200 protein-coding genes, 6 tRNA genes, 1 other RNA gene and 7 pseudogenes (1 of these 214 cut by a window edge) are annotated in these 230,686 nt (G+C 42.0%); 124 read left to right on the forward strand and 90 right to left on the reverse strand.

What is annotated here, in order from left to right; genetic code table 11:
- The first annotated feature begins 103 nt into the window (after window positions 1-103).
- From dnaA to LBC_RS00025, 5 genes are all read left to right on the forward strand, one after another.
- A complete protein-coding gene (gene dnaA / locus LBC_RS00005) occupies window positions 104-1,405 on the forward strand; it encodes a chromosomal replication initiator protein DnaA (RefSeq protein WP_221254904.1) in 1,302 nt (433 codons plus the stop codon).
- 146 nt (window positions 1,406-1,551) lie between these two features.
- Entirely contained in the window at window positions 1,552-2,619 is a 1,068-nt protein-coding gene (gene dnaN, locus LBC_RS00010; RefSeq protein WP_221254091.1) for a DNA polymerase III subunit beta, read from the forward strand.
- A 28-nt stretch (window positions 2,620-2,647) separates the two neighbouring features.
- Window positions 2,648-4,963: a DNA topoisomerase (ATP-hydrolyzing) subunit B gene (gyrB, locus tag LBC_RS00015; RefSeq protein WP_221254092.1), complete on the forward strand. Its 2,316-nt coding sequence runs from the start codon at window positions 2,648-2,650 to the stop codon at window positions 4,961-4,963.
- A 355-nt stretch (window positions 4,964-5,318) separates the two neighbouring features.
- On the forward strand, window positions 5,319-5,714 hold the full coding sequence (gene queF / locus LBC_RS00020; protein WP_221254093.1) for a preQ(1) synthase: 396 nt from the start codon (window positions 5,319-5,321) through the stop codon (window positions 5,712-5,714).
- Window positions 5,708-6,946 carry an HD domain-containing protein gene (locus LBC_RS00025; RefSeq protein WP_221254094.1) on the forward strand — a complete coding sequence of 413 codons (1,239 nt, stop codon included), beginning with the start codon at window positions 5,708-5,710 and terminating at the stop codon, window positions 6,944-6,946. The genes queF and LBC_RS00025 overlap by 7 nt, the downstream gene beginning before the upstream one ends.
- 61 nt (window positions 6,947-7,007) lie before the next feature.
- Here LBC_RS00025 and LBC_RS00030 read toward each other — a convergent pair whose 3' ends face one another.
- From LBC_RS00030 to nhaA, 15 genes are all read right to left on the reverse strand, one after another.
- Complete coding sequence (locus LBC_RS00030) at window positions 7,008-10,394, reverse strand: autotransporter domain-containing protein (RefSeq protein WP_221254095.1); 3,387 nt, start codon at window positions 10,392-10,394, stop codon at window positions 7,008-7,010.
- Window position 10,395: 1 nt separating this feature from the next.
- Entirely contained in the window at window positions 10,396-12,129 is a 1,734-nt protein-coding gene (locus LBC_RS00035) for a TadE/TadG family type IV pilus assembly protein (protein ID WP_221254096.1), read from the reverse strand.
- Window positions 12,126-12,638 carry a TadE/TadG family type IV pilus assembly protein gene (locus LBC_RS00040; protein WP_221254097.1) on the reverse strand — a complete coding sequence of 171 codons (513 nt, stop codon included), beginning with the start codon at window positions 12,636-12,638 and terminating at the stop codon, window positions 12,126-12,128. Before LBC_RS00040 ends, LBC_RS00035 begins: the two co-directional genes overlap by 4 nt.
- Window positions 12,639-13,085 carry a TadE/TadG family type IV pilus assembly protein gene (locus LBC_RS00045; RefSeq protein WP_221254098.1) on the reverse strand — a complete coding sequence of 149 codons (447 nt, stop codon included), beginning with the start codon at window positions 13,083-13,085 and terminating at the stop codon, window positions 12,639-12,641. It abuts the gene before it with no gap.
- Window positions 13,078-13,821: a lipopolysaccharide assembly protein LapB gene (locus LBC_RS00050; RefSeq protein ID WP_221254099.1), complete on the reverse strand. Its 744-nt coding sequence runs from the start codon at window positions 13,819-13,821 to the stop codon at window positions 13,078-13,080. Before LBC_RS00050 ends, LBC_RS00045 begins: the two co-directional genes overlap by 8 nt.
- The gene (locus LBC_RS00055) at window positions 13,821-14,657 is read right to left on the reverse strand and encodes a type II secretion system F family protein (RefSeq protein ID WP_260173479.1); all 837 of its coding nucleotides are present in this window, start codon (window positions 14,655-14,657) and stop codon (window positions 13,821-13,823) included. The genes LBC_RS00050 and LBC_RS00055 overlap by 1 nt, the downstream gene beginning before the upstream one ends.
- Complete coding sequence (locus LBC_RS00060) at window positions 14,657-15,553, reverse strand: type II secretion system F family protein (protein WP_221254101.1); 897 nt, start codon at window positions 15,551-15,553, stop codon at window positions 14,657-14,659. Before LBC_RS00060 ends, LBC_RS00055 begins: the two co-directional genes overlap by 1 nt.
- The gene (locus tag LBC_RS00065; RefSeq protein WP_221254102.1) at window positions 15,550-16,818 is read right to left on the reverse strand and encodes a CpaF family protein; all 1,269 of its coding nucleotides are present in this window, start codon (window positions 16,816-16,818) and stop codon (window positions 15,550-15,552) included. The genes LBC_RS00060 and LBC_RS00065 overlap by 4 nt, the downstream gene beginning before the upstream one ends.
- Window positions 16,818-17,879 carry a hypothetical protein gene (locus LBC_RS00070; protein ID WP_221254103.1) on the reverse strand — a complete coding sequence of 354 codons (1,062 nt, stop codon included), beginning with the start codon at window positions 17,877-17,879 and terminating at the stop codon, window positions 16,818-16,820. The genes LBC_RS00065 and LBC_RS00070 overlap by 1 nt, the downstream gene beginning before the upstream one ends.
- A gap of 9 nt (window positions 17,880-17,888) precedes the next feature.
- The gene (locus LBC_RS00075; RefSeq protein ID WP_221254104.1) at window positions 17,889-19,352 is read right to left on the reverse strand and encodes a pilus assembly protein N-terminal domain-containing protein; all 1,464 of its coding nucleotides are present in this window, start codon (window positions 19,350-19,352) and stop codon (window positions 17,889-17,891) included.
- Window positions 19,342-20,199: a hypothetical protein gene (locus LBC_RS00080; protein ID WP_221254105.1), complete on the reverse strand. Its 858-nt coding sequence runs from the start codon at window positions 20,197-20,199 to the stop codon at window positions 19,342-19,344. Before LBC_RS00080 ends, LBC_RS00075 begins: the two co-directional genes overlap by 11 nt.
- A gap of 10 nt (window positions 20,200-20,209) precedes the next feature.
- Complete coding sequence (locus LBC_RS09130) at window positions 20,210-20,656, reverse strand: prepilin peptidase (RefSeq protein ID WP_221254905.1); 447 nt, start codon at window positions 20,654-20,656, stop codon at window positions 20,210-20,212.
- On the reverse strand, window positions 20,640-20,879 hold the full coding sequence (locus LBC_RS00090; protein WP_221254106.1) for a Flp family type IVb pilin: 240 nt from the start codon (window positions 20,877-20,879) through the stop codon (window positions 20,640-20,642). The genes LBC_RS09130 and LBC_RS00090 overlap by 17 nt, the downstream gene beginning before the upstream one ends.
- Window positions 20,880-21,251: 372 nt before the next feature.
- An RNA gene (ffs, locus tag LBC_RS00095) (signal recognition particle sRNA small type) lies at window positions 21,252-21,349 on the reverse strand.
- A gap of 966 nt (window positions 21,350-22,315) precedes the next feature.
- Window positions 22,316-23,503: a Na+/H+ antiporter NhaA gene (nhaA, locus tag LBC_RS00100; protein ID WP_409240987.1), complete on the reverse strand. Its 1,188-nt coding sequence runs from the start codon at window positions 23,501-23,503 to the stop codon at window positions 22,316-22,318.
- Window positions 23,504-23,567: 64 nt separating this feature from the next.
- Between nhaA and proB the strand changes: the two genes are divergently transcribed.
- The 6 genes from proB to LBC_RS00130 are packed head-to-tail and all read left to right on the forward strand — an operon-like array spanning window position 23,568 to window position 28,762.
- Window positions 23,568-24,680: a glutamate 5-kinase gene (proB, locus tag LBC_RS00105; RefSeq protein ID WP_260173410.1), complete on the forward strand. Its 1,113-nt coding sequence runs from the start codon at window positions 23,568-23,570 to the stop codon at window positions 24,678-24,680.
- Window positions 24,677-25,927, forward strand: a complete 1,251-nt coding sequence (locus LBC_RS00110; RefSeq protein WP_221254109.1) for a glutamate-5-semialdehyde dehydrogenase — start codon at window positions 24,677-24,679, stop codon at window positions 25,925-25,927. The genes proB and LBC_RS00110 overlap by 4 nt, the downstream gene beginning before the upstream one ends.
- A gap of 2 nt (window positions 25,928-25,929) precedes the next feature.
- Window positions 25,930-26,721, forward strand: coding sequence for a pyrroline-5-carboxylate reductase (proC, locus tag LBC_RS00115; RefSeq protein ID WP_221254110.1), 792 nt, complete (start codon window positions 25,930-25,932; stop codon window positions 26,719-26,721).
- Window positions 26,718-27,518, forward strand: a complete 801-nt coding sequence (locus LBC_RS00120; RefSeq protein WP_221254111.1) for a HesA/MoeB/ThiF family protein — start codon at window positions 26,718-26,720, stop codon at window positions 27,516-27,518. The genes proC and LBC_RS00120 overlap by 4 nt, the downstream gene beginning before the upstream one ends.
- Complete coding sequence (locus LBC_RS00125; protein ID WP_221254112.1) at window positions 27,515-27,757, forward strand: sulfurtransferase TusA family protein; 243 nt, start codon at window positions 27,515-27,517, stop codon at window positions 27,755-27,757. The genes LBC_RS00120 and LBC_RS00125 overlap by 4 nt, the downstream gene beginning before the upstream one ends.
- A gap of 9 nt (window positions 27,758-27,766) precedes the next feature.
- Window positions 27,767-28,762: a YeiH family protein gene (locus LBC_RS00130; protein WP_221254113.1), complete on the forward strand. Its 996-nt coding sequence runs from the start codon at window positions 27,767-27,769 to the stop codon at window positions 28,760-28,762.
- Here LBC_RS00130 and LBC_RS00135 read toward each other — a convergent pair.
- Entirely contained in the window at window positions 28,757-29,260 is a 504-nt protein-coding gene (locus tag LBC_RS00135) for a hypothetical protein (protein ID WP_221254114.1), read from the reverse strand. The two genes, LBC_RS00130 and LBC_RS00135, sit on opposite strands and share 6 nt — an antisense overlap.
- 105 nt (window positions 29,261-29,365) lie before the next feature.
- Here LBC_RS00135 and LBC_RS00140 point away from each other — a divergent pair, with 105 nt between their 5' ends.
- The 6 genes and pseudogenes from LBC_RS00140 to LBC_RS09140 form a co-directional block, all read left to right on the forward strand.
- Entirely contained in the window at window positions 29,366-29,572 is a 207-nt protein-coding gene (locus tag LBC_RS00140; protein WP_221254115.1) for a 4-oxalocrotonate tautomerase family protein, read from the forward strand.
- A complete protein-coding gene (gene bcp / locus LBC_RS00145; protein ID WP_221254116.1) occupies window positions 29,569-30,069 on the forward strand; it encodes a thioredoxin-dependent thiol peroxidase in 501 nt (166 codons plus the stop codon). Before LBC_RS00140 ends, bcp begins: the two co-directional genes overlap by 4 nt.
- Before the next feature lie 405 nt (window positions 30,070-30,474).
- Entirely contained in the window at window positions 30,475-30,897 is a 423-nt protein-coding gene (locus LBC_RS00150) for a hypothetical protein (protein ID WP_221254117.1), read from the forward strand.
- A gap of 15 nt (window positions 30,898-30,912) precedes the next feature.
- Window positions 30,913-31,860, forward strand: coding sequence for a phosphoethanolamine transferase (locus tag LBC_RS00155; RefSeq protein ID WP_260173411.1), 948 nt, complete (start codon window positions 30,913-30,915; stop codon window positions 31,858-31,860).
- 414 nt (window positions 31,861-32,274) lie between these two features.
- A pseudogene (locus tag LBC_RS09135) lies at window positions 32,275-32,811 on the forward strand (cache domain-containing protein); the annotation flags it as partial.
- Window positions 32,812-33,579: 768 nt separating this feature from the next.
- Window positions 33,580-33,984, forward strand: a pseudogene (locus tag LBC_RS09140) (methyl-accepting chemotaxis protein); the annotation flags it as partial.
- A 78-nt stretch (window positions 33,985-34,062) separates the two neighbouring features.
- Here LBC_RS09140 and LBC_RS08960 read toward each other — a convergent pair.
- Together LBC_RS08960 and LBC_RS00175 are read right to left on the reverse strand one after the other, a co-directional pair.
- A pseudogene (locus LBC_RS08960) lies at window positions 34,063-35,919 on the reverse strand (DUF1561 family protein).
- A 77-nt stretch (window positions 35,920-35,996) separates the two neighbouring features.
- On the reverse strand, window positions 35,997-36,203 hold the full coding sequence (locus tag LBC_RS00175; RefSeq protein ID WP_221254122.1) for a hypothetical protein: 207 nt from the start codon (window positions 36,201-36,203) through the stop codon (window positions 35,997-35,999).
- A 348-nt stretch (window positions 36,204-36,551) separates the two neighbouring features.
- Between LBC_RS00175 and LBC_RS09145 the strand changes: the two genes are divergently transcribed.
- From LBC_RS09145 to LBC_RS00245, 14 genes are all read left to right on the forward strand, one after another.
- A complete protein-coding gene (locus LBC_RS09145; RefSeq protein ID WP_409240982.1) occupies window positions 36,552-36,692 on the forward strand; it encodes an ion transporter in 141 nt (46 codons plus the stop codon).
- 72 nt (window positions 36,693-36,764) lie between these two features.
- Entirely contained in the window at window positions 36,765-37,679 is a 915-nt protein-coding gene (locus LBC_RS00185; RefSeq protein ID WP_221254124.1) for a branched-chain amino acid transaminase, read from the forward strand.
- A 42-nt stretch (window positions 37,680-37,721) separates the two neighbouring features.
- A complete protein-coding gene (locus LBC_RS00190) occupies window positions 37,722-37,910 on the forward strand; it encodes a hypothetical protein (RefSeq protein WP_221254125.1) in 189 nt (62 codons plus the stop codon).
- 102 nt (window positions 37,911-38,012) lie between these two features.
- Complete coding sequence (locus LBC_RS00195) at window positions 38,013-39,107, forward strand: prohibitin family protein (protein WP_221254126.1); 1,095 nt, start codon at window positions 38,013-38,015, stop codon at window positions 39,105-39,107.
- 9 nt (window positions 39,108-39,116) lie between these two features.
- Window positions 39,117-40,022 carry a phosphoribosyl-AMP cyclohydrolase gene (hisI, locus tag LBC_RS00200; protein ID WP_221254127.1) on the forward strand — a complete coding sequence of 302 codons (906 nt, stop codon included), beginning with the start codon at window positions 39,117-39,119 and terminating at the stop codon, window positions 40,020-40,022.
- Complete coding sequence (locus tag LBC_RS00205; RefSeq protein WP_221254128.1) at window positions 40,012-40,542, forward strand: DUF2393 family protein; 531 nt, start codon at window positions 40,012-40,014, stop codon at window positions 40,540-40,542. Before hisI ends, LBC_RS00205 begins: the two co-directional genes overlap by 11 nt.
- The gene (locus tag LBC_RS00210; protein ID WP_221254129.1) at window positions 40,542-41,096 is read left to right on the forward strand and encodes a DUF2393 family protein; all 555 of its coding nucleotides are present in this window, start codon (window positions 40,542-40,544) and stop codon (window positions 41,094-41,096) included. Before LBC_RS00205 ends, LBC_RS00210 begins: the two co-directional genes overlap by 1 nt.
- A 101-nt stretch (window positions 41,097-41,197) precedes the next feature.
- Window positions 41,198-41,983, forward strand: a complete 786-nt coding sequence (locus LBC_RS00215; protein ID WP_221254130.1) for a TSUP family transporter — start codon at window positions 41,198-41,200, stop codon at window positions 41,981-41,983.
- A gap of 2 nt (window positions 41,984-41,985) precedes the next feature.
- Window positions 41,986-44,247, forward strand: a complete 2,262-nt coding sequence (locus tag LBC_RS00220) for an AraC family transcriptional regulator (protein ID WP_221254131.1) — start codon at window positions 41,986-41,988, stop codon at window positions 44,245-44,247.
- A 328-nt stretch (window positions 44,248-44,575) separates the two neighbouring features.
- On the forward strand, window positions 44,576-46,150 hold the full coding sequence (locus tag LBC_RS00225) for a flavocytochrome c (RefSeq protein ID WP_221254132.1): 1,575 nt from the start codon (window positions 44,576-44,578) through the stop codon (window positions 46,148-46,150).
- The gene (locus LBC_RS00230) at window positions 46,150-46,578 is read left to right on the forward strand and encodes a cytochrome c3 family protein (protein ID WP_221254133.1); all 429 of its coding nucleotides are present in this window, start codon (window positions 46,150-46,152) and stop codon (window positions 46,576-46,578) included. The genes LBC_RS00225 and LBC_RS00230 overlap by 1 nt, the downstream gene beginning before the upstream one ends.
- A gap of 10 nt (window positions 46,579-46,588) precedes the next feature.
- The gene (locus tag LBC_RS00235) at window positions 46,589-47,257 is read left to right on the forward strand and encodes a NapC/NirT family cytochrome c (protein WP_221254134.1); all 669 of its coding nucleotides are present in this window, start codon (window positions 46,589-46,591) and stop codon (window positions 47,255-47,257) included.
- 557 nt (window positions 47,258-47,814) lie between these two features.
- A complete protein-coding gene (locus LBC_RS00240; protein ID WP_221254135.1) occupies window positions 47,815-47,970 on the forward strand; it encodes a hypothetical protein in 156 nt (51 codons plus the stop codon).
- A gap of 97 nt (window positions 47,971-48,067) precedes the next feature.
- Window positions 48,068-48,226 (forward strand): hypothetical protein, encoded by a 159-nt coding sequence (locus LBC_RS00245; protein ID WP_221254136.1) that lies wholly within the window; start codon window positions 48,068-48,070, stop codon window positions 48,224-48,226.
- A 921-nt stretch (window positions 48,227-49,147) separates the two neighbouring features.
- Here LBC_RS00245 and LBC_RS00250 read toward each other — a convergent pair.
- The gene (locus LBC_RS00250; protein WP_221254137.1) at window positions 49,148-49,633 is read right to left on the reverse strand and encodes a toxin-activating lysine-acyltransferase; all 486 of its coding nucleotides are present in this window, start codon (window positions 49,631-49,633) and stop codon (window positions 49,148-49,150) included.
- A 189-nt stretch (window positions 49,634-49,822) separates the two neighbouring features.
- Here LBC_RS00250 and LBC_RS00255 point away from each other — a divergent pair, with 189 nt between their 5' ends.
- The 4 genes from LBC_RS00255 (at window position 49,823) to LBC_RS00270 (ending at window position 52,137) form a co-directional block, all read left to right on the forward strand.
- Window positions 49,823-50,713, forward strand: a complete 891-nt coding sequence (locus LBC_RS00255; RefSeq protein WP_221254138.1) for a DMT family transporter — start codon at window positions 49,823-49,825, stop codon at window positions 50,711-50,713.
- A 440-nt stretch (window positions 50,714-51,153) separates the two neighbouring features.
- Window positions 51,154-51,309, forward strand: coding sequence for a hypothetical protein (locus LBC_RS00260; RefSeq protein ID WP_221254139.1), 156 nt, complete (start codon window positions 51,154-51,156; stop codon window positions 51,307-51,309).
- Between the two features lie 484 nt (window positions 51,310-51,793).
- Window positions 51,794-51,943: a hypothetical protein gene (locus LBC_RS00265; protein ID WP_221254140.1), complete on the forward strand. Its 150-nt coding sequence runs from the start codon at window positions 51,794-51,796 to the stop codon at window positions 51,941-51,943.
- Window positions 51,889-52,137, forward strand: coding sequence for a hypothetical protein (locus tag LBC_RS00270; RefSeq protein ID WP_221254141.1), 249 nt, complete (start codon window positions 51,889-51,891; stop codon window positions 52,135-52,137). Before LBC_RS00265 ends, LBC_RS00270 begins: the two co-directional genes overlap by 55 nt.
- Window positions 52,138-52,634: 497 nt before the next feature.
- Here the strand turns inward: LBC_RS00270 and LBC_RS00275 are convergent, their stop codons facing one another.
- The gene (locus tag LBC_RS00275) at window positions 52,635-53,369 is read right to left on the reverse strand and encodes a cyclase family protein (RefSeq protein ID WP_221254142.1); all 735 of its coding nucleotides are present in this window, start codon (window positions 53,367-53,369) and stop codon (window positions 52,635-52,637) included.
- 1,231 nt (window positions 53,370-54,600) lie between these two features.
- Complete coding sequence (gene typA, locus LBC_RS00280) at window positions 54,601-56,409, reverse strand: translational GTPase TypA (RefSeq protein ID WP_221254143.1); 1,809 nt, start codon at window positions 56,407-56,409, stop codon at window positions 54,601-54,603.
- 142 nt (window positions 56,410-56,551) lie between these two features.
- On the opposite strand from typA, the gene LBC_RS00285 reads away from it, so the two are divergent.
- Genes LBC_RS00285 through LBC_RS00295 form a run of 3 tightly spaced genes read left to right on the forward strand, consistent with a single transcriptional unit; the run spans window position 56,552 to window position 60,442 of the window.
- Window positions 56,552-58,093 carry a flagellar hook-length control protein FliK gene (locus LBC_RS00285; protein WP_221254144.1) on the forward strand — a complete coding sequence of 514 codons (1,542 nt, stop codon included), beginning with the start codon at window positions 56,552-56,554 and terminating at the stop codon, window positions 58,091-58,093.
- A 14-nt stretch (window positions 58,094-58,107) separates the two neighbouring features.
- Window positions 58,108-58,836: a flagellar basal body rod modification protein gene (locus LBC_RS00290; protein ID WP_221254145.1), complete on the forward strand. Its 729-nt coding sequence runs from the start codon at window positions 58,108-58,110 to the stop codon at window positions 58,834-58,836.
- 10 nt (window positions 58,837-58,846) lie between these two features.
- Window positions 58,847-60,442: a flagellar hook protein FlgE gene (locus LBC_RS00295; protein ID WP_221254146.1), complete on the forward strand. Its 1,596-nt coding sequence runs from the start codon at window positions 58,847-58,849 to the stop codon at window positions 60,440-60,442.
- A 19-nt stretch (window positions 60,443-60,461) separates the two neighbouring features.
- On the opposite strand, the gene LBC_RS00300 is transcribed toward LBC_RS00295, so the two are convergent.
- Window positions 60,462-60,674, reverse strand: coding sequence for a hypothetical protein (locus LBC_RS00300; RefSeq protein ID WP_221254147.1), 213 nt, complete (start codon window positions 60,672-60,674; stop codon window positions 60,462-60,464).
- Window positions 60,675-61,336: 662 nt separating this feature from the next.
- Here LBC_RS00300 and LBC_RS09150 point away from each other — a divergent pair.
- Together LBC_RS09150 and LBC_RS09155 are read left to right on the forward strand one after the other, a co-directional pair.
- A pseudogene (locus tag LBC_RS09150) lies at window positions 61,337-61,579 on the forward strand (methyl-accepting chemotaxis protein); the annotation flags it as partial.
- A gap of 102 nt (window positions 61,580-61,681) precedes the next feature.
- Window positions 61,682-62,026: a CZB domain-containing protein gene (locus tag LBC_RS09155; protein ID WP_260173447.1), complete on the forward strand. Its 345-nt coding sequence runs from the start codon at window positions 61,682-61,684 to the stop codon at window positions 62,024-62,026.
- A gap of 290 nt (window positions 62,027-62,316) precedes the next feature.
- Here the strand turns inward: LBC_RS09155 and LBC_RS00310 are convergent, their stop codons facing one another.
- Entirely contained in the window at window positions 62,317-63,507 is a 1,191-nt protein-coding gene (locus tag LBC_RS00310) for a low temperature requirement protein A (protein ID WP_221254149.1), read from the reverse strand.
- A 247-nt stretch (window positions 63,508-63,754) separates the two neighbouring features.
- Between LBC_RS00310 and LBC_RS00315 the strand changes: the two genes are divergently transcribed.
- On the forward strand, window positions 63,755-64,633 hold the full coding sequence (locus tag LBC_RS00315) for a pirin family protein (RefSeq protein WP_221254150.1): 879 nt from the start codon (window positions 63,755-63,757) through the stop codon (window positions 64,631-64,633).
- 445 nt (window positions 64,634-65,078) lie between these two features.
- Window positions 65,079-65,207, forward strand: a complete 129-nt coding sequence (locus LBC_RS08975) for a hypothetical protein (protein WP_260173412.1) — start codon at window positions 65,079-65,081, stop codon at window positions 65,205-65,207.
- A 241-nt stretch (window positions 65,208-65,448) separates the two neighbouring features.
- On the opposite strand, the gene LBC_RS00320 is transcribed toward LBC_RS08975, so the two are convergent.
- From LBC_RS00320 to LBC_RS00355, 8 genes are all read right to left on the reverse strand, one after another.
- Entirely contained in the window at window positions 65,449-67,275 is a 1,827-nt protein-coding gene (locus LBC_RS00320) for a response regulator (protein WP_221254151.1), read from the reverse strand.
- Window positions 67,276-67,373: 98 nt separating this feature from the next.
- Window positions 67,374-67,688, reverse strand: coding sequence for a co-chaperone YbbN (locus tag LBC_RS00325; RefSeq protein WP_221254152.1), 315 nt, complete (start codon window positions 67,686-67,688; stop codon window positions 67,374-67,376).
- Window positions 67,689-67,726: 38 nt separating this feature from the next.
- Window positions 67,727-67,984, reverse strand: coding sequence for an NAD(P)H-dependent oxidoreductase (locus LBC_RS00330; protein WP_221254153.1), 258 nt, complete (start codon window positions 67,982-67,984; stop codon window positions 67,727-67,729).
- A gap of 10 nt (window positions 67,985-67,994) precedes the next feature.
- Entirely contained in the window at window positions 67,995-68,294 is a 300-nt protein-coding gene (locus tag LBC_RS00335; RefSeq protein WP_221254154.1) for an NAD(P)H-dependent oxidoreductase, read from the reverse strand.
- Window positions 68,295-68,354: 60 nt separating this feature from the next.
- Window positions 68,355-70,010 carry an aminotransferase class III-fold pyridoxal phosphate-dependent enzyme gene (locus tag LBC_RS00340; RefSeq protein ID WP_221254155.1) on the reverse strand — a complete coding sequence of 552 codons (1,656 nt, stop codon included), beginning with the start codon at window positions 70,008-70,010 and terminating at the stop codon, window positions 68,355-68,357.
- Window positions 70,011-70,055: 45 nt separating this feature from the next.
- On the reverse strand, window positions 70,056-74,099 hold the full coding sequence (locus tag LBC_RS00345) for an N-6 DNA methylase (RefSeq protein ID WP_221254156.1): 4,044 nt from the start codon (window positions 74,097-74,099) through the stop codon (window positions 70,056-70,058).
- Window positions 74,020-75,351, reverse strand: coding sequence for an adenylosuccinate lyase (purB, locus tag LBC_RS00350; RefSeq protein ID WP_221254157.1), 1,332 nt, complete (start codon window positions 75,349-75,351; stop codon window positions 74,020-74,022). Before purB ends, LBC_RS00345 begins: the two co-directional genes overlap by 80 nt.
- A gap of 10 nt (window positions 75,352-75,361) precedes the next feature.
- Entirely contained in the window at window positions 75,362-76,249 is an 888-nt protein-coding gene (locus LBC_RS00355; RefSeq protein ID WP_221254158.1) for an HTH domain-containing protein, read from the reverse strand.
- Window positions 76,250-76,321: 72 nt separating this feature from the next.
- Here LBC_RS00355 and LBC_RS00360 point away from each other — a divergent pair, with 72 nt between their 5' ends.
- The gene (locus tag LBC_RS00360) at window positions 76,322-78,031 is read left to right on the forward strand and encodes an RluA family pseudouridine synthase (protein WP_221254159.1); all 1,710 of its coding nucleotides are present in this window, start codon (window positions 76,322-76,324) and stop codon (window positions 78,029-78,031) included.
- Between the two features lie 1,316 nt (window positions 78,032-79,347).
- Window positions 79,348-79,500 carry a hypothetical protein gene (locus LBC_RS00365; protein ID WP_221254160.1) on the forward strand — a complete coding sequence of 51 codons (153 nt, stop codon included), beginning with the start codon at window positions 79,348-79,350 and terminating at the stop codon, window positions 79,498-79,500.
- Between the two features lie 157 nt (window positions 79,501-79,657).
- Here LBC_RS00365 and LBC_RS00370 read toward each other — a convergent pair whose 3' ends face one another.
- Both LBC_RS00370 and LBC_RS00375 read right to left on the reverse strand, forming a co-directional pair.
- Window positions 79,658-80,341, reverse strand: a complete 684-nt coding sequence (locus LBC_RS00370; protein ID WP_221254161.1) for an anaerobic ribonucleoside-triphosphate reductase activating protein — start codon at window positions 80,339-80,341, stop codon at window positions 79,658-79,660.
- A gap of 33 nt (window positions 80,342-80,374) precedes the next feature.
- Window positions 80,375-82,297: pseudogene (locus tag LBC_RS00375) on the reverse strand (ribonucleoside triphosphate reductase); the annotation flags it as partial.
- A gap of 284 nt (window positions 82,298-82,581) precedes the next feature.
- Here LBC_RS00375 and LBC_RS00380 point away from each other — a divergent pair.
- Window positions 82,582-84,678 carry a TonB-dependent siderophore receptor gene (locus tag LBC_RS00380; RefSeq protein WP_221254163.1) on the forward strand — a complete coding sequence of 699 codons (2,097 nt, stop codon included), beginning with the start codon at window positions 82,582-82,584 and terminating at the stop codon, window positions 84,676-84,678.
- Between the two features lie 294 nt (window positions 84,679-84,972).
- On the opposite strand, the gene LBC_RS00385 is transcribed toward LBC_RS00380, so the two are convergent.
- The 4 genes from LBC_RS00385 to hisF form a co-directional block, all read right to left on the reverse strand.
- Window positions 84,973-86,310, reverse strand: coding sequence for a cation diffusion facilitator family transporter (locus LBC_RS00385; RefSeq protein WP_221254164.1), 1,338 nt, complete (start codon window positions 86,308-86,310; stop codon window positions 84,973-84,975).
- Window positions 86,310-87,374, reverse strand: a complete 1,065-nt coding sequence (gene rlmN / locus LBC_RS00390; RefSeq protein WP_221254165.1) for a 23S rRNA (adenine(2503)-C(2))-methyltransferase RlmN — start codon at window positions 87,372-87,374, stop codon at window positions 86,310-86,312. Before rlmN ends, LBC_RS00385 begins: the two co-directional genes overlap by 1 nt.
- Window positions 87,375-87,471: 97 nt before the next feature.
- The gene (locus tag LBC_RS00395; protein ID WP_221254166.1) at window positions 87,472-88,032 is read right to left on the reverse strand and encodes a purine-nucleoside phosphorylase; all 561 of its coding nucleotides are present in this window, start codon (window positions 88,030-88,032) and stop codon (window positions 87,472-87,474) included.
- Entirely contained in the window at window positions 88,029-89,117 is a 1,089-nt protein-coding gene (gene hisF, locus LBC_RS00400; protein ID WP_311720913.1) for an imidazole glycerol phosphate synthase subunit HisF, read from the reverse strand. Before hisF ends, LBC_RS00395 begins: the two co-directional genes overlap by 4 nt.
- A 106-nt stretch (window positions 89,118-89,223) precedes the next feature.
- Here hisF and rsmA point away from each other — a divergent pair, with 106 nt between their 5' ends.
- The 13 genes from rsmA (at window position 89,224) to LBC_RS00465 (ending at window position 104,180) form a co-directional block, all read left to right on the forward strand.
- Window positions 89,224-90,027, forward strand: a complete 804-nt coding sequence (gene rsmA, locus LBC_RS00405) for a 16S rRNA (adenine(1518)-N(6)/adenine(1519)-N(6))-dimethyltransferase RsmA (protein ID WP_221254168.1) — start codon at window positions 89,224-89,226, stop codon at window positions 90,025-90,027.
- A 286-nt stretch (window positions 90,028-90,313) separates the two neighbouring features.
- Window positions 90,314-92,035: a ribonuclease J gene (locus LBC_RS00410; protein WP_409240988.1), complete on the forward strand. Its 1,722-nt coding sequence runs from the start codon at window positions 90,314-90,316 to the stop codon at window positions 92,033-92,035.
- Between the two features lie 204 nt (window positions 92,036-92,239).
- A complete protein-coding gene (locus LBC_RS00415) occupies window positions 92,240-93,565 on the forward strand; it encodes a hypothetical protein (protein ID WP_221254169.1) in 1,326 nt (441 codons plus the stop codon).
- Window positions 93,562-94,518: an aminodeoxychorismate synthase component I gene (locus LBC_RS00420; RefSeq protein ID WP_221254170.1), complete on the forward strand. Its 957-nt coding sequence runs from the start codon at window positions 93,562-93,564 to the stop codon at window positions 94,516-94,518. Before LBC_RS00415 ends, LBC_RS00420 begins: the two co-directional genes overlap by 4 nt.
- Window positions 94,472-95,092, forward strand: a complete 621-nt coding sequence (locus tag LBC_RS00425) for an aminotransferase class IV (protein WP_221254171.1) — start codon at window positions 94,472-94,474, stop codon at window positions 95,090-95,092. The genes LBC_RS00420 and LBC_RS00425 overlap by 47 nt, the downstream gene beginning before the upstream one ends.
- 138 nt (window positions 95,093-95,230) lie before the next feature.
- A complete protein-coding gene (locus LBC_RS00430) occupies window positions 95,231-97,951 on the forward strand; it encodes a hypothetical protein (RefSeq protein WP_221254172.1) in 2,721 nt (906 codons plus the stop codon).
- A gap of 458 nt (window positions 97,952-98,409) precedes the next feature.
- Window positions 98,410-99,372: an SIS domain-containing protein gene (locus LBC_RS00435; RefSeq protein ID WP_221254173.1), complete on the forward strand. Its 963-nt coding sequence runs from the start codon at window positions 98,410-98,412 to the stop codon at window positions 99,370-99,372.
- Window position 99,373: 1 nt separating this feature from the next.
- Complete coding sequence (locus tag LBC_RS00440) at window positions 99,374-100,135, forward strand: pseudouridine synthase (RefSeq protein WP_221254174.1); 762 nt, start codon at window positions 99,374-99,376, stop codon at window positions 100,133-100,135.
- A gap of 142 nt (window positions 100,136-100,277) precedes the next feature.
- A complete protein-coding gene (locus tag LBC_RS00445) occupies window positions 100,278-101,867 on the forward strand; it encodes a class I SAM-dependent methyltransferase (RefSeq protein WP_221254175.1) in 1,590 nt (529 codons plus the stop codon).
- Window positions 101,854-103,119: an anthranilate synthase component I family protein gene (locus LBC_RS00450; protein WP_221254176.1), complete on the forward strand. Its 1,266-nt coding sequence runs from the start codon at window positions 101,854-101,856 to the stop codon at window positions 103,117-103,119. Before LBC_RS00445 ends, LBC_RS00450 begins: the two co-directional genes overlap by 14 nt.
- A 109-nt stretch (window positions 103,120-103,228) precedes the next feature.
- Complete coding sequence (locus tag LBC_RS00455; RefSeq protein ID WP_221254177.1) at window positions 103,229-103,366, forward strand: hypothetical protein; 138 nt, start codon at window positions 103,229-103,231, stop codon at window positions 103,364-103,366.
- Window positions 103,367-103,696: 330 nt separating this feature from the next.
- Window positions 103,697-103,939, forward strand: coding sequence for a hypothetical protein (locus LBC_RS00460; protein ID WP_221254178.1), 243 nt, complete (start codon window positions 103,697-103,699; stop codon window positions 103,937-103,939).
- Window positions 103,940-103,982: 43 nt separating this feature from the next.
- On the forward strand, window positions 103,983-104,180 hold the full coding sequence (locus LBC_RS00465; protein ID WP_221254179.1) for a hypothetical protein: 198 nt from the start codon (window positions 103,983-103,985) through the stop codon (window positions 104,178-104,180).
- Between the two features lie 653 nt (window positions 104,181-104,833).
- Here the strand turns inward: LBC_RS00465 and LBC_RS00470 are convergent.
- Together LBC_RS00470 and purM are read right to left on the reverse strand one after the other, a co-directional pair.
- Entirely contained in the window at window positions 104,834-105,745 is a 912-nt protein-coding gene (locus LBC_RS00470) for a murein L,D-transpeptidase family protein (RefSeq protein ID WP_221254180.1), read from the reverse strand.
- Window positions 105,746-105,803: 58 nt separating this feature from the next.
- Window positions 105,804-106,790: a phosphoribosylformylglycinamidine cyclo-ligase gene (gene purM / locus LBC_RS00475; RefSeq protein WP_221254181.1), complete on the reverse strand. Its 987-nt coding sequence runs from the start codon at window positions 106,788-106,790 to the stop codon at window positions 105,804-105,806.
- A gap of 70 nt (window positions 106,791-106,860) precedes the next feature.
- Here purM and coaE point away from each other — a divergent pair, with 70 nt between their 5' ends.
- The 14 genes from coaE (at window position 106,861) to metE (ending at window position 118,208) form a co-directional block, all read left to right on the forward strand.
- A complete protein-coding gene (coaE, locus tag LBC_RS00480) occupies window positions 106,861-107,478 on the forward strand; it encodes a dephospho-CoA kinase (protein WP_221254182.1) in 618 nt (205 codons plus the stop codon).
- Window positions 107,459-108,235, forward strand: coding sequence for a diaminopimelate epimerase (gene dapF, locus LBC_RS00485; RefSeq protein ID WP_221254183.1), 777 nt, complete (start codon window positions 107,459-107,461; stop codon window positions 108,233-108,235). The genes coaE and dapF overlap by 20 nt, the downstream gene beginning before the upstream one ends.
- An 81-nt stretch (window positions 108,236-108,316) precedes the next feature.
- Window positions 108,317-108,817, forward strand: a complete 501-nt coding sequence (locus tag LBC_RS00490) for a hypothetical protein (protein WP_221254184.1) — start codon at window positions 108,317-108,319, stop codon at window positions 108,815-108,817.
- On the forward strand, window positions 108,810-109,124 hold the full coding sequence (locus tag LBC_RS00495) for a hypothetical protein (RefSeq protein ID WP_221254185.1): 315 nt from the start codon (window positions 108,810-108,812) through the stop codon (window positions 109,122-109,124). Before LBC_RS00490 ends, LBC_RS00495 begins: the two co-directional genes overlap by 8 nt.
- Window position 109,125: 1 nt before the next feature.
- Window positions 109,126-110,088 carry a hypothetical protein gene (locus tag LBC_RS00500; RefSeq protein ID WP_221254186.1) on the forward strand — a complete coding sequence of 321 codons (963 nt, stop codon included), beginning with the start codon at window positions 109,126-109,128 and terminating at the stop codon, window positions 110,086-110,088.
- Between the two features lie 33 nt (window positions 110,089-110,121).
- Window positions 110,122-110,505, forward strand: coding sequence for a hypothetical protein (locus LBC_RS00505; RefSeq protein WP_221254187.1), 384 nt, complete (start codon window positions 110,122-110,124; stop codon window positions 110,503-110,505).
- A 41-nt stretch (window positions 110,506-110,546) separates the two neighbouring features.
- A complete protein-coding gene (locus tag LBC_RS00510) occupies window positions 110,547-111,026 on the forward strand; it encodes a hypothetical protein (protein WP_221254188.1) in 480 nt (159 codons plus the stop codon).
- 136 nt (window positions 111,027-111,162) lie between these two features.
- Window positions 111,163-111,804, forward strand: coding sequence for a hypothetical protein (locus tag LBC_RS00515; RefSeq protein WP_221254189.1), 642 nt, complete (start codon window positions 111,163-111,165; stop codon window positions 111,802-111,804).
- 63 nt (window positions 111,805-111,867) lie between these two features.
- Window positions 111,868-112,599 (forward strand): hypothetical protein, encoded by a 732-nt coding sequence (locus LBC_RS00520; protein ID WP_221254190.1) that lies wholly within the window; start codon window positions 111,868-111,870, stop codon window positions 112,597-112,599.
- Window positions 112,600-112,712: 113 nt separating this feature from the next.
- Entirely contained in the window at window positions 112,713-113,345 is a 633-nt protein-coding gene (locus tag LBC_RS00525) for a hypothetical protein (RefSeq protein ID WP_221254191.1), read from the forward strand.
- A 2-nt stretch (window positions 113,346-113,347) separates the two neighbouring features.
- Entirely contained in the window at window positions 113,348-114,097 is a 750-nt protein-coding gene (locus LBC_RS00530) for a hypothetical protein (protein WP_221254192.1), read from the forward strand.
- A 39-nt stretch (window positions 114,098-114,136) separates the two neighbouring features.
- The gene (locus LBC_RS00535) at window positions 114,137-114,991 is read left to right on the forward strand and encodes a hypothetical protein (RefSeq protein WP_409240983.1); all 855 of its coding nucleotides are present in this window, start codon (window positions 114,137-114,139) and stop codon (window positions 114,989-114,991) included.
- On the forward strand, window positions 114,976-115,560 hold the full coding sequence (locus tag LBC_RS00540) for a C39 family peptidase (RefSeq protein WP_221254193.1): 585 nt from the start codon (window positions 114,976-114,978) through the stop codon (window positions 115,558-115,560). Before LBC_RS00535 ends, LBC_RS00540 begins: the two co-directional genes overlap by 16 nt.
- A 380-nt stretch (window positions 115,561-115,940) precedes the next feature.
- Window positions 115,941-118,208 (forward strand): 5-methyltetrahydropteroyltriglutamate--homocysteine S-methyltransferase, encoded by a 2,268-nt coding sequence (gene metE, locus LBC_RS00545; RefSeq protein ID WP_221254194.1) that lies wholly within the window; start codon window positions 115,941-115,943, stop codon window positions 118,206-118,208.
- Window positions 118,209-118,698: 490 nt separating this feature from the next.
- Here metE and fliI read toward each other — a convergent pair whose 3' ends face one another.
- Both fliI and folE read right to left on the reverse strand, forming a co-directional pair.
- Window positions 118,699-120,009 carry a flagellar protein export ATPase FliI gene (gene fliI, locus LBC_RS00550; protein WP_221254195.1) on the reverse strand — a complete coding sequence of 437 codons (1,311 nt, stop codon included), beginning with the start codon at window positions 120,007-120,009 and terminating at the stop codon, window positions 118,699-118,701.
- Entirely contained in the window at window positions 120,006-120,578 is a 573-nt protein-coding gene (folE, locus tag LBC_RS00555) for a GTP cyclohydrolase I FolE (RefSeq protein WP_221254196.1), read from the reverse strand. The genes fliI and folE overlap by 4 nt, the downstream gene beginning before the upstream one ends.
- 116 nt (window positions 120,579-120,694) lie before the next feature.
- Here folE and tig point away from each other — a divergent pair, with 116 nt between their 5' ends.
- The 15 genes from tig to LBC_RS00630 all read left to right on the forward strand — a co-directional run bounded on the left by tig (window position 120,695) and on the right by LBC_RS00630 (window position 135,434).
- A complete protein-coding gene (gene tig / locus LBC_RS00560; protein WP_221254197.1) occupies window positions 120,695-122,020 on the forward strand; it encodes a trigger factor in 1,326 nt (441 codons plus the stop codon).
- The gene (clpP, locus tag LBC_RS00565; protein ID WP_221254198.1) at window positions 122,020-122,610 is read left to right on the forward strand and encodes an ATP-dependent Clp endopeptidase proteolytic subunit ClpP; all 591 of its coding nucleotides are present in this window, start codon (window positions 122,020-122,022) and stop codon (window positions 122,608-122,610) included. The genes tig and clpP overlap by 1 nt, the downstream gene beginning before the upstream one ends.
- Before the next feature lie 9 nt (window positions 122,611-122,619).
- Window positions 122,620-123,624 carry a GGDEF domain-containing protein gene (locus LBC_RS00570; RefSeq protein ID WP_221254199.1) on the forward strand — a complete coding sequence of 335 codons (1,005 nt, stop codon included), beginning with the start codon at window positions 122,620-122,622 and terminating at the stop codon, window positions 123,622-123,624.
- Window positions 123,625-124,185 carry a peptide deformylase gene (gene def / locus LBC_RS00575; RefSeq protein WP_221254200.1) on the forward strand — a complete coding sequence of 187 codons (561 nt, stop codon included), beginning with the start codon at window positions 123,625-123,627 and terminating at the stop codon, window positions 124,183-124,185.
- Window positions 124,186-125,706, forward strand: a complete 1,521-nt coding sequence (locus LBC_RS00580) for a YifB family Mg chelatase-like AAA ATPase (protein ID WP_221254201.1) — start codon at window positions 124,186-124,188, stop codon at window positions 125,704-125,706. It begins immediately after the preceding gene.
- Window positions 125,699-127,165 carry an NAD(P)H-hydrate dehydratase gene (locus LBC_RS00585; protein ID WP_221254202.1) on the forward strand — a complete coding sequence of 489 codons (1,467 nt, stop codon included), beginning with the start codon at window positions 125,699-125,701 and terminating at the stop codon, window positions 127,163-127,165. The genes LBC_RS00580 and LBC_RS00585 overlap by 8 nt, the downstream gene beginning before the upstream one ends.
- Window positions 127,147-127,728, forward strand: a complete 582-nt coding sequence (gene purN, locus LBC_RS00590; RefSeq protein WP_221254203.1) for a phosphoribosylglycinamide formyltransferase — start codon at window positions 127,147-127,149, stop codon at window positions 127,726-127,728. The genes LBC_RS00585 and purN overlap by 19 nt, the downstream gene beginning before the upstream one ends.
- Before the next feature lie 1,013 nt (window positions 127,729-128,741).
- Window positions 128,742-129,455, forward strand: a complete 714-nt coding sequence (locus LBC_RS00595; protein WP_221254908.1) for a TerC family protein — start codon at window positions 128,742-128,744, stop codon at window positions 129,453-129,455.
- 100 nt (window positions 129,456-129,555) lie between these two features.
- A complete protein-coding gene (trpD, locus tag LBC_RS00600) occupies window positions 129,556-131,175 on the forward strand; it encodes an anthranilate phosphoribosyltransferase (RefSeq protein WP_221254204.1) in 1,620 nt (539 codons plus the stop codon).
- On the forward strand, window positions 131,165-131,785 hold the full coding sequence (locus tag LBC_RS00605; RefSeq protein ID WP_260173414.1) for a phosphoribosylanthranilate isomerase: 621 nt from the start codon (window positions 131,165-131,167) through the stop codon (window positions 131,783-131,785). Before trpD ends, LBC_RS00605 begins: the two co-directional genes overlap by 11 nt.
- Window positions 131,782-132,963 (forward strand): tryptophan synthase subunit beta, encoded by a 1,182-nt coding sequence (gene trpB / locus LBC_RS00610; RefSeq protein WP_221254206.1) that lies wholly within the window; start codon window positions 131,782-131,784, stop codon window positions 132,961-132,963. Before LBC_RS00605 ends, trpB begins: the two co-directional genes overlap by 4 nt.
- Window positions 132,956-133,714 carry a tryptophan synthase subunit alpha gene (gene trpA / locus LBC_RS00615; protein WP_221254207.1) on the forward strand — a complete coding sequence of 253 codons (759 nt, stop codon included), beginning with the start codon at window positions 132,956-132,958 and terminating at the stop codon, window positions 133,712-133,714. Before trpB ends, trpA begins: the two co-directional genes overlap by 8 nt.
- 42 nt (window positions 133,715-133,756) lie before the next feature.
- Window positions 133,757-134,185, forward strand: coding sequence for a restriction endonuclease (locus LBC_RS00620; RefSeq protein WP_260173415.1), 429 nt, complete (start codon window positions 133,757-133,759; stop codon window positions 134,183-134,185).
- Entirely contained in the window at window positions 134,182-134,517 is a 336-nt protein-coding gene (gene fliN, locus LBC_RS00625; protein ID WP_221254208.1) for a flagellar motor switch protein FliN, read from the forward strand. Before LBC_RS00620 ends, fliN begins: the two co-directional genes overlap by 4 nt.
- Complete coding sequence (locus LBC_RS00630; RefSeq protein WP_221254209.1) at window positions 134,514-135,434, forward strand: hypothetical protein; 921 nt, start codon at window positions 134,514-134,516, stop codon at window positions 135,432-135,434. The genes fliN and LBC_RS00630 overlap by 4 nt, the downstream gene beginning before the upstream one ends.
- Before the next feature lie 898 nt (window positions 135,435-136,332).
- On the opposite strand, the gene LBC_RS00635 is transcribed toward LBC_RS00630, so the two are convergent.
- The 3 genes from LBC_RS00635 to LBC_RS00645 are packed head-to-tail and all read right to left on the reverse strand — an operon-like array spanning window position 136,333 to window position 141,944.
- Window positions 136,333-137,700: an efflux transporter outer membrane subunit gene (locus LBC_RS00635; RefSeq protein ID WP_221254210.1), complete on the reverse strand. Its 1,368-nt coding sequence runs from the start codon at window positions 137,698-137,700 to the stop codon at window positions 136,333-136,335.
- Window positions 137,697-140,825 carry an efflux RND transporter permease subunit gene (locus LBC_RS00640; RefSeq protein ID WP_221254211.1) on the reverse strand — a complete coding sequence of 1,043 codons (3,129 nt, stop codon included), beginning with the start codon at window positions 140,823-140,825 and terminating at the stop codon, window positions 137,697-137,699. The genes LBC_RS00635 and LBC_RS00640 overlap by 4 nt, the downstream gene beginning before the upstream one ends.
- Before the next feature lie 9 nt (window positions 140,826-140,834).
- On the reverse strand, window positions 140,835-141,944 hold the full coding sequence (locus LBC_RS00645; protein WP_221254212.1) for an efflux RND transporter periplasmic adaptor subunit: 1,110 nt from the start codon (window positions 141,942-141,944) through the stop codon (window positions 140,835-140,837).
- A gap of 302 nt (window positions 141,945-142,246) precedes the next feature.
- On the opposite strand from LBC_RS00645, the gene LBC_RS00650 reads away from it, so the two are divergent.
- Window positions 142,247-142,441: a hypothetical protein gene (locus tag LBC_RS00650; RefSeq protein ID WP_221254213.1), complete on the forward strand. Its 195-nt coding sequence runs from the start codon at window positions 142,247-142,249 to the stop codon at window positions 142,439-142,441.
- A gap of 408 nt (window positions 142,442-142,849) precedes the next feature.
- Here the strand turns inward: LBC_RS00650 and LBC_RS00655 are convergent, their stop codons facing one another.
- From LBC_RS00655 to ccoG, 3 genes are read right to left on the reverse strand one after another with little or no spacing between them, the layout of a single operon-like run.
- Window positions 142,850-143,194 (reverse strand): TetR/AcrR family transcriptional regulator C-terminal domain-containing protein, encoded by a 345-nt coding sequence (locus LBC_RS00655; protein WP_221254910.1) that lies wholly within the window; start codon window positions 143,192-143,194, stop codon window positions 142,850-142,852.
- Entirely contained in the window at window positions 143,140-143,475 is a 336-nt protein-coding gene (locus LBC_RS00660; RefSeq protein ID WP_221254214.1) for a TetR/AcrR family transcriptional regulator, read from the reverse strand. The genes LBC_RS00655 and LBC_RS00660 overlap by 55 nt, the downstream gene beginning before the upstream one ends.
- The gene (ccoG, locus tag LBC_RS00665; RefSeq protein ID WP_221254215.1) at window positions 143,472-144,788 is read right to left on the reverse strand and encodes a cytochrome c oxidase accessory protein CcoG; all 1,317 of its coding nucleotides are present in this window, start codon (window positions 144,786-144,788) and stop codon (window positions 143,472-143,474) included. The genes LBC_RS00660 and ccoG overlap by 4 nt, the downstream gene beginning before the upstream one ends.
- Window positions 144,789-144,921: 133 nt before the next feature.
- Here ccoG and rpsU point away from each other — a divergent pair, with 133 nt between their 5' ends.
- The 6 genes from rpsU to LBC_RS00695 all read left to right on the forward strand — a co-directional run bounded on the left by rpsU (window position 144,922) and on the right by LBC_RS00695 (window position 149,146).
- The gene (gene rpsU, locus LBC_RS00670; RefSeq protein ID WP_221254911.1) at window positions 144,922-145,134 is read left to right on the forward strand and encodes a 30S ribosomal protein S21; all 213 of its coding nucleotides are present in this window, start codon (window positions 144,922-144,924) and stop codon (window positions 145,132-145,134) included.
- Window positions 145,135-145,255: 121 nt separating this feature from the next.
- Entirely contained in the window at window positions 145,256-145,912 is a 657-nt protein-coding gene (locus LBC_RS00675) for a helix-turn-helix domain-containing protein (RefSeq protein ID WP_221254216.1), read from the forward strand.
- Entirely contained in the window at window positions 145,909-146,523 is a 615-nt protein-coding gene (locus LBC_RS00680; protein WP_221254217.1) for a UPF0323 family lipoprotein, read from the forward strand. Before LBC_RS00675 ends, LBC_RS00680 begins: the two co-directional genes overlap by 4 nt.
- 9 nt (window positions 146,524-146,532) lie before the next feature.
- Entirely contained in the window at window positions 146,533-147,717 is a 1,185-nt protein-coding gene (locus tag LBC_RS00685; RefSeq protein ID WP_221254218.1) for a glutathionylspermidine synthase family protein, read from the forward strand.
- A complete protein-coding gene (locus LBC_RS00690) occupies window positions 147,714-148,646 on the forward strand; it encodes a D-2-hydroxyacid dehydrogenase (RefSeq protein WP_221254219.1) in 933 nt (310 codons plus the stop codon). Before LBC_RS00685 ends, LBC_RS00690 begins: the two co-directional genes overlap by 4 nt.
- Window positions 148,647-148,648: 2 nt before the next feature.
- Complete coding sequence (locus LBC_RS00695) at window positions 148,649-149,146, forward strand: YajQ family cyclic di-GMP-binding protein (RefSeq protein ID WP_221254220.1); 498 nt, start codon at window positions 148,649-148,651, stop codon at window positions 149,144-149,146.
- 988 nt (window positions 149,147-150,134) lie between these two features.
- On the opposite strand, the gene LBC_RS00700 is transcribed toward LBC_RS00695, so the two are convergent.
- The 6 genes from LBC_RS00700 to LBC_RS00725 all read right to left on the reverse strand — a co-directional run bounded on the left by LBC_RS00700 (window position 150,135) and on the right by LBC_RS00725 (window position 158,679).
- On the reverse strand, window positions 150,135-150,554 hold the full coding sequence (locus LBC_RS00700) for a hypothetical protein (RefSeq protein WP_221254221.1): 420 nt from the start codon (window positions 150,552-150,554) through the stop codon (window positions 150,135-150,137).
- Window positions 150,551-150,985 carry a Sua5 YciO YrdC YwlC family protein gene (locus tag LBC_RS00705; RefSeq protein ID WP_221254222.1) on the reverse strand — a complete coding sequence of 145 codons (435 nt, stop codon included), beginning with the start codon at window positions 150,983-150,985 and terminating at the stop codon, window positions 150,551-150,553. The genes LBC_RS00700 and LBC_RS00705 overlap by 4 nt, the downstream gene beginning before the upstream one ends.
- Entirely contained in the window at window positions 150,982-155,367 is a 4,386-nt protein-coding gene (locus tag LBC_RS00710; RefSeq protein WP_221254223.1) for a hypothetical protein, read from the reverse strand. The genes LBC_RS00705 and LBC_RS00710 overlap by 4 nt, the downstream gene beginning before the upstream one ends.
- Before the next feature lie 327 nt (window positions 155,368-155,694).
- On the reverse strand, window positions 155,695-156,654 hold the full coding sequence (locus tag LBC_RS00715; protein WP_221254224.1) for a TRC40/GET3/ArsA family transport-energizing ATPase: 960 nt from the start codon (window positions 156,652-156,654) through the stop codon (window positions 155,695-155,697).
- 11 nt (window positions 156,655-156,665) lie between these two features.
- Window positions 156,666-156,932 (reverse strand): cory-CC-star protein, encoded by a 267-nt coding sequence (locus LBC_RS00720; protein ID WP_260173416.1) that lies wholly within the window; start codon window positions 156,930-156,932, stop codon window positions 156,666-156,668.
- Between the two features lie 61 nt (window positions 156,933-156,993).
- Entirely contained in the window at window positions 156,994-158,679 is a 1,686-nt protein-coding gene (locus LBC_RS00725) for a carbon starvation protein A (protein ID WP_221254225.1), read from the reverse strand.
- Window positions 158,680-158,806: 127 nt separating this feature from the next.
- Between LBC_RS00725 and LBC_RS00730 the strand changes: the two genes are divergently transcribed.
- From LBC_RS00730 to LBC_RS00745, 4 genes are all read left to right on the forward strand, one after another.
- Window positions 158,807-159,034 (forward strand): hypothetical protein, encoded by a 228-nt coding sequence (locus LBC_RS00730; protein WP_221254226.1) that lies wholly within the window; start codon window positions 158,807-158,809, stop codon window positions 159,032-159,034.
- Between the two features lie 274 nt (window positions 159,035-159,308).
- Complete coding sequence (locus tag LBC_RS00735) at window positions 159,309-160,499, forward strand: NifS family cysteine desulfurase (RefSeq protein ID WP_221254227.1); 1,191 nt, start codon at window positions 159,309-159,311, stop codon at window positions 160,497-160,499.
- Window positions 160,500-160,508: 9 nt separating this feature from the next.
- The gene (locus tag LBC_RS00740; RefSeq protein WP_221254228.1) at window positions 160,509-161,492 is read left to right on the forward strand and encodes an NADP-dependent oxidoreductase; all 984 of its coding nucleotides are present in this window, start codon (window positions 160,509-160,511) and stop codon (window positions 161,490-161,492) included.
- 9 nt (window positions 161,493-161,501) lie between these two features.
- Window positions 161,502-162,497, forward strand: a complete 996-nt coding sequence (locus tag LBC_RS00745; RefSeq protein WP_221254229.1) for an iron-sulfur cluster assembly scaffold protein — start codon at window positions 161,502-161,504, stop codon at window positions 162,495-162,497.
- Between the two features lie 322 nt (window positions 162,498-162,819).
- Here the strand turns inward: LBC_RS00745 and LBC_RS00750 are convergent, their stop codons facing one another.
- Both LBC_RS00750 and LBC_RS00755 read right to left on the reverse strand, forming a co-directional pair.
- A complete protein-coding gene (locus LBC_RS00750; protein WP_221254230.1) occupies window positions 162,820-163,941 on the reverse strand; it encodes a histidinol-phosphate transaminase in 1,122 nt (373 codons plus the stop codon).
- Window positions 163,942-164,781: 840 nt separating this feature from the next.
- The gene (locus tag LBC_RS00755; RefSeq protein ID WP_221254231.1) at window positions 164,782-165,333 is read right to left on the reverse strand and encodes a DJ-1/PfpI family protein; all 552 of its coding nucleotides are present in this window, start codon (window positions 165,331-165,333) and stop codon (window positions 164,782-164,784) included.
- Between the two features lie 356 nt (window positions 165,334-165,689).
- Here LBC_RS00755 and LBC_RS00760 point away from each other — a divergent pair, with 356 nt between their 5' ends.
- A complete protein-coding gene (locus LBC_RS00760; protein ID WP_221254232.1) occupies window positions 165,690-166,259 on the forward strand; it encodes a tetratricopeptide repeat protein in 570 nt (189 codons plus the stop codon).
- 333 nt (window positions 166,260-166,592) lie between these two features.
- Here LBC_RS00760 and LBC_RS00765 read toward each other — a convergent pair whose 3' ends face one another.
- Window positions 166,593-167,888 (reverse strand): coproporphyrinogen III oxidase family protein, encoded by a 1,296-nt coding sequence (locus LBC_RS00765; RefSeq protein WP_221254233.1) that lies wholly within the window; start codon window positions 167,886-167,888, stop codon window positions 166,593-166,595.
- A 151-nt stretch (window positions 167,889-168,039) separates the two neighbouring features.
- On the opposite strand from LBC_RS00765, the gene fabZ reads away from it, so the two are divergent.
- From fabZ to hchA, 8 genes are all read left to right on the forward strand, one after another.
- Window positions 168,040-168,489 (forward strand): 3-hydroxyacyl-ACP dehydratase FabZ, encoded by a 450-nt coding sequence (gene fabZ / locus LBC_RS00770; protein WP_221254234.1) that lies wholly within the window; start codon window positions 168,040-168,042, stop codon window positions 168,487-168,489.
- 11 nt (window positions 168,490-168,500) lie between these two features.
- Window positions 168,501-168,623, forward strand: a complete 123-nt coding sequence (locus LBC_RS08980) for a hypothetical protein (RefSeq protein WP_260173417.1) — start codon at window positions 168,501-168,503, stop codon at window positions 168,621-168,623.
- 1 nt (window position 168,624) lies between these two features.
- Window positions 168,625-169,407: an acyl-ACP--UDP-N-acetylglucosamine O-acyltransferase gene (gene lpxA / locus LBC_RS00775; RefSeq protein ID WP_221254235.1), complete on the forward strand. Its 783-nt coding sequence runs from the start codon at window positions 168,625-168,627 to the stop codon at window positions 169,405-169,407.
- Window positions 169,400-170,656, forward strand: coding sequence for an ATP-dependent Clp protease ATP-binding subunit ClpX (gene clpX, locus LBC_RS00780; protein ID WP_221254236.1), 1,257 nt, complete (start codon window positions 169,400-169,402; stop codon window positions 170,654-170,656). The genes lpxA and clpX overlap by 8 nt, the downstream gene beginning before the upstream one ends.
- The gene (locus LBC_RS00785) at window positions 170,653-171,690 is read left to right on the forward strand and encodes a rod shape-determining protein (protein ID WP_221254237.1); all 1,038 of its coding nucleotides are present in this window, start codon (window positions 170,653-170,655) and stop codon (window positions 171,688-171,690) included. The genes clpX and LBC_RS00785 overlap by 4 nt, the downstream gene beginning before the upstream one ends.
- Window positions 171,680-172,435 (forward strand): rod shape-determining protein MreC, encoded by a 756-nt coding sequence (gene mreC / locus LBC_RS00790; protein WP_221254238.1) that lies wholly within the window; start codon window positions 171,680-171,682, stop codon window positions 172,433-172,435. The genes LBC_RS00785 and mreC overlap by 11 nt, the downstream gene beginning before the upstream one ends.
- Window positions 172,435-175,698 (forward strand): carbamoyl-phosphate synthase large subunit, encoded by a 3,264-nt coding sequence (gene carB / locus LBC_RS00795; protein WP_221254239.1) that lies wholly within the window; start codon window positions 172,435-172,437, stop codon window positions 175,696-175,698. Before mreC ends, carB begins: the two co-directional genes overlap by 1 nt.
- Window positions 175,699-176,516: 818 nt before the next feature.
- Window positions 176,517-177,356, forward strand: coding sequence for a glyoxalase III HchA (hchA, locus tag LBC_RS00800; RefSeq protein ID WP_221254240.1), 840 nt, complete (start codon window positions 176,517-176,519; stop codon window positions 177,354-177,356).
- Between the two features lie 151 nt (window positions 177,357-177,507).
- On the opposite strand, the gene LBC_RS00805 is transcribed toward hchA, so the two are convergent.
- The 12 genes and pseudogenes from LBC_RS00805 to LBC_RS00860 all read right to left on the reverse strand — a co-directional run.
- Window positions 177,508-177,714 carry a hypothetical protein gene (locus tag LBC_RS00805; protein WP_221254241.1) on the reverse strand — a complete coding sequence of 69 codons (207 nt, stop codon included), beginning with the start codon at window positions 177,712-177,714 and terminating at the stop codon, window positions 177,508-177,510.
- Window positions 177,715-178,104: 390 nt separating this feature from the next.
- Window positions 178,105-180,072 (reverse strand): hypothetical protein, encoded by a 1,968-nt coding sequence (locus LBC_RS00810; RefSeq protein WP_221254242.1) that lies wholly within the window; start codon window positions 180,070-180,072, stop codon window positions 178,105-178,107.
- Between the two features lie 88 nt (window positions 180,073-180,160).
- Window positions 180,161-180,607, reverse strand: coding sequence for a hydrogenase maturation protease (locus tag LBC_RS00815; RefSeq protein WP_260173449.1), 447 nt, complete (start codon window positions 180,605-180,607; stop codon window positions 180,161-180,163).
- Between the two features lie 254 nt (window positions 180,608-180,861).
- Entirely contained in the window at window positions 180,862-181,206 is a 345-nt protein-coding gene (locus tag LBC_RS00820) for a formate hydrogenlyase maturation HycH family protein (protein WP_221254243.1), read from the reverse strand.
- A complete protein-coding gene (locus tag LBC_RS00825) occupies window positions 181,203-182,036 on the reverse strand; it encodes an NADH-quinone oxidoreductase subunit B family protein (protein WP_221254244.1) in 834 nt (277 codons plus the stop codon). The genes LBC_RS00820 and LBC_RS00825 overlap by 4 nt, the downstream gene beginning before the upstream one ends.
- A complete protein-coding gene (locus LBC_RS00830; protein WP_221254245.1) occupies window positions 182,033-182,581 on the reverse strand; it encodes a formate hydrogenlyase complex iron-sulfur subunit in 549 nt (182 codons plus the stop codon). The genes LBC_RS00825 and LBC_RS00830 overlap by 4 nt, the downstream gene beginning before the upstream one ends.
- On the reverse strand, window positions 182,578-184,317 hold the full coding sequence (locus tag LBC_RS00835) for an NADH-quinone oxidoreductase subunit C (protein WP_221254246.1): 1,740 nt from the start codon (window positions 184,315-184,317) through the stop codon (window positions 182,578-182,580). Before LBC_RS00835 ends, LBC_RS00830 begins: the two co-directional genes overlap by 4 nt.
- A 2-nt stretch (window positions 184,318-184,319) precedes the next feature.
- Window positions 184,320-185,795, reverse strand: a complete 1,476-nt coding sequence (locus tag LBC_RS00840; protein WP_221254247.1) for a hydrogenase 4 subunit F — start codon at window positions 185,793-185,795, stop codon at window positions 184,320-184,322.
- A gap of 2 nt (window positions 185,796-185,797) precedes the next feature.
- Window positions 185,798-186,442, reverse strand: a complete 645-nt coding sequence (gene hyfE, locus LBC_RS00845) for a hydrogenase 4 membrane subunit (protein WP_221254248.1) — start codon at window positions 186,440-186,442, stop codon at window positions 185,798-185,800.
- 2 nt (window positions 186,443-186,444) lie between these two features.
- Window positions 186,445-187,362 (reverse strand): respiratory chain complex I subunit 1 family protein, encoded by a 918-nt coding sequence (locus LBC_RS00850; RefSeq protein ID WP_221254249.1) that lies wholly within the window; start codon window positions 187,360-187,362, stop codon window positions 186,445-186,447.
- A gap of 10 nt (window positions 187,363-187,372) precedes the next feature.
- Window positions 187,373-189,310 (reverse strand): proton-conducting transporter membrane subunit, encoded by a 1,938-nt coding sequence (locus LBC_RS00855; RefSeq protein WP_221254250.1) that lies wholly within the window; start codon window positions 189,308-189,310, stop codon window positions 187,373-187,375.
- A gap of 389 nt (window positions 189,311-189,699) precedes the next feature.
- Window positions 189,700-190,257: pseudogene (locus LBC_RS00860) on the reverse strand (4Fe-4S dicluster domain-containing protein); the annotation flags it as partial.
- 342 nt (window positions 190,258-190,599) lie between these two features.
- Between LBC_RS00860 and LBC_RS00865 the strand changes: the two are divergent.
- Window positions 190,600-191,115 (forward strand): retention module-containing protein, encoded by a 516-nt coding sequence (locus LBC_RS00865; protein ID WP_221254251.1) that lies wholly within the window; start codon window positions 190,600-190,602, stop codon window positions 191,113-191,115.
- 3,882 nt (window positions 191,116-194,997) lie between these two features.
- Complete coding sequence (locus LBC_RS00870) at window positions 194,998-199,107, forward strand: Ig-like domain-containing protein (RefSeq protein ID WP_260173450.1); 4,110 nt, start codon at window positions 194,998-195,000, stop codon at window positions 199,105-199,107.
- A gap of 148 nt (window positions 199,108-199,255) precedes the next feature.
- Here the strand turns inward: LBC_RS00870 and LBC_RS00875 are convergent, their stop codons facing one another.
- The 5 genes from LBC_RS00875 to LBC_RS00895 form a co-directional block, all read right to left on the reverse strand.
- Entirely contained in the window at window positions 199,256-200,278 is a 1,023-nt protein-coding gene (locus tag LBC_RS00875; protein WP_221254252.1) for a ribonucleotide-diphosphate reductase subunit beta, read from the reverse strand.
- 313 nt (window positions 200,279-200,591) lie between these two features.
- Window positions 200,592-201,656 (reverse strand): hypothetical protein, encoded by a 1,065-nt coding sequence (locus LBC_RS00880; RefSeq protein WP_221254253.1) that lies wholly within the window; start codon window positions 201,654-201,656, stop codon window positions 200,592-200,594.
- A gap of 10 nt (window positions 201,657-201,666) precedes the next feature.
- Window positions 201,667-201,927 carry a DUF493 domain-containing protein gene (locus LBC_RS00885; protein WP_221254254.1) on the reverse strand — a complete coding sequence of 87 codons (261 nt, stop codon included), beginning with the start codon at window positions 201,925-201,927 and terminating at the stop codon, window positions 201,667-201,669.
- Window positions 201,905-202,378 (reverse strand): cyclic pyranopterin monophosphate synthase MoaC, encoded by a 474-nt coding sequence (gene moaC, locus LBC_RS00890; RefSeq protein ID WP_221254255.1) that lies wholly within the window; start codon window positions 202,376-202,378, stop codon window positions 201,905-201,907. The genes LBC_RS00885 and moaC overlap by 23 nt, the downstream gene beginning before the upstream one ends.
- A 156-nt stretch (window positions 202,379-202,534) precedes the next feature.
- The gene (locus tag LBC_RS00895) at window positions 202,535-203,248 is read right to left on the reverse strand and encodes a hypothetical protein (RefSeq protein ID WP_221254256.1); all 714 of its coding nucleotides are present in this window, start codon (window positions 203,246-203,248) and stop codon (window positions 202,535-202,537) included.
- Between the two features lie 93 nt (window positions 203,249-203,341).
- Between LBC_RS00895 and LBC_RS00900 the strand changes: the two genes are divergently transcribed.
- From LBC_RS00900 to LBC_RS00955, 12 genes are all read left to right on the forward strand, one after another.
- Window positions 203,342-203,617: a NifU family protein gene (locus LBC_RS00900; RefSeq protein WP_221254257.1), complete on the forward strand. Its 276-nt coding sequence runs from the start codon at window positions 203,342-203,344 to the stop codon at window positions 203,615-203,617.
- The gene (locus LBC_RS00905; protein WP_221254258.1) at window positions 203,604-204,152 is read left to right on the forward strand and encodes a histidine kinase; all 549 of its coding nucleotides are present in this window, start codon (window positions 203,604-203,606) and stop codon (window positions 204,150-204,152) included. Before LBC_RS00900 ends, LBC_RS00905 begins: the two co-directional genes overlap by 14 nt.
- Window positions 204,136-205,455: a UDP-N-acetylmuramoyl-L-alanyl-D-glutamate--2,6-diaminopimelate ligase gene (locus tag LBC_RS00910; RefSeq protein ID WP_221254259.1), complete on the forward strand. Its 1,320-nt coding sequence runs from the start codon at window positions 204,136-204,138 to the stop codon at window positions 205,453-205,455. The genes LBC_RS00905 and LBC_RS00910 overlap by 17 nt, the downstream gene beginning before the upstream one ends.
- Complete coding sequence (gene panD / locus LBC_RS00915) at window positions 205,430-205,786, forward strand: aspartate 1-decarboxylase (protein ID WP_221254260.1); 357 nt, start codon at window positions 205,430-205,432, stop codon at window positions 205,784-205,786. The genes LBC_RS00910 and panD overlap by 26 nt, the downstream gene beginning before the upstream one ends.
- Window positions 205,787-205,838: 52 nt before the next feature.
- The gene (locus LBC_RS00920) at window positions 205,839-206,156 is read left to right on the forward strand and encodes a YbaB/EbfC family nucleoid-associated protein (RefSeq protein ID WP_221254261.1); all 318 of its coding nucleotides are present in this window, start codon (window positions 205,839-205,841) and stop codon (window positions 206,154-206,156) included.
- A 3-nt stretch (window positions 206,157-206,159) separates the two neighbouring features.
- Window positions 206,160-207,284, forward strand: a complete 1,125-nt coding sequence (locus LBC_RS00925) for a PDZ domain-containing protein (RefSeq protein ID WP_221254262.1) — start codon at window positions 206,160-206,162, stop codon at window positions 207,282-207,284.
- Window positions 207,281-208,132 carry a polyprenyl synthetase family protein gene (locus LBC_RS00930; RefSeq protein WP_221254263.1) on the forward strand — a complete coding sequence of 284 codons (852 nt, stop codon included), beginning with the start codon at window positions 207,281-207,283 and terminating at the stop codon, window positions 208,130-208,132. Before LBC_RS00925 ends, LBC_RS00930 begins: the two co-directional genes overlap by 4 nt.
- A gap of 1 nt (window position 208,133) precedes the next feature.
- Window positions 208,134-210,035: a transketolase gene (gene tkt, locus LBC_RS00935; protein WP_221254264.1), complete on the forward strand. Its 1,902-nt coding sequence runs from the start codon at window positions 208,134-208,136 to the stop codon at window positions 210,033-210,035.
- On the forward strand, window positions 210,035-210,838 hold the full coding sequence (locus LBC_RS00940) for an undecaprenyl-diphosphate phosphatase (protein ID WP_221254265.1): 804 nt from the start codon (window positions 210,035-210,037) through the stop codon (window positions 210,836-210,838). The genes tkt and LBC_RS00940 overlap by 1 nt, the downstream gene beginning before the upstream one ends.
- A tRNA-Ser gene (locus LBC_RS00945) sits at window positions 210,833-210,920 on the forward strand. Before LBC_RS00940 ends, LBC_RS00945 begins: the two co-directional genes overlap by 6 nt.
- A gap of 25 nt (window positions 210,921-210,945) precedes the next feature.
- The gene (locus LBC_RS00950) at window positions 210,946-211,629 is read left to right on the forward strand and encodes a carbon-nitrogen hydrolase family protein (protein ID WP_221254266.1); all 684 of its coding nucleotides are present in this window, start codon (window positions 210,946-210,948) and stop codon (window positions 211,627-211,629) included.
- Window positions 211,622-212,254: a protein-L-isoaspartate(D-aspartate) O-methyltransferase gene (locus tag LBC_RS00955; RefSeq protein WP_221254267.1), complete on the forward strand. Its 633-nt coding sequence runs from the start codon at window positions 211,622-211,624 to the stop codon at window positions 212,252-212,254. The genes LBC_RS00950 and LBC_RS00955 overlap by 8 nt, the downstream gene beginning before the upstream one ends.
- Window positions 212,255-212,287: 33 nt before the next feature.
- Here LBC_RS00955 and LBC_RS00960 read toward each other — a convergent pair whose 3' ends face one another.
- Genes LBC_RS00960 through LBC_RS00970 form a run of 3 tightly spaced genes read right to left on the reverse strand, consistent with a single transcriptional unit; the run spans window position 212,288 to window position 214,815 of the window.
- Window positions 212,288-212,866, reverse strand: a complete 579-nt coding sequence (locus LBC_RS00960; RefSeq protein WP_311720960.1) for a NapC/NirT family cytochrome c — start codon at window positions 212,864-212,866, stop codon at window positions 212,288-212,290.
- The gene (locus LBC_RS00965; RefSeq protein ID WP_221254269.1) at window positions 212,863-213,246 is read right to left on the reverse strand and encodes a cytochrome c3 family protein; all 384 of its coding nucleotides are present in this window, start codon (window positions 213,244-213,246) and stop codon (window positions 212,863-212,865) included. Before LBC_RS00965 ends, LBC_RS00960 begins: the two co-directional genes overlap by 4 nt.
- Before the next feature lie 48 nt (window positions 213,247-213,294).
- Window positions 213,295-214,815: a flavocytochrome c gene (locus tag LBC_RS00970; RefSeq protein WP_221254270.1), complete on the reverse strand. Its 1,521-nt coding sequence runs from the start codon at window positions 214,813-214,815 to the stop codon at window positions 213,295-213,297.
- Window positions 214,816-214,959: 144 nt separating this feature from the next.
- Between LBC_RS00970 and LBC_RS00975 the strand changes: the two genes are divergently transcribed.
- On the forward strand, window positions 214,960-215,838 hold the full coding sequence (locus tag LBC_RS00975; protein ID WP_221254271.1) for a LysR family transcriptional regulator: 879 nt from the start codon (window positions 214,960-214,962) through the stop codon (window positions 215,836-215,838).
- A 323-nt stretch (window positions 215,839-216,161) separates the two neighbouring features.
- On the opposite strand, the gene LBC_RS00980 is transcribed toward LBC_RS00975, so the two are convergent.
- The 5 genes from LBC_RS00980 to LBC_RS01000 form a co-directional block, all read right to left on the reverse strand.
- A tRNA-Ser gene (locus LBC_RS00980) sits at window positions 216,162-216,249 on the reverse strand.
- A gap of 44 nt (window positions 216,250-216,293) precedes the next feature.
- The gene (locus tag LBC_RS00985; RefSeq protein WP_221254272.1) at window positions 216,294-216,446 is read right to left on the reverse strand and encodes a hypothetical protein; all 153 of its coding nucleotides are present in this window, start codon (window positions 216,444-216,446) and stop codon (window positions 216,294-216,296) included.
- 15 nt (window positions 216,447-216,461) lie between these two features.
- Window positions 216,462-216,535: transfer RNA gene (locus LBC_RS00990), tRNA-Cys, on the reverse strand.
- A gap of 6 nt (window positions 216,536-216,541) precedes the next feature.
- Window positions 216,542-216,627, reverse strand: a tRNA-Leu gene (locus LBC_RS00995).
- A gap of 23 nt (window positions 216,628-216,650) precedes the next feature.
- Window positions 216,651-216,725 (reverse strand) — tRNA-Gly (locus tag LBC_RS01000).
- Between the two features lie 131 nt (window positions 216,726-216,856).
- On the opposite strand from LBC_RS01000, the gene LBC_RS01005 reads away from it, so the two are divergent.
- Window positions 216,857-216,932: transfer RNA gene (locus LBC_RS01005), tRNA-Ala, on the forward strand.
- Between the two features lie 94 nt (window positions 216,933-217,026).
- On the opposite strand, the gene LBC_RS01010 is transcribed toward LBC_RS01005, so the two are convergent.
- From LBC_RS01010 to LBC_RS01020, 3 genes are read right to left on the reverse strand one after another with little or no spacing between them, the layout of a single operon-like run.
- Window positions 217,027-217,767: an amino acid ABC transporter ATP-binding protein gene (locus LBC_RS01010; RefSeq protein WP_221254273.1), complete on the reverse strand. Its 741-nt coding sequence runs from the start codon at window positions 217,765-217,767 to the stop codon at window positions 217,027-217,029.
- 8 nt (window positions 217,768-217,775) lie between these two features.
- Window positions 217,776-218,477 carry an amino acid ABC transporter permease gene (locus LBC_RS01015; protein ID WP_221254274.1) on the reverse strand — a complete coding sequence of 234 codons (702 nt, stop codon included), beginning with the start codon at window positions 218,475-218,477 and terminating at the stop codon, window positions 217,776-217,778.
- Entirely contained in the window at window positions 218,474-219,229 is a 756-nt protein-coding gene (locus tag LBC_RS01020; RefSeq protein WP_221254275.1) for a transporter substrate-binding domain-containing protein, read from the reverse strand. The genes LBC_RS01015 and LBC_RS01020 overlap by 4 nt, the downstream gene beginning before the upstream one ends.
- A 120-nt stretch (window positions 219,230-219,349) precedes the next feature.
- Between LBC_RS01020 and metC the strand changes: the two genes are divergently transcribed.
- Entirely contained in the window at window positions 219,350-220,507 is a 1,158-nt protein-coding gene (gene metC, locus LBC_RS01025; RefSeq protein ID WP_221254276.1) for a cystathionine beta-lyase, read from the forward strand.
- An 807-nt stretch (window positions 220,508-221,314) separates the two neighbouring features.
- On the opposite strand, the gene LBC_RS01030 is transcribed toward metC, so the two are convergent.
- The 6 genes and pseudogenes from LBC_RS01030 to LBC_RS01055 all read right to left on the reverse strand — a co-directional run.
- A complete protein-coding gene (locus LBC_RS01030; protein ID WP_221254277.1) occupies window positions 221,315-222,283 on the reverse strand; it encodes an ABC transporter ATP-binding protein in 969 nt (322 codons plus the stop codon).
- Window positions 222,280-223,848, reverse strand: coding sequence for an iron ABC transporter permease (locus LBC_RS01035; RefSeq protein WP_221254278.1), 1,569 nt, complete (start codon window positions 223,846-223,848; stop codon window positions 222,280-222,282). Before LBC_RS01035 ends, LBC_RS01030 begins: the two co-directional genes overlap by 4 nt.
- Entirely contained in the window at window positions 223,826-224,830 is a 1,005-nt protein-coding gene (locus LBC_RS01040) for a Fe(3+) ABC transporter substrate-binding protein (RefSeq protein WP_221254279.1), read from the reverse strand. Before LBC_RS01040 ends, LBC_RS01035 begins: the two co-directional genes overlap by 23 nt.
- A 117-nt stretch (window positions 224,831-224,947) precedes the next feature.
- Window positions 224,948-225,472, reverse strand: coding sequence for a hypothetical protein (locus tag LBC_RS01045; protein ID WP_221254280.1), 525 nt, complete (start codon window positions 225,470-225,472; stop codon window positions 224,948-224,950).
- A pseudogene (locus LBC_RS01050) lies at window positions 225,473-227,882 on the reverse strand (molybdopterin-dependent oxidoreductase).
- Between the two features lie 568 nt (window positions 227,883-228,450).
- On the reverse strand, window positions 228,451-230,686 hold the 3' portion of the coding sequence (locus tag LBC_RS01055; protein WP_221254281.1) for a tetratricopeptide repeat protein. The gene runs 149 nt beyond the window's last position; 2,236 of the gene's 2,385 nt are visible here — the last part of the coding sequence; its start codon lies off the right edge, out of view — the gene reads right to left on this strand; the stop codon is at window positions 228,451-228,453.

Consider the following 230,686-nt stretch of genomic DNA (forward strand, 5'->3'; position numbering starts at 1 on the left):
TCACTATAAGTTTTTCACATTTTTTCACATTGTGAATTTAACCGCCATTTTATCAAAGTTTTGATAAAATAAAAGCTATTTATACTTTTTAGGAGAGTTTTTGATAGATTATGACGCCCTTGCTAGCGATCTGCGCGCAAAAATCCCACAAAATGAGTACGACTCATACATAGCGCAACTTAGCATAGACAAAAAACAAAGCAGCAAAGAGCATATCACATTTAACGCACCAAATGAGATAATAGCTAGATTTGTGCAAACTCGCTATGCCGATAAAATATCTGCAATAGCCGAAATAAAAACTGGCGTAAGGGCTGCTATTAGCATACAAGTAGCCGGCAAAACTCCAAAGCAAAACTCCCCAGTAAAGCCCACTTCCAGCGTCCCATCAAGCCCGCTAAATCCAGCCTATACATTTGATAGCTTTGTCATAGGAGATTCTAATCAATTCGCCTATGGAATCTGCGAACAAGCAAGCAAAAATCCTGGCAAAGTCTACAACCCCATATTTATCTACGGACCAACTGGACTTGGTAAAACGCACCTGCTACAAGCCTTTGGTAATGAGTGCTTAAAGCAGCAAAAAACGGTGATTTACGTAACAAGCGAGCAGTTTATAAACGACTATGTAAGCCATTTAAAAAATAACTCTATGAATAAATTTCAAGAAAAATACCGAAATTGCGACGCTTTGCTAATAGACGACGTGCAGTTTTTGGGAAAAACAGAGCGCATTCAAGAGGAGTTTTTCCACACTTTTAACGCCCTTCATACAAAGCAAGCTCAAATTCTAATGACCTCAGACCGTCCTCCAAAGACACTAAAAGGCTTTGAAGAGCGCCTTGTCTCGCGATTTGAATGGGGTATGACGCCTGATATCACTCCGCCAGATTTAGAAACAAAAATCGTCATAATCCAGAAAAAATGCGAATTTAATAACATAACACTAAGTAAAGACGTAATCGAATATATCGCCGTAAATATGGGAGACAATATACGAGAGATAGAGGGAGCAATAACCGAAATAGCGGCATTTTCAAGAATGATAGGACAAAGCATTACACTTGATTTTGCAAAAAATATCATAAAAAATCGTATAAAAGAGCGCCTTGAAAATGTAAGTTTAGATGACATAATAGCTGTAGTAAGCCGCGAACTAAATATAAAGCCAAGCGAGATAAAATCAAAATCACGTGCACAAAACATAGCAAAAGCTCGCTCTATAGTTATATATCTAGCCAAAACTTTAACACCAAATTCAATGCCGCAAATTGCGAGTTATTTTAGTATGAAGGATCACAGCGCCGTAAGCAAAAACATCAAAAAAACAACTGAAAACATGCAAAATGATGACGAATTTAGACTTTTAGTCGATGAAATTCATGCAAAAATAGTAAGCAAATAAGGAAAAGAAGTGAAAAAATGTGAAAAATTTAACGCTAAACTTGAATTAATAAAATGCCCAAAATATCATAGTTTAGATAATTTTTTCACTTATTCACAACCCTTAATACTAATATTAAAAAATACTAAAAATAAAAGGAAGCAAAAATGAAAGTCCTAATAGGCAAAAGCACACTTGAATCAATAGTAACAAACACAAACCCATACTTAGAAAAAAAAGATGCAAGCGCAATCACATCTCATATATATATAAGTGCAAAAGATGGGACTTTAAATATAAGAGCAACTGACCATGAAATAGGACTAGCTTATAGACTTAATAACGCTAAAATAGTAGATGAAGGAAGTGCTACGGCAAACGGTAAAAAACTGCTTGATATAATAAAAAGCTTAAAAGATGATGAAGTAATGCTTGAAGCGATTAATAACTATCTATACATAAAGCAAAAAAACTCAAAGTACAAACTACCGATGTATAAATTTGAGGATTTTCCAAGCTTTCCAAATGTAGATGGTAAGAATAAATTTAATGTAGATAGCATAATGCTAGGTAGAAGCCTTAAAAAAATCCTCACTAGCATAGATACAAATAACCCAAAATATGAGCTAAACGGAGCGTTATTAGACATTAAAAAAGACCACATTAATATAGTTGGTACTGACACTAAAAGATTATCCGTTTACCGTTTAGAAGCAAACGGGGATAGCGAGTTTTCTCTAATAATCCCAAAAAAAGCAATAAATGAAATTCAAAAGCTATTTTATGATAAGATAGAAATTTATTATGATGAGAATATACTAATAGCACAGAGTGAAAATTTTGAGTTCTTTACTAAGCTAATAAATGGTAAATATCCAGACTATGAAAGAGTCATACCAAAGGATTTAAAACAGGTAATTAAGCTAAACAGAGATAAAATGATAGAGGGTATGAAAACAATATCTATAATAAGTGAGCTAATGAAAATCACCTTTGAGCCAAATAGCATACTTTTTGAAAGTGTAGTAGATGATAACAGCGAGGCAAAAACAACTATAGAATTTAATACAAATGTAAGTGAAAGCTTTAGTATAGGCGTGAAAAATCGATATTTATTAGACTTTTTAGCTGGGATTGAGGATAGTGAATTTGAACTTGGATTTAACGACGCTGGGTTAGCATTTGTCGTAAGCTCAAAAGAGCTAAAAACAGTAATAATGCCAATAAATGTGTAAATTTAAAAAGCGAGAAAAAAGGTAAAAAATGGAAGAAAAGAAAAACTACGACGAAGGCAGTATTAAGGTCCTAAAAGGGCTTGAAGCCGTGCGAAAACGCCCTGGTATGTATATCGGAGATACCAACATCGGCGGACTTCATCATATGATTTACGAAGTGGTCGATAACTCCATAGACGAAGCTATGGCAGGATACTGCGACACCATAGATATTGAAATCACTAGGGAGGGCAGCTGTATCGTAAAAGATAATGGCCGCGGCATACCAGTGGGAATGCACCCAACCGAAAATATGCCAACAGCAACGGTCGTCCTTACCGTGCTTCACGCTGGGGGTAAGTTTGATAAAGACACCTATAAAGTCAGCGGGGGCTTGCACGGCGTGGGGGTTTCAGTCGTAAATGCCCTATCAAAAAAACTCGTAGTTGAGATAAAACGTGAAGGTCAGGTTCATAGGCAAGAATTTGCCAAAGGCAAGCCAACAAGCGAGCTAGAAGTGATAAAAACGACTAATCGCACAGGCACGAGCGTGGAGTTTTGGGTCGATGATGAGATATTTGAAGTAACGGAATTTGATAAAAATATCCTTTCAAAACGCTTTAAGGAACTCGCCTACCTAAACCCAAAAATCACCATAAATTTTAAAGATCAGCGTGATGGATTTAGCGAAAGCTACCACTTTGAAGGGGGGCTTGAGAGCTTTGTAAATGATATGAACAAATCAGCCCCAGTCTCAAAAACGGTCGCCTTTAGCGGCGGCGAAGACGACGTGGTGGTCGATTTTGCGCTAATGTATAATGAGACTTACAGCGAGAATTTAGTCAGCTTTGTAAATAACATAAAAACCCCAGACGGCGGCACGCACGAAGCTGGCTTTAGAGCTGGGCTTACAAGGGTCATTACAAACTACATCGCAGCAAACGCTAGCGTGCGTGAAAAGGACACCAAAATCACAGGCGATGACATCAGAGAAGGGCTAATCGCTGTGGTAAGCGTCAAAGTGCCAGAACCGCAGTTTGAGGGGCAGACAAAGGGCAAGCTAGGCAGCAGTTACGTAAAGCCTATCGTTCAAAAGATGACTTTTGAAGTGCTTAGTAAGTATTTTGAAGAAAATCCTATCGAAGCCAGGGCGATAATGAATAAAGCCCTAATGGCAGCTCGTGGGCGTGAAGCGGCTAAAAAAGCGCGCGATCTAACCCGCAAAAAAGAGGGTCTTAGCGTGGGCACCCTACCTGGTAAGCTAGCCGATTGCCAGAGCAAGGACGCTAGCATTAGCGAGCTGTATCTTGTCGAGGGCGATAGTGCTGGTGGGTCAGCAAAGCAGGGGCGAGATAGGGTCTTTCAGGCGATTTTACCGCTAAAGGGTAAAATCCTAAACGTCGAAAAAGCACGCCTTGATAAAATTTTAAAATCAGACGAGATAAAAAATATGATAACGGCTCTTGGTTGTGGCATCGCTGAAGAGTTTGACTTTGAAAAGCTAAGGTATCATAAAATCATCATAATGACCGATGCTGACGTCGATGGTAGCCATATTCAGACACTGCTTCTAACGTTCTTTTTCCGCTTTTTGCGTCCAGTTGTGGATAGTGGCTGCATCTACCTAGCCCAGCCGCCGCTTTACCGCTACAAAAAGGGCAAAAAAGAAATTTATCTAAAAGATGACCGCGCTTTAAATGAGTTTTTAATCGAGACTGGAATTGAAGGTGTTGAATTTGAAGGCCTGGGAAATAACGATCTAATCGACTTTTTAAAGATAGTAGCAGCCTACCGCAGCGTGCTTCGTGAGCTAGAAAAACGCTTTAATATCATCTCCGCCATTAGATATATGATAGAAAATCCAGACGTCATCTCGCAAGATTATGCTGGGATTTTTGCTTCTTTAAAGGAGTATTTAAGCTCTCAAGGCTTTAATATCCTAAACTCATACGTAAGCGACGATGAGATACGAATTTACGTCCAAACAGATAGCGGACTTGAAGAGCTAATAGTAAATGACACTCTCTTTGCAAATCCGCTTTATGAGGAGGCTGTTTATATCCAGGGTAAGATAAAAGAGCGCGAGCTTGACTTTGGCAAGGACATAATCGAAATCCTAGACGAGATAGAGAAAAACGCTAAAAAAGGGGCGTATATCCAGCGATATAAGGGTCTTGGCGAGATGAATCCAGAGCAGCTTTGGGAGACAACGATGAATCCAGAAAACCGCCGTCTGCTAAAGATCGATATAGCAGACGCTGCAAGCGCTAGCGAGACCTTTAATCTTTTTATGGGTGATGAAGTAGAACCTCGCAGAAACTACATTCAAGAGCATGCAAAAGATGTCAAGCATCTTGATGTGTAGGGATTTTATGTTTATGAAATGGGAGCTAAGACAGCTTTAATTTTAGTTCTTTAAAAGTTTTTAAGTTTGGGTTTGTTTTTAGCAAGCCCAGCACCACGCCGTGAATGTCTTATTACCTGAGTGTGTTGGCTTTTTAAATTTAAGATGTGCTAGAAGCTGCGAAATAGGAACGGAGAGTTCGAAGTATCGTGAGATGAATTTAAATGTTGCGACGTGATTTTACGAAGGAGCATACAAATAGTATGTGATCGAGTAAAATCGCTAGTTCATTTACCCAACGGGTGCGAGCCACGAAGTGGTGAAGCAAAAGTCGCTCACGAGACGAGCTGGTTTAATTTTAAAAAAGGTAAAATTTATGAAATACGGAGAGAAAATAATAAACGAATTTGACGTCGAAAAAGACTTAGAAATCTGGGAGAATAAGCACGAAAGGGATTATACGATAAAAATCACACTGCCCGAGTTTGCCTGCCTTTGCCCACGTAGCGGCTACCCTGATTTTGCGACGATTTACCTGGAGTACGTGCCTGATAAATTTGTCGTCGAGCTAAAGGCGATAAAGCTTTACATCAATAGTTTTATGCACCGAAATATCAGCCATGAGGATAGCATAAATGAGATTTACTCAGTGCTTGAGCGAAAGCTAAAGCCAAAGTTTATGCGAATAACAGGCGATTTTAACCCACGCGGTAACGTGCATACGCTAATCGAAATAAGCTCAGACAGCGTGGATAAATTTAAAAAATGCTAAGCGCTAAAATCATCGAGCATATCCTAAAAGCCGCCTCTATCTCTCGCTGGAACGACTATCCAAAGATGGTAAGCCTAGTCGAGCTTGATAAACAAGCGCATAAATTTATCATCGCGTATTTTATCGCTAAGCTCGAAAATGACGTCGATATGAACTATATTATAGAGGCTGGGATTTTTGAGTTTTTAAGTCGTGTGGTGGTTACTGACATACGCCCTGACGTCTTTCGCCATATTCAGCGTACCAAAAAGCAGCAGGTAAATGGCTGGATACTAACTAAGCTTGAGCCTATTTTTAGCAATATGAATGATAGTGAGTTTTTTGCTGGGCTTAGGAGATATTTGCTAGATGATGATAGCACTCATAAAAAGGAGCGGCTTATCCTAAAGGCGGCTAGCTATCTTGCCACACGCTGGGAGTTTGGCATAGTATATCAGACAAGCCAGTTTTTAAGCGGTATTGACGAGCTAAAGGCAAAGGTCGATGAGGAGCTGGAGGATTATTACGAGCTAATAGGCGTACGTAAAATCGCTATGAATCAAAAGCTAGCGCGACTTGTTGATCTAAGCGGACGGCTGCGATTTCAAAAGCGTTGGGCGCAGACGCCACGCATTCCTGAGACTGCGGTTTTGGGGCATATGCTAGTAGTGGCGATTTTAAGCTATTTTTACAGCCTAGCTGTGGGTGCGTGTAAAAAAAGGCTTGAGAATAACTTTTTTTGTGCGCTCTTTCACGATTTGCCCGAAAGCTTAACGCGCGATATAATAAGCCCTGTAAAATACGGCGTGGATGGGCTAAATGAGATAATCAATGAGTATGAGATGCGGCTTATTGATGAGCGAATCTTGCCATTTGTGCCTGAGAGTTTTAGGGCGGAGTTTAGCTATATTTTGGGTATTAGTGAGAGTGGTGGACGGCTTGTAAAGGATGAGTTTGAAAATCGTACCTACCAGCGTACTTCAATGCGCCATGATGGGACAATGGATAACGTTAATGAGGATAAATTTAACGCAATCGACGGTAAAGCGCTAAAATACTGCGATAAATTTGCCGCTTATATCGAAGCTGGGCTTAGTATCAGCTATGGCGTAAAGTCAAACGAGCTAGAGAGCGGCTTTAAAAATATGTATGAATTTTTCCAAAAAAACCCAAGAATAGAAGGGGTGGATTTTTTCAAAATAGTTAATGACTTTGACGATTATTTTAAGATTAATGTAAATAAAAATAGTTAGAAAATTATTGATATAAATTTATAATAACTTATTAAAAGGCTAGGAATACCTAGCCTTTATATTAAAATTTAACTTTAAAGCCAGCATTGACGTTGTAGTATTTCTCGTCCCCGCTTATTTTCGTACCAAGCCCTAAGTTAAATGATGAATTTGGAGTCATTTTAAGCTCAGTACCGCCTAAAATAGTAGCGTAGGTTTTCTTACTAGTTCCAGATACGCTTTGGGCGATTGTGTCGTATCCGTTAAAGCTAATTTTACTATCATCTTTTTTATATATCTCACTCTCAAGCCCAGGTACTAAGTAAAAATATCCACCACCTAGCATATAATATCTTAATTCCACGTTTGCAGTTATACTTGCTAAAGTACTGGTTGAGCTATCTCTTTTTAGTCCTAGTTCGCCGTCTTCTTTTAATTCAGGCAGATGTGTGATATAAAAATTTGTACCTATGCTAGGCTTTATTATACCGCTATCAAACACACTAAATGCATATCCAAAGCTACTACCAAGTCCAAATGTATGGCTATTTCCTTTGCTATTGTAGTTTAGATTATCTCCAAAAAACTGCATATTTCTTTGATTTTTATTTATACCTAGTGTGTAAAAGCCATTTAAATCAATCTCATAATTTCCATTAAAAAATCTAGCATAGCTGCCAAATTGTACGTGATTTGTGTCTGATTTTGCATCACCTGAAGTGGCTTTTGATTTAGCTAGCATTGAGTAAACGCCTATTATGTTATCATCATTTTGCTTATCGATACCTATGCTAAAGCCAGCCATTTTTAGAGTTGCATCATCTCCTAGTTTGCCTTTTGAGCCTACTGTGTTAAACCAGAAGCTATTTGGTGTATTTGTATTATTTACTACAGCTTTTTTCTCTCTTAGGCGAGTTACTAGCTCATCCTCAACATCGCTTAGTATGATTAGCGAGCGTGCATACTGTTCGCCATTTAATTCTTCTATCAGTTCTCTTGTAGCAAAATAATTTGCCATAGGGTCGCTTAGTTTTGCTAATCGAGTTTGGGTGTTCATGGCACTACTTAGATTTATTATATTTTGGATATTTTGTTTTTTTGCTATGGTTTTAGTAAATTCTTGTGTAGATTTTTCTATATTATTAAAGCTATCGTATAACATATATGCCGAGTTTTGGTCGTTGTCTTTTATAGCTTTTTCATACTCGCTAAACATACTAACCCCATATGTTTTTGTTATATTTTTTAGACTATCTATCTTAGGCGTTAAGGCTTGTATTTGCTCTTTGCTTAATTCAGGTCTTTTTTGAGGTTGTTTGCTTTGAGGTTTTTCTTCTTCATCTTCTTTTGAAGCTATTATTTCATCTTCGTCATCTGTTGTTGTAGGTGTTTTACTTGGTTTGTCTTGCGCTGTTTTATCTGTTTCTTCGGCTTTTTCATCGCTTGAGTTTGGCTTATTTTCTTGAGTTTTTTCTGAGCTTTCACTCTCTGTGGCTTTTGTTTCATTCGTCTGAGTTTTTTCTGGTTCAGCTGTATTATTAGCTTCTGGAGTTTGATTTGAGCTTGATGGTTCCGGTTGATTTACTACTATTAGCTCACTGATAGGCTTTTTTAGTGCTTCTTCAGTGAGTGCTAGAGTGTAGTATAGGTTATTGTTTGATGAATCTACATTTACTTTTAGGTATTTGCTATCGGCTTTTGCCTCGGTTGTATTTTTTACCTCATCTATTTTTAGGCTCTTAGCATTTCCACTTACTTTTAAAAAGTATATATTTTCTTCTTTTAGGGCTTCATCTCCTAGTATCCCACCATTACTTATTAGTATATTATATGCTGTATCCCCCTTTAGTGGTGTGCTATCTTTATGCAAGGCTAGCCCTATTTTTGTATTTTCGCCTAGGACGGTTGCGCCAGTTACATAAAATCCACCTAGCTCGCTATTAGCTGCGCTTTGCCCTGCTATTATAGTACCGTTTGTTGTGTCAAGGTTTCCTTCTATTTTAAATTTACCACCCATATTTGCCATTATGCCACTATTTTTTACTGTTTTGCTTTTTATTTTTACTTCGCCAGAGTCTTTTGCTAGAAGGAAGTTTTTATTCTTTACTTTGGCTTTAGTATTAAATTCATAAGCTTCGTGAGGTTTGTCATCGTTTATTATTTCAATTTGTACTAAATCCCCAGCATTTATCATATTGGATTGGGCTTCATTTCCGTTTGTAAATTTATTAGCTTCTATGTTAGCACTGCCACCGTTGCCGCTAGCTATTATAAAGCCTTTATTTTGGATATTATTTGCCTTTAAGCGAAAATTTGCCCCATCTGCTATATCTAGCACTTGATACTCCCATCTTTCATTTGGTTTTTCTTTTTCTTCGCTTTCATAGTATTTTTTATCATATGTTTTTACTTTGGTTGTTAAAGCGCTGTCAAATTCAATATCTCCTTCACTTATTAACTCATATGTTGCGCCATTATTTAGCTTTATTTGATTGTCGTTATTTTCTCTTACTATTATGTCGCCTTTTGTTGTTAACTTGAATAAGCTTTTTGAGTCTATACCGTTTATTAGACTTATATCATCAATTCTCTCATCAGAAAATCCCACACTTATATCTTTTAAATTTACCTTTTTTGTATTATTTGGCATATTTATTGTTAGATTTGAGTTTTTCCCTATTATTGGGGTTTGAGCACTTATACCTATATCAAAACTAATATTAGGACTTGAAATATTATAAGTTATATTTGTTTTATTATCTCCATTTGTTAAATATACAAAATTTATATCATTGTCGCCTTCACTCCTTTCGGGTCTTGTGTATAGGTTTGCTTTATCAAATTCATAGTTAACTATTACAGAATTTATACTATCGCTTCCATTTTTTCCCAACATCATAACCGAGACATCATTTTTATCCCATGAGTTACTATCAAATATTTTATACTCTGGTGAAGATAATGCTTCTTTATATACTGCCGGTATTTCATCTTTTAATTTCTCAACAATAGCGTCTTGTGTTAGCTTTTCAAATTCCTTTTTCTGCTCCTCGTTAAGCTTCTCTTTGTACTCTTGAATTTGTGCAGTATTTAGCGTGCTATAGTAGCCTTGCTGTATATCTTGGATAGTCTTTTTTAGATAATCGCTCTGCTTTTGCTCTATGGCTCTTTTATAGACATTAGTTTTTTTATCTGGCAAATTTGCTATAAATTTCTCTAACCCTTCTTTAGTTTGCACGGACTGGATTAGCTCTTTTTGATACTCTGGATCTATTATTTTGCTATTTAGCGTAGCAAATTCAGATTGATGTGCGCTTTTATCTACAATATTTGATGCTATGCTACTTCTACTGCTTGCCTTTGCACCAATTAGGAAAAATTTACTCTTAGTTATCTCACCATCATCTATAGCGTAGAGTGTGTTATTTAATATTATGCTTGATAGCACCAATGACAGTTTTATTTTCATATTATTCTCCTTTTGTATTTTTGTAATCAAATTTAGTCTTGTCGCCGTTTCCATTTACCGCTCCTACAAATGTCTCTAAAAATGTCTTTATATCTTTTATAAAAAATATATTCTCATCAGGAGTGCATGCTTTCATCATGTTATAAAAGTTTTTGTTGTATCTTTTATCTCCTATTATTATGCTTACTATTTTTACTTCCTGTGCGCCTTTTTCTTTTAATCCGTCTCTAATATGATCACAAAGCCTATTTTTTATTATAAATTCTCTCTCTATTTCGGTTACATCGCCAGTTTGATTACTTGTGTTTCCGTCAGTTATCATTATGATTACTTTTCTTGGTTGTTTACCGCGTGCTAGGTGCGCTGCTCCCCTCATAATCCCAGGTACCACACTCATAGAGGTCATTGCCACTTCGCTATTTAAAGTGATCTCATCATTTACATCTAAGATAGGATTTTCTGTGTAGCTTTGTATGCTTTTTAGCTCTTTAAGCGGGGTTTCTGTAGCTTCAACATAAGCAGTCGCTCGGCTTGGATTTTTACCCATTAAAGCAGGAGCGTAAGAAAATGTTGTTATAGGATTATTTGGATCATTTTTATCAAGATAGTAAACTATAGGCTTAGTATTGTCCTTCCCATTTAATCTAAAGCCAAACCCAGCATTTAAATCAAACATATTTTTTATGCTTTCTTGCACGTCAACTATGCTATTTACGCCCCTTTCATTTTCATTTGTAACAGCTTCTGTGAATGCTAGCTCAAACGCTGAAGCTTGCATTTGATTTAAAAGATTTTGTATCTTTGCTGCTTTTTTATTAGTTAGCTTTTGATTTTGTGAAGCTTGGTTTAAATTTAGAGTATAAGATATCCCACTTTGTAAAGCACTTTCAAATTTAGTAGATATTTCGTCATATTCATACATATTATCTAGTCTGTAATCATTACCTCCGCTTGTATCACTTGCGCTTTTTAATACATATGGTGTAACTACTTGCTTATCGCCTGTTTTATCCCCTAGTGTGTAGTCATATTCCCTATTTACCTGAATTAACGCAGCTAGAGGTATAATAGAGTATGTTACGCTATCGCTATTATTTTTAGCGAGCATTTTTAGGACTTTTTTTGTTATGGCTTGAGATATTTTCATGTTTGTATTTGCTGCTTTTAGCTCATCGCAAAGCTGTGTGTCAAACTCATCAGACTCATCATCTGCGCCTTGGCACTGAGCTAGTAATACATTATAATCAAAAAATGCGCTAATATCAGAAACCATAGAGTAAGTATAATCTAACGCAAATACATAATCGCTCTCGCCGCCATTTCCACCGCCTTTAATCACCCTAGACCCAGTCCTTAGCGTGTAGTCTTGTTTTGAGTCTTTAAACGGCGTAAGAATAGTCTTATCGTTTAGCCTAGCTTGTAAAAGTAGGCCTTTTTGCTCTTTGCCTTTTTCATCTTTTTCTTTAAATTCTTCAATGGCTTCGATTTTTACATCTGCGGTAGTGCCTAAAAAATAGCGCAGGAATTTTTCGCCCACACTTTTAGGGCTTGATACTTTATTATCGCTTAGCGTCGCTGCTAGGTTTGCTTCTCTAGTGGCATCATCTAGTTTTGAATGCTTCATAATCATAATCCCACCGTCATAAGCAAGCCATATTAGCCCAAGTACTGCCGGCATTAAAATAGCTGTACTTATAGCTACAAATGCAGAATGATTTTTTATAAATTTCATCATTTTACAACCCCAGCTGCTGATGCTTTTAAACCTAGTAGCTTTTTACTGCTTGGCAAAAAGCTATCAAAGCAAAAGCTTACTCGGTAGACATCTAGGTAGGATTCTTTGCTTTTTGGGGTTGCTATGGCGTCTATGCTATCGCTATTTTGGCAGCTTTTACCGTAGTTAAGGCTCTGTTTTAGTTTTGGCTTTGCACTTTTATCAAATTCAAAGTGTTCTATTACCATTCCTAGACTTTGTGTATCTTTTATGTAGCCTTTGCTTAAATTTAACGCACTTTGATAAAGTCCGTCTGCTAAGTCCTTGTCTATTTTGTTGTTTTTTGTTATTTCTAGGTCGTTTTGCCTTAAAATACCCAAAAATGAGTAGCTAAGCCGCTCTAGCCTAGATTTATTTACCATAACATATCCTGCGTCAGCTATACCAGCCAATATCACTACAAGCCCCAAAAATACTATGCTAGCTTCGACGCTTACTGAGGCGGTTTTATTTAGTATGAATTTTTTCATTTATTCTATGTACCCTACTGCCTTAGAAGCTATTAATTCTTTGTCTATTTTGGTGCGAGTGATTAAAAATATGGGCTTTATTTCATATTCAAATTTAAATATAGCTATTTTTGATTTTTTGCTTTCTGTGCTAGGGCATTTTGCGCTTGCCAGTCCTTTTACATCATCGCAAAACTCAACATCTGTTTTAAAATTTTTTGCAAAGCCTAAAAGATCTTTTTCTTTGCTTATGATATATTCATCAAAGTGCTTTTTTACTTCACCCTTAAAGGTAGAAGCATATTTGGCTGCATGGTCTATGCTATTATCTATTAGCATTATTTGATATACTAGCACGCAGCTTTCCATTATTACAGCCATAAAGATAATAAAAGGTAGCAGCAATATCGCAGTCTCAATACTCGCTATTGCCGTGGTATCTTTTATAAAATTTATTAGCTTATTCATCTTTAAAGTCGTTTGGCTTTGCTTTGATTAAATCTGCTATTAGCTTTTTTGGATACTTAGCTAGGTTATATTTTTCTATTAAATTTTCTGCCGCAGTGTACTCATTTAGCTTAATAAGCGCAAATGTATAATTATGTAGTAAAAACGTATTTTCACACCCTCTAGCGTAAATCGGCTCAAAGTAGCTAATGGCACCCCTGTAATTATTTTGCAGTATCTCGAGTGCACCTAGATTTGTGTTTATAACGCAGTCATCATAAAAGAGATCTTTTGCTATTAAAAATGACTTTTGTGCCTCTTTTATGTAGCCATTACTGGCAAATATTATACCCTTTAAATTCCACGCTTCTGGATTTTGTGGGTTTAGCGAAAGGGCTTCGTTTATACTATCAAGTGCCTCTTGATATTCTCCTAATTCTTCTAAAATTTTAGAGTAAAGCAGTAGATTATCTTGGTTTGCTATCTTTTTTACAAGCGGTTCTAAAAAATATTTAGCTGAATTATAGTCTTTTATTTCGTAGTATAATTGCGCTAATTTTAACCTATCTTTTGGATTATCATCGTTTGCTAAACGTTTTTTATAATCAGTTATTAACTGTTCATAATTGCCAGCTAGTTTTAAAATGTTTTCCTTTTGGATTGGGTCGCTAAACATGCTTGAGCTGGTTTGTACCGCACATCCTGATAAAAATAGTGCCGCTAAGGCAAAACTTGCAATCTTTAAATTTAAACTCATCAAATTCCTCCTAATACTTTCATAATGCCTGGTGCTGCGATGATGATAATGACTGGAAACATAAAAAACAAAATCAGCGGCACACTCATCTTTGCGCCCAGCTTGCCTATGGCCTCTTCGGTTTGTAGCAGCTCCATTTGGCGTATCTCTTCGCTAAGTCCAGTGAGCGAGTCATACACCGCCGAGCCGTATTTTAGGCTCTGCTTTAGGGTTACGCACATCATACTTATCTGCGTGCTAGGCAGCTCTCTTTGCAGCTCATCAAGCGCGGCTTCTAGTCCGCTTATCTGGCTTTTTAGTATCATCTTGCTCAAAAACGGCGCAAAGGCTTTGTTGATATTGCTTATGCTACTTTCTAGAAATTTAATCGCACTTTCTATATTCATACCAGTCTGCACGCACACGGCTAAGAGATCCACAAACATCGGTATATTTTTACTTATCTCGGCTATTCGACGCTCAATTATGAGCCGTTTTATCATCGACGGCAGCACAATAGCCCCCACAAAGCTAAAAATCGCAATGAGCAAAAAGCTACTATCGCTTAGCCCCACCAGCCCAGCCTTTTTAAGCGCGAGCAGGGGCAAAATGATAGCTAAAGCGATAAGCAGTTTAAGCAGCACGTTATTTTCTAGCTTGGTTATCGCGCTTAAGCTCTTATCGCTGCGGCGTAGTAGCTCTTCGGTTTGGGCTGTGTTGTTAAATTTAATAAACAGCTCTCCGCTAGCACTTGCGGTACAAAACTCCTTTGCCGCTTTTAGCCTTCTATCCTGACGCAGGGCGTAATAAAGCAGGCCAATGCCCACAAAAAGCACCAAAACATAAAACAGCACCATCACAGCTTCCTCATAAAAAACATAATCATCGCCATCCCCACAAACTCACTCCCCAAAAAATAGTAAAGTATGTAGCGTCCGCTTGGGTCGTTTAGTATGTAGTCAAAATTTTCTGGGCTTATAAATTTCATCAAAAATAAAAACACAAATGGTATGGCGGCGGTGATTTTTGCGCTCATCCTAGCTTCGCTTGTCATCGCTAGCTTTTTACGCTCCATAGCCTTTGCCCTGCTCGTACTCTCCCCTAGGCGCGCTAGTATCTCCTTTAGCTTTGCGCCGCTTTTTAGGCTGACTAAAATGGTGATTAAGAAAAAGTAGTAGTTGCGAAACGGCAGGCGTTTATACGAGCTAGCAAAGACTTTGGCTGGGTCTTCGCCTATGTTTAGGCTCCTTACTATTAGCTTAAACTCATCAGCTATCGCTCCGCTGGCGTGCTGGCTGTAATATTCCAGCGCCTGCGTGATATTGCTCCCCGAGCTAATGGCGCCATTTAGCACGACTATGGCTTCTGGGAAATTTTTCTCAAAGTCGTTTTTTATGCGTACTTGATTAAATTTATTGATCATCGACATACCCAAAAGCACCCCAACCACAAGCACCACCGCACTAGGCAGACGCAAAAACATATCATTTAGCACGCTTAGGGCTATAATGGTAAAGATCAAAAACAAAAATGGCCTTATGCGTAGCTTTGCGTCGGAGTAAATGGGCGTAAAATATCTAGCTAGCGCAAGCTTTAGCTTTAGCGTGGCGCCTATTTGCTTTGGCTTTGAGTCAGGTATGTGAGCGTCGACTAGCTCCATAAATGCAAGCACCTTTTTGTTATGACTGCTTAGCCTTAAAGCGTAAATGAAAGTGAAAATTCCAAAGCAAAGCAGCAGTAGATAAAAGCTCATCTAATCACCCTTTCAAGCTCGCTGGCTATGTCAAACATCAGCGCATTTTTGCTAATGGCCGACTCATCGGCTAGTCCGTAGCAGACGTAGCTACCTTGGATCTTGCCACGCTCATCACGCTCTGGGGCTAGCCTGAATTCAAACACATCGTGCGTCTTTATCTCGCCCTTTTCATAGCCTAGAATTTCGCTTACTTTTGTTACCTTTCGGCTGCCGTCATTTAGGCGGGCGATTTGGACTATCACATCCACAGCTGAGCCTATGGAGTGGCGTATGGCATCAACTGGCAGGTCAAAGCCCGCCATCATCACGAGATTTTCAAGACGCAAAAGCGCGTCTTTTGGGTTATTTGCGTGAAGTGTGGTCATAGAGCCATCGTGTCCTGTGTTCATGGCCTGAAGCATCTCAAAGGCCTCTCCGCCCCTGCACTCGCCTACGATTATGCGATCTGGGCGCATTCTTAGGGCGTTTATGACTAGGTCTCGCATAGTTACCTGTCCGCTGTTTTCTACGCCTGCCATTCTCGTTTCTAGCCTGACGACGTGGGGTTGTTGTAGCTTTAGCTCGGCTGCGTCTTCTAGCGTTACGACTCGCTCATCGTGTCCGATGTGGCGGCTTAGGGCGTTTAGAAGTGTTGTTTTACCGCTTCCCGTGCCGCCTGAGACTAGGATATTGCAGCGGCAGCGGCTAGCTATGGCAAGCAGGCCTGCGACTTCCGCGCTCATTGAGCCCATATTTGCTAGCTCTTCTAGACTGCGTGAGCTTTTGTTAAATTTACGAATGGATATGGACGTGCCGTCGATTGCGATTGGGTTTATAACGACGTTTAGTCGGCTGCCATCAGGCAAGCGAGCATCCACTAGGGGCTGGGCGTCATCAAGGCGGCGTCCCATTTTGATAACAAGTCGCTTTGCGATGTCTGTTAGCTGGTCGTTATCGATAAATTTTTGGCTCGTTTTTTCTAGCTTGCCAAACTTTTCGACAAAGATATTATCAGGCCCATTTACGAGTATGTCGCTTACATCATCATCCTCCATTAGCACTCGCATGGGTCCTAGCCCCATTATCTCATCGGCGATGATTTCGGCTATGTCGCTTAGTTCATACACGCTTAGATAGGTCTGGTTTGCTGCGCTTACTTTTTGTATGACTTTGCCTATCTCTTTTAAAAATAGCGCCCTATCGCCCATAATGCTCTCAATACGCTCAATGTCTATCTCAGCCAGCACCTTATCACGGATAAATTTTACGTTTTCGCTTCTCATTATCTAGCCTTGAAAAGCCAAAATTTGCTAGCTTTTTTGCTGCCTGTGAGATTGTCTATGGCTGTTTGAAATGCTATTTGTGCTTTGCGATTTAGTTTTGCGCCTAGTTCGCTATTTCCCGCATTTGGTAGGATTAAATCTATCTTTGTCTCGGCTATTTTTTCTATTTGATCTGTGCTTAGATGATTTATTTTATATGGGGTATTTATATAAAATACAAGCTTTGATGCGCCTTTATTTACGCTTTTTAAAAATCTATTTACTTTAATTATCTCTTTTGCTTTTCTTACGCTTGCTACACTTGTGTCACTTAAAAGTATAGCGGTATCACAGTGGTTTAGTATATCTTCGCATAGCTCTTTTTGCAGGGCTTGTACGCTATAATCAAATATAATAAAGTTAAACTGTTTAAATTTATTTGAGCTAAACTCAAAGTTCTCATCTTGATTTTGTTTATAAAGACTTAGGCCATTTGCTCTAAAATGCTCTTTTTCAAAATTTATGCCAGATAAAATATCGATATTTAAAGAGCTATTTGCACCTTGCACTAGCAGGGTAGGCGTGCTAAATCTATCATAAATAAGTCTGGCAATATGATATGCGCAAAAGCTCGTACCTATACCACCCTTGCAACCAATTACCGCTATTTTTATGGCGTAGTTTTTGGTTTCATTTGTGTTAAATTTAACAAGCTTATCATAAATTTGATTTGCTTCTGATCCAAAATGTAAGTAGCTAATACCTCTTTTTTCAAAGTTCTGTTTTAGGGTTATAGAGTCGCTATCACCTATGACTACTTTTGCTAGTTCATTTGCAAATAGTCTTATTATGATATCAATATGTGTTTTTGCATCTGTGCTTTTTGATATATCGCAGACTACTCCCCAATAATCAAACTCTAGCTCGTTTGAATTTAAGTTAGAAAGATTTTTATTGATAATAGAAAAATCATTTATGCCTTGCAGAGCTAGTCTCTGTTTTATCTCCTCTATTCGCTGCGTATTTTCAGAGATGATGAGTACTGTTTTTACTTTATTATCTATTTTGCTAAAAATTTTCATCTCATCTCCTTATTTTATAAAGCCAGTAAATTTAATAAAATCGTTTAGTTCGCTTTTTTGAGTACCTGTGTCTATTATTTGAGCATTTATTAAAGACTCACCTAGGCTTCTTGTGCTTAGTGTTGGAATTTGATATGTTTCACCATTTTTTATAGGTTTTGTTATGCTTACTGTGGCTATTATTATTAGTTCGCTTTTGTTTTTTCTAATTTGTGTAGAGCGAAATAATGCCCCAATAAATGGAATATCTCCTAAAAATGGTACTGATGTAACAGTCTCTATCTCTTTTTCATCGACTAGCCCACCAAGGATGAAGCTATCGCCATCACCTAGCTCTATGGTCGTTTCACTACTTCTAGTACGTAGGTCTGCTACTGTCGTTTCGCCCCTTTGGTCAAAGCGGTAGATATTGCTAAGATTTTGAGAAATTTTTAGTTTGATTTTATTTTTACGCTCTATTTTTGGAGCAATTTTCAGGGTTAGCCCAGGCTCTTTTGTTTCGCCTTTTCCTATGGTTGGTCTACTTCTACCTCCTAGTATACCAGCTGTTACGTCTGATATAATTGTGCTACCTCCGCTATTATTTGGCTTTTCTTCAAAAGTGGTGTATTCGTTTTTAATTTCAAAGCTAGCTTCTTCGCCGCTTAGCACACTTAGATTTGGTTGGGCTAGGATTTTAGCTGCCTTGTCATTCCTAATGGCTCTAATAACAGGCTCAATACCTATACCTCTTACGTACTCATTCCAGCTTGCTCCACTTATGTTTGGTAGGGTAAATACACCTTTGTTATAATCAATCCCAAGTTGATCAACTAGCTCTTTGTCTACATCGGCAATTAAAAGCTTTACATTTATTTGATTTAGTTTCGGCTGTTTTAGGACGATTTTGTTGATTAAATTTTCAGATTTTACTTTTTCTAAGAAATCGATCTGATCTGATGAATTTGCACCCATAGCGTTGTTTCCACTATTAGCCCCACCAGCTCCGCTAAAGCCTTTTTGCTGATTTTGTGGAGTTAGCCCAAGTGCGATGACAGCCATTTTATAGGCGTTATCTTTTGATGCTTCATCTGGGGCTTCACCTGTGATTATGTAGCCACGCTTGCCTGGTTCTGCTAGGCGGGTTATTTCTATTGTAGTGCCTGGATTTTTCTCCTCAATCAGTCTCGCAATGCGCTCTAGCTCTCCTGCTAAAGGGTCAATAGTAACCTTTAGATTTAAAAGCGTCCTTGAGTCATCTCCACCAAATACAGCCACATCAGCATATCCGTCCTCTACAGCAAAAATCACTAATTTATTAGTATCAATTATATTATAATCTAATACTTTTTCGTTGCTTGTAAAGACCGTGCTAATATTTTCAGTTGTGGTAAAGAGCTTGCTTTCACCCTTTTTTAGGATTATATCTGCTGCATTTAAACCTATACAAGCAAAGATTGAAAATAAAATTATTATAAATTTATTACTGCGCATTTGCGCCTCCCCTTAGTTCTTTTATAAATTCTTTTTGCAATACTTTTTCTGTTGAGATGACTTTTAGCTTTTCGTTTTGCGCTGGAAAGATGAAAAAGTTGCCTAAATTTTCTATAGCGTATATTTTTTTGGCGTTATCTTGACTTATCTCGATAAAAATTTGTCCAAACCCACTCTCTCCTTTATCTTTGCTATCCTTTAATTCATCAGATTTTATGTGCTGTTTAAACAAAACTCTCTTTTTTGTAAAAACTGGCATTAAGGTTGTTATGTTTGCTGTATCGTAATTTCTATACTCTGTATCTTTTCTCTTTTTGGGTGCAATGCCTTCATCTTTTTTTGGATTTTTAGTCTCGTATCTAAAGAAAATATCCACAAAACCCCCAGGCTTTACCGTCTCTAGGGCGTTCCAATTCCTCTCATCGAGCTCAAACATAAAAGAAAGTAGCCCATTTGAAGGTGCTAGCTTTAGTTTTGCATACTCTGTTGACGATGTATCAAGTAGCATAGATTTTGTGATTTTTTCATTTGCTATAATATGTCTGTTTGCAGCGTATGTCGTAGCGCTTAAAAACTCGTCTTTGCTTAGCGCATCTTTAAAATCGGTGGGAAGTTCGTTTTCATATTGCAAGCTTTCAAATTTTGTGTTATCTTTTGAGATAATTGCAGCTGCGTATATGTCGTCTTTTGCCACTACGTAGATAAACTCTTTTTTGTCTATTTGTTTTGTTTGGGTTTGGTTATTTAATGGCGTGGTTTGTGGTTTTGCCTTTGGCATAAATAAGAAAATTCCACCAACAGCACAGAGAATAAGCAGTATGGATAAAAATAGTAAAATTCGTTGCACGTTTTTCCTTTTAAATTATTCTAGTAATTATTATCATTAAAAAGCCAAAAATGATAGCAACTCCATAGGCTACCCCCTTTTGTATCTGGCTTTGGTTTTTTGTTATTTTTGCTAAAAAAACAGTATATAGCGCTTGTAAAGCCCCCACTATACTAGTGTAAAAAAGCCATAAAAATAGCTCGCTTTGTGTTATAGCTAGACTCAAAGCAACAGCTAATTTTACGTCTGCGCCACCTATAAATCCTAAATAAAATAGTATTATTCCAGCAAATAATATAATAATAGCCGCAGTTATATTCAAGCTGAAGTCGAAAATATAACTGCATAGTATAATTAATCCCAAGGCAGTAAGATTTGAGATATTACTTATTTGTCTATATTTTATATCGGTATATATTATACGGATAAAATTTATAGCGCAAAGAATTAAAACTATATTATTAATTTGTTCCGCCAGTACTTGCGTTGGATGTTTGGACGTTAAGCCCTTCTTGAATTCCTGAAAACGCCTCTTTTATCTTCGCCGTTAATCCGTCTTCTCCACCAGTACCCATGACTATGAATAAAACAGATGAGATAGCTACTGCTATTAATGCATATTCTATTGCCGTAACACCTCTTTTATCTTTGATAAATTTTAGCATAACGCTATACATTTTAGTTTTAAGATTGCTTAACATAGTTTAATCCTTTATTTAATTTTAAATAAACAACTTAGAAATACTACATTAATAATTATTATAAATTGCTTAAAATGATAATAATAATTGAAATTTAGTTATAAAATATTTTCTTATTATTTAATTAAAAATTAAAATATATTAATTATATTGTATGATTATTTTATTTTTTAAGCTAAATTATTCAATATCTTATTAGTAAATTAAAAAATATTATTTTTAATAAATTTATATATTTTTAAAGAATGTAAATAAGATTAAAAACTTTTACCTATGATCTTATTTTAATCTGATCATAAAAGTATTACTATATGAAATTTGACATCTTGCTAAAGCAGTAATAAAGTAAAAAAGAGCAGGAGGGGACAAAACCCCTTTTCAGATGGCTGCGGCACACACTACAATCAAGTGCTCTGCTGTGTTCCCACCCTGAAGCTCTGCTCAAAAGCAGTATTGCACAGGTCTAAAAAGGAGCTTTTCGATAATATCAAAAATATACTTAAAAAAAGCTGTTAAAGCTAAATTTATATTAAAACAACTGTATGAATATGGTAACTTAAAATAAGCTTTAATTATTTCAAATAAGGATTTTATCATTGCCGCCATTGCTATGCAATATCGGCACGATATTTATTCGCAAAGCCCTGTAAAATTTAAAAACCCTCATAGGACAATGCATAGTAAGTTCGCTATTGTTATGTTATTTACATCGTAGGTAGATACACTCTGCTTACGTCCAGTTTTGCTAGGCTTTGCCTTGCTTTTACAGGAATTTCGTCTTTTTCGCTTAATGGGCGCACGACGAGCAGTACTCTACTAAGCCACTATATGTGGCACATGGATTATATTTAAAATTTGTCAAGCAACACTATTGGCTAAAATAGTTTTTAAATTTAATGAAATTATAAGTGTGGATGGTAGATATTAAAGTTGATGTCATAAAATGAATGGATCGGCTTCTAAAATATTAAAAATTTTTTAATTAATCTAATACTTTATATTTTGTCTTTAAGCTATTTTCTGCTTGCTTAAATATTGTAGGATAGTCGCTTGCAAGCCACTTTAAAATATGCGCCCAAACTTACTTTTGCTTTAACGTCTAGCTAGTGTTTTAAATTTCTAAAGTAGAGCCAAATTTAAATGGGGGGGGGTAAATCGCACCAACGCAAAAGCAAGTTAAAGCGGGTTAAAGATGAGCTGTGACCAAGGGTTTAATAGCTATGCAATGAGCTAGTTTAAAAGCAAAATCTATATTGATGCTGATAAAATGAATGATAAATTTAATTTCATTCAAGGCATTTTACAGCATCTAGTTTTGCGCATTAGGCTTTAGTAAAAAAGTGGTCGGAGCTTTTAAACTTTACCAAAAAGCGATAAAAACCAAAGTCATAAACTTGCAAAATAACCCTAATCAAAGCTCACTAAATTCGCACCTCCTATTCAATTTGGCTGTTGGAATTTTTTGCTAAATTTGAGCTTTTGCGTAGCCACATATACCCAGTCACGCCAGAAAATAGCGAGCCTAGTAGTATGGCTAGCTTGTCTGCATAGGAAAATGCGTCGCTATCTGCATAGGCTAAGCTATCCACAAAAAGGCTCATCGTAAAGCCCACCCCACAAAGCAGGGCAATGCCGTAGAGCTGCTTAAAATTCGCTTCATCAGGCAGCCTAGCAAAGCCTAGCTTAATAGCTAGATAGCTAAATCCAAAAACGCCCAGCTGCTTGCCCAAAAATAGCCCCACAATTATCCCCATAGGCACCCCACTAAAAATATCCTGCACGCCTACGCCCTTTAGGGCTATTCCGGCGTTTACAAAGGCAAAAAGCGGCAGTATCATAAACGCCACCCAAGGGTGCAAGTCATGCTCTAGCTCTCTTAGCAGGCTGCTGCCGTTTTTTGGCTTTATGGGTATAAAAAACGCAGCCACGACCCCAGCAAGTGTGGCATGAACGCCTGATTTTAGCACCGCTATCCATAATATAACGCCTATTATCAAATAAGCCGCCTTGCTTCTTGCGTTTAATAAATTTAATATAGCAAGCCCAGCTATGCAAACGCTCGCCACGCCCAAAGACAGAGCACTTAGCTCGCTGGTGTAGAAAAAGGCTATGATGAGTATGGCGCAAAGATCGTCAATTATCGCAAGCGTCATTAAGAAAATTTTTAGGCTCGTTGGTACGCGCTTGCCAAGTAGACTAAGAATTCCAAGCGCAAATGCTATGTCAGTGGCTGTGGGTATTGCCCAGCCCTTTGCGCCAAACTCATCACCAGTAGTAAATGCGCTAAAAATGAGAGCCGGCACGATAATGCCACCAAGCGCAGCTACGCCAGGCAGGAGGATTTGGGCTGGATTTGCCAGCTCGCCCTCGCTTACCTCGCGCTTTAGTTCAAGCCCGATAAGAAAGAAAAACACTGCCATAAGTCCGTCATTGACCCATAAAATAAGTGCCTTGCTAAGCCCAAACTCGCCAAAACTTATAGTAAATGGAGTATGCAAAAAGCTCGTGTAAAACTCGCTTAAAAAGCTATTTTGTGCTATTAGGGCAATAAGCGTGGCTATCATTAAAAATATGCCTCCGCTTGACTCATGGTGGAGAAATTCTTTAATACCGTTCATTATCATCCTTTTATTAAATTTAATCAAAATAGTATCATATTAAACCCAAAATTTCGCTATAATGACCTCTATGAAAGCTCAAAATATAATAATAAAAGTCGGCACCTCTACGCTTACAAAAGCAAACGGCGAATTAAACCACGCACGAATAAAATCTATAGTCTCACAAATAGCCCAGCTTACTCGCAGTGGTTTTAGAGTGCTTTTAGTCAGTAGCGGTGCAGTGGGCGCTGGAATGGGCGCTATGGGGCTAGATAAAAAGCCCGCAGATCTAGCAAGCAAGCAAGCTCTTGCAGCCGTGGGGCAGGTGGCTTTAATGGGGCTTTATGAGCGGCTTTTTTGGGCGTATGATATTAAGATAGCTCAGCTTCTTTTAACCAAAGATGACTTTGCAAATAGGGCTAGGTTTTTATCAGCACGCGAAGTCTGCACTAGGCTGCTTGAAGCCGGAGTAATACCTATAGTAAATGAAAATGACCCAGTCGTGCATGATGAGCTAAAAGTGGGTGACAATGATACCTTAAGCGCGCTTGTAGCGGGGTTGGTAGATGCTAGTGCGCTTATTATTTTAAGTGATATTGACGGACTTTATGATAAAAATCCGATTAAATTTAAAGATGCCAAGCTAATCCCTGAAATAGACGCTATCACAGAGCAGGTGCGAGCTATGGCTGGTGGGGCTGGCTCAGAGCTAGGCACTGGTGGCATGGCGACAAAGATAAATGCCGCAGCTATGGCGACTTCGTATGGCGTAGATTTAATCATCGTAAACGGCGCAAGCGAAAATATCCTAATAAAAGCGGCAAACGGCGAGCGGGTAGGTAGCAGATTTAGGGCGAATAAAAAGCGGATAAATTTAAAAAAATATTGGCTCTCATACGCTGGCGCTCCAAAGGGAAGCCTAGAGATAGACGCTGGGGCGCAGCAGGCCTTAGTGCGTGGAGGCTCGCTACTTGCGGTTGGAGTGCGTGGTGTGAGTGGGGAGTTTAAGCGTGGAGATTTGGTAAAAATTACTAAATCAGGCGAGGTTTTAGGTTCTGGACTGGTGGCGTATGATAGCGATGAGTGCGCCATTATAGCAGGGGCAAAAGGAAGCGAGATAGAGGGATTGCTGGGGTATAAATTTGATGATTTTATAATCCACGCAAACAACCTAAGCCTAAGCAAAAAGGAGGAGGCATGAGTGAGGTTTTAAGGCTGGCTAGGCTGGCAAAGTCCGCAAGTCGCGAGATGCTAAGCCTAAGCTCGCAACAAAAAAACGAGATGCTTTTAGCCATAAAAGAGGGGCTTAATACAAACGTTGGGCTGATTTTAGAGCAAAATGCTAAAGACATAAAAGCCGCTCGTGAGGCAGGGCAGAGTGAGGCTTTAATAGATAGGCTTACGCTAAATGAGGCTAGGGTGTGTGCTATGGGTGATGAGCTTGAGCGGCTGGCTGGGTTTTTTGACCCTATAGGCGAGATTACGGCTGGCTGGCGTCTAGCAAATGGCATGAGCGTGCAAAAAGTCCGCACTCCGCTTGGGGTTATAGCCATGATTTATGAAAGCCGTCCAAACGTTACAATCGAGGCTGCTAGCCTAGCCCTAAAAAGCCAAAATGCCATAATCTTACGTGGTAGCGCGATGGCAAAGCACTCAAATACTGCGCTGTGTGAAATTTTTGTAAAAAGCGCAAGTATGCTGGGGCTGCCTAATGGGGCGGTGTCGCTTTTGGCTGATGAGGATAGGGCGAGCATTATAGAGCTTGCTGGGGCTGATAAATTTATTGATGTGATTATCCCTAGGGGTGGGGTGGGATTAAAGGAATTTATAAAATCCCATTCGCGCGTACCAGTCATTTACACTGGGGCTGGGGTGTGCCATACCTACGTGCATAAAAGCGCTGATTTAAAGACTGCGCTAAATGTGGTAAAAAACGCTAAAACTCACCGCCCAAGTGCCTGCAATGCGCTTGAGTGTTTAGTGCTTGATGGTGCTGTGGCTGAGGAGTTTTTATCTAGTGCGTTAGCGGCTATGGGCGAGGTGGAGTTTTACCTGCCTGAGGGGCTTTTTGATAAATTTAAAAGCCTGCCAAACGTTAGCCTAGCTAGCCAAAACGACTACGGTGTGGAGTTTTTATCGCTTAAGCTTGCAGTTAGGGTTGTTGGTGGCGCAGACGAAGCCATAGAGTTTATAAACTCTCATGGTTCTGGGCATTCAGATGCGATTCTTGCAAGTGATTATGGTGTAGTGGAGAGATTTTTAAATAGCGTCGATAGTGCCGCAGTTTATGCAAATGCAAGCACTAGATTTAGCGACGGTGGGGAGTTTGGATTTGGCGGCGAGATAGGTATAGCCACGCAAAAGCTACACGCCAGAGGTCCTATGGGTGTACTGGCGCTTACTAGCGAAAAATATATCGTCCGTGGCTGCGGACAGGTCAGGGGGTAGCAATGAGGGTTGGTATAGTTGGGCTTGGTAGCATGGGTATCGCCTTGCTTCGTGGCGCGATAGGGCATGGCGAGTATGAATTTATCGTTTATGACCGAAATGAACCAAAAAGAGCTGAGGCTAGAGAGCTAGGAGCGCAAGTCGCCTCAAATGCGCTAGAAGTGGCAAGCGCATGCGATATTTTTATAGTGGCAGTTAAGCCAAATGGCGTGAGTGCTCTTTTAGCCTCTGTTTGCACTAGCCTTGATCTATCAAACGCCCTTGTGATAAGCCTAGCTGCTGGGGTTGGGCTAGATGAGGTAAAAAGTGCGCTTAGTGGGTATGAGAGGATAGCTCTAGCCATGCCAAACACCCCAGCTAAGATAAAGCAGGGCGTGAGTGCGCTGGTATTTTCTGAGACTTTAGATGAGTTAGCGCAGAGTAGGGCGATTAAATTTTTTAAGACATTTGGGCTAGTGCAGGTTATAAGCCAAGCCCAAATGCCTGCATTTATCGCTATAGCAGGTAGCTTGCCAGCTTATGTTTGTCTTTTTATTGAAGCTCTAAGTGATGCTGCAGTAGCTAGTGGAATGAGTAGAGAGGCTGCGCTAAAAATAGCCTCAAATGCAGTTTGTGGAAGCGCTGCGATGATAGCAAGTGAGCTTAGTAGCGGCACCCATCCAGCCCAGCTAAAAGATGCCGTATGCTCTCCAGCAGGCACTACGATAGCTGCTATTAGGGAGCTTGAGGCTAGGGGCTTTAGAAGTGCGGTTATAGAGGGTGCATTAGCTGCTGCAAAAAAGGCGCAAAAATGAACTTTAACGAAGAGGAATTACACAGATATTCACGCCAGATAATTTTAAGCGAAATCGGCGTAGAGGGACAAGAGCGCATCATGCACTCAAAAGTCTTTATTGTAGGTGCTGGTGGGCTTGGCTCGCCTGTGGCGCTTTATCTAGCTGCAGCTGGCGTTGGCGAGATAGCAATAGCTGATATGGACGTGGTCGATGTTTCAAATTTGCAGCGTCAAGTCATACATCATAGCGAGGATTTAGGGCGTGAAAAAGCCCTCTCAGCACGCAAAAAAATGCTAGCAATCAATCCAAATATAAAAGTTATTGCCCACACCACAGCTATAAATGCTAATAATATCGAGGAGCTTATTAGGGGGTATGATTTTGTCATAGACGGTACTGATAATTTTGCGGCAAAATTCCTCATAAACGACGCCTGCGTGAAGCTTGGCATTAGCTTTAGTCATGGTGGGATATTACGCTTTGGTGGACAGAGCATGACTATCGCTCCACGTAAAAGTGCGTGCTATGCCTGTCTTTTTGACGCTCCTCCGCCAGCTGAGAGCGTGCCTACTTGCGCAAGCGCTGGCATACTAGGCAGCGTGGCTGGTATGCTAGGCACTATTCAGGCGACTGAGGCTTTAAAAGTTATCGCTGGCTTTGGCGAGCCGCTATATGATAGGCTGCTTAGCTTTGACGCAAAGAGCATGAGCTTTAGGAATATAAACATAAAGCGCAACCCAAAATGCAGAGTATGCTCAAAAACCGAGATAGAGCTAAAAGACTATGAAGCGCAAGCTTGCGAGGCGAACGTATGAAAGTGGTAAAGCTAAAAGATCTGCGTGGTGTGAGCTGTCCGATGAATTTTGTCCGTACCAAAGTCGAGCTAGCCTCCCTGCGTGGTGGCGAGGTGCTTGAGGTATGGCTAGATGATGGTGCACCTATTAAAAATGTTCCTCGTTCTGTGCGTGGCGAGGGGCATAGTGTGAGCGAGCCAGAGCCGCTTGCTGATGAGGGTTTTAGGATATTTATCACGAAAAAAAGAACACCCTTTTAGGAAAAAGCGATGGGGGATACCGCTGCTAAAACTTCGGATAAATTTATCGCTTTTTTGCTTTTATTTTTTGGGGCTTTTGTGGCTATGGGGGTAGGGCGGTTTGTGCCGTTTTTAAGCCCATTAATCATAGCCATTGTTTTTGGCATGCTTTTATCAAATTTATCCCCACGCATTAGGGATTTTGCTAGCTTTAGTGGGGTAAATGCGATAGCTAGTAGGCAAATTTTACGCTTTGGTGTGGTGCTTTATGGTTTTAGTCTAAGCCTTTCGGATATAGCTGAGGTTGGATTTAGTGGGGTCGGATTTGCCTTTTGTATAGTCTTTGGTGTATTTTTTGCTGGGCTTTATCTAGGGCAGAAAATGGGGCTTAGCAAATCCTTAAGCGCACTCATAGCTTGTGGAAGTGCCATATGTGGGGCTGCGGCTGTACTAGCGCTTGCTAGCGTGATAAAATCGGACTTTCAAAAAGTCGGCGTTGCACTTGCTACAGTGGTAGTTTATGGTACGCTTTTTATGTTTATTGATGTGGCTTTATTTTCGTTTTGGGATTTAGGGCTTAGCAAGGTGCATTTGGGCTATTTTTTGGGTGCTAGCTTGCATGAGGTAGCCCACGTCGTTGCTGTTAGTTCTGCTTTGGGTGAAAGCGTGGGGCATAGTGCAGTTGTGATGAAAATGTTACGAGTGCTTATGCTAGTACCGTTTTTGTTTATGGTGTCTTTTGTGTTTATGGGCGGTTCAAAGCGCGGTATACTAGGTGCTGTGCCATATTTTGCTATTGGATTCTTGGCTATGGTAATTTTGGGGTCTATGCCATTTTTCCCAAAGCAGATTTTGCCTTATATTAAGATTTTTGATACGTTTTTGCTCTGCGTGGCGATGTTTGCGCTTGGCTTTAGCCTTAGTTTAAATTTATTTAAGCAAGCTGGCTTTAAGCCCTTTTTATTAGGGCTTATATTATCTGTGGGACTTTTTGTTTTTGCCTATTTTTTAAGTAAAAGCTTATAATTCATTGATTTCGCTACTTCTTGCGTTATAGACAAACCACGATATAAGAAGTACAAAGACCATAAACATAGCGCTTGCGCTTGCGTATGCTAGGGCGCATTTTTGCGCTCCAAGCCGTTCTGTTGCTACAAAAAGTGCTCCAAGTATAGTAAAAAATCCGGCTAGTTTTATAATAAAAATTTTAGGAGATAGTGTAATTACTAAAGCTCCAAAAGCTGCCACTAAAAAAGCCGCTACTATGACACCAGCTTTTGCAGCCTGCAAGCTAAAGCCAAGTCCATCATCTGTATCGATAGGCAATGCGCCAGGGAGATAAGGCAGATAAGGATTCATAAATCCTAAAGACTCCGCCACCTCATGCGCACTCACACCAAAAACTCCAAGCGTTGCTAGCGCAAAATTTAGCATTATTAGCATTATTAGCACCCAAAGTGCGCGAGTTTGAATGAGGCAATACACAAAGCAGACAAAGCCTCTATTTTGCTCGTTATAGTTCATTTTCTCCGCCTGTTTGAAAAATGCTATCATTTTAACCAAATTTTACTAAATTTAATACCAAATTTGTTAAAATTAAAATTTAATTTTAAGCTAGAAGGAGAGGAAGTGCCATATATTAATGTAAAAATTGCTGCTCCAGAGCCAAGCGTGGAGCAAAAAGAGCAGATTATAGCTGAAATTACAGATGTAATGGTTCGAGTTTTAGGTAAAAAGCCTGAGCGAGTGATGGTTATGCTTGAGACCTTGCCAGCTACTGACATAGGTGTAGGCGGAGAAAGTGTGGCAAATATCGCTAAAAAGGCAACAAAATGAGTGAATTTAGCCAAGCTGATAGGGAGCGAAAGGTAACGCTTGCTGCTGGCGACGTTGCACCAGCTTTTGAGCTAGAAAATCAAGATGGTGTGAAGGTGAGCCTAAAAGACTTTATCGGCAAAAAGGTGGTGCTTTATTTTTACCCAAAGGACAACACCCCAGGCTGCACGACCGAGGCTTGCGAGTTTAGCGAGAGCTGGGATAAATTTATTGCCCAAAATGCCGTAATTATTGGCATTAGCCCCGATAGCGTGAAGTCTCACGAGGGCTTTATCGCTAAGCACGATCTGCGTCACATCCTGCTCTCAGATCCAGAGCGAGTGGTGGCAAAGGAGTACGGCGTGTGGCAGGTACGTAAAAACTATGGGCGCGAGTATCTGGGCATAGTGCGGACGACCTTTGTCATTGATGAAGCGGGCAAGATAGCTAAGGTGTATAAAAGCGTCAAGGCAAAGGAGCATGCCGCAAAGGTGCTAGCGGATTTGAGTAAGTCTTGATCTTATAGCAGGCGTATCTAGTGAGGGCATATTATTCCGCCCTCACTCATTTTTATTTATTTTTATAAATTTAAAGTTTATTAAGTTATAATTTATTCTTTCATTAAATTTAAAATAGAGTACAAATATGAGAGAAATTTGCACTAAAATATTTTAAAGAAGGGTTATTTTTTGCTTTTTCTTTAGCTTGATTTTTATTTGGTTATACACTGCTTAAGGTTTATTATCTTGTAGTGGATGATATTTTAAACTCCCCGCTTCGTACCTTTCACGCTTTTAAGACTATATTTTTTATAAATTTAGCAATTTTTGGATTTTTGTACGCTGTTTTTCGCCGCTTTATTTTTATAGCGAGCTATATTTACTGCTTTTTGTGCGTTTATTGTTTGCGTTAACTGGTTTTTAATGTATAAATTTAGGCTTGTTTTTGGCGTTGAAGCCTTGGATGCGTTTATAAATACAAGCTATGAAGAAGCGGCTGAGTTTGTTGCTGATTATGTGGGCTTTGGTGCAGTGGCGGGGGTGATTTTACTTATATTTGGTCTTATGATTTTTTATAAATTATTTCAAAAAACTGCCATAAGGGGGGGGCAGCGAGCCTATTATAAAAATGGCTTAGCCATTTTTTGCTTTTATTTTCTTATCATTTTTGCCTTTGTTAGCTACTCTGCTTTTAGATACGTAAAATATGGTACTCATAGATTAGATGATCATATGGTTAGTAATTTGGTATTAAACTTAAATAAGCATTTTTTAGCATTATCTCCGACAAAAATTCATCACAGCCTTGATAGATACTTAAACCAAAATGAGAGCGTAAAAGCGTGAGATATTAAAAATGTAGTGCTTATAATAGGCGAAAGTATGGCTCGCAACAAGATGAGCCTATACGGGTACGCGCTAGATACCACACCAAATTTAAACAGGCTTTTTAAAAACGGGGATTTGGTGTTTTACACGGACACGATAGCGCCCTTTGCAGCGACTAATCCATCGCTAAGCTATGTTTTGACATTTGCTAGCTCAGGCGCTGCGTGGCAGGAAAGTTTGCACGTTGTTGATTTGGCACGCTTATGCGGATATAAAAGCTACTGGATAAGCAACCAGCACGATGTTTTTGTAACCAAAATAGCCTCTCAAAGAGCCGATATTAGCCTAAATACCGCCTTTGATTTACCTCATAAAAGAGTGCATTTTGACGAGGCTTTATTTACTCTTTTTGATAAAATAAACTCAAAAAGCAGCCATAACTTTTTTGTATTTCACATGCTTGGAAATCATGCTACTTACAAAAAGCGCTATCCAGATAAATTTGAAAAATTTACCGCCCAAGATGTAAAAACTAAGACAAATAGCACACTAGATGATAAAAAGCTAAATACCATAGCGCAGTATTTAAACAGCCTTTTATACGCTGATGAGAATATATTTAAAATTTATCAAAAATTTAAAAATGATGACGCTATTATTATATATTTAAGCGATCACGGAGAGAGCGTATATGACGAAAGTAGCAGTGTTATGGGGCATGGATTTGCTAGTCGCTACACGGCTGAAATTCCGCTTCTTTTTATCGCTACGGATAAATTTAAAGACTCCCACTATAAGCTTTGGAAGCGCATACAAAGCGGCAAGGATAAGCCATTTATGAGCGATGATTTACCCCATTTAATAGCCGATATTTTAGATGTAAAGCCGCTTGAGTATGACGCGAGTAAAAGCCCTATAAATTCTAATTTTATTAAGAGAAATAGGGTGAGCGCAGGGGTTTTATATGAGAAAATGAAATAAAATTCAATCTTTATTATTTTTATATTTAATATTATTTATTACGCATTAATAAATTTATATGTATGTAAGCTCCTTGCGATATAATTTCAGCTTGTTAGTAAAGTAACATAAAAATAACACTATAAGGAGCGTGCCGTGCCAAGGCTTAATCTAGTACCTAAGATCTCAATCGCCGTTAGTTTTTTGATGATAATTGGCTTTGGTATCTTTATATACCAAAACTACACCCTGACAAAAAACAGCATAGAAGGGCTTGTTGTAAATTCAAAAGTAGGCTCTACAAAGGCTTCTACTGTTTTTGTAGATAGCTATTTGGATAACACCATATACACTGTAAAAACATTAGGTGATGAGATGCAAAGCTTAGCCAAAAGCGAGTCTAGCCCAACCCAGATAAAAGAGATTGAGGATATGATGAGTGTGGTGTTTAAGGTGAGCTGGTTTGACGCGCTTTTTATCGGGTTTAGAGATGATGGCAGGCTTATAAAAGTAGACAAAACCGACCCTAAAAATATCATATTTTTAAATCCAAAAGACAACGGCTTTGACTCCCGCAAGCGTGCGTGGTTTGAAGCCGCTGTTAAGACAGGAAAGCCTGGATTTAGCCGCCCTTATAAAGACATAACAACAGGCAAAGACACAGTAACCGCCTATGCACCTATATTTGAAAATGGCGAAATAGTCGCAGTGGCTGGGGCGAATTTATTCCTTGAGACTATCGAAAGAGACCTGCAAAAAGCAGAGCATAAAGACAGTAGTCTTTTTATCATCGATAATTATAAGAATTTAATCTCTCATGAGGATAAAAGTCTCGTTTTAAGAAACGACGAGCCGTTTAAACAGATGATAGAAAATATCATCTCTCATACCAAATCCCACAGCCTTGAGCCTATGTTTTTTAGCCTAGACGGCAAGGAGCATATAGGCATTTGCAGTGTCGCTCACATAGGTTGGACTGTCTGTTATTCAAGTGATACGGGCGTTTATAAAAAAGACGCAACAAAAATGGTAAAAGTGCAGATAATTTACTCTATTATTTTTATTACAGTTATTACAGTTGTGCTTATAGCTGCGGTAAAATACAATCTAAGACCACTTGGTAAAATCACAAAAGCTCTTAATGACTTTTTTAAATTCCTAAATCATGAAACAGCAAACGCCAAAATTACAGAGGTAAATAGCAAGGATGAATTTGAAGAGATGTCAAAGCTGATAAATTCAAATATCGTAAAAATAGAGCATGCTATAAAAGATGAGGAAGCGTTTATTAAAGAGGCTGAAATTTTTGCCAACAAGATAAAATCAGGACAGTTTGATGCCACTTTAAGCTCACACAGCCAAAATCCAGCCCTAAATAGCCTAAAAGATACCCTAATGAGGCTTGTTGGCTCTCTTGAGGAAAATATCTGCCGTGATGTAAATAGCCTGCTTGCGGTTTTGGAGGAATTTAAAAATCAAAACTTCACAGTGCATTTAGACGATAACGGCAAAATAGCCACTGGGGTAAATGCTCTAGGCAGTGAAATAGCCACAATGCTAAGTGAAAATTTAGAGCAAGCTGGCATAATGAAGCAAAAAGCTCAAGATTTGAAAAACTCAGTCGAGACTATGACCGAGGCTGCTAGTAAGCAATCAAATGCTCTTAATGAATCAGCTGCTGCGGTAGAGCAGATGAGCTCATCTATGCACAGCGTTAGCTCTCGCATGGGTGAAGTCATACGCCAAAGCGATGATATAAAAAACGTCATTACGATTATTAGAGACATAGCAGACCAGACAAATTTACTTGCCCTAAATGCAGCCATAGAAGCCGCTAGAGCAGGCGAGCATGGCAGAGGGTTTGCCGTAGTGGCTGATGAAGTCAGAAAGCTAGCAGAGCGCACCCAAAAAAGCCTAGGAGAGATAGAAGCAAACACAAATATCTTAGTGCAATCAATAAATGAAATGAGCGACAATATAGCAGAACAGACCGAGGCTATATCGCAGATAAATGAATCGGTCGCAAATATAGATGCAATAACAAAGCAAAATTTAAACATCGCAAAAAACACAAGCGACATTACGCACGAAGTCGATAAAATGGCTGAAAAGATAGTAAATGAGGTAAAGAAAAAGAGCTTTTAGGCTTTTAAATTTATAAGGGCATACTAGATAGATGAGCGGGCGCGCGATTGCGCCCAGAATGCTGTTTTTAGCATTTGTTTACATACATCTGCCACCATATGCTCCAGAGCATTGATTTAGCGAGCCTGGATTTATAGGCATGGCGTTGCCACGTCTTTGCTCACCCTCTCCAGTGCAGTTTCTAGGCGATATACGCAAATCTAGCAGATTATTATCTATCTCTGCAACTCTAACAAACATTAGCATTCCAAGACGCAATATGCCGTTGCCTGTGTAATAATCAATAAGATCCCTAGCTGTGCGCATAGGTCTAGTCGCATCTCTAAACTCCTCCAAAGACATTACTCTATTAGTAGGCATAGTAACTAGCCCTTCTGCTGTTAGTAGTAGTGGCTCACTGTGTCCAGCTGGCATGCTACCATCAGGGGCGGTGCGGTACATAAAAGCTAACCACAAAGTACCAGCTCGTGCTCCAAAAAGCTGCCCAACCAGATCTAGCGCCATATCGCCCCTAACCATAGGAGATGGGTGCAGAGTGTAATTTGGCAGCAACATACCAGCCGTAGAAAGCAACGGCGGCACTATGCGAGCTATAAATTCATCACCTTCGCCATAGTTTAGCCATGAGATTTCGTCAAAAATGTTCCTTAAAGCAGGTGCCATATATGGGTATCTACTTTGAAAGGATATGAAAGGATCGACCTCTCCTGCAGTGTCAAACAAATATCCACCGCCACTTCTTGGCTCTTGGTAGCTTAAAAGCTCAGAGACCATTTGCGCGCTATGTAGCATACATATGCCACATAGCCCTACAAAAGCGTGTGGCGCATCAGAGCTTCTGGAGATGTTTATCTGCCAGAGCCTGCCTAGCCAGCCCTCATTTAGCTGAAAATCTTCAGGCAGCCCTCTTTTTACCCTGCTTTTGCTTGCCTTAGTTGGGCAATATTTAAGCTCATCTAGCATATTTGCGTAGTTTAGCTGCCTAAACCACCTCACCTCCTTTGCCATGGTAAAGGTAGAAGTAGGTGAATTTGTCGTGTCTTGTGCTATATAAAGTGGGCTTACAGTATATGGCACTCCTCAGTTTGAGCCATATTTAGTTACTCTTAGTATGTCGCCCCAGTAATCCCTTAGCATATAATCATTTTCGTTGCCTATATCGACTGACCAGTATAGGGCGTTATAATCTTCTTTGCTTGTGGTGTCTTTGCACTCCACCCACCCAGCCCAGTTCCATGATTGTCCCTTTTTGTGATTGGATACTAAGCATCTTAGGCTGCCGTCTTCTGGGTGATACTGGGCTATGTGTCCGTTTTGGGTGTTGTAATATAGCTCGATTAATTGCTCAGTTGTTGATTTATTATCCATTAAAAAATATGGTCTCCAGCCACTTGGGTAGCTAAAATAATGCCAAAATACAGGTGTTTTTACAGTAATGCTACCAGGGCTTGCTACAGTGTTTGCCCACTCATTCATGCTGCTTTCTAGCTTATGATTGGCTCCGTCTGCGTCGTTTTTGCTGATGTAGGCGTAGTATTTATATGACTTTATTCTAAAGCGTGCGTCTTTAGTGTAGATGGAGCTATCTTTTATTATCCACTGTTGATTTAGATCGTTTATCACGCATGGGCGCAATGTGATATAGTCCCAGCTATTATATGCAGAAGTACCTATTCCTGTTACGCTACTTGGAGCTGTTAGGCAGAGCTCGTTGCCGTTTAACTGGTAGATTATCCTGCCAAATAGATCATATCTAGCGCGGCTTGGGCTAGGACTGTTGCAATAATCAAGATAGATATAACCCTCTCCTTTTGTAAAAGTGGGCGTGTAACACAGATGCTCTGAACTATCTGTTACGACTTTTATTTGTGTGTCTTTTGGATTATCAGCTGGCTTTGCCGAGCGTAAAGATGCTACCAAAATGTCTCTTTGCATTCTGTCTTTTGGCTCGCTTTGATCTAAGATATAATCGGGCTTTTGAGCCTTATTGTGGCTTGCATTTAAGGCGTCTGCTATCTCTTGTGCCCTTTTGCAGCGTCTTTGTCGGGCTGGTAAGTTCTGCCAGCCTTAAAGGCATTCTCAACCTGATTTGACCCTATATTTGGGGTGCTGTTTTGCTCGATCTGTGGCGGTTTTGCCTGATTAGCCAAAAGCGGTAGAGCAAGAAGCGATACAAATAAAGCTTTTTTGCAATTAGTGAAAAAGTTTTGCACCAACATAATAAATCCTTTCTATTAAGATAATAAAACTTTATCAGAAATGTTATATCTTATGGGTGAATACTTTATAAATTTAAAATAACTATTTTATTACATAATAATAAATATCTAAGTTTTTGTATTTTTTATTTCAAATTTAATCCCTGCTTTTTAAGCATTGCACGGCTGGCAATTTAAACTGTAAAAATATTATATTTTTAAATTTTTTAACCGCTATTTTTAGATTTGCCTTGTAAAAGTGCTTTTAAATTTGCAAATTTATATCAAAATCAAGCCAAAAATTGCCGCTCGTTCGATTTTTATTTATGGATTTTAGCCTAGGATTTCCCCCTATCTCCACGCCCAATTATGCATGTGTATTCGTGGGCTTGGGTAGTGTTTGTAGGCTTTATTTTGATAGTGAGTTTTGTCGTGCTAAATCTAGCAATAGGCGTCGTGGTAAGCGGCATTTCCGAGCTATCAAACGCAAAAGTGAGATTTAGAGCTTAAAAAATCATAATTTAATTAATTTTCTGCTATACTCCTGCTATTTTAAATAAATTCTAACGCAAAGGCAAAACGATGAACGAAGCTAAATTTATCTGGATGGACGGCAAGCTTGTGCCGTGGAGCGAGGCTAAAATCCACGTCCTAACCCACAGCCTGCACTACGCAAACGCCGTATTTGAGGGCACTCGTGCGTATAAAACCGATCGTGGGCTAGCGATATTTCGCCTAAATGACCACAACAAACGCCTGTTAAAATCAGCCAAAATGACCGTGCTAAATCACAACCTAAGCCTTGAGGAGCTAAACGCCGCTCACATCGAGCTTTTAAGGGCAAATGAGTTTAAAAGCAATGTCTATATCCGCCCGCTTATCTACCTAGGTTACGGCGTGATGGGGCTAGCCCACACAAAAGCGCCTGTAAATGCGATGATAGCGGCGTGGGAGTGGGGCGCATATCTGGGCGAAGAGGGGCTTGAGCGTGGCATAAGAGTGAAAATCTCAAGCTTTGCACGAAACAGCGTCAAAAGCCAAATGGGCAAGGCAAAAGCAAGCTCAAACTATCTAAATTCACAAATGGCGCACTTTGAAGCCCACGAAGCGGGCTATGACGAGGCATTGTTGCTTGATGAGGACGGCTTTATCGCCGAAGGGCCTGGGGAGTGCTTTTTTATGGTGCGAGACGGCGTCATCATCACTCCATCAAATGATAACAGCCTAGTCTCAATCACCCAAGACACCGTCATAAAACTAGCCGCAGATCTAGGCATAGAAGTGCGTAGAGAGCGTATCACAAGGGATGAAGTCTATACCGCTGATGAGGCGTTTTTTACAGGCACGGCGGCTGAAGTAACGCCTATCCGTGAAGTCGATGCGCGCGTGATTGGCAGCGGCAAAAGGGGCGAGATCACAGAAAAAATTCAAAAAGCCTACTTTGACGTCGTGTATGGACGCAATCCAAAATACGAGCATATGCTGACCTTTGTGTAGGCTGGGCGGCTTGGCAAAGCTATATGAGACGAAAGAGAGAGAGTGGGGACGCTAAGAGTGCTTTATGGTTTATTAGTTGGTGCTTTGTTTGCGGTGTGCGGCTGGATAGCTTCAAATTTTGACACCGCTAGCAGCATTAAGCTTATTGCGGCAAATCTTGGGCTATGCCTGCTTTGCGTTGGGATTATTTTTGTGTTTTTTGGACTGGAGAGACATTATAAGAGCCTATGATGTTGGGTTATTTATAGCTGGGGTTTGCAATGCTTGCGGTAATGCTTGTGTGTGGGCTTGCTATAAAAATGGCTTATATAGAATAAATTTAAAAGGATTTTAATGCCAGCAGATTTGAATGATTATTTTAATAAAAAAAGCGGCTCAAGCGGCGGCTTTGGCGGTGGCGGCTCAGGTGGGGCAAAGCCAAATTTTAAGGCGCCAAATTTTAACTTTGGCAAATTCGGCGTGGGCGTGTATGTCATCATCGCTATCATCGCGGTGCTTGCCATCACTCAGCCCTTTGTGGTGATAAACTCAGGCGAAGTGGGCATAAAATCCACAGCGGGCAAATACGAGACAAACCCGCTCCAGCCTGGCTTTCACTTCTTTATCCCGCTTATTCAAAGGGTCATCGTGGTCGATACTCGTGTGCGACTTATTAACTACACCAGCGGCGAAGACAGCGGCGAGAGCCTGCGATATAGCCAAAGTGGCAGTGCAGGCATAATCCGCAAAAACTCGATCTCCGTCCTTGATGCGAGAAACCTGCCAGTAAGCATTGACATTACCGTGCAGTATCGCCTAAATCCACAAAACGCCCCGCAAACCATCGCCAGCTGGGGGCTAAGCTGGGAGAATAAAATCGTCGACCCAGTCGTGCGAGACGTGGTGCGTAGCGTAACAGGCAAATACACCGCCGAGGAGCTACCAACTCGCCGCAACGAAATCGCCCTTCAAATCGAAAACGGCATACGCAAAAATATCGACGCCCAGCCAAACAAGCCAGTCGAGCTACTCACCGTCCAGCTGCGTGAGATAATCCTGCCAGCTAAGGTAAAAGAGCAAATCGAGCGAGTCCAAATCGCCAAGCAAGAGGCCGAGCGGACAAAATACGAAGTCGAGCGAGCCAACCAAGAAGCCCTAAAGCAAGCAGCCCTTGCAGAGGGTGCGGCAAAGGCTGAGATAATCAAGGCCAAAGCCAAAGCGGATGCTGTAAAAATCGAAGCCGACGCACAGGCTTACGCAAACCGAGAGGTGGCAAAGAGCCTTGATAGTAATCTTTTAAATTTAAAGCAGATCGAGACGCAGGCTAAATTTAACGAAGCCTTGCGTGAGAATAAGGACGCTCAGATCTTCCTAACCCCAGGCGGAGCGGTGCCAAATATCTGGGTCGATACGAAGGATAAAGCTAGGCAAAGTGCTATCACACGATAAGGAGGCGCTATGAATATAGCGTGGGATAAGCTAGGAGGCTTGCTGCCAGCTATTGTAATAAACGAGACCGGCAAGGTCATAATGCATGCGTATATGAATGAGGAGGCGCTTGCGCTTAGCCTGTCTACAGGGCTTGCACACTACTACTCCAGAAGCCGTGCAAAGCTCTGGCAAAAGGGCGAGAGTAGCGGACATATCCAGCGTATACAGGCTATTTGGCTAGATTGCGATGCGGATACTTTGCTTTTGCAAGTCGCCCAAGAGGGCGTGGCCTGCCACACTGGCAGAAAGGGCTGCTTTTATAGGGGCGTGGACGCTTTTAGCGCCAGTGCGCACGAGCTTGTGGATAAATTTAAAAATGGCAAGCTAAGCGCAGCCGAGCTTATAAAAGGCGTAAAATGCGCTGATGATGAGAGCTTTTTTATTGCCTCTAGCCCCTGCGAGCAATCACTCACGCCAAAGCCAGATAGCAAGCCATCAATGCTAGTAAAGCCGCACTATGACGTGCTTGATGAGCTTTATCACGCTGTGCTTGAGCGGCGATTAAGCGGCGATGCAAAAAGCTCCTATGTAGCCAGTCTTTTTGCTAAGGGGCATGAGGCTATGCTAAAAAAAGTCGCCGAAGAGGCAGGCGAGTTTATCATGGCGTGCAAGGAGGCGGAGTTTGCTAGGCGGCTGGGACAGGATATAAATGAGCCAAATGCGGCCACAGTGCCACAATCTCAGGATAAAGCTATAAAGCCAAATATCGCCAAAAGCGCAAAGGAGGCGGTGATTTATGAGGCGGCTGATATGATTTTTCACACTATTGTTGCACTTTGTGCGCTTGATACGCACCCTCAAGCGGTGCTTGATGAGCTTTCTCGTCGCTTTGGCATAAGTGGCATAGAGGAGAAAAATAGCCGTGCTAAGTAGCATAAAAGCGTCCATATTATTTGCTATCGCCCACGCTGGAGTGATCGAGTGGCTGGCGTATGGCTTTGTTCTTATGGCGTTTTTGCTTGTAATTTTTGTGGCTATTTTTATCGCTGCGCGCTCGTGGTGGCAGGTGGGGTTTTTGCTGATTGTGGCTGGCTTTGGCGGATTTTTTTATGGAATTTATACTATGCATGAATTTTTAGGTGCTAGGCTGCATAGCGTTAGTATTTCTGATATTAATGCTCGTCAACTTCAGTATTCAGATACGCTTTTGGTTGAGTTTAACCTTAAAAACGAGGGGCAAAAGCCGCTTTTGGGATGTCAAATTTATCTTAGTTTTTACCACCCAAGTAAGCAATCTATAAAAGATTTTTTAAACTCACTACGCCCTTTTCGTACCCATATTATAGCTATTTCAAGCACCTTGTCGCCAAGCCAGAGCGAGCATATAACCCGCACTATTAAAGGCTTTAGTGCCGCAGAGTATGGGTTTAAAAAACGAGTGGAGTGTTACTGATGAGTGCTAGCTATTTTACCGTCGTGCATATTTTGGTTTTGGCTACGATTTGGACTGTCTATCTGCTTTTGGCGGTGCTTGCATGGAGGGTGCAGAGGCGATATTTTGGGCTTATACTGCTTGCAAATTTTTTGATTTTAGCGACCATATCGCTGCTTATGATGTTTGTTGTGGATAAATATACAAAAATATCAAAATTAGAAAATGTCAGCTCATCTAGGATTTTGCGAAATGAAAGTATAGTTTTTAAGGCTACGGTTAGAAATTTAGGAAACTTCACCCTATCAAGCTGTAAATTTACCGTAAAACTCATAAATAACCCCCTAAGCTCAGAGGGGCTTAACGGCTCAAGCGTGTTTAAGCCAAGCGGCTTAGATTTTTTTGGCTGGTTTAGCTCAAGTACCAGCAAGGAGTCTAGACCAAATGTGATTGAGCACAGCGCCGTCATAGCTAGGGATTTACCGCCAAAAAAGAGTCTTGATTTTAGCGTTTTTATGCCATATCCTGCGTATTTTAAAAATACCACGTATGTTACAAAGCTAAGCTGCTACTGATATTTGGCTTTAAATTTGCCCTCCCCCCTTTTTTTATATGGTTTAATTTAAATTTAAAATGGTATTATTTTAAAATAAAGATTAAACATAGGGGGGATAGTTTGTTTATAGATGACAGCTTAATGCAAACAAGCGCATTTTGGGGTATTGTAGTACTTAGTATAGCGTCCTTTATAGCAGGATATATCGACGCTATAGCGGGTGGGGCTGGGCTTGTGCTAATACCTGCTTTTATGCTCGCTGGATTTACTCCGCAGTTTGCGCTAGGGCAGGAAAAGCTAGTTAGCACCATTGGTACATTTGCCGCTATTAAAAACTTCGCAAAGGGCGGACATATCGTGCTTAAAGTACTGCCTACTGGGATACTTGCCGCACTTTTTGGCTCTTATTTGGGGGCAAAAATCATACTGCTTTTATCTGCTCAAATGGTATCGTTTATCATCATGGCACTTTTGCCTTTCGGGCTTTTTATAGCCATTTTTAAAAAGCTTTTAAAGCCTAGACAAAGCAGGCAAAACACAGGCTTGATAGCTAGCTTTATTACTTGTTTTGTGGTGGGATTTTATGACGGATTTTTTGGTCCAGGTACTGGGAGCTTGTTTATAATTGCGCTTAGTTTTTTAAATGGGCTTAGTCTGCTTGAATCCAGTGGGACGTCAAAGATACTGAACTTATCCTCAAATATCGGCGCATTTATCGCTTTTGCCATGGCTGGAGAGATGGCATTTTTACTTGGGATTCCTATGATAATCTCTAGCGTCGTGGCAAATCACATAGCCAGCCTACATGCGATAAAAACAGACGGAGCTTTGGTGCAAAAGGTGCTTTATGCCGTTGTTTTGCTTATGCTTTGCACTCTTGTGTATCAGGCTATACAAGGGTTTTAAGTGTGATTTTTTCTAAAAAATATATCCGCACCTTGCTTCCATTTAACGTAGCATTTTTGCTCTTTTTGGGTTTAAATTTATACTTTAACTACACCGCCCTAAGCAGCAACATCAAACGCTTTGAGCGCGAGCTTTTTAGTATGGTGCATAGCAAAATAGAAAGCTGGAATGCGTCAAATTTTAAAGATGTGGATAGGATAGCTGGACTTTTGCAAAGCGAGCCGCTGTCTAGCCCCACGGAGTTAGGCAGCACGCTAGAACGTCTGCGCCAAGGCACGAGTTTTCCTTACATTATACTGGGGCTTGATGATGGCAGCTTTTACATCTCAGACGCTAGCTACGTCGTGCCGCATAATTATGACCTAAAAAGCCGCGCGTGGTATAACGACACCTTGCGTGCGAACCGCACTATAGCCAGCGAGCCTTATATCTCTATGCGGCAGGGGCGGCGGAGCGTGAGTATCTGCACGCCTGTGCAGGTGCTTTCTCAGCCAGGAGTGCTGTGCGGTGGGCAGCCATTTGAGGTCATACGCAAGTATTTTAAGGAATATCAAAGCATTTATGATAAAAATCTATATCTAATCAGCAAAAACGGCGAGATACTAGCAAGTTTTACTAGTCCAAGTCCCACGCTAAGGTTTGAAAGCGTGGATATGGATAAATTTGCTAGTTTTGGTATCAGTAGGACAAACTGGCGACTTCTTTTTGAAAAGGATAGGAAGATTTATACCAGTCAGCTAGGGGCTTACTTGCTTTGGAATTTGCTCTTTTATGCCCTTTGCATTGGCATTTATGTGTTTAGTAATTTCTTTTGGCTTGCTAAGAATAAAAAAGATGCAAGCCGCCTAAATGCAAGTGAAACATATATAAAAGAGCTACTTGCTACTCAGACAAATGGTATAATCATAAACTGCGATGAGAGTCTAAATATAATATCAAAATCCCAAGTTAAAGACAGCTTTTTTGGACTTACGGATAGGTCAAATTTAAAACAAGCTATACAGGAGTGCGTATTTTTAAGCCCGCAAGATAGGCAAGATTTGGTTAGGGAGCTTTTGGTTGCGACACGGGATACGCAGGTGCGGTATTTTAATCTTAGCTTTACGCAAGTTCCGATTTATGAATCTAGCACAAGTAAGACCTTGTCGGATGGGTTTAGCGATAAGCCCGCACAATCAAAGCAAGATTGTCTTGGCGATAATTTGAGCGAGATTAAAAGTTCTACTAAGCAGCATATGGCAAAAAATAAAAGCTTTTTTATGGGATACTTGTGTGATGTGGCAAGCTTTTTATGGAGTAAGGATTTATGTGTTAGGGCAAAGCGTTTTGGCAGTGATTTAAAAGGAGGTGAAATTTCTGCTAGCACTAGCTCAAAAGACAAGGAAAACTCTCCCATTATTAGCAGTCAAGATATGCAAAATGGCTTTCAAGATTTGACTACTAATATGCAAAATTCCCAAGCCGTGCAGAGCTATCTACTTACTATTGCTAGCTTTGGCGAGCAGGCTCCATACTCACTTTCTCTTAACTTTTGCGACGTTAGCCCCATTTTGCAGCGTCAGGAAAAGTCCGCTCAGCACAACCCACAGCTTGAGGAGCTTTTGATTTTCATCGTTTTAAATTTGTCCGATGAGAGCCTGTGCGTGCAAAAGTTAGCACGTGCGACAGGCTATAGCAAGCACTATATTCAGCGGCTTTTTAAGGAGTATGTGGGTGAGAGTTTGGCTAGCTTTTTAAGGCTTGCTAGGCTTAGCAGGGCTTGCTTTTTGCTTAAATTTAGCGATGATAAAATCAGCGAAATCGCCCTAAAATGCGGCTTTTCTCACACGGAGACCTTTATCCGCTCCTTTATTAAAGCCTTTGATTTAACGCCTAGTAAATACCGCCAAGCAAGCCAAATAAAGGGCGGCGAGCTAAAATTTGAGCGGATGAGAATGAGCGAACAACGCATAGCCCTAAGCCACAAAAGAGAAAATATCACTGCCTTAGGCGTGAGTGAAGTGATGATTTTCACCCCAAATGCCAGCACACAAAATCAAATTTATGCCGCCCCAGCCAAGCAAGATTGCGGCTTTGCCTGTGTGTGGCTATCTGGCGGGGAGTGGCTTAGGATAGATGTGGGCTCTAGTGGGCTAACTGGACTGGAGTGCCTAAACCTAGCTTTGGCGAAATTTTATAATCCAAGCATTCATCTTGAGCCTTTTAGTGCTTATTTTCAAGCAAAAATAAGCGGAGAGATTGACTTTTTGTATCTTAAAATTTGATTTTTTGCGTTTATTCTTATGAATTAGCATTTTTGGCCAATAGTTAAATTTGTCCCATAAAATAGCACTTTTACAAATTAATAAAAAGTGCTATGGCTATTTTTATTATTTTTATCAACGCAGTATACATAAAAAAATATGCTAGTATTTTTCTTAAAGTTTTGATTAAGCACGTGGCAAAATGCTGAGTAAAATTTAAAAGGCTTTGTGGCGTGGTTTTGGTTTAGATTCAAAACCTGATATTGGTGTCAGGCTTGCTGGCAAGCTTAAATTGCACCAAAGCCAAAAAACACGGCTAAATCAAGGCTGAATTTAAAAAGGAGAGAGTATGCTAGATTTAAAACGCAGAAAGAGCCTAAAGCGGCTTGCCGGCCTTGGTGCCTGTCTGGCTATGCCAAGCGGGCTATTTGCAAGGCTTAGCGAAGCGGACGTGCCAGCGTGGGATGAGAGCTTTGACGCTATCGTCGTAGGAAGCGGCTTTGCAGGCAGTGCAGCTATGCTAAGCCTAATGGATAACGGACTAAGCAAGTGCGTGATGATAGAGAAAATGCCCTACCTAGGGGGCAACTCCGCCTACAGCGGCGGGTCTATGGCGGTGGCTGGCACGAGTATTCAAGCGCGCGACGGCATAAAGGACGACCCAGCTTTGCAGATAGCCGACACACTAAAAAGCGGACACAATCTAAACGACAAAGCACTTGTGGAGACGATGATTTACGCTGGGCCACAGACCTTTGAGTGGCTGGTGGAAAATGGCGTCAAATTTAAATGGGTCAGCCGCAGCGGCGGACACAGCGTCCCTCGCAGCCACTCAGCTGGGGCTGGCAGCTACATCACTCGCCCGCTGCAGGATAAAATCCTGGCTATGGGCGGCGAGATACGCCAAAGGGTGATAATGGATGAGTTGGTCTTTAACGCAAAGGGCGAAGTGGTGGGCATTGCCGTGCGTGAGAAGTATCAGTTTGACTTTGAAAACAGGGGCGATGAGAGCGAGAATAAAAGCGGAGCAAGACGCTTTTATAGAGCCTACGGCGGCGTGGTGCTAGCCACTGGGGGCTGGGGTGCTGATGTGGGATTTAGGCAGGAGTTTGACCCAGCACTAAAAGAGAGCGTGCTAACGACAAACCACGCAGGCGCAACAGGATATACGGCTAAAAAGCTCTTAGCCGATGATATTAAATTTATTGATATGTCCTATATTCAGCGAATGCACGTTACAAGCGCTGATGAGCCATTCTTTGGCTTTGCGTATCGCTGGATAACGCGCGCATATGCGTATGGCATAATGGTAAATGCCAAGACTGGGCTTCGCTTTGTTAATGAAATAGCCGACCGCAAGGTAGGCAGCGACGCTATTTGGGCGATGAATGAAGGCGGCAAAAACCCGCCAATACTCATAATGGATATGGAGGGGACTAAAACCGTCGATGTAAAGGACTTTCAGCGTGGGCTAAGCGTAGGGGCGATAAAGAAATTTGACACTCTTGATGAGCTGATTAGCTACTATCACATTAACCGCGAGCCTTTCCTAGCCCAGCTAAAGCGATATAATGAATTTGTCGCTCGCTCAGAAGCGGATAAAAGCTACCGAGACCCTGAGTTTGGGCGAAACTACTCGCCCTATAAGGGCAGGTATATAAAGGTAGAAAAGCCTCCATTTTTTGCCGCGCGCCCTGGGCCAAAGGTGCATCATTGTATGGGTGGAGTAAAAACCAACTTAGACTGCGAAGTCTATAAAAACGACGGCTCGCTCGTGCCAAATCTATACGCCGCTGGCGAGCTAACAGGCGGACGCCACGGTTATAACCGCCTAGGCAGCAACGCCGTGCTTGACTGCCTGGTCTATGGCAAGCGAGCTGGCGCAAAGCTAGCTAGCGTGTATAATGCAAAAAGGGGTGCGTGATGAGGGGAATTAAATTTATTATTCTGCTTGTTTTGGGCTTTGTATCGGCACTAAACGCTGGTGAGGGGCTAAAGGTAGATAAACGCCTGCACGCTAGTAATGGTGTGGTGATAAATGACTTTAGCGCGGATAAGTTCCCACTTTCTGGGGTGCATAAAAAATTAAATTTAACCTGCAATGACTGCCATAAAGAAAGTGAGCCAGCTCAGTATAGCTCGGCTATGCTAAGCTCCTGCCTAAACTGCCACAACAGCTACGCAGCCCTAGCTAGTGCAACGGGGGCTTTGGGACATAATGACAATATCCACGCAAGCCCGCACTACGCAGCCCTAGCCTGCGATAACTGCCACCGCTCCCACCGCAAAAGCGAGAATATGTGCGTGCGTTGCCACACGCAAGACAGCTTAAAAAGCCTAATCGTAAAATAAGGAGAGCGTGATGAAAAAGATCTTGATTTTAGGAGCGTTTTTGGGCGTTTTGGCTGTATGGGGTGTAAGTGTGGTAGTGCAAAAGACGGCTGACTATCCATTTTGTGGGTCGTGCCACGAGTGGGACGGAGCGATAGCCCAGACCGCCCTAGCCGACGACACTCACGGCAGAGCAAACGCAAAGGGCGTGGCGGCTCGCTGCACCGATTGTCACCTGCCGCACGAGAGCTTGGCTGAGTATTTGTTTGTGAAATTTAAAAACGGCTTAAGCGAAGGCTATACGACGCTTACTGGGGATGCCAGCAAAAAGGACTGGATAGCGGGTAGAGACAAGGCAAGGGCAAAGCACACTTATGATAGTGCCTGCCTAAACTGCCACGCTGGAGTGGCGGATAGGGCAAGGCTGGAGCGTCTGGCTGGCGAAGCTGGGGTAAAAGACGTGGCTTTGGCTGAAAGTAAAAGCGGCGTAAAGCAGGTAGCCTTAGGCAGCGAGAAAGACAGGGCAGCGGCTAAAATGCACCTAAAATATCTCGAGCTAAAAGGCGGTGCGGATAGCTTTAAATGCACCGACTGTCACAAACACGTGGGGCATAAGGAGCTAGGCAAAATGCTAATAAAAGCCAGGCACAAAGTCGCCGAAAGCTGGGAAGAGTGGGAGCAAATAAACGGCGTGAAGTAGAGGCAAACTTGGCTAGTTTAAATTTGCTAGTCCAATAGCTCGTGCTTTAAGCCGCTCATGCTTAGTCTATTTGCTTGCGTTAATGTTGAGCGGCTCGCCCATTTGCCTATTTACTTGTGTAAAATGCTAACTGCCAACGCAAAGACTAAGTGATCCCATACTTATGGGCTATTAGCTTGCTGGCTTTTGAATTTGGCTAACTGTGATGACTGCTGGCTTGAAGCTGACTTTGTCGAGCTGGGGATTTTTGGCTTAGCTTTTGACTGGATTAGTTTTTTGTCTTTTTGGCTGATTTAGCCTTTTGGGCTAGGCTTTGGTTTGGCTCTAGCCTGTTTTTGGCTGGGACTTAGTTTTAAGATAGCTTGCGCCTATTTAAGCCCCTTTTTGCACAGTTTTAAATTTACGTCTTTTTGTTCAGCTACTCAATCAAAGCGGCTTTTAAATTTAAAAAAGCCTAAAATCCAAAGCCCTCCCAAGAGCTTGTCAAGCAAATAAATGCTATGCTTTGCCCAGAAAAATTAAAAAATCAAACTTAAATTCCAAATCAAATGGAGATTATGCCAAGGCTTTTTGTCATTTTTGTTCTTTTTATTTCTTGCTTAAAGGCTAACTTTTTAGGCATCGACCTAGCCAAAATTCCAGCCCAAAACAAAGCCACAATGCTACGCAAGTGTGCGTCGCTGCTGTCTTTTACCTCTAGCCCAACCGCCTAACTACGATAATAATGGCTTTTCGCACGTCTCAAGCAAGCTTAAAACAGACTTTATCGCAGCCTTTGGTCTTTCGCTTTGTTAAGGCGTTAGCGGCGATATGGGCTATAAAGATACTCCTAGTAGGATATTAAAAGAGTGGCTTATTTTACGCCACATAGATGGCGATCAGTCCAGGTCTGAGATAAATTTCTTCGCTCCTTACGCCATTTGCGCAGTGTCTATTTTGGGGCTTGGGCTGGGTTTAATGAGTGGCTAAGCCTAGTCATAGCCCCAGCTAGCCCAAGCTGGAAGGATAATAATCTAGGCGATTGGGGCGTGCTTGGATTTATTAATCGCTCGTCAAAGGGGCGATGAGAGCGGTGTAAATAGGGCTTGGTGGCGGTTTAGTCAGCTCGTGTTAGTGTAAATTTCACCCAGTGGCAAGATGCTAAAGAGATATGCAGGAAGCGATGTGAGTGAGTATTTTGCTGAGGTGGATTATTTTTACATTTTGCTTAGGCATTTTAAAAATAACCAATCTAAAGAGCTTCAAACAGGGATGCATAGGAGGAGGGGTCTTGGGCTGTGAGATGGGTTGGCTTATTGATTTAATATATCTTTGGAGCAATTTTGAGATTATATAGATTTTTTCTTTAAAAATTTTGTGTATTTAAAACAATCATAATATTGCATACAAATTTCTATTATATTTTTTACAGCAATAAAATATGGGTTTATATACTTTTACCACCCTATCTCTGCAGAATACAGACTAAATTTAAACAAAACTTATCACTTAAGTTGCTTCACTGTACTTACAATATACTTAATTTAATAAATTATTTTACTCAAGTTAGCGCATTTTACTATTCGTCATTATTCTGGTTTGTCTAAGAAATTTCTAAGTATATAATTGCTTCTATTTTATATCAAGAATAAATAGGTTAGATTATGAGTCCCCTCCTACGTAAATGTAAGGTATTGAATTGTTTTTTAAAATTTACTTGCATCAAATTTTAAACTGTAACGTTTATAAATTGTTCTATACTGATTGATTATATGATAAGCATTATGTAATTAATTCAATATCGTACTGTACTTTTCAAGAAACTTCACTTGAAAAGTACAAACTTATTAAAGTTGACATGGGAGGTATAATAAAGGAAAGTTAGGTCAAAGCTGTCTTAAAAGGCAAAAATTATTCTTTCCTAAAAATCTCACTCGCTTCTGCGTAAAACTCATCGGCCATAGCCTTGCTTCTAGCCACATCTACGCTGCCACCGCTGTGTTCGACGATCACGGCTTTGCCGCCACTGCGCAGGCGTATGGAGCGGGCTAGGTAGCTATCGCCGTGGATTTTGCCCATTTGGCGGCGTAGCTTTATTGTGTCTTTAAAGCTAAAAGGTGAGATAAAATCGATAAACCACAGTCTATCGCCGCTTTTCCAATCTTCGTAGCGTAGGGAGTTTGGGTTTAGTATGTAGCGTTGCTGGGCGGATTTATCCAGCCATGCCCAGCTAGCCCAGCCTCTAGGCATACCATCATCGCCCATTAAAAGGCTATATTGATTAAACTCAATCGCCGGTATGACATAGCTAACCGCCGATTGTAGCGGCCATTTGCTATGCAAGGGCGAGCAACTCCACAGCCACAACGCCTTGCCCAAAATCTCAAATTTATCCATTTTTTTCCTTGTGTCATATAGATTTTACTAACTCGCTTGCGCTTGCATTCGCCATCAATTATATAACCCATAGCCTTAATCAGTGCTTTAGTTAAGATATCCATTATCAATTAACCATGCAGCACGATATTTTAAACAGGCAAAAATTTAATTTTTTCTGCTATTATCTTAGCTTTTAAAAGGAATAAAATGCAGAGTGAAAAAAGCTATAAAATAGGCGTCATCGCCACGCTAGTTGGGGGAGTGTGCTGGGGTTTTAGTGGAGCTAGTGGACAGTATTTGTTCACCCAAAAGGGGCTAAGCGCAGACTACGTCGTCTCGGTGCGTCTTATCACTAGCGGGCTTATAATGCTAGCTTACTCGCTGCTTCGCTATGGCTGGGCTAGTTTTGGCGCACTTAGGAGTTGGCAGGACTTTGGCACGCTGTGTATATATGGGATATTTGGGTTGATTTTAGCACAATGGGCATATTTTTACTCCATCGAGCTTAGCAACGCCGCAGTAGCTACGACTATCCAGTATAGCGTACCTGCATTTTTGCTAGCTATAGAGTGCTTACGCTTTAGGCGGCTACCTAGCCTGATAGAGATAGTGGCGCTAGTAGCGGCTATGGGTGGAGTATTTTTACTTTCTACTCATGCTAGCCTTGCTAGCCTAGCCATAAGCCCAAAAGCTTTGGCAATGTGTCTGCTTTGTATATTTGGCGTCATAGTCTATACGCTCGCACCTACAAATTTAAACCGTCGACATCCACTATCAGCCAACCTAGCCCTAGCCATGATACTAGGCGGTGCGGTGCTGGCTGTCTGCGTGCGTGCGTGGGAGCTAGACGGAGTGAGTGATGCGAGTGGGGCGTGGGCGATGGCTAGCGTAGTAGTAGTCGGCACAGTCTTTGCATTTGGACTTTTTATGTATGGTGTAAGCACCATAGGAGCAGCAAAGGCAAGCCTGCTAGCAGCGGTCGAGCCAGTTGCGGCAGCGGTGTTTAGTGCGGTATGGCTGGGGGATAGATTTGTGGTGTGGGATTATGCTGGCTTTGGGCTTATTTTGGCTTGTATTTGGCTTTTAAGAAAGGGGTAGGAGAAGTTTTGTTTTGCGCTCATTCAAATGCGATATGAGCCATAATGTGGGGCTATTTCTAAGCTTTTAAGAGTGATATGGGCAAAGTAAGCGTGACTAAGAGCATTAAAAAATACCAAATCAAGACAGCTAGCAAAACTACTACAAGCTAGGTCTTGATAATCTAGCCGTAAGTAGCCTTGAAACAGACATCATCCTGCTTTATCTAGATTTTTGTGGTGTATTTGCTCAGGCAAAAAGCTACCGCCAAATTTAATGACGATGCTACAAAACAAGCTTAATAAAATACCCATAAATATCGAATTTAGAGCCATTTTTCCCAAATATAGCGCGTAAGGACGCAGATGAGTTTTGCAAAATCAAGTGTGAAAACGCTGCCAAATAAGCAGCTACACTATTGGCTTTGCATAATCATGGGCGTAGCTAGCACAGGCTAGACTGTGGCTGATTCTATTGAAAACAGACTAGAAAAATATGATAGTAAAAAGTTCTTAATCCCATGCTTTAACAAAGAGCTAGCCAGTAGCATTCAAGAGTGCTTTGGCGATAAATGTCAAACACGAAATATTGTAATTTATCCGATTTTACACTATTAAAGCACATTAGTATATACACCCAATCGATTATGTCTTAGTTTATAATACCTAAGATATTTCGCCTGATTTTATGTGTGTGATGTATGACAGTGTAAACTAATTTGTCTTTTTCATTGATTATGTGCAGAAGCTTTACTTATGTGCTATACACTTAGCAGCTGATATTTTTTACTATCCGAGATTTGACGAAATTGCCATGCAAGGTAGCAAAAAGTCTACCGTATGCTCTAATAAGATATTAGAAAACGACCGCAAGTTAAATGAGTATTATAAAAAAGTTACTACTTAGAAAATGGCTTTTTATCAGACGCGCAAACAGTGCTAGAAAAGGGCGAGATAATCATTAGCGATTTTGATAAATTTCAAGACCTAGCGTGCGTTATGAAGCTTGCAAAAGGCTAGGCAAAGGTGCTAAGTAATAGCAAAAAAATCAGTCAAATAGATATAACGGCAAATTCCGCTAAATGGGGCGAAAGCGCTTACTATGCAGTCTATTAAGGGGCTTGAGGCTGATACCATAATAATCCACAGCTTCGTGGCGTTTATGCACACGACCTTAAAGCATGAAAAGGAGTTATTTTGGCAGAAAATCTACATCCTGCTTACGCACGCAAGGGAGCGAGTTATCATCTAGCTAGTGGACTTGGTGAGAATTTTAGTGTCAAGTTGTCTGAGATTAGAGTGGCTTTAAATATCATTAAAAAGCACGCTAGCCTTGCAAGTAGCGCACTTGCGCTAGAGGCGCATAAGGTCGGCAGCGATGGCGAGAAAAAATATGATGAAAAGCTCCACTTCGCACAGGCTAGCAAAGATAATGCCAGCTCTTAGAAACGGTAAAGACATAGCCGAGCTAGTCTTGGTTAAAAGCGAGCTTTTTGCCATCGTAGTGGGGTTTTCGGCTTAAGTTTAGCTTTAAATTTATCAAATGTCTTTCTGCTTTTTTATTAGTGCTTCATTTATTACATAGCAGGGTTGTATACTCACTCATAGTAGATTTGGTGCGTTCCATGAAGGTATTTATCGCCGCAGAGCCTTTGTTTATAATAAAATTTAAATTTTTAATATCTCCTGCTAAGACAAAATAAATTTTGGTTCTTTTAAACAATACTATATTTCTTTACAAATTTCAAAGATAAGCTAAGAATTGGGCTTGCTAAACTTTGCGATGCCTAAAACCACTGGTGTTAAACTATTATTAAAAGAGCTAAAATTTAATATTAAACTTCCAGGCTTCTCTTATAAAAATAAATCCAAAGTATCAGTGGTCTGGGTGATAAATTATAAATTTAAATTTTTCTAAGGGGTAACTCAACCCCTTACAGTTTTTAATATATCGCCACAGCTCTAACAGGAAAGCCAGGGTAGCCGACAAATTTTGGCACGCCTATCATTATTGCCCCACCCACGGCAGGCAGCCCCACAAGCCCCTTTAAAAGCTCGACTTGAAAGTGGTCATTTTCGAGCAAAAATAGCTCGCTTAAAAGGTGCTTGTTTTTTGCTACATCTATGCCAGCGTCGGTGTCTAGCGTTTCGTGTCCGATCGCCGTAATACCACGCTCGCGCAGCAAAAACTCAATCGCCTCCACGCTCCAGCCAGGCGTGTGGCTCACTCCGTTTTCGTCCTTGTTACTCATCGCCTCCTGACTGCCCCAGCGCTCGCTCCAGCCGCTAGCAAAGGCCACAAAGCTATCTGGCTCAATGCGTCCGTGCTCGGCTTCAAATTCCAAAATATGCTCCTTTTTTAGGATAAAATCAGGATTTTGCGCCACGTCTGCGCTGCGGTCGATGACGTAAAGTGGCAGGATAAAATCCCTAACTTCAATCTGCTCTAGGCTGCGCTTGCCCTCGCTAAAGTGGCAGGGCGCGTCGATGTGCGTGCCGTATTGGGTTACGAATGTGGCGAGATTGACAAAAAAGCCGTCGTTTTTAACGGAGTAAAGTGTCTCGCTTTTTAGGCTGGGGAATGCGCCAAAGCGTGGAATGTCTGGGGTTACGCCGTGGGTTAGGTCGATGAATTTTTTGCTTTTTAATAGCCTTATGGCTTGTGAAATTTCGCCCATATTTGCTCCTTTTGTTGTGATTTTGTTTATTATAGCCGCACTTTACTTAATAATTTTTTACTTATATGGATAATTTTTTATCATTTTGCGCAATTTTTGCTTATTTTTGTAAAAAAAAGTGGGGGTAGTCTGCCTTAGCCGCCGCAGCATTTATCTTTGGTGGCTTGTGAGTTTTTAAATTTATAGGCTCTTTAAGCAGTGGTATTGTTTGCAAATTTTAAGCCAAAAAGCCAAGTGCCACTGCCTTATGTGGCTCGGTATGTTTGCCTACTTGCTCTATGCAGGCAGGGCAAGTAGCTACCCTGCTAAGCCACTTTGTGGCTTGCATACGCTCCTGCTATTTAGCTCATTGCGTTTGCCTAGAAACTGCGACTACGTCTTGTTTTCGCAGAAACTGCGGTTACACCTTGTTTTAAAGAAACTGCGGCTACGCCTTGTTTTCACAGAAACTTCGCTTCGCTTGTTTTAAAGAAACTGCGGCTACGCCTTGTTTTGCTAAAGAAGCTAAGGCTTTGCAAACGCACTTATCGTGTTTAGAATTTCGCAAAGCAATAGTATTGTTTAAAAGGGCTTTTATATTATTTTAGCCAAGGGGGATTGATTTGTAGGGTTGAGTTTTAGCCCCAGCGCTGTTTTGCTGGCCATATGAAGCCAAATCCAAGTCGCCATAAAGCAAATTTATCCAAGCCACGCTTATATTACGCCTTAAATTTAGCCCACGCCCCTAGTCGCACCCCCATTTTGGCTAGCGATAGAGCCAGCTACAAACCGCTAAAATCAGGGCTATTAAAATCCAAAAGATATTTAAAGCCAGCATAGCCAAGATAAAATTAGACCACTGCCAGCTAGCACCGCTTAAGCTAGCCAAGAGAGTAAAAGTCTTTGAGCGTGGCAAGCCTTTGGAGTGGGCCAATATCACTCACGCCATACTTTCGCATACTAGCCATTATATTCATCTTTAGCTTTTAGCAGGGTAATCAAGCAAATTTAGCAGCCCTGAAAATATGGCGTTTGCTCTATTTATGTAATGCACCTTTTTTTGGTGGGGGGCGATACTTAACAAAGCCCACGCTTTTGCGCCACTTGGTGCTAAGGTTTGGTGTTAAGATACCTGTTTATATGCACCCATTTGCTTATGCTTGGTTGCCTGTAGGCTCTTGGGGGGGGGTAGTATTTAGTGGGGGTTTGGGGGGCTATCTTTGGTTAAATTTAGCCCCCCCCAAAGGTCGTTTTAGGCGTCCTTTTTAGCCATTCGTTTTCGCATTGTTGGGTCTAGGTAGCGTTTTCGCACTCGGATATTTGCTGGCGTTACTTCGACTAGCTCGTCATCTTCTATCCACTCTAGCGCTCGCTCTAGGCTTAGCTTGCGTGGCGGGACTAGCTTAATAGCGTCGTCACTGCCGCTAGCACGGACGTTGGTTAGGTTTTTGCCTTTGATAGGATTTACGTCTAGGTCGTTTGGACGGCTGTGCTCGCCTATTATCATACCTACATAGACTTTGGTCTGCGGGTCGATAAATAGCACGCCACGATCTTGCAGGTTAAAGAGCGAATAAGCAAGCGCCACGCCGTTTTCCATGCTTACTAGCGAGCCGTTTGTGCGGTGCTCGACGTGTCCGCTAAGCGGGCGAAACTCCAAAAAGCTGTGATTCATCACGCCCTCGCCTTTGGTGTCGGTTAGAAACTGGCTGCGAAAGCCAATAAGCCCACGTGCAGGGATTTCAAACTCCATTCTCGTCTGTCCATCACCCGTTGGGTTCATCGACATCATCTCCGCCTTTCGCTTACCTAGCTTTTCTATCACGGTGCCTGTGCTATCATCTGGTGCGTCGATGACGAGCAGCTCAAAAGGCTCGCATTTTACGCCGTCGATCTCTTTGATGATGACTTCAGGGCGACCGAGCAAGAACTCATAGCCCTCGCGACGCATATTCTCCGCTAGTATGGTGATCTGCAGCTCCCCACGTCCGCTTACTTTAAATTTGCCCTCGCCGATGTTTTCGTACTTCATTGCGATGTTGGTTTTCATCTCATTTTGCAGACGCTCGTCTATTTTGTTGCTCGTTACGTGCTTGCCCTCAGTGCCAGCAAGCGGGCCGTCATTGACACTAAAGACGACGCTTAGGGTCGGCTCTTCTATGTGGAGCGGATCAAGCGGCATAGGATTAGCAGGGTCTACGACGCTATCACCCACGTCAAGCGCCTCAAAGCCAGCGATCGCCACAATATCGCCTGTGCCAGCTTCGTTTATGTCCTGCCGCTCAAGCCCCATAAAGCCGATTAGCTTGCTAATGCGTCCGTTGGTTTTTGTCCCGTCTGCTTTGGCTAGAGTTACGCTTTGGTTTTTTGAAATTTTGCCGTTAAAAATTCGTGCGATACCGATTTTACCGACGTAGTTATCGTAATCAAGCGTAAAAACCTGCAGCTGTAGTGGGTTTTCATCACTGCCGCTTGGAGCTGGGACGTGGGCTAAAATCGTCTCAAAAAGCGGCTTCATATTCTCATTGGCGTCACTTAGATTGTGCTTAGCATAGCCGTTTTTAGCCGCTGCGTACACGACTGGAAACTCGAGCTGCTCGTCGTTTGCGTCAAGTGCGACAAAAAGGTCAAAGATCTCATTTATCACCCTATCAGGCTCGGCGGCTGGCTTGTCGATTTTATTTACGACGACGATAGGTTTTAGCCCCAGGCTTAGGGCTTTTTTGACGACGAATTTAGTCTGTGGCATTACGCCTTCTTGAGCGTCGACTAGCAGTAGCACGCCATCGACCATCTTTAGCACGCGCTCGACTTCACCGCCAAAATCGGCGTGTCCTGGGGTGTCTATGATGTTGATTTTTGTATCGCCATAGCGAATGGCTGTGTTTTTTGAAAGGATAGTAATGCCTCGCTCTTTTTCGATGTCGTTGCTGTCCATTACTCGCTCGGCTACTTGCTGGTGCTCGCTAAAGGTGCCTGATTGTTTTAAAAGCTCATCTACAAGGGTGGTTTTGCCGTGATCGACGTGGGCGATGACGGCGATATTTCTGATTTTCTCCAAAGTCTGCTCCATAAATTTAAATAACCGCCGATTATAGCGAAAAATGTTTAAATTTATGGTAATTAGATATTTTAGTTTTGATTTGTTAAATTTGGAACGGCTTTTGCTTTTACAGGGCTAAAAGTAGATAAAAGGATAAGGTATGCAGGCTAATGCAAATGCTCTTTTAGAGATAGCAAGCCCCCAAAATAAGGGTAGGACAAAGGTAAGCAAGGCAAGCACTGGCGATAGTAGTGAGTTTTTATCATACATTAAAGAAGCCACGCCAAAAGAGGCGGCAAACAGGGCTAGCTCACAGCCAAAATCAAGCGAAAAACAAAGTCAAAATTCGTCCACAAAAAACGAAAATAATAGCCCAAATACCGCTAATACAAACAAATCTGCAAGTGAAAATAGATCCGATAAATCGCAAAGCTCCAATCAAACAAAGCAGAGCGAGCCTACCGAAAAAACGCAAGAAAATAGCACTAAATTTGAACCTTCGCAAAAGGCTAATGAAGCAAAGTTAGCAAGTGATAAAGCCATAACTCGCCTTGAGGAGAGTATCACAAAAGAAGGGGCTGCTACGATGCTTGATGATGCGAATTTAATGCAGCTTTTAGCTGTGCTTGATGCGATAAATGCGCCAAAAGAGCTTCAGGGCGGACTTTTTCCAAAGCTTGGTGAAAAGCTAGCTGCGCTTTTATCTGTGCCTGAAAATGCCGCAGAATTAAGCGAAGCAAAGAGCGTGTCTGATGTGATAAAGCTGGCGCAAAAGTTTGATTTAGAGTTAAAAGATATAAAAATCACAAGCGAAATAGAGCAGGCTTTAAATGAAAAATTCCCAAATCTAGCGGCTAAGGATTTTTTTAAAACTTCTGAGCAAGCTGTGATAAGCTCAGGGGAGTTTTTGGCAAAAACAAAGGTCGATGAGAGCCTAAAACAGGGCAAAGATGATAAAAGTGCAAGCCTAGCTAGCCTGCTTAGTGAAGCCCTGCCAAAGGAGCAAAAAAGCGTAAATTTAAAGCCAGAAAGCCAGAAAATATTAAAAGATGAGCCTAAAAGTGAGCTTAGCACATCTAGTCAAAATAGCCAAAATGCCGAGAAAGCACCTACGCTAAGGGATCTAATCTTTCCTGAAAAGTCCGCTGCTCAAGCTAGCAAAGCCACAGGAGCCACAGTACAAAGTGGCGCGCTAAACGATAGCTTTGAGCTTTTAGGCGCTAGCGATGAGCCAAAGGGTGATATAACCCCAAATACAATGGCTAAAAATATAGTCGCAGAGGCTAAAATGCAGCTACATAATCGTGTGGCAGTTAAAGAGACGCTAGGGAATTTTAGCTCAAGTCTAGCCGAGCAGGTGGCAAATTATAAAGCCCCTGTAACAAAAGTAAGTATGACCTTAAATCCACTAAATTTAGGCGAAGTTGAAGTCGTGATGACTACAAGGGGGAATAACTTACATATAAATTTCACCTCAAATACTCAGGCGATGAATTTATTCATAGCAAATCAAGCGGAGTTTAAAAACAGCCTTGTGAATATGGGTTTTACCGAGCTTTCAATGAATTTTAGCGACCAAAATCAAAGACAAAATCAGCAAGGCGGTCAAGCCCCAAAGGGCAGGAGCTTTTTTGGCGAGAGTGATGAGCTAGAGCAAGATGAGCAAATAAGCCTAGAACTAATCCTGCCAAAATATATATAATTTAAAGGAATAAAATGGCAACTACAGATGCGATAAACTCAACAAGCGCACTAAATTACACGCAATTTACCGAAGAAAAGCAAAAGGCGACCAAAGAGGCCAAAAAGTTAGCTCAAGCAGCTGGTACGGGAGCAAATCCTAACGGACAGCTCGATAAGGACGCTTTTATGAAGCTACTTTTAACTGAGCTTCAGTATCAAGACCCAACAGCCCCCATGGATACAGAAAAAATGCTAACGCAGACTAGCCAGCTTGCTGCGCTTGAGATGCAAGAAAATACAAACTCCACGATGAAAGAGCTAGCCAGCCAGCTAAAATCTAGCGCAAATATGTTTGCCGTCGCAGCCCTAGGCAAAATGGCAAGCCGTGGCACAAACGAGATAAAAATAGACACTGCTGGGGAGAATTATCAAATTCCACTATTTTTCTATGAGCCAGTAAAGCAGGGCAAGGTCGAAATAAGCGACGGCTCAGGCAAAGTGCTACGCACAATAGAGCTAAAAGAGGGAATGGTTGGCGTTGAAAAGATAGACTTTAACGGACTTGACGATAAAAATAACGCAATCGAGCCAGGCAATTATAAGGTCAAAGCGACTTATCTAAGTCAGCTAAACTCGCAGCTTACCACAGAATACGGCAACTATCCAGTTGAGAGTGTTAAATTTGTAGATGGCAAAGCAAAGGTTAAAGTGGCTGGAGAATACGTAGATATAGATAGTATAGCAGAGTTTTTTCAAGGCTAAAGGATAAAAAATGGTAAGATCTTTTTATAACGGTGTAAGCGGAATAAAGACGCAAAGCTTTGGCATGGACGTATGGGCGAATAATATCTCAAACATAAACAACGTCGGCTTTAAATCCTCAACGCCTGAGTATAAAAGCATATTTTACCAGTCTTTAGCCCTTGGGTCGATGAGTCCAGTGCCAGAGGAGGTGGGGCTAGGTGCGACAAAGCAGACAACAGCGCTAGATATGAGCATGGGTTCATTTCAAAATACCGATAATAATCTTGATTTTGCGATTGAGGGCAAGGGATTTTTTGGCGTCAGAGATGGTGACGCTGGGGTGTTTTATACTAGGGCTGGGGCATTTAGCAAAGATGTAAATGATATGCTAGTAGACACTCATGGCAGGTATGTCCAAGGCGTGATGAATACTCTAACTCAGGCGTCTTTAAGCGAGGAGGCAAAGGCTAGACTAGGGCAGGGTGTGAGCGAGGCTTATAGCGTAGCTGAGACTGATGAGCCGCTTAGCCTAGAAGGGACTATAAGCGATATTAAATTGCCTCAGTATCTTTATCAAAATGCAAAGCCAACCACACAGGTAAAAGTCATCGGAAACCTTGACGCAAGCCGCCAAATCGAGCCAGTAAGCTCAGTGATAGACCCAGCGGCCTACACTTATGAGCTAAGCGATGATAAAAGCACAATAAGCATAAAGGGCACAGTCGTGCCGTCCCCTACCACGCCAAATCCAAAAAAGGGCGATAACGTCTCAGTCGTGCTAAAAGACGGCTCAGGCAAAGAGAGCCAGACCACAGCTGTACTGGGTGCAGACGGCAGCTTTGAGATAAATGGCTATGCGCTTGATTGGCTTGATCCTGAAAGCTTAAGCGTAGAGGCGTCGCTATTTGGCGAACAGGAGATCGCAAACGTGCAAAAAGTAAGCGCTACGGTAGTGGGCACAGACGGCAGTATTAACACTCTTACTATGAAATTTACCAAAGCCCTTCCGCAGGAAAAGGACAGCACCACATGGCATTTAAACGCTACCATAACGGACAAAAACGGCGTAGAGCTAGCCAGCAATGAATCAGATGTAGTCTTTGATGGACATGGCATCATAGCAGAGGGTGGAAGCTTTAGCGTGGGCGGAGTGAGTGTAAATTTAAATAGCACGAGCAATGATGGCAGCTATAATGGTATAACAAGCGCTGCAAATGGTGAAAAGACCCTAAGCTCAAAAGCAGACGGCTTTAGAGACGGCACGCTAGAACGCTACTACGCAAACGACACAGGTACAATATATGCGATGTTTGATAATGGCACGATGATACCTATGGCTAGGCTTGCGCTTTATCACTTTCAAAACGAGCAAGGGCTTATGAAAATGGGCGCAAATATCTACACGCAAACGCCAAATTCAGGGCAGGCTGAGTTTTGGCGCGATAGTAGCGGAGAGATAATTTATGGCGCGACAATTGCTTCAAACAAGCTTGAGATGAGTAATGTAAGCCTAGCCACCGCACTAACAGAGGTAATAGCCACCCAAAAAGCCTACACCGCAAGCTCAAAAAGCATTACAACAAGCGATGAGATACTCCAAACCACCATACAGATGAAAAGATAATCTCGTGAAAATGGGGTGGCTAGCCCCTTTTGGCTATAATTGCGCCTAGGCTAAAAAGTAGCAAGCTTATGCCAGTTAGCAGAGTGCAAAGCACCCATGCTTTGTCGTTTTCGCCGTCTAATACGGCGTTATAAACGGCTAGGCTTAGGGTGTCTGTTCGCCCCAGTATGTCTCCGCCTAGCATTAATGAGACGCCAACCTCCCCTAAGCTTCTAGTTAAAGCTATAAACATAGCCGCGATAAAGACCTCGTGTGTAGCTCGCGTGCATTTTGTGCTGGGGTTATTGATTTGTGTGTTAGCTTTAGCCTTGAATGATATTTTAAAGTATTATTAAATTTAAAAAATAAATTATATTTATAAGCACACTAACGGCTTATAAATGGCTATAAAAGTAATATTATGTTTTTGTTATTTTTTTATATACTTTTAAAACTTAGGTGGTATAATGCCTAAATTCACACTAAAATATACAGGAGATAGCTATGTTTGGCTCAAATTTAAAAAATGAAATCGCTGCTTTAAAAGCCGAAAACAGCGAGCTTTTGGAGCAGATTAGCCAGCTTAGGGCAGAAAATGAGCAATTAAGGTATGTGCTTGATGATAAAAAATTCGATAATTCGCACATAGACACATCAGAGCTTGGAGTGGTAATGTTAAAAAATACTACTTTAAGCATACGTAGTGTGCAAGAAAAGATAGAGCATAATTTAGAGGGCGCAAAGGCCATTCATGAACTAAGCGAGCAAAACATAGCAGAAGTCGGCAGTCTAAGCGGCACCACAGCAGAGGTGAGTAATAGTCTATCTCAAATCCAGCAAAGCGCATCTCGCTCTGCTGATGTGGCGCAGCACCTTTATAAGAGCGTTGATGAGATTACAAACATAATAAATTTAATAAAAGACATCTCAGACCAAACAAATCTCCTAGCCCTAAATGCAGCCATCGAAGCCGCTAGAGCAGGCGAGCATGGCAGAGGATTTGCCGTGGTTGCCGATGAGGTACGAAAGCTAGCAGAGCGCACTCAAAAAGCAACTAGCGAGGTGGAGGTAAACATAAATGTCCTACGCCAAAACGCAAATGATATGCTAGAAGGAAGTGAGACTGTAAATAACCTCTCAAATGAGTCAAGCGAGCATATTTTGGAGTTTGTGAATAAATTTAAATCAATCCAAAATAGAAGCACAAATATAGGCGCGCAGTCTGATGCGATGAAATTTGAAGTCTTTTGCACGCTTGCTATGATAGATCATATAGTCTTTAAGCAAACTGGCTACTCAAAGCTATTAAATCAGGATTTCACTCCACTAAGCGATCACTTTAATTGTCGCTTAGGCAAATGGCTAGCAAGCACTGGCAAGGAGGCTTTTGGTGCTACTCATACCTTTAAGCAAATTGACGCTCCACATTCAGCCGTACACACTATCATAAACGGCGTACTAACTGGCGCTAGTGAAAGTTTTAGCCAAGAGTATGTAAATGGTGCTATCAAAAAATTTGAAGTGGCTGAGGGTGAGAGTATGAAGCTATTTAGCCTATTTGATAAAATGCTATCTGAAAGAATTGAAGCAATAAAGAAAAAATAATCCCCCCCCCTTTTTTTTTACCTCCTCCCCCTGTTTCTTGCATTTTTATGGGAGGGGCTGTTTGCTCTTAGTTGGCATTTTACCTAGTAGCCAGCTATGTTATAACAGGCGAGCAGGCAAGGATAGCCATAGCCTCGCAAAAGCCGTCCTGTGCTTTTAGGCTCTAGCTATTTTATCTAGCCACCTATGTGATTAATATAGCTAGGGCTTAAATTTAAAGGCGGATAAATTCTAAGCTTTGGCTAGCAAGGCCTGCCGCCAAAGCCTTTTTAAATTTCAAAAGATTAAGCCTAATGGTGGCTTGCGTCTTTATTGCCTGCTATGCTTAAAATTGCAATCGAAATAATAGGCGCCAAAGCCACCGTGTATATCCCAGCTGCTAAATTGCCTAAAGCCGCCACTATCGCCACGCCAGTCATTGCAAAAAGCGGAGAGATTAGGGCGATTAGCTTAAGATTGCTGTAGGCTTTTGCGCTGATTGCCATGATTGTGCTAAAGAATAAAGAGGCGCAAACGCTAACGCTTAGAGCGCAAATAGCATAAAGTGCGCTCGTGTGCGAGTCTGGCTTTAGCGCATCAGCTACAATCTCAAGTGCCGCCCCAACGCTAGCCATGGCAGCAAAGATAAAATAATGCTCATAAGCGACAAAAAATATCTGTCCCAGACTTCGCTTTTTGTGATACAAATGTCCCTTGCTAGCGCCACTAAAGTAAAACCACCATAGCATAAATACTATCAAAAGTGCACCAAAACCAACCACCCCAGCGCCAATTATGTCGCTTTTAGCAAGTGCCGAGATAGAGTTAAGCGAGCCAAGCACCCCTTCGCCAAGGACGATAATCACCAAAAGCCCGTAACGCTCAGTGATATGGTGTGCATGCCACGGCGTTGCGCCAAAGCACTTTTCAGCGATTGCTGGTACGCTAAGCTCTCCAAGGCAGAGTAAAATAACCACAGCAAAATACTCCTGAGGAAGTAGTAAAAATACTCCCCAAAAAGCTTGCATAATAATTATACCAACCGCATACGCTATGGCTGTTTTTCTATGCGCTGGGGCTTGTGTGGCGGCTCGTAGCCACTGATATGCCAGTGCTAGGCGCATAATCACAAAGCCTATAAATCCCATGGATAAATCAGGCTCACTCTTAAAAAACGCCTCAACTCCAGCTGCAAAGACAATCGAGCCAAACATCTGCACCATGGCTGCTAGCCTAAAGCTCACATCATCTGTATCAAAGGCCGAGGCAAACCAGGTAAAGTTCATCCACGCCCAAAAAATGCAAAAAAACGCCAGTGCATAGCTAAGCAATCCAGAGCCTATATGGTGGTGTGCTAGGGCGTGATGAAGCCCACTCGCAGCCGAAGCTATGGCAACTACGTAAACTAAATCAAAAAGCAGCTCAAGCGGCGTAGCAACCCTGCCTATTTCTGCGATATCCCTACCGCTCATTTGCCGCTGGTATAGTAATTTTTTCAGCATTATCACTCCTGTTTGTTTTAAATTTATTAAGGTTTTTATTTTATCAGGACAGATTAAATTTAATTTCTCGTTTAGAAATGTTACTTTTTGGAGCAAAAAGCTGTGATTTTATTTAACAATTTATAAATAAAGCTATTTATAAATTTAAAATTTAGCCCTATTTTTAGTGGTTTTGACGCACTTGTTTGCTGTTTATAAATTTGAAACTATTTGGCAATATAATTTCACAAAAAATAAAGGAGAAAAAATGAGAAAAGTAAGAGAAGTATTTAAAGCACGCACTCCGCACTGGGTTGGAGATGGATTTTATGTAAACTCGGTCTTTCATCACTTAAGTGATAGGTTTAAGACTGATCCATTTTTAATGCTTGATTATGCAGCGCCACAGTACTATAAGCCACGTGAAGAGGCTTTGCGAGGGGTTGGCGAGCATCCGCACAAGGGTTTTGAGACTGTTACGATAGCTTATCATGGTGAGGTTGCTCACAGGGATAGTAGCGGTGGTGGTGGCGTAATAAAGCCTGGTGATGTGCAGTGGATGACAGCTGGTGCAGGAGTGGTGCATCAGGAGTTTCATAGTAAGGAATTTAGTGCGCGTGGCGGGCTTTTTGAGATGGTGCAGCTGTGGGTCAATCTGCCTGCTAAATTTAAAAACACTCCCCCACGCTATCAGCATCTAGCAAAAGATAGTATACCTGTCTTAAGCCTAGCTAATGGCGCAGGCAGCGCTCGTATCATAGCTGGGGATTTTATGGGCGCAAAGGGCGCAGCGATGACATTTAGCCCTATGGACGTCATTGACGTGGCTTTAAATGAGGGCGGAAAAATGAGCTTTAAAAGCAAGTCAGACTACTCTTTAAGCGTCGTCGTACTAAGCGGTACCGTAAGCGTAAATGACGGCGAGACTAAGGCGTCTAATGCCGAATTAGTAAGCTTTGAAAGCGGCGAGGGAGAAGTGCGACTAGAGGCGCTTGGTAGCGAGGCAAAGCTGCTAATCCTAGCAGGCAAGCCGCTAAATGAGCCTGTGGTGGGCTATGGGCCATTTGTGATGAATAGCGAGGAGGAGATCGCTCAGGCGATTGAGGACTACCGCGCTGGGCGATTTGGCGAGATCGTGCAGGGGTAGCTTTGGAGCAGGCTGCTTTTGGCTGGCGAGTTTGGGTTTTGTGGCTGTATAGGCTGGTCAGGACTAGGTTAAATTCCCATAAGGATTTGGCGTGGTTGACTGCTGCAGCGGCTGGGTGCTTAGGGTCGTAGCTTTTTGGTGGAGCGACCCTAAGTCTTGGCTAATTAAAGTTTTAATTTGAGCTAGCTATGTGCGCAACGTCTTGTTTTTACATGATTATGCTGTTTTCAAAGCCCAAAACTTTGGCGTCTGTGCTATTTAGACTACTGCTTTGGGTTTAAATTTATTTATTGCCCTGGATTGTAAGTTTTGGTATGGTTTTTTTAAATGTTTTGACTAAGGAACTGGTAAGGCTTATAGGCTTATAAATACATAATAGCAGGAAAAATAACCTTGTAAATGGTGGGGGAATTTGGTATAATTTAAAGAAAGATAAGTGGCGTAAATGCCAAAATTAGATGAAGCAAAAGAAAAATTGGCTATGCTTAAAGTGTGGCTCGGCGTCGTTGTTGGTGTTTTTACTGCTGTTATTGGCTGGACTATTAATAAGTTTGAATTGATGATAATATTTTAATTGGTCTTGCTTTAGTTGTGCTTGTTGTTTTGCTGATAGTATTCGTGTTGGTTATTAAAAGGATTAATATCATCATTAAAGAAATTGGGAAAATGGAAAAATAAAGGAGCTGATATGTTGGAGTATATTTTTCTTGCAGTAGCTTTCGTTGGATTTATGCTTATAGGTTATGGGGTTTTGCACACCACAAAGCCGATTACTAGCGATAATTAAAGTATTGCTATAATATGTGGGCACCCCTTCACGCCCACATATCCACTTTTTTATAAAACCTATCCTCCTCTTTTATCTCTTTTTTGTTTGTCTTGTCATCAAGGAACATTATGTTAAAAAGATCCTTGCCGTATATCTGCTTGCCGCTATTTAGAACCAAAATAAAGCCTTTTACACCAAAGTTTCTAATAGCCTTTACGCCCAGGTCTTTAAGAGATGTTATCTCCTCCTTGCCATTTTCATTTGTGATTATGCCTACCTTTTCAAAATCGAGCTTATTAATCTCCTCATCGCTCATCTGCTTAGCTTTTAAATTTATGCCCACCCTCTTACCACCAATTGTATTTAGCTTGCCAGTATCAGTAAATAGCTCATTTACCATTATCTCTCTACCACTATCAAATTTAAGCGTAATAGTGCCATTTTGGTTTAGCTTCATAGCCACTACGCTATCAAGGTCATTCATAACCTGTGCTGCCTTTTTAGGATCGCTTAAAAACATCGCCTTTAGCTTTTCTAGGTTTTGCTCGCTAAACTCAATCCCTGTATTTTTTCTAAAATCATTTTGCATAGCGATCATCTTAGCAGAGCCACCTAGCTCGTCTGAAAATTTTAGCAGCGCTTGAGCGGCTTGGGCTTCTTGCTCTGGTAAATTTGCTCCAGATGCCATTATTTTATTAAGCAGCTCCTGATGTTCCTGTTTTGCCTTTTGATAGTCGTTATAGAAAGTTAAGAAGTTTTTAGTTTGATTTTGTGCGTAGGCTACTTCGCCTTTAAGTGGCTCGTGGCGACTGGCGAATGAGTTAAACTCACTAAGTCTAAGCTCGCCATCAAGTCCGCTTTTTACATATGCAAAGTTATTAATCTTATCAAAGATTTGGCTATTCTTTTTTAGATCCACCCATCCATCTTCATCAGCATAGGCTTCAAAGAATTTCTTTGTTTCATCATCGTCTACGCGCTTATATCTATACTCGGCTTTAAAAAACAGCTTGTATGGATCTGAAGTTTCGTCTATTTCTCTGCTATTGACATATTTGTTGGCATAGCTATCTTTAAAGTTTTTTAATACGTCTTTATAGTCTGTTTTTATAAATTTCTCTAGATCTACCTGACTTACCACATCAGATAGCTTTGCAATTTTCTCATTGCCATCTTTATCATAGCCCCTTACCTTTAGCTTGCTAAAGAGCTTATCATCAGAGTTTAATAACCCATCGCCATTGCTATCAAAGCCAAGGAGTAAGACATTTTGCGTAATATCTCCCATTTTAAAGGCATCATTATTATCAAAAATATCTAAAAAGACCTTGACTTCTCCAAAGTCTGTTTGTAGATATTCTGAGCGAGCGTAGTCGTTTATGGTGTAATTAAGGTAACTTGTATGGAAAAAGCTTTTAAACTTATCTGTAGTTTTAAAAAAATAGTCTGTTGATTCTTTAATGCTGTAAGAATATTCTGAATCGTGAGTTGATTCAAAATGGGCGCTATCTAAAACATCACCATCATAAAGAGTATAATGCCTTTGTAGTGTTGGTCTTTCAATAAAAACGGCTTGTATCTGACCTTTTGAGTATTCTGAACTGACATTATTGACCATAATTTGATTTATATTAACAATTTCTTTTGCTACAGCTTCAAAAAGTTTTTGGCTTTCTTTGTCTGGTTGTTGCTTCTGAGTTTGTGGTGGAAGTTGATTTATACTTATGGTGCTTTTGCTGGTCGTATTTGGGCTAAGAGCGTCTTTAGGGATAGAGTTATTATTATCGATTTGTATGTCTTTTCTGATCTTTTGTTTGTTGTTAAGAGTATTAAAAATATCTGTGTACCAGTTTTCTGATAAATAAAGACGCATGATAAAACCACCGATTTATAATTTTCTTAAAATCGGATTAAAATTAGAAAACTTTATATTTTAGCCAGCAATTTTTGCTGGCTGAGGCAAATCTGCGTCTATTTTAAAAGCTCCGCCAGCCTAGCTTCGATCGCTTCGCGGCTTTTTGGCTCGACTAGCCTTTGCCCCTGCTCGGCTCCATCACGCACGAATAAAATCGTCGGAATATGGCGTATGCCCATTGCGTCCCGCACGCCCTCCTCCTTATCCACATCAATAGCAAAAAAGCTCGCTCTATCAGCGAATTTGCCAGCAAGCTCTTCTAAAATCGGCTTGGCGAATTTACAATCCCTGCACCACGGCGCACCAAAGTAAAATACCTTTACGCCACTTTTAAACTCCTGCTCAAACTGCTCAAAATCAATCTCTTTCATTTTTTCTCCTTTTTAAATTTACTGCTTAAATTTACCGCCTACTCTAACGCCCCAAACTCGCTCAGAGCCTGCTTTATCTCAGCCTTTGCGCTTGCGATTACAGCAGCTTTATCGGTCGCTCTCAAGCTTAGCCCCTGCGCTCTAATCACCCAAGTCTCGCTTATGCCCATTAATACAAAGATTGAGCGCACATAATGCGGCGCAAAGTCGAGATTTACGTATTTTATATCACGTGTATAGTCGCTGCCACTAGCTTGGATGAAGGCTACTTTTTTGCTATTATCCAGCAGCCCCACGGCACGCCGCTTATGTATAATAATCCTTTAAAGCCGACGTTACGCCAAAGTTATGTAGCGGCATAAAAACTAGCACCACATCGCTAGCCAAAAACTGCTCTAAAAGCTCATTTTGCCGCTTTATTGCCGCTGTTTGCTCGCCGCTTTGCCACGCTTTTAGCATGTCAGCGTCTATGCGTGGGATATACTCGCCGTATAAATTTAGTACGTCTGCATCTGGCAGCAGGCTTTTGGCATAGTGGGCTAGGGCAACGCTAGCGTGAGTGTCGCTAGCAAAATCTGGGTGAGCATTTATTATAAGCGATTTCAAATTTAATCCTTGCGTTGATTTTTGATATTTTAGTTTAAAAGTGTAAATTTAAAATCCACCCTAACCACGCTCGTAAAAGGCAATAATCTCGGCTATGATGCCCACGACGCTTGTGATCTCGTCTGCATTAATGCAGTATGGCGGCATAAAATAGATGGTATTGCCAAGCGGACGCAAAAACAGCCCACGCTCTATGCACCGCCAGAAAAAATCAATGCTAAAGCGTGGCTTTGGCTCGTCGTTTGTTGGCGTGTTAGTGCTAGTGTTAGTTTGACTAGGCGCCCAGCTATCAGGGCTTTGGCTCAAATTTGAACTAACGCCGTTTTGCCAGAATTTAAGCTGCTCTAAATCCAACTCAAAAGCCGCCACCATACCCAGCACACGCACGTTTTGCACGCCCTTTATCCGCTCTAGCCTAGCCCACTCACGCTTTAAAACTCCGCCAAGCTCTCTCACTCGCTCAAGCACGCTCTCACGCTCAAAGCTCTCAATCACAGCGTTTGCCGCGACGCAGGCTAGGGCATTGCCAGCGTAGCTGTGCGAGTGCAAAAAGTCCCGCCCAGTGCCGTATGGAGCGTAGAATTTATAATAAATCTCATCACTCATCACCACCACCGAAAGTGGCAAAAACCCACCAGTAAGCCCCTTTGAAAGGCAGATCATATCAGGCGTGGCGTCTGGAGCTAAATGCTCAAGCGCAAACATCTTGCCCGTGCGTCCAAAGCCAGTGGCGATCTCATCAAAGATGACGTAAATACCGCGCGCACGGCACTCACGCACGGCAAATTCCAAAAAGCTAGCTGGGTACATATTCATCCCGCCAGCACACTGTAGCAGCGGCTCGGCGATAAAGGCGGCTATGCGTCCAGAGTGGACGCCCAGCGTGCGGATCAGCTCGGCTTTTGCCTGCTCCTCGCTCACGCCTAGGCTGCGGTTTGGCGCGGGGGTAACGAGCGGACGAAAGAGCAGGGGCGTATAGACTGACTTGTAAATGCCGACATCGCTCAGGCTAAGTGCGCCCAGCGTCTCGCCGTGGTAGCTGTTTGAAAGGCACAGATAGAGATCTTTTAGCGGCTTGGGCTGGTTTTGTGGCGGGGTGTGTGGGTGTGGCTGGGCTTGCGAATGGGCGTTTGCGTGGCTAGATTGTGGGCTTTGGCTGGGATTGTTTAAATTTAAATGACTAGTTTGAGCTTCTGTTTGGCTTGCCCATTCGTTTGCGTTGTCTAGCCCTTTGCCTGCGTGGGCGTCTTTCTGGCTTAGCTTAGCAGCGGCAAAGCTGGCCGTGTAGCTAGCTTCGCTAGCCGTGCCACTCGCCCAGCCGTCGTCTATTGCGGTGGCGTGAAAGGCTAGTTTAAGCGCTATTTCGACTGCTGATGAGCCGCTGTCTCCGTAGAAGCACTTTTTTAAATTTGGCGGCGTGATGCGCACGAGATTTTGGCTTAGGCGGATGATTGGCTCGTTGCTAAAGCCTGCTAGCATACCCTGGGCTAGGCGTTTGCTCTGGTCGCTGATGGCGTTGGCGATTGGGGGGTAGCAGTGTCCGAGATTATTGACCCACCAGCTACTAATGCCGTCAAGTATCGCACGCCCGTTTGTGTCGTAGTAGTATGCGCCCTGTGCGTGATCTACGATGATGGGTGGACGCTTGGTGTATTCGCTCATCTGCGAACAAGGGTGAAAGAATGTGGCTAGGTCTAAGCGTGAAAGTGGGTGCATAATTTCTCCTTAAAAATTTAAATAAATTCTATCCTATTTATTGTTTTATAAAAGAAATTTATCAAGCACTGCTTTTTTCTTTTCTTTTATGCTCGACATTTGCGCTTGTAGCTGGGCGATTTTGGCTTCAATGTCACTCACTTGGCTAACGATTTTTTCTTGTATAGCAAGGTCGGGGACGGGGATTTTTAGATTCTCATAAAATGAAATTGGAACACGACGATGTCCGCTTGAACCTGTCATATTCTTTTCAGCTTCTTGGCGAATTGCTTCACGATTTAAAGAGTAAAATAAAAATGCTGGCGAAATCTTTTCTTGATTTGCTCTAAAAACGTGAAATTCAGAACTTCCCATACCAATTTGATTGGTTAATTCTGTTACCAAAGCACATTTACCATTCTCCATACAAGGGGTTATCTTGGCAATGATGACATCGTTTTCGCGAAAATAAGTATATGAGCCTTTGCGTAATTCGCCAAGTGGCTTATCGATTTTATATTCAATAAATCCATTATTGCTTACAGAGGCCATTTCGACAAATGAAACCATTAGATTATTTCCCAGTGATTTAATTTCAGATTTAGATGGATTAATAACGCATAGCTCATTAATTTTTAGGAGTTTACCCCCCCCCCCAATAATTTCTAAATCGTTGAAAATTTGGGCTATTTTTGCTCTATATTCTTCAATTTTCATACGACTATTTTCGTATTCTTCGTCAATTTTTTGGCATTCTTCAATAATTTTTTGTTGAATTTCTAATGGGGGTATGGGGATTTTTATTGTTTTTAAATCTGTTATACTAATGCTGGCTTGGTGAACAGCTTTTTTACATAGCCTAAGGACTGAATCATGAAAAATATCTAATTTTGAGATGGTAAAAACATAATAAGGCTTAGCTAAATTTTCATTTATTTTAAGTCTTAATACATTGACTCCGTGAACTATCTTTTCATCAATATCAAATAACGCTGTCTTGCCTAAATGTTTAGGGCTGTTTATATGACTTAAAGCTATATCCCCTTTATCCCAAAAACTATCATTTTCAACATCGTCTTTAGTATATTTAACAGCATTTAAATCAAATTTTCCGCTAGCGATCGTCTCGATTCTTGAAACCTTATACTTCCCATCGCCATCTATCTGAGAAACATTCTTGCCGTTTTTAACAAAAACACAAACATCCCCCAATTTCACAAGCGGATATTTACTCACTATCTCCAATTTTTTCTGTGCACTGGTGCGCAATGCTTTATTAAACTCTGCTCTTTCAAAATCCAGCATTTGCGTTAAAGGCAATAAACTAGCAAAAGCAGTTAAAGGTTCAGGAATGCTGCTAAGATTACCTAAAAAATTTTGGCGAATTAAATGATTGAGTTTATTTTCGTCATTTAAATTTCGTGGATTAAATAAAGGTGTTTGGATCTGATTAATCCCTTGTAAATTTTTTAATTCACTGTCATCATTAGATTGAGTATTGAGATATTTAATCCCTTCATTGCCTTTTGCATCACTCCATTCATAGCCTAAAAAGGCTTTTTCCTCTGTCTTGCCTGACGGCATTTTGATAATTAATACTTCTTGTGGGTTATTTTTCGCCAGCATAAAATGATGTAGTTTATCAGATTCAATTTCTTTAATATAAGTAACGCAAGCCTTATTTAATTTAACCATGCGTTCATTAATATCGGACTGTAATTTTTGTTTTTTAGCTTCGTTTACTTCTCTTAATAGTTTTTCTTCATCACGTTTGTTGCGTTTTAATATCTCTTTAGTAATTGAGCTACTATCAAAAACTTTTTTATACTCTTGAAAAATCTCATACTCCACTATTTCAGGCGGCATTTCATAGCTTGCTTTTAAAAATTCTTGGTAATGGACTAAATCAAATCCGCAGTGCTTGCAATATTCATCCAATAAATGTGCATCTTCAAATAAGCCATCAAAGCCAAAATTGCCCGATTGCCATTGTGTTACGCGATTTTTATAATGTTCATTTAAATCTGGCGTATTGCTTTTGCGGCGCAAAAATAATGTTGCGGTATTGGTGCCTGTTTTGCCAAATGTGCCTGAGCCAAATTCGACAATAGCGATTAAATCAAAATATTGTAAAATAATTTCTCGACATTTAATGTATATATTACCATTGCTTAATATAGAAGAAGGCAGCACTATTACAGCAATTCCGTTTGAATGCAACAGCTGTTTGGCTCTCTCAACAAAGAAAGCTTCAATTGCATTAAAACTTTCTTCATTAGAAACATATGGATAAAGCGTAAATTTTTCTTTATCTTCATCGCTTAAAGTAGCAAGAAATCCTTTTACGCTATAAGGCGGATTGGCAACTAATAGTGAAAATGCACCATCTTTGATTTTTTCATTTTGTGCTAAAGCATCGGCATAAATAATATCCATTTCGTCTTGCCCATACATAAAAGCAGAAACTTTGGCGACTTTAGAAAGACGATATTCTTTCTCAATTCCATAAATATTGTGATAAAATTCCTGCAAATTTCTACCGCTTTCTAAGACTATGGGCTTTATTTGGGTGGCATACTCAGTTAAGAAATGTCCAGCACCACAAGCATAATCAATCACTTTAGGAACTTTTTCATCTTTTAAAAACCCATTTAATGGTAAACTGGAAATTAAGAATTTCACAATCGGCATTGGGGTAAAAAATTGCCCTTCTGATTGCTTTACTCCTTGATCTAAAAAGCCTTCAAATAAGTCGCCTAAAAATTGGTGTTGCTCGGTATCATTTTTAAGTTTAATATCTTGTAGCATTTGCACGATTTCTTTCAAGATGACAGCATTTTGAAAGAAGAGTTTTTCATTATGAACATCTAAAAAAGCAAATGGATTATTGGAGTAAAATTTCAATTGCGTGAAATATTCCATTACTGTGCGTTTGGTTTCATCTTTTTGATTTTTAAATAGATAAAAGGCTTTATTTATGGTTTCTTCGCTTATGTAAGTAACTTCTTCATCTAAAAACTCTTTCATTCCAATCTGATAAAGCTGTTGCAGGCGGTCTTGCAAGTCGTAATGGTTATCGCTTGCTGCCCCTTTCCAATAAACTTTTAAGTTTTCAGGATTAACTTTTTCATCAACCACTTTGCACAAGAATAAATTCACTAATTTATCAAAGGCGTTTTCACGTGCAGAGACATTGTGCTGACGCATAATAGTGGCAAATTGATGATATTTTTTCTGTATCGTGGTATTGTCGACAATTTTTAAATCACCCACGTTATAAGGACGGTTTCCGATTTTAAAGACTTCGCTTTCAAATAGGTTGTGCGAAATAAAATCTTGCTGATACGTTTCGCTCCATACTTTAAAATAATCTGCTTTTGAGCCATTTTCGGCTTTTACCTTTTCAAAACTTAATAATTTTTTGTTGTTGCCTAAATATTCAAAGTTATCCGTCATTGAAATTAAATGATATAAAATTTCTACTTTCTCATTGGCAAAATCACTGGTGTATAGGCATAGCCATTTGGCTTGGCGGTAGCTATTGTAATAATTAAAAAGTTGCCCACCATCTTTTTGCATTTTTGCCCAAGCACGTGAAAATTCTTTACTTTTATTGCTATCCGCTGTTTTGCACTCAATGAGCAGATAGGGCTGCTTATCATTATCTTGCACAATAATATCGCAAAAGCCGCCCGTCATTCCATGTCCACCAGGCATTCCTTGCTCTAAAATAATATGCTCTGGCTTGTAGCCTGATTGTAATAAGTTGTGCACACATTCAAATACAACAAAATTTTCAGGTTGGTTAAAGTTTTTTGTGGTATCTCGTTCAGCAATTAACCCATCTGGATAAATCAATTTTTCATTAGTAAAATCAACTTTTAACTCGTAGCTATCAATGGTTTTTGTATAAATTTTACCCATTTTTACAAAACCTAAGTGCTCAAGCAGTGCCCTAAAATTCTCTTTTGTAATCATTGTTGCCCTATGGTAAAATGCTTTTTTTAATGATGGTAGGTTATAAAAACCACTACTCCCCAAACACCCTTTTATAAATTTTATCCACGTTTTTGGTGTAGTATGCATACTCAAAGCACTGCTTGATTTCATCTGCGCTCACGCTTTTGCGTAGCTCATCATCGGCGAGCAAATGCTCTAAAAACAGGCTCTCTCCACGCTCATTTAGAGCCGCTTTACCCTGTCCTAGATCGCCCCAGACCTTCATCGCATTACGCTGGACTATGCGGTATGCATCCTCCCTGCTCACACCACGTAGCGGCAGCTCTAAAAGCACTCTTTGGCTAAAGACAAGCCCGCCTGTTAGGTTTAAATTTTTAAGCATATTTTCAGGATAGACGATGAAATTTTCTATTAGTCCAGTCAGGCGCGCTAGCATAAAATCCGCCGTAACAAAGCCATCAGGCAGGATAAACCGCTCCACCGAGCTATGGCTGATGTCTCGCTCGTGCCACAGGGCGACGTTTTCGAGAGCTGGCGTGGCGTAGCTGCGTATCATTCGGCAAAGCCCCGTGATGTTTTCGCTTAGCACTGGGTTTCGCTTGTGCGGCATAGCCGAGCTGCCCTTTTGCCCTGCGCTAAAATACTCCTCCACCTCATACACTTCAGTCCGCTGGTAGTGGCGTATGGCGACGGCGATTTTCTCGCAGCTTGCCGCTAGCACCGCAAGCGCACTCATCACCTGTGCGTAGCGGTCTCGCTGCACGACTTGATTGCTCGCTGGGGCTGGCTTTAAGCCTAGCTCCGCACACACCAGCTCCTCAAGCTCGAGCGGGGCGTGGGCGAAGTTACCCATAGCGCCGCTTATCGCACCCACGCTGATGACATCTTTGGCGTGATTTAGCAGGGCTTTTGCACGCTTTATCTCATCGTGCCAGATAGCCAGCACCAGCCCAAAGGTGATAGGCTCGCCGTGTATGCCGTGGCTGCGGCCGACCATCAGGGTGTATTTGTGCTCGTTTGCACGGCGTTTTATGGCGGCTAGTAGGGCGTCGATGTCGGCGTCTATTAGCTCTAGGCTATCACGGATCTGCAGTGCCACGGCGGTGTCTATGCAGTCTGAGCTAGTCATGCCGTAATGCACCCAGCGGCTCTCATCGCCCAGGCTTTCGGCGACGCTTGTTAAAAACGCGATGACATCGTGCTTTGTCGTCTTTTCTATCTCGTCAATGCGAGCGATATTAAATTTAGCGTTTTTGGTGATTTTCTCGCAGTCTGCGTCTGGGATGAGCCCTAGCTTGTTCCACGCTCTAACCGCTGCTAGCTCCACACGCAGCCACGCGTCATACTTTGCCTGAGTGCTCCATTTATCCGCCATTACGTCTCTTGAATATCTTGCTACCATTTTTTCTCCTTCATTTGCTTATTTTGTCAAATTCATTCATAAATCTATGCTCTTTACTCGGATCAAACTCTATAACCGTCCCCAAAAATGCCTTAAAATCGGGATTTTTACGGCTTAGCTCGTTTGCCACTACTAGATCAATACTATCTTTAAATTTCGCCCTAAAAAGCACCCTGCTCTGGGCTGGCTCGTCTATGTCTAGGCTTATTATGCCTATGCCAAAGCTCGCATTTAGCTTGCTGGCTAGCTCCATTAGCTCCGTGTCGCTCTCATCAAATTCACAAGCGACGAGATAGCCTTCATTCGCCCAGCTGGAGTTGCTAACAGCCTGAAAATAATACTCCCTAAGCTCGCCAAGACTCACACTCTTTTTAAGCTCAAATGAGTAAAGCACCACTGGGATTTTATAAAATTTTTTCGTGAAATTTTGCAGCCTTTCATCAAGACTAGCGTACTCAAACCGCACTCCTACTATATCAGGGTGTAGCCACCTATCGCTACCTGACTTGCCCTTTTTGCTCCTTTCGTGATAGATTGTCTTGCAGTGCAGATTAAAATCAGCGTCAGCGTAAAGGTAATCAACCAAAGCCTGATGAAAGCTTCTCTCATTAGCGTCTAGCCCTTGCTTTGGGGCTGGTTTTGGCTCTTTGACAGCCAGACTCTGCCCTTTTAGCTTTATTAAAATAGGCTTATCTTGCACCTTTTCAAAGGGAGTGTTTGGGTTGTTTTTTAAGTCAGTGTAGATAGTGGCAGAAAAGCTTCTGTGTGGCGTTTTGCCTTTTAAATTTAGCTTTTTGCTTAGTCCTAGATCTCGTGCGACGTGATATATTTTATTTGGGCTTAGGGCTTGCTTTTGGGTTTGCAAAGTCGCAACTGCCACCTGCACGCACTCATTCATCACGCTTTCCTTAAATATAAATTTGATATGATTATACAAAAAGGCTCATAAAAGATAGGTAAAGGATAAGAGTTGGCGTATGAGAGAGTGAGTATTGGCTTTAGTGGCGGCGAGAGTGCGGCGGCGGCTTTAACCAGGCTAGGATATAGTCCAAAGCTAGCCCAAAGGCTCATCGATAAGGGCAGGCTTTTTTGCGATTTTAGCGCGACTAAAGCGGCGTGGATAGCTAGCGGTGCGGCTGGGCTAAAGTGGCAAAAACTGCCGTCTGGGGTTTTGAAAATGCGTTTAAATTTAAAGCCAGCGACTTTTGCTATCGGCAAAGGTGGCGAGCCATTTTCTGGCGACATTTTGGCGTCCGATTGCCACCAAAGCCAGCCACGCCAAAATCCCCCGCAGCAGGTAAAAAGCAAGACCGAGCGTGTGAGTGGCGAGCTATTTTTGCTGCGATATGTGCCGCGTCCAAAGGGGCTAAAGCCCATTTTTGAGTGCGATGAGTTTGGGGTCTTTGACAAGCCAAGTGGAGTGCTAAGCCACCCAAACGGCAGGGGCTGCGAGTATAGTTTGTATGATGAAATTTACGCACTTTGGGGCGAGAGTGCCTGCGTGGCGCATAGGCTAGATAAGGACACGAGCGGGCTTATCATCGTCGCAAAAAACACTGCTGCAGCAAAGCAGCTAAAGGGGGCGTTTGAGGCTAGGGCGGTGCAAAAGCGCTACGTCGCACTACTGCGTGGCAGGGTCGATAAGGCAGAGCTTTTAAGTGCTGGGCTGGTGCGTGATATGGTGGAGCTTGATGAGAGATTCTGCGGTGTTTTGGACAAAAGCGAAGCCTTGAGCTTAAAAAGCGAGCCTTTTTGCTCGGCTGGGGCGAGTGAGTGCGACGTGGGACGGAGCTTTTCGCTGGGGCGAAGTGGGGCTAGCTCGTGCGATTTAGGGCAAAGTGGAGCAGAGCTGGCTAGTTTTAGTGCGGTAAAAAACGGGCCAGTCAGCTGGAGCGTGGCGGAAAATTTAAATCGTGATGAAATAGGGCTGGCAAATTTAAATACGCCCAAAAACTGCGATCTAAATCCAACCAGCCACGATAAAGTAAAAACGGCTCAGTCAAGCGAGCAAAGCACGGAGCGACAAGCACCGCGACAAGTCCAGCTAAGCGAGCAAAATACGAAGCAAAGCGAGCAAAATGTGGCGCTCGATGACGGAGCCGCTCACGGGAGTGCGGTGGCTGGGGGGTCTGGGCTTGCGGAGCGTGGTCTCTTGCGGGAGATAGGCGGACAGGGCGAGCAGTATATTTACGCAGTCGCTGGGCGTGATGAGCTAGATAAGGGCGGAATGCGGTCTGCGTGTGGGTTTGATTTTGCCGTCGCTGCACCGCTTGAGCTTGTGGGTCAAGAGGGCGTGGCAAAGGTAAAAATGGGCGTCAAAACGGACGGCAAGCCAGCCATCACGCTCGTGCGAGTGCTGGAGTATCTGCCGCAGCTGGACGCCACGCTGGTCGAGTGCGAGCCGCTCACTGGCAGGCAGCACCAGATCAGGGTGCATATGTTTCATATGAAACATCATATCTTGGGCGACCCGCTTTATGGCGTGAGTGACGAGACGGCTCGGGCGATACTGGACGGCGAGATAGCTGGCGATGAGCAGGCTAGAGCGACTGGCTGGCACAGGCTATGCCTGCATGCGAGCTGGATAAAATTTAGCTTCGCTGGGCGTGAGTATGAATTTATTAGCGATGACTACAGAGCTGCGTTTGGGTTGTGGTCGTGTCGCTTGAATGCTCGTTAAAATGGGGCTTTGGGTTAGGCTAAATTTAAATTTTACAAATGCGAGTTAGCAAAGGCTTTGGCAGCAAAGCAAGACGGAGAGCAAAAAATACGGCAAAAACTTAACGATAAAAAGCCAATCCTAGACAAGATAGATTCAATAGCATATGCACCACGCTACCCCCCCCCACTCTATCAAAATAAATGCGGCTGCCGCCACTTACAGCTCTCTACTCATACGTATTTTTTAGCAGTTTTGAGACTGGCGTCGCATTTTTTTGATTTGTGGTATCATAATGGCAAAAAGGAGCGAAACAGCTATCGCTAGGCCTTGCTAAGACGCTCGCGCCGCGATATTTTGTCATCATCGGTATCCGCACACGGCACACTCGGCCAGCTTTTTCCCACACGTTTTACTTGCTAGCCGTGGCTAGCTCTTTTTTATACTGACATACTTTTTGTTATTAAGTTTTTAAAATAGTCTTTGCCTACAGCCACTATCAAAAGCCTTTTTTACGCTCAAGCCTGCCGTCACAAAGCCACCCCCGTGTTTAACTAGCCAGCCATGACTCATGCACTCATAATTACGCCCTAATAAAACCGCCATATCTGGGCGCTGGTGGCATGGGAGCGTATTTTTAAGCCTGCTTACCATAGCTAAACTAAAGTCGGCAAAATCCCCTGAAGCACGAGCCGTATCCACTACGAATTGCTAGGGATTAGCATGCTCTTGCTCAGATAAATTTTGCGAGCTGGCTTGCTTTTGTGCTGGGATTAAATTTAAAATAGCCTATTAAATCAAACGAGCTTATGTTTTTAAGGCGGAAATATTTTGGTTGTGATATTTGGCGTTTGTGCGGCGTCTTTGCTGAAAAAAAAAGGGGGGGGGGTAGTGCTAGGCTGGTGTGGATATTTGGGCTTTATGTCGGTGGGCGAAACGAGAGAGTAAAAGGCTCGGCTTAGCCTATTTTATCAGCAATCACAGTACAGTTAATAGGGAGATTATTAGCATTTTTGCCAGCAGGGCGGATACTCTCGTGTTAAGCAATCGTGGCAGCAGTCGTGGCGAAGGTAGCTACGATGAGAATCTGCTATAGCTGTTTAGAGCGGCACTCGATGAGCCTATGGGGCTTAAGTTTATCGTGGTACATATGCTTGGCTCGCATCCTGTGTATGATTTTTGCCATCCCAAGCAGTGGGCTAAATTTAGCCTAAATGATAGCGTGGTTAAGGGGCTTAGCTAGCAGGATAGGAGAGGGGCTGTGTGCGGTGTTTAGAAACTTTTATGACAATAGCGTGTTTTACTCAGACTACATCCGCTACGAGCTGCTGTAGGCTGTGCGTGCCGTGGGCGTGCGGTTTGCTTACATTTATAATCCAGACTACGGACAGGACGTGTGCCATCACTCAAATTTTAGCGGACATAATTACAAAGCGGACGAGCAGTGGAGCAGGGTGGCGGTAGATTATGATTTGGAAAATATCTACTAACACCTTAAAATACCTACTTGGGCTTGATGGTGGCGATGGCGTGATTGCTGGGTTGCGGCGTTAGGGGATTAGCTTTTAGCGTCGATTTAGCCAAAGTGCTAAATTTTAAGCTTTGGCAAAGCTGAGTGTTTTGTATGTGTGGTTACTGCTTAAAATTTTAACCTACAAAGTTTCTAAAATTTATCTTTATTTTTGATTTTATAAGGTGGGGGTTTATCTCCTTTGGATTATTGCTTATATTATCAGAAAAGCCAAAATCTGAGACTTTTTGGAAGTTTTGTATATGATAAGTGCCTTTGTATCCAAGCGCATAAAGCTCACTAGACATATCAGAAATATCTCGTTCGTTTAAAAGTTCACTATGTACTGTCGTGCGGACTTCAAATTTAATGCCACTATCTTTTAAAAGTTTAAATGTATTTGTAAAATTTTCATAGCCATGGTTTTTAGTAACGAGATAGAATTTATCTCTACTAGCTTTAAAATCAAGCGAAACAAAGTCTATAAATGAGAGGTTTAAAGCGTTAGCTAATGCGTTAGTATTTGTGCCGTTTGTGTCTACTTTAATGCGGTATCCTAAATCCTTACAAAGGCTAAGCATGCCGATAAAATCTCTAGCCAAAGTACACTCTCCTCCGCTAAAAACTACTGCGTCAAGTAAGCCAGCTCTAGAGCGTAAAAAGCTTGAAATTTGCGCCATATCGAGATATGTTTTGCTTAAAAATATCTCTTTATTATAGCAGTATACACACCTCATGTTACATCCTGCAAAATAAAGTACAGCAGAGGTAAAACCCTCATAATCAATCGTTGTAAAAGGCGTTATTTTTGTTATTGGCATTTACTAACACTTCACTAACAAGCTTTAAATTTATTATCTTGCTGGCTCGTTAAAGCTCACTCTTTGATCATGCTCAGCTTTTTTGCCGATATTAAAGCTACTAACAGGGCGATGATAGCCCATTACCCTTGTATATGTTAGTGTTGCTTCACCGCATTTTGGGCATTCTTGCTGCTCGCCGTGTATGTATCCGCACACAGGGCATATGCTAAAAATAGGCGTGATTGTAAGGTATGGTAGTCTAAAATTACTAACGCAAGCCCTCACTAGCGACTTTGCAGCCTCTGCCGAGCTAAGCCTCTCTCTCATATATAGGTGCATTGTCGTGCCGCCAGTGTAGGCTGTTTGAAGCTCGTCTTGCAAGCTAAGCGCTAGGAATGGATCGTCTGTAAAATCGACTGGAAGTTGGGTTGAGTTTGTGTAATAAACGCCATCGCCAAGCCCAGCTTGAATGATGCCACTGTAGCGCTTTAAATCCTCTTTTGCAAAGCGGTATGTGGTGCCTTCAGCTGGTGTGGCTTCTAAGTTATAAAGATGCCCTGTTTGGCTTTGAAACTCACGTAATTTCGTCCTGATATGCTCTAAAATTTCAATACCAAACTCACGCCCAAACTCGCTTGCAATATTTTCTTTATCGTCTGAAAAATTGCGTATCATCTCGTTTGCGCCATTTACACCTATGGTGCTAAAGTGGTTGTTAAAATCCCTTAAATAGCGTGCTGTGTATGGATAAAGCCCTCTTTTAAACATCTGTGTGATAAACTCCCTTTTTGCCTCAAGTGAGTTTTTGGCAATATCTAAAAGCTCATCAAGCCTCTTAAAAAGAGCGTCCTTGTCACCTTTGTACAGATAGCCAAGGCGTGCTAAATTTATAGTAACTACGCCTATGCTGCCAGTTTGTTCCGCGCTTCCAAAAAGCCCACCACCGCGGCGCAAAAGCTCGCGCAAATCAAGCTGAAGCCTACAGCACATAGAGCGCACTGCGCCTGGTTTGTATGCGTCTGGGTCTGGGACTTTTTCTCCGTTTTTTACTAGGTACTGCGAGCCGATGAAATTTTGAAAATAGCTTGAGCCTATTTTAGCGGTATTTTCAAATATCGCCTGCGCTACGTCGCTATCCCAGTCAAAGCTTTCGGTTAAATTTATGGTCGGTATAGGAAAGGTAAATGGTGCTGAGTTTGCATCGCCTTTTGTTAGCACGTTATAAAGTGCTTTTACTATCCTTGCTCTTTCATCTTTAAAATCCCCATATGTCATATCTGTTAGCTTTGCTCGTCCGCGCTCATTTGCTTTAAGTGTTAGTTTTTTGTTGGTGATGTTAGTAAATAAATGCTGGTTTTTGCTCGTTGGAATTTGCTCTTTTAAATCATCTGGACAGTCTATATCTAGGGTGATATTAGTAAATGGGCTTTGTCCCCAGCGTGCTGGTACGTTTAGGTTGTACACAAAGCTTGTTAGTGCTTTTGTTAGTTCCTTGTCTGTTAGTCCGTCTTTAAAAAGATATGGCGCTAGGTAGGTATCAAAGCTAGAAAATGCCTGCGCTCCAGCCCATTCGCTTTGAAGTATGCCTAGGAAATTTGCCATCTGAGAAAGCGCAGTGCGAAAGTGCATGGGTGCTTTACTATCCACTCTGCCTGCTACGCCGTTAAAGCCCTCGTTTAATAGCGCTCTAAGGCTCCATCCAGCGCAGTATCCACTTAGACAATCTAAATCATGTATGTGTAAATCAGCATCCCTATGGGCTTTTGCGGTGTCTTTGTCATAGACCTCATCAAGCCAAAAATTTGCTATTACTTTGCCGGCTGTATTGTTTATAAGTCCTGCGTTTGAGTAGCTTGTATTTGAGTTTGCTTTTACCCTCCAGTCGGTGTTGTCTATGTACTCATATATGGTTTTTGAAGCGTCTATTTTGGTTGACATTTTATTGCCTTTTGTGTGGATATGAGTGCAAAGTATATGAAAATATTGCTTAAATTTAACTCAGTTAAATTTATATTTTTTGATATAAATTTAAAGATAAAAATAATTTACATTAAGTTTATAAAACTATAAAATATCTATAAAAAGCGGCTTTATATTTAATATTTAATAAATATACTTAAAAAATAAAATTAATTAATTTAATTAATTAAAATTGCTATTATACAAAGCTGATAATTGATATTATTTTAAATTTATATTGCTATTGATACAATACGCGCGTAAAAACTATCAAAAATATTATTTTTAAAAGGAGAATGATGAAAGCAGGACTTTCGCTCGTTGCTTGCGTACTCGTTGCTGGGGGATTGGGCGCGGCACAGGATTATTCTGTGGTACTTCCTACTGTTGATGTTGAGGGCATTAGCGAGCAGGATTTTACCAAAGGATATGTCGCACCTAGTAATGTAGAAGTGAATAAAAACGGCTTAAGCATAAAAGAGACCCCACAAAGTATCGAGGCTGTGGATGTGCAGAAAAATCGCAACTACGGCACAAACGACCTCTCAAGCATACTAGAGGGCAACTCTGGCGTAGATGCTAGCTATGATACCAGAGGCGATGGGATAAAGATCCGCGGCTTTAGCGTAGATGGGGGCGATATATACCGTGATGGAGTGCGTGATAGTGGGCAGATACGCCGAAGTACTGCAAATATCGAACGTGTTGAGATACTAAAAGGACCAGCCTCTATACTTTACGGACGCTCTCAAGGTGGTGGCGTGATAAATTTAGTCAGCAAAAAGGCAAATTTCTCGCCTCTTTATAAGCTTTCAGCTAGGGCTGGGTCGTGGGATAGATACGGTGGCATGGTAGATGTAAATCATGTCATAAGCGACACCTTTGCAGTGCGCCTTACTGGCGATTACGAGCAGGGCAAAAGCTGGCGAGATGGCGTAAAATATCGCAATAAAATGATAAGCCCTAGTTTTGTCGTAACCAACCAAGATGGCACAGTGAGCTTTGAAGCGCAGTATACGTACGATGACGCATGGCGCGTACCTGATAGAAACCCTGAAAAATCAGTCTATGATGCCATGGGAATAAGCTACAATAAAGGCTTTGCTCATAATGGAGATTTTGTAAAAGACACTCTGCACTTTCTACGCACAGAGCTAAATGCAGAACTAGTTCATGATATAAATTTAAAGTGGATAGCTGGGTATAGAAAAGCGTCTCAGGATTTTGATAACTTTTTTGCTGGTACTTATGATGTAAATACAAGAATGCTAACGCAAAACTATGCCGCCCAGCAGACAGATAATACAACTCTTTCAAGCACAGTTTTGCTAAACCGTGAATTTGAAGGCGAGAGAGTGGGGCATAAGGTAAGTTTTGGGTATGATTACTCAATCGAAAAGCGTGAGCCGCGGCTAAAATATCAAAGAGGCTTTACTGCTAGCATAGATCCGTTTGCAAGCTCTAGCTCATGGAATAGCGCTAGGTATGATAGGGTAAGCACTCATAATAAGCATAAGGCGATAACGCATGGGGTTTTTATAGATGATCTTATTACATTTGATGAGCGCTATCATTTGCTTATTGGCGGACGGTATGACTGGTATGAGTTTAAAAGCACAGATATAAATCAAAATAGCAGAAGCTATAAAGACGGTGCATTTTCTCCTCGCATAGGTGTGCTTTATGATATTACTCCAGAGCATACGTTGTATGCGAGCTACTCAAAGAGCTTTGCACCATATGGTGGTAACGGTTGGGTAGGTGTGTCAACTACCACAAACGACATACAAAACCTAGCCAAAAAGCAAACCAACGAACAATATGAAGTGGGGCTAAAGAGCGAGTGGGCAAATAAACGCTTTATGAGTACGGTAGCGGTGTATGAGATAAGACATAAAAACAACCGCTACAATCCAGACTCAAACGACCCATATCTATGGGCTCAGCGCGATGAAAAAAGCCGTGGGATAGAGCTAAATTTATTAGGCGAATTAGCTAAGGGTGTATATATGCGAAGCTCTGTAGGCTACATGTCTGCTAAGACTTCAGGCGATGAGGTGTATGGCTACCGTAACGGACTAGAGCTAGAAAACACCACACACTGGCAGGGGAATGTATTCTTGCGGTACGCTTACAACGATCTATGGTATCTTGAAGGTGGCGTAACCGCATACTCAAAGCGCTACCATTATGTCTATAATGATGCCGCAAAAAGCGCAAAAGGAGCGCACCTACCAGGCTTTGTGCGCGTGGATATGAGTGCGGGGTATAAATTTAGTAAGCACGCCTCAATGACGCTGGCGGTAAATAATCTCTTTGATAAAGAGTACTGGCGCTCGTCATCTCGTCCAGGGGATAGACGCTCGTTTATGAGTACCTTTGTGTATGAGTTTTAGTTTAAGCTTTAAATTTTTAGGGGCGCTTAGCTGCGCTCCTTATATTGGTCTAATTTTATGTTGTCGTAATCTGTTTTTAATTATATTTTACCATCAAGCAAACAAATACTAACTAGAATAAATTTGATTTTAGCGCTGTTTTTACAGAGTGTTTGGGCTTTATAAACTAACAAATTTTAAACCCAACTAACGCTATGTTAGCCATCATTTTTTACTACGTGCATCATAAGCCAAAGCCCAGCTACCACAACTACTGCTATAAAGCATATCTGAATAATATCAAGCACACTCATTTTACTCTCCCTTCCAGCAAGGCTGTATCGTCGTGTGAGCGATGCCGTATTTTTCTAGCAGTAGCAGGCTTATAAAATCGCTCACTTTTTCAAATTTAACCCCGCTAAAAAGCCGCACGTGCATACTCGCCACTAGCATATTTTCGGTGATTTGCGTTACGTGCAAGTCGTCAATGCTGGCTATATTTTCATTTTGCAGCAGAGTATTTTTTATCTCGTCTAAATCGCAGGTGCTGCCCTCAAGCAAGATAAATCCGCTCTGCTTTAAAAGCTGCACGCTATGCCGCAAAAGCGAAGCCGAGATAAGTATCGCTAGCAGGGCATCAAGCCAGTAAATCCCAAACATCATCATCGCCAAAGCCCCAGCGATGACTGCTACTGAACCCAGCAAGTCAGCGATGATGTGAAGCAGTGCAGAGCGCATATTTAGGCTGTTTGAGCCCTTTGCCATTATGGCGGCGGCTATTAAATTTATCACTAGCCCAGCTATCGCCACTGGCAGCATAGCCCCTGCGTCCACGCTTTGCGGTGCGAGCAGCCGCTCTATCGCTTTAACGCCGATAAATGCGGCTGATAGGAGTATCGTAAGCGCGTTTGTGAAGCTAGCTAGCACCTCAAGCCTGTAATAGCCAAAGCTGAGATTTTTGCTCTTAAGCCGCTGGGCTAGGTGCAGGGCGAGCAGGCTTAGGGCGAGTGCGAGAGTGTCTGAAAACATATGCAAGGTGTCGCTTAAAAGCGAAAGCGAGCCTGATATGAGCGAGTAGATAAGCTCTATGATAGCCATTGTGGCGGTCAGGGCTATGGCGGCGATAAGGAGCTTTTTATCAGTGCTTCTGGGGTCTGCGTGGGCGTGCGTGCCGTGGGCGTGAGAATGGCTGGCGCGAGTGTGCGGGTTAAATTTATGGCTTGCTTTTTTGTGCTTGCTGCTAGTTTGGCTGGTGTGTGCGTTTGTGTCGGCGGAGTGGGCGAGTTTATCGGCGTTATCTGCTTGCAAGCTGCTAGCGTATGAGTGGTCGTCTGACTTGCCAAACTGCGAGCCTTCGTGGCTGGCGTGGGTAGCGTTAGTTTGGCTATGCTCGGTTTTGGTGCGCGAGATAGCGTGAGCGTCGTGGCTGTGAGTGTAATTAAATTCACCCAATCCGTCATCGCTGGCCTGGTCGCCGCAGGCGTGCTGGCTAGGTGCGTGACTGTGGCTAGCCTGTGAGTGGGTGCTGTGGGCGTGGTCGCACTCTCCGCCGTTATCGTGAGTGTGCTCGACGTCATCGCTGGCAAAGTGGCTATGTCCGCAGTCATTATTAGCGTGGTTTAAATTTAACGGCTCGTGCAGTAGGGTTTTCATTATATTATCTCCTTGCTTCGTTCTTTTAGCTGTCCGCAGGCTGCGCTGATGTCTAGCCCCTTGCTAGCGCGCACGGTGCAGGTGACGCCGTGGGCTGAAAGGTAGTCTTGCAGGCGGAGCATATCGGCTGGCTCTGGGCGGGCGTAGGTGCTGCCTTCGTGGGGGTTAAAGTAGATTAAATTTACCTTTGCCTTGATGCCGTGCAGGAGCTTTACTAGGCGTTTGGCGTCGCTTAGGCTGTCGTTTTCGCCTTTGATGACTAGGTACTCAAACAGCACTCGCTTGCGTAAATCGACTGGAAACTCACGCACCGCCTGCATTACGGCTTCGATGTTGTAGGCCTTATTTACGGGCATTAGCCTGGTTCGCAGCTCGTCTGTGGTGGCGTGCAGGCTGATAGCTAGCAGGACGCCTAGGTCTTTTTCGCCGAGCTTTTTTATCTGCGTGGCAAGCCCAGACGTGCTAATGGTCTGGCGGCGTGGGGCGATGGATAGTCCGTCGTTTTCGGCTAGGATTTTGACGGCTTTGGCGACGTTTTCTAGGTTATCCAGCGGCTCACCCATACCCATATATACGATATTTACGCGGCGTTCGTAGGCAATAGCATTGTCCTTTTTTACGGCTAGGATTTGGCCTACGATTTCGCCTGCGCTTAGGTTGCGAGTAAGCCCGCCCTTTGCCGTTAGGCAAAAGCTACAGCCCATCCTGCAGCCTACCTGAGAGCTGACGCAGATAGTGTAGCGTGCGTGGCGTGTTATTTTGCCGTTTTCGTCTGAGACCTCTTCTTTCATAGGCAGCAGCACGCTTTCTATGCGGTTTTTATCCCTTGCCTCAAAGAGATATTTTATGCTGCCGTCTTTGCTTTTTTGCGTCCGCACGATTTTAAGCGGGCTTAGGTCATACTCCTTTGCCAGCTCGCTTCGAAGCTCTTTTGGTATGCTGCTCATCTGCTCGAAGCTATCTGCGTATTTTTGATATATCCACTGATAAATTTGTCTAGCACGAAAGTTTGGCTTTACTATCTGGGCTAGCTCATCTAGGCTTAGGTCGAGTATGTTTTTCACTTTTGATCCTTAAATTTTTTAAAAGATAATAGCAGATTTTAGCTTTAAATAACGTATTTTCCAGCGTAAAAACTATGTTTCATATGAAACCAAAGGCTTAAAAATTTGCAGTTTTTATAAGCTTTATTAGAGCTTTTTTGGCGGTTTCGTGGTTTTTTATAAAGTCATTGTGCGCATTTGTATCACATAAATTTGTAACATAAAGCAATCCAGCGCAAGGTATATCAAATTTTCTAGCCACACTAAACACACTATAAAGCTCCATATTTTCTATATCTATGCCCATTTTTATAAATTTATCCGCCATAGCACTATCTTTTGTGATGAAATTTGATGAATTGCAAACCACGTCTGTTAGTATGTTGTTAGTATCTGTTAGTGTATTTGTGTGCTCTGGTAGTTTTGTTATTACGCTTGTATTTATAGGGGTGTATGATAGCTCTAAAAGGCTTGATATTTCGATATTTACAGCATTTTGACATAGGCATATACTGCCTACTTTTATGCTCCCATAGCTGCCAGCTGTCCCTACAAAAAGTATCCATTTTGGCATGGTATTACTAACAGTGTTAGTTAAATTTATTGCTGGCTCGACAAGCCCTATTCCTATAGATTTGGCAAATTCAAAACTCTCGCTAGCTCCAGCACAGACTATCATAATCTTACCGCCACATCATTTTGGCTTAGGTAGCTTTTTAGCTTATCTATTTCTATCTCTTTAAAGTGAAATATGCTAGCCGCCAAAGCAGCGTCGGCGCCTGCTTTAAAGGCGTCCTTAATATCCTCCATGCTCCCAGCTCCACCGCTTGCTATAAGAGGTATGTTTACTGAGTTTGCTATCATTGCAGTGGGTAGCAGGTCGTACCCATCCTTTGTGCCATCGGCATCCATTGACGTTAGCAGTATCTCTCCTGCACCCCTTTCTTCGCACTCTTTTATCCACTTAAAGGCGTCTATTCCAGTATCCTTTCTGCCTCCTGCGATGTAAACTCTAAAACTTTGATCTAGCAGCTCTTTTGAGAGGGTTTTTGCTGTGCTTGAGCTGGATTTTGAAAGCATGCTTGAAAGCTCTTTTATCACCATGGCAAAATCTGCGTCTGCACTAGCAAAATTTACCCCATTTGCCGCTTCTTGCATTTTGCATTTTGGAGCTATTTTATGAGCACAGATTTGAGTGCATTCTGATAGCTCTTTATCGTTTAAATTTAAACTTTTAGCTAGAGCATGGGTAAAATTTGCACTTATTATGGCATTATTTAGCTGCTTTATAAGCTTTGCTACTGGTTGGTTTCCCGTGAAACTATGCTTTATATCAACTGCGACAACGACACACTGTGCGCCAAATTTATTTGCTGCTTCGCTTATTAGATTGGGATTTGATATGGCTGCTGAGTTTAGGCTTACCTTGTCGCAGCCTGCATTTAGTAGGGTTGAGATATCATCTATCGTGCGTATACCGCCTCCCACAGTTAGAGGTATAAACAGCTCTTTTGCCACCTTTTTTACGGTTTCTACTAGAGTGCCTCTTTGTTCGTGTGTGGCGGTAATATCCAAAAAGCAAAGCTCATCAGCCCCCTCGTCATTGTATCTCCTAGCCACCTCGACTGGGTCTCCAGCGTCTTTTAATCCAATGAAATTTATTCCCTTTACGACTCTGCCGTCTTTGACGTCTAGGCATGGAATTATCCTTTTTGCGAAGTGGTTCATGTCTGGCCTTTTTATTTTATTATAACATAATATCATTATTCATCTTTTTCTTTAGCACTACAAATTTACCCAAAAATTACGTAAAAAAGAGAGTTTTAGGCTCTTTACCTTAATATAAGACAACTTTAGCTAAAATCCCACGATGATAAAAGCAAAAAAGAAATTCGGCCAAAACTTTCTAAAAGATGAGAGTATAAAAGCCAAAATCATCCAAGCGATCCCCCATAACGCAGACAATATCGTAGAAATTGGGGCTGGCTTAGGTGATTTAACGACCAGATTACTCGAGCTAAATGCTAGGGTAAAAAGCTATGAGATAGATGATGATCTAGTCCCCATTTTACGCGATAAATTTAAATCGCAAATACAAAGTGGGGAGTTTAGTCTAGTCCATTCTGACGCACTTTCGGCGTGGGATGATGGGCTTAGTGATGAGCCGTATTTTCTGGTGGCAAACCTGCCTTATTACGTAGCTACAAAGATGATACTAAACGCCATAAAAGATCCACTTTGCAAGGGGCTTTTGGTGATGGTACAGCGCGAAGTAGCTGTGAAATTTAGTGCTAAAAGTGGCAGCAGCGAGTATAGCGCGCTTGCGGTGCTTGCTGATTTAGCCAGTAAGGCGAGGCTACTTTTTGACGTCGAGGCTGTAAGCTTTGATCCGCCACCAAAGGTAACATCATCAGTCATAGAGATAATAAAGCATAAAAGCTTAGTTGGGGACGTTTTTTCTAGCGATAAAGAATTTGTTATGTTTTGCGATTTTTTAAAGGCAGCATTTAGTGCGCCTAGAAAGGTGCTTGTCAAAAATCTCGCTAGCAAATTTAAAAAAGACGCCGTTTTAGAGGCGTTTAAAGAGCTTAAAATGGCAGAAAATATCCGTCCACACGAGTTAAATACCACCTTATATTTAGAAATTTTTAAAAAGGTGAATAATGGAAAATAACGAAAAAAACGGCGAAGGACAATCGCGCAGTAGAAAAAGACGCTTTAAGCCAAAGCAAGAGTCTGAGAATATAAAGGCAGAACATAGCGAGACAGGAGCTAAAAAACCCCATAGAAAAAGAGGCACTCAGTCAAGAAATAGCCAAAAACCAACACAAAAATCTAGCGAAAATGCTGCTGTAACACCAGCTGAAGCTGATAAAAAAGCCAAAAAGAAAAGAGTGCGTAAAAATCTCCCAGCCAAGCTAAACGGCAACGAGCCGTGGCAGCAGGACATCGCCGCTGCTATGCAGGCAAATAAAGCGGTGCACGAACTCCGCCTAGAGCCGCTAAAATACCTAAACTCAAGCGAGCATAAGCTGCGTATCATACCGCTTGGCGGGCTTGGCGAAATCGGCGGCAATATGACGATTTTTGAGACTGATACGAGTGCGATTATCGTCGATATTGGTATGAGCTTTCCTAGCGAAGGTATGCACGGCGTGGATATACTCATACCTGACTTTGACTACGTCCGCCGCATAAAGGATAAAATCGCAGGTATCATCATCACCCACGCACACGAGGATCATATCGGTGCGGTGCCGTATTTTTTCAAGGAGTTTAAATTCCCCATCTACGCCACGCCGCTGCCACTGGGTATGATAAATAATAAATTCGAAGAGCACGGACTAAAGCAAGAGCGAAGCCTTTTTCGCTCGGTTGAAAAGCGAAAGCCATATCTAATCGGCGATTTTGAAATAGAGTGGATACACATCACCCACTCTATCATCGATAGCTCAGCCCTTGCCATTACCACAAAAGCTGGCACGATAATCCACACTGGAGACTTTAAAATCGATCACACGCCAATTGACGGCTATCCGACTGATTTAGGCAGGCTTGCGTATTACGGCGAGCGTGGGGTGCTGTGCTTGCTAAGCGACTCCACAAACAGCTACAAAGAGGGCATAACCAAAAGCGAAAGCAGCGTGGGTAAGACCTTTGATGCGATATTTTCAAAGGCCAAGGGCAGGGTGATAATGAGCACCTTTAGCTCAAACATTCACCGCGTCTATCAGGCTATCGACTGGGGGCTAAAATATGGCCGCAAAGTCTGCGTCATAGGCCGCAGTATGGAGCGAAATCTCTTTACCGCAATGGAGCTAGGATACATAAAGCTTGATAAAAAGATATTCATTGACGCAAACGAAGTGGGTAAATTTAAAGATAGCGAAGTGCTAATCGTAACAACAGGCAGTCAGGGCGAGACGATGAGCGCGCTTTATCGAATGGCAACAGATGAGCATAAATACATAAAAATCAAGCCAACTGATCAGATAATCATAAGCTCAAAAGCCATACCAGGTAATGAAAGCAGCGTCAGCACCGTGCTAAATTTTCTAATCAAATCAGGCGCAAGCGTGGCGTATCAGGACTTTTCTGAGATCCACGTCAGCGGACACGCCGCACAAGAAGAGCAAAAGCTAATGCTCCGCCTAATCAAGCCAAAATACTTCCTGCCAGTGCACGGCGAGTATAACCACATCGCAAAGCACAAAGACACCGCCATAGCCTGCGGCGTGGATGAGAGAAACATCTATCTAATGAGCGACGGCGACGTGGTTGAAGTGTGCCAGAAGTATATGAAGCGCGTAAAAACGATAAAAACAGGCAAGGTCTTTATCGATAATCAAATCAACAAGCAAATCGCAGACGACGTCGTCATCGACCGCCAAAACCTAGCTGAGGCTGGGGTGGTGATGATGATAGCGCAGATTGACAGCCACTCAGCACGGCTCATACACAAGCCACGGGTGGTAAGCTACGGCGTCGTAGCAAAGCGAAATGACGCTGAGTTTAGCCGCGAGATGAGTGAGATTTTAAGCCAGTTTTTAGCTAATGCAAAGCCTGAGCTACTAAAAGACAGCCGAGTACTTGAAGGGCAAATCAGGCAGGTAATCCGCAAGCACATCTTTAGAAAGCTCAAAAAATACCCAACTATCGTGCCGATAATTTATTTGATGTGATTTAGCCTAAGCCCCTACGGGGGCTTTAGTGGGCTGTGGCTTGCTAGCTAGCATGGCTTTACTCTTGGATAAATTTACCACTTTAAATTTGCATATCTTAAATATAAAATTAATTAAAAAAGTTAAAATTTATTTAATTTTAACTTTTAAAAGTGTATATTTAATGGATACAAAAGGGGGATTTTATGCAAAACAAAAGGGAGAATGTTTAAAATAGAGCAGAGTTTAATGGACGCAACCTTAAAAAATCAAATTCATCTTTTAAAAAAGTGTCTCGGTATAGCTAAATCACGCAAAAGCGAGATAAAAGAGTGCTTGCTCGCACTAGAAGCTAAGCAGGCTTTAGGGCTTGAGCTAGCTAGCGCTAATGCAAGCAATTACGCAAGCATTAAGGCTAAAAATACCTCAGAGCTAGAGACTATTAATAGCACTTTAAAGCAGCTTTTGCCTAAAGTCGAGTGGCAACTTGAGCGATGCATAGCACAGCTTGCAAAAAGGGACGATAAGCTTGCTAAAGTCTATTTGTGCGCAAAAGATAAAATTTATAGTGATGTTTTTGGGGAGTTCGGCTACGAAGCTGAGAAAGAATTTCTATTTTCTCTTGTTAGCAAAGTGCTTGAAATTAGGACGATATTTTGCTTTCTTGCGGCTGTTTATCTGCCATATTTTGTCTATGTTGCTTTTAAATTTTATATCGTACCTGAGTTAAATTTTGATTTGATTAAAGCACTTTTGGGTAGTGCTTTTGTTTTTATAAATACGTCAGTTTTTCTAGCCATGTTATTTGTCATTATCGGATTTTTGTATAAAGCCTTGTCGTTTTCTTTGCATAATACGATCTTAGTTTTTGGCTATTTTATTTTTTGTTTTTTATATTTTTTGGGTAGTTTAGTTTTGAGTATAAAAATATCTACTTTTACTTTGTTAATTACGCTTGCTTTCATACTTGCTTTGTTGGTTTTTTATTTATGGAATAAATTTAAAATAAAAAGCTTTCATTTTGTGGCTAGTTGTTTATTCGTATTGGGGAGTGCCTGTTTTGTTTGGGTTATTTATATTTTTAGCTTTGATATACTAAAGCATACTTATGAAAATAGGGGCTATTTAAGCTTTATAGCGTTTTTATTAAGCCTAATGCCTTGTATTTTTTTATTTAATATTTATAGCATTAACGCCAAAATAATCTCTATGATAGCTTTTGGTTTAGTAATGGTTGCGGCTTTTTCTCCTTTTTCTGTTATTTTTGCTGGGGTTGGAGATTTTGACTTAAATATGAGATTGCAAAACACAAAAACAGTGCAAGAAATTTTTAAAGATTTGCCAAAATGCAGCGATGAAAATGACACTAAGCCTTGCAAAATCGATGAGAGTGAAAAAATTATACTTTTAAAAAATATTCAAATAATAATCCCTGACGCAAGGGGCTACTGGGTCAGCGTTAAGTCAAAAGACGGACACAAAAAGCCATTTTTGATTAATTCAAATTTAATCTACGACACTAATTTTCAAGCCATAAAAGACGATAGATGACGCATAGCCTAATCGCTCAGCTAAACGCATATTCGCGCGCAAAAGTCCCATTTGTGGCGCTTATTGGCTATGATGATGAGTGCCATTTAGCCTGCCCTTTAAGCGAAGCTAGAGCAAACGGGCTTAGCTTTAAGCTTAGTAGCGATAAAAGTACCGTGCAGAGTACAGACGCCGTCCAGCTAGACCCATTGTATCCGCCGTTTTGGCTATACGAACAGGCATTTTGGCGCGCTAGAGAGTATTTTAAAAGTGGCGATGCGTATCTTTTAAATTTATGCTTTAAAACAAGGCTTGGCTTAAAGCTTGGTTTAGACGAGATTTACGTGCGCTCAAATGCTCCTTTAGTGCTAAAGTTTAAAGATGAGTTTGTCTGCTTTAGTCCAGAGAGTTTTATTAGTATTACTGGAGATAAAATCAGTACCACGCCTATGAAAGGCACTATCGACGCTAGCTTGCCTGATGCGGCACAGACCTTGTTAGCGGATAAAAAGGAGTTTAGTGAGCAGGCTATGATGGTTGATCTTATGCGAAATGACCTCTCAATCGTGGCAAACGACGTCCATGTCGAGCGTTTTCGCTTTGTCCAAAGTGTGCGTACAAACCACGGCGAGCTACTACAGACTAGCTCAGAAATTTCTGGCACCTTAAAGCCCCACTATGCGCAAAATTATGGCGATTTATTTGCCGCTTTGCTACCAGCTGGCTCGATTACTGGCACGCCAAAGCCTAGGGTGCGTGAGATTATAGCTGAGCTTGAGAGCGAGCGCAGGGGTTATTTTAGCGGTGTTTTTGTGCTTTATGACGGTGAGTGTTTGCGTAGCTGGGTGCTTATACGATTTATCGGCAAGGATGCGCAGGGGCTTTATTTTCACAGCGGTGGTGGACTTACGTTTGAAAGTGGGCTAAATGCCGAATATGACGAGCTTTGCAAGAAGGTCTACCTTGCTTTTTGAGACGATTTGCATTCGTGCTGCGCAGCCGCAAAATCTTGCCTTTCATCTAATTAGAATGAGAAAAAGTGTGGGCGAGATTAAATTTAATCCGCTTAAAGTTTTAAATCTCGCAATCAGCCAAAGCACGCACCAAGCTGCACTACAAAGAGCAAAGCTAATCTACACAGTAAACGGCGAGCTAGTAAGTTGCGAGCTAAGCCCCTACAAGCCGAGGCAAATAGCGAGCATTAGGCTTATTAACAGCGACATAGACTACTCAAAAAAGTGGCTAGATAGAAGCGAGATTGACGCACTTTTTGCGCTAAAAGGGCGATGTGATGAGGTGCTTGTAGTAAAAGATGGACTAATAAGTGACACGAGTATCGCAAACGTAGCCGTGCTAATAGGCGGTAAGTGGCTAACGCCCAAAACCCCACTTTTACGGGGTACTTGCAGAGATAGGCTTGTGGGGCAGAGGCTAATAAAGCCAGCCAACATAGACGTAAAAAGCCTTCTAGAAGCTAGAGGTTTTGCAGTGCTAAATGCAATGACTGGATTTAGGCAGCTTGAGGGTGTTAGTTTTGAGCTTTTCTGATTTTTAAATTTAAATTTAAAGTTTAAGAATAGGATAAAAAATTTTAAAATTTATAATAAAATTACCTTTTATTAATAAAATTCTATTAAAATCTATACGAAATTATAAATTTTTATAGCATTAATAAAAGGAGTAATTATGCCAATTAATGAAACAAATAGCATGAATAATAATGCAAGTTTTTTTAATACTGATTCTCTGGCGTTAATAAGCTCTATTAAATCGGCTTTAGTAAATCATCCAGATGGTGGTTATTGGCTAAGCGAATCAAACGGGTCTAGTGTACTAATAAGCGATACAGAAATAGGGACAAATTTTATAAAATTTAATCAATTTGTACAAAACCACAAAGCAAGTGGCGCTAAGGATTTTGTTTATGTTATAAAGGCAAAAGATAGTGTCAAGCTTTTAAGTTTTGGCGTAGATGATACTTTGGGTATAGATAACCCAAATAGTCTCGATAGCGTAAGCTTAAATTCTGATATAGATGACATAAGTATAAATTCTATTCTTAGTGATGCTATAGCAGGGCTTGATGACGATGGTATTTCATTGTCAAATTCTACTGATTCTAATACAAGGGAATTTTCTCAATTATTAGATGATGAAGGTTATATATTTCATCTACAAAGTGATGATGAGGGCATAAGTTTAAAAACTGTTCTAGCAAAGTACAAAATAGCAGAGTTTGGCTCTAGTTTAATCGGCATAGCCAGACATATAGCGGCGGCTGCTATGAGTGATGTTAGTACCGATGAGGGCAAAGCAAATGCCGCAAGCGCTGGCATAGCCACGATAGCCTCGGCTACTGACACTACTACAGCTGCGTTAAATGTAAGCGGTGTAACAGGTAATGGCGTTATAGCTCTGGGCTCTGTTAGTGGTGTGCTAAATGCGATCAGCAACTTTATCCACATAGGTGTGGTTGCTGCAAATTTTAAAAACTTAGGCTACAAAGAGCAAATAGCAGCTGGGATTGAGCTAGGCATGAAAGTAGCTGGGTCTTTAAGTATGGCGACATCGGCTGTATCAGGGGCGATTCTAAGTGCAAATCACATAGCAAGCTCTCTGCCAGGATTTGGTGCGGCTGCAGCTAGCCTTAGTCTTGCTATTAGCCCTATAGCCATACTAGGTATATTAAATCAAAGCGACAGGACAAAGGCAATATCTGAGCTTGGCGATACTATGAAAAGAGCTGGCTATGAAGGCGATAGCTTGCTAGCAGAGCTTTTAAAAGATAAGCTTGCTTTTGATGCTAGTATGACTGGCATAAGCATGGGTGTAGGTGTGGCTAGTGCTGCTGTATCGGCTGCTGCGGCTGCTAGCGTAGTAGGTGCACCTATAGCTGCTGTAACTGGAGTGGCAAGTGGTGTGATACTAGGTATTTTAGAGGCGACTAAGCAGCCTATTTTAGAGGGTATAGCAGCAAAGTATAGAGCTAAAATAGATGATTTAGGCGGAGCGCAAAAGCTATTTGAGAAAGGACTTGAGGCAAATTTCAGGCTAGATTTAGCTTCTAAAACTGAGCTTTTAAAAGAGCTTCAAAAGAGTTTTGGCGCCGATTATGTCGTGGCTGCTGGAGGGGTAAAAGCTAGCGATACCATGATAGAACTAGCTGCCATAACGCAAAATACGCACAAACTCCAAACCGCAGCAAATTTAGCTTCCATGGTAAAAAGTGGCAACGAGGTAGAGAGTAATGATGAAATAAAAAAGAAGCTAGTCATCGACGGCGAAAAAGGCAGCCTTCAAATTTCAAGCAATAGCGGTGAAAAAGCCCTAGTAACCTTTACTACGCCGCTTTTTGCACCAGGTGTGGAGCAAAATCAAAGAAGCCAAACTGGCAAGAATGACTACTATACAAAGCTCGTGCTAAAAGCGCCACGAGAGGGCTATACTATAAAAGGTGGCGATGGCGATGAGACGTTTAGGCTAGATGATAAATACGCAAGCGTTATCATAGATGAAGCTACTGGGAATCTCAAAAACCTGCGCCTAAATATAGACGGTGGCGATGGCGATGATAAGCTGATGGCAAACTCTGGCTTTAATAACTTTGACGGTGGGGCTGGTAGCGACGCAGCTATTTATTCAGGCGAGAACATATCAAAAATTTGGCTTTATACAAATGATGATGGAAGCTACATTGTATCAAAGGCAATAAAAGACGCCGACGTGGCTCATGAAGAGATAAAAACAAAGCATGTAAGCTACGGTAAGAGAACAGAAGCCGTGGAGTATCGTGACTTTAGCATAAAGCAGGCTAGCTTTATAGCCACAGATGAGCTAAAAAATGTCGAAATAGTCGTAGGAAGCAAGGGTGATGACCAGATGAAAGGTGGCGCAGGAAATGACTTCTTTATTGGCGGTGACGGCAATGACAAGCTTTATGGCGGAGCCGGAAATGATGTGCTAAGCGGCGGAGCTGGAGACGACGTGCTTTATGGTGGTGATGGCGATGACGTGTTAATAGGCGGAAGTGGTAAAAACTACCTAAATGGCGGAGACGGTAATGATGTATACATCATAAACGCTGGGGGTATAAATTTAATCAAAGACAGTGGTGGCGATGACACTATAATAATAAGCGGCGTAAATAGTAACTTTACGGTAAGTGCTTCTGGTGAAAAGACTATGATAGTTTTTGAGGACGGCAGCTTTACTATGACTAGCAAAAACACTAAAGTCCTAGCCTCGCTCTCAAGCGATATATCAAACGAGACTGCACTAGATGTAAGCTCGTATGGGACATATCTAAAAACGGACGACGGTATAAGCCTGTCTAAAAGTGCGGATATGGGTGCTATTAGCTTTGCTGGTATTAACCTATCTAGTAGCGATAGCGATTGGCTAGGCTAAGGGCTATAAATTTATTCATTTTTACTCCAAAGCCCCAAATTTTGGGGCTTTTAAAATTTAAATATCCACTGAAAAATTAAACACTATAGACCTCTTAAACGTAGAAATTAATTTGATAAAAATAAATTTAAATAACATTAATATCTTACACTTTTAAGAAACACGAGCAAGCTTTTGGAAACTGGGTGCTAGTAAATTTGTCAAAAGTAATGCGAGTTATGGTGTTAAAAATAAAAGAGACGGTTTATAGATTAACCTCTATCTCTTGACACATATATAGAAGTTAAATAACAAAAGAAGGCTAGCTTTGCAATGTTGAGTTGTTTTACCATCAAAATAAATTCTAAAACCTTATGAAATGAGTGCAAATAAAAAAAACAAATAAAGGCAATACCATTTCACAAAAAGAGCTTAAAAGCAAACTTATGCTACACTTGCGTTAAATTTAAGGAAAAGACATGAGTGAAATTTTAAAAAACGCCAAAGAAGTGCTACTTACCGAGGCTGGCGAGCTAGAGCGAGCGGCTGGGCTAGTGGATGAGAGCTTTGAGCAAGCTGTTAGGCTTATTTGTGCCATAAAGGGTAAAGTCGTCGTAACAGGCGTGGGTAAAAGTGGGCACATCGGACGCAAGATAGCCGCTACGCTAGCAAGCACTGGTACGCCGAGCTTTTTTATGCATCCAACAGAAGCGTTACATGGGGATTTGGGTATGGTACGAGATGATGATTTAGTCCTTGCTATTAGCTTTAGTGGCGAGAGCGAGGAGCTTGTAAGCATAGCTCCGCACCTAAAGCGTCTGGGCGTGAAAATAATAGCAATGGCAAAGGATGTGTCTAGCTCGCTTGGGCGATTAAGTGATGGCTTTATCCCCATAGCTATCTCAAAGGAGGCCTGCCCGCTGGGAGTGGCGCCGACATCTTCGACCACGCTTACACTGGCTTTGGGTGATGCTCTGGCGGTGTGCCTGATGAAGCTACGTGGGTTTAGGCGCGAGGATTTTGCTAGCTTTCATCCTGGCGGAATGCTTGGAAAGAGGCTGTTTTTAAAAGCTGCCGATGTCATGCGAAAAGAAAATCTACCTATCATAAGCGATGAGGTCAATCTAAAAGATGCGATAAATTCGATGAGTGCGGGTAAGCTAGGAAGTGCGCTTTTAGTCGATAAAAGTGGCGCTTTAAAGGCGGTTTTAAGCGACGGAGATTTAAGGCGCGCGCTTGAAAGCCCTGAGTTTAGCCTCCAAAGTCCTGCGATTAAATTCGCAAATCAATCCCCAAAGAGTATAAAAGATGCGCAAATGCTAGCCTATGACGCGCTAAAAATGATACAAGAAAATAAAATCCAACTACTAATAATAACAGACGCAAATACTGTGCCTGTGGGCGTTTTGCACGTACATGATCTTACAAATTTAGGACTATAAAATGAGGCTTAATAAATTTATTTCTCACAATATGGGATATTCTCGCCGCGAGGCTGATGAGCTAATAAAAGCAGGAAAAGTCAGCGTAAATGGGCGTGTGGTAGTGGATTTTAAGGACGTTAGCGATGAGGATAAAGTCCGCGTAAACGGACGGCTTATAAAGCCAAAAAGCAGCTTTAGTGTCATAGTCTATAATAAGCCAAAGGGCGAGCTTGTAAGCAAGTGCGATGACAGGGGGCGGCGGACGATATATGACAGCCTTCCAAGCGGCTTTAAGGGCTTTGTGCCAGTCGGTAGGCTTGATTTTGCTAGTGAGGGTCTATTGCTGCTTACAGACGCTCCAGCCGTGGCTAGCGCACTTATGCAAAGTGATGTCGAGCGCGAATACTATCTAAAGGTAAAAGGTAGCATTACTGAAAGCGTTAAAACGGCGATGAGGGAGGGCTTTTATGCCACTGACGCAAGCCGTGGAGCGCACTCAAAAAGCAAGATAAAATCGATGGAATTTAAGCCATTTGTTGCATTTGATATTTTTGGTGAGAGCGGAGGATATACGAAGCTTAGAGTGATGATAAATGAGGGTAAAAACCGTGAATTACGCCGCTTTTTTGGCTGCTTTGATATAGATGTCGTGGATTTAAAGAGGGTAAGTTTTGGGCGAGTTGAGCTTGGCATGCTAAAAGAGGGCAAATGGCGCTATTTTGAGAAAAATGAGTATGATGATTTGCGTGATTTTTTAAAGCAAAATGGCGTGCGCTGGTAGCTTTATTTTAATGAAAATTAAATAAATTTATCTTTTTTAGGATAAAATGACCTTTAAATTTATCGCTCTTTAAATTTATTCTTGCCTTTGGGCTTTAGAGTGTGCTTTTGGCGTATTTTGGTAAATAAAATTAGGAAATTTGATGCGTGATGTGAAACAGTACTATGATAAAATTCCATATTTTTCAGATGCTTTTAGGGATTTTAGCCCGGTTCGGCTTGCGGCTGTTATGGAGTTTTTAAAGCTTAAAGATTTTGATTTAGAAAATGCAAGGGTGCTTGAGATAGGCTGTAGCTATGGCGGTAATATCTTTTCGTTTGCCCTTGCTTTTAAGCATGCGCACGTAGTTGGCATAGATATAAGCGGCGCACAAATAGCAAAGGCAAATGAGCTAAAGGAGCAGTTTAATCTTACAAATATCGAATTTTACGAGCGCGACATAGCAAGCCTCAGCGAAGCTGACATGAAAAGCTTAGGCGAGTTTGATTTTATCATCGCTCATGGCGTATTTAGCTGGGTGAGCGAGAGTATACGAAAAGCTATGCTTGAAAAAATAAGCACTCTCCTTAGTCCGCATGGTGTCGCACAGGTGTCTTTTAACGTTCTTCCAGGCTGGTCTAGCTTAAGTATCATCCGTGAGTTTATGCTCTTTGCAAGCGGCGATAGCGTGGGCGATGATGCGATAAAAAAGTGCGATAAGGAACTTTCGTTTTTGCTTGATTATTTTAAATTTAGCCTACAAAGCTTAAGTGGCTCTGATAAAAAAATAGCAAGCCAGACCCAGCAGCTACTGGCCTCTCAGGCTGAATTTACTAGAAAGCTCATAAAATCGGGCAAGGATTTTTATATAAGCCATGAGTTTTTAGAGCCATCAAATGATCCAATATATTTTAGCCATTTTAGCAAGCTTTTGCGTGAGGCTGGGCTTTGCTATTTACTTGATGCTAGCCTTGTGGACGCGTTTATTACAAATGTTGGTATACCTAGATTTGACAGTCATATAAGGGCAAATTATAAAAGCAAAGAAAGCCGCGAGCAGCTAAATGATTTTATGTATAATCGCTCCTTTCGCAAGGCTATCATAGTCCGCCCTCAGATGCTAGGTGGCGCGAGCGCTGGCACGCCAGAGTGGGATATAAGCGTAAAATCAGACTCACTTTTATCGCTTCATTTTGCGGTTAAATTTGACAAAAAAGATGATGGGTATTATAGCTGTGGATTGCGACAAAATGAGGCTTATGCGTGGCTTTATGAGATGTTTAATGAGGCTTATCCAGCAAGCCTAAGCTTTAATCAAATTTTATCTAAATTTAAAGCAGACATTTCACAAGATGAGATTAAAAGCATATATTTAGCCCTGCTTGATGTGGTGGCAAATGCTCAGCCAAATATGTCGGTTTATCCGCTAAAAAATATAAAATATGAAGCTAAAAAGACACGCCTAAAGCCAAGGTTTAAGGGATATTTGGAGTATTTTAGTAAGACGCAAAACCCTGTCATTGCTATGGCAAATGAGCTAAATGAGAGGATTAGCCTAGGCCAGCTTGAATCAAGCGTAGCCTTGCTGTTTAACGGCGAAACGATAGAGCAAATCGCTAAAAATGCCAAAACCATAGCCGCGAAAATGGGACAGGAGATAGATGCTTATGAGCTTGTTTTAAATTTATCGCAAAAGCTTGAGGCGGCTTATTATTTTGAGGAGATAAAGGAGGGAGAGAGTGCTACTGCTTAGCCCATTTAAATACTACGAATGCTTGCAAAAAACTTATAAAAACTCGTACATAGCCGAGGATAGAGAGCAAGTCATCATCGGCATAGATTGCGAGTTTTACTGGGGTGATGAGATTAGCGAGCTGCGCTCATGCTATGAGGCCAATAAAACAGATGCTATAAATGCGCCGTTTGCTGGGCTTTTTGGTGTGCTTGGCTATAAGTGCGTGAGCCTTTTTGAGTCAACCGCCCCTGCTAAGGACGCGCCATATGATTTCCCAGCCTATGCTTTTGCAAATGCTAGGGCGTATTTGCACTATGATAAAAGCAGTAAATTTTATACTTTTTACGGCGATAGGCAAAGGTATTATGAGCCACTTTTAGAGCTAAAGGATACGCAGCCAGCTCAAACGGATGCTACTTTTAGTGTGCTTAGTGACACTCAGGCTGAAAAGGCGCATTTTTTAGCTATGGTAGAGCGTGCAAAGGAGTATATCGCTGCTGGAGACGCATTTCAGATTGTGCTTGCTAGTCAGCTTGAGATAGAAAGCGATATAAAGACTATGCAGTTTTACTGCGCGCTTAGAGAGGCAAACCCAAGCCCATATATGTATCATTTTCCAACGCCTTTTGGAACAGTTGTGGGTAGCTCGCCTGAGCTAGTTTTTAGCCTAAAAGATAGCACTATCTTTGTCGCTCCTATCGCTGGTACAGCCCCTAGGACAGGGGATGTTAGCGTAGATGAGGCGGCTAAGACGGCACTACTAAGTGACGCTAAAGAACTAGCCGAGCATAGAATGCTAATAGACCTAGCCAGAAATGACATAGGGCGTGTGGCAGTGCCAGCTAGCGTGGTGGTAAAAAATGCCATGCATGTTAAATTTTATGAAAGCGTCATGCATATTGAAAGCGATGTGTATGGACGGCTAGATAGGGATAAGGACGGCTTTTTGGCCATGGCTAGCATTTTCCCAGCGGGTACGCTTAGCGGCACGCCAAAGATCCGCGCCATGCAGATAATTGACGAGCTTGAGCGTGATGGCAGGGGCATATATGGCGGTGGGATAGGATTTTTGCATTTTAATGGCGACGTGCAGCTTGCCATACTTATAAGAAGTGCTATTTTTATCCCAAATGGTGGTAAAAATCGCATATTTATCGGAGCTGGAGCAGGGGTAGTGTATGATAGTATTCCGGCTAAAGAGTATGCGGAGATAAACCACAAAAGGGCAAGTTTGGTTAAGGTTTTTGAGCGTGTGGCTAGGCGAGTTTAGACTCTATTTTGGCTTTGTGCTTTGATGTTTGGTATGACATTTGCGCGGACTAATCTGCGAAAATTTATTTATTGAGTAAAAATGGGCTAAATTTGCTTTTGCTGCCTAAATGCGTAAAGCTGTTTTAAGCCCAGTTTTTACTTCGTTTTGGGATAAATTTAACTATCTACCAAATACCGCTAGCCTGATTTGGATAAATTTAAGACTTTTTAAATTTATCCAGCTCTTTTTATCTATTTTTATTTAGTGCTTAACCGCTTGTTTGTGATTTTAATAAAGCTTATTTGTACGCTTTGTAATATTTGCTAAAATTTAAATGCTTTTTAAAAGATTTAATTATAAATTTTAAGCCCAGTGTAGGCTCGCACCATTAATTTTCGTAAGTGGTTTTGGTATTATCATTGTTGCTATTTAGTGTTGGTACGGTTTTAATGCAGCTTTTATTTTCACTCTAAAGCGTTCAGTTTTGCTTCCTTTGGAAACTTAGCACAACTTAATACACGCATAGCAATAAGTTATTTTCAGCTTTCATACGCTTCTGTAGTGTAAGAAAAACAGAGCTTTTGTAAAACAAGGCATGGTTGCGGTTTTTAAAGAGGTTGTTGTTTTAAAAAACTTCATTTTAAAAAAGCTAATTGTTGGCAAAAAAGACGTTACAGGACGATTATCGATTATGGTTCATTTGCCACATATTAATACCGCAAAAGGTATAAGCGATTTAGAGACTGCTATTATCGGTAATTTTGATTGTGGCTATGATATAGATACCAAATGTGAATATTTAAGCTTAAAATTTGACGCATTAATGGGAGGAAAATAAGTAATGGCAAAAACACTAATAAGGAATAAACTAGGCAATAATAATGTCATTGGTATGGCTTTGCCTTGCGGTGCTCAAAAAGCCAAAGCTTTTGCAGGGCGAATATGCAATCTATGAAAGAAAACAAACTGAGGGCAGTGACGTAGAAAGTGAGTTTTACCACACTACCATAACTGGCAAATCTCAGATAGGGCTTTTACACTACTTACTAAGATTAGCAAAAGCGAGAATGAGATTATGACTGCTTTAAAAGAGCTTACCATTAATTGGCTGATTTTTATAAAGTTATCAGGCATAAACAAAAGGCTAAATGAATTAGAAAAGTCGCTTATAGCCACAAATAAAAAACTTGGTTACCTACAAAAACTAAAATCAAAAGTTGATTGTATTTATAATTTTAGCCTTAGATACAGTAAGATTAAGAGGAAATAATACAAAAACACATTTTAAGTATTGGGGTTTAATAGGGGTTTAAGTTAAAATCTTTGTTTTATGTCCCACTTAGCGCAAAATCCGTTTGGTCTAGGTGCAACGAAGTAACTAGGGGTTGGTAAGTATATTACTTTGTGATATGAGTGATGAATAAGTCACTTATATCTGGCTAGGGCTTTTTATTGAAATTTGTAAAGTGCTAGTATTGTTTTAAAAGATTAAGTTTTATTTGGACTATATTTATATTTTGACTTTTGATTGTGCGCTTTAAATTTATAGCTTCTGAGCAACTTATTTTGTGAACAAAGCCCTTTTTGGTGCGCATTTTAGTAGCTTGGGATTTGCTAGCGCAGAGATTAGCGCTAGCGTGCATTGCAGACGAGCTAAAGCGCAATAGCATAGCTAACTCACATAAACAAATTTATTAGCCTTGCCCTGCTTGCTTGCTGCGTTTTATGTGGACTATTTTTCTAATATTATCTTTGGTTCGCCTTTGTCGTTTATACGGATAAATAGCACCTTGTCGCCTTCAAATTTGTGGCTTTTTGCCTTGTAGTTTTCATAAAAGGCTAGGCGATAAATTCTGCCCTGTCCTATGTCAGGATATGGGGTTAGGCTTAGTTTTGAGAAGTTTATTCTCTTTTTTTCCTTTTTGGCAAAAATCCTATTCTTATATGCGCTAAACTCATCAAATTTCATTCCATCATAGCGACGAAAACTTTCATCATAAAAGCTTAAATACCATTTTATATCGCTTTGTATCCACGCATTTTGCCACTGATAAAGTGCTGCTAAAATGCTAGAAATCTCCTCTAATGTACCGTGAGTATAGCCATCCTCAGAGACTACAGCCAGAGCCCTAATATGATCTATGCGCGTGTCAAAATCGAGCAAAAGATCGTTTTTTAGCACGATACAGCCACGTGTGTTATCATCTGTGCGTCCGCCATTTAGCGGATAGCCGTGTATCCAAATACCACTTCCCTTGCGCCCTTGGATTTTATCGAGTAGATTTGGATATGAAAGTGAAAATGCAAGCGGCCCTAGGTAGCTATCTTTTGGCTTAAAGCGTGCTGTTAGCTCATACACCCCAACAGGCGTTTTTAGATCGCCTTCTATTAGCTTTTGTCCGTTTTTACCGACCATTACGCTTGAGTCAAACTGCTCCTTTAGCTCGCCGTGATCATATTCGTAAAGATCGAGCTTTCGCTTTAGTTTGCTGACTGCTATGATAAGCTCGGGCATATCGTAGTATCCATAGCGTAGATCGTCATTTTTAAGTTTTTCTTTCCACCAGTTAACGTCTTGTTTGCTAGCGCTTAAAGCCGTAGCACAAAGCGCAAAAGTTAAAAATAATTTTACTATTTTATTCAAAGCTATCCTTAAAATTTTTCTCAAATTATAACTTGTCAAATTTAAACAAGGCTTGCATTTACGCCCATTTTACTCCACTGCCTTTGATTATTTCGCCGATTACGTAGCCGTCTGAGTTTTCTAGCACGTATGAAAGCGAGCTAGCAGGCACTACAAGCACCATGCCTACGCCCATATTAAACGTCCTATAAAGCTCCTCATCTGCGACAAAGCCATCAAATAGTGAGTAAATTTTAGGCACTTTTATGGCAGATTTATCAACCTTTGCGCCTAGATTATCTGGCAAAATTCTAGGTAGATTTTCGACTATGCCGCCTCCTGTGATGTGCGCTAAGGCGTGGATATGCGTTTTTAGTTTTTTAAACTCTTTTACATAAATTTTTGTAGGCTCTAGCAGGGCTTTGGCTAGGCTTACTCCGTCTATGCTCTCGCTTGTTATGTCTAGCGCACGTTTAGATATTACTTTTCTAGCTAGTGAGTAGCCGTTTGAATGAAGTCCAGAACTAGGAAGCGCTACTAGCAAGTCGCCATTTTTTACATGTTCGCTTCTGTCTATTTCGTCCTCTTCGGCTACTCCTATGGCAAAGCCAGCCAGGTCAAAGTCTCCCTCGTGATACATCGATGGCATCTCAGCAGTTTCGCCGCCTATTAGTGCACATTCGGCTATCTCACAGCCTCTAGCTATGCCTGCTATTACACGCTGAGCAACACCAACATCAAGCTTTGCGGTGGCGTAGTAGTCTAAAAAAGCTATGGGGGTGGCAAAGTTACAGATTAGATCATTTACGCACATAGCAACTAAATCCTGCCCTACACCGTCAATTAGCCCAGTATCAATGGCTAGTCTAAGCTTTGTGCCAACTCCATCAGTAGCGCCTAGTATGGCTGGGTTTTTATACCCAGCTGGAATCCTAATAGCCCCTGCAAATGAGCCTATGCCACCTATGCAAAGTGGGGTTTGTGTGCGTTTTACGTGAGGTTTTATGCGCTCAACTAGATCCGCGCCTGCGTCTATATCTACACCTGCGTCTTTGTAACTTATCATTCATAGCTCCTAGAAAAATTTGATAAAGTTTAGCCAAAATTTGATAAAATGCCATTAAAAAGTGATAAAAATGGCTATTTTTAAACATTCATTTTGCATAACTGGTAGCATAGGTAGCGGCAAAAGCACGCTTTGTGCGCTCCTTAAAACATACGGCTTTAGCGTCATTGACGCAGATATTATAGCTCATAAGGTGCTTGATAAAAACGCTGATAAGGTAGCATGTGAGTTTGGAGAGAGTGTGCTAGAAAATGGCAGAGTAGATAGGGCTCGGCTTGGTGCGATAGTCTTTGGCGATAGGGCGCAGCTAGCGCGCCTTGAAGCGATAGTGTCTATGGATATACGGGATGAGATTTTTAGCGAGTGTGGGCGGCTTAGTGCGCTTAATTTACCCTATTTTGTCGATATTCCGCTTTATTTTGAAAAGGAGCAAATTTATGGCGGCTGCTTTGAGGAAGTGGTGCTAGTTTATGCTCCAAAGCAGGTGCTATTAAGCCGTGTAAAAGCTAGAAATAATCTAAGCGATGATGAGGCGCTTTTTAGGATAGAGGCTCAAATTGATATAGAGCTAAAGCGTGAAAAAGCAAGCATTATCATACAAAACTCAGGCAGCCTAAAGCAGCTACAAGGCGAATGCGAACGACTAATAGCCCTAATAAAGGAGAGATATGAGAGTATCAAAATATAACGCAAGTGGAAATGATTTTGTGATATTTCACACATTTTATAGCGAGGATAGAGGCGCACTTGCACGTAGGCTTTGCGATAGGCACGAGGGCGTGGGGGCTGATGGACTTATCGTGCTAAAGCCACGTGAAAATGGGCTAGTCTGGGAGTTTTACAATAATGACGGTAGTGTCGCTGAAATGTGCGGCAACGGCTCGCGTGCAGCGATAGCGTATGCGTATGATAATGGGCTTTGTGGCAAGAGCGTGAACCTTTTAACAATAAGCGGAGAGATAGAGGCTAACGTGCTTAAGAGGCTTGCAAGCACTGGGCTAGCTGGGTCGGCTGATACGGTGGTAGAGGTGGCGTTAACAAAGCCAAGCCTTATAAAAGCGGAGTTTGCCGATGAGGATAGAATCTGGATGCTAGCTGATACAGGTGTGCCTCATCTTGTGAGCTTTTGCGAGGATTTGGGCGAGTTTAGCGTAGAGCTTGCACGCAAAATGCGCCATAAATTTAACGCAAACGTAAACTACGCTAGCCTTAAAGACGGCAAGCTTTACGTACGCACCTACGAGCGTGGCGTGGAAAATGAGACTATGGCGTGCGGTACTGGCATGGCGGCTTGCTTTTACGTGGCAAATTTAAACGGTACTTTAAGCGATAGCTGTGCAGTCTATCCAAAAAGTGGCGAGGAGCTGGGGCTAAGGCTAGAAAACGGGCGCATATATTTTAAAGGTGCGGTGTCACACTGCTTTGATGCTTTTATAAATTTATAGATTTTATCCGCCCTTGCAGCCTAAAGAAAATTAAAAATTTGACGATATTAAACAATATCTAAATAATTTTTAGGTGAGGCTATGAGGGCAAATCCCATATCTACGAATAAATTTAAACCCATTGCAGAGTTTAATAATAATCGCAAAATAGCCCTAAAAATGGGCTTTAAAAGCCCAGATGAGGCTAGCGTGAAAAAAGTGTATGTAGATAAAAGCGCAGGGCGGTTTGAGCTTTTATCCGAATTTGGGCATTTGGAGAAAAAAGAGCGCACAAAAGTCTTTGATCGCTTTAACTACCCACTAAGTGGCTACACCAATGATAAAGGCGAGTTAAAGGTCAGCATTTGGGGTAAAATTCTAGGCTATAATGAGAGCTTTAGTGTGCCCAAAATAAGGGAGCTAAAAGAATTTATTAGTGAAAGCAAAATGCTGGGCGCTGGCTTTGAGACGAGCCTTTTTCAGGGGCAAAAGGAGGCTTATAGTGTTGATGAGTTTGCTAGGATTTATGAGCCTGGTAGACTTGCTAGCCTTGTGAGTAAAGAGCTGCTTGTAAATCTGCTTGATAGCGATAAGCGTGGATGAATTTAAACAAAAATGGGCGCAATATGCGCTAAAAAAGTGCTTTGGCGTGGAGTTAAACGACGAGGACGCTAAAAATGCTATAGAAATTTTAAAAGAGCTATCTAGCAAAAATATACTCCAAAAAGAGAGTGAAAAAGCTAAATTTAAACCCATCCAAGCAGTGGGTAAAAGCGTGACATATAAAGACGAAACTACAAATGAGTATCGACAGTTTTATGAATTTATGCAGCGTGAGCTTAATGGTGGTAAAAACATATTTGAGATTTTAAAAAAGGTGGCAAAAAGTAGGGTAGACATAAGGGCGTAAGATGTTAAATTTTTTAAACACAAAATTTGATACTAGCTTAAATGCTGATATATTTAGGGCGATGTCAGTCGCTAAGACCTATAAAAGCGATGATGAGCTGGCAAATTTATCCAAAAACGTAGACGCTTTTGTGAGCGCTAAAAAGGTATCAAGCGGCGATACTGGCGAGTTTTCTAATATGGTCTATTTCCAAGACGCACAAAGTGGCGAATACGTAAAACTAGGACTAAGCGATGAAAACCTACAAGCCATTAGGGATAAATTTGACAAAAGTGACTTTTTTACTAGGGATGATGGTAGCATTATATTAAACGGTGGGGCTGGGGCTTACGTGGCTGGGTGGTTTGGCGATATTGCCTATAATAGGGAGTATTTAAAAGCTGATAGCGATAATGACGGCTTTTTAGATAAAGCGCAAATGGCAAATACAAAATCAGCCTTTAAAGAAAACGGCATATATGAGATAAAAAATGGCAGCATCAGCTTTGTAAAAACAACAGATGTGATAAGCTATCAAAAAGCAGCTGGGGCAGGGCTATCTAGCACAAGCCACAGCATAGAAGCTGAGCTAAATAAAACCATATCCAAAGACAAAAACCTAGACGCAGTGATAAGTCATAATGAAGCTCTAAGCCAAAATGAGCGCATAGAATATATGAAAAAATCAGTTTTGAAAATGCAGGAGCCTAATCCTACTCAGTTGATAAATCATAGCAATAGTAACAATCCCTTAGTTGCCCACGCTAAGCAGGATATTAACAATATAATGGGCTTACAAAGGCAAAATAGCGACCAAAGTAAGGCTATGGCAGCTAGTGCAAAAGCCCAAGCTATGGGGCAAGACGCTCTAAGCCCTAATGAGAGACAGGTATTGCAAGATAGCGGGCTTTTAAAATCTAGCGATGAGTTTTTGAGTGATTTTAGCAAAAAAGAGCCAGGCGCTAGGCTAGATAGAGTGGTTTAGGTGTGGTAGTGGCGGATAGCAGGATATTTTGCTATGATAGTTAACTCAAGTAATTTTATCTATGACGACAGTGCGGTGGCTAAAAATGAAATTTATAAAATCAAGCTAAATACGCCACAAAGTAGGGACACCCAGCAGCTTAGCGCGCTTGATGAGAGCCTGCTAAGCGCACTGCAAATCCCAAAATCAGACGGAGTGATGACGCACTTTAAAGAAGCTAGCTCAGGGGAGATTATCTCGGTTGCGCTTAGCGATGAGAATATCCAAAAGCTTAAAAATTTCTTTGGCGATGATGAGGTTTATAGCGGCAAAAGCGGCTACGTGCTAAGCGGCATGGCGGAGGCTTACGTGGCTGGGTGGTTTGCTAATATCGCAGATGAGCGGGATATGCAAGCGGCGAGCCAAATGGCTATGTAAACGCCCACGTCGAGATTTACGCTCTAGGTGATGAGAGTGCGGTGGCTTACGTGGCAAATGCTGACTTTGTGGAAGGCAAAATGCCACAGGACGCTCAGGTGTTTGCAAACGGCAAAGACACGATAGAGGGCGAGCTAAATGATATGCTTGCAAAGGACGTAAACACTGACGGTGTGCTTAGCTTTTCTGAGTTTGCCCCAAGGGCGCAGCAAAGGGAGTTTTTCCTAAACGTCGCTAAAAAACAGCTGGCGGACTTTGACATAAAAGACGCCAAAACCCCAGCCCTGCCGCCCATAAATCCAAGCACGGGCAAGGCGCAAATGAGCGAGGAGGATATAAAAATGGCTCAGCTTTTAGCCGCCCAGCTAAAGGCGCTCTCAGCTGGCGAAGCTACGCTCACTCAGGACGAAAAGGAGCTGATACGCCACTATGACCCTAAGTTTTTAAAAGAGCTAAAAGAGCTTGAAAATGGCATAAAAGACGACATCGGCGCACAAATTTCGCTTGATGTAAGGGCATAGAGTGAATAAGTTAGCGTGAGTAAAATAGAAACAAAAAATAAAAATATAATAAAATATAGGCATAATTATTGATTTAGTTTTAGATTTTATATATTATCTAAATAAAACCAAAACCTAAACCCATGAAAGATTAAAAATGAAAAAATTTGCAAGTTTGGCATTAGCTAGTGCTTTGGCTACCACTTCTTTAAGTGCAAGCGATTTATTAAGTAAAGCCACAGGTGGAGCAATAAGCGATAATAGCTTTGGTATTAAAAAATTGAATAATAGCCAGATGAGTGATGTTAAGGGTGGATATGTTATTTTAAGTGCAGCTGTTAGTTCTGATATGGCTATAGCTGTTGCCGCTCCTGATGATTTTTCTGAATTAGGGGTATTAAGGGATCACGATAGTGGTAAATTACTTGGTCTTTATTCTGAATTGGATACTGGAATATGTGACGCTGGCGTAAGAAGTTGCTATTCTAATGATAAAACCTATACTCACTCGCAAAGAAGTAAAAATAGATTTATGGAATATGTTCAAGCTCTTGGCGACTATAAATTAGTAGAAGGTTATCTTTTAGCTTTTACTGTTAAAAAGAATATCATAACCGATAGATATGGTAATAGAAATGTATACTTTTCCTATGGTACAGCAGCATATAATATTGGTAAAAAAAGCATACATCCCATAACAACAACAAATTTTAATAATACAATAGTGAGGGAACTTAGAGATATTACAAAAGATAAATTGGAGACAGAGCTTAACTTTCCTAATAATTATAATTTTTAATTTAGGGTAAAAGCAATGCTTATATCTCAATTGGATTTTAATCATTCTTTAGGTCAACTTAAGATGATAGATAAAATCCCAAATACAAATTTAAGCCCTACTGAGTTTTTAGAGCTTAGCCAAAAGGAGCAAGCAAAGCTTTATTACAGGCATGGCTATCCTCTTTCTGGCTATACAGATGATACTGAGGCAAAGGTTAGCATTTGGGGTAAATTACTGGGCTATGACCCTGATTTTGATAAAAGCCAGATTGATGATTTAAAGAAATTTATCGATGAAAGCGGTGGTCTGGCGATAGAGCATTTGCCGTATTTAAGGACAAAGTTGCCTATGTTTGACGGTAGGCTTATGCTGGATAATAAGACTACTTTTACAGTGGATGAGCTAAAAAGCCAGTATCCGCCTATGGTCGCTAACATTATTTTTAAGCACACGCCCAGCATTAAAATGCTCGATAGCGATATGAGCGTGGAGGATTTTAAGGCGGCTTTTGCAAGGCATACACTAAAAGAACGTTTTAATGTGGAGTTAAACGACGAGGACGCTAAAAATGCCCTAAATATCCTAAAGGAGCTTAAAAATCAAGACCCAGCCAAACTGGCAAAGCAAGAAAATAAAAGCGATGATAAATTTAAACCTATCCAAGCAGTGAGTAAAAGCGTAACATACAAAGATGAAGCAAGTAGCGAGTATCGTAAGTTTTATGAATTTATACAGCGCGAGTTTAACAGCGGTAAAAACGTCTTTGAAATTCTAAAAAAAGTGGCAGATAGTAGGGTGGATAAGCTAGCATGAGTAAAATAGAAACAAAAAAAAATATAATAAAATACAGGCATAATTATTGATTTAGTTTTAGATTTTATATATTATCTAAATAAAACCAAAGCCTAAACCCATAAGGATTAAAAATGAAAAAATTTGCAAGTTTGGCATTAGCTAGTGCTTTGGCTACCACTTCTTTAAGTGCAAGTGATTTATTAAGTAAAGCCACAGGTGGAGCAATAAGCGATAATAGCTTTGGTATTAAAAAATTAAATAATAGCCAGATGAGTGATGTTAAGGGTGGCTACTATACAGCAGTGGTTTCAGATAATAATACAACATTTGCAATGGTTTTAGCTATCCCTGATTCTAAAAATGAATTAGGTGTAGTATTTGATTCTAATGGCATTTTTGATTACGATGCATCTGTGGCTCATGATGCTGGTATTTGTAAATTAGGACAATCAGAGTGCTACCTAGATAAGAATAAAGAAGTGCATATGCAACAAAGTAGAAATAGGTTAACAGAGTATATTCAGGCTCTAGGAGGATATGTGCCGTCACGTTATGTTCTAGGCTATATTGTTGAGAAAAAAATAGGTATCACAAATAGAGGTACTAGGTATGCTTATTTTCAATACGCCACAGCAGCAGTAAATCGTGATGATGGCTCTATACACAGAATAAGCAGTGGTCTTTCTGTTGATACATATGGCATAGTTAGAGAATTAAGAGATGCTTTTAAAAAAAGATTAGAATCTAGTTTGGGAGGGCTTTAAGTTTGATTCAATCAAATTTCTCAAACTCAATACGTAGGATAAGTCAGTTAAATCAGCTAGGGCTTTTTAAGCCTTCAAGCTATGCAGATAAATTGAAAAATACATCTTGGTATGCAAGAGAAGTACACTTAGATACTCCGCTAAGTGGCTATGCGGATGGCGATAAAAGCAGGATAAGTATTTGGGGAAAGCTTAAGGGGCTTGATGAAAGCTTTGGCAAAGAGCAGGTTGATGATTTAAAGAAATTTATCGATGAAAGTGGAGCTTTGGCACTCGGATTAAAGTGGAATCTAGGTGATAAAAAAATAGGTAGTGCGTATAGCGTAGACGAGACTATCGAGGCTTTAAAAGATAGTGAGTTGCAAGTCGAGGAGTTAAAAAGGACGATATTTTTTCACGGCAGAGATGATACAGCACTGCTTGATAGCGATATGGGTGTAGATGAATTTAAGCAAAAGTGGGCGCAATATGCACTAAAAAAGCGCTTTGGCGTTGAGTTAAACGACGATGACGCTAAAAATGCTATAGAAATTTTAAAAGAGCTATCTAGCAAAAATATGCCCCAAAAAGAGAGTGAAAAAGCTAAATTTAAACCCATTCAAGCAGTGAGTAAAAGCGTAACATACAAATACGAAGCAAGCAGCGATTATCGGCAGTTTTATGAATTTATAGAACGTGAGTTTAACGGCGGTAAAAACATCTTTGAAATCCTAAAAAAAGTAGCAGAAAATAGGGTAGATAAGCTAGCTTAGGTATCTTAGAAATAGTGAAAATAAAATAAAGGATTAAATTTGAAAAAAACTTTTGCGTTTAGTTTGGCTTTAGCAAGTGCCGCTATGGCTTCCGACCCCATCACAATCGACAGCCTGTTTAAAAACCAAATAGGGCTTAGAAGTGTAACTAGCCTATCCTTTCTAAGTAGTGGCAATGCAAATGTTTACACTAGCTTTCCTACTCTCACAATCCAAGGCGACCCAGTCGTGTGGGACAACACCAAAAAACTAAGCCTAAATCAAACCCTAATGTATGCCTTAAATAGCAAGCTTGACCTAATAGCCACATTTGGCGGCAGCTACACGCAAAACGAATACCAAAGCTACACTACCCTAGAGCCAAAGAGCGAGAGCAGGACGCAGTTTGACACGGCGTGGCTAGGGGTAAATTACAGGGGCGATAGGATAGGCGAGCTAGTGCCTATGCTAACAGCTCAAGCCGCCCTTTATCAAAAGGAGCGAGCCTTAAGGGAAAGCAAAAACTTCTACCTAAAATCCTACTCCCTTAAAGCCAGTCTAAAGGGCTACTCAGACCCAGCCATTTACTCACTCTATGCTGGCTTTGGCTACAATGCCAAACGCAAATTTAGCTTTGCGAGCGTAAAATACGGCAATACCTTTTTCTTTGGTGGAGATTTATCAGTCATTCTAAGTCCCAAAATCACGCTTGATTTAGGCATAGAGCAGCGACTCCAAACAGCTAGCAAAACAGGCGGACGCAAAACGTCCAGCCTCCGCTCTATTCCCACCTACAGCGTCGGCTCTACGTATAGCCTAAGCGATGACACCTCTATTAGCTTTAATGCTAGTCTAGGTGGCGGCAGCGCAGCACCTGATAGCGTGTTTTCCTTTAGCTTATGGCAAAAATTCTAGTCATTCTGCTTTTAGCTGCTGGGCTAGCTAGAGCGGAATTTAAAGAAACTTCCAGTTTTGCCGTAAAATCCTACCACGAACTACGCAATCAAAACGTAACTAGACAATCTTACGAGCAGTCCTGCGGTGCAGCCAGCGTGGCTACGCTTTTAAATTTAACCAGCTTTAAAAAGCTAAGCGAAAAGGACGCCCTAGAGCATTTTAAAAAGGACGGCAAGAGCATAAACACCGATATGGTAAGCTTTTTAGAGCTACAAAACGCCTTTAGCTCGCTTGGCTATGAAAGCGAGGGCTATCAGGTAAGCAGGGGCGTGTTTGAAAGCCTAAAAGTGCCTGTGATCGTCAAAATAGAAAACGACCCACGCTATCCGCATTTTGTAGTGGCGATTAACCATGACGGAGATTTTGTAAGCGTGCTTGATCCTAGCTTTGGCGAATACTTAGCAAGCAAGGGGCAGTTTTACAGCGTATGGGATAAAAATGAAGCTGTCGGATACGTTCTAATAGTAGGAGTGGATAAATTTAAAGAGCTGGGGTTAAGTCTGCCGTTAAAAAGTCAGGTGAAATAGGTCTTGTGTCATTTTATCAGTTTAAGCGTAAATATTTGGGTGCTGTACTTAAATATAGACCATGGGATAAGGCGAAGCCTATTAAATTTATAAAAACTCTTTACAAATTGTTAAAAATTTGTTACAATACTCATCCATATTTTTAACAAGGATTAAAATGAAATATCCCATGCTTGCTAGGATTAAAAGCTAATGGCGTAAACCTACTTAAACTTGCGTCCATACTCTACGGACATGAGTATTATAAATTCCACTTCTCACTCCGCAAAAGTGGCTGTCATCCTCCGATGTGCCTTTAAATTTATTCGTTTATAATCAATCAAAAGTCGTGCATACGCACTAAAACCAAAGATAAAATATAAATTTAAAAGGTAAAAACTATGATAAAAAGTTATGTTACAGGGTTTGCTAGGATAGGTGAACAAAGAGAGTTAAAAAGAGCACTTGAGGCTTACTGGAGCGGTAAAGCAGATGAAGCGAGCCTACAAAAATGCGCAAAAGAGCTAAGAGTGCGCCACTGGAAATATCAAAAAGATGCTGGAATAGATGTGATTTCAAGTAATGATTTTAGCTTTTATGATCTAGTACTTGATACCATTTTTACGCTAGGTTGTGTGCCGCCACGATTTGTGGGACTTAGTGGACTGGAGCAGTATTTTGCCCTAGCTCGTGGGAGCAAAAATGCCGTGGCCATGGAGATGACAAAGTGGTTTAATACAAACTACCACTACATCGTCCCAGAGCTAAGCCGTGAGAGTAAATTTAGCCTAAATGCCGATAAAATCATAGCCGAATACACAGAGGCAAAGACTGAAGCAGGCATAAAAACAAAGATAAATTTAATAGGGCCGATTACGTTTTTAGCGCTTGCTAAAACCACAGATGGTAGCGATGCGCTGGAGCATTTAAGCAGAGTGTGCGAGGTATATGCCGAGCTTTTAGAGCGCATAAGCGGGCTTGATGACGAGATTTTGGTGCAGTTTGATGAGCCGATTTTTGTCACAGATAGAGCAGAAAGTCTACTAAAGAATATCGTGCCAGTTTATAGTAGACTATCGCGCGTAAGTAGCTCGCTAAAGCTAATCGTGGCGACATATTTTGAGCATGCGAACGAGGCTTGCAAAGAGCTTGTAAAAAGCGGAGTATATGGTGTCGCGCTAGACTTTGTCTATGGCGAGAAAAATAGGGATGTGCTTGAAGTGCTAGCCGGGTCAAATTTGGTGCTATTTGCTGGGGTTATTGATGGACGCAATATCTGGAAAAGCGACATCGATAAAAAGCTAGCTTTAGTAAATGAAATTGCCGCAAAAATCGGCAAAGATAGGCTATTTGTAGGTACTAGTTGCTCGCTTTTGCACGTGCCATATACCCTAAAATATGAAAATAAGCTCTCAAGCGAGGTAAAAAGCTGGCTAAGCTTTGGTGTGGAGAAGCTTGATGAGGTTGCGATAGTAACGGCCTTAGCGAATAAAACTGAGCTTACAAGTGCGCAAAAAGCTACATATGAGGATAATAAAACGTCAGCCGCGGCTAGGCTAAACTCTCCGCTAATCCACGATAATGCAGTCCAAAGCCGTGTGGCAAGCTTGGATAAATTTGAACGCAGTACGCCTTATGCCGAGCGCATAAAGCTGCAAAAAGAGGCGCTTAAATACCCAGAGCTACCGACTACCACGATAGGCTCATTCCCACAAACAGCCGAGCTAAGAGCCGTGCGAAACGCCTACAAAAAGGGGCTAATCGACACCGCCGCATATGAAGCAGACATTAAAAAATACATTGATGAGTGCATAGTCTTTCAAGAGGAGTGCGGACTGGACGTGCTAGTGCATGGCGAGCCTGAGCGAAACGATATGGTCGAGTATTTTGGAGAGCAGCTAAAGGGCTATGCCTTTAGCGAAAATGGCTGGGTGCAAAGCTACGGCAGCCGCTGCGTCAAGCCACCACTGCTATACGGCGACGTGAGCCGCCCAGAGCCGATGACGGTAAAATGGATAAGCTACGCCCAAAGCAAGACGGACAAGATAGTAAAAGGTATGCTAACAGGTCCAGTTACTATCCTAAACTGGTCTTTCGTGCGTGATGACTTGCCGCGCGCCCAGATAGCCAAGCAGCTGGCACTTTGCATTTACGACGAGATAGATGATCTGCAAAAAGCAGGCATAAAGATAGTCCAGGTCGATGAGGCTGCGTTTAAAGAGGGCTATCCGCTACGTAGAGAGAATATCCCAGCGTATGAGAAATTTGCCGTCGATTGCTTTAAGCTTAGCGTAAGCTCCGCTCAGCCACAGACGCAAATTCATACGCATATGTGCTATTCGGAATTTAACGACATAATTAAAACTATCGAAGCTATGGACGCTGATGTCATCTCCATCGAGACTGCACGCAGTGGCAATGAGCTGCTAAAAATCTTTAAACAAGCTGGCTACAAGCAAGAAGTAGGTCCTGGCGTGTATGACATACATAGCCCACGTGTGCCTAGCGTAGATGAGCTAGTCGCGCAGATAAAAGCACTGCTAGAAGTCCTGCCAAAGTCTCAGCTATGGATAAATCCAGACTGCGGACTAAAAACACGCAAGTGGGACGAAGTGCGTCCGAGCCTGAAAAATATGACTCAAGCGGTGCGGATAATAAGGGGCGAGTAGAGAGCTTATCGCCATCTGCTACATGGATAAAATTATCACTTTGGGGATAGGGGTTTTAGCTCTACCCCCCCCCTTTTTTTAGTCTTTTTGCTTAAATATAAATTAATAGACCTTGTGATAGCGCATCGCCTTTATAGTATGCGTTTTAAATTTAAGCCAATAAAATATGCAAATTCTGTGCAATTATGCCAATATAAAACTTGCTTGTTTATTTAAGTGCTTCCCTTACAAGCTTTGGTATGGTAATTATAAAATACGCTAATTTATCTGGCTTTATACTGATATAATATTTTAAAAAGCTAAAGATTTTTGAGAGTTTTATTTGCATGTGTTTAAATTTACCCTATTTATAATAGCTAAAATTATTAAAAGATAAGTGCCAAATAAGCCACCTTAATATCTAATAAATTAATTAATACAGAGTTTTTTTGGGGGTGGGTAAATTTATCATATATTTTACTAAAATAAACTTATTGCGGTTTGAGCTAATTTATGAGTTTATCTGCGCTAGTAGCTCCTCGGTTTGTTCTAGGTTAAAGCTCTCTGTGCTATCTTGCCTTAAAAAATCCTCCATAAAGCCTTTTTTAGCGATGGCAGTATCTAGCTCGGCGTCGTTGCCACGCTGATACGCCCCAATACGCAAAAGCACTTCGTTTTCTTTTAAAAGCGAGTAAAGCCGTTTAAATTTCATCGCGTCCGCCCTGTGTTCGCGGCTTATCACATCACCCATCACACGGCTGGCGGAGTTTTGGATATTTATAGGCGGATAGATACCAAAGTCCGTTAGCTCGCGGCTTAGCACGATGTGTCCGTCTAGTATTGAGCGGCTCTGATCTGCTATAGGATCGCTCATATCATCGCCCTCAACCAGCACCGTAAAAAACGCCGTTATGCTGCCCTTGCCCTCTTCCTTGCCAGCTCGCTCCATTAGCTGGGGCAGGAGAGTAAGGGAGCTTGGCGGATAGCCCTTTGACGTGGGTGGCTCGCCCAGAGCCAGCCCTATCTCACGCTGCGCCATGGCAAATCTCGTAACACTATCCATTATAAAAAGCACGTCCTGCCCCTGCTCTTTAAAATACTCCGCCACGCTCATCGCACAAAAGGCGCCGTATTTTCGCATTAGAGGGCTATCGTCGCTTGTGGCTACGATGATGACAGTTCCACTTAGATCGCCGCCCAGGTTTTTTTCTATAAATTCAGGCACCTCACGCCCACGCTCGCCAATCAGAGCGACCACTTTTATGGGGGCTAGGCAGTTTTTTACTATCATTCCCATTAGCGTTGATTTACCCACGCCACTTCCTGCAAAAATGCCCAGCTTTTGCCCCTTGCCGCACGTTAGCAGTCCATCAATGCTCTTTATTCCTACGCTAAAAGGCTCATTTATAAGCCCTCGTTTCATAGCGTCTATTGGAGCTTTCATTATCGGCATAAATTTATCATTTTCTATCGCGCCCTTGCCGTCAATAGGGCGCATAAACGGATCTACAACCCTGCCTAAAAGTCCGCTGCTAACTGGTATATTCATGCCCTGATCGCTTGCGTAGACAAAATCGCCTATCTTATACCCCTCGACAAAGCCAAAGGGACTAACAGTGGCTGAGTTTTTGCCTATTTGCGTTACCATGCCAAGCCCCTCTTTGCTGCGGTCTTTTGCGACGATATTTACTATGTCGCCGATACTGGGGTTTAGTCCGCTAAGCTCGAGATTTGTCGCAGTGATTTTGGTTATTACACCAAAGCTTGAGCTTAGTTTTAGGCTCTCATCTTTTAGAGCGGATTTTAGGCGGCTTAGGCTCAAAATCTAACTTCTTTAGGTGAGTTTATAAGCGAGAAAAACTCCTTTCTCGTTTCAGCATTTTTTATAAACGCTCCACGCAGAGCCGACGTGGTCGTCGTTGAATTAATTTTCTGTACGCCACGCATCTCCATACACATGTGGCGCGCTTCGATGACTACTCCGCAGCCCTTTGGCGCGATGACTTCCTCGAGTGCTTGAGCGATCTGTTCTGTGAGTTGTTCTTGGATTTGCAGCCGCCTTGCAAAAATATTGACTAAGCGTGGGATTTTAGAAAGACCTACTACCTTGCCATTTGGTATATATGCCACGTGCGCACGCCCTATTATAGGCAGGAGGTGATGCTCACAGAGGCTGTAAAACTCAATGTCTTTTATCAGCACCATTTCGTTGTTGCTTGATGTAAAAAGCGCATCGTTTAGCACTTCTTTCGGATCTTGTTTGTAGCCACTTGTTAAAAACTCAAAAGCCTTAAACACCCTAGTTGGAGTCTTTATTAGCCCTTCACGACTTGGATCCTCGCCCATGATTTTTAGCATATTTATGACTGAATTTTCAAAACTCTCTTGCATTGTCCGCCTTTTAAATTTAAAATCGCATTTTACATAAAGTCTGCTTTTAGGTTAATAAATTAAGCTAAGTTTTGGTATCATCTAACAAAAATTTTATATTTTGTAAAAGGAAATTTATGCAAGTAAAAGCTACGCTAAATGACAGTGTAAATGCGGTAGCGACCGCTAAAATAGGTGCTGATGAGATAAAGGCATCTGTAAATAAACTAGCCAGCAAAGCTGCTAAAAGTATGAAAATAGACGGCTTTAGAAAGGGTAAAGTACCAGTAGCTGTTGTTCTAAAAAGATATGAAAAAGAGCTAGAAAAAGACGCAGAGCAGGACTTTTTCCGTGATGTGATAAATGAGGCTGTAAAAGAGCTTAAAAAAAGCGCAACAGACGTAATAGGAGAGCCTAGCTTTTCTAAATTTGATAGAAGTGAAAATGGGCTTGATTTAGAGATAAATATAAGTTTTAAACCAAGTGTGGATGTTAGTGGATATGAGGAGCTTATCCCTGATTTTTCAACCCCAAGGGTGCTTAAAAAGGATATAGACGAGAAAAAAGAGGAGCTTTTAAAAATGCTAGCCCAGCCTGAAAAGGTAGAAAAAGATAGCCTTGAAAAGGGCGATTTTGCTAAATTTGACTTTGAGGGCTTTATCGACGGTGTGGCGTTTGATGGTGGCAAGGCAGAGAAGTATATCCTAGAAATCGGCTCAGGGCAGTTTATCCCAGGCTTTGAAGATGGTATGCTAGGGCTTAAAGTGGGCGAAGAAAGAGACGTAAAGGTTACATTCCCAGCCGATTACGGTGCTGCAAATTTAGCTGGTAAAGAGGCGGTATTTAAGGTAAAACTACACGAAATAATGCAAAAAAAGGTGCCGCAAAAGCTTGATGAAGAGCTACTAAAGCGTCTAATACCAGGCGAAGAAAAGCCTAGCGAAGAGCTACTTGAAGAGCGTATAAAAGAGCAGCTTAAGGCTGAGAAAATGGCAAAACTAATAGCCGAAGAGCTAAAGCCAAAGCTAAGCGAAGCGCTTGTGGAAAAGATTAAATTTGATCTACCAAAAAATATAGTTGAGCAAGAGATTGACGTGCAGTTTAGCAATGCGTGGGCTAGCCTTTCAACTGAGGAGATGGATAAGTTTAGAAACGATCCAAAAGCTGTTGAGGCAAAGCGCGAGGAGTATCGAAAAGACGCTGAAAATAGCGTGAAGCTGACATTTATCGTCGATGAGCTAGCGCGAGTGCGTGGTGTGAGCGTGAGCGATCAGGAGGTAATGCAGGCTGTGTATTTTGAAGCCTACAGAGCGGGTGTAGATCCACGTGAACACATCAAAATGTACCAGCAAAGGGGGCTTTTGCCAGCTATAAAAATGTCTATGGTAGAAGAGCGATTATTTAGCGATATTTTCAACAAAGATAAAAAAGCAGACAAAGCCAAAAAAGAGAAGGCTGAGTGATGAGCTACTACGTCCCAGTCGTAGTCGAGCGCACTAGCCGTGGCGAGCGAAGCTATGACATCTACTCACGCCTGCTAAAAGACCGCATAGTAATGCTAAGCGGCGAGATAAACGACGTCGTGGCTAGCTCCATTGTCGCCCAGCTGCTGTTTTTAGAAGCCGAAGATCCAGACAAGGACATCTACCTATATATAAACAGCCCAGGCGGAGTCATCACGTCTGGCTTTAGCATTTATGACACGATGAATTATATAAAGCCTGATATTTGCACCATCTGCATAGGGCAGGCGGCTAGTATGGGGGCGTTTTTGCTTAGCTGCGGGGCTAAGGGCAAGCGATACGCCCTGCCAAACTCCCGCATAATGATACACCAGCCTCTTGGCGGCGCTAGGGGGCAGGCGGCGGATATTGAGATACAGGCTCGTGAAATTTTACGGCTAAAAGAGATACTAAATCAAATTCTAGCCAAAAACACGGGACAGAAAATCTCAAAAATCGCCAAAGATACCGATAGAGATTATTTTATGAGCTCGGCTGAAGCAAAAGAGTATGGGCTTATTGATAAAATTTTGGAGAAAAGCTTTAAATAGGGATTTGCCTTGATAAAGATAGATAGCGCACAAGATAGGGTTGTAATAAAGCAGAGCGAGCATATGGACGTTTATAAATTTTCTCAAGACGTCCTGCAACAACTTACAAAGGACAATATACCGTCAATTCCGAGTAACTACTCGATATATTTTGATAAAATGCTCGATAAAGGACCTGATGAGTTTAAGCGCAAAATAGCAGACGTCATCTCAACCATCGACGTCTCGCCATCTGCTGAAAGTAGTATACATATAGAAAAAGAGGTGCGCCAAAGCTATATACAGATAAAGTCAATGCTCCAAGCTGTGGGGCTTATTTATAAAAATTTAGCCACTATGAAAGTACTGGCTAAAAAGCACGCTGCTACCTTAGAAAATAGCTCCGATATTTTAGCCACTAGAAAAGTGGTACAAAACTTTAATGCAGACCTTTTAAAGCTTATGGCTTTAATGGATAAGCATATAGATATAATAAAGCTAAATTATGAGGAGATAAGTCGTATGTTTAAGGCTGTTGAGGAGCAGTCTATATACGACTCTTATTATGATATTTATAATAAAAAATTCCTCCTAAGCACTATGGCAAGCGAAGCCGAGAGTGCTAAGCGATACGGCTATAAGTCGTCGTTTTTGTTGCTTAAAATGAGCGAGCGCATAAAAGGGCGTATAAAAAATATAAAAGAGCGAGAAAATATCCAGCGTCTAATAGCTAAAATGCTTTTAAAAACTAGTCGTCGTAGCGACGTTGTGGCGCACTATGGAGAGGGCTGCTTTGCTATGGTTATGCGCCATACTGATATAGTAGGTGCGCGAAAGGCTTGCGAGCGTATTTTGGGGTTGCTTTATGAGCAGGATTATCTTAATGAGGGCGAGGTTATAAATATGGAATTTCAGATGGTTGCTTGCGCTTTAAGTGGGGCAAATATAGTAGAACAGACCCTCTCAATAGCCCTTGACCGTCTCCAAGCCAGTGATAAATCTGAAGCCCCAGTGATTATAGAGGAACAAATTTAAATGATAAGAGAGATACTAACCTACCCAGACAAGCGGCTTTTTGTCCGCTCGAATGAGGTGAGTAAATTTGATGAAAAACTTCATACTTTATTAGATGATATGTATGAGACTATGATAGATAGTGAGGGTATCGGGTTAGCCGCCATTCAAATAGGCGAGCCTGTGCGCGTACTAATCATAAATATACCAAATGAAGAGGACGTGCAAGATAGGGCAAATTTGCTTGAGGTGATAAATCCCGTTTTTGAGGATAAACAAGGCGAGGCGATATATCAGGAGGGCTGCCTTAGTGTGCCTGGATTTTACGAGGATGTAAAACGTGCTCAGTGGGTCAGAGTACGGTTTTTTGACCGCTTTGGCAAGGAGCAGACGATAGAGGCGGATGGGCTTTTAGCCATCGCGCTTCAGCATGAAAACGACCATCTTGACGGACATCTATTTATAGAAAAAATCGGCTTTAATAAGCGTAAAAAATTTGATAAAGAGTATAAAAAGGGGCTAAAGCAGCCTAGGCCAACAGGGCGTAAAATCAATCAAGAAAGTAGCGAAAAAACAGCCTAAATGAAGACTCTACGCTCTGCTTGCTATGTTGACGGACTTCATATAGTAGACATAGAGGCGACATTTACTAGAGGGCTTCCTGCTATGAGCATCGTGGGACTTCCTAGCAAGAGTATAAAAGAGAGTGGAGACAGGGTAAAATCGGCACTTTTAAGTACAGGTTTTAGCTTTCCAGCCTCTCGCATTACTATAAATTTATCCCCTTCAGACATTCCTAAAAATGGCAGTCACTTTGACCTAGCCATAGCTCTTTTAATAGCCTTGCAAAAGGCCAAAAGCCTGCAAAATATCTTTGTCTTTGGCGAGCTTGGGCTTGATGGGAGCATAAAAAGCACTTTAAATTTATTCTCCACACTCCTATTTTTAAGCACTAAAGTAAAGCAAGTCAGCGTGCTTTTGCCAGCCTCAATCGCTCAAAAAGCGGCTATGATACCAAACTTAACAGTCTATGCTGTGTCAAATTTAACCCAAGCCGTGCAGTTTTTTAGCGATGCGGAGTTTGCAAACAGCTGCTTAGTTAATAGCACTCATGCGCTTTTTAAAGATAGCCTTAATATAGCTGGCAAAACGTACGTGCCAAATTTAAATTTTGAGCTTGATTTTATCGATGTTTTAGGGCAAGAGCGCGCAAAGCGTGCCTGCGTGATAGCTGCAGCTGGCATGCATAATCTGCTCTTTGAGGGAAGCGCAGGAAGTGGCAAGAGCATGTGTGCTAAACGGCTTTGCTACATTATGCCGCCGCAAAGCGTTCATGAGGTTTTAAGCGCTGCGGCGTATCGCTCGCTTAATCAAGAGGATAGCGATTTTAGCGCGATTAGGGCGTTTCGTAGCCCCCATCATACCAGCACAAAAAGCTCTATTTTTGGCGGCGGCTCAAGTAGCGCTAGGATAGGTGAGGTAGCCTTAGCAAATGGCGGAGTGCTATTTTTTGATGAGTTTCCGCACTTTGCTAGGGGTATTATAGAGAGCTTGCGTGAGCCTTTGGAGGATTTTAAAATTCACATCTCTAGGGTTAATTCAAAGCTCACTTATGAGACTAAATTTAGCTTCGTAGCAGCGATGAATCCATGTCCGTGTGGCAATCTTTTAAACAAAAGTTTAAGCTGTCGTTGCAGTGAAAATGAGATAGCTAGATACCGTGCAAAAATCTCAGAGCCAATACTTGATCGTATAGATATGCTCGTGCAAATGGATGAAATCAGCCCAAATGATAAAGCAAGCCTTAGCTCTGCGCAGATGAGCGAGCAGGTTTTAAGGGCGTTTATAATGCAAAAAAACAGAGGGCAAGATGAGTTAAACGCTAAGCTAAGCGATGCTTGGCTTAGTAGAGTCTGCGTGCTTGATAGCGAGGCAAAAGAGGTGCTAGAACGCGCTATTATTAGGTATTCGCTAAGCCAAAGGGGGATTAAAAAATGCCTGCGTGTGGCTAGGACGATAGCCGATCTTGACGAGGTGGAAAACGTCAAAAAGCAGCATTTAATCGAGGCTTTAAGCTACCGCACGAGGAGCATTAATGCTTAAAATTTATTTAAACACTTCGGCACTGGATAAAAGGGCTTGCGATAAATTTGCTCTTAGCGAGGATTTATTGCAAGAAAACGCAGCCTATAAAATGGCTTTGGTAGTAAGGGATAAATTTAAGCCGCACGCTAGGATATTTGGTGTGTGTGGGGGAGGGAACAACGGTGCTGACGTGCTTGCTTCGCTTCGTATGCTAAGCGGTGAGTATAAATGCGCTGCTTATTTGCTATTTTATAGCGAGAAAATAAGACCTCAGCTAGAACGTGCCGTGGCAGCTGGTGTTAGCGTGGTGGCACCAAAAAGTTTGCAGCATGAGTTAGATTTTTTAAAAGGTACGGTTAAATTTAAAAAACTTAAGCGTACTTGGCTAAAGAAAGCTGAGTGTGTAATAGACGGTATATTTGGCTCTGGGCTTAATAGAACTTTGCAAAAGCCTTTTGTTAAGGCTATTAAAAAGATTAACGAGGCTAATAAATTTATCATTTCTTGTGATTTGCCTAGCGGACTTAACGCTCAAGGTAATATTATGGGTGCTTTCGTTAGGGCGGATGTTAGTGTTTGCATGGGAGTTTTAAAACTAGGGCTTTTTAGTGACATGGCAAAGGATTTTGTAGGTAAAATTGTAATTGCAAATTTAGGCATTAGTGCAGAGAATTTCTGCGGTAAAAGTGATTTTTACCTTTTGCAAAAGAGCGATTTAAGCCTACCATTTAGGGATAAAAATGACACTAACAAAGGTAGCTTTGGACATGTTTTTGCGTTAGCAGGAGAGCATACAGGAGCTTGCATAATGGCGCTAAAATCGGCATTTTGCTTTGGTGCTGGGCTTGTTAGTGCTGTTAGTAAAAATAAACTAACCATGCCAAAAGAAATAATGCAAACAAGCTATATAAGCCCTCGCATGAATGCTGGTGTAATAGGTTCTGGGCTTGGAAAAATGGCTGGAGAGAATGAGCTTATAAAAGTGTTAGTAAATGACAATACAAAGTTGTTAGTGATTGATGCTGATATGTTTTATGATGAGATTGTGCTTGGCTTTGCAAAGCGTAAAAATTGTGTGCTTACGCCACATCCAAAGGAGTTTAGTGCGCTGCTTAAAATAGCGGGCTTTGGAGAATATAATGTGCAAGAAGTGCAGGAAAATCGCTTTAAACTAGCTCGTGAGTTTAGTCTTAAATTTAAAGCCACTCTTGTGTTAAAAGGCGCTAACACAATAATAGCAAAAAACGGTAAGCTTTACATTATGCCACTTGGTGTTAGTGCGTTAGCAAAAGGCGGCAGTGGAGATGTGCTTTCCGGGCTTATAGCTGGATTGTTAGCCCAGGGTTATACTCCGTTAAAAGCCGCTATAAACGGCACTTTAGCGCATGCCATATCAGCTAGAAAGTATAAAAAAGCAAACTACTCACTAACGCCAAAACAGATTATAAAAGGTATAAAATGTTTAGTAAAAAAATAGCAATATTATTTAGTGGCTCTGGCTCAAATTTAAAAGCGATATTGGAAAAAGTCCATGGCAGAGAATTTAATGGCGTAAAAATAGAGTGTGTCTGTGCCATCACAAATAATCCAAATGCCCTTGGGATACAAAAGGCTCGTGCTTTTGGTATTGAGGCAGTGGTGATAAATCACAAAGACTTTGCAAGTAGGGAGGAATTTGATGTGGCTTTAGTTAAAAAGCTAGGCGAGTTTAGCCCTGATTTAACGGTGCTTGCTGGCTTTATGCGTATCCTAAGCCCAGTCTTTACAAACGCTGTAAAAGCCATAAATTTACACCCCTCGATTTTGCCGCTTTTTAAGGGTGCACATGCGATAAAAGAGAGCTTTAATAGCGATATGCAAGTAGGCGGAGTGAGTGTGCACTGGGTGAGTGCGGAGCTTGATGGAGGCAAAATCATCGCCCAACGTGCATTTGAGCGAGAGCAGGGCATGAACCTTGAGGCATGGGAGGAGAAAATCCACGAAATAGAGCATGAAATCCTGCCTCAAAGCATAATAAATTTACTAAGCAAAAAATTCTAGCAGAGTAAAACCACTGCGTCTTTTAAATTTGTGAGGTTTGCTGGCTATAAATTTAACACTTCTTGTGAGTAAGCTTAATTAGGAATTTTTATAAATTAAACTATGCTCTAAAGTCTAGGGTGCTTTAAAATCAGCAGAAGTAAAATTAAATGACAGCAATTTTTGCTACGTAGGAATGGGCGGAGCAGGTTTGCGGAATTGGGATGACGGCTACCAGTTGGCGCGCTATAGCGTTGTGAGAAAGATATCGGCTTGCGATGTGAGTGTTTGGTGTGATTAAAAATGGCAGAGAGCTTCGTATAGCAACCCCAGTTATTTGCGTAAAATACAAGAGCTACGGTATAAAGCTTTGTGTAAAATAAATTTAAATCCAAATGTTTATGGCTTAAAATTTTATAAAATAAAACTACGCTTCATCACGTGCAGATGGGCAATGAAAATGTCGGCCACGTAAATTAAATTAGCTTAGTTTTTGCCGTGCTTGTAGCCAGCTAGGTGTGATACCTTTGCATTTTGACTTTTTTATCTTTGCGTGTTATTTAAAGATTTGCCACTTAAATGAAAACCGCCTATTATGCGCGCATTTGTAAGGTGTTGGTAAGTTATTGTTTGGCTTTTTATCTTGAGTGAAAACAAACATGGCGAGTTTTTTGATAAAGTGAAGTTTAAAGAAGCTACTAAGGTTAATGCTATGCATCTTACAGGCGCGTGATACTTTTAATATTGCCTTTGTTAGTAAAAGTGGGAGACTTTGCAAAATAAGCGTATGTGGCTTAAATTTTATGAATAAAATAAAAACTAATTTATTGCAAAGTAGTAAAAAGCTTTATTACAAGTCACTCTAATTAACGCAAAAGAGTAAATTTAAAAGCTAAAATGTTTCTAAAATAGTCTTGCAAGCAGCGCATAAATTTGGTGTAAATTTAAATTTAAAATGGCGCTTTAAAATTAACTTTAAGAAAAAGCGATAAAATCAGTGATTTGTTTTGGCAAATTTATAAAACTAAGGAAAAATTATGGAATGGATCACATCAGCACAGGCATGGGTCTCGCTGCTTACTCTAACGGGGCTTGAGATAGTTCTTGGTATTGATAATATAATCTTTGTTGCTATACTCGTCTCAAAGCTTCCAAAACATCAGCAAGACCGTGGGCGTGTGCTAGGGCTTGGCTTTGCGATGCTTACGCGTATACTGCTGCTGCTTAGCCTGTTTTGGATTATGCACCTGACTAAGCCGCTTTTTAGTGTAGCTTCAATTAGTATCACGGGGCGCGATTTGGTGCTTATTTTGGGTGGGGTGTTTTTACTTTTAAAGTCTCTTAAAGAGCTAGTAAGTCATATAAAAGGGGACGAGGATGGCGCAAAAGATGGCGGCGCTGGGGCTAGCTTTGCTTTTATCATCGCTCAAATTGCCGTGCTTGATATAGTCTTTTCACTTGATAGTGTAATCACTGCTGTTGGTATGGCAGATCATATCCAGATAATGATACTAGCTGTAATCATTGCAGTTGGCGTTATGATGTTTGCTTCAAAGCCGATTGCGCATTTTATCGAGGAGCATAAGGAGCTAAAGGCACTTGCGCTTGCATTTTTGGTGCTTGTGGGGGGTGTGCTTGTAGCAGAGGGCTTTGGCGCACACGTGGATAAGGCTATGATTTACGTTGCCATGGGATTTTCTTTGGTCGTTGAAATTATTAATATCTTGAGTAAAAAAAGTCAAAAATAGGCGGTTTAAATTTGCCTTGATTTGGTTAAATTTTAGGCTTAATTAAAAAAATATTTAAAAAAATGTATAATTAGGTATTAAATTTTACTCAAGGCAAGATATGATCCTTATAATAGATAATTACGATAGTTTTGTTTTTAATATCTACCAGTACGTACAGCAGTTAAGCACCGATGAAGTGCTTTGTGTGCGAAACGACCAAATCAGTTTAGAACAGATTAAAGACCTCTCGCCTAGCCATATCATACTAAGCCCAGGTCCAAAGCACCCAAAAGATAGTGGTGTCTGCCTAGACGTACTCGGTGCTGGGCTTGAAGCACCGGTGCTTGGAGTGTGTTTGGGGCATCAGGCGATAGGGTTAAATTACGGCGCAAGTATAAAACGTCAAGACGTCCCACTACATGGCAAAACCTCAAAAATAAGCACTGTTAACGGCGGTGGGGAGATTTTTGCGGGACTTCCTGATAAATTTGAAGTCATGCGATATCACTCGCTTTATGTGGATGATTTGCCACAAAACCTCACTCCGCTAGCTTACGCAGATGATGGCGTGCTTATGGCACTTAAGGTAAAAGATAAAGATATTTACGGCATTCAGTTTCACCCAGAGAGCTATTTTAGCGAGTATGGTAAACAAATAATTGCAAATTTTTTAAATATCTCAAAGAAAGATGAGAAAAAATCGCAGCCTCACCCTACTGATTTGCGCCCATATTTACTAAAGCTTCAGGAAAATGAGCGGCTTGATGATAGGGATTTTGCTGGCATTATTGATCTAATCGCCTCTAGCAAGGCAGACGAGCTTCAGCTAGCTGCGCTACTTGTGCTTATAAGCGAAAAGAGCCTAAATGCCGATAGTCTTGTCTCTCTTGTGCGAAATATCCTACGTTACTCGCATACCTTCCGCGATAGTTCGGCGATGATAGATTTGTGTGGTACCGGAGGAGATGGCTTTAAGAGCATAAATGTCTCAACTGCTGTTAGCTTTATCCTAGCTGCGCTTGGTGTAAAGGTCGCAAAGCACGGCAATAAAGCTGTCAGCTCAGCAAGTGGCAGTAGCGATGTAATAAGCGCGATAAATTTAAAAATTAGCGACAGCATAGCCGCTCAGCGTATGCTGCTAGATAGCGCTAATCTCGCATTTTTCCACGCTCCATTTTTCCATCCGCTTGTGGGCGCATTAAAAGACGTTAGAACGCGCCTTGGCATACGAACAGTCTTTAATATCCTAGGGCCTATGCTAAATCCAAATTTATCCCTGCGCTATCAGCTAGTGGGCTGCTATCACAAGCCAGTGCTTAGGCTTTACGCACAGACGCTTGGGCTGCTGGGGCGCAAACACGCACTAGTCGTACGAGGCGAGGATGGAATGGATGAGATTAGCATATGCGACTCCACGCGTATAGTGGAGCTTAAAGATGGCACAATAAGCGAATACAGCGTTACTCCAGAGCAGTTTGGTTTTACTAGGGCGCTTCACTCTGATATAGCTGGTGCAGACGCAGCAAAAAATGCTGAAATTTTAAAAGCTACTCTAAAGGGCGAGCTAAATGGCGCAAAACGCGATATAGTCGTGCTTAATGCGATGTTTGCCCTGTATACGGCTGATAGAGTCTCTAGCCCAAATGACGCGCGCGAAATTGTTGAGAGTGCGCTTGATAGTGGGCTTGTGTGGGAGTATTTTATGCACTATTTAAAGGGGCTTGGCGTTGAGGCTTAAAATTTGTGGCATTAAAAGTGTGGCAGAGGCAAAAACCGTACTTGGCTTTAATGAGGTAGATTATGTGGGGTTAATTTTGGCTAGTTCTAAGCGCAGGGTAAGCCCTGAGCTAGCCACGCAAATAGCAAGCCTAGCTCATGAAATGGGTAAGCAAGCAGTTGGAGTTTTTGTAGATGCTGCGCCTAATGAGATACTTGCTTCTTGCCAGAGCGTGGGCTTTGATGTAGTGCAGCTTCACATAAAGCAAGCAAGCTCTGAGCTTTACGCTGGGCTTAGGGCTAAGCTAAATCAAAAAGGTGTATCGCTTTGGCAAGCCTTAAGTGTGAGGGAAAGTCTGCCAGAGCCCAGCATAGACGCAGATATGGTGCTATATGACGCTAGCGGTAAATTTGCTGGTGGAAATGGAGTGAGTTTTAGCTGGGATTTATTGCGCACTTTAAAGGCGCAAAGCTTTGGACTAGCTGGGGGCATAGGGGCGGATAATATCGCAAAAGCAGCAAGCTATAGACCAGCCTTGATAGATTTAAATAGTAAATTAGAGGATGAAAATGGCATAAAATCTAGCGAAAAAATCTCTCGAACTTTGATAAATTTAAAGGAAGCAGTGTGAATAAAAAGGCGTATTTTGGTAAATTTGGCGGACAGTTTGTGCCAGAGACTGCTATGGCGGCTCTTAGCGAGCTTGAGGCGGCATATCTAAGTATCGCACAAAGCGATGAGTTTAAAGCTGAGCTTGATTTGCTTTTGGCTGAGTATGTAGGGCGTCCGACGCCACTATATCATGCAAGGCGTCTAAGCGAGCATTACGGACATGAAATTTATCTAAAGCGTGAGGATCTTTGCCATACTGGTGCTCATAAGATAAATAATGCCTTAGCGCAGTGTCTGCTAGCTAAAAAAATGGGCAAAAAACGAGTCATAGCCGAGACTGGGGCTGGACAGCACGGAGTGGCGACTGCGACTGCGGCGGCACTTTTGGGGCTTGAGTGTGAGGTTTATATGGGTGCTGTTGACGTGGCTAGACAGAGCTTAAACGTCTTTCGTATGGAGCTTTTAGGGGCTAGTGTGGTAAGCATTAGTGATGGCTTAGGCACTTTAAAAGAGGCTACAACCGCCGCGATTCAGGCTTGGGTAAATGGCGTGGAGGAGATATTTTACGTCATAGGCTCAGTTGTGGGACCACACCCATACCCAAAAATGGTGCGAGATTTTCAAAGCGTGATAGGACGAGAGACAAAATCCCAGCTTAAAAGCCGTGGCTTAAGCGCTGATTATGTCATAGCCTGCGTTGGTGGCGGAAGCAATGCCATGGGGATATTTCATGAGTTTGTAGGCGATGAGAGCGTGGGTTTAATAGGCGTAGAAGCTGCAGGGCTAGGTGCTAGCACGCCATATCACGCAGCTACTATCACACGTGGAGCAGAGGGGATAATCCACGGAATGAAAACCATCGTTTTGCAGGATAGATATGGCATGATAGAGGAGGTGCATAGCATATCTGCTGGGCTTGATTATCCAGGTATCGGACCAGAGCATGCGCACCTAAATGATATAAAAAGAGCCACATACGCCCCTATAACTGATGATGAGTGCATAAACGCCCTGCGCTTAGTTTCTCGCCTTGAGGGGATAATCCCAGCTATTGAGAGTGCGCATGCGCTGGCATATTTGGAGTATCTCTGTCCTAGTTTAAAAGAGCCTAAAGTCATAGTTGTAAACGTAAGTGGCAGGGGGGATAAGGACATGTCAAGCATAGCAAATTACGAAAAAGGAAAAATTTATGGATAGGCTTTGTGATAAATTTAAACTTAAAAAGGCAAATATCGGTTACGTTGTCGCAGGCTATCCTAGCCTTGAATACACGGCTAATTTGCTTGAGAGTCTAGACGATAGCTGCCTTGACGTGCTTGAGCTTGGCTTGCCATACTCTGACCCTCTAGCAGATGGCGAAGTCATCGCAAAGGCTAGCTTTAGCGCACAAAGAGCTGGCATAAATGCTGATAAAGTCTTTGACATGCTAGATGGCTTAAGTAAAAAGCCAAATGCCGCACTTGTGTTTTTAGTTTATTATAATATCATCTACGCATATGGCATGGATAAATTTATAGCGCGTGCCGCAAAGGCTGGCATAAGTGGGCTTATAGTGCCGGATCTGCCCTTTGAGGAGGCTAGCGAGCTAAAGCTAGCCTGCGAGGGCGCTGACATGGCGCTGGTGCCGCTTATTAGCGTAACCTCAGGGGATAGGGTGCAAATGCTAAAAGGCTATGATCGAGGGTTTGTCTATCTTGTGGGCGCAATAGGCGTAAGCGGAAGCAAAAGAGCGAGCAAGGAGCGGCTTAAGGCCATGAGAGAGAGTATTGCTGAGGTATCAAATTTACCTGTGGCGGTGGGTTTTGGCGTGAGGGATAGTACTGGCGTGGCTGAGGTGCATTCGTATGCAAACGGCGCTATAATAGGCACAGCTATCGTGCAAGCTAGCCAAAGCATGAAAGAGGGCGAGCTAATTGCGCACATAAATGGGCTTTTTGGTAGGGTTTAGATAAATTTAAGTATAATAGATAAAACTCACAAGGATAAAATGATGAAAGAGATAAAACAAGTCGTAGAGGCTGGTGTAAAAAACCTCTTTGAAAATACAATGGGGCTAAAGATAAGCGTAGGTAAAAGCGTTGGTAAGGGCTTTTATACGGTCAGCATACCAGTTAGCTTTGAGACTGGAGTAATTGAGTTTTATCTATTTTTAAAGCGTCCTAGTCTTGAGGCGTTTGCTCAGCATCTTTTTGGTGATGATGAGGTTAGCGAGGGGGATTTGGAGGATTTAAGTAAAGAAGCGGCTAATCAAATCATAGGCAAGGCTAAGAATTTATTAAATGAAAAAAATGAGAGCAAATATAGCCTAGGCACTCCGACGTTTTTAGGTAGCGTGGAAAATACTGCGATTAAATTTAATGAAAAATTTATATACAAGCTAAATAATAGGACATTTTTCATAGGATATATCATAAAATGAGCGAAGAAATAGAGATAGTGGAAGGCGGCGAGCTAATCCTAGGTGAGGGGACTGGACTTTTTAAAAGCTACGATGAGCTGATGGATATTAGCGTCGATTTTATCGCTGAGCTTGGGACGACGACTATTAGTATAGCTGAGCTTTTACGGCTTGAAGCAGGTAGTGTTATCGACCTAGAAAAGCCTGCTGGAGAGAGCGTGGAGCTATATATTAATAATAGAATTTTTGGCAAGGGCGAGGTTATGGTGTATGAGAAAAATTTAGCCATAAGGATAAATGAGATACTTGACTCAAAATCTGTAATCCAGTACTTTAAAAAGGAGCTTTTATGAGGCTTTTGGCTGCCTTTTTTCTTGCATTTTTTGCGTTTAACCAGCACGCTTTTGCGGTGAGTTTGCTGGGGTATAATGTCTATGAAAGAAGCGACCGCGTAGACGTAATGCTAAGCTTTGATGCGCCATATGAGGGGCAGATATATTCAAAGCGTGAAAATGGCACCACTTCGTTAATCCTTGGCTCACTAAGCTTTAATGAAAATATCAGTAAACAGCTAAACTCCGCGATAATCAGTGAGCTAGACATAACGCCAGTTAAAAATTCCCTAGCCATAAACTTACACTCTACTCAGCCTATTACAGTGGGTGCGTCAAAGACTACGGACGGCTTTGGGCTTAGGATACGCGTTACATTGCCAGCTAAAAGCACACAAAATGCCAGCACAAATAATCCGTATCTAAACCAAAATCAAGACGTAGCCAAAAGCGCAAACGACACCAGCCAGCCAGCCAGCCTTGCTAGCACAGATGCGAATACGCAAAGCTCAGGGGCATTTGGTGGCGATGATGAGGGGCTTATTAGCTTTAGGTATGTTGCAGTGGTTGTTGTGCTTGTGTTGCTGCTTTTGCTGCTTTTGGTGTTTCGTAAATTTATCATCACTAAAGGTGGTAGCACATTTATTAAGCGCGCGGCGTTTCTTGATAAGCTCGAGCTAAAGCAGGGGGTAGAGACTATCTACGAACGCGCACTAGACGCACAAAATAGGGTGGTTTTGCTCGAGTTTAAAGATAGACAGTATCTAGTAATTGTAGGCAGTACAAATTTAATCCTTGATAGATTTGGCGATAATATAGCCAATGAAGATGAGTTTAGTGCGTTTTTTGAGGAGAATAAACGCCGAATAAGCGAGATGTTAAAGCAGCGTCAAGGCAGTCTAGAAAACTATAAGGACAAGATAGGCAAGAGCTCGTAAGCGGGGACTTTTGGCTTTGGTTTTTGCTAGCCTCGTTCTTTGGACTTTTTGGCTTACCCTTTTTGGGTGTTGCTGAGATATTTTAAGCTAGCTTGTCTAGTAGGTGCTTTTAAATGAGCTAGCTTTAATGAAAACTCTGTTTTACAGAAACCACGTTTGGTTTGTTTTAATAACTTCATTTACGCCGACCGCACATGCTTGCTTTAATACTTGTCTATATACGCTACGTTTAAAACAATACCTTAACATTTAAATTTATCTTTTGATGCCTCTTATTATTTGTTTTTGTAAAATAATCTAGCTCATCTAGCTTTACAAGGCAATGCCTTCTTTGACAAAACAGGGCTTAACCGTATTTTAAAGTGATTTCGTTTATTTGCCATTTGTGGCGCAGTTTCACTCAGTCTATGTAAAATAAAGCTAAAATATTACACCAAAGTCCATGGTGGCTACGGTAGTTATAGATGAGCTACCGCTTCCCTCCACCTTTTTTACGGTCTATTCTTGCACTTTGTCAAGACGAGCGATATTTCTTATTTTGGTATTATTTTATTTATTTTAAAACTCTCTTTATTAGCTTTAATACTTGCACGATAAAGCGATAGACGAACAAAAAAGAAAGCGATTTCATAAATTGAAAAACCTTAGTCTTAGAAGCGCAAAGTCAAAGCTTTCACGGTTTAAAATTAACTTAGATAAATTTAAATATTAATCACAATAAAAATGTTGGCGCTGTGCGTTAAAAGTCTTTTAAAAATATTTCTATGTAAAATAATGTATAAATTTATAGCGCACAATAAATTTAATCTACAAAGCGAAGTTTTTGGGGATTTTGAGCCACTTTTTATAAAGTAGCTCAAAGCAAAAAATCGGCTAAGCTTAATAAGCTGGGGTAAAATCAGTTTTCTTGTGATAGCTCTTTATTCCAGCCGCCGCCCATAGCCTTAAAAAGATCCACTATTGCGCTTTTTTGGTTAAACTCAGATTTAGCTAGCTCAAGCTGTGCGTTTAGCAGGCTACGTTGTGCGTCAAGCAGGCTGATATACTCGACCGCGCCACTGTCATATTGGATTTGAGTGATGTCATAAATTTCCTCTTGCGTTTTTAAGCGCTCGGCATTTTTGCGCTTTGCACTTAAGCTTTTGCTAGCTGCGTCTATTGCCGTTACTGCTTCGCTGATTGCTGTGCGTACGGTGCTTTCGTAGTTTATAAAAGCAGCGTCCTCACTAAGCTTTGCTATGTCGATATTTGCATTTATTTTGCCGCCATCAAATATCATCTGTGCTAGGCTTCCTCCAAGCGACCAAGCCGAGTTTGCAGGGTTTATAAGCGTATCAAGCCTATCGCTGGTATAGCCAAAGCCTGCTGAGAGTGAGATAGATGGTAGCCATGCCTTTTTAGCCACGCCAAGTGCGGCGTTTGCGCTTACTACACGCTGCCACGCGGCTGCTACGTCTGGGCGGTGATCTAGTAGCTGTGCGCTTATGCCTGTGTTTATCGCTACTTCATCGTTTTTGCCAATGTCTGTAGCAGAGTATATTATCTCGTCGTTGCTTGCGCCTGTTAGTATATGCAGTGCTGCTTGTGCGGCGCTAATGCTAATGTCAAGATTGACTAAGCTTATCTCGGCATTTTGCACGCTTGCTTCGCTTTGGAGATATTCGCTTTTGCTTATTGCGCCAAGCTTTAGCTTGTCAGCGTAAAGGTCTCTTGTGGCTTCGTAGTTTTTTAGGTTTTTTTCATATACTGCACGCTGTGCTAGTAGGCTGGCTAGATTAAAATACCCCTTTGCTACGCTTGCTGCTAGGCTTATGCGAGCGGCGTCATAGTCGTAGTTTGTGGCTCTTAAATTTGCTTTAGCCATATCTACGCTATCTCTTACCTTGCCCCATATATCAAGCTCATAGCTTAATCCAGCACGCAGACTAAAGCCACTGCTAGGATTTGCCTCGTGGGCTACGTTTGCCCTGCTAGCTCCTGCGCTTGCATTTAGGCTAGGTAGCCAGTCGGCTTTTTGTATCCCTAGGCTTGCGGCTGCTTTTTTTAAATTTATATAAGTGATTTTTAAATCAAGATTGTTGCTAAAAGCCTTTTCGATTAGAGCATTTAGCTTTTCGTCATTAAATTCTTTCCACCACTCATTGCTTATTTTCACATCGTTTACGCTTCCGCTAAACTCCTGCTTTGCGTTAGGTAGCTCCGGACGAAATGCGCAACCAGCCAAAACAGCGCATAGTGATAGTGCGATGACGTGCGATTTTATCATTTTTCTCCTCCTTTTTTGTTCCATACTTTTTCATTTAGACTTTCAAGCAGATAGTAAAATAGCGGTACGAAAAATATCGAAATCGTAGTCGCTGCTATCATACCACCAAGCACGCCAGTACCTAGACTGTGGCGGCTTGCAGCTCCAGCTCCGCTACTGATTACTAATGGGACGATGCCAAGTCCAAAGGCGATTGAAGTCATCACGATAGGACGGAAGCGAAGCTTTGCTGCTGAGATAGCTGCCTCTACTATGCCCTTGCCGTTTTCGCGCTCGTTCATAGCAAACTCAACTATCAAAATAGCGTTTTTAGCCGATAATCCGATAAGTAGTAATAGTCCTACTTGAAAATAAATATCATCACTAAGCCCCCTAGCCCAAGTAGCAAGAAGCGAGCCAAATACCGCAAAAGGCACCGCAGTAATTACAGCTAGCGGTATAAGCCATCTTTCATACTGAGCTGCTAGGATAAGGAAAACAAAAACTATACCAAATACAAATGCTATCGCTCCTTTACCGCTACTTTCTACTTCTTGATAGCTAGAGCCTGCCCATCCTAGTGAGTACTCGTTTGTGCCTAGGGTTTGATTTACCACCTCTATTATAGCATTTATTGCGTCTCCTGAGCTGTATCCAGGGGCTGGATCTCCCATGATTTTTGCCGCTGGAAAGAGGTTGAACCTCTCAACCAAATCAGGACCCACGCTTCGCTTTATGCTTACAAGTGAGCTTAAAGGCACTTGAGTACCGTTTGAGCTTTTTACAAATATAGTGGCTAAATCAGCTGGACTGTCTGTAAATTCGCTCTTTGCCTTTGCGTATACTCTATAGCTTTTCCCAAGCATGTTAAAATCATTTATATAATAGCTTCCAAAAGTCGCCGCCAGGGTGCTAAAAATCGCATCTTTATCAACGCCAAGTAATCGTGCCTTAGCGTAATCAACGCTCATATCGTAGCGTGGATAGCCAGTCTCTAGCGTGGTTCGTACGCGTACTAGCTCAGGGCGTGCGTTTGCAGCTGCTAGCATTTTTTGCACGTCAGCTTCTATTTCATTGTAGCTTTTTCCGCTTCTGTTTTGTAAGTACGCCTCAAAGCCTCCAGTTAAGCTAAGTCCCATAATGGGTGGTAAATTTAATACAAAGCTAAGGCTATCTTTTGAGCTAGCTACTGCGCCGTTTAGTGGCCCTAAAAGTGCGTCTATGTGCTGATTAGGTAGCTTTCTTTCGCTCCAGTCTTTAAGCCTTATAAAGCTAACGCCAGCGTCTGATCTTAGCGTACCGCTTATTAGATCATAGCCTGCTAGGGATACGACTAGGTCTATGTTTGGATTTTGTAGGAATTTGTTTGTTAAGTCTTTCATTTCCTCATTTGTGCGCCATGCGTTTGAAGCTGGTGGCAAGTAGGTAATAGTCATGGCATAGCCCTTATCCTCGCTAGGTACTAGCCCACTAGGAACGTGCTTAAATAGCTCTATCATAGAGCCTATTATTATGGCTACTATTATTAGGCTAGGGATTACATGGCGTAAAATTTTTGCTACACCAGCGCTAAATAAATTTGTAGAAAAGTCAAAAAAGTCATTAAATTTACGTACAAACCAAAACGGCTTATTGTGTCCTCGTTTTAAAAATACCGCACAAAGTGCAGGTGTAAGAGTAAGTGCCACAAGCCCAGAAAGCGCAACCGATACAGTAAGAGTAAGTGCAAACTGGCGCTGTATGACTCCCACAAAGCCCTCCATAAAAGAAACTGGGATAAATACCGCTGAAAGCACTAGTACGATAGAAATTACCGGCGTGGTAACCTCGCTCATGGCTTTTATAGTGGCCTCTTTTATGCTTAAATTTGGCTCCTCCTCCATTATACGCTCGACGTTTTCAATCACGATAATGGCGTCATCAACCACAATGCCGATGGCAAGAACCAGGGCAAAAAGCGTGATTAAATTTATGCTAAAGCCCATGGCATAAAGCCCAGCAAATGTGCCTATGATAGAAACTGGCACCGCAAGCATAGGTATGATTGTTGCGCGGAAAGATTTTAAGAACATATAAATAACAATCATAACAAGCACCATAGCCTCTATAAATGTATGCACGACCTCCTCTATACTTACCTGTACAAATGTCGTGGTGTCGTAGTTTACGTTTGCGTACATGCCGTTTGGATAGCTAGGTGCTAGCTCTTTTAGTCTCTTTTTTATGCCGTCCATAGTCGCAAGTGCATTTGCTCCACTTTGTAAAAACACAAGCATGATAGCTGAACGCTTATTACTTACATATGAACTAAAGGCGTAACTTTGTGCTCCTACTTCGACATCGGCCACATCGCCTAAATGCAAAATCGCACTTTGCTTATCTGCGCGTATTATGATGTTTTTAAACTCCTGTACACTAGATAGCCTGCCTTCTGGTTTTATGCTGTATACGTATGGGGCTTTTATGGCTAGTGGCTCTTGAGCGATTTTACCTGCTGCGTACTGCTTGTTTTGTACGCTTATGGCGTTTAGTACTTCTGGGATTGAGATGTTGTATTTAGCTAATAAATCAGGCTTTAGCCAGATTCTCATAGCGTAGTCTTTATCGCCTATTACTCTTGCATCACCTACGCCCTCGACGCGCTTTATCTCATCGGCGACGTTTAATATTACATAGTTATTTAGCTCAATGTCTGTCATACTGGTGTCATCGCTCATAAATGAGACAGCGCCAAGTATAGAGCTAGAGCGTTCGCGTACTGTTACGCCGTACTGTTGAACCTCCTGCGGAAGCCTTGCTAGGGCTGCTTGTACGCGGTTGTTTACATCTATGGTGGCTTGTTTTGGGTCTGATCCTACCTTAAAATAGACGCTTAAGTTCATACTTCCAGATGCGCTTGCGGTGCTTTGCATATATATCATATTCTCCACACCGTTTATCTGATCCTCTAATACGCTAGCCACAGTCTGGGCTATTGCTGCTGCGTCAGCGCCTGTGTAGGTGGCATTTACCGTTACTTGCGGCGGAGTAAGCTGCGGATACTCCTCAACAGGCAAAGACTTTATGCTCATAAGCCCAGCTATGACGATTATAAGCGATAAAACAGTCGCAAATATCGGACGGGTGATGAAAAATTTAGAAAACATCAGCTATCCTTATTCGCTTTTACTTTGATGGGCGGTGTTTGATTTAGCTTGTGAGCTTATAGCTACTGGTGCGCCAGGTCTTATTTTACGGAAGTTGTCTATTATTATCATGTCGCCATCTTTTAAGCCATCGTTTATCACTACGTATTCAGGCGTTTGGTAAACTACGTTTATGTTTTGTTTGTATGCCTTGCCGTCTTTTGCTAGTAGCACGTAGGCGCTTGTGGCATCTTGAAGGACAGCTATTTGAGGGATTTTAAAGCCATTTTTTTGTATAAAACCAGACACTGTTACATCTCCTACAGCGCCTACAAATAAGCTTGAGTCTACGTTTTTAAAGCTCGCTTTTGCTAAGATAGAGCCAGTGTTTGCGTCTATTACGCTATCTATAAATTTAACCTCGCCCTCGTAGCTTTTGCCGGCTATATTTAGGGTTGCTTTTTGATTTTCTTTGCTCCACTCTTTGCTTTGTAGCTTTTGACCCGCAGCCAGTGCGTCTACGTCAGAGATATAATAAACCGCATCTATCTCGTCCGTTTTAGTAAGGCGCGCTAGTGGTGTTTGATTTGCTATAGCAAAGCTTCCTACATCGGCTAGCTTATCGCTTATGGTACCGCTAAATGGAGCGATTATTGAGGTGTAGTTTAAATTTAATTCAGCTATTTTTAAAGCTGCTTCTGTGCTATCTTTGCTAGCCTTTGCATTATCCATCTCTTTTTGGCTACTTGCACCTTTTTTAAAAAGTGCGCTTATACGGTTATATTCAGCTTCTGCACTTTTTGCGGCTGCTCTTGCGCTTTGTGCTTGTGCGGCGTACATATCAGGGTCTAGCTTAAAAAGCACTTCGCCTTTTTTCACTTTTTGTCCTGCTTTGAAATTTTGTGAGATTATAGTGCCACTTACTTTTGGTAGGAGGTTTACATTTTGTGGGCTTTCTAGTCGAGCAGGGTATGTAAAGCTAAGCGGCAAGTCCTGTGCGCTTACAGTGATGACGTCAACTGGCATAGCTGGATAAGCTTGCGGTGTGGCGGCTTGTTTAGATTCTTCTTTGCTGCTTAAAATATCGCAGCCACTAAAAACTAATGCCGCTAAAACAGGCATAGTAAGATACCATTTCATAGAGATTTCCTTAAGTTTGTAGTAGTAATTACAAAGTTTTAAAGCTCTGATTTTAACACAAATTTGATAATAGTTTCTAAATTATAAAAATTTTTAGATTTTGTCTAGTTTTGGCTTTCAAAAATGCCATAATTTAACTCCTTAAAATGCTATAAAATAGGCTGTTTTTTAAGCCCAAACTCTCATTAAGGGATTAAATTTATGTATCAAGTAAATGATACGATATAATTTCTGAATTTATCATAAATTTACGAAATAATATCCGAATTTGCTTTTAACATTTTTTAATATACCCTACTGCTATGAAATACACTCAACAAGACAAAGCTAGAATTTTACGGATTACATCTCGCACATTGCAGCGATGGAAAAGCACAAAGCCAGAGCTGTATGCGATTATAGAGGCTGGATTTATCCTGCGTGAGGGCATAGGCGCTGAGGAAGAGGCATTAAAAAAGGCAAAGGAGCTTTTGCGTGAAGCCCTGCCGACTAGCTGATATTTGTTGGCTTTGATTAAATTTATGACTTTGTTTTGTGAATATGAACATATTAGCAGTTTATAGCGTAAAAGTTAAGACTTAATTTTTACTAGCTACTTTAAGCAACGGTATTGCTTTAAAATTTAAAAAGCAATGCTATACCTAGCATGAGTGCCTCATCTATTGCTTTTGCGATACAGCTTACATAAGCAGTAAGTATTTTAAGTCATAGTAGTGTGTCTGTGGCATTTTTAGATTTTTTGCTTTGCTTTAAAACATTAACAATAGTGCTACTTTAGCTACTGGTATGAATTTATGGTATTAGGCTTGTTTTGTAATTAAAGCAACACAAGCCTTTAAAAGAGCATTTATAGTTTATAATGGCTTAATTTAATCTAAACGTTAAAAAGGCTTTGGATTAAGCCTTTATTTGGCGTTATTTAGAGCGCCACGTAAAAATATATCCACGGCTGAGCGGACTATCTCCTCGCATTCTTTTTTAGTTTGTGGAGCGCTATCTGGGATTAAAAGGCAGCGAATATGCACAGGCTCGCGCACAAGCAAGCAAAAATTAAAGGCAAGCATCTCTATGTCCTTATCCCCAAAAAGAATTTTAATGTTGCCTTTGCTTAGAAAATCCACAAGCCTTTGTTCGACCTTTGTCATTAGTTTTTGTGAAAATATGCGCCCAAATTTATTATTTTTGTAGCCTTCGCTTATGACAAGCCTGCAAAGCGCAGTTGTCTCCGCACGTCCAAAAGTTCCAAGTATGCATCGCCAAAGCGCGTTAAAAACTCCTCAAGACCGACTGATTCTGGTAGGTTTAGTTGCTCGCCCATCTCATCATAAAATTTAGAGATCCTGTCCTCAATAATCGCTGCAAAAAGCCCCTCTTTGCTATCAAAAAATTTATAAATACTAGATAAAGACCCGCCGCTAATAGCTACAATATCAGTCATATTTGTGCGCTCATAGCCATTTTGCATAAATAGCTCAAGTGCGGTTTTCATTATTATTTCACGGCGTTTTGGGGCTTTTATGTATGCGCTCATCTGTTTTCCTTTGGGTAGATAAATATGCTCTTTCGTTTAACGTGTATTCGCTCTTTGTCATCTGTGGCGTAGGCGTTTACTAGCACTTGCTCCTCTTTGCTAGCGGCTTTGTCGCTTTGGATTGTCACGATTATTCGGAGCTTTTGGTTTGCATTTATTTTAAATGGCTCTTTTGGCTTTATTATGCTTAGGTTTTTATTTTCTATCTCAAAATAGTAGCTATGCGCCACATCGTCTGTGTTTTGAAATAAAAATAGGTACGAGTTTTGTACTTTGCCGTCGTCTGTAACGTTATAAAGCTCGCTTGTGCGGTTTATGTTTAAAAGCATATTTTCCTTTTTCTCGCTCATAGCTAAAAGAGCGCAAAATGCAATGACCAGCACGATTAGATATGCCACCGTGCGAAAGCGCATAAATTTGACTCTTTGGTGCGATTTTATGCTATTTGCGCTGCTCCATGATATGAGAGATGGCTGATTAAATGCCGCCATAGTCTTACTGCATGCGTCAGCACACTCTAGGCAGTTTATGCACTCAAGCTGCATTCCCTTTCTTATATCTATGTGTGTAGGACAAATTCTTACGCACGCCTCACAGCCAGTGCACTCGCCCTCTCGTGGCTTTTTAAATAGCTTAACTCCATCTTCGTATACTGCTCCGCCACGGTTTGTGTTATAAATTACTTGCATGGTGTCATTATCAAACATCACTGACTGCACTCTAGCGTATGGACAGGAATAGATGCAGAATTTTTCCTGTAAAACCGTAATATCAAAGATAAGCCATGCTGTTAATCCAGCTGTAATGCCAAGCGTTAAAGGATACTCAAGCCCCTGATTTAAATGCTCGAAAAACTCAAATGGTGGCACAAAATACCACATAAAATTACAGGCTGCTAAAAATGCCACAGGCGCAAATAAAACCACTGCCATAAATTTTATAAAAAGCGACTTTTTTGCCTGCTTTTGGCGGTTTGTGCTGCTTTTATAAATTCCAAAAATCTTTGTCTGGATTAAATCTCTGTAAATATATCTAAAAATAGTCTGCGGACACGCCCAGCCACACCACACACGCCCAGCCAAAGTGGTAATAAAAAATATAAATAAAAATAGCAAAATAAATAAAAAAGGCATCAGATAAAGCTCTTGCATGTCAAACTTAACAAACCCAAGCTCTAGGTGCTTATGCTCAAAACTCAGCAAAAATAAATGAGTGCCGTTTATGCTTATAAATGGCAGAGCAAACACGATTATAGTCAGAAAAAGATAGGCGATATGGCGCTTTTTGGCGTAGGCGAGTATTTGGGCTACCATTTTTGGATACCTTCTATTATAGTAATAAATTTTTCATTTTTTGGGGATTATAACACAAGTAATTAAATTTGCAAAATTGATGTTTTTTTGCTAAAATACGTGCCTATTTTAACAAAGAAAGGTGGTGAGGAGAGTGCCAGGTATCAAGGTACATCCAAACGAGTCTTTTGACGAAGCGTACCGCCGTTTTAAAAAGCAGGTTGATAGAAATCTAATCGTAACTGAGGTTAGAGCTCGCCGCTTTTTCGAGCCAAAGACTGAGATCCGTAAAAAGCAAAAGATCTCAGCTCGCAAAAAGATGCTTAAGCGTCTTTATATGCTACGCCGCTACGAGTCAAGACTCTAAGCCATATGACCGACTTAAACGTCGGTCTTTACTCATTTTCGTTTAAATCCCATTTATTAAATTTAATTGCCATTTTATCCTTATTTGATATAATTTAGCTTATTTCGTTTATGGAGTGAGTATGGCAGCACACAAAAAAGTCAGCGTAGCGCAAGCTGCAAAGCTACTTGGCATAAGCAAGGAAGCGGTTTATAATCGTATCCGCCGAGGTAGCCTAAAAAGCGTGCAAAAAGGCGGGCTTAAAATGGTCGTACTAGGCGATGAGGAGCTAGCGCTTGCTCTAAAATCAGGTAACGAAATAAATTTAAATGATGAATTAAATAGCGATGAAGCTAGCGAGTTTGGTGCGGTAAATGGCGAATTTATCGAATACTTAAAAGCACAAATAGACGAGCTAAAAGCCCAAAAAGCCTCCCTTGAAGCTGACAAGGAGCGCCTCTATCAAGAAAAAGAACAAATTCTAAATCAAAGCAAAAGTGAAATAAGCGCCATACACAAAAAAAGCGACGAGAGATTACTTCAATTTCTAAGCGCACTCAGTGCAAAACCCCTGCTAACTGATACCATTGATGTAGAGCCTATCGAGGCAAAATATAGTGATAAATGGCTAAGCCTAGATGAGTTTTTACAGGGTCTAAGCCTAGATAAAAAGCAGGCTAAAAAGGCAAGAAAAAGGCTGCTAAAGCAGGTGGGCTACTCAAAGCACGTTGTCTATAAAGATGGATTAATACTAATAAGAAAAGATAAAAATTTAAGCAAACTAATAGGAGAGATATGAAAGCGATTAAAAAAATAGCGACTTATGTCGGACTTGGTGTGTTTGGGGCTATTAGTGCTGGGGCTTTGGCTGGGTGCTTTAGTAGCGATGATAAAAGCAGTCTAAATGAAAATGTAAAGCAAGGTGCCTTTGTCATACTCGAAGAGATCGCACCAAATAAATATAAAGTGCTTGAGGAGTATCCTAGTAGCGAGACTAGAGTGGTGCTAAAGGGGCTTGATGGTAGCGAGAGAATGTTAAGTCAGGCTGAGATTGATGAGATATTAAAAGCTGAAAATGAAAAGATACAAAACGGCACTTCAGGGCTTACAAATCAAAATGCTGCGATGAGTAGCGGGGGCATGAGCCTAGGGGAGACTATCCTAGCAAGCGCGGCTGGAGCGATACTGGGTAGCTGGATAGGCTCAAAGCTCTTTAACTCCCCAGCCTACAATGCTACTCGCCAAAGCGCATATAAAAGCCCATCAGCCTACACTCGCAGTGTAAATAGCTTTAGTGCGGCAAAATCAGGCGCAGGCTCAGCAAAGACAAGCAGTGGCAAGAGTGGGTTTTTCGGCTCCAGCTCAAGTGGCTCATCATCTGCTAAATCAAGCTCGAGCTTTGGCTCATAGGAGGGCGCAATGAAGCTAAAAAAGCTAACTCCCATAAGCAAAGATTACCTTGAAAGCGTGGGCTTTTACTGGCACACGGATAATGACGGCAGCGAGTATATAGCTGATGAGGTTGTAGAGATTTCGCAAGCGCAGGCGGAGAATTATTATAACGCAGCAAACGAGCTATATGACATGTATGTAGCCGCAGCGCAGTATGTGATAGACAATGAGCTTTTTCACGAGCTTGGAATTCCATTTAATCTAGTAGAGCTTATCAAAGCAAGCTGGGAAAATGACGTACACTGGCACCTTTATGGGCGATTTGATCTAGCGGGTGGGCTTGACGGTGCGCCTATAAAGCTGATTGAATTTAACGCCGATACGCCTACTTGTTTGTTTGAGACGGCATTTTTGCAAAGCAAGCTTTTAGAGCAAAATGGGCTTGATGAGGACTTGCAATTTAACGATATGTTTGGCGCGTTGCTGGATAATTTTAAACGCCTTGTAACCTTAAGCGAAGACGTGAGCGAATTTGAGAGCTCGTATAGTGGCTGGGGGATACTGTTTAGCTGTGTTAGGGGTAGTATCGAAGATGAACAAACGGTGCAGATGCTTAAATTTCTCGCCTCTAAGGCTGGTTTTAAGACAGAGTTTGCCTATATTGATGAGATTAGCTTTGATGATGAGAAGGGGGTGTTTTATAATGGCGAAAATTATGAGTTTTTCTTTAAGCTTGTGCCGTGGGAGAGTATCGCGGTAGAGGAGAGCGAGCTGGCACTAATCCTAACAAATATCGTCAAAAATCAAAAAGCAATAATCCTAAATCCAGCCTACACTCTGCTTTTTCAAAGCAAGGGCATACTTAAAATTCTATGGCAGCTTTACCCAGATCACCCACTTTTACTCGAGGCTAGTGACGCGCCGCTTGAGGGCAAAAAGCAGGTAAAAAAGCCGCTTTTTGGTAGAGAGGGTGAGAATGTGAGTATCATAGGCGAAAATGGCAACGTGATAGAGCAAACCAGCGGAAGCTACGGCGATGGTGCTAGTGTGTATCAGGAGTATTGTGAGCTTTGTGCTGATAGTGAGGGCAGAAGCTATCAGGCTGGGGTATTTTTTGCTTATGAGGCGTGTGGGCTTGGCTACAGACGCGGAGGCAAGATACTAAATAACACGAGTAAATTCGTAGGACACTATATAAAGGAGGAGTTATGAATATAGTATGTTTAGACGCCATTACCTTAGGCGATGACGTTGATTTGGGCGTTTTTAGCTCGTTTGGGGAATTTAAAAGCTACCAAAGCACAAAGCCAGAACAGACCATAGAGCGCCTAAAAGACGCCGATATAGTCATCACAAACAAAGTCCTAATCACACGCGAAGTAATAGACGCAACAAACCTAAAACTAATTTGCGTTGCCGCAACTGGCACAAATAACGTCGACACCGAATACGCAAAAACTAAAGGCATACCAGTAAAAAACGTCGCAGGATACAGCACCCCTAGTGTCGTACAGCAGACTTTTGCCTCGATTTTAGCTCTTATTAACCAGACGGCTTATTATGATGATTATTGCAAAGACGGCAGCTGGGCGAGGAGTGGGATATTTACACACTTAGATAGGAGCATAGATGAGCTTGCGATGATGCGTTTTGGCATTATAGGGCTAGGCGAGATAGGCAGGAGCGTGGCAAAAGTGGCTAGTGCATTTGGTGCGCAAGTTTGCTATTACTCCACAAGCGGCGCAAATTCAAATAGCGAGTATGAGCGCCTTGAGTTAGATGAGCTTTTAAGAATCTGTGATATAGTAAGCATTCACGCACCGCTAAATGAGCGCACAAAGGGGCTAATCGGCGAGCGAGAGCTAAGCTTAATGAAAAATGGCGCAGTGCTTGTAAATTTTGGCAGGGGCGGCATAGTGGACGAAGTGGCACTTGCGCAGGCGATTGATGAGCGTGGGCTAAGAGCGGCTATTGATGTGCTAGAGAGCGAGCCGCCAAAGGCGGATAATCCGCTTTTAAGCTTAAAGCATAAAGAGCGGCTTTTGCTTACCCCTCACATCGCTTGGGCTGGCAAGGAGGCTAGGGTGCGGCTTGTGGCAAAGATAGCTGATAATATTAAACAATTCCTGCAAGGAGCGTAGTAATGGCGAGTGAGCATAGCTTTGACATATCTGCTAGTGTGGATATGATGGAGGTTAAAAATGCGCTAGAAGCCGCTAAAAAAGAGGTGGTAAACCGCTTTGATTTTAAAGGGCTAAAGGCTGAGATAGAGCTAGATGAAAAGGGTAAAAATATCACCCTAACAAGCTCAAGCGATAATAAAATCGATGCATTAATTGACATCGTTAGCTCAAAGCTCATAAAGCGAGACATACCGCCAGTAGCCATAAAAGAAGCCAAGCGCGAGAGTGCAAGCGGTGGAGCAGTACGAGCGGTGATGAGCCTAAATGATACGCTTGATGGCGAAAATTCTAAAAAAATCACAAAGATGATAAAGGATAAAAAGCTAAAAGTAACGGCTAGTATAAGGGGCGAGGAGGTGCGCGTGGTAAGCAAAAGTATAGACGAGCTACAAGCCGTTATACGCGAGGTAAAGGCGCTAAATCTAGAGCTTCCGCTTAGCTTTAAGAATTTAAAATAATCTTTCATTGCGCCTCTTTTACGTTTTCGTAAGGGGGTGCTTTTATTTTTGGCATGATAAATTTACTGACCTCGTGCGATTTTATATGGCTTTATGTCGCCCTCTCCTGCTAGATTGCTTTAAATTTGGCTCTGTTTTAATAAAGTATTGCTCCTTAGTGGCACTAAAGTAAGCACAGCACCCCCCCCTGATTCGTGTCAGTGACTTTTGGTATTAACGCCCTTGTACACAAGGTCGACACGATTTTTAGCATTTCACGGTGGCTTAGCGCAAAAATCTGGTGAGCAGTGGCAAGTCCGCAGGACTTAGAATGATGACTGCTGTAGGGCGTGCCGTAAGCGAGTTAACGAGCATATTTCCGCTCACTGCATTCGCCTAGAAACTGCGGCTACGCCTTGTTTTAAAGAAACTTCTCGTTTTGCTAAAGAAGCTAACGCTTTGCAAAGCGAGCTGAGAAATAGCGCCTCTTGCTTTGTAGAATAAGTCACTCGCCCCATCTTAAAAGCAAGCTTTTTATGATTTTACTCGGTTTTATTGCGCTGCGAGAGTATAAATTTAAGATTTCTTTAATCGATTGTGCTATTTTTAATTACAAATTTTAAACCACATCACAAACTTAACATCACTAATTTTTATCAGTGATTTTGGCATTTTATAATGTTGGTGCGATTTTTAGCACTTTGTGAGATTTAGCGCAAAAATTTTGGTAGTGTCGGCACACAAGCCTAGGACGATGACCGCTTGTACGCAGTTTATATCGCAAGTGATAGATCAGCCACTTACATACGTGGTACTGGCTTGCTTTTAAAATTTGTAGAGTAATAATATTGTTTAAAAGAGCTAAATTTAAACGTAAAAGCTAGAGTTTTTAACAAAATCAAACATAAATTTATGCCTTAAGGGATGCATTTTAAAAAAGCTAAAATAAAATATGAGTGATAAATTTAATCAAATAAAGATGCTGCGAATTTAGGATTAATGCGCTAAATCACTGCTTTATCATCACAGTTTTGCCGTTTTGTAGCAGATAGTAGCTGCGCCCTTTAACGCTGTAAAGCAGAGTGGCTTGCTCTATTTTGTCCTTAAGGGTGAGCTTTTTTGGCGATGAAAATAGCGCAAATCCAGCCCTTAGCGCCACAGGGGTGTACCATGTGCTAGCGCAAGAGATTAGTAAAATCACAAAAATCGCTCTAATAAAGTTAGCAAATCTAGCGTAAAGTAGCCCCCAGCCAAGCGGCAAAGCCAGCGCCGCCCATGCAAGCCACGGCTGAGAGGCTATGTAGATGAGGTTAAAATATTCATCAACGCCATGCTTTATAAAATATCCGTCCCAAAGTCCGACAAAAAAGACAAAACTCGCCACACAAAGCATCAAATACCCTAGGCAAAATGCCGCTAAAAGCCTCATCTAAGCCTCCTAAGCCTCGTACGAGAAAGCCTAAACATACTAGATGCCTCTCCCTCAAAAAGCCGCTCGCTTACCACCTCGTCGGCCACGCTTTTAGCAAAGCTTTCGTCAAATTTATCGCCGTGGCGGTTGGCTGAGCTAGAAAACGCCCAGCCAAGGCGTGATAAAAACTTTTGGTGTGCGCCATTATTTACCACGCGTGCGGCAGTACCGTTTGGGTAGAGGTAGGTAGTTTTTTTGCTAGCCCTTATCCTGCGTCTGTGCGCAACTGGAGCCTTTGCTATCTCGCGCAATCTAGCAAAATCTGGCAGAGTTATCAAGCAAGGCTTGCTGGCTGGGCGAGCCTTTGCTAGATTTAGCCGAGCCAAATCCTGTGAGAGTAGCCCAGCTGTGGTGTCGGTCTGTGCTAGGTAGAGTTTTGGCTTTGTCATATTGCTTGAGTCAGAATGATGTTCTCGTCTATGTCAAGATACATGTGTGAGCTTCCACTACTTACCTTATAGTGGGTGTAGCCCTGCGCATTTGATGCGTTTGTGTCGTTTGCGTCCACGACTCTCATATCAAAGCTATCGTTTTGAATTGTTAGGGTGTCTTTTTCGTCGCCGTCTATTGTTAGTGTTGTTTTATTTGCATCTTGAATATTAAATATATCTCCAAGGCTTATGCTATAATTTCCGCCGTTGTTTATTCCAGCTTCTGTGTAATCCCCTAGGCTTATTTTTTCTATGCCGCTTAAGCCACTCACATTTGAGTAGCTGTCTGGAAATATGATTACTGTATCAGTGCCATCCCCACCTAGTATCACGTCGCCATCATGATACACTATGATGTCATCCCCTCCGATAGCATTTATCATGTTAAAATTTGAACTATCTATACTGCCCATGCCGTCGATAAAATCATTTCCAGCTGAGCCTGTGATATTATCTTGCTGGTTTTCTCTGCCTGTGATTACTGATGCTTGCGATAAGTTAAAATTTGACGTATTTATTGTATAAAGCCCGCCCACTTTGCCACTATCTGAGCTTAATAATCCGTCATTTTCAGGTCCGTCATAGTAGACTATGGAGTTTAGTTTATTATCGCTTGCGTATTTGGCAGGGTCGCTTACTTCGAAGTTTACGCCGCCTTTTGTCTCAAAGTCCGTGCTAAAAATCGCTCTCATATCCACGCCACCAGCATTATCGCCAAGCGATACTATTTCACCGTTTGCGTCGCCAAAGCCCACGCTTAGATCAAGCACTTCATCGCTTATATCTGCAAGCGCATCTTTGCTTATCGCACGCGTTAGCTCAAATTTTGTCGTGGCATCATCACTTAGCAGATTTGCTACGTGAAATTTAACCACTCCATTACCATCATCGCTTATTGTTATGCTGCTTATGTTCTGATTTACATTGTCGCTCGCTCGTGCCTCCGCCATACCGTCAATCGAAATCACTTCCAGTCGCGTGTCGTCATTTATTTTTAGGATATTTACGCTCTTGCCACTTTTTGCGTAGTGCAAGTATACATAATCAGGCGCGCTTACGCCGCTGCTTAGGTGCGTGTTTACCGAGCCTTTTTGCTGCATGGCTATGACATCTGGTGTTTTGTCGCTAAGTGAGCTAAAATCTGCACCAATAAACTCAAACATGCCTCCTTGCGCCTTTAGCTGTGCGGTGCTAGGCGTGTCGTTCATGGAGGCTATCTTGCTAGCGCCATTATCGCTAAAATAATCAAGGCTTAGTTCTTCGCCTGTTTTTAGGTATAAATTTGATGAGTTTGCGGCGATTGAGAATTTATTCGTTTCGCTGCCTAGCGAGCTTTCTATCTGGGTTTTGCCGCCGTTTATGTTTGTAAATAGCGAGCCGTTTGCGTCGCTTAGCCCGTAGACATAGCCCTTTAGTCCATAGTCTTTTGCGCCTATTTTGTCGCCTTGGTTTATTATTGTGGTTGATTGTTTTATAGGGTCGTTATTTGTTATGTTAAATATACCTACTCCGCCTGTAAAAAGCAGTCCTTGTGATACTGGCTCTAGGCTACCATCTGCTTCTTTTACGTAGACTTTTACATCATTTTCGTCTAGCGTGGATTTAAATTCCACCTCTCCGCTAGTGGAGTTAAATTTGCTCACTCTTTCGTCTACTGCGACAAGCTGTTTTAGCTGCACGTGCAGGCTTTGTACGTCTGGGCTGCCAGTTTGTATATATTCGCTCGCTTTTGCCAAAAGTTTATCTCTAAGTGGCGCAAAGCTAGCATCGCTTTTAAAATTATCAGGCGTAGTCTTTGACGTGTCTACAGGTACGTTAAGCACGATAAATTTATAATTATGCCCTTTTTCAAGCCCGCTTAAAGGTATGTCTTTGAGGTTTGAATTTATTGGAGAGAAAGTGCCAGTTACTATATCTACATTTACTAGCTTTATCTCGCCTGAGACTTCGTCTTTGCTATAGATGGCTACCATGTTGCCGAAGCTTGATTGTACTCTTAGTGTTGGCGTGGTGTCTTGGCTTATGTAGTTGCCATTATTGCTTAATTCAGTATCTAGGTTTTGAGTGTTACCTGTGTCTATAAATTTATTGATGTTATTTGCAGATACTATGGCGATATTTGGGTTACTTTTTACACCTAGGTCGTTTAGGTTGTATGCTAGTACCGGGGCTTTTATAGTTATTTTTATGGTGTTTATTTCCAGTGTAGAGCCACTTATGCTAAAGCCATCTGCTGGCGTTTCTAGGCTCCACACGCCGTTTGCTTTTACGGCTTTTGCTGTTTGATTTGCGCCGTTTGTGTCTTTGTATGATACGCTTAGCACATTTACAAAAGGCTCATCACTTAGCGATATGCTGATTTTTTGATTTGTGCTATCTAGTATTAGCTCTGGCTCATTTGGTACTGGCAATACAGTGATGCCCTTAGCTTGGCTTGAAACCGTGATTGCGCCGTTTGTTCCGCTAAATGCGCTATTTATAAAATCTACGCTAGGAGCAGCTTTTGCGCTATCGTGGGCTATTGCGATAAATTTATACGTATCATTTTGTGCGGGTAGGTTTAGGCTTAGGTCGTAGGTTGTGATGCCTTGGGCTAGGCTGGCTTTGCCAGCTATGGTAGGTGCGGCGGTGGGGTTTGATTTTTCATACACGATAATCTCATCTCCTCCTATGCTGCCAGTTATATTTAGCTTTAGTTTTAGGGTGCTATCGGTGGTTTTGTCGCCGTTTATTAGTACCTCTTGGATTGAGTTATTTTGGCTTGATATGTTTTGTTTTACGATGCCATCCTCGACTTTTTCATCGGAGTAAAACTGCATAGTAGCGCCTATTGCTTGGCTTACTAAGTCAAAGTTACTGCTAGCTGATGAGGTTAAAAATAGATCGCTAACACTCGTGCTTATGTTACTTTTTGCTAGTGCGTCATATGGTAAAGAGAGCCTATCTGTGCTTAGCGCATAGGGTAGTCTTGCTGGTGTTTTTGCGCTTGTAGCGGTGTCTAGTATGCTTATGCTATCTACGCTCCATGCGGTGCGTGCGCTATTTGGGGTTAGTATTATTTCATGGCTTGTATTAGCTGTATCGCTTGGGGCTTTTAAATTTATTGTGATTTTGTCTAGGGCTTTATTTGCGCTTAGACTTGGTAAATTTATAGATAGTTCAGATTTTGATAGCGTGGTGTCGTAGCTAGCCTGCGGTGGAGTGTCAACTATCATTAATTCACGCACGCTTGTGGCTTTTGCGTTTGTAGCAGCGGCGCTATTATTTGCAAAAATCAGCCCAGCATTTGTCATATCTGTAGTCTCATTACCTGAGCTTGTAAATGCTACGATTTTATTATCTCCTAGACTTAGATCGGTATTTGATAGGGCGATTTCTTGAGAATTTGAGCCGTTTTGGGTTAGGTTGGCTACTTTTTTTACTACATTTTGCGCATCTTTTACGTATACGACTATGGATTGATTGCTATCTCCTGAGGTGCTTATTTCTAGACGCACAGCCTTATTTTTACTTACTCCTAGATCAAAACGCTCAAGGTTAGGATATGTTGACTTAAAGCTAATTGACGTCGCCTTAAACTCGGCAATGGCTGGCGGTGGAGTGATTGGCGTAGGTGGTGTTGGCTCTGGCTCTGGGATAGGGGTCGGTTCAGGTATGGGCTCTGGTTCAGGCATAGGTGTTGGCTTTGGTTCAGGATTTGGCATGGGTTGCGGCGTTGGCGGTGGAGTAGGCTCTTTTGTCTCTTGGATCGGGGCTTGGCTTGATTGCTTGATTGCTGGGCTAGTGCTTGCTATAGAGCTTGTTTTTATATTGTTTTTTTCGCCTGCTTGGTAGTTAAAAACCTCAATGATATTTTTATTTACGTCGTTTACAGAGCGTGTAAGTTGTGTGAAATGTCCCGTTTTTATGATAGCCCTGTCATCGCTATACATTCTGCCGCTAGATTCTCCGCCTGCATTTGTGTGTATGTCTGTTACATTTGTTGAGATGTCAGTTTTTTTACCTGATTGAGAGAATCTTGTTTTGTCATTATGGTATTCATCGCTCATTTTTTCTGTTCTGTGGGCGTCTTGTTCTAGTAAAGCTTTTAGTACAGCTGCCGCATCAAAGTTCTCGTTTACTGGAGATTCGCCTCGCAAACGTACCACATCGCCTGCTATTAGGACGTATTCTCTGCCATTTTCCATGAGTATGATAGCCTTTGTGCCATCTATGCCACCCATGGTAATGGTATCGCCAGAAAAGACCACGTCTCCAACTTTTAGTAGCCTATCCCTGCCGTTTGAATCTTTTGATATAGCGGTTCCGTTAAGAAAGGTAACCTTACCTTTTTGTGCCATTAAATAAGCCTTTTAAATACCCATAAATTTATTTAACCTATAATTATACCTAATTAAATGCTTTTTTACAATAAGGCTTTAAATTTGTCAGATTTATTAATTTTATTTGATCCCGTACGCAAAATTTATTCTGCAGCATAAGAGTAGAGAATGTGAAGTATTTTTATTAACCTTGCCCAGCTGGTCGTCTATGAGACAAGATAGTTTTAAATTTAATATATGACATACTGATGGGTATGTTATTGAGTAAATTTAAAAACCAATTAAGTGTAAGGCAAAAAGGCGAGCTTGATTTAACGCAAAGTCAAATAAAGGTTGGCAAAACGGCTAAATCAGCTTGCCAAGCAGCTCTTTGCCAAAAGCCTCAAGCTGTACCATATCTGTTACATCCTTTTGAAAAAGTGGCATTTTAGCATAATGGTAGCGGCTAAATTTATCATCGCTCATAGCTACATACTCGCTTTCTTGAGCTATCCTAGCGCGTAAAAACTCATCACTTGAGCTAGCTGGCAAGATTTTATTTAGCACTACAGCATATGGGCTAAGCCCCTTATCATGCAGGCTTTTTATGGCACGTTCAGTCTCGGCGACTGCTAGTTTTGAGGCGTTTAGCACTAACACTATGGCGCAGCGAGTGGGATCTTTTACTAAATTTGAAAACGCACTATACCTAGCATATCTCTCATCAAGCACCTCCACTAGCCTCCCCCTGATAAAGCCATCAGGATCGCTAAAGCGGTTATCTTTGCCGCCTTCTAAATGCCCTAGCACACTCTCAGCCATACCGCCGCGTTCTTGCATGCTTAGGAGGGTTTTACTCCATTCTTTTAGCTCCTTTGGCATAAAAAATAGCCGCAAGGTATGTCCTGTAGGTGCAGTGTCTATGATGACGTGTTCGTATTCGCTGGCTTCTTTGGTTAGTATTGTGCTAAGTCGCTCAAAAAGCGCCGCCTCAAGGGTGCTAGCGCTATCTGCGACTTTGGCAAAATAATCATCAATCTGTCCGTAGCTATTTGCCCCCACAAAGCCCCTCATGCTGGCTGCGACTTTATCTACGTATGATTTTGCCTCGGCTTTGGCGTCAATTTCTGTGACGCTTAAATTTGGCGTAATCTGTGTTGGGGTATTTTTAAATTTAGTCTCAAAAATATCGCCTAAATTATGGGCTGGGTCTGTTGAGATTAAAAGCACCTTTTTATCTTTTGCTAGTGCTACAGCAAGTGCGCTACTTGTGGTGCTTTTGCCCACTCCACCTTTGCCACCTACAAATACTATCTTTGGTATCATTTATCAGCTCCTTAACAGCAACAACTGCATGGAAAATTTTCAAAAAATGAGTGCTTAAGTCCCACTTTTTGGTGCCATCTATGAAAGCGTGGCATGAGGGCTGGGAGCATCTCAAGAGTGTAGAGGGAGTAGGGATTCTCTATGCCGTAAAGCTCGCTAAAAGTAATAATCATAAAAAAATCATCAATCTCGCTATTTTCTTTAAAAATGGCGCTTTTATGCATGCCGACATAGAATTTTTCTAAATCTTTGCTAAAGCGTACTAGCTTTTTTATCACGCTACGCTCCTTTAAATTTATATCTTAGCCCCAAATTATATGGGGCTAATAGTGCTAAGGATTAAGCCTCAGCTTTTTTCTTTGCTAAAATCTCACCTATGACCTTAAGTGCTGAAAGCACCACAAGCAGGGTAACAACTATCACGATAGCGTTTAGTACGGTTAGCAGGTAATTCTCCGCTCTAAAATAGTCCCCAAGCTTAATAAGCGCACCCCAAAAGCTCATAATCAAAATAAAGCTCATCGGCACAAGTGCTACGAGACTACCGCTAAATTTACGAGACCTTAGTAGTATGACACCAACGACCATTAGTGTAAGGCTAGCTAGGAGCTGGTTTGTCGCACCAAATAGTGGCCAAATGGCAACTTTACCGTCGCTTACGCCGTTTATTGATATAGCAAATGAAGTAGCCACAGCTACGATGGTTGCTATACCCTTACCGCGCAAAAAGCTGATATTGTAAATATCGCCCCACTCTTGAATGATGTAGCGTTGCAATCGGATGCCAGCGTCCATAGTCGTAGCTGCAAAAAGGATAACCATAAGTGATAGCAGGGTAGCGCTTGCCTCTTTTGGAATTCCAAGCCCTTCGTAGATGATAGCACCGCCACCTTTTACGAAGCTTGCCACACCGCCTTTGTATAACTCAGCCCAGCTGGCTACGTTTAGATCTGCGTTTACCAGGCTAAGACCCGCTACGCAGGCTATGATAGTAGCTAGCGATAGACTGCCCTCACCCATAGCGCCTAGATAGCCTACAAAGCGTACGTCTTTCATTTTATCAACTTGCTTTGAAGTCGTACCAGAGCTGACGATACCGTGAAAGCCGCTAATCGCACCACAAGCAACTGTGATAAATAGCACAGGCACGATGATATGCCAGCCACCTGGAGTGTCTGTTACAGCTGGGATAAATGTCGGAGCTGCTATATTTGGGCTTACTATTAAAATGCTAGCATAAAGCAGGATAAGTCCGACAAAAAGCTGAATGCCATTTACATAATCACGTGGCTGAAGTAGTGCCCAAACTGGTAAAATTGAAGCAATACCAGCGTATATATAAAGAATAATAACCCACTGTGCATTTTGACTAAGCCCAAAAAGGCTATCAGGTAGGCTTACTGGCACTGCTACACCAAGTGGCACAAGTGCGTAAAGAGCGATTACCGCAACTATTGTTACAGGGATTAAAGGAAGCTTGAGCTTGTATATGCACTGCCCCATAATAAGCGCAATCGCCACCGCACCCCACGCTGGTATTATAGTCGTGGCTTGTTCGACACTCTCTTTTGCTATGATTACGCCAAATGCGCCATTTACCATTAAAAGCACAAGGAAAATCACGACCATAAATAGCTGTCCTACCTTGCTACCTACAAAGCGAGTACAGATTGTACCGATACTCTTACCCTCATTCCGCACAGATGCCCAAAGTGCGCTCATATCGTGTATGCCTGCAAAAGCGATAGTGCCTATAACCACCCATAAAAACGCTGGAAGCCATCCCCACTGCACTGCAATAGCTGGACCCACGATAGGTGCAGCACCCGCTACAGCAGTGAAGTGATGTCCCCAAAGGACAAATTTATTTGCTGGTACAAAGTCGACCTCGTCTCTAAATTCGTGCGCTGGAGTGACGAATTTATCATCAAGCTCTAGTACCTTTGACGCATAAAAGCGCGAGTAAACAAACCAGCCAAATGCAAAAGCTGCAAAGCCGATTAACATAAGCCATACGGCGTTCATAATTAATCCTTTCAAATAAGATTGTATTTAAGATTATTATATATTCTTTTTATTTAGTTTAAGATAAAATTACATTTTTTAACTAATTAAAACATTAAGTTATGTAAATTTGTTACAAGGAGTTTAAATGTGTAAATTTTTTAATCTTTATTCTCTAATGGCGTCTTTGCTAGTGGGGATTGGGTGCTGGTTTTTGGTGGATTATATAGACCCACTTTCGCTTTATTCTTTCCCGCTTGAAATGGTAAAAATTTTTGCTATGTTGGCTGTGTTTTTATGCTGTATATTTGCGATTTTGTCGATAGTCGGCATATTTATAAAGGCTGTTTTTAAGCCAAAATGCACTATCGGCTAAAGCAAAAATTAAGTAAAAGGCTTTAAATTTATCTTTACGATAATATTTTTAAAGCCTTAAATTTTATGGCTTTTTGATATTATAAAATCGGTCTAAAGCCACTAAAGTGCGTAATTTTGGATATTTTGATAAAAGTTATTATTTTAATTTAATATCAAAAACAGCCATAAATTGAAAAATTATTCATAAATTTTAATCTGAAATTTATCCTTTTTGCTATAATATTGCAAGAAAACTTAAGCGGATAAACTTTATCCTAATTAAAGGCAAGACATTGAAAGTATATTTAGACAATAACGCAACGACCATGCTAGACCCTGAAGCATACAAGGCGATGCAGCCGTTTTTAACAGAAAAATACGGTAATCCAAACTCCCTGCACTCTTTTGGTTCAGAAACTCACCCAGCCCTAAGAAAGGCGCTTGATGAGCTTTATTCTGGGCTAAATGCAAAAGACAGCGACGACATAATCGTAACAAGCTGCGCCACTGAGAGCAATAACTGGGTGGTAAAGGGCGTGTATTTTGACCGCATAGCAAAGGGTGATAAAAAGCGCGTCATCACGACCGCAGTAGAACATCCAGCTGTAATTATGACCTGTGAGTTTTTAAAAGATTTAGGCGTGGAGCTAACGGTGCTTGATGTAAACAGTGAGGGCGTTGTTACTCCGCAGCAGTTACGTGAAGCGATGAGCGATGATGTGGCGCTTGTTTCAATCATGATGGCAAATAACGAAACTGGAATGATTTTTCCTATCAAAGAATTAGCTGCCATAGCCCACGAATACGGCGCGCTCTTTCACACAGATGCGGTGCAAGCAGTGGGTAAAATTAAAGTCGACGTGCAGGATTTGGGCGTTGATTTTTTAAGTTTTTCAGCGCATAAATTCCACGGACCAAAAGGCGTTGGCGGGCTATATATAAAAGATGGACAAAGCCTTACGAGCCTGCTTCACGGTGGTGAGCAGATGGGTGGACGTAGGAGCGGAACGCTTGATGTAGCAGGGATCGTGGGCATGGCAGAGGCGTTAAGTCTAGCGAATAAATTTATGGATTATGAAAACTCTCACGTGCGCCGCTTAAGGGACAAGCTAGAGGACGCGCTACTGCAAATCCCAGATGTAACAGTCGTGGGAAGCCGCGAAAATAGAGTGCCAAACACCATCTTAGCTTCGATTAAGGGCGTCGAGGGCGAGGCGATGCTGTGGGATTTAAACAAAGCTGGCATAGCCGCCTCAACTGGCTCAGCCTGTGCTAGTGAAGCTCTTGAGAGCAACCCTATAATGGAGGCAATCGGCGCTGATAGCGACCTGGCTCACACGGCACTTCGCCTAAGCCTAAGCCGCTTTAACACCGAGGAGGAGATAGACTACGCCATCGAGCATATCAAAAAAGCGACCGAGCGATTGAGAGCTATCTCAAGTACCTTTGCCTACGCTCCGCAGTGGCATAAAAGCGGCCTGTAGGGTTTAAATTTGAAAGCGGCAGTTTTACAAAAATACGGCAAAAAGCTGGAAATTTTAGAGCTAGCACAGCCACAGGTAGGTAGTGGCGAGGTGCTGGTGCGGCTGCTTTATGCTGGCGTAAATCCGCTTGATAATATGATAAGTCAGGGCAAGCTTAGACTCGTGCTGCCATACCACACTCCGCTAATAGCTGGCAATGAGCTTGTCGGCATAGTCTGGCAAGTGGGCGAGGGCGTGAGCGGGCTAAAGGCTGGCGATAGGGTCTTTGGTAGAGTTGATTTTGATCAAATAGGCACATTTTGCGAATTTGCCGCTCTTAGGGCCGATACGCTAGCACTTGTGCCAGACGGCTTTAGCGACGAGCAGGCTGCTTGCTTGCCTTTGGCTGCGCTTACGGCTATGCAGGCTTTTAGCGAGCTTGGCGTGGTGGCTGGGGGTAGGCTTTTTATCTCTGGTGCGAGTGGTGGCTTTGGGCTTGTGGCGGTGGCTTTGGCAAAGGCTATGGGCTTATGGGTGTGCGCTAGCGGAAATGAAAGGGCAAAACAGACGCTTTTATCGCTTGGGGCTGACTGCTTTATAGACTATAAAAAGCAGGATTATTTGGGCATTGAGAAGGTCGATTACGTCATAGATACGATAGCGCAGGCAAAAAGACAGCTTGCGCTTTTAAAGCCAGGCGGTGCGCTTGTGAGCTTAAAAGATATGCCAAATCTGGCCTTTGCGCGCAAAATGGGCTTTGGATTTGCCAAAAGAGCGCTTTTTGCTCTGACTGGATGTGGGCTTGATATGGCGGCAAAAAGGCGTGGAGTAAGATATGGCTTTGTCTTTGTGCGCGCTGATGGGGATGAGCTTTTAAAGGCGGCTAGGATTTTAGAAAAGTTTAAATTTAAACCAAAAATAGATGAAATCTTTAGCCTTAATGAGGCAAATTTGGCACTGCAAAAGGTCGCAAATGGCGCAACAAATGGCAAAGTGCTAATAAAAATATCGTAAGGAGAAAAAATGGCAAAAAACAATCTAATAAGTGGCTCGATTTGGGATGAGTATTCACAAAAAGTGCAAGATAGGATGAATAATCCCCTTTATATGGGCGAAATCACCGAAGAGGAGGCTAAGGCTAAGGGCGCAAAGCTTATCGTGGCTGACTTTGGCGCGGAAAGCTGCGGCGATGCGGTGCGGCTTTACTGGCTAGTTGATGAGGCTACAGATACTATAATCGAGGCTAAATTTAAAAGCTTTGGCTGTGGCACGGCGATAGCTAGTTCTGATACTATGGCTGAGCTTTGTATTGGCAAAAAGGTCGATGAGGCGGTAAAAATAACAAATTTAGATGTCGAAAGGGCTATGCGGGATAATCCAGACACCCCAGCTGTCCCACCGCAAAAAATGCACTGTTCTGTTATGGCTTATGACGTGATTAAGGCCGCTGCGGCGCAGTATAAGGGCGTGGATCCAGAGCATTTTGAAGATGAGATAATAGTCTGCGAGTGCGCACGTGTAAGTCTTGGCACGATAAAAGAGGTCATCAAGCTAAATGATCTAAAATCGGTCGAGGAGATCACCGCTTACACCAAGGCTGGGGCGTTTTGTAAAAGCTGCGTCAAGCCTGGCGGACACGAGGAGAAGGAGTATTATTTAGTCGATATACTTCGTGATACTAGGGCTGAGATGGAGGCTGATGCGGCCAAGGAGCAGGCTGCGGCTAGGGTAGCGGCTCTAAGCGGCGAGCAGGGCTTTGACGAGATGAGCGTGGTGGGGCAGCTAAAGGCTGTTGAGGCGGTGATTGATGCGGAAATTCGCCCTATGCTGGCAATGGACGGCGGAAATATGGAGATCCTAGACATCAAAAAGGACGAAAAAGACGGCAAAATCGACATCTACATACGCTATCTGGGCGCTTGCAGCGGCTGTGCGAGCGGTAGCACTGGCACGCTTTATGCTATCGAGGCAGTGCTACAAGAAAATCTAAGCCCAAATATCAGAGTCTTACCGCTGTAACCACCCCCCCCCATTTTTGCTAGCCCATTTTTGGGCTGGCTTGGTTTTTGGATTATGATAAATTTTAAATTTGAGTGTTAAAATGGGAGGATTTGTTTGCACTTAAAACTCAATCCTTTTAAGCGCGCTAAAATAAGGCTTTAAAATTTAAATGCTATACCTTATCTTTATTATCCACTAGAGAATCTAAGCCTATGGCAGAGGATTAGATCTTGGGTATTTTTATTTTGATGAAAGTATTGCGTGGATTTAAATTTAAAAGCTAGGTTAAAGTTTTTGGGGCTTTGTAAACCCCAAAATCAAAAGTCATCAATTTAAAAAGCTACACAAGTCCTTGCTTTCTAAACTCAAATAGCACTTTTACAAACTCTTTCATCTGCTCTGGAGTGCCTAGGCTTAGGCGGTTGTAGTTAAAAAACGGAGCAAACGGCCTACCCACGTAAATGCCACGAGCTTTCATATTTTTGGCGTACTCTCTTGTGTCAGCGCCCACTTTGTGAAAGATGAAATTTGCCTGCGAGTCTGCGTAGCTAAGCCCCAGTTTATCAAGCGCTTCGGTTACGATTTGCCTTGAGAGATTTATGCTTTTTAGGCTGTAGGATTTAAATTCCTCGTCCGCAAAGACTGCGCTAGCGGCCACAAGCCCAGCTAGATTTGCATTGTCAAATGATAAAAATTTATTAAACTCCTCTATATTTTCCGCGCTAGATAGGCAGTAGCCCACACGCTGTCCAGCTAGGGCATATAGCTTTGAAAACGTCCTAACTACAGCTAAATTCTTAACCTTTTCCTGCAGTAATGATATAGCAGAGATAAAGCTTGGATCATTTACCAGCTCGGCATACGCCTCATCGACTAAGAAAAATTTATCACTTTCTCTCTTTATCCACTCATTTAGTACGCTTGATGGTGTTAGCATTGCGGTTGGGTTGTTTGGATTGCAGACATAATACACGCTAAGCCCATTAAAGCCAGCTGCGGCCTTTTTCATCGCTTCAATATCAAAACTTAAATCATCTTTAAGCCCCACTAGCACGACTGGGACACCCACGCTTTTTGCGTAGCGCTCGGCGTAGTTAAAGGTCGGATTTGGCGCGATGAGTTGGATTGGTAAGCCCTGGCTTTTGGCTCTTTGGGCTAGGGCTAGGATTATGGACTGGATATTTTGCGACGAGCCACTACCTATGCCGACATTCTCTGGCGCTAGCTTAAAGGCGGTGGCGATTTGCTCTGTTAGTTTTTCTTGCTGTGCGTCTGGGTAGCGAGAGCCGATACTTAGACTTTGGCTGATAGCTCTTTTTGAGCTTTCGCTCATGCCAATGGCGTTTTCATTGTAGTTTAGCAGTAGCGGATACTGCGCACTTGGCTCACTTTTTGCAGCCAGATTTGTACCAGCTAGAAGTGTTGTAGCTGATATTAGTTTTAAAATTTCTCTTCTTTGCATTTTTTTATCCTTTTTAAATTTATTTTTTAGTGGTTTATGGGCGCTTTAAAGCCCCCCCCCAAAGTCCGCATTTACAGCTTTAAGCTCATTTTTGCCGCATAACACTCATCATAAAATCTCCTTTTTTAATTAACTCTTTCAATAATTGTGTTGTTTTCTATCCTAGGCAAAGCATACGCTACTACCTAATGCGGCTCGTATCGCCCTGTGATATACCCGCCAACATCTAGTTCCACTTCGCTTCACCTAGAAACTTTGTTCTCACTTATGGCACGCAAGACTAGCAGTGGCTTGCTAGGCTCACGCCTGCCAACGCTCCTGTGGCAGCACCATTAAGCATGACCACCACAGATGTCTGCACGATTTTTAGCATTTTTGCAAAACTCAGCGCAAAAATCTGGGGAGCTTCGGCAAGTCCTACGGACTTAGGACGACGGCTGCTTTTTTGCGGCTCGTATCGCCCTGTGATATACTCGCCAACATCTCTAGTTCAGCTTCGCTAGCCTAGAAACTTCGCTTCGCTTGTTTTAAAGAAACTGCGACTTCGTCTTGTTTTAAAGAAACTTCGTTTTCACAGAAACTGCGCTTCGCTTGTTTTCACTTTATGCGCGCATAGCAAGCAGTTGCCCTGCTAAGCCACTTCGTGGCTCCTGCACTGTAAGCGAGCAAGCAAGCATATTACAAAGCAATGCGAGCGATGGCTTAGCCGCTCATATATGTGGTGCAGTTTGCATTATGGCTTTAATTTTGCAAGCCAAAGCAACACAATTTTTAAAAGAGCTTTTTAATATGCTTAGTATTTTTTAGCTTGTGTTAGAGCAAATCGCAAATTACCCAAGCCTAAAAGCTCTCATTTTGCCACTCTATCTTGCGTGCCATATCCCTAGCACACTCATCGCCTAAGGCGTCTCTTACAAATTTTAGCGTCATATCTATCCCTGCACTCACCCCAGCACTAGTATAATACTTCCCGTCCTTGCTATATCTTGCCCTGCTTAGTTTTATACTCCTATCTTGCGACTTAACCCACTCAAAGGCGGCGTGGTTTGTGCTAGCACTTTTGCCGCTTAGCAGTCCAGCACGAGCTAAAAGTGCGCCACCTGTACAGACGCTTAGCACGTATGTGTGCGTCTTGCAAAGCCCCTTTAAAAGCCCTATAAAACGCTCATCATCTATCACCTTTCTAGCTCCAGCCCCGCCAGGGACTAGCAGCACATCGCCGCTATTAGCCTCTGCTTTTTGACTTAGCAGGGTCGCACTGCTTGCACCGCTTATCTCGCCACCATTTAGGCTTAGGTAGGATATTTTTGCGTCTAGGTTTTTAAAAATAGCAAGGGCTCCAAATAGATCAAGCTCTAAAAATTCATCATAAATAAGTGCATTTACTATCATAAAATCTCCTTTTATAGACATTTTTCGCACTTTTTGGGTGGACTATTTTGCTACGCTCTATTAAAAGCCTAATACATTCTATTTTGCTTGCTTTGGATTTTAAATTTATCGGCTGTTTTGCCGCAGATTTTTAGCAGAGTTTAGGCAATACATTCGCAAATTGCGGCTTTGTAGATTTTGGGTTAAGATTGGGCTCTCTACGACCATATTGCCTCCTTTTGTATTTAAAATATGTTTATTTTATCTTAACTTTTCTTTTAGTTTCTTTAAAAATTGTAAAAATTTCATTAAGTATTTTTTAAGATAGGGGGGGGGGTAGAATACCTAATATAAATTTTACCAAAAAAGGAAAAATTATGAAAAAGTTATTTTTGCTCGCTATTTTGGCGGTATGCTCACTAGCTAGTGGTGCCAATGATGGTGTAAATTTTATGGCTAATTTAAGCAAAGCCTGTGATAATGGAGATGCTAATATGTGCTCGCTTGCAGCAGAGCTTTATCAAAATGACCAAAGTATAGCCGACGAGAAAAAGTTTTTTAAATTTAGTAAAAAAGCATGCGATTTAGCCCCAAATGATGTCTATGCAGTAAATTGTCATAACGCAGGCATGGGCTATTATGAAGGTCATCCATTTAAGAAAAATAAAAAAGAAGCGGCTAGGTATTTTAAGCTAGCTTGCGAGAATAAAAAAGAGCCACACTTTCAGTCTTGTGCTGTTTTGGGCATGCTTTATGAAAAGGGCGAAGGCGTAAAAAAGGACGTAGCAAAAGCGAAAAAGCTTTATGCTAAAGCTTGTGATAACGGTTATGGTGCTGGTTGTGCGTCGATTGGTTTGATTTTTCATAATATGGGGAACATCACAAAGGCTAGAGAGTATTATGAAAAAGCGTGCGAGCTCGGATTTTCTGCGGTTTGTGGATTTTAAATATATGCTTAGCTGGTACTTAAAATAGCATAATATAGTAAAATTTATTTAATGCTCAAAAAAGGCACAAATTCTGCTTTTTGGCTTTTTGCAGCTTTTGTGTCCTTGTGGTGAAAACTTTTTTATTGAGTATAGGATTTATAAGTAGGGTTTAAGCAAAAACCGAGCTTTAGTTTTGCATATTTAAAATTGTAAAAATGGTGCTTATCTACACTTAAAACTACAAAAATTATTTAGGTTTAATTTAATCATGTTGCTAAAAGCCCTTTGTCTTAGGAATTTTAATGAAAAATCAAGATATGCGGATTAATAAGCTAGAATAAATTTACCCACCTAAAATATCTTTTGTAGCCCTATTTCTGGCACTTTTTTATCCCTAAAGGCGGCTCGTACCCTATCCATACCGCTATAAAACTCTCTCATCATCACTAGGCTTAAATACCTGCCAAAATGTGTCGGCTCCACTCGCCCAGCCCTAATGCTAACCGCCCCAGCAAGACGCAGCATACTAAGCTCTTTTGCCATATAGCTTAGCAGGTTACAGGCGTTATGCGCATTAAATTTATCCACATCTATCGCCCCATCAAAAAGCGCTGTAACAAAGCGATACCGCACCCTATCACGTGGCGCAAATTCACAGCGCGCTAGCACGGTGCTTTTTCTCTCGCTCACCCTGCGAGTGTACTCTTCAAGATCAAAAGCATTTACCAAAAGTGCCCCTTCGCTAAAGCTAAATGCCCCACTTCCAGCGCCTATAAAATCCACTCCAGCGCCCACGTACTCGTCTTTTAGCTTTGAAGGGCGAAGGGCAAACGCCCACGCATTTGTACGCTCATAGCCAGACATTTGCTCGCAGATGATGTCATAATACTCTCTCTCATTGTCCTTCATCTTCGCACCCAGACTACGCTCTATCGCCTTTGTCGTGATATTTGAGCGCATAAGCGGATAAAAGGTTACTTGCTGAGCGCCACTTTGCTTTACCACTTCTATATCGTGCCTTAGCTCGTCTGCACTCTGCTTTGGTAGGTTAAAAATCAGATCAACGCTAAGCTCAGGAAATATCCCCAAAGCCTGCTCTATACGCTGTCTAATCACGCTAGCTGAGCCAAATTTATCATATCTTGCTACCCGCTTTAGCGTCTCATCATTAAAGCTCTGCACCCCCACACTTAGGCGATCTATTAGCCCCTTAAAGCGCTGTAGCTGCTCTGGCTTTATGTGGCTGGGGTCGGTCTCGGCTGATACTTGAGTAACGCTAAACTCATCTTTTATATATCGCAGGGTCTTTTCTAGCTCGCCTTCATTTATTAGCGTAGTACCGCCGCCGATGTAAAGGGTCTTAAAGTCGTAGCCAGCTTCTTTTAGCATCAAAAGCTCTTGCTTTAAGCTAGCAAAATAGGCCCTTGCTCTATCTTCGTCATACTGGTACTTGTGAAATGAGCAGTAAGGACAAAAGGTGTGGCAAAACGGCACGTGGATATAGAGCATATACTCACGCCCTGCTTGGGGGATTTTTTTAAACTCACTAGCTAAAACTTCGAGCTTGAAATTTTTTTTCAGAGCGTTGCGCATAGAGTGCTCGGCGTATTTTGTAGCGACTTTTTCTATCTGATTGCTAAATAACACTATATAATACCTTGTAAATTTTTGGCTAATAATATCTAAAGTTTTATTAAATTTAACAAATTTTTTTAAAAATTTTCTAAGAAAACAAACATAATCTTTATCTTAGTAAATTTATAGTAAAATCTTGCGAAAATTACCAAAAAGGCGATAGATGATAGACGTAATGCAAATCCAAAAAATTCTCCCACACAGATACCCGTTTTTACTCATCGATAGAGTAGTCGAGCTAGAGCCTAGCAAGCACATCGTAGCCTATAAAAATGTAACCATAGGCGAGCCGATATTTCAGGGGCATTTCCCAGGACATCCGATATATCCTGGAGTGATGATAATTGAGGGCATGGCGCAAGCTGGCGGCGTGCTAGCATTTAACTCAATGAGTGAAGAGGGCAAGGCAGACGCGGCAGAGAACAAGGTCGTTTATTTTATGAGTATCGACAGGGCAAAGTTTCGCCATCCAGTCCGCCCAGGCGATAGACTGGAGTATCATCTAAGCGTGCTAAAACACAAGGGCAATGTATGGGTGCTAGACGGCAAAGCCTATGTAGATGATAAACTAGTGGCCGAAGCCGAGCTAAAAGCGATGATAGTGGATAAGTGAGTGTTAGGACTATGAAAAAAACATTAAATTTTTGCTTGCTAAGCCTATCTAGCAAGCCTGCGAGTCTTATGGCTTTTAGTGCGTGCGATATGCGTCTGCACTCTAGGCTAGGGCTAAATTTTAGCGAGAAGTAAAATGATAGCAAAAACGGCGATTATAGAAGCTGGAGCACAGCTTGGAGAGGGCGTGGTTGTAGAGGATTTTGCCTTTATTAGCAAGGACGCTGTAATAGGCGATAGATGCGTGATAAAGCAGGGTGCTAGGGTGCTTGGCGATACGCACATAGGAGAGGATAGCAAAATTTATAGCTACGCCATTCTTGGTGACATACCGCAGGACGTGAGCTTTAAATCTGGGGATTTTAGCGCACTTCGCATAGGTAAAAGAGCGAGCATTAGGGAGTTTGCGACTATAAATTCAGGCTCAAACAAAGGCGACGGACACACTCGCATAGGCGATGACGCTTTTATTATGGCCTACTGTCACGTTGCGCATGATTGCAGGCTGGGAAATAGCGTGATTTTGGCAAATAATGCTACCCTAGCTGGACACGTCGAGATTGGCGATTTTAGTGTCGTAGGCGGTCTGACGCCTATACATCAGTTTGTAAAAGTGGGCGAGGGTTGTATGATAGCAGGAGCGTCTGCGTTAAGTCAGGACGTGCCACCATTTTGCCTAGCTGAAGGCAACCGAGCTTACGTGCGGGGATTAAATTTAGTCGGACTTCGCCGCCGCTTTGATAGAGAGCAAATAGATAGCCTGCTTGGGGCTTATAGATTTTTGTTTAAGCAGGGCATCTTAAAAGAACAGGCCAGTGAACTACTTAATCTAACAGATGACATAAACGTAAAAAAGATGTGTGAATTTATATTAAATACGACGCGGGGGATACCGCTTAAGGGGAGGGATAATGGCTAATAGGTGCAGTTTTTGCGGTCGCGAAGAGAGTGCTACGCGCAAGCTTTTAGCTGGTAGAGATGGAGCTGAGTTTATCTGCAACGAATGTGCGCGTGAGGCGAATAAAATTTTTAATGGCGAATACCGCGGAGCTAGCGAGTCTTTTGGGGCTGATGAAAATGCTAAAGAGATAGAGTATGCGCACTTTACGCCAGCAAAGCTAAAAGAGGTGCTTGACGGATATGTTATAGGTCAAGACAGAGCCAAAAAGGTCTTTAGCGTGGGGGTTTATAACCATTATAAAAGAATTTTTCGCCATGATTTAGCAGATGATGACACAGAGCTAGCAAAGTCAAATATCCTGCTCGTTGGCCCAACAGGTAGCGGTAAAACCCTAATGGCGCAAACGCTGGCTAAATTCCTCGACGTGCCTATTGCAATCTGCGACGCTACAAGCCTAACAGAAGCTGGCTACGTGGGTGAGGATGTCGAAAATATCCTAACTCGCCTTTATCAAGCAGCAGGCGGCGATGTCGAAAAAGCCCAGCGTGGGATAGTCTTTGTCGATGAGATAGATAAAATCGCAAGAATGAGCGAAAACCGCTCTATAACTCGTGATGTCAGCGGTGAGGGCGTGCAGCAGGCCTTGCTAAAAATCATAGAAGGCAGCGTGGTAAATATCTCCGCAAAGGGTGGTCGCAAGCATCCTAATGAGAATTTCATCCAGATAGATACGAGCAATATTTTATTTGTCTGTGGTGGAGCGTTTGATGGGCTGCTTGATATAATAGAACGCCGTGTAGGCAAAAACGTATTAGGTTTTAATCAAGAAAAGCGCGGCAAAGACGAAAGAGATGATCTGCTTAGCCTGCTTGAGACAGAGGATTTAGTCCACTATGGGCTAATCCCAGAGCTAATAGGGCGCCTTCATGTCGTGGCTACACTAAATGAAATCAATGAAAATGATATGGTAAGAATTTTAAAAGAGCCGAAAAACTCACTCGTAAAACAGTATGAAAAGCTCTTTGCTATTGATGATGTGGTGCTTAAGTTTGATGATGAGGCGCTGCGTGAGATAGCAAGCCTTGCTCTAAAGCGCAAAACTGGCGCACGTGGACTTCGTAGCATAATGGAAAGCGTTATGATGGATACTATGTATGAGCTACCGAACCTGCGTGGCTATGAGATTATTATTACGCCTGAGTTTGTAAAAGGCGATGAGAGCGAGCCAGTAAAAATTTTAAAACAAAATGCAAAAGGACAGATATGATATTAGACCAGCTTGTGGGATTTTTTTCTAGTGATATGGGTATTGATTTGGGCACGGCAAACACCCTCGTGCTAGTAAAGGATAAGGGTATAATTATAAACGAACCAAGCGTGGTCGCAGTCCAGCGTGAAAAATATGGTAAGCAGAGAATTTTAGCCGTCGGACATGCAGCTAAGGAGATGGTAGGCAAGACCCCAGGTGATATTGAGGCAATACGCCCTATGAAAGATGGCGTCATAGCGGACTTTGATATGACTGAAAAGATGATACGCTATTTTATAGAAAAGACTCACAAAAGAAAAAGCTTTGTCCGTCCTCGCATAATTATTAGCGTGCCATATGGGCTTACGCAAGTCGAGCGAAAGGCCGTTAGAGAGAGCGCTCTCTCAGCTGGGGCAAGAGAGGTGTTTTTAATCGAAGAACCAATGGCGGCGGCTATCGGAGCAAATTTACCTGTGCGTGAACCGCAGGGCAGCCTTGTTGTGGATATAGGCGGTGGCACGACTGAGATAGGTGTTGTTAGCCTTGGCGGACTTGTCATTAGCAAAAGCATACGCACCGCAGGCGATAAAATCGATAACTCAATAGTTAATTACATAAAAGAAAAATATAATCTGCTAATCGGCGAACGAACTGGCGAGGAGATAAAAATCAGCGTAGGCTCAGCTATCGCTCTGCCTGAGGAGCTAAGCATAGTGGTAAAGGGACGAGATCAGGTAAGTGGGCTTTTAAGCCGTATAGAGCTAACCAGCGATGATGTGCGTGAAGCTATGCGTGAGCCACTAAAAGAGATAGCAGACGCTCTAAAAACCGTGCTTGAGATGATGCCGCCTGATCTAGCTGGCGACATAGTAGAAAACGGCATAGTCCTAACAGGTGGCGGAGCGCTAATCCGTGGGCTAGATAAGTATCTTTCTGACATAGTTAAACTGCCTGTTTTTATAGCCGATGAGCCGCTGCTTGCTGTTGCACGTGGCACTGGCAAGGCATTAGAGGAGATAGGACTGCTTCAGCAACTAAGTAATGAAGACTAAATTTTATGTTTTATTGCTTTTTGCCATACTTTGTGCTGGCTCGATTTGGTTAAACTCAACCACCACAGCAGTAGCCACTGGATTTAGTGGATATGTGCTCGGGCTTTGGGATAGCGCCAGTCATAAGGTGGCCAACACTTTAAAACAGCACTTTTATCAAGCAGAGCATATAGCTCAGCTTGAGGCTAAGAATGCCGAGTTAGAGCGAGATAGTGAGCTTTTGGGTACATTTGCCACAGAGCTAAATAACCTAATCGCCGCAAATACCCAAAGCGAATTTAAGCCAGAAGTAACGTTAAGCAGGGTGCTAGGATATGCTAGCATTAGCGATTACACAAAGCTATGGCTTGAGATTTTTAGAGGTTTTAGCTCGGATAAAATTTATGGGCTTATAAGTGACGGTAAAACTCTCGGCATAGCCATAGAAAAAGACGGCAGACCGCTGGCTATTTTGCAAAATGACCCAAAAAGCTCCTTTTCTGTTTATATAGGAAAAAACAGAGTGCCAGGCGTAGCAAGCGGAAATAGAAGTGGGGTTGTGGTTAAATTTATCCCAAAATGGCTTGATGTAAAGCAAGGAGATGAGGTTTATACAAGTGGGCTTGACGGGATATTTTTCACAGGTGTACCAGTGGGACAAGTAGTAAAAGTAACAGACGAAAACTCCTATCAAGAAGCTTTATTAAAGCCCTATAATGACCTTTTTGCACCGTCATATTTATACGTAATAACAAAGGAAAGATAATGCCTAAACGCACCGACATTAACACCATTTTACTAATAGGCTCAGGGCCAATAGTCATAGGGCAGGCTTGTGAGTTTGACTACTCTGGCACGCAGGCGGCAAAGACCCTAAAAGAGCTAGGTTACCGAGTGGTGCTTATAAACTCAAACCCAGCTACCATTATGACTGACCCAGACTTTGCGGACGCTACCTACATCGAGCCAATCACAAAAGAGAGCATTTTAAACATCATCAAAAAAGAGCACGTCGATGCGATACTGCCCACTATGGGCGGACAGGTGGCACTAAACGTGGCTATGCAGCTTTATGAAAGTGGCGAGCTTGGGGCGGTTAAATTTATAGGCGCTAACCCAGAAGCGATAAAAAAGGGCGAGGATAGAGTTGCTTTTAAAGAGGCGATGATAAAAATCGGTATGGACTTGCCACGCTCGGCTTATGCCTACACTATGGACGAGGCCTTAAAGGCAGCCGATGAGATAGGCTTTCCGCTTATAATTCGTGCTAGCTTTACCTTAGGCGGAGGCGGTAGCGGCGTGGCGTATAATATCGATGAGTTTCGCGAGATAGCCGCAGCTGGCATTGAGGCAAGCCCAATAGACGAAATCCTAATCGAAGAAAGCTTGCTAGGCTGGAAAGAGTATGAGATGGAGGTTATTAGGGACTATAATGATAACTGCATAATCGTCTGCTCGATTGAAAACTTTGACCCTATGGGCGTGCATACAGGCGATAGTATCACCATAGCACCAGCGCTCACGCTAACTGATAAAGAGTATCAAGCAATGCGTGATGCCTCCTTTGCGGTGCTGCGAGAAATAGGCGTCGATACAGGCGGCAGCAACGTGCAGTTTGCCATAAATCCAAAAAACGGACGAATGACAATTATTGAGATGAATCCACGAGTTAGCCGCAGCTCCGCCCTAGCCAGCAAGGCCACAGGCTACCCCATCGCCAAAGTCGCCACCCTGCTAGCTGTGGGCTTTAGCCTGGATGAGATAAAAAACGACATCACAGGCACGCCAGCTAGCTTTGAGCCAGTGATTGATTATATCGTTACAAAAATTCCACGCTTTACCTTTGAGAAATTTAAAGGCGTCGATGAGCGGCTGGGGACTGCGATGAAAAGCGTAGGCGAAGTAATGGCGATTGGCGCTAGCTTTAAAGAGAGCGTGCAAAAGGCGCTTTGCAGCTTAGAGCGTGATTATTTTGGCTTTAACCACCTAAGCCTAAGCCAAGATGAGATAATCCACGGACTTAGAAACGCAAATGAAAAGCGGATTTTAATAATCGCCCAGGCCTTTAGGGAGGGTATGAGCGTGGAGCAGATCCACGAGCTAAGCGGCGTGGATCCGTGGTTTTTAAGCCAAATCAAAGAGATAGTCGAATTTGAAGCACGCATAAATATGGACATCCTAAACGACGCCGAGCTAATGAGACGAGCCAAGGTTATGGGCTTTAGCGATGAGATGATAGCTTATCTGATAAATTTAAACGACGGCTTAGGCAGCACGCAAAATGACGTCTATTACGCCAGAAAAGAGCTTGGCGTGAGTGCGGATTTTAGGGAGGTAGATACCTGCGCTGGGGAGTTTGCCGCCCTTACGCCATATCTTTACTCAAGCACATCGCCCACGCCTATAGCCCAGCCAAGCACGAGCAAGCAGGGCAAAAGCGTGCTAATAATCGGCGGCGGCCCAAACCGCATAGGACAGGGCATAGAGTTTGACTACTGCTGCGTGCAGGCGAGCTTTGCGCTGCGTGATATGGGCGTAAAAAGCATAATGTATAACTGCAACCCAGAAACCGTCAGCACCGATTATGACACCAGCGACGTGCTATATTTTGAGCCGATAGATTTTGAGCATTTGCGAGCGGTGATTGAGCGAGAGAGGCCTGATGGCGTCATAGTCCATTTTGGCGGACAGACCCCGCTAAAATACGCTAAGAAGCTCACCGCAATGGGCGCAAAAATCATAGGCACAAGTGCGCGCGTTATTGACGTGGCAGAGGATAGAAAGAAATTTAGCGAATTTATCTGTGCCATAAACGTCAAGCAGCCACAAAACGCCACTGCCACAAGCGAAGCCGAAGCCGTCATAAAAGCCGCCGCCATCGGCTATCCAGTGCTAGTGCGACCTAGCTACGTGCTAGGCGGACGGGCTATGCGTCGAGTTTATAGCGAGAGTGAGCTGCGTGAGTATATGAGCGAAGCTGTAAGCGTGAGCCACAACTCCCCAGTGCTGATTGATAAATTTCTCCAAGACGCTACGGAGTTAGACGTTGACGCCATCAGCGACGGCAAGGACGTCTTTGTGGGGGCGATAATGGAGCATATCGAAGAAGCAGGCATACACAGCGGCGACTCAGCCTCAATCCTGCCGCCTTTAAATTTAAGCGACGATTTAATCGAGCAAATTTACACCTGCACCAAAGAAATCGCCCTAAATCTGGGCGTCGTGGGGCTTATGAATATCCAGTATGCCATTTATGAAAACGAGCTATATATCATCGAAGTAAATCCACGTGCAAGCCGCACCGTGCCGTTTGTCAGCAAGGCAATAGGGCTAGCGATGGCTAAAATCGCCACTCGTGTAATGTGGCAGGGCGGGCTAAAAGAGGCGATTAAATTTTACGACACCTACGGCGTGCTTTACGAGCGAAACGACGGCATTTTAACTACCACGCAAAAGCCCTACATCTGCGTAAAAGAGAGTGTCTTTCCGTTTAATAAGCTAAGTGGGGCTGACCCTATCCTAAGCCCAGAGATGAAAAGCACAGGCGAGGTGATGGGCATTAGCAAGAGCTTTGAGCTTAGCTTTGCAAAGGCTCAAATCGCAAGCCAAAACGCCCTGCCAAAGGAGGGCAAGGTGCTGCTAACCTTGGCTGACGCTGATAAAATCGCAGGCATTGCGCTTGCTCGTGAGCTTTCTAGCCTTGGCTTTAGCCTAGTCGCCACTGGTGGCACGCACAAGGCCTTAAAAGCCGCTGGCATTGAGTGCGAGGCAGTGTATAAAATCAGCGAAGCCCGCCCAAATGTCGAGGACGCTCTAAAAAATCGCCAAATCGCTCTAGTTATAAACACCAGCGACGCCAAAAGCAGCGCCAGCGACGGAGCGAAAATTCGCCAGCTAGTCCTGCGGCTAAAAGTGCCGTATTTTACGAACTTGCGAGCCGCAAGCGTGGCAATCCGCTCAATCAGCGCAATGCAAAAAAGCGAAGTAAATTCAGTAGGAAGCCTGCAGGAGTATCTAAGCTTAAGATAAAATTTTTGGCTTTGGGGCGGCAGCTCGCTTCGCTTGCTTGCCTTATTCTAGCCAGCTCGCCTCGTGAGCCATTTTTTACAAACTTTGGGGCTCACATACTATTAGTATGCTTCGCCCATCGCTGCCTTCGCTTTGCTCGCCAGCTCTCAGTTTGCAAAAAATCATCTCACAATTCTCGCATTTTTACACTCCTGTCTTGTTGAATTTACTTAAATTTGGCAGACGAGCTCGCCTCGTGCGTCTTTTCACAAATTTCGTCGCTTACATACTTTAGTATGTTTCGTCCATCGCTGCCTTTTCTAATGCTCGCCAGCTTCCAGTTTGTAAAATTTCATCTTACGATGCTCGTATTTTTTAAATTTCCTTACTTCGCAGCGAAGTCAAGTTTCACTTTGAGGCAGGGGCTATACTCCATTGACTCATCTAAAGCACACTGCGCCTTTCTGGCGCGCCGTCTAGCATGCGTCGCCTCACGTTTTTGCTTTGCTTAGGCTATTGGCTTACTGAATTCATCTCACGATTTTCGTACTCTTGTGTTCCTGGCTTGTTGAATTTGCCGTTCTTTGTGGCAAGGGACTTTGTCTCATTGATTTTGCTTTTTTAAATTTAATTTCTCGCTACCGCAAGTTTTAACCTTTTTACGGCGAGACTGAATTTGTCAGTAGCTTGCCTTTAAATTTGCATTTTCCACGAGACAGACGCTACTCCTGCATTCTTGTTTACGGAGTATGAAATTAGCACAGTATTAATGATAAAAATTTATTTAATTTTTTATTATATAATTGTAATTACACAAATTTAAAAATTAAGGAGAAATTATGAGCGAACTAAGCAAAAAACCAGTAGTAGATGTGGCGGAGGATAACGCATTTTTCCCGTCAGAGTTTTCACTTTCGCAGTTTACTGCGCCAAAGACCGATTATGACGGTAGCAAATATGAGCGCAAAGTAAGCGGCAAAAAGGTGCTTGCGATAATGACCGAGGAGCGATATTTGCTGATGAAAAATGGCACGTTTTTTTCCACAGGTAATCATCCTGTCGAGACACTTGTGCCGCTTTTACATCTAGTTGAGGCTGGCTTTGAGGTGGATTTTGCCACGATTAGCGGTGCGCCTGTGAAGTTTGAGTTTTGGGCTATGCCTAGCGATGATGAGGCTGTTAAGGGGCTTTTTGAACGCTATAAAAAAGAGCTAAAAAGCCCACTAAAGCTTAGCGAGATTGACCTTGACGCATCAGATTATGCGGCGGTTTTCGTCCCTGGCGGACACGGCGCTATGGCTGGTGTGCCTGAGAGTGCGGACGTTGCAAATGCGCTAAATTGGGCGATGAAAAATGACCGTCACGTCATCGCGATATGCCACGGACCAGTCGCGTTTTTGGCTACTGCGGCTAATGGTGAGTTTGCCTTTAAAGGTTATGAGATGGTGGCATTTCCTGATGGTGAGTTTGACGCTGCTTTGGTTGAGATTGGTTATACTCCTGGTGGGCTGCCTTATTTTGTGCCAGAACGACTTCGTGCGCTTGGTGCAAAGGTGCTAAATAGCGATATAAAGGGCGCGGTACATAAAGACAGAAAGCTTTTAACAGGCGATAGTCCGCTAGCTAGTAACGCTCTTGGTAAGCTTGCTGCACAGGAGCTTCTTGCTACGTTTGCGTAGGGATTTGGCGATTTTAGTCTAGCTTTTACGAGCTTTGATTTTGCCTATTTTTGGTTTAAATTTATTAACCAATCCAGCCTTGAAAAGGCATTTTTTAAGGCTGGGTGCTGTTTTGTGCTGGGTTAAAATTTACTTAATGTGTTAACAGGCTTTAATACACGTAAAATATAGCGGAGTTTAAATTTAGGCTTTTAAAGAATAATCCTACTATTATAAATTTTAATCTCCAGTACAAGCTTAGTGTCATTAATTTTGCTCTAGTGTTTGTTGGCGCGATTTTTAGCGCTTCCATAGAGCAGGGCTTAGCGTAAATCGGAGAGTTTAGCTTTGCTGAGCCTTTTATTAATACGTGCAGCAAGCAGTTGCTGTATTAATCCTTCATATGAGGTTTCATGCGAACTGTGCCTTAAGTGAGCAAAGCTTTTTTAAACGATATTTAGCCACAGGTTTTAAAGAGGCTTTCGTTTTACTAAATAAACTGTGATGTTAGCAAGTCGCCCTGAGATATGAGCGATGGCTAAGCCACAACTGGCTAGGCTTGCGTTTTTACTCAGCCTGATAATAGTGATAAGTTTAACATTCCGCTTTTTACTCGCACTTAATATTGAGAGTTTTACGGAGTTTTCTATGCATGACTTAGGTATATTAGCTAGCAGCAAGAGTTATTTTATAAGCCTCTAGGCTTACCGTCATAAGCTTAAAATTTATAGCCCACTGCACCTATCTGTTAAATTTACCACCACAAAGTCTAAATAGCCATATCAAGCTTTCTGTAAAAGCGTATCTCCTCACTTTTATTTGTCTGCTTTTTATCCTCACGCTTTAAAAAATCATCAACATAATTTAGCGTGTAAATCTCCCTTGCAGTGATTTTATCGCCGTTAAAAAGGCTGATTAAAAAGCCCTTTTTGAAGTAGTTTTGCACCGCCTTTGTGCCAAGCTCTTTTAGGCTTACTATCTCGCCATCAAGCTTTATTCCTAGCGTGTCAAAATCAAGCTCTTTTATCTCGTCATTATTTAGCTCGCCTATTTTTAGGTTAAGGCTAGCGCGCCGTCCGTCTTTTGTGAGATTGTTTAGCTTGCCAGTGTCGGTGTAAAGCTCACGTACCTCAATCTCTCTGCCGCTATCAAATTTAAGCGTAATAGAGCCACTTTTATTTAGCCGCATAGCCACGACGCTATCGGTGTCTTTCATCATTTGCGCCATTTTATCAGGCATAAATCTAAACCTATCCTCAACTAGCTTTAGATTTGTCTCGCTAAAGTTTACTCCAGCCGCTTTTTCAAATTCATTTTGCATCGTTTTTAGACGGACTGAGGTCGTTTTTTCTAGGAGTGTTATGTATTTTTGCGCCTCTGGCACCTCAAAATCCCTCATCTGCTTTGATAGCTCCTCTACCACGCCTTGATATCGTGCCTTTTCCTGCATGTAATCGTTGTAAAACTGCCTAAAATTTAGCTTTTGATACTCCGTATAGCTCATTTGCGAGCCTACGGTTTGCCTTTGTTCTACATATTTTCTTTGGTAAAACGGATTAAACTCCTCAAGGCGAGGTTTGTTATCAAGACCCATTTTTGTGTAAGCAAAGTTTTTTATGCCATTTTTTTCGTTAAAAATCAAAGCATTATTTGTCCTTAAATCCACCCAGCCATCAGCATTAGCATAACTTTCAAAAAAGCTCTTTATCTCTTGATTATCTAGCTTTTTATAGCGGTATTTTGCGTCAAATTCAGTATATGGGTCGCTTGCTCGATTAAGTATGCGCTCATCATCGATATTGACGTATTCTGTATACATCCAGTTATCTTCTCCTGCGGTTGACATTATCTGTTTTGAGTGGTTTTTTATCTCTTTATTTATAAACTTAGTCAAGTCAATCGCACCTATTACATCGCTTAGTTTTAGGGTGTTTTCGTTGCCGTTTTTGTCGTATCCGCGTACCTTTAGCTTGTCAAAAAGCTCATCATTTGTATCAAGCAAGCCGTCGCGGTTGCTGTCTAGGTTAAAGAGTTTGAAATTTTGCCCCACTTCGCTCATGATGTCTTCATCATCATATAGGTCAAGGTATACTTTTACCTCGCCTTGTGGGGTGAGTAGATAGCTGTCTTTTGCATAGGTGTTTAAATTTAGCACCTTTGTATCGATGTAGCCTACTTGCTGGCGAGGGACTTCTATTCTAGTTTTACCTATGTCTCTAGGGTTGTCTTTATCGTAAAAGTTTTTTAGACTAAAATATGTCGGATTAAACTCATTTGGTATTACGTATGTAGGAGAGCTCTGGCTAAACACCGAGCCTTTAACACCCAAAAACTCATCTTGTAGTAATTCTCTATTTTCTCTTAAGCTGGTAACAAACTTTATATCTTTGCCTTGTGCTTCTAGATGCTTTGTGTAGCTGTGCTCGCTAAATGCTATATATATAGTGTCTTTGTTATGTTCAATTGGGCTAGTGTCTATCTCAGGGTGCGTTATGTAGTGTATTTGCGAGCGGTCTATAGTGGCGGTTTGCGCATTTTGCAGTAGACCTTTAGCTAGTTTTATTAGGTTTTCTTGCTTTTGCTTTAGACCAAGCTCCGTCATACTTATGCCGTTTATTTTAACTATTTTTATCTCTTTTGGCTTTGATTGCTCTATATTTTGGGTGCTTGGCTGCTTTAAAATTTCAGTTGGATTGATATTTAAAAGACGATATGAGGGTGTCGCTATTTTATCCATTTTGACTCCTTTGCTAGCTATATCGGCAAAATGAGGAATAACTTTAATATAAAAAGGCTTTAAAAGCACCTAGTAAAGGGGATAAATGCTAGGCTTTTATGTAACTTTCTAGCTCATAAATTTTATCTAGTGCTTTTAGCGCACTGTTTTTTGCGCTCTCGCTTAGCCCCTCTTTAAAATCAAGCACATTTTCAAGTAGCACTCCGATACCTAAAAACAGCGTCTTTTCGCAGATTTTGCGCAGGTAGCTTAGTAGTACTGGTACTGGTAGGTTGTGTGTGGAGTAGATGTAGTCTCGCTCATCGCTAAGATCTAAAAACTCTATCCTTTCTTTAAAGCCACTTACCGCATCGGCTACGACTATTATATCTGGAGCATACTCTCTAATAGCGCTAAATTCATTCTCTGGCACGTCCTGCCCAAAAAATACTCTCCAGCCCACAAGCCCGCCACGCTCGCACTCACGCTCGACTAGCCTTCCTAGCTCGTTTGCCACGTCATCATCGCCGCGCATAGGGTTTCCCACGCAAAGCAGAGCCTTTTTCGGCTTTGTTTTTGCTTGTTGGGTGTGGTGCGGCTTGGCTTTGGTGGGTGCGTTTTGCTCTTTGTTTGCTTTTATCTCTTGTGTGCGTTTTGCTTCATCGCCTGTATTTTGTGTGGTGCTTTGGACTTTTACGTTAGCTTTGCTCGTAGCATTTTGTGGGCTTGCCACGCTCCTATCTTGCGATACATTCTTTTCATCGCAGTTTTTTACCCCAGGCTTTGCTTCTTGGCTTTTATGCACGCTCACTAAAAGTCCTTTTTTATCACCAAATAGCCCTCACTTAGTGCGCCTATCATATCTTTTAGCGCACACTCTGGCATTTGTGGCAGGAGCTTAAAAGCATGCTCGCTAAAAATTTCCACTTCAAAATAGCGACTTAGATTGCCCAGTTTAAAGCGTGCGTACTCGCCGCACTTTTCTAGCATACTCTCGTACTCCGCTTCATCAATTTCTAGCACCTTTTGCGAAAAATCAATAGTCCCCACGCCATGCCCCACGCAGGTGGAGAAAATTTTCACCTGCTTTAGCTGTGTGGGCATATTTTCATTCTCATCGACGTGGCGTCGCTTTAGCGCATAGACTTTTATCATCGCCTATCCCAGACTAGCTTTTGCGCGTCTAAATGCAGGCTTTTATCGCCCTTTTTATGGGTGTATTTTAAATACACGTCGTTAAAAAGCGTCGCCATGCACTCAGCATATCTAGGATCAGACTCAGCCTTAATGGCCTCTATCATCACAGGAGCTGAAATTTCAGCATTTTTAGGGTCTTCGCTCCTAGCTAGAGCCGAGCTAAATTTATCCACCAGTTTTCGCCCAAATATATAGCTCATCAGCCTTTTAGACTCGGCATAAAGATCACGCTCAAAAAGGATATTTCCCACAAGAGACTTTGCCACTTCTGGCGGTGTGCCGCTATCGTTTTTAAAGTCCGCTTTTTCTAGCTTTTGCTCGATTATACCAAGTGCCATACCAAGCCCATAAATAATGCTAGCTGGATGTGGCGGACAGCCTGGTATGAAAACATCAACTGGCACCACTTTCTCCACTCCGCCCCAGACTGAGTACGCATCGTAAAATATCCCACCAGTGCCCCCACAAGCCCCAAGTGCGACGACTATCTTTGGATCTGGGGCTGCTTCGTAGGCTCTTAAAAGCGGATAGTACATCTGCCTTGTAACTGGCCCAGTGCAGAGCAGTATATCGGCGTGGCGAGGGTTTGCCACTAGCTTAAAGCCAAAGCGCTCAGGGTCCCACATAGGCGTAATAGCGGCAAAAATTTCAATCTCACAGCCATTGCAGCTACCGCAGTCTATGCGATACACGCTAAAGCTACGTTTTATGTTTTTTAAATGCTCTAGCTTTGCTTCAAGATTGTTTGCGTGCCTTATATCGTGTGGCACTTCGTATAAATTTGTCATCTTATCTTGCCCTCCTCGCCTTTTGTCATACTCTCTACCGCCTCATTTTGCTTGCAGCTAGGGCAGATGTGTAAATACCGCTTCGCTTCATCTAGCCTGCCTGGGAGTAAATTTGATACTTGCAGTTTTTCTAGTGCGTAGGCTATTAGACGCTTTGGAGTGAAGGTTTTGCCGCAGCACGCACAGCGTTCTACCTCAAGCTCGCCACGCTGGATAAGCGCTCCTTTGTCAAATTTTACCGCCAGCTCAAAGCTATCGCTAAGCGCAACAGCCCCAGTCGGACAGACTTCATCACAGCGTCCGCAAAATATGCAACGCCCGCAGTCAAACTCCCACACCAGTCGCTCCTCATCCGCACTTTTGCCGTTTAGCTTTACTTCGATAGCATTTGGCGGGCAGGCGATAGCGCAGGCCGCGCAGCCTATGCAAAGATCATAGGTGTAGTGCGGCTGGCCACGGAAGTTTTCAGGCACTATGTAGGGCTCAAAAGGATAGGCGTAGGTGGCTTTGCCGTACTTTTCTGTTATGTCAAATAGCTTCATCATCTTAGATCCTTTAACGGACTATCTTTTAGCGTCCTTGCGTAGCGTTTTAGATCCTTTTCGGTTAGGATTTTGCTCTTTTTGCTCTTTACATCTACGATGGTTACCCTATCGGTGCAGGAGTAGCACGGATCGAGCGAGCAGACTATAAGTGCAGCGTCTGCTATGGTGTTGCCACGGAACTGATAACGCAAGCTAGGCCAGTTGTTGTATGTGGCTGCACGTGCTCTCCAGCGATAGACTTTTTGTGCGCTACCTTGCATGATCCAGTGGACGTTTTCTCCACGTGGGGCTTCGACGTAGCCAAGCGCAAAATGCTCAGGCTTTATCATAGTCTTTGGATCTATGGCAATAGGCGTTTGCGGCATAAGCTCAAAGCACTGGCGTATGATATTTATGCTCTCTTTTAGCTCATAATATCGCACCGTCTCACGAGCTAGCACGTCGCCGTCTTGCTCTGTATGCACCTTAAACTCGAGCTTGTTGAAAAAGTCATATGGGTGGTCGTAACGGCTATCACGCTTAAAGCCGCTTGCACGCATATTTGGCCCTACTGGACTAAAATCACGAGCGACTTGCTTTTCTAGCACGCCCACGCCACGCCAGCGTGAAATTTGACGCTTATCGTCTATTACTGCGTCCCAGACTTCGCTTATTTGCACGTCTAAGTCATTTACGATTTTTAGCGCTCTTTTTATCTCGTGATCGGTCATATCACGGCGTAGTCCGCCCATTATGACGTTGCCATATGTCTTGCGTCCGCCAGTAACGAGCTGAGCTAGCTCCATAGAGTACTCACGCACCCTAAAAATATGCATAAAGGCGGAGTAGTTGCCCGTTACTTCGCAAGCTAGTCCGATGTTTAAAAGATGAGAGTGCAGGCGTTCTATCTCAAGACATATCACTCGTATGGCTTGTGCCCGCTCTGGAATTTCAAGCCGTATCGCCTTTTCGGCCGCTTCTATACAGGCTATGGCGTGAGCGTAGCCACAAATTCCACAAATCCGCTCTGCCAAATAGCCCATCTGATCGTAGTTCATTCTATTTTCAGCTAGCTTCTCCATGCCCCTGTGCTGATAAAATAGGCGGTAATCAGCGTCTATTATCTCATCGCCATCGCAAAACAGCCTAAAATGCCCTGGCTCATCGCTAGTTACGTGCAGTGGCCCAAGGGGAATATCCACTACTGCGTCGCCTTGCGGATAGATAAACGGCGCCTCAGGCTCGTCGCGATGATCGACTGGGGCTGGGCGGTAGCGGTAGTCCATAGCGTCTTTGCGTAGCGGATAAAGTCCGTCAGGCCAGTCATCGCTTAGCACCAGTCGGCGCTTATCAGGTAGGCCTTCAGCCACAAGTCCAAACATATCATAAGCTTCACGCTCATACCACACGCAAGCCGGTACTGCTAGTGTAACTGATGGGTAGCTCATATCGCTTGGCGGCACTAGGGTTTTAACTGTAATAAAGCACTTTTCATCAGCTGCAAATTCATCCTGTTCGCTCATTTTAGCCCCTTCCATTGAAAGGACGTAATAAAGCGCATAGTTACCATTTATCGCACGCTCATCATTTGCTATCATAGTGCTCATAAAGCCGCCTATATCATAATAAAGCGTAGCTACAGCGCGCACTAAGTCGTTCCTATCTACTAGCACAGTAAGCTGATCATCGGCTTGATAGGTAGTCTCTAAAACGTTTACCTTTGTTTTTAAAATTTTAACAAAATTTTCACCACGCATATTTAACCTTTAAGTAATATTTTTGCGCCATTTTCGACAAGCGTCCAAAAGCTATCCACGTGCCATAATCCAAAAACAAGCAGCAGCACACAAAGTGCGATAAGTGGAGCATTTTGGCGCAGGCTCATTTCGCCATTATATACTATCTCGCCTTTTGGTGCGCCAAAGCTAGCCATAAAAAAGTGGCTAAAATCGGCTATAAAAATAATAGTAAGCGAAATGGCAAAAAGCACCACAGCTACCCACTGTCCGCTTAAAATAGCTTGTTTAAACACCATAAACTCACTCACAAAAATAGCAAATGCAGGTACACCTACAAGCGAACATACGGCTGCACCAAAAAGCACAGTTGTAACAGGGGCTATTTTTATCATGCCGCCCATTTTACTCATATCCCTGTGGCCGTAAATTCTAGCTATGTTGCCTGTGGTTAAAAAGGCAAGAGCTTTTGTAAAGCTATGCGCTAGGCAGTGAAAAATAGCTGCCATTAGCCCCCATTTGCCCCCTACGCCAAGTGCAAAAGCGATAACGCCCATGTGGGCTATGGAGTGGTAGGCAAACATACGCTTGACATCGTGCTGACGCATAAGAAAATATGCCGAGATAAAAAGCGTAAGCGTACCAGAGACTATCATCACGCCTTGAGTAAAGCTAGCCCCCACAGCACCAGCTGCAACAGCGTAGTAGCGAAAAAGAGCTAGCATAGCGCACTTTAGCAGTACGCCTGAAAGTAGAGCCGAAATAGGCGCTGGGCCTTGCGCATGCACGTCAGGCAGCCAGGTGTGAGTAGGCGCAAGACCCGCTTTTGTGCCAAAGCCAATGAGCGCAAAGATAAAAATAAGCTTTGCGGCGTCTGGGTTTAGTAAATTTGCGTGGGCTAGGATATTTGTAAATAGCATAGCCTCATCTCCGCTTTTTATATGTGCATAAGTGGCTGAATAAAGCAGTATCGTCGCATAAAGCGCAAATGCTAGTCCGATTGAGCAAAGTACGATGTATTTATAGCCGCTTTCGGTTGATTTTTTATCCCTTGTAATGGCGACTAAAAACACAGACGCAAGCGTAGTGGCTTCAATAGCTGCCCACATAAAGGCGATGTTGTTACAAATGACGCTTAAAATCATCGTAAATATAAAAATATGGCTAAGCACGTAATAGCGCTTTAGCTCAGTCTCATTTACATGTCCACTCTCAAGCTCCCAGCCCATATAAGTGGGTGAGTAGGCATTGACCAAAAAGCCAGTTACTGCGATTAATAGCAAAAACACAGCTCCAAGCGGATCTAGGAAAAAGAATTTATCATAAGCAAAAAACTCGCCACGAAAGATTACTTTTAAAACAGCATAGAGCATAAAAATAGAGCTTATAGCGCTTAGTATGATATGTGCTTTTTTGAGTAAACAGGGCTTTTTAGGCATCGCGGCTAGCAAAGCAGCGCTTAGCAAAGGAAGCGCTAGGATTATCACTAAAATACTCATTTTTAACCCCTTAAATTTGTAGCTTTTGAGGTGTCAAGGCTATCAAAAGCTTTATAAAATCTCATAGCAAGCACTGCCATAATAATCACCGCAAATATCGCATCTGTTAAAATTCCGACCTCGACTAGCTCGTGAGAATTATACGCCATAAGCGCAAGGCTTAGGTGTATGCCATTTTCAAACAAGCAGTAAGATAGAATTTGTTTTAAAAAGGAGTTTCTAAGCATAAAGCCAAATATCCCCATCATAAAAACGCAAACCGCGCTAAGGAGTGGAATTTTAGCTGGAATTAGTGAAAACTCAAGGAAAATAGGCGCTATGCTTGAAGCAATAGCTAGGCTAAAGCCCATGGCGATTACTGGGCTTACAAAAAAGCCTCCCACAGGCTCGTCCTCATAGCGTACTTTAAGTTTTAATATAAGATAAAGCATAACGCACGGTACAAAGATTACTTTGGTAAAAATCGCTATAACACCCCAGCTATAAAGTGTGGGTGCGCTAAATTCATTTGCGAGATTGAAAAATATAAGTACCAAAAGTATAGTCTGTATGGCATAAGCTAGCACGCTAAGGCGCAGACTCCTGAGTCCAAAAACTGCAAGAGAAGTAACTATCATCGCTACTGCGTAAGTATCAATCGTATTCATCTTTAAGCTCCTAGTGCGTATAGGCTAAGTGCGACAAAGGCTATCGCAAGTGCATATGTTGCGTTTTTGCGCATGCTGCTTGTTACTTTAAATCTAGGGCCAAAGTTATCAATTAACACCGCAGCTACGTAAAATACGCCTGTTTTTAGTAAAAACACAATCATGCTTAGCAGTGGGTTTTCAAAATTCCACGGCTCAAAAATAGCCAAAAACAGCCCTATCATCGCAAATTGCTTAAGTATCAAAGACGCCTGAGTTAGGGCTAAGTCAGAGCCGCTATACTCGCCTAGTACGCCCTCTTGTAGTTCTTGTTCTGCTTCGGCTAAGTCAAATGGCTTACGCCCAGTCTCAGCATAAGCACACCACAAAAACGCTATGCTAGCCACGGCAAATGCAGGCATATGATAGCCTATCTCTCCACTTTTTACAAGCCCTGAGATTTCGACTAAATTTGAAGTACCAGCTAGCATCATAACTACAGCTAGGCACATCATCATAACAGGCTCCACGTAAATAGCCAGCATCTGCTCGCGCCCACCGCCAGTAGCCGCAAATGGATTGCCGCTATCTAAGCTAGAAGCACCAAAGACAAATCTCATCATAGCAGCTAGATAAAGTACTACAAATAAATCTGAATACGCCCCAAAATCTGCCCGTCCACTATATGTAATAGGAATGGCAGCTAGCAAAGCAGCCGAGCTAGCAAAGAGCATGACTGGACCAGCTCTAAAGACCCAGTGTCCGCACTTTGGTACGGTGCGACCCCTTCTAAAAAGCTTTGCTATATCGCGGTAAGTCTGAAAAAAGTCACTGCCTTGTTTTGATTGCAGCTTTGCTCTAAGCTTTCTAGCCATACCATCAAATAGCGGAGCAACAAGCATGATAACAACCACTTGAAATATCATAAGTATAAGTGTCATCTCCCCCTCCTTAAAGCATATAATGCCCAATGGCTAGTATCGCACAAAGATAAAGCAGCACGTAAAGCGCATATAAATTTGTCTTGCCATTTTGCATAATGCCTATTTTATCTGCTATGAGTTTGTTAAATTTAATACTAGGCTCATATACCCACGCCCACCATATATCTTTGGTGTGGTTTTTATATCTAACAGGTTCAAAGTAGCCGTTTGTTTCTATTTTTTTATCAGCTCTTAGTATCCAGTTTGTTATCTTTCTTAAATCCCCAGTAAATGGTGCAGCAGTCATTTGCATGCGAGTGGAGTATTTAAACCCACACGCCCAAGGATCGCCCTCTCTAGGCTTTTTCCTGTTTGCCTTTACAACTCTTAAGATGACAAATGGCATCAAAAGAGTGGAGAGTAAGACTATGGCTATTAGCGGAGTGGATATGGCTTGTATGTTTTGGGTGCTTCCGTATAAATTTGAAACTGGTGTAAGTATGCTAGCTACTACGCTTTTTGCCCCTAGGCCAAAGCCCACACAGCCCAGAGCCAGTAGAGCCATACCAGCTAGCATGCTCTTTGGTGCTTCTTTTGCATTTTGATTTATGCGCTCATCTCTAGGCATACCGCCAAATATCACGCCATAAACCTTAACAAAGCACATCACGGCCAAAGCCCCAGTAAGCGCAAGCGCTACCATACCAAGCCCAAAGATAAACCTAGCTAGCACCCCATCGCCCATACCACCAAGTAGCATAGAGCGATAGACAAACCACTCAGAGACAAAGCCATTTAGTGGCGGTAAAGCCGTAATAGCCATAGCTCCGATAAAGAAAAACGCCGCAGTGTAGGGCATTTTTTTAGCTAGTCCGCCAAGAGCTTGCATGTCCTTTGTGTGCGTAGCTCTTAGCACTGAACCAGCACTTAAAAATAGCAGCCCTTTAAAGGTAGCGTGGTTTAGCACGTGATATAGTCCTGCCATTAGCCCAAGCCCTGCTAGAAGGGAATTTGATGTAGCCAGTCCATACAGCCCAGAGCCTATGCCTAGGAGTATGATGCCGATATTCTCCACAGAGTGGTATGCCAAAAGTGCTTTATAATCGTGCTGAGTAAGAGCGTAAAGCACGCCAAAAAGCGCACTAGCTGCACCAAATAGCACCAAGACTATGCCAAATCCAGGCGCAAGTGGCAGCATTAGGGCAAATTTAATAAGTCCAAAAATAGCCACTTTTATCATAACCCCACTCATAAGCGATGAAACGTTTGACGGAGCGGCTGGGTGGGCTAGAGGTAGCCATACGTGAAACGGCCACATGCCAGCCTTTGAGCCAAATCCGATAAGAAATAGCACAAAGCATAATATACTAGCCCATAACGGCATATATGTGCCGCTTAGTTGATTAAATACGCTAGAGCCTGTGTAGTGGTTTATAATAAGCATGCCGCAGAGGATACAAAATGCGCCTATTTGGGCTATGCCTAGATATATCATGACGGCTTTTAAAGTCTTGTCTCCTCCGTCATTAACGAGTATTAAAAATGCTGAGACAATCGTCATAAGCTCCCAAAGCACGATAAAACTAAAGGTGTCATTTGCGCTTATAACCAAAAGCATAAACAGCACAAATGCGTTAAAAAGGCTTGCAAAAACAGCGGTGTTTGCCTTTTTTACATATTCCTCTGCATAGCTTAAGCCGTAAATGCTACTAGCAAGAGCGATAAAACTCACCACAAAGCTAAAAAACTGTCCAAGCGGTGTAAGCTCAAAATGGGGTGCAAATAAAAAATTCCCAAAAAGCGCAAAGCTCGTAGTCTCGTCTATCGCTCCTAAAAAATGGCAACACGCATAAAAAGAGCTAAGCGCACCAAGTCCAAAGCCTACCTTAATAGCTGTGCGTGGGTAGGAGTACATCGCTATGCTAGCAAGGGTGCTAAATAAAAATAGCAAATATACACTTATCATTTTGCGCCTCCTTTTGCTTTGCTCGCTTTTTTCTCTGCGTTAGCTAGGGATTGCTCTTTTGGAGATTTCTCTGTGGTGTCTGGAGCCTCTTTGCTATCTTTGGGGGTTAAATTTGTCTGCTTCGGTTCTGCTTTATTTGGTGCGCTTTGTGCTTGAGCTTTAGCAGGTTCAGCTTCTAGCTGCTCTACTTTTGCTGGCTTTGTCTCTGCTTTATTTGGTGATACTTTAGTATCAGGGCTTTGCTCCGCTTTTGGCGCTGGCTGAGCACTTTGTGCAGTAGTGGCTACAGTAGGCTGCTTTTGCAAAGCAGCTTCGCCATCGGCTGGCTTTTGGGCTGGGGCTTGCTCTTTTATTGCCTCGGGCTCAGGCTTTGGCGGAAGCATGGAAAGATCGAGGAATTTATCAAAGAATTTATCCACCGCCTTAGCGTCTGGTTTTTTGCCAAATTTATGTCCATTTTGATCGCTCGGATTTACCATTATAAGAGCACTTGTAGGGCAGACATCGACACAGGCTGGACCATTTTTACTGCCATAGCACATATCGCATTTTACGGCTATTGTCTTAGCTCCTGCTTGGCTTTCTATGCCGAGATTATAAAGTGGCTCACTTGCGTAATTAACTGAAGGCATAAGCTCTGCACTTGAACTAATCGCCCCGTATGGACAGGCTATCGTGCAAAGCTTGCAGCCTATACATATCTCCTCATGAAGCTCTATACAACTATCATCAAATCTGAGTGCGCCAGTTGGGCAGACGTTTGCACATGGACCGTCGTCGCATTGACGGCACTGAGTGGGCATTACGCCAGTTGCTTTTCGCAGGACGAGTAGGCGGGACTTTGCGAGTTTGCCCCTATTATACGCACTCTCATAGCACGCAGCCATACAGGTACAGCAAGCTATGCAACGCGTATAATCACACATTACAAATTTATGCTCTTTCATATTAACTATCCTTTTGTAAATCAGGGCGAATCGCCACCTAAAGCTTAAACAAATATAGCAATATTTAAACATAAGAAAATCTTACTGAAGTCCTATTTTCCGTAAAAATTTGCTTATATTTGTAGAATATTTTAAGCCTATTGCTCTTATAACACACAAAAATAATATGTAATTTTAAAATATATAAACTAAATAAATAATAAAATTTATATTTAAGCTTTGAAAAATTTTAAGTAGTATTTGTGGTAAAACTAGTATGATTTGCCCTTTAGTACAATATCATTTATTTACCATATTTTAGTATAATCCCAGTTAAATCATAAATTTAAATAAGGAAAACTTATGGCAAATGAAGCAATTGTAAAATCGTTAAAAGGTAAAGCATTTTTACAAGACGCAAAAGGTAATGTAAAAGAGCTTGAAGTAGGCGATTTGGTAAATTTGGGAGATAATATATATCCAGAAGGAGCAGATGAGGCTAGCTTTGTGCTTAATTTGCCTAATGATAAGACTTTAGAGGTAAAGGATACTAAGTCGTTTACTCTTACTCAAGAGGCGCTTGATGGTGTGGCAGCTAGCGATAATGCGGACGAGCTAAATGATATTCAAAAAGCCATACTCGCAGGCGAAAACCTAGACGAGCTTGACGCTACTGCAGCAGGTGGAGCTCCAGCAGCTGGAGGCGGCGGTGGCGTTAGCCTAGGTGCTGCTGGCTTTGATGCTGGCGGACACTATGCAAACGTAAATGCGTCTATGGGGCAGCTAGGCGCTGGCGTAGGGACCGATGCGGTAACTGCGAGTACCCCTATATCTGGATATAACCCACAGGGGGGGGGGTACGACAGGTGGTATAGATAATCCAACAGACCCTGTAAGCCCTGTAAATCCAGTCAATCCGACTAACCCAACCGACCAAAACAACAATAACAATAGCGACAACAATAATAATAACGGAAATAATGGGGGTGGTACACCTATAGATAATACTGCCCCATCAGCTCCAGATGTAGATGCTAAAGCTGATGGTAGTGTAGAAATCACTCCTAAAGATGATTCAACTAAGACTGAATTTAAATACACTGATGAAGATGGCAATGAGCACACTTCAACAGCTACTAAAGATAAAGATACTGGTAAGTGGTCTAGCACAGATACAAACGTAGTAGTTGATAAAGATACTGGTAAGATTACTATACCTGCTGATAAGGTTAAAGACAATTCAGAAGTTACAGCTAAAACTACTGATGATGCTAACCATACAAGCCCAGAGGCTAAAGCAACAGCAGCCGATACTCACGCCCCATCAGCTCCAGATGTAGATGCTAAAGCTGATGGTAGTGTAGAAATCACTCCTAAAGATGATTCAACTAAGACTGAATTTAAATACACTGATGAAGATGGCAATGAGCACACTTCAACAGCTACTAAAGATAAAGATACTGGTAAGTGGTCTAGCACAGATACAAACGTAGTAGTTGATAAAGATACTGGTAAGATTACTATACCTGCTGATAAGGTTAAAGACAATTCAGAAGTTACAGCTAAAACTACTGATGATGCTAACCATACAAGCCCAGAGGCTAAAGCAACAGCAGCCGATACTCACGCCCCATCAGCTCCAGATGTAGATGCTAAAGCTGATGGTAGTGTAGAAATCACTCCTAAAGATGATTCAACTAAGACTGAATTTAAATACACTGATGAAGATGGCAATGAGCACACTTCAACAGCTACTAAAGATAAAGATACTGGTAAGTGGTCTAGCACAGATACAAACGTAGTAGTTGATAAAGATACTGGTAAGATTACTATACCTGCTGATAAGGTTAAAGACAATTCAGAAGTTACAGCTAAAACTACTGATGATGCTAACCATACAAGCCCAGAGGCTAAAGCAACAGCAGCCGATACTCACGCCCCATCAGCTCCAGATGTAGATGCTAAAGCTGATGGTAGTGTAGAAATCACTCCTAAAGATGATTCAACTAAGACTGAATTTAAATACACTGATGAAGATGGCAATGAGCACACTTCAACAGCTACTAAAGATAAAGATACTGGTAAGTGGTCTAGCACAGATACAAACGTAGTAGTTGATAAAGATACTGGTAAGATTACTATACCTGCTGATAAGGTTAAAGACAATTCAGAAGTTACAGCTAAAACTACTGATGATGCTAACCATACAAGCCCAGAGGCTAAAGCAACAGCAGCCGATACTCACGCCCCATCAGCTCCAGATGTAGATGCTAAAGCTGATGGTAGTGTAGAAATCACTCCTAAAGATGATTCAACTAAGACTGAATTTAAATACACTGATGAAGATGGCAATGAGCACACTTCAACAGCTACTAAAGATAAAGATACTGGTAAGTGGTCTAGCACAGATACAAACGTAGTAGTTGATAAAGATACTGGTAAGATTACTATACCTGCTGATAAGGTTAAAGACAATTCAGAAGTTACAGCTAAAACTACTGATGATGCTAACCATACAAGCCCAGAGGCTAAAGCAACAGCAGCCGATACTCACGCCCCATCAGCTCCAGATGTAGATGCTAAAGCTGATGGTAGTGTAGAAATCACTCCTAAAGATGATTCAACTAAGACTGAATTAAATACACTGATGAAGATGGCAATGAGCACACTTCAACAGCTACTAAAGATAAAGATACTGGTAAGTGGTCTAGCACAGATACAAACGTAGTAGTTGATAAAGATACTGGTAAGATTACTATACCTGCTGATAAGGTTAAAGACAATTCAGAAGTTACAGCTAAAACTACTGATGATGCTAACCATACAAGCCCAGAGGCTAAAGCAACAGCAGCCGATACTCACGCCCCATCAGCTCCAGATGTAGATGCTAAAGCTGATGGTAGTGTAGAAATCACTCCTAAAGATGATTCAACTAAGACTGAATTTAAATACACTGATGAAGATGGCAATGAGCACACTTCAACAGCTACTAAAGATAAAGATACTGGTAAGTGGTCTAGCACAGATACAAACGTAGTAGTTGATAAAGATACTGGTAAGATTACTATACCTGCTGATAAGGTTAAAGACAATTCAGAAGTTACAGCTAAAACTACTGATGATGCTAACCATACAAGCCCAGAGGCTAAAGCAACAGCAGCCGATACTCACGCCCCATCAGCTCCAGATGTAGATGCTAAAGCTGATGGTAGTGTAGAAATCACTCCTAAAGATGATTCAACTAAGACTGAATTTAAATACACTGATGAAGATGGCAATGAGCACACTTCAACAGCTACTAAAGATAAAGATACTGGTAAGTGGTCTAGCACAGATACAAACGTAGTAGTTGATAAAGATACTGGTAAGATTACTATACCTGCTGATAAGGTTAAAGACAATTCAGAAGTTACAGCTAAAACTACTGATGATGCTAACCATACAAGCCCAGAGGCTAAAGCAACAGCAGCCGATACTCACGCCCCATCAGCTCCAGATGTAGATGCTAAAGCTGATGGTAGTGTAGAAATCACTCCTAAAGATGATTCAACTAAGACTGAATTTAAATACACTGATGAAGATGGCAATGAGCACACTTCAACAGCTACTAAAGATAAAGATACTGGTAAGTGGTCTAGCACAGATACAAACGTAGTAGTTGATAAAGATACTGGTAAGATTACTATACCTGCTGATAAGGTTAAAGACAATTCAGAAGTTACAGCTAAAACTACTGATGATGCTAACCATACAAGCCCAGAGGCTAAAGCAACAGCAGCCGATACTCACGCCCCATCAGCTCCAGATGTAGATGCTAAAGCTGATGGTAGTGTAGAAATCACTCCTAAAGATGATTCAACTAAGACTGAATTTAAATACACTGATGAAGATGGCAATGAGCACACTTCAACAGCTACTAAAGATAAAGATACTGGTAAGTGGTCTAGCACAGATACAAACGTAGTAGTTGATAAAGATACTGGTAAGATTACTATACCTGCTGATAAGGTTAAAGACAATTCAGAAGTTACAGCTAAAACTACTGATGATGCTAACCATACAAGCCCAGAGGCTAAAGCAACAGCAGCCGATACTCACGCCCCATCAGCTCCAGATGTAGATGCTAAAGCTGATGGTAGTGTAGAAATCACTCCTAAAGATGATTCAACTAAGACTGAATTTAAATACACTGATGAAGATGGCAATGAGCACACTTCAACAGCTACTAAAGATAAAGATACTGGTAAGTGGTCTAGCACAGATACAAACGTAGTAGTTGATAAAGATACTGGTAAGATTACTATACCTGCTGATAAGGTTAAAGACAATTCAGAAGTTACAGCTAAAACTACTGATGATGCTAACCATACAAGCCCAGAGGCTAAAGCAACAGCAGCCGATACTCACGCCCCATCAGCTCCAGATGTAGATGCTAAAGCTGATGGTAGTGTAGAAATCACTCCTAAAGATGATTCAACTAAGACTGAATTTAAATACACTGATGAAGATGGCAATGAGCACACTTCAACAGCTACTAAAGATAAAGATACTGGTAAGTGGTCTAGCACAGATACAAACGTAGTAGTTGATAAAGATACTGGTAAGATTACTATACCTGCTGATAAGGTTAAAGACAATTCAGAAGTTACAGCTAAAACTACTGATGATGCTAACCATACAAGCCCAGAGGCTAAAGCAACAGCAGCCGATACTCACGCCCCAATAATCGAAGTAGTCTCTATAAATGATGACGTAAATGGTATAACCGGTGATTTAAGCAATAGCGGCACTAAGCTAACAGGAATTATTACAGACGATTCTACTCCAACCATAACATTTAGAATTTCTGCGCCTGACGTAAATAAGGCAACCATAGCCATAGGCGACGCAAATATAAGCAATGGCCGCATAGTGGATAATGGTAATGATACGTATACATACACTCCTACTTTAGGCGAAGACGGTGCGTATAATATAACTATTACAGCTTCGGATATTGCTGGCAATCCAGCCGAGCCAGTTAGCGTGGGTATCACTCTTGACACCACGCCGCCAGCCGAGCCGCAGCCAGTAATAGAGACTGTTGGCAAAAATAATGGGTATATTAACAAAGACAATATAACTCCGCAAGGCGCTTCAAAAGATAACATGGTAACAATTACTGGTAGCGTAACAGGTGCAAAAGTCGGCGATACTGTCAGCATAGAAATAGATGGTGCTTCAAAAGGCACCGGAAAAGTCGCTCTAAAAGATGGAAAACTAGGCTTTACCGTCGAAGTCAAAGGCGATGACCTAATCAACGCCACGACAAAAAGCGTAACTGCAAAAGTTACAACTTCAGACGAAGCAGGCAATACAAGCACTGGTACAAGCGCACCTAAGTCCTATAACGTAGACACATATCTACCAGAGCCTACTATAGATACCAAGCATGCAAATGGAGATGTAACCATAGACCCATATGGCGGCACAAAAGGCGGCGCAAATGGCAAAGAGGAGAGTGACGTAAGCAATATTAGGGTTGCGTTTAGCACTCCTGAAAATACAGGCGGTAGCAAGGATGGTTTAGTTGTCGCAGCTAATAAAAATGAAAAAGGTGAGTGGAAAATATCCGATGTAAAAGGTGCAAACAAAGATAGCGTGAGCATAAATGAGACAACAGGCGTTATAACTCTAAAAGCTGGCTCTGTAAAAGAAGGTAGCGATATAATATCTACCGTAAAAGATGACCATGGCAATACTAGTATCGCAACCGGTACAGTTCAGACCGTACCAGCTCCTGAAGTGAGCATAATATCTGTGCTAGACGATACCAGTGTAACCATCGGCAGTGAGAAAAGAGGCGCTGGCGACTTGCTATCAGGCAAAACTCTAAGCGACACGCTAAAGACAAACGACGCCACACCTACTATCAAATTTACAGTAGCTAACAACTTTGAATCTGTAAACATAAAAGTAGACGGCGTTAGCACAAATGTCCCTAGAACTGCGCTAACAAGCACGGTAGAAAACGGCAAGGCCGTATACAGCTACACCCTACCACAGGGCAAGCTAGGCGTAGACGGCGCGCACTCTATAAGTGTGGTAGCAGTAAATGGCGCAAAATCAAGCACTATTGAGCCAACCATACACCTAGACCTAGACACGACAGCAGGTAAGCCTACGATAGCTACTAGCGATGATGGCAGTGTGAGCGTGTCAGCTCCTGCTGATGCGGTTGTAGTCGTGGTAGGCTATGAAAACGGCAAGACCGTAACGGCGCAAAAAAGCGGTGATACGTGGAGCATATCTGGCGAAACCCCAGCAGGCGTGAGCATAGACACTACAAGCGGCACTGTTAAATTCGCTGCTGGCACACTATCAAATGGTAGCAGCGTAACAGCCACTGCGTATGATGATGTGTATAATAGCAACGAAGCGCAAGCTGCTACTGTAAATATCGTGCCTACTCCAACAGCGGATATTACGGCGGTGCTTGATAATGCGGACAGCAACAGGAAGAATGTTTCTGAGACAGATCTAAGCAATGGCGGAAGTAATCTAGGCTCTAGTGCAAGTCCTATTATTACAAATGACAATACTCCGACTATTAAATTTAGCGTGGATAACGAATTTGATAAGGTTAAAATTACCATAGATGGCAAAGAAACTGAAGTGGCTAAATCGAGCTTGGTATCAGAAGGCGGAAATGTATATAGCTATACACCTAATGTAAGTGACGGCAAGCACTCTATAAGCGTGGTGGCTGTAAATGGCGATAAGTCTCAGACTGCAGCCGTTGATGTGCTAAATATCGATGTCGATACAGTAGCGCCTAGATTTAGAGCCAGTATAGAAGCCCCTAGTGTGTCTGAAGTGCTAGATACCAGCAAGTCTACAGTTACATTTAAAGGTGAGATAATATTCTCAGATACTAATGCAAACTCAACAGCTGGTTCTGGGGTGAATATGGATACGGCTAATTTTAATTTAAATGTTAGTGGCCATGGACTTATAAATGTTGGAAAATTAACTCCTGTAGACGGGGAAAATGGTAAATATACATATTCAGTTGAGGTGGATAAATCAGTATTTAAGGGTGCGACGATAGATAGCACAGGCAACTATGCTGTTTCTCTACAGGGTGCTGTTCAGGATAACGCTGGTAATATGAGTAATGGCATATCGACAAATCCTGTAATGGTAAACTCAGCTATTTTGGATTCTATTGACACTACCTATAAAGTATCGATACAGCATCAAAAAGGCTACGACACAGACCTAGGCTATGCAAGTCATAATCACCTAACGGGCGAAATTTATATGGTTGATAGGAATGATGATAGAGGACTAAATAGTTCTGAAAGGCAGTTTAGATATATTCAATCTCAAATGACAGACTCAAATAAGGCATTTACATTTGATGCTAGATCTGTTAAATTTGGTTCAGTTTGGAGTCTTTCAGACGGTAATAATGTAACACCTGAGAATATAAAATCTAAAGTCGATACTTTCTTGAGTAATGATGTACAGCAAAATGCAAATAGTGCCTTAAAAGTATATGAGCCAAATGCAAACAAAGCCTTATATAATGACGGTTGGGGCAACAACAACTCATTTACTGTTAAGCTAAGTGGGTATATGTTTATGAGAGCTGGTACATATAAATTCTCTGGAAAGACTGATGATTTCTTAGACTTTAAGATAAATCAATCATCGGTTAATAAAGATACATTGCAAGACAAAGTAGTATCAGATGATGGAGTGACTACTAAGTCACTTCAAAAGATAGTTGATACTGGTAGCTATGATACGACGATAGTCCATCAAGCTTCTACTGGAAACTTCACTAGCGGCGAGATAGTAATAGCTAAAGATGCAATTTATCCAGTTGAGATAAAATATGCCGATACAAGATATTCTGCAGAGCTTAATATAAGCTATCAAAAAAAGGTTGGCAATGGAAGCTATGGCGATTCTCAGCCTTTATCTGCTGAGTTTAACCACTCTATTTATGGTCAGAGAGGAGATGATATAAAATTCTTAAGCAAAGATTCTTTTGCTGGAGTTGAATTTGATAAAGGTGCTATGATAAGTGTTACTGATTTAGGGCAGTATGACTCTTTATTCTCATATCAAGAAGGAGATGTGATCAGAGTAACAGCGGACGGTGAGGCGCTTGCAGAAAATACTAAGATCACAGTAGACGGAGAAACTTACCTTGTAAATAAAAAAGGCGATGTTGTAATAAATACGACTGAGAAAAATGGCGAATATGACGTAAGCTTAGAAAAGGATACTACAAATCCAAACGATGGTGATAAGAAAATTACATTTGAGGCTAAAGATGTATCTGTCGGAGAAACTGAAACTATGGATATAACCAAAGTCATAGATAAGTCAACTGGTAATGATATATATAAATTAGATGTAAGCGAAATAAATGATGACGCTAATAAATCAGATGTAATAAATGCTGGAGATGGAAACGACACAGTAATAGTAACTGGTAGTGGAGATATAGATTTTGCTAAACTTGGCAAAATGGTGGATAATGTAGAAAAAGTCGAGCTAGGCGATAAAGGACAAACTGCCAAAGGTCTAACTACTACTAGTATAGGAGATATATTAAGTGATGCCTCTGCAACAAAACATTTAAATATATCAGGTCTTGAGGGCAATAAAGTAGAAATAGGTGCAGCAAAAGAGGTTTCTAACTCAAAAGCATCTATTACAAGTGGAGATTTTTCAGAGATTATAAATTCAAGCACAGAACAAGTAGCAGGAGAAAGTAGTATGAGCATACAAAATCCTACTGATACATACGCAGTGTCAGAAGCTGGTAAAACTCTATATATTGATATAGATAAAGACCTAACTCCAGTACACTAATTCCGATAAATCCCCAAGCTGCGGAAGCAGTTTGGGGTTATTTCATTTGCTTTGCTATAAATATAATTTAAATTTATTTGTTATGAATGTAAGAAAACTTGCGAGAGTTAAGAGAAGTTGCAAGCGGCACTAACACCGCTTATGTAATTTAAAAATCATCAAAACTTAGGCTACCTTTTGAGTAGTTTGTCTCCTTGCCTTCAAAGAAATTCGCACGCTGGTCGTTAAATTTAGAAAAATCATCAACCCATTTAATAGGGTGTTTTGCGCCATAAAGCGCCTTTAGTCCGATAGCGACAAGACGCTGGTCTACTAGATAGTGGATATACTCCTCGATGATGTCATCTGTAAAGCCCATTATCTGATTTTGAGTGATGTATTTACCCCATTTTATCTCAAGCTCACCTGCTTTTTTAAACATATCATATATCGTCTCCTCAATCTGCGGCGTAAATAGATCAGGTCTTTCACGGCGGACTGAGTTTATCATGTTTTGAAATAGCAGCAAGTGAGTGATCTCATCACGCTGGATAAAGCGCACCATCTGCGCACTACCGAGCATCTTTCCAGCCCTTGCTAGCGCATAAATCGCCGTAAATCCGCTGTAAAAATAAATCCCTTCTAAGATTTGATTTGCTACCATGGCAAGCAGCAGCTTCTCGTCCGTTACTTCACCCGCAAGCTCTTCGTAAAGGCTTGAGATGTAGTCGTTTTTCTCGCGTAAGACCTCGTCATGTTTTTCCATTTCGTAGATGAGGTCTGTATCCTCACAGATCGCCTCGACCATTACGGCATAGCTTTTGGAGTGGTTTGCCTCCTCGTAGGCTTGACGGGCGAGTACAGCGTTGATTTCAGGGGCAGTGATGTATGGGTTTATGTTGTCGGCTAGGTTATTTGTCTGAAAGCTATCCATAGAGATTAGCTGGCTCCAAACTAGATCATACATGCGCTTTTCGGCGACGGTTAGGTTGTTGCGGTAGTCCTTGACGTCGTCTGTGGTGTCGACTTCTTTTGGAAACCAGGTGTTTGCTTCCATTAAATCCCAGAGCTTTAGCGCCCACTGGTATTTTGCCTTTGTGAAATTTAAAATCCCATGCGGATTGCCGTCAAATACTCGGCGATCCGTTAGGGTTTCGTTTGAGCTTGGGTTATAAATTCGCTTTCTTTTCATGGTCTTATCCTTTAAAAATAGTCGGATTATTGTACCAAAAAAGTATAAATTTAAAGCCTAAGGGCGGCTAAATACAAGCGACATGGCATGAATAAAGTATATTTATAATTAAAGCCACACAAAAGCCTAAAACCCCATTGCTTTCACGCATATGAGCTGCTATAATTTTAAAATCTCAAGCTGCCACACTTTGGCTAGCTTATTAAATTTGCACGCACAGGCTATAAATTTATCTTGCGTTTGCCTTTGATATAGCCTGCGTGCGAGGGGCTTTGCGTTATTTGTGGTGCATATAGAAGTGTAAATTTAAAGTCTACTCGCTTTTAATTATTCTCTCTTTTAGCGATATTGCGGCTTGCTTTAGCTTTTCTGCCTTGCGACTTAGCTCTCCGATAGTTTCATGGCTTGCCTTGACTAGCTCACTCACACGGGGATTTGTGCGTATCTCCTCTATTCTGCGGCGGAGCTGATCGCTTGCTGTCTCACTTAGGTGGCGAAGTTTGGCAAAGTGGTTTACTAAGTCATTTTGTGCGATATGCTCAATCTGCGCTTTTGCCTCAGAGGTGGTGCTTTGGGCTATGTCTTTTAGCATGCTAGCAAAGCTTTCGTCTATGCTTTTAAGCTCATTTATCTGCTCGCCCAAACGCAGCTCATCTGGCGCAAAAATACTCTCGCTTTTTAGCTTTTTTATAAGCCTATAAACCCCATCTCTAGTACCCAAAATCGCCCCAGATACTAGCCTATCGGCATAAATTCCGCTAGCCTCAGCCACATCAAGCGCAGTCTCTATAAGCGCCCTGCAAACGTGCAGTATTCTATCCTTGCTAAACTCGCCCTCGCTTAGAATTTTATAGCTCATCGAGCCTATGAGCGCTTGCGTGTTGGCTGCGACGTCCTCGGCCTTTTCTACTATGCCAAGTAGCGCAGTTTGGGCTGCTTCTTTTACTATTTTTGTGATTCTTGTCTCTTTTGCTGCCTCGCTTTTTAGGGCATTTAGTGCCTCATCTTTTATGCTTAGCTCGCTTTGGCTTACGCTTTGTATCGCACACTCAAAGCTAGCATCAATACGCTCTTTTATCATGACTGCTTTTGCTTCGATTTCGCGCTCTATGCGGTCTTTTTCGTCTATTAGGGCTAGTATTTCTTGCTCGCTTTTTCCCACAAGAGCCTCGTTTAAGCCCTCCATCGCAGCCTTAAGAGCTGACATGTCTGTTAGCTTAGCTTCAGTTAGCTTTATGATTATTTCATCTATTGTGCTTTTTAGCCTCTCTTTATCGAGTGTTTGGCTTATTTGGCTTGCTAGGCTATTTACTATGGCTTTAATTTGTGTGTCTCTTTTTGTGCCAGTTAATCCTGCGATGTCTTTAAATTCGTTCACTTTACTCTCCTTAAAGCACGTATTTTGCAATGTTTTTAAGCGCTCCAAAAAGCGCTAGCCTCTCGTGTTCGTTTTCAACTGTGGTTTCTAGATTGTAGCTTTCGTATTTGCCCTCGCCACTTGATTTTGAGCTTTCTAGAGTGTAGGGTTTTTCATTCATTATCGCGTCTATTGCGCCCTTTGCGTTAAAGCCTGCGTCAAAAATTACCTTGTATTTCCATTTTGTTGGGTACTCTATCTTTGCTTTTTCATTTATCTCTTGTATATTCACCGCTTTTTCCTCCGATTTTTTGATCTAGTTTTATGTTTGATATTTGCATGCTTTTATCTACAGCTTTTACCATGTCATATATGGCTAAAAGTCCCACAGAAACGGCTGTTAGAGCCTCCATTTCTACGCCTGTTTTGCCCTCGATTTTTACGCTTACGCTGAGTTTGTAGCCGATTTTATTTTCTAGTGGCATTATCTCGCAGTCTACGCCGCTAAGTAGCAATGGATGGCACATAGGGATTAATTCAGGGGTTTTTTTGGCTGCCATTATTGCGGCTATTACGGCGGTTTGTAGGACTGGACCTTTCTTCCCAGCACCGCTTTCTACGATGTCAAAGGCCTCTTTTGACATTGCTATCTCTCCGCTTGCACGCGCTATTCTTAGGGTTATATTTTTATCGCTTACATCTACCATTTTTGGCTGATTGTTTTTGTCTATATGGGTTAGCATTTAAATCCTTTTGTTGGAGTGATTATAGCTAGAAAATTTAAATTTATAAAATAAAACGTGGCGGTTTTATCCGCCACTTATACAAAAGGAGGTTGGAGTGTAATTGTAACTACTCTTTTTAAATTTAAATCAAACCTTTAGTAAAGTTTTGTAAAGCTATATTATCACAGAGGCTGGTAAAGTATCGATTTTTAGGAGCTTATACTCGATTAAATCTGTTTGCAATGCCTTTATAAATTTATCGCTTTTTGGCTCCTTTTTACTCTTATCCTCTAGCGCTTTTAACAAAAACTCTATCCTATCGCTATCATTTTTTATCTCATTTAGCTGCTCAATTAGCCAGGCTGACTTTTTCAGACTAGCCTCTCCAAGTAGCGGCATAAAGACAAATCCAAACTTCGCCCCTTTTACAGCAATGGCCTCTTTTAGCTGCGACGCACAAAGCGGACTAAATGGGTCTATGAATAGATATTTCGCCTTTAGTCCGCGGTTTATATTAAAGGCAAACACCCTGTCGTCGATACTAGCTAGATACGCACGCGCAGCCTCTGCGAAGTTATTTGTCGCTGGTCTTGCCTCAACGCCTTGTTCGTTTACCCAGTTATACGCATATATTTCGCCTATTTTGACAAAAGTTATGTCTGGGTAGATTAGGTTTTTATCCATTATGTATCTTGCGTTTAGCTTTTTGCCGCCCTTGTATGCGCCCTCATCGCTTAGGCGGATTTCTTTTATATATCCTGCCATCTCCTCGCCGTGACGCGCGATGAAAAGCTTTTTAAGCCCTGCCTCGTTTAATGCCGCACCTTCATCTTGAGCTATGAGTGTAGATGCAAAGAATAAAGCGCCAAAAAGTAGGGTTTTTCTCACGATTTTTCCTTGTGGTTTTTGGCTAAATTGTAATAAATTTATGCTTATTTGCTTATAAATATAGTATAATGCCAAACAAAAAAAGGCTAAAAAATGATACCCTTTACAGATGACGAGCTAGTAAAACCAGTCCAAAATGTCCTAAAAAGTGTGCTACCTATGCTTGAGCGAGATGGCGGCGGTATGGATTTTAGAGGTGTGAAAAATGGCAAAATTTATCTAACCCTAACAGGCGCTTGCCACGGCTGTGCGGCCAGCGGAACTACGCTAAAATACGGCATAGAGCGTGCGCTAAAGCTTGAAATTCATCCAGAGCTTGAGGTGGTGAATATCCCGCCAAATCAGGAGTTTGACATTGATAAATTATAAAAGACTAGCACTTAAGGCAATAAGAGCCTCAAAATGGGGTGAGGCTAAGCGCTTGCTCTCTTTGGCTTACGAGCAAAATGGCGCAGAGGATATACTGTTTCTCATTTCGATTTGCGCCTTGGCTGAAAATGACGAATTTGAAGCACGCATGATTTTTGAGTTTTACTCAGCTAGGGGGCTTGGCAGAGTTGATGATGATTTGGCGCAGATGCTAGCAAATCTCGAGGCTAAAAGCATGCCTCAAAGCGATGAAATCGACGAGCAAGACGCCATTAGGTATGAGGATTTTAAGCGCATCGTGGCGCAAAATGGCGATTTTAGGCGAGTTTTTGAGAGCATTATGTTTTCAACTAAAGTCATTATCTCAAGCAAAGATGACTTTTTGGAATTTATCCAAAATCTCGTAAACGCAGGCTTTACGCAGATGAGCATGAGCTATATCGAGAGTGCGGCGGCGATGTTTGGCGGTGATGAGCGCATAGAGCTTTTGAGTAAGGAAATCTTTAAACGAGCCAGCGATGAAAATATTTATTAATCCTGATAAATTTATCACAGACGATAGCAGAGAGTGCGAGCAGGGCTGCTATTTTCTAGCCAGTGGGGCTGGTGCGGCGTATGCTAGTGCGGCCAGCGCAGCTGGCGCGGAGTGCGTGGATACGGCGCGAGCTATGGAGATTTTAGGCGTGCGCGAGATAAAAATAATAGGCATAACTGGCACAAACGGCAAGACCACGACCGCCGCAGCCCTAGCTCATATCTTAAACGAATTAGGGCATAAAACTGCGCTTGCTGGTACGCGTGGGGTGTTTATACAGGGCGCCCAAATCGCTGAGAAAAACCTCACAACCGAGCCACTTTTGCGAACGCTTTTAAATTTAAAAACAGCTCTTGATGCAGGGTGCGAGTATTACGTGATGGAGGTTAGCAGCCACGCAATAGCTCAGGGACGCGTAGAGGGGCTTAGTTTTGCTTTAAAGGTTTTTACAAATTTAAGCCAAGACCACCTAGACTATCATGGTGATATGGCAAATTATGCTGCGGTAAAGTCTAGCTTTTTTGCTGATGAGGCGCCAAAGCTAATTAACCGTGATGATGAGTTTATTAAATTTAACCCCAAAAATGCTGCCACATACTCGATAAAAACAGGTGCGTCTTACTATCCGCTTGCCTTTGGTTTGGCTGGTGGGGTTGATGCTGTGATAAAGACCCCAAAGGCACAAATCATAATAGACAGCCTACTTCAAGGCGAGTTTAATCTTTACAATCTCCTAGCAGCCGCAGCGAGTGCGGATATGCTCCTAGCCCCTAATCAAGAGGCGCTTGAGGCGGCGATTACTAGCTTTAATGGGGTAGCTGGGCGCATGCAGGTGGTAAGCCAAAGTCCGCTTGTGATAGTCGATTTTGCCCATACTCCAGACGGAATAGAAAAGGCGCTAAATGCCCTTAGGCACCTTAGGCTAGTCTCGGTATTTGGGGCTGGTGGAGATAGGGATAGGAGCAAGCGCCCACTAATGGCTAAAGCAGCCCAGCGCCACAGCCAAATCTGCGTAATAACAAGCGATAATCCAAGAAGCGAAAATCCTAATAGCATTATAGACGAAATCGCCTCAGGCATGAGCGAGGAGAAGGAGTATTATAAAGTAAGCGATAGACGTGAGGCTATCAGGCTGGGGTTAGAGCTAACGCAGAGGCTAGGCGATGGTGCTGCGCTCGTACTGCTAGGCAAGGGCGATGAGGAGTATCAAGAAATAGCTGGAGTAAAGCATAAATTTAGTGATACCAGCGTGGCTAGTGAGTTAATAAGGGAAATGTATGAAAATAGAAATGATGTACGCTAAAATCCACCGAGCTACCGTAACAGATGCAAATTTAAACTACGTTGGCTCCATTACGATTGATGAGGAACTTTTGGAGGCTTCTGGCATACTTGTAAATCAAAAGGTTGAAATTTTAAACGTAAATAATGGCGAGCGTTTTAGCACTTATGCCATAAAGGGCAAGCGAGGAAAGGGTGATATATGCCTAAACGGAGCTGCTGCTAGAAAGGTGCAAAAAGGCGATGTGGTAATCATCATAGCCTACGCTAGCATGAGTGTAAAAAAGGCTCGTAAATTCAACCCAACCGTAGTGCACGTCGATGAGAAAAATCGCATAAAAAAGGACATATAAAGGCGTTTAAAGCATAGTGCTGTTATAATTTGTTTAAATTTTAAGGATAGTAATGTTTGATAATTTTGACTTTTCTAAAATGACGCAGATGCTTGAGGCTGCACAAGAACAAGCCAAAAAGCTAGAGGCTGACTCTGCTAGTAAAGAATACAGCGTAAAGGCTGGTGGTGGCATGGTTTGCGTGCGTGCAAATGGCAAAGGCGAGGTCGTGGATATAAACATAGACGATAGCCTTTTAGATGATAAAGAGAGCTTGCAAATTCTGCTAATTAGCGCAGTAAACGACGCCATTAAAATGGCTGATGATGACAAAAAATCCATGGCCGCTAGTATGCTTAGCGGGCTTAGTGGATTTGGCGGGATGAAATAGCCAATGAAGCTTAGGGGGCTTTTTGGGGGCGTTATTTTGTGGGTTATGGCTGGGACTTTTAGCCAAAGCTTAGCCGATGCGCGCCCAACAGCTGATGATTTTGCGGCATGCTATGAGAAGCTAAAGCCATCAATCGTCTCTGTAAATGGTGCTTTTGGCGTGGCGATAGCTCCTGATTTGATAGCCGTTCCTAAAAATGATGAGACAGTGATAAATAGCTATGTCAAATTTGATCCATATTTGCAGGTGTATCTGGTAAAAAGCGAGCAAAAGCTAGAGCCTGTGAATTTTGTTGATGAAACGGATGAGACTAGCATAAAACGCAGTACTTGGGTGGGTGTGTTAGCGCAAAATGACGAGAGCCTTATGGGGCACATCGAGCGTTTTGCAAAGGGGCTTGGCGAGCTTGATACTCTTAGCTTTGATTCGCCGCGTACTGGACTGGTAACTAGTGCTTGCTGTAAGCCCATAGGTATAGCTGTGGGGGAGAATAAATTTATCGGAGCAAGGTATTTAAGGCATTTAGCGGCTTATCCTGATGTTTATTATGGCGATATTTCGGTAAGCTTTAGCGATAATGGTGATGGGATAGTAGTCTCAAGCGTAGATCCACTGGGTCGTGGTAGGGCGTTAGCAAAGGGTGACGTGGTGCTAGCGGTAAATGGCAAAAAACCAAATAGCCTAAGAGAGATAAATGAAGCGATTTTATTTGCGCCAAAGGGCAGTGTTTTAAGTTTTAGTCTACGCCGTGGCGATGAGAAAATAAATGTCGACGTACCAGTCTCTGGTGGGGTGGATTTTAGCTTTGATACTATAGAACAAAAGCGCAAGCTCCCATACTCGGCAAAGACAAATTTAATCGAAGACGGCATAAAAGAACAAAGCGCACAGTCAAAGCTTTTAAATGATTTTGGGCTAGGGCTTGACGCTAAACTTGTGGTGGTAAAAGTAGCACCAAACTCAAGCGCTGCTATCTTTGGTGTGGAGGCTGGGGATAGGGTGCTAGAAGTAGATGGCGTGGGCGTGGCTAGCAGGGTGGAGCTAGAGAGCGAGATGGGGGATAATCCAGCCCCCGTACTACTTTTAAGGCGTGGAGAGTTTGATTATTTTTTAAAGGTGCAAAGATGAACTTAGCGGATAAATTTGACGAGTATTTAAAGGCTAATCTACCACGAGCTGCTAGCTTTCATCCTCACTATGAAAAAGCTCTTGGCGTTATGCTTTTAGCTGGGGGCAAGCACTTTCGTGCTCAGCTAGTCCTTGGCGTGGTAAATGCGCTTCGCCCAGAGCTAACTAAGGCTGCTATGCCAGTCGCGCTTGGGGTGGAAATGATGCACACTTATTCGCTTATACACGATGATTTGCCAGCTATGGATAATGCGGATTTTAGGCGTGGTACTCCAACTCTTCATAAAACTTACGATGAGGTTACGGCTATTTTGGCTGGGGACGCGTTAAATACGCATTCGTTTTTACTCATTGCTGAGGCTGGTTTACCTGATTTTGTGCGCTGTGCGTGCGTACGCGAACTAGCAAAGGGCGCTGGTGTAAATGGCATGGTGCTAGGGCAGGCGATTGACTGCTATTTTGAAAACAAGCCACTAAATTTAAGCCAGCTTGAGTTTTTGCATATTCATAAGACCGCATGCTTAATCGCTGCAAGCCTGAAAATAGGCGCCATTATCACCGAGGCTAGCCAAAAAGAGCAGGATAAAATTTATGAGGTTGGTATAAGGCTTGGGCTTGTTTTTCAAATAGCTGATGATATAATTGATGCCACCTCAAACGCAGAGGAGGCTGGTAAGCCAGTAGGGCATGATAAGAGCAAAAACTCTTTTACAAATTTATTAGGTTTAGAGGGTGCAAAAGCCGCAAAAGCCGAGCATTTAGCCCTCATACAAGCCGAGTTAAAAACCCTCCCTAATAGCATAGAGAATATGATACAAAATTTAATAAGCAAATATTTAAAGGACTAAAATGCGTAAAAAAATGGCAGATACGATAAGATTTTTATGTGCGGATATGGTACAAGCTGCAAATAGCGGACACCCAGGAGCACCTATGGGGCTAGCTGATATAGTGGTCATTTTAAGCGAGCATTTACGCCATAATCCAGCTAATCCAAAGTGGCTAAACCGTGATAGACTCGTCTTTTCAGGTGGACACGCAAGCAGCCTTGTTTATAGCTTTTTACATCTTAGTGGTTATAATCTAAGCTTAGATGAGCTAAAGCGCTTCCGTCAGCTAGGCTCACACACTCCAGGACACCCTGAGATAGAAACGGCTGGGGTTGAGATAGCCACTGGGCCACTAGGGCAGGGCGTGGCAAACGCTGTGGGATTAGCCATGGCTGCAAAAAGAGCCGAGGCTATGCTTGGTCGCGAAATCATAAATCATAAAATTTACTGCCTTTGTGGCGATGGGGATTTGCAAGAGGGTATAAGCTATGAGGCGACTGCGCTTGCTGGTAGGCTTGGGCTTGATAATTTAGTAATGATATATGATAGCAATGCCATAACGATTGAGGGTGATACTGCTCTAGCTTGGGATGAGGATGTAAAGGCGCGCTTTGAGGCGGCTGGCTGGGAAGTGGCACGCATAGATGGGCATGATTATGAGCAGATTGATTTTGCCATTTCTGAAGCTAAAAATAAAGAGCGCCCTTATTTAATCATCGCAAACACTAGCATCGCAAAGGGCGCTTTGGAGCTTGAGGGCAGCCACCACAGCCATGGTGCGCCACTTGGCGAGGAGCTAATAGCGCGCGCTAAGGCTGCAGCAGGCTTTGATGCAAATGAAAAATTTCAAATCGATGAGGACGTTTTGGCTAGATTTAGGGTTGCGCTTGAAAGGGGCGACCTGGCTCAGGCGCAGTGGCAAGCGGCGGTAAACGGGCTTAGCGCGGATAAGGCAGAGCTTTTAGAGGGCTTGCTAAATCCTGATTTTAGTAAGATTAAATTTCCAAATTTTTCCGGTAAAAAAGTAGCCACAAGGGATAGCAACGGCGAGATAATTAACTCCATAGCTGCCGCCCTGCCAGGCTTTTTAGGCGGTAGTGCTGATCTGGCACCTTCAAATAAGACGGAGCTAAAGGGCGCAGGGGATTTCCCGCTAGGGCGAAATATCCACTACGGTATACGTGAACATGCCATGGCAGCCATCGGCAACGCCTTTGCTAGATATGGGCTTTTCTTGCCGTTTTCAGCGACATTTTTTATCTTTAGCGACTACCTAAAGCCAGCTGCTAGAATGGCAGCTCTAATGAGCCTAAAGCACTTTTTTATCTTTACGCACGATAGCATTGGCGTGGGCGAAGATGGCCCTACGCACCAGCCAATCGAGCAGCTTAGCCAGTTTCGTGCGATGCCAAATTTTTACACATTCCGCCCAGCTGATGGGGCTGAAAACGTCGAGTGCTGGAGGGCGGCACTAAGCCTAAACGCACCATCGGCCTTCGTGCTTAGCCGTCAGGGGCTTGAGAGCGTGGGCGAAGCGGTGCTGGGTGAGTCTAGACGTGGGGCTTATTTACTTAAAAAAGCCCAAAAACCAGACTTTACCCTCGTTGCAAGCGGTAGTGAGGTTTCGCTTTGCTTAAAAGCGGCTCAAATTCTTGAAAAAGAGGGGCTATCAGTTAGCGTCGTTTCAGCACCTTGCTTTGACCTGCTTTGTGAGCAAAGTAGCGATTATTTGGCGCAAATTTTTGACTGCGATAGCGTAGTCGTGGCTGTTGAGGCGGCAAGCGCTCTAGAGTGGTATCGCTTTGCTGATGTGGTTTATTCTATGTCTAGTTTTGGTGCAAGCGGCAAAGCCGAGGCACTTTTTGAGCATTTTGGCTTTAGTCCTGAAAAATTAAGCGAGTTTGTAAAAGGGCTTAAATAATGGACTTTTCGCAGATTATTGTCCTATCTTTTATCCAGGGCTTTACTGAGTTTTTGCCTATTTCTAGCTCCGCTCACTTAGTGCTAGTGCGCGAGCTTTTAGGGTGGGATGAGAGCGGTAGTCTAGCCTTTGATGTGGCACTGCATGTTGGGACATTATCTGCGATTTTATTCTATTTTCGCTCTAGGCTCGGTGGGCTTTTATGCGATTTTTTTGCTTCGATTTTAAAGCGCAAAATGGTAGGAGATAGCCGCCTTGTGTGGGCTGTGGGACTGGGTACCGTGCCTGTTGGGCTTTTTGGGCTATGCTTTGGCGATATACTTGAGCAGTATGCTAGATCGTGGCACGTCATAGCCGCTACTAGCGTGCTTTTTGGCATACTTTTAGTCGTGGCTGATAAAAAGGCAGGCGCAAAGAATTTAAGCGATATCACCATATCATTAGCGCTTATCATAGGGCTAGCTCAAGCCGTAGCGCTAATCCCAGGTGTATCTCGTTCTGGTATCACTATGACTGCGGCTTTGTTTTTAGGATTTTCTAGGACTTCAAGTGCTGAGTTTTCGTTTTTATTATCCATACCTGTTATAGTGCTTGCTGGCGCGCTTGAAGGGGCAAAGATAGCCAAAAATTTATCTGAGCTTAGCTTTAGTTTTAGTGATGTTGCGCTTGGGGTTTTGCTTAGTTTTGTCTTTTCTTATGCGTGTGTTAAGCTTTTTATGGCTATAATCACGAGGCTTTCAATGCTGCCTTTTGCGATTTATCGTATCGCGCTTGGGCTGTTTTTGTTTTTATATTTTGGGTAGGTGTCCGAGCGGTTGAAGGAGCACGCCTGGAACGCGTGTAGGTGTAACAGCCTCGTGGGTTCAAATCCCACCCTATCCGCCAGTAATCAAAGAGTGTAAATTTATCTATGAAGCATCTTATACCTTTTATCCCAAAGAGCATTAGTGCTGTTAGCAGATGTAGAGAGATAGCTGAGTTTGTCGCTAGCTGTCCTGATAGCTCATTAGTGCTTGCGCCTGAACTTGTGCTTGGTGGGTATAGTGAGTTTTACGCTGATGATGGCTTTTATGATACGCTTTTTAAATCTTGTGTGGGAGATAAAATTATAGCTTTTACTAGATTTACAAAGTGTAAAAATGATAAACCAAAAAATGAGCTTATCCTGCTAAATCAAAGCGGCATAATCCACTCACAAGCCAAATCAAAGCTATTTTTACCAAATGGCGAGGATAAAATATTTAGCAAAGGCAGCGAAAGCGGCGTCGTGCCTTTTAAATTTAATGGTATAAATATCGGCGCACTCATATGCTTTGAGCTTAGGTTTTTGCAGCTTTGGGAGCAGCTTGTGGGGGCTGATATAGTGCTAGTGCCTGCTATGTGGGGCGATGGAAAAAGAGCGCAGTTTGAGGCACTTTGTGCTGGGCTTGCTGTGATAAATGGCGCATTTGTGCTAGCAGTTAGTGCTGGAGATGGAGCTTGCGAGGTGGCTAGAGTGTATCTGCCAGATGGCACTAGCGCAGATAGGGCTTTATATGATAGCAGTCTTGCTAAGAATATAGCAAAAGCGATTTGTAAGGATAAAAATGGATAATCTAGAACGCATAAAATGCCAAAAAATGGCCGATGAGATAGCTGATAATGTTGCGCTTAGTCTAGGGGTTTATGAGGCATTTTGTAATACTCCACGCGAGATTTTTGTGCCTGTTGGGCGCTATGCGTATGATCTTTTAGCTCAGCCTATAGACGGTAGTCAGTGGATTAGCTCTCCACTTACGGTGGCTAAGATGACTATGGCGCTTGAGGTTGAGGGTGTGGATAAGGTGCTTGAAATAGGCTGTGGTAGCGGCTATCAGGCAGCTATATTATCGCATTTGGCGCATAGGGTTTTTAGTGTAGAGCGCATAGCGAGCCTTGCTGCTAGCTCTAGAGTGAATTTTGAAAGCCTAGGGCTTCGTGGGGTTCATGTCCGCCATGATGATGGGCGCTCTGGCTGGAGTAGTTTTGCTCCTTTTGATAGAGTGCTTTTAAGCTGCGCCACACCTGAAGTGCCAAAGAGGCTTTTTGACCAGCTCGCGCAAGGAGGCATACTGGTAGCCCCTATCGAGTCTAACGGCGCTCAGAATATAGTTAAATTTAAAAAGCTCTCGGCTACTGAAATAGTAAGTGAGGTGCTTGATGAGTGCTTGTTTGTGCCGCTTTTATCGGGTACGGCTTAGGCTAGCCTGCTTATTTAAAGCAGACCTTAGCCTTCACTCTCCTCTTAATTCTTTCATCTTTTTTTCATAAATTTTATACGTTGGCTTTTGATATTCAAGCTCGTTTCTTAGCTCAAAATTATGCCCCACGCCAACGTGGCAGCTAGCGCATTTTATCTCTTTTTGCGTGCCTAAAAGCTCTTTGTAGTGTGCGTGCATTTGCTTTGCTTTTGTAGGCAAAAGCTCGTTTTCTAGCACCTTTGTATGGCAGCTTAAACAGCCGCTGTCAAAGACATAATGCTCTCTGTTTTTTAAATTTTTCACCCAGTCTATGCTGTCTGGGTCGCCAAAAAAGTGAATGTATCCCTCAACTATGCCGTTTTTTGCCTTTTGTAGCACGTAACGAGCTAGGCTAGTGTGTGGCAAGTGGCAATCAACGCACTTTGCGCTCACGCCGCTTTTATTGGCGCCGCTGTGCGTGTCTTTGGCGTAGCTTGCGCTCATAGCAGCCATCTCGTGGCAAACAGCACAAAACTTATCATCGCTGGTTTTTTCTAGCGCATAATGCGTCGGCAAAACGAGCAAAAAGCCACAAAAGCCCGCTACTAAAATAATCAAAGCTAACTTTTTCACGGCGTTACCCCCATCCACTCTTTTACCTCGTGCTCGTGGCACTCTAGGCACATATTTGTGCTCTCTTTATGCTCGTTGTGGCACTCGTCGCAGTATAGCGTAGGGCCGTCGTGGACGGAGTTGTGCGGATTTGCCTTAAGCACGTCCATAAACTCAAGCCTTTTTGCCAGCAGCTTTTTGCTTTTATGGCAACTTAGGCAGCCCTTATCGCCTATGGCTTTAAATTTGCTCGGCTCATCGCCTTGATTTTCGTGGCAGTCCGCGCAGCCCAGAGCCAAATGCTCGTGATGAGGTTTTAGCGGATACTTCACGCTTAGCTCATCACTAGCAAATCCAGCACAGGCAAGGCAAAAAAGCAGACAAAGCACTCTTTTTATCATCTTTTTTCCTTTAAATTTAAAAGGGGCAAAGCCGCCCCCATTTGCGCCTTAGACATTCTCGCCTGCGACCATACCGCAGACAAGGCAGTCTAGTATGGCATTGCTTCCTAGCCTGCTAGCTCCGTGCGTGCCGCCTGTTACCTCGCCAGCGGCGTATAGTCCTGCAATTGGCTCGTTTGTGATTGAGCTTAGCACCTGAGCTTTATTGTTTATCGCTACTCCGCCCATAGCGTGGTGTAGCTTTGGCACGCCACGCATAGCGTAAAATGGCGGCACGGATATGTCGGTGCCGTCTTTTGGCAGGATTTTGCCAAAGTCTGGGTCCTTGCCCTGCTTTACGTATTCATTATACTGGGCAACGGTTTGCTTTAGCGTGCTGGCATTTAGCCCATACTCAGCTGCTAGTGCGTCAAGGGTGTCAAAACGCTTTAATGCGCCGCTTGCAAGTAGCTTGTCAAACTGCTCTTTTAGCATATGCTTAACTGGGCGTGAGTCGCAAAAATGGATAGGGTAGTTCTCGTCCTTGCCTATTATTTCAAACATCTTATCAGCCCTTGTTTTGCGGTCGGCTATCTCGTTCATATAACGCTTTGAAGTCTTTTTATCCACGCTTATGCCGTATCTAAAACTAGCTGTGACGTTAAATTTACTCGCTAGGCCGTAGCCTTTTTCATCTGGGCTAGCCCACGGCCCAAACTGAAGATGGCTTACGTGCACCGGATATGCCCCTATCCTAAAGGCCTCTAGCATCGCCCCAGCCGTGGCGCCTGAGTGGTTTGTTGTTTGAGCATTGTCTGGGATTAGTGGTTCTTGCAGCTTGCGATAAACCTTATCCGCACAAAAGCCACCGCTAGCTAGCACGACACCCTTTTTGGCACGATATAGCTTTTTATCGCCGCTTTTATTCTCTCTATCATCGTCAAAAAGCTTATTATCAAAGCGGTAATTCTCCCTTACTTCCACGCCCACGACTCTGCCGCTATCGTCAGTGATAAATTTATCAAACTTCGTTCTAGTTTTTACCTCGGTGTTTGGCAGGGATTTAAAGCGTGCTTGCATAGGCTGGATTATGCCCGCACCCGTGCCGTTTGATGTTTTATAGCCTCTTGGCACACTATGGCCGCCAGATTGTTCTAAGAAGTCTCTATACTCAGCACCGCACTCAAGCGTTAGGTTTAAAGCGTCGTTTGCACGAGAGAAAATCAGCTCAAGCAGGGCTGGGTTGTTTAAATTTCTACCAGCCTTTAGCGTGTCTTTAAAGAATAACTCTCTGCTGTCATTTATGCCTTGGGCTTTTTGTTTTGGGCTTAGTGGCACGCAGAAAATGCCGCCGTTTATGACGGAGTTACCGCCCACTCGTCCCATTTTTTCTACCATTAGCACGCTTAAGCCACGCATAGCGCTTTTTACAGCAGCAGCGTGTGCGGCAAAGCCTGAGCCTATGACGATGACGTCATATTCGCCGTCCCAGCTTGGAGCATTTGAGTCGCTCTGATTAGCTCCTAAAGCCGTAGCCGCAGCGGCAAGGGCGCTTATTTTTAGCAGATTTCGCCTAGATAAATTTGACATTTTGCACTCCTTTTTGATTTTTATCTTAAATTTAAAATTTAACTTTTAAATTTAAATATCGTAATGATATATCAAATTTTAATATAAGTCAAATACTATTTTTTATATAATTTTATAGGTAAAAACTATAATAAAGGAGCAAAAATGAGTTTGCGCCAGATGGAATTTGTACTAGCCGTAGCTGATAGCCTAAGCTTTACAAAGGCGGCTAAAAGGCTTGGCGTATCTCAGCCTTCGCTCTCTCAAAGCGTGTTAAATTTAGAAAGCGAGCTAAAAGTGAGGCTCTTTGAGCGTCAAAGTCCACTAAAGCTAACTCTTGAGGGCGAGCTATACGTGCAAAAAGCAAGGCTAATAATGGAGGCTTATTATGATTTAAATAGCGAGCTTTCAAGCCTAGTGGCGCTTAAAAGCGATAGTGTGCGCATAGGATTTTCGCAAAATGGCTATAAGATGATTCCAGGCGCACTTGCGAAGTTTTGTCGTAGGTTTAGTAGGGCAAATATCAAAATCACGCAGCCACACTCGACCCTGCAAATCCGCCAAATGCTGCTTGATGGCGAAATAGATTTGGGTATGTTAATCCTGCCTCTTGATACTGCCGAGCTTGAGTATGAGAGCATAAAGCGCTCAAAGCTTTATGCCTGTGCTGGGGCAAATAGCGCTTTGGGGCGGCGTTATCGCAGTTTTAGTAGGGTTAGTTTGGTTGATTTAAAGGATGAGAAATTTATCCTACCTGCACGGTCGCAGCGAAATAGAGCGATACTTGATGCGGCGTTTGCTAGGGCTGGGTATGAGCCTAATGTGCTTTGTGAAGTGCAGACTTTTGATGTGGCTACGGCGATGGCGGCAAGTGGCGTAGGGGTGTGCTTTACTCTGGCTGAGGCTGCCTCTAGCGGTGATGAGATGGTGTTGCTTGATGTGGGCGAGACTGGGCTTGATAAGGAGTTAGTCATAGCTTATAAAAAGGGTAAAAAGCTCTCGCGCCTTGAGAGTGAGTTTATTAAAATCGCAAAGCAAGAGTAGGCTGCTGCGGATTTTTATTAGCTTTGATGGCTTTGGTTTGAGTGGTTTTGGCTTAGGTTAAAATACTAGCCAGTATAATAAGCTAGTTTGATTTTGCTTTTAAGCATATTTGCCATGCATTATTAGTCTTTTTATTAAAATATTTGTAAAATTAAGCGTGTTTACGGCTGTTTAATGAGTTTTTGATTGGGTTTTTTATCTGTTTTTGTAAATTAAAATGCACTAATTTTTCTAAATGATTGCACTTATTCAATATTAAAAATAAAATGGTTGGCTTTAAGTTATGATTAAATTTTTAAAGTCTGTTTTGAGATTAAAATTAGTGGCCGGGAGATAGGGATTCGAACCCCAGGAGGTGTTACCCTCAACGGTTTTCAAGACCGCCGCTTTCGACCGCTCAGCCATCTCCCGATAAAAATGCAAATTATAGCAGATGTAGCTTAAATTTAACTAAGTTACTCTGTTTTTTCTTTTACGTAGGTTGCGCCTTGATTTATCTTTTCTTTTGTCCACTCTTTTGCGTCTTTGGTGTCCTCTTTTACGCCATTCCACGTATTTGTGCAACCAACTAAAATTAAAGCTGATAAAAAGATAAGTAAAGCTTTCATACGTATCCTTAAATTTGGAGGCGACACCCGGATTCGAACCGGGGATCAAAGCTTTGCAGGCTCATGCCTTACCACTTGGCCATGTCGCCACTTAGTGGTGCCCAGAGCCGGACTTGAACCGGCACGGAAAAATTTCCGAGGGATTTTAAGTCCCTTGTGTCTACCATTCCACCACCTGGGCATATATAAATTTATGATTTTAAATGGAGCGGGAAACGAGATTCGAACTCGCGACCCCAACCTTGGCAAGGTTGTGCTCTACCCCTGAGCTATTCCCGCAAACTAGAGATTGAATATTACCCAAATAATTCTTAAAAGAATATTTTATTTTGCCTGTGTTAAATATTTTTTCTGAAAATTCAAAAAAATATAAGTATTTTTGGGATAGAATACGCTTCTATTACATTTTTGGGGTTATAGCTCAGCTGGGAGAGCGCTTGAATGGCATTCAAGAGGTCGGCGGTTCGATCCCGCTTAACTCCACCATTTTTACCCATTTTACTTCGTTTTTAAATTCCGTTTTTTAATATTTTATGATTAAATTTAATCCATAAGGATTATTTGGCTAGGTTAAGGGCGGTCAAGCCCCTTTTTTAATGCGTTTTAAGAAGTTATTTAGTGTTTCATTTTCGTGATATGCGAGGGTAAAAAACTCATCTGGTAATCCCTGATAAACTATTCTGCCGCCCGCTAAAAACACGATCTCGTCAGCAATCTCTCTGGCAAACTCAAGCTCGTGGGTAACGATTAGCATAGTGCGGTCTTTTATGCTTTTTATCGCATCAAGCACCTCGGCCACTAGCTCGACATCAAGCGCACTTGTAGGCTCGTCAAAGAGCATAACCTTCGGATTTATCGCAAGTGCCCTAGCTATTGCCACGCGCTGTTGTTGTCCGCCGCTTAGTTCGTGCGGATAGGCGTTTTGCTTGTGTTCTAGCCCCATTTGCGCTAGCTTTTGCTGCGCTACATTAAAGGCATCTTGCTTGCTAAAGCTGCGCGTTATGATTAGGGCTTCTGCGACGTTTTCTATGGCGTTTTTGTTGGCAAAGAGGTTGTAGCTTTGAAAGACCATAGCGCTTTTTAGCCGCAGCTCTTTTGTTTGTTTTTGGTTTACGTTTGCGTAATCTATCTCTAAATCGTCTATTTTAATGCTGCCAGCGTAGGGGCGTTCTAATAAATTTATGCATCGTAAAAGCGTGCTTTTACCGCTTCCGCTAGGACCTAGGATGGCGATTATTTTGCCATCTTTTACGTCAAGATTTATGTCATTTAATACGACGTTGTTTTCAAATTTTTTGGATAAGTTTTTAATTTTTATCATATTTGCCCCTATACAAATGAGCGTCTAAAGATAGACAGCCTGCGCTCAAGCTGCTTAAACGCCACCTCAAGCCCCACGCATATCGCCCAGTACATCATCGCTGCCATAAAGTACACTTCTAGGAATTTAGACGACCTGCCTGATTCTATATCAGCTAGCCCCATTATGTCAGCCACAGTGATGACTGAAACGAGTGAAGTATTTTTTATCTGCATTATAAAAAAGTTTAATAAATTTGGCAAAGATAGCATTATGGCTTGTGGTAATATTATACGCATAAACGCCTGCCTAGTCGTAAATCCTAGCGAGTAAGCCGCCTCTATCTGTCCTCTATCTACCGCAAGTATGCCAGCCCTAAAAATCTCACTCATATACCCAGACGCATACAGCGAAAAGATTACAAAAGCGTAATAAATTGCATTAGCTAAAAGAAGCTCCGACTCTACGCCTATGCCGCGCAAAAATATGGGTATGCCGTAATAAAACATAAAAATTTGAACAAGTAGCGGTGTACCTCTAAAAAACGAGATGTAAACTGTGGCAAGCTGGCTTAAAAACGGCACTTTGTAAATGCGCAAAAGGGCTATGAAAAAGCCCATCGCGCCACCAGCCGCAAATGAAACGGCGGCTATTAAAAAGGTAATAGGTACGCCGTTTATGATGCTTATGGCTGAGTTAAAAAAGTATGTGGTGTCAAATAACTCGCTCATTTTGTCAGGTCAATCCCAAAATACTTTATCGATAATGCACTTAACTCCCCACTTTCTTTAGCCTTTATAAGCGCAGCATCTAGCCTATTTGCAAGCTCCTCATCGCCTTTTCTAAACAGTAAAAACGAAGGTGTTTTTTCAAAGACTTCATCTGTTATTTTTATATTTACATTTTGTTTTTTAGCTAGGTCAATTGCTACTAGCGGATCATTTACCATCGCATCCACTCGCCCATTTGCTAGGTCTTGCAGGATTGATAGGTAGCCTTTGTAGTATTTTAGCTTGATGTTTAGCTCTGGATGGGCTTTGGCGAATTTTTCGATATTTGCCGAGTGGTTTGAGCCTACGCTAGTGCCGACTGTTTTGCCCTTTAAATCGGCTGCACTATTTATGCTGGAGCCATCTTTTACAATAAGTACGCTTTTGCCGTATGAGTATGGCTCTTTGGCAAAGAGATATTTTTCCTCTCTTGTAGGATTTTTGGCGATTTGGTTTGCAATTAGATCAAATTTCTTTGAATCAAGCCCCACAAAGATTGAATTCCAAGGCACAGGCACAAACTCTAGTTTTATGCCTCCGTCTATCTTTGCTAAAAGGCGGACTAAATCATTGTCAAAGCCCGTGGATACGCCATTTTCATCGACGTAAGTAAATGGCTTGTAGGCGTTTTCGCTGCCTACTTTGACGGTGATTTCTGAGGCCAAAGCGTAGCTTAAAAAGCCAGCTAGTAAAAGTGTGATGAGTTTTTTCATGATTTCTCCTTAAAAATAAAATATTATTATAACAATAAATCCTTATTATAATATTAAATTATCTTAAAGTTTTATTTAGATAAAATTCATACATTATTATAAATTTATCAAGGAGAACAGATGCAAAAGCAGACCATTTTGGTGCATAAGGGTAGGGGGAACCCAAACAAAGACGGAAGGGCTGTCAATGCGCCACTAATGCGAGCCTCGACGGTGCTTTTTACAAATCACAAAAGCTGGGCGCAAAGAAAGGTGCAGCGCAAAAGCGAGCGTGTGCTAAGCTACGGTGCACTTGGAACTAGTACGAATTTTGAGCTTGAAAAGCTTTTGTGCGCGCTTGAGGGCGGGTATAGGGCGAGCCTTTATCCGACGGGACTAGCTGCGCTTGCTATGGTGCTTTTAAACTATGCCGAGGTGGGGGCGCATTTTTTAATAACGGATGGAATTTATGAGCCAGTACGTGAGATTGATAGCCTATTTTTATCCAAAATAGGCGTGGAGGTGGAGTACTTAAAAGCAGACGCTAGCGACATAGCCCAAAAGCTACGCCCAAACACAAAACTCCTGCTTTGCGAAAGCCCTGGCTCTGTGCTTTATGAGATAATCGACCTACCAAAAGTCTCTGCTATTGCACATGCAAATGGCACTGTTGTTGCGATTGACAGCACCTACTCGTCATCGTATCTAAACCAGTCCCTAGCCCTTGGCGCAGATATTTCGGTTGTGGCGGCGACAAAGTATTTAGGCGGGCATTCTGATCTTACTATGGGTGCTATTATAGTAAATGAAAAGGAGTGGAAAAACTTTAATAAATTACCTGAAGTGCTGGGCTTTACCGCTAGTCCAGATGATGCCTATCTCGTGCTGCGCGGCGCTCGTAGCCTTGATGTACGCCTTGAGAGGCATGAGAAAAATGCTGATAAAGTCGTGGAGTTTTTGCTTGCTCAGCCAAAGGTGGCAAAAATTTATTATCCAAAGCTTAGCACGCACGTTGGACATGAGATATTTATGCGCGATTTTAGCGGTACAAATGGTATGATTACAATTGCTCTTGATAAAAGCGTTAGCCGCGAGGGCGTGGATAGATTTTTTGACGCGCTTAGCCTGTTTGGCATAGGGGCTAGCTGGGGCGGGTTTGAGAGCCTTGCGATGATAGCAAAGCCGCCACGCAGCTTTATCGACGTAGATGGGCTTGGCACGCTTATTCGCTTTAGTATAGGGCTTGAAAATGTGGACGATATAATTGCCGATTTAAAGAGGGGTTTTGACGTGATTTAGTTTGGCTTTGTTTTTTCAGCCAGATTGTCTTTTGCCTTATACTGCGTTGGTTTTTAAATTTACTCGGTTGTATGCTATCAGTATGCTTCCGTCATAAATTTAAAAACCGCCTTGTCTAAGACATCTAACGGGTTGCAAGCGCATAGAAATAAAAAATACTTCGCATAAAACGTTCAAGTTAGGAGAAGTCTTTAGTGATTGCGATTTAAATTTTACAAAAGGTAAATCTAAATGATATAGACACCACATACGTGTAGAGAGCGTAGATAGGCCGTCATTCTTAGCAAGCCCACCTCGTATTGTGTTGCAGTGCACTCGCCTGCTCATAGTGCTTGCCGTAAGTGAAAAAGGAGTTTCTTTAGTAAAACGGAGTTTCTTTAAAACGAGATGTAGTCGCAGTTTTTACAGAAGCTTTGCCTTCTTAGCCACTTCGTGGCGTAAACTCGCCCAGTCTAGGTAAAGCGTAGCGGAAATGTACGTGAGCGAATATATCGATTTTTGCTATGCAACCCGTTAGGTGCGATTCGGATGGGTAAATGTAAAGGGGATGACTTTGTAAAATAAACGTAGTACAGTTTTTAATAATTCAAGCTCTCCCTAGCGTAAAAATAAATTTAAATCCAAACAAAATCAAAGTTTTGCGGTTTAAAACTTAAATGCAAGAAATTTAAAAGACAAGACTTTAGAGCGCGCAAATGAGCGATAAGGCGCATTAACTGGGGGGGGGGTAACTGTCATAGCGGAGTGGTTACGTATGGCGGATTGTAGGCACGGCAAAGCTAAAAGCAAAAGTAAATTTACCCCTCATTACGCCCTAAGTGGCCAAAAATCAAAATAAAGCTCCTCTTTTATCTCATCGCTTTGGTACAAATTCGCCACAAACTCGACTCCCTCGCACTCCAAAACAGCCCTTTGATACGCACCTAGATACTCGATTTTTAACACTTTGGCTTTAAATTTATCTCCGATTTTAATATCCTCTGGACGAAACAGAAAATCTCGCCTATAAAGCTCGTAATAAAACTCGCTAAATCGTTCACCAAGCTTTGCGTTTTGCACTGCATCGTTTTGTCTTATGGTGTTTTTTAGGTGCGTAAAGTCATTGACCTCTCCTAAAAATGAGGCGATTTTTGCGTTTTTTGGCTTTAGATAAAGCTCTTTTGGGCTTGCGTGGGCGATGATTTTGCCATCGTCAATTAGTGCGATAGAATCGCTCATTACAAATGCGTCATCCTTATCGTGCGTAACCAAAATTGCGCTTATGTCGCTTTGTTTTATAAGGGTTTTTAGCTCGTTTCTTAGATTTTGTTTTAATTTTGTGTCTAAATTTGAAAACGGCTCATCAAGAAGGAGGATTTTTGCGTCCGCGGCTATGGCTCTAGCAAATGCCACGCGCTGCTGCTGTCCGCCGCTTATTTCATCTGGCTTTTGTTCGCTTATCTCACGGATAAAAAACTTATCAAGTAGCGCATCCACTCGCTCCTTTCTTTGGGGTTTTTTAAGGCTTAAAATGGCTAGTTCGATATTTTCTCGTACGCTTAAATGCGGCATAAGTGCGTAGTTTTGAAACATCAGCGAGGCTTTAGCGTATTGTTTTATCTCGCCACTTGTTTTATTCTCAAGCCCAGCAATTATGCGTAAAAGCGTACTTTTACCGCAGCCTGACTTGCCTAGTATGCTTAGGATTTGCCCCCTTTTTAGCGTCAAATTTATATCATTTAGCACATTTTTTGCACCAAAGTTTTTGTTTAAATTTATAATCTCAAGCGCGTTCAAGCCTTTTTCCTTTTATTAAATTCAACATAAAGTAAAGCCACTAGGGAGAGTACGACTATTAAAAGCGCTGGCAAGGCTGCTTCGTAAATCCTCTCATCAGTGGCGTAAAAAAACGCCCTTATACTTAGGGTTTCAAAGTCAAATGGGCGCAAAATGAGGCTTAGAGGAAGTTCCTTAACCACATCTACAAAAACGACAATAAAGCTTAGTACAAAAAAATGCCTTAAAAGCGGCGCATGTATGCGTAGCCCCAGCCGTAGCGTAGAAAGCGAGAGTATGCGACTAGCCTCATCTATGCTTTTGTGGATTTTATGATACCCACTCTCAAAGCTTAGCACGGCTGTGGCTAGGTAGCGTATGGCGTAGCCAGTGATGAGTACGCTTAGCGAGGCTGATAGTAGCTGGACGTTTAAAATCCTACTAACGTGCATAAAAACTATCATGAGGCTAACGCCGATAACAGCCCCAGGCATGGCGTATCCGACACTTGAGCATTTTAGGATTATTGTCTTTAGTATTTCACTTTTGCTTAGCCTTGATGAAAAGTTTAATAAAAACGCTACTATTGTGATTATTATGGCTGAGATTAGGGCGACTTTTAGGGAGTTATATGCTAGCTCATAAAAGGCTGGGGAGTTTAAATTTGTGCTTTTTAACCCCCAGTATAAAAGCCAGCCAAATGGTAGCAAAAAGCCTAGAAATGCCACGCTAAAGCAGTATAAAAATGCAAAAAGGCTTGAGAGTTTGCCGAGCTTTATCTTTGGCATTTTAGCTGAAGCGTCTGTGCGTAGGCTGTAGTTTTTGCGTTTGGCAAATCGATATTCAAGCACCATAAGCGCAAATATAAGCACTATTAAAAAGCTGCTTAAAATACTAGCTGAGCCTATGTCTCTTAGGTCAAACCAAAGCCTAAAAATTCCAGCTGAAAATGTGTCAACGCCAAAATATGCAGCTGTGCCATAATCGCTTAAAGTCTCCATTAAAACGAGCATCAATCCAGAAAAAATAGCTGGACGCGCTATAAAAATACTAATGCGATAAAATGTTTGAAACCTCGATAATCCAAGGACTTTGGCTATGTCAAATATGGGCTTTGCTTCTGCTAAAAAGCTAGCCCTTGCAAAAAGATAGACGTATGGATAAAGACTAAGACTAAGGACTAAAATTGCGCCTTTTATGTTAAAAACATCGACCCTAAAGCCAAAAATTTTTACAAAAATCCCATCAAAATCCAAAATCCCCACATATATAAAAGCGAGTATATAGGCTGGTATAGCAAGTGGCAAAACAAGTAGCACGTTTAGTAGCTTTGAGCCAAAAAAGCTAAAATTTGCAACCAAAAATGCAAGGCTAGCCCCAAGAATCGCGGATAAAACGCATACACTAAAGGTGAGTATAGCTGTGTCTTTTATATATCTAGGAAAAAGATATGTAAAAAAATGCTCTAAAAGCGATAAATCACTGCTAAAAATAGTGGTAAAGACGATGATGACACTAAAAAATACAGCAAGGGCAAAAGCCCCTGCTATAAACGGCAAAATCCTATCTAAAGCCGACTTCGTCATAAATCAGTACTGCTTTTTTAACGTCTCCTGCTATCTGGCTTAAAGGAGTTTGGTCTTCCTTAAACGTGCCAAATGCCGCTATTACTGGGCTTGGCTCGACTGATTTGTTTACTGGGTACTCATAGTTTATATCAGCTAGTATGCGCTGAGCGGCTGGAGAGAGTAAAAACTCTATAAATTTAACCGCATTTTCGCTATTTTTACTAGCTTTTGTTACGGCTGCACCACTTATATTTATGTGCGTACCTCTGCCGTTTTGATTAGGGAAAATTATGCCAAGTTTCTCGCCAACTGCCACGTCTTTTGGATTAGATGAAGCTAGTAAAAGTCCAACGTAGTAGGTATTCATCACAGCGTATTCGCCCACGCCTGCCACCATGGCTTTAGCTTGATCTCTATCGCCACCTTTTGGTGTTTGAGCTAGATTTAAAAGTACGCCTTTTGCCCATTTTTTCGCACTATCTTCACCATCTGCTGCGATTATGCTAGCTAGTAGAGTTTTTGAGTAGGCTGCGGTTGCACTTCTCATTAGGATTTTGCCTTTAAATTCAGGTTTTGCTAGATCTTCGTATGTTTTGATTTTTGGATTTTTTGTGCGAGTTTTATCATATGCTACTATCCTAGCACGCTTTGTAAAACCATACCAAGTGCCGTCTACGTCGCGTAAATTTGCTGGGATTAGCTCGTTTAACTTATCGCTTGTTGTACTAGCTAAAAGCCCTAGCTCTTTTGCTTGATTTAAATTTGACACATCAGCTGTGATAAATACATCAGCTGGGGTCTTATCGCCTTCTATTTCTAGCTTTTTAATTAGCTCGGTATCCTTTGCCTGTGTAGCTTTTACCTCTATACCGGTTTGCTGGGTAAATAGATCGTAAAGCTTGCTATCTGCGTCGTAGTGTCTAGCCGTATAGATGTGTAGCGTATCTGCTACAAGGGCTGATGAAGCAGCAAGTAGTGCTGTAAGTAGGAGTTTTTTCATTTGCCTTCCTTTTGGTGAATTATGATAATTAATTGCAGTATTATAATGAAATAATATCAAAAAGTCAAATAAATTTTATATTTTTGTTTGACTTTTGTTAAATTTAAATCCTTGTCTCTATCTTAGATCACCGTCGCTTGCAAAGGCTTGCATAAAACGCACTATCCTAGCTAGGTTCTCATCGTCTATCTTGGCAAAATCCTGCATAGCCGCGATGTATGCTTCCCATTCGTTGGCTTGGTGTTCTTTTGGTTTGTGTGCTGCGTGGCAGGTCGAGCAGGTATCATAATAATAAAGCTTTACTTCATCCCATGCCTCGTCTTTATTAGCGGTTAGCTTATCGCTTGGTACTAGGTATATGCCACTTTGGCTTGGAGTAGTATTGTATAGCTTTAGAAGGCTTACAAAGCCATCTTTGCTTAGGCTTAGTATACTTTTGTTGTCTTTGTTTAAAAATCCATTTATCTTTATCGTCGCCATCTTTCCATCATTACTTATTAGTTCTACTGGTGTACCTTCATATGCTATACCAACGGATTTTTTGCTATTTGGCTCAAGCAGAGTTACTTTTTCATCATATATATACATTGTCTTCGCATTTAGTGCTATACAAAATAGCGCTAGGTATAGAATTTTTCTCATTTATGCTCCTATTATGGTTGGTGGTGTTGTGCTTTTATACGGTTTTACTGCTTCGTTTTTACCTAGCTTTTTTATGCCTACAAGGCAGGTGTTTACACTGGTTGCTTGCGCCATTTGTGAAGTAGGGCGTGAGCTTGTTAGTACATTTGCATGCCCTGCGTTACAACGAGCATTTTCGCTACTGTCTTCTGGATCATACCATGCGCCTTCGCTTATAGCTATTACATTTGGCATTATTTTATCGCTTACAAACGCTCCAGCCAGCACTCTGCCACGGTCGTTAAAGACCTCTACTACTTCACCGTGCTTTATGCCTAATTTTTTTTGCGTCATTTTCGTTTATAATGACTGGTTCGCGACCTTGAATTTTATAGATATTTCTAAGCCAAGTATTATCTAGCTGGCTATGCACTCGATAAAGTGGGTGTGGAGAGAGTAGGTGAAACGGGTATTTTTTACTTAGTTTTTCATTACCTAGCCACTCAGCAGGCTCTATCCAGACAGGGTGGGCTTTAAAATCGGGCAGATTAAAGCTAGCAAATTTATCTGAATAAATTTGTATCTTTCCACTTTCTGTGCGTAGGCGATTTTTTACTGGGTCTTGTCTAAAATCAGCGTGGCGGATAAATTTATATGCACTCTTTGGTATTTCAAACTCGTAGCTACCAGCCTGCCAAAATTCATCAAAACTCATCACGTTAGCTGCATCACTTTTGGCATAAAACTGCTCTAACCACTCGCGCTTGCTCTTTTTAGAAGTAAACTTACGGTGCGCTTTTTCGCTCACTCTGCGTGCCATCTCTTCAAAGACATCATAGTCATCGCGGCTTTCATATTGTGGTTTAATTACTTGTTTCATAGCATAGATCACGTTTTGTGAGTATGATCCGCCATAGCTTATATCGTCGCGTTCTAGGGTTGTGGTTGAGGGAAAGACTATGTCAGCCATTTTTGCCAATGGTGTCCACCATGGCTCGTGCACTATTACTGTGTCTAGTGTTCGCATAGCTTTTATAATTTCGTTTGTATTTGGGTTGTGTCCTAGTGTACTAGCGCCGCAGACATACATCAGTTTTATCTTAGGATATGTGAGTTTTTTGCCTTTGAAATTTATCTCTTTGCCTGGATTTAGCACAGCTTCGCCAAAGCGTGAAGCTGGCACCGTTAGGTCTAGTTTATTCTCTCCTTGTGGCAATCCCCCAGTCGTCCTAGCTCCACTATTTGCTTGTCCGCCACCAGCATAGTGCATAGAAAATCCTATGCCGCCACCAGCAAGACCAATCTGTCCTATCATAGACGCTAGCGTAATAAGCGTCCAATCTACCTGCTCTCCGTGGTGCGCACGCTGCATAGCCCAGTTTGCCGCAATGAATGTGCGATTGTTTACCATAGTGTCAGCTAGGCTTTTAATAGTGGCGGCATCAATACCCGTAATTTTGGCTGCCCATTCTGGAGTTTTGGCTGTTTTATCGTATCCTTTACCTAGTAGGTAAGGTAGAAATTTATCAAAACCATCTGTGTATTTTGCTATAAATTCTTTATCGTATTTTTTGCTTTCATATAGGTAGTGCATCATGCCCATAGCCAGTGCCACGTCGGTATTTGGGCGGATTTTTATCCATTCTGCGCCTAGCATTTGCGCACCTAGATTGTATTGTGGATCTATGCAGATAAACTTAATCCCACTAGTGACATATTTTTTATAGTAGTCGTTGTTTGCACGGTTTGCGACGACATAGTCTATCTGATTACATTTGTATAAATCAGCACCCCACATTATGTATACTTTAGTGTTTTCTAGTATGACTTCGTGGGAGGTTTGTAGGCTATATACTTCAAGATCGCCGATTATTGCGGTGTTTACTCTGCCTGCTGCGCCGTTGCTGTGCTCTCCGTCGGTGCCGATAGCTCCACCAAAGACGGTATTAAAAAAGCGTCCTGCTACGGAGTTGCAATTATGTAATGCTCCAACGTGCCCCCAGCCGCCATAGCTTGCGTTGTAGATATTCTCTATCGGAGTAGATTTTAGCTTTTCTAGAGCTAGTTCTATTGCTTCATCCCAGCTAACGCGCACAAACTCCTCTCTGCCTCTAAGTCCTGGCTTTGTGTCGGTGCCATTTTTCACGCCTTGTAGATAGCTTTTTCGTACGCAAGGATATTTTACACGTGTATCTGAGTAGGTGCGGTCTATAATAGCGTCTATGATTACGTTTGGGCTTTTATCATGTTTACTTGGTATTACTTTTATGATTTTACCGCTTTCATCAACTTCGGCTTCAAACGCACCAAAATGTGTCGCGTGAGATATTTTCTTTGTATTAAAAAAGTTTTCATCTGCATTTAAATTTACCCCAGCTACAGCTGCTGCAGCTAGCGAGCCTTTTAAGAATTTTCTTCTACTTAAAGCCATAATCCATCCTTTTAATTAATCAATATTTTAAATTTTTAAACACTTTAATAATAAAAAATAATTATATTCTTTATTTATTAAATTTAATTTTAAAATTAAGAAAAGATAAAGTATAAAATATTATATATTGCAAATTTTATGCAGTCGATATGTCTGATAGCATTTAGTTTCTTTACGACAATGCTTTAGTAAAGAAATTTAATGTGTTTTATGGTGTACTTTATTAGCAGTCATTACCACAGGTTTTACTTATTGACACTTTTATTTTTATATCGTGGGGCTTAAAGACCAATTTTAAATTGAAAGTTTATCTTATTTGCTTGTGGTGCAGGGGGGGGAGTATATAGACCACAATGACTTAATACTGTAGTTGCTTGTTGTGCGAGTGTTAAGCAAAAGTATTGTTTTTTAAAAGTAAATTAATATGGTTTTGTAAAAATATGTACAAAACGATAAATTAATTTTAAGCATAAAATACAAATTATTAAAACATCATAAAACTATGTCTTATAAATTTAATTTAGGATAGTTAAATCTCACTGACTAAAAATATCAACAAAAAAGTACGTTATTTGGCTATATCAAGTATATTTAGCTGGCTTTTGCACATGGCTTTAAATTCGCTCTCAAAGTTGCTATTTGCGCACTCATTTAATGCTGATTTGGCTAAATCGATCTGTCTATCCTCCAAATACGCCCCTCCAAGCAGACTAATTGCCCTGTCTCTATCTTTTGGGTTTAGCCTAGTAGCGAGCATGCTTTTAAGCCACGATACGGCGTCTTTAGTCTGCGAAAGTCTAATAAGTGAGGTTGCGTAGATAAAATCAAGCTCGGGCGAGTATGCTTTTACGCCAAGCTTTTTAGCCAGCTCTATCCCACGCCATGAGTATGTCGATGAGCTTGCAAAATCCTTTGCCGTAGCTGCGTAGTTCGCCACTGCGTCGTAGGCTTCAAGTGTGCGAGCTCCCTCGCCTTTTAGCTGCTCAATTGCGTTAATTGTCTGAATTGCAGCGTTAAATTTATCTAGCTTTAAAAGCGCTTTAAGCCTGATAAAAAGGGCGTTTGAGACATCTGCGTGATCTATCCTAGCTCCTAAAGATATGGCGTCATCACTGGCTTTTAACGCCGCTTCTACATCGCCAGCCCGCAATTCCTCATCTGCTGCGCGGTATAGCCACTCGACCCTATCTATTAGGCTGTCATCGTCTTTATGTGCCCTGGCTAAGGCTAAAGCATCTGCGTATCTAGCAGTCTGCACGAAACAGTCATAAAGCTTAAACTGCGCTAACTCTAATCTGTCAAATTCGTAATTTGACACGAGATTTACCACTCTTGAGCATTCTCTTTTTTTAAGGGCGTCTTTGGCTAGTATGAGTGCGGCTTTATTCAGCATTTTCTCACCCTCCTGTAGTTTTAGCTCTCTTGCTTTTTGGGTGTATTCAAGCACATTTTTATACTCTTTTTGCTCTAGGCTAAGCTTCATATCAGCTAGTATCGCTTTTTGCGCTATTTCGCCGTCTTGATACTTTTCGATTAGACTTTTGTAATGCTCGTGAAGCTTTGCGCTATCTGCCTCTTTTACGTCAAAAAGCAGGCCATCAAGCCCCTTTTGCACCTCCTCGATGTAATCGCCATATGGGTAGTCTTTTTTATATTTACTAAGTGCGTCGTAGGCTTTTTGACTCTCTTTGGCAGCTATTAGTGTAAGCCCATAATCTTTTAAAATCCTCTCATCATCATTTTTATTTAAATTTGGATTTTTAAGCAAACTCTCATATATCCTAGCAGCAATATCGGGCATATTTTTGTCTTTAAATGCCTTTGCCATAGATATTGCTTTGCTTTGTTGAGCGATAAAGATTTCTGAGTTTGCATTTAGTACTTTTAGCACAAACTGCTTTGCTAGGTCAAATTTATCCTTTTCTATATTTGTGTCAGCTAGGCGCAGTGCGGCACGGCTTGCGGTATCGATATCTTTTGCATTATAAAGCACCTCCTCATATAGTGCTATAGCGTCCTTTGCCCTGCCATTAGCGTATAGTGCGTCAGCGTAGTCTAGCTGGGCTAATCGGGAGTATGTCGAGGCTTTGTGCTCACTTAGGAGTATGTCTAGGGTGTAGCCAGCGTCGCTTAGCTGCCCCTCTTTTATGTAGGATTTGCTTAAAAGATATAGCACCCTTGAGTAGGCCTCGTCTGAGGGGAAGTTAAAAAGCCACGCTTTTGCTAGCTTTATTATATCTGCGTAGCTTATGTCTTCAAACTCATCACCCCTTGATAAAAGTGCGTCAATGCTTAGCATTTTTAAGAGGTTGAACTCGCTTGCAAATAGGCTGTTTGGGTATCTTTTTAAGGCTTCGTCTGTTTCTAATAAAACTCTTTCAAATTTATCCGCTTCAAAGGCTTTTTTAATGCTTAAATACGCGTCTATGTCGTTACTATTTAGTTCTGCTATTGGGGATTTATTTAAATCAAGCGCACCTATGCTAGGGCGCAAAAGAGATGAAAAATCTGGTGCAAAGTTTAGACTTTTTTTAGGCAGTGGGTCAAACTCATCTAAGCTAGGGTCTATTAAAATTTCAAAGCTTTTGCCTTTTAAGGTGGTGTTGTTTAGGGCTTTTTCGGTGTTAAAAAGCTTTGAAGAGGTGTTGTAAATTTTTGATCTAGTCTTTGGTATTATGACTATAAAAAGCCGCCCCTCCTCTTTTTTATATCTAATATCAACTAGGTTTAAGTTTACGTCATTTAGTGTACCAATACCCTCTGCGCTACTCATACAGACGTATCTATGTGCGTCATATGCTAAT

The organism is Campylobacter sp. 19-13652 (assembly GCF_019702925.1).
In the GTDB taxonomy this organism is placed as follows: Bacteria; Campylobacterota; Campylobacteria; order Campylobacterales; family Campylobacteraceae; genus Campylobacter_A.

Bases quoted from the DNA above. Each gene is read 5' to 3' on its own strand.
- dnaN (WP_221254091.1), top strand. From the start codon at position 1,552: ATGAAAGTCCTAATAGGCAAAAGCACACTTGAATCAATAGTAACAAAC.
- gyrB (WP_221254092.1), top strand. From the start codon at position 2,648: ATGGAAGAAAAGAAAAACTACGACGAAGGCAGTATTAAGGTCCTAAAA.
- queF (WP_221254093.1), top strand. From the start codon at position 5,319: ATGAAATACGGAGAGAAAATAATAAACGAATTTGACGTCGAAAAAGAC.
- LBC_RS00025 (WP_221254094.1), top strand. From the start codon at position 5,708: ATGCTAAGCGCTAAAATCATCGAGCATATCCTAAAAGCCGCCTCTATC.
- LBC_RS00030 (WP_221254095.1), bottom strand. From the start codon at position 10,394: ATGAAAATAAAACTGTCATTGGTGCTATCAAGCATAATATTAAATAAC.
- LBC_RS00035 (WP_221254096.1), bottom strand. From the start codon at position 12,129: ATGATGAAATTTATAAAAAATCATTCTGCATTTGTAGCTATAAGTACA.
- LBC_RS00040 (WP_221254097.1), bottom strand. From the start codon at position 12,638: ATGAAAAAATTCATACTAAATAAAACCGCCTCAGTAAGCGTCGAAGCT.
- LBC_RS00045 (WP_221254098.1), bottom strand. From the start codon at position 13,085: ATGAATAAGCTAATAAATTTTATAAAAGATACCACGGCAATAGCGAGT.
- LBC_RS00050 (WP_221254099.1), bottom strand. From the start codon at position 13,821: ATGAGTTTAAATTTAAAGATTGCAAGTTTTGCCTTAGCGGCACTATTT.
- LBC_RS00055 (WP_260173479.1), bottom strand. From the start codon at position 14,657: ATGGTGCTGTTTTATGTTTTGGTGCTTTTTGTGGGCATTGGCCTGCTT.
- LBC_RS00060 (WP_221254101.1), bottom strand. From the start codon at position 15,553: ATGAGCTTTTATCTACTGCTGCTTTGCTTTGGAATTTTCACTTTCATT.
- LBC_RS00065 (WP_221254102.1), bottom strand. From the start codon at position 16,818: ATGAGAAGCGAAAACGTAAAATTTATCCGTGATAAGGTGCTGGCTGAG.
- LBC_RS00070 (WP_221254103.1), bottom strand. From the start codon at position 17,879: ATGAAAATTTTTAGCAAAATAGATAATAAAGTAAAAACAGTACTCATC.
- LBC_RS00075 (WP_221254104.1), bottom strand. From the start codon at position 19,352: ATGCGCAGTAATAAATTTATAATAATTTTATTTTCAATCTTTGCTTGT.
- LBC_RS00090 (WP_221254106.1), bottom strand. From the start codon at position 20,879: ATGTTAAGCAATCTTAAAACTAAAATGTATAGCGTTATGCTAAAATTT.
- nhaA (WP_409240987.1), bottom strand. From the start codon at position 23,503: ATGATAATGAACGGTATTAAAGAATTTCTCCACCATGAGTCAAGCGGA.
- proB (WP_260173410.1), top strand. From the start codon at position 23,568: ATGAAAGCTCAAAATATAATAATAAAAGTCGGCACCTCTACGCTTACA.
- LBC_RS00110 (WP_221254109.1), top strand. From the start codon at position 24,677: ATGAGTGAGGTTTTAAGGCTGGCTAGGCTGGCAAAGTCCGCAAGTCGC.
- proC (WP_221254110.1), top strand. From the start codon at position 25,930: ATGAGGGTTGGTATAGTTGGGCTTGGTAGCATGGGTATCGCCTTGCTT.
- LBC_RS00120 (WP_221254111.1), top strand. From the start codon at position 26,718: ATGAACTTTAACGAAGAGGAATTACACAGATATTCACGCCAGATAATT.
- LBC_RS00125 (WP_221254112.1), top strand. From the start codon at position 27,515: ATGAAAGTGGTAAAGCTAAAAGATCTGCGTGGTGTGAGCTGTCCGATG.
- LBC_RS00130 (WP_221254113.1), top strand. From the start codon at position 27,767: ATGGGGGATACCGCTGCTAAAACTTCGGATAAATTTATCGCTTTTTTG.
- LBC_RS00135 (WP_221254114.1), bottom strand. From the start codon at position 29,260: ATGAACTATAACGAGCAAAATAGAGGCTTTGTCTGCTTTGTGTATTGC.
- bcp (WP_221254116.1), top strand. From the start codon at position 29,569: ATGAGTGAATTTAGCCAAGCTGATAGGGAGCGAAAGGTAACGCTTGCT.
- LBC_RS00150 (WP_221254117.1), top strand. From the start codon at position 30,475: ATGTATAAATTTAGGCTTGTTTTTGGCGTTGAAGCCTTGGATGCGTTT.
- LBC_RS00175 (WP_221254122.1), bottom strand. From the start codon at position 36,203: ATGTTGGTGCAAAACTTTTTCACTAATTGCAAAAAAGCTTTATTTGTA.
- LBC_RS09145 (WP_409240982.1), top strand. From the start codon at position 36,552: ATGCATGTGTATTCGTGGGCTTGGGTAGTGTTTGTAGGCTTTATTTTG.
- LBC_RS00185 (WP_221254124.1), top strand. From the start codon at position 36,765: ATGAACGAAGCTAAATTTATCTGGATGGACGGCAAGCTTGTGCCGTGG.
- LBC_RS00195 (WP_221254126.1), top strand. From the start codon at position 38,013: ATGCCAGCAGATTTGAATGATTATTTTAATAAAAAAAGCGGCTCAAGC.
- hisI (WP_221254127.1), top strand. From the start codon at position 39,117: ATGAATATAGCGTGGGATAAGCTAGGAGGCTTGCTGCCAGCTATTGTA.
- LBC_RS00210 (WP_221254129.1), top strand. From the start codon at position 40,542: ATGAGTGCTAGCTATTTTACCGTCGTGCATATTTTGGTTTTGGCTACG.
- LBC_RS00225 (WP_221254132.1), top strand. From the start codon at position 44,576: ATGCTAGATTTAAAACGCAGAAAGAGCCTAAAGCGGCTTGCCGGCCTT.
- LBC_RS00230 (WP_221254133.1), top strand. From the start codon at position 46,150: ATGAGGGGAATTAAATTTATTATTCTGCTTGTTTTGGGCTTTGTATCG.
- LBC_RS00235 (WP_221254134.1), top strand. From the start codon at position 46,589: ATGAAAAAGATCTTGATTTTAGGAGCGTTTTTGGGCGTTTTGGCTGTA.
- LBC_RS00240 (WP_221254135.1), top strand. From the start codon at position 47,815: ATGCCAAGGCTTTTTGTCATTTTTGTTCTTTTTATTTCTTGCTTAAAG.
- LBC_RS00245 (WP_221254136.1), top strand. From the start codon at position 48,068: ATGGGCTATAAAGATACTCCTAGTAGGATATTAAAAGAGTGGCTTATT.
- LBC_RS00250 (WP_221254137.1), bottom strand. From the start codon at position 49,633: ATGGATAAATTTGAGATTTTGGGCAAGGCGTTGTGGCTGTGGAGTTGC.
- LBC_RS00255 (WP_221254138.1), top strand. From the start codon at position 49,823: ATGCAGAGTGAAAAAAGCTATAAAATAGGCGTCATCGCCACGCTAGTT.
- LBC_RS00265 (WP_221254140.1), top strand. From the start codon at position 51,794: ATGCAGTCTATTAAGGGGCTTGAGGCTGATACCATAATAATCCACAGC.
- LBC_RS00275 (WP_221254142.1), bottom strand. From the start codon at position 53,369: ATGGGCGAAATTTCACAAGCCATAAGGCTATTAAAAAGCAAAAAATTC.
- LBC_RS00285 (WP_221254144.1), top strand. From the start codon at position 56,552: ATGCAGGCTAATGCAAATGCTCTTTTAGAGATAGCAAGCCCCCAAAAT.
- LBC_RS00290 (WP_221254145.1), top strand. From the start codon at position 58,108: ATGGCAACTACAGATGCGATAAACTCAACAAGCGCACTAAATTACACG.
- LBC_RS00295 (WP_221254146.1), top strand. From the start codon at position 58,847: ATGGTAAGATCTTTTTATAACGGTGTAAGCGGAATAAAGACGCAAAGC.
- LBC_RS00300 (WP_221254147.1), bottom strand. From the start codon at position 60,674: ATGTTTATAGCTTTAACTAGAAGCTTAGGGGAGGTTGGCGTCTCATTA.
- LBC_RS09155 (WP_260173447.1), top strand. From the start codon at position 61,682: ATGATAGATCATATAGTCTTTAAGCAAACTGGCTACTCAAAGCTATTA.
- LBC_RS00310 (WP_221254149.1), bottom strand. From the start codon at position 63,507: ATGCTGAAAAAATTACTATACCAGCGGCAAATGAGCGGTAGGGATATC.
- LBC_RS00315 (WP_221254150.1), top strand. From the start codon at position 63,755: ATGAGAAAAGTAAGAGAAGTATTTAAAGCACGCACTCCGCACTGGGTT.
- LBC_RS08975 (WP_260173412.1), top strand. From the start codon at position 65,079: ATGCCAAAATTAGATGAAGCAAAAGAAAAATTGGCTATGCTTAAAGTG.
- LBC_RS00320 (WP_221254151.1), bottom strand. From the start codon at position 67,275: ATGCGTCTTTATTTATCAGAAAACTGGTACACAGATATTTTTAATACT.
- LBC_RS00325 (WP_221254152.1), bottom strand. From the start codon at position 67,688: ATGAAAGAGATTGATTTTGAGCAGTTTGAGCAGGAGTTTAAAAGTGGC.
- LBC_RS00340 (WP_221254155.1), bottom strand. From the start codon at position 70,010: ATGCACCCACTTTCACGCTTAGACCTAGCCACATTCTTTCACCCTTGT.
- LBC_RS00345 (WP_221254156.1), bottom strand. From the start codon at position 74,099: ATGAAATCAAGCAGTGCTTTGAGTATGCATACTACACCAAAAACGTGG.
- purB (WP_221254157.1), bottom strand. From the start codon at position 75,351: ATGGTAGCAAGATATTCAAGAGACGTAATGGCGGATAAATGGAGCACT.
- LBC_RS00355 (WP_221254158.1), bottom strand. From the start codon at position 76,249: ATGAATGAGTGCGTGCAGGTGGCAGTTGCGACTTTGCAAACCCAAAAG.
- LBC_RS00370 (WP_221254161.1), bottom strand. From the start codon at position 80,341: ATGCCAATAACAAAAATAACGCCTTTTACAACGATTGATTATGAGGGT.
- LBC_RS00380 (WP_221254163.1), top strand. From the start codon at position 82,582: ATGAAAGCAGGACTTTCGCTCGTTGCTTGCGTACTCGTTGCTGGGGGA.
- LBC_RS00385 (WP_221254164.1), bottom strand. From the start codon at position 86,310: ATGAAAACCCTACTGCACGAGCCGTTAAATTTAAACCACGCTAATAAT.
- LBC_RS00395 (WP_221254166.1), bottom strand. From the start codon at position 88,032: ATGATAGTCTGTGCTGGAGCTAGCGAGAGTTTTGAATTTGCCAAATCT.
- hisF (WP_311720913.1), bottom strand. From the start codon at position 89,117: ATGATATTATGTTATAATAAAATAAAAAGGCCAGACATGAACCACTTC.
- rsmA (WP_221254168.1), top strand. From the start codon at position 89,224: ATGATAAAAGCAAAAAAGAAATTCGGCCAAAACTTTCTAAAAGATGAG.
- LBC_RS00410 (WP_409240988.1), top strand. From the start codon at position 90,314: ATGCAGGCAAATAAAGCGGTGCACGAACTCCGCCTAGAGCCGCTAAAA.
- LBC_RS00415 (WP_221254169.1), top strand. From the start codon at position 92,240: ATGTTTAAAATAGAGCAGAGTTTAATGGACGCAACCTTAAAAAATCAA.
- LBC_RS00420 (WP_221254170.1), top strand. From the start codon at position 93,562: ATGACGCATAGCCTAATCGCTCAGCTAAACGCATATTCGCGCGCAAAA.
- LBC_RS00425 (WP_221254171.1), top strand. From the start codon at position 94,472: ATGCCGAATATGACGAGCTTTGCAAGAAGGTCTACCTTGCTTTTTGAG.
- LBC_RS00430 (WP_221254172.1), top strand. From the start codon at position 95,231: ATGCCAATTAATGAAACAAATAGCATGAATAATAATGCAAGTTTTTTT.
- LBC_RS00435 (WP_221254173.1), top strand. From the start codon at position 98,410: ATGAGTGAAATTTTAAAAAACGCCAAAGAAGTGCTACTTACCGAGGCT.
- LBC_RS00440 (WP_221254174.1), top strand. From the start codon at position 99,374: ATGAGGCTTAATAAATTTATTTCTCACAATATGGGATATTCTCGCCGC.
- LBC_RS00445 (WP_221254175.1), top strand. From the start codon at position 100,278: ATGCGTGATGTGAAACAGTACTATGATAAAATTCCATATTTTTCAGAT.
- LBC_RS00455 (WP_221254177.1), top strand. From the start codon at position 103,229: ATGCGTAAAGCTGTTTTAAGCCCAGTTTTTACTTCGTTTTGGGATAAA.
- LBC_RS00460 (WP_221254178.1), top strand. From the start codon at position 103,697: ATGGTTGCGGTTTTTAAAGAGGTTGTTGTTTTAAAAAACTTCATTTTA.
- LBC_RS00465 (WP_221254179.1), top strand. From the start codon at position 103,983: ATGTCATTGGTATGGCTTTGCCTTGCGGTGCTCAAAAAGCCAAAGCTT.
- purM (WP_221254181.1), bottom strand. From the start codon at position 106,790: ATGATAAGTTACAAAGACGCAGGTGTAGATATAGACGCAGGCGCGGAT.
- coaE (WP_221254182.1), top strand. From the start codon at position 106,861: ATGGCTATTTTTAAACATTCATTTTGCATAACTGGTAGCATAGGTAGC.
- dapF (WP_221254183.1), top strand. From the start codon at position 107,459: ATGAGAGTATCAAAATATAACGCAAGTGGAAATGATTTTGTGATATTT.
- LBC_RS00490 (WP_221254184.1), top strand. From the start codon at position 108,317: ATGAGGGCAAATCCCATATCTACGAATAAATTTAAACCCATTGCAGAG.
- LBC_RS00500 (WP_221254186.1), top strand. From the start codon at position 109,126: ATGTTAAATTTTTTAAACACAAAATTTGATACTAGCTTAAATGCTGAT.
- LBC_RS00505 (WP_221254187.1), top strand. From the start codon at position 110,122: ATGATAGTTAACTCAAGTAATTTTATCTATGACGACAGTGCGGTGGCT.
- LBC_RS00515 (WP_221254189.1), top strand. From the start codon at position 111,163: ATGAAAAAATTTGCAAGTTTGGCATTAGCTAGTGCTTTGGCTACCACT.
- LBC_RS00520 (WP_221254190.1), top strand. From the start codon at position 111,868: ATGATAGATAAAATCCCAAATACAAATTTAAGCCCTACTGAGTTTTTA.
- LBC_RS00525 (WP_221254191.1), top strand. From the start codon at position 112,713: ATGAAAAAATTTGCAAGTTTGGCATTAGCTAGTGCTTTGGCTACCACT.
- LBC_RS00540 (WP_221254193.1), top strand. From the start codon at position 114,976: ATGGCAAAAATTCTAGTCATTCTGCTTTTAGCTGCTGGGCTAGCTAGA.
- metE (WP_221254194.1), top strand. From the start codon at position 115,941: ATGATAAAAAGTTATGTTACAGGGTTTGCTAGGATAGGTGAACAAAGA.
- folE (WP_221254196.1), bottom strand. From the start codon at position 120,578: ATGCAAGAGAGTTTTGAAAATTCAGTCATAAATATGCTAAAAATCATG.
- tig (WP_221254197.1), top strand. From the start codon at position 120,695: ATGCAAGTAAAAGCTACGCTAAATGACAGTGTAAATGCGGTAGCGACC.
- clpP (WP_221254198.1), top strand. From the start codon at position 122,020: ATGAGCTACTACGTCCCAGTCGTAGTCGAGCGCACTAGCCGTGGCGAG.
- def (WP_221254200.1), top strand. From the start codon at position 123,625: ATGATAAGAGAGATACTAACCTACCCAGACAAGCGGCTTTTTGTCCGC.
- LBC_RS00580 (WP_221254201.1), top strand. From the start codon at position 124,186: ATGAAGACTCTACGCTCTGCTTGCTATGTTGACGGACTTCATATAGTA.
- LBC_RS00585 (WP_221254202.1), top strand. From the start codon at position 125,699: ATGCTTAAAATTTATTTAAACACTTCGGCACTGGATAAAAGGGCTTGC.
- purN (WP_221254203.1), top strand. From the start codon at position 127,147: ATGTTTAGTAAAAAAATAGCAATATTATTTAGTGGCTCTGGCTCAAAT.
- trpD (WP_221254204.1), top strand. From the start codon at position 129,556: ATGATCCTTATAATAGATAATTACGATAGTTTTGTTTTTAATATCTAC.
- trpA (WP_221254207.1), top strand. From the start codon at position 132,956: ATGGATAGGCTTTGTGATAAATTTAAACTTAAAAAGGCAAATATCGGT.
- LBC_RS00620 (WP_260173415.1), top strand. From the start codon at position 133,757: ATGAAAGAGATAAAACAAGTCGTAGAGGCTGGTGTAAAAAACCTCTTT.
- fliN (WP_221254208.1), top strand. From the start codon at position 134,182: ATGAGCGAAGAAATAGAGATAGTGGAAGGCGGCGAGCTAATCCTAGGT.
- LBC_RS00630 (WP_221254209.1), top strand. From the start codon at position 134,514: ATGAGGCTTTTGGCTGCCTTTTTTCTTGCATTTTTTGCGTTTAACCAG.
- LBC_RS00635 (WP_221254210.1), bottom strand. From the start codon at position 137,700: ATGATAAAATCGCACGTCATCGCACTATCACTATGCGCTGTTTTGGCT.
- LBC_RS00640 (WP_221254211.1), bottom strand. From the start codon at position 140,825: ATGTTTTCTAAATTTTTCATCACCCGTCCGATATTTGCGACTGTTTTA.
- LBC_RS00645 (WP_221254212.1), bottom strand. From the start codon at position 141,944: ATGAAATGGTATCTTACTATGCCTGTTTTAGCGGCATTAGTTTTTAGT.
- LBC_RS00650 (WP_221254213.1), top strand. From the start codon at position 142,247: ATGAAATACACTCAACAAGACAAAGCTAGAATTTTACGGATTACATCT.
- LBC_RS00660 (WP_221254214.1), bottom strand. From the start codon at position 143,475: ATGAGCGCATACATAAAAGCCCCAAAACGCCGTGAAATAATAATGAAA.
- ccoG (WP_221254215.1), bottom strand. From the start codon at position 144,788: ATGGTAGCCCAAATACTCGCCTACGCCAAAAAGCGCCATATCGCCTAT.
- LBC_RS00675 (WP_221254216.1), top strand. From the start codon at position 145,256: ATGGCAGCACACAAAAAAGTCAGCGTAGCGCAAGCTGCAAAGCTACTT.
- LBC_RS00680 (WP_221254217.1), top strand. From the start codon at position 145,909: ATGAAAGCGATTAAAAAAATAGCGACTTATGTCGGACTTGGTGTGTTT.
- LBC_RS00685 (WP_221254218.1), top strand. From the start codon at position 146,533: ATGAAGCTAAAAAAGCTAACTCCCATAAGCAAAGATTACCTTGAAAGC.
- LBC_RS00690 (WP_221254219.1), top strand. From the start codon at position 147,714: ATGAATATAGTATGTTTAGACGCCATTACCTTAGGCGATGACGTTGAT.
- LBC_RS00695 (WP_221254220.1), top strand. From the start codon at position 148,649: ATGGCGAGTGAGCATAGCTTTGACATATCTGCTAGTGTGGATATGATG.
- LBC_RS00700 (WP_221254221.1), bottom strand. From the start codon at position 150,554: ATGAGGCTTTTAGCGGCATTTTGCCTAGGGTATTTGATGCTTTGTGTG.
- LBC_RS00705 (WP_221254222.1), bottom strand. From the start codon at position 150,985: ATGACAAAGCCAAAACTCTACCTAGCACAGACCGACACCACAGCTGGG.
- LBC_RS00710 (WP_221254223.1), bottom strand. From the start codon at position 155,367: ATGGCACAAAAAGGTAAGGTTACCTTTCTTAACGGAACCGCTATATCA.
- LBC_RS00715 (WP_221254224.1), bottom strand. From the start codon at position 156,654: ATGATACCAAAGATAGTATTTGTAGGTGGCAAAGGTGGAGTGGGCAAA.
- LBC_RS00725 (WP_221254225.1), bottom strand. From the start codon at position 158,679: ATGAACGCCGTATGGCTTATGTTAATCGGCTTTGCAGCTTTTGCATTT.
- LBC_RS00730 (WP_221254226.1), top strand. From the start codon at position 158,807: ATGTGTAAATTTTTTAATCTTTATTCTCTAATGGCGTCTTTGCTAGTG.
- LBC_RS00745 (WP_221254229.1), top strand. From the start codon at position 161,502: ATGGCAAAAAACAATCTAATAAGTGGCTCGATTTGGGATGAGTATTCA.
- LBC_RS00750 (WP_221254230.1), bottom strand. From the start codon at position 163,941: ATGCAAAGAAGAGAAATTTTAAAACTAATATCAGCTACAACACTTCTA.
- LBC_RS00755 (WP_221254231.1), bottom strand. From the start codon at position 165,333: ATGATAGTAAATGCACTTATTTATGATGAATTTTTAGAGCTTGATCTA.
- LBC_RS00760 (WP_221254232.1), top strand. From the start codon at position 165,690: ATGAAAAAGTTATTTTTGCTCGCTATTTTGGCGGTATGCTCACTAGCT.
- fabZ (WP_221254234.1), top strand. From the start codon at position 168,040: ATGATAGACGTAATGCAAATCCAAAAAATTCTCCCACACAGATACCCG.
- LBC_RS08980 (WP_260173417.1), top strand. From the start codon at position 168,501: ATGAAAAAAACATTAAATTTTTGCTTGCTAAGCCTATCTAGCAAGCCT.
- lpxA (WP_221254235.1), top strand. From the start codon at position 168,625: ATGATAGCAAAAACGGCGATTATAGAAGCTGGAGCACAGCTTGGAGAG.
- clpX (WP_221254236.1), top strand. From the start codon at position 169,400: ATGGCTAATAGGTGCAGTTTTTGCGGTCGCGAAGAGAGTGCTACGCGC.
- LBC_RS00785 (WP_221254237.1), top strand. From the start codon at position 170,653: ATGATATTAGACCAGCTTGTGGGATTTTTTTCTAGTGATATGGGTATT.
- mreC (WP_221254238.1), top strand. From the start codon at position 171,680: ATGAAGACTAAATTTTATGTTTTATTGCTTTTTGCCATACTTTGTGCT.
- carB (WP_221254239.1), top strand. From the start codon at position 172,435: ATGCCTAAACGCACCGACATTAACACCATTTTACTAATAGGCTCAGGG.
- hchA (WP_221254240.1), top strand. From the start codon at position 176,517: ATGAGCGAACTAAGCAAAAAACCAGTAGTAGATGTGGCGGAGGATAAC.
- LBC_RS00810 (WP_221254242.1), bottom strand. From the start codon at position 180,072: ATGGATAAAATAGCGACACCCTCATATCGTCTTTTAAATATCAATCCA.
- LBC_RS00820 (WP_221254243.1), bottom strand. From the start codon at position 181,206: ATGATAAAAGTCTATGCGCTAAAGCGACGCCACGTCGATGAGAATGAA.
- LBC_RS00825 (WP_221254244.1), bottom strand. From the start codon at position 182,036: ATGACAAATTTATACGAAGTGCCACACGATATAAGGCACGCAAACAAT.
- LBC_RS00830 (WP_221254245.1), bottom strand. From the start codon at position 182,581: ATGATGAAGCTATTTGACATAACAGAAAAGTACGGCAAAGCCACCTAC.
- LBC_RS00835 (WP_221254246.1), bottom strand. From the start codon at position 184,317: ATGCGTGGTGAAAATTTTGTTAAAATTTTAAAAACAAAGGTAAACGTT.
- LBC_RS00840 (WP_221254247.1), bottom strand. From the start codon at position 185,795: ATGAGTATTTTAGTGATAATCCTAGCGCTTCCTTTGCTAAGCGCTGCT.
- hyfE (WP_221254248.1), bottom strand. From the start codon at position 186,442: ATGAATACGATTGATACTTACGCAGTAGCGATGATAGTTACTTCTCTT.
- LBC_RS00850 (WP_221254249.1), bottom strand. From the start codon at position 187,362: ATGACACTTATACTTATGATATTTCAAGTGGTTGTTATCATGCTTGTT.
- LBC_RS00855 (WP_221254250.1), bottom strand. From the start codon at position 189,310: ATGATAAGTGTATATTTGCTATTTTTATTTAGCACCCTTGCTAGCATA.
- LBC_RS00865 (WP_221254251.1), top strand. From the start codon at position 190,600: ATGGCAAATGAAGCAATTGTAAAATCGTTAAAAGGTAAAGCATTTTTA.
- LBC_RS00875 (WP_221254252.1), bottom strand. From the start codon at position 200,278: ATGAAAAGAAAGCGAATTTATAACCCAAGCTCAAACGAAACCCTAACG.
- moaC (WP_221254255.1), bottom strand. From the start codon at position 202,378: ATGCTAACCCATATAGACAAAAACAATCAGCCAAAAATGGTAGATGTA.
- LBC_RS00900 (WP_221254257.1), top strand. From the start codon at position 203,342: ATGATACCCTTTACAGATGACGAGCTAGTAAAACCAGTCCAAAATGTC.
- LBC_RS00910 (WP_221254259.1), top strand. From the start codon at position 204,136: ATGAAAATATTTATTAATCCTGATAAATTTATCACAGACGATAGCAGA.
- panD (WP_221254260.1), top strand. From the start codon at position 205,430: ATGAAAATAGAAATGATGTACGCTAAAATCCACCGAGCTACCGTAACA.
- LBC_RS00920 (WP_221254261.1), top strand. From the start codon at position 205,839: ATGTTTGATAATTTTGACTTTTCTAAAATGACGCAGATGCTTGAGGCT.
- LBC_RS00925 (WP_221254262.1), top strand. From the start codon at position 206,160: ATGAAGCTTAGGGGGCTTTTTGGGGGCGTTATTTTGTGGGTTATGGCT.
- LBC_RS00930 (WP_221254263.1), top strand. From the start codon at position 207,281: ATGAACTTAGCGGATAAATTTGACGAGTATTTAAAGGCTAATCTACCA.
- tkt (WP_221254264.1), top strand. From the start codon at position 208,134: ATGCGTAAAAAAATGGCAGATACGATAAGATTTTTATGTGCGGATATG.
- LBC_RS00940 (WP_221254265.1), top strand. From the start codon at position 210,035: ATGGACTTTTCGCAGATTATTGTCCTATCTTTTATCCAGGGCTTTACT.
- LBC_RS00950 (WP_221254266.1), top strand. From the start codon at position 210,946: ATGAAGCATCTTATACCTTTTATCCCAAAGAGCATTAGTGCTGTTAGC.
- LBC_RS00955 (WP_221254267.1), top strand. From the start codon at position 211,622: ATGGATAATCTAGAACGCATAAAATGCCAAAAAATGGCCGATGAGATA.
- LBC_RS00965 (WP_221254269.1), bottom strand. From the start codon at position 213,246: ATGATAAAAAGAGTGCTTTGTCTGCTTTTTTGCCTTGCCTGTGCTGGA.
- LBC_RS00970 (WP_221254270.1), bottom strand. From the start codon at position 214,815: ATGTCAAATTTATCTAGGCGAAATCTGCTAAAAATAAGCGCCCTTGCC.
- LBC_RS00975 (WP_221254271.1), top strand. From the start codon at position 214,960: ATGAGTTTGCGCCAGATGGAATTTGTACTAGCCGTAGCTGATAGCCTA.
- LBC_RS00985 (WP_221254272.1), bottom strand. From the start codon at position 216,446: ATGAAAGCTTTACTTATCTTTTTATCAGCTTTAATTTTAGTTGGTTGC.
- LBC_RS01010 (WP_221254273.1), bottom strand. From the start codon at position 217,767: ATGATAAAAATTAAAAACTTATCCAAAAAATTTGAAAACAACGTCGTA.
- LBC_RS01015 (WP_221254274.1), bottom strand. From the start codon at position 218,477: ATGAGCGAGTTATTTGACACCACATACTTTTTTAACTCAGCCATAAGC.
- LBC_RS01020 (WP_221254275.1), bottom strand. From the start codon at position 219,229: ATGAAAAAACTCATCACACTTTTACTAGCTGGCTTTTTAAGCTACGCT.
- metC (WP_221254276.1), top strand. From the start codon at position 219,350: ATGCAAAAGCAGACCATTTTGGTGCATAAGGGTAGGGGGAACCCAAAC.
- LBC_RS01035 (WP_221254278.1), bottom strand. From the start codon at position 223,848: ATGACGAAGTCGGCTTTAGATAGGATTTTGCCGTTTATAGCAGGGGCT.
- LBC_RS01040 (WP_221254279.1), bottom strand. From the start codon at position 224,830: ATGAAAAAACTCCTACTTACAGCACTACTTGCTGCTTCATCAGCCCTT.
- LBC_RS01045 (WP_221254280.1), bottom strand. From the start codon at position 225,472: ATGAGAAAAATTCTATACCTAGCGCTATTTTGTATAGCACTAAATGCG.